The sequence below is a fragment of the Luteimonas sp. MC1750 genome, assembly GCF_016615955.1.
In the GTDB taxonomy this organism is placed as follows: Bacteria; Pseudomonadota; Gammaproteobacteria; order Xanthomonadales; family Xanthomonadaceae; genus Luteimonas.
In genome coordinates this window covers 2,718,350-2,942,776 of record NZ_CP067113.1, presented here as the reverse complement: position 1 = coordinate 2,942,776, position 224,427 = coordinate 2,718,350, and the positions used below count along the sequence as shown (strand labels likewise).

The following is a 224,427-nucleotide window of genomic DNA, read 5'->3' as shown; positions in this document are numbered from 1 at the left end:
GCGGGCGCTTCGCCGCCGCGCAGGCCGCCTACGAACCGTGGCGCGGCGAGGACGGCCTGCTGCCCGCCACCTGGGAAACCGTCACCGCGATGGCGTGGGCACCCGCGCACGGCCAGCCGATCCGCGAGGGCGGCGAGGACGTGGCGCGCTTCCCCGCATCCGGGATCCCGGTGCGCCGCCGCGGCGGCTGAGCCCGCCGGCAGCGGCACCCGCGCCGTGGCGCGCGGACACGCATGCGGCGCACCCGCGCCCGTGGCCAGCGTTCATCCTGCGGCGCAGGTCGCTGCATACACTCGCGCCATGCCGAACCTGCCGCCCCGAATCCAGTTCCGTCCCGCCATCGCGCGCTCCGGCCACGCCAGCCGCGCCACTGGCCTGCAGCACCGGCTGCGTCGCATGCTCGCGCTGCCGGCGCTCCTGCTCGCACTCGCGCCGGTGCTGTCGGCGGACGCCCAGCGCTACGACATCGACCTCTCCCAGCTCGATCCGTCCGCGGTGATGTCGCTCGGCGACGACGTGCTGCTGCGCGCGCCCGACCCGGCGATCGACCGCCTGTTCAAGGCCGTGCACGCCAGCTCCCGCTCGGACAGCGAATCCACCGCCCTGTGCACGCTGTTCGAGCCGGACGCCGCGCGCGACGTGGCGGCGTTCCAGCGCGCGGTCGATCGCCTGGGCGATGCCAGCCGCGAGCGCTTCGTGCTGGCCTTCACCGACATCGCGCTGACCGGGCTGCAGGGCCAGATGCAGCCCTACGATCCCGCGCATGCGCGCCAGGTGCTGAAGTCGGCCGCGGTCAGCGCGACCTTCCTGCACGAGGGGTTCATGCTCGGGCTCGCCTCCGAGGGGAGTGACGCGGCCAGCCGCGCCGCGCGCTGCCGCTCCTTCCGCTGGCTGGTGGGCGTGCTCGACGGCCTGCCACAGGCCGACCGCGCCGCGGCCACGCGCTGGCTGCTGCGCGAAGGATTGACCCTGGTGGGGCAGGCCGGCTGAGGGGGCGGCCGGCTCAGTCCGGCGAAACCACCAGGTCGCGGTGGAAGAAGTACACCTCGCGCGCGAGGAAGCGCCAGCGGGTGCGGAAGCTGCGGAAGCGCGTGCTGGGGGTCGGCGAGCCCACCGCGTCGATGCCGAGATGGCGGCACAGCCGCAGCGCGCGCGCCATGTGCAGCGGGTCGCTGACCACGATCACGCGCTGCAGGCCGTGGTCGGACAGCAGGTCGCGGCTGCGCGCGAGGTTCTGGTAGGTGGTACGCGACAGCGTCTCGATCAGGATCGCGTCCTCCGGCACGCCGGCGCGCAGCGCGAAGCTGCGCGCGACCTGCGACTCCGAGAAGCGCGCGCCGTCGCCGTAGCCGCCGGTGAACACCAGGGCGCCGGCGTAGCCGCGGTCGTAGAGTTCGATGCCATGGCGGATGCGCTCGGTGAACACCGGCGAGGGACGGGTGTCGTAGGCCGCCGCCCCCAGCACCACGATGGCGTCCGCCGGGCGGGCCTGGTCGCGTCCGCCGACATAGACGATCCATGCCGCGACGCCGGCCAGCCACAGCGCCAGCACCAGCAGGAGGCGCAGCGGCCAGCGCCACAGGCGCCGCGGCCGGGCGCCGCGGTGGCGACGCCGGCGCGTCACGCCGCCGCGGCCCAGGGCAGGGCGTCGAGGTCGACGTTGCCGCCGCTCAGTACCACGCCCACGCGCAGCCCGGCGAAGCGCTCCCGATACCCGAGTACCGCCGCCAGCGCGATCGCCGAGGACGGCTCGACCACCTGCTTCATGCGCTGCCAGATGAGGCGCATGGCCGAGACGGTGCTGGCGTCGTCGACCACCAGCACCTCGGCGCCGTGCGCGTGCAGGATCTCGAAGCCCGGCGCCCCGAGGGTGCCGCGCAAACCGTCGCAGATCGTGTCGGGGACGAACCCGGTGACCCGTTCGCCGCGGGCCAGCGAGTCGCGGGTCTCGGCCGCGCCGGCCGGCTCGGCCAGCACCAGTCGGCATCCGGGCGCGCGGGCCGCCAGCGCCAGGGCCGTGCCCGCGGCCAGTCCGCCGCCGCCCACCGGCACCACCAGGGCATCGAACGGGCCCGAGCTGGCCAGCAGTTCCAGCGCCGCCGTGCCCTGGCCGGCGATGACCGCGGGATCCGCGTACGGATGCACGAACACGGCGCCGGTCGCGTCGATGACGCCGGCGCAGGCGGCTTCACGCGCGGCGATCCCGGCATCGCAGTGGTGCAGGACCGCGCCGTAGCCGGCGATCGCCGCGAGCTTGCTGGTGACTGCGCCCCGCGGCGCCACCACCTGGCAGCCGATGCGCCGCGTGGTCGCGGCCAGCGCCAGCGCGGCGCCGTGGTTTCCGGAGGAGTGGGTGGCCACCCCCCGCCGCGCCTGCGCCTCGGACAGGGCCCAGACCGCGTTGCAGGCGCCGCGGAACTTGAACGCGCCGGCGCGCTGCAGGTGCTCGGCCTTGAACGCGAGGTGGCAACCGGCCAGCGCGTCGATGGCCGTGGAACGCAGCACCGGCGTGGGCTGCGTGTGGGGTGCGATCCGGGCGGCGGCGGCCAGGACGTCGTCGAAAGTGACGGCAGCGGGCATGCCGCCAGACTAGCGGACTTGCGGACGCGGTTCAGCTGCGTCCACCCTGCGGGTCCGGGGTTAAGCCGCAATTCAATGGCCTGGGCCGACCCTGTGATGGCAACCACACGGGGGAAGGCGACATGCGCAAGATCCTCATCGGCCTCGCCGCAGCCCTCCTGGCCGGTTGCGCGACGGGCTATGGCTACAGCGAGTACGGCGGCAGCTATGGCCGCGGCTACGGCGACTACTACCATGGCAGCGCTGCGCCCTACGGCCATTCCGGCTACTACGATCCGTACTACGGCGGCTATGGCTACGGCAGTTCCGGTTACTACCGCGGCTCGGGCTACTACGGCGGCCTCTACGGCGCGTGGGGCTCCCCGTGGTACGGCGGCTACCCCGGCTGGTACAGCCGTCCCGGATACCAGCACCGTCCGCCCTATCGTCCCCAGCCCGGCGGCCGGGACCGCCCCGATGTCCGCCCGCCGGTGAGCAGGGGGCCCGGATCCTCCAACCCGCGGATTCCGTCTTCGCTGGAGGAGTTCGAGCGGATACGGGACGCGCGGCGCGCGTCCCCGCGGCCGGGTGCCGCGTCCCCGCTGACGCGCGGCGTCGGTGAAGCGGCTCCGCCGCGCAGCCGCCTGCGCTCGCCCCAGGAGCTGCGTCGTCCGATGCCGCCGCTTCAGCGCAGCGCGCCGGTCCGGCAGCAGCCGACCCCGCCGCCGCGCAGTCGGGTGCGCGATGGCGGTGCCCTGCGCGCGCCTGCGGGATCGGACGCGCCGCTGCGCTCCGCGCCGTCGCCGCGGATGCGCACGATGCCGGCCCCGCGGGCCCAGACCGCGCCGCCGATGCGGCAGGCACCGAGGCAATCGGCCCCATCGCGGGCCTCGGCTCCCACCCGCGTGTCTCCGCAGCGGCTGCGCCGGCCGGCGACCGAGGAAGAGCGGTAACGCGACCGCCGTCGCGCAAATCGGCCTCGGGAACGCTTGCGCCGGCATCGCAGTCGTCGCAAGCTAGGCCGACTGACCGGTTGCGTCGCTTCCTGACGTAAACCGGGGTGACCAATGTCGACACCCGGCGGGGGAGCCCGGATCCCCCCTGTTCCGCTCCTGCCGGGTGTCGGCGCCTTACCCGGCATCGCGGGCCTCCAGGGCCCGCCGAAAAAAAACGGGGCCGAACGTCCCCCGACGTTCGGCCCCTTCGCTTCCCCGGGATGCGCTTGGCCAGCCCTGTTCCAATCTCCGGCCACGCCCCCCTAGGCGATTGCCATCCCGGGTGCGCCTGTATCGAATGCAGGATGCGTGCCAACTTCCCTCCGCCCGCCGCATCGACGCGGCCAAGCGCGATAATTGCGAAATGCATCACGACTTCCATCGCCACGACGTCATCGTGATCGGCGGCGGCCACGCCGGCACCGAAGCCGCGCTCGCCGCGGCGCGTGCCGGCGCGCGCACGCTGCTGCTCACGCACAGCATCGAGACCATCGGTGCGATGAGCTGCAATCCGGCGATCGGCGGCATCGGCAAGGGCCACCTGGTGCGCGAGATCGATGCGCTGGGTGGACTGATGGCGCGCGCCGCCGACGCGGCCGGCATCCAGTGGCGCCGGCTCAACGCGTCCAAGGGTCCGGCCGTGCGCGCGACGCGCTGCCAGGCCGACCGCGCGCTGTACCGCGCCTTCGTCCGCCACGCCGTGGAAGCGCAGCCGGGCCTCACGGTGTTCCAGGCCGCGGTCGACGACCTGGTGATCGAGGGCGGCACGGTGCGCGGTGCGATCACCCACACCGGACTGCGCTTCGATGCGCCGGCGGTGGTACTCACTGCGGGCACCTTCCTGGCCGGCCGCATCCACGTGGGCGAAGCGCAGCACGCGGGCGGGCGCATGGGGGATCCGCCCTCGACGCGGCTGGCCGAACGCCTGCGCGAAGGCCCCTTCGTCGTCGACCGCCTGAAGACCGGAACGCCGCCGCGCATCGACGGCCGCACGCTGGACTATTCGGTGATGGTCGAGCAGCCCGGCGACGACCCGCGTCCGGTGTTCTCGTTCATGGGCACGCGCGACGACCACCCGGCGCAGGTGTCGTGCTGGATCACCCAGACCACGGCGCGCACGCACGACATCATCCGCGCCGCGCTGCATCGCTCGCCGCTGTATTCCGGGCAGATCGAAGGCACCGGGCCGCGCTACTGCCCCTCGATCGAGGACAAGGTGGTGCGCTTCGCGGAGAAGGACAGCCACCAGGTGTTCGTCGAACCCGAAGGCCTCGGCGTGGCCGAGATCTATCCCAACGGCATCTCGACCTCGCTGCCATTCGACGTGCAGCTGGCGCTGGTGCGCTCGGTGCAGGGCTTCGAGCGCGCGCACATCACCCGCCCGGGCTACGCCATCGAATACGACTACTTCGATCCGCGCGGACTCAAGGCGACGCTGGAGACCAAGGCCGTCGCCGGGCTGTACTTCGCCGGCCAGATCAACGGCACCACCGGCTACGAAGAGGCCGCCGCGCAGGGACTGCTCGCCGGGGCGAACGCCGCGCGCGCCGTGCAGGGCCGCGAGGGCTGGGCGCCGCGCCGCGACCAGGCCTACCTGGGCGTGCTGGTCGACGACCTCATCACCCACGGCACCGTCGAGCCCTACCGCATGTTCACCAGCCGCGCCGAGTACCGGCTGCAGCTGCGCGAGGACAACGCCGACCTGCGGCTGACCCCCGTGGGCCGCGGGCTCGGCCTCGTCGAAGACGCGCGCTGGAGCGCGTTCGCGCGCAAGCGCGACGCGGTCGCCGTCGAAACGCAGCGCCTGGGCGCGCTGTGGGCCTCGCCGAACAACGCCACCGGGCGCGACGCCGCCGCCACCCTCGGCATCGACATCAGCCGCGAGTGCAGCGGACTCGACCTGCTGCGCCGCCCGGAGCTCGACTACGCGAAACTGGCGTCCGTGGCGTCGTTCGGCCCGGCGGTGGCGGATGCGGCGGTGGCCGAACAGGTCGAGATCGAGGCCAAGTACGCCGGCTACCTCGAACGCCAGCGCGAGGAGATCGCGCGCCAGCGACGCAGCGAGGACGCGCTGATCGGGGGGGGCTTCGACTATGCCACCGTGCGCGGCCTGTCCGCCGAGCTGCGGCAGAAGCTGGAGCAGGTCCGGCCGCAGACCGTCGGCCAGGCGCAGCGAATCCCCGGCATGACCCCGGCGGCGATCTCGCTGCTGCTGGTGCACCTGGAGCGCGCGCGGCGCATCGCCGCGGCCTGAGGCTCGACGTGGGATGCGGCCGCGCGCCGCTGGCGAGCATCCGCTCCCGGGCGGCCTGGCCGATGGCGCCGCCGCGGTCCGGGCGGCAAGCTGTCGCCATGGACCGTCTCCATCTTCCCTCCACCGACGCGCCGGCCGCCGGCAGCGAGCAGGCCGTGCTGCGTGCGTCGATCTTCGCGACCGTGCTGGTGGCGGCGCTGGGCATCGTCGCGGGCCTCGCGTCGGGCTCGTTCGCGATCGTCTTCGACGGCGTGTACTCGCTGTTCGACGCGCTGGCCAGCATGCTCGCCCTGCTGGTGGCCAACATGATCGCGGCCTATGGCGCCAGCGGCGAGCGCGGCGGTGAGCTCGAGGAGCGCTTCACCATGGGCGTCTGGCACCTCGAGCCGATGGTGCTGGGGGCGACCGGCCTGCTGCTGATCGGTTCCACCAGCTACGCGCTGATCAATGCCATCGGCAGCTTCCTGTCCGGCGGCCGCGAACTGCAGTTCGGCCAGGCGATCGCCTATGCCGTGGTCACCCTGGCGGTCAGCCTGGCGATGGCCGCGTACGGCCATCGCGCCAACCGGCGCCTGCGCTCGCCGCTGGTGCTGATCGACGTGCAGGCCTGGCTGATGTCGGCGGCGATCACCGCGGCGCTGCTGGTGGCCTTCGTCGTCGGCGTGGCGATCCAGGGCACGCGCTACGACTGGATGGTGCCCTACGTCGATCCGGCGGTGCTGGCCCTGGTGTGCCTGGTGATCCTGCCGCTGCCGCTGCGCACCGTGCGCGCGGCGCTGGCCGACGTGCTGATGGTGACGCCGCCGCTGCTGAAGCAGCACGTCGACGCGGTCGCGCGCGCCTTCGTCGAACGCGAAGGCTTCCTGTCGCACCGGGCCTACGTGGTGCGCAAGGGCCGTGGCCGGCATATCGAGGTGTTCTTCATCGTGCCGCGCGGGTGGCCGGCGCGCACCCTGGAAGCCTGGGACGAGCTGCGCGACGAGATCGGCGAGGCGATCGGAGAAGACAGCCCCGACCGCTGGCTCACCATCGCCTTCACCGCCGACCGCGAGTGGGCCTGAGGCCGCAGTCGCCGGCGGCGCCGGGATGGCGCTCCAGCCATTTCGCCAGCTGCTCGCGGTAATACTGCAGCTCGTCGGCGTAGCTGTCGTTCACGCAGGGGTCGCAGCCGCTGTCGCAGCAGTCGCTGGGCAGGGGCGCTTCGGGCGGGACCGGGCGCGGGTCGGCGTCCAGGAAGGTCAGGGGCAGGCGCTGGGACATGGCCCGCCATTGTCCCATCCCGGCGCTGCGCCTGCAGCCGCCGGGGCCGGGACTGCAGCCGCGAGGTGCGGCCCGGGCCCGTGCGGGCGCTTGCTACACTGCCGCGGAGACGTGAACAGGGGCACGTTGCGACCCGAATGCCAGGCGTGTCTTCCCGAATGTGCGCCGGCGTCGCGCCGCGGCTGCGCCGTGCGTGGGCGGTGCTGCTCGCCTGCGCGCTGTTGAGCCCGGCCGGCGCGGCCCTCGCGCTGGATCCGGGGCTGCCGCCCGAGCGCTACACGGTCACCCGCTGGAGCGCGGACGACGGCCTGCCGCACAGCCAGGTCCACGACATCGTCCAGACCGACGACGGCTTCCTCTGGATCGCCACCTGGGAAGGAACGGTGCGCTTCGACGGCCGCCAGTTCCGCGAGGTCGAAGCGCTCAACCACGCCGAAGGCCGCCGCCTGCCCTCGCGGCTGTTCTGGCGCGACGCCGATGGCAGCTTCCTGGCCGCCGTCGACCATCTCGGCCTGAGGCGGGTCCTCGCGGATGGCGCGGTGCGGCCGGCCTGCACCGGGTTCCCGCGGCTGGACGCGATGCGCGTGGCCGCGGGCCGCGATGGCCGGGCCTGGGTGGCGGCCCGCGACGGCCTGTACCGCGTCGGAGGCGAGGGCGACTGCATCCGGGTGGAGGGCGGTGCCAGCCTGGTGGCGCAGCCGGTGCTGGCCCTGGTCGCGCATCCGGACGGCAGCCTGTGGGTGGGCAACCGCCGCGGCCTGCACCGCTGGAACGGCGGCGAACTCGAGCCGCTGGGCGAACGCCTCGGCCTGCCGCGTGGCGAGGTCCGGGTGCTCGAGACGACCCGCGAAGGCGACATCTGGGTCGGCGGCGACGCCGGGGCCTGGCGCTACCGCCAGGGCCGGCTGGAGCGCCATCGCAGCGAACGCGTCGAGGGCCTGCTCGAGGACCGCCAGGGCGCGGTCTGGGTGGCCGCCACCGAGTCCAGGATGCTGCGGTTCTGGAAGGGGCGCTGGCAGGCGCTGGACGCCCGCCACGGCGTGGAGGGCTACGCCACCGGGGCGCTGTACGAAGGTCGAGAGGGGCTGGTCTGGTTCGGGACCACCCACGGGCTGTTCCGGGTCTCGGATGGCCCGGTCTGGGGCGTCGGACGCCAGCACGGCCTGCCCACCGACTACATCCGCAGCCTGCTGCAGACGCGCGACGGGCAGGTGTGGATCGGTCACTCCGGCGGCCTGAGCCGGATGCGCGGCGCCGACATCGAAGAGGTCTATCCGAAGCAGGGCCAGCCGCGCGGCTCGGTGCTGTCGCTGGCGCGCGCCGCCGACGGCGGCGTCTGGGCCGGCACCTACAACCGCGGCGTGCTCCACGTGGGCGCGGGCCCGGCGGCCCCGGTGCGCGCGCTGGGCGGGGTCGACGGCCGCCTGGCCACCGAGCAGGTCCGCGTGCTGGCCGAGGACGCGCAGGGCACGCTGTGGATCGGCACCGAGCGCGGGCTGATGGCCTGGCGCCGTGGCGTGCTCGAGGTCGAACCGCTGCCAGGGCTGCCGGCGCTGCCGGTGCGCGCGCTGCACTGGACCGGCAACGGGCGGATGTGGGTCGGGTTCCTCGGAGGGCTGGCACGGGTCGAACCCGACGGCCGCGTCGAGGTGCTGCAGGCCGAACGCGACTACCCCGCGCTGTCGGCGCTCGACTTCCTGCCCGCGTCCGGCGGTGGCCTGTGGATCGCCAGCGACCGTGGGCTGCTGCGCCACGATGCCGCGGGTTTCCGCCTGTACGGCCGCGAGCAGGGGCTGTCGGGCAGCACGGTGTTCCGGATCCTCGGCGACGACTTCGACAACCTCTGGATCAGCGGCAACGACGGCGTCACCCGGATCCCGCTCGCCGCCTTCGACGCCGTCGACCAGGGCCGCAGCGCGCGCCTGGACCTGCAGGGCTTCACCCGCGACGACGGCATGCCCAGCCGCCAGGCCAACGGCGGCAGCGCGCCCGCGGGATGGCGCATGCACGACGGCGAACTGTGGCTGCCGACCGCGCGCGGGATCGCGGTCTTCGATCCACGGCGGGTCATGGATGCGCTGGACGGCGTCGTCTCGCTGGTGGTCGACGACCTGGTGGTCGACGGTGCGCCGCTCGCGCCCGGCCAGCTGCAGGCGCTGCCCGCGGGCGCGCGCCTGGGCATCGGCTTCACCGGCATCAGCCTGCGCAACCCGGGAGGCCTGCGCTACCGCTACCGCATGCACGGCCTCGACGCCGGATGGATCGAGGCCGCGCACGCCGGCGAGGTCACCTACACCAACCTGCCGCCCGGCCCGTTGGGCTTCGAGCTGCAGGTGGCGCGCGCGCCGGTGGACTGGTCGCGCCCGGCCGGCACCGCCCGGCTGGAGCTCGAGGTCGCGGCGCCCTGGTGGTCGCGGCCGGACGCGCGTGCGGCGATGGTGGCGGGCCTGCTGCTGCTGTTCGCCGGGATCCACCAGTGGCTCGGGCGCCACCAGCGTGCGCGCCAGCGGCGGTTGGAGACGCGCGTGGCCCAGCGCACCGAGGAGCTGCGCGAGAAGAACCGCCAGCTCGAGGACGCCTCGCGCCAGCGCGAGCTGCTGATGGAGCAGCTCGCGCACCAGGCCAGCCACGACCCGCTGACCGGCCTGCCCAACCGCCGCGCCAGCGACCAGGACCTGGCCGCGGCGATCGGCCAGTCGGAAGCCGGCGGTGCGCCGATGTGCGTGGCGATCATCGACATCGACCGCTTCAAGGACATCAACGACCGCCATGGCCACCTCGCCGGCGATCGCGTGCTGGCGCGCGTGGCAGGGCAGCTGCACGCATCGCTGCAGTATCCGGCGGCCTTCATCGGCCGCACCGGCGGCGAGGAGTTCACCGTGGTGATCCGCGGCACCCGGCTGCAGGACGCGGTGCTGCGGCTGGAGCGCGCGCGGCGCGACGTGGCCGCGCTGCGCATCGCGCCCGATGGCGAGGTGCTGGCCTGCACGATCAGCATCGGCGTGGCCGAGCGCGCACGCGGCGAAGGCGCCGACGCCCTGCTGCGGCGCGCCGACCGCGCGCTGTACGACGCCAAGCAGCGCGGGCGCGACCGCGTCGTCGCGGTCTGAGGTCCGGTTCCGTCCCGCGTGTGGCGGGGACGGGACCGCCGGATCAGCCGCCCTTGGCGCGGGCGAAGGCGTCGGCCAACGCGCTGTTGGCCGGCGCGGCCGCCGGGCGCACGGAGCCGCCGCCACCACCGCGCGGCGCGGCGCCGCCGGCCGGACGCGAACCGCCGCCGCGGTGCCCCTGGCCAGCCCGCTCGCCCCTCGGACCGGCGTCGCGGCGCGCGTCCTGGCGCTGCTCGCGCGGCGCCGGGGCATCGTCCAGGCGCCGCGTCAGCGCGATGCGCTTGCGGGCCACGTCGACCTCCAGCACTTTCACCCGGACGATGTCGCCGGCCTTGACCACCTCGCGCGGATCCTTGACGTAGCGATCCGACAGCGCCGAGATGTGGACCAGGCCGTCCTGGTGCACGCCGATGTCGACGAAGGCGCCGAAGGCCGCGACGTTGCTCACCACGCCCTCCAGGATCATCCCTTCGCGCAGGTCCTTGATGTCCTCGACCCCGTCGGCGAACTTCGCCGCCTTGAACTCGGGGCGCGGATCGCGGCCGGGCTTCTCCAGCTCGGCGAGGATGTCGCGCACGGTCGGCTCGCCGAAGCGCGCGTCGACGTAGTCGCGCGGCTTCAACGTGCGCACGAAACCGCCGTCGCCGACCAGCGCCTGGATCGGCTTGCCGGTGGCGGCGACGATGCGCTCGACCACCGGATAGGCTTCCGGGTGCACGGCCGATGCGTCCAGCGGCTCGTCGCCATCGGCGATGCGCAGGAAGCCGGCGCACTGCTCGAAGGTCTTCTCGCCCAGGCGCGGCACCTTCAGCAGGTCCTTCCGGCGCTTGAACGGCCCATTGGCGTCGCGGTGCGCGACGATGTTCGCCGCCACCGTGGACGACAGGCCGGACACGCGCGAGAGCAGCGCGCCCGAGGCGGTGTTGACGTGCACGCCGACCGCGTTGACGCAGTCCTCGACCCGCGCATCCAGCGCGCGGGCGAGCCTGAACTGGTCGACGTCGTGCTGGTACTGGCCCACGCCGATCGCCTTGGGCTCGATCTTCACCAGCTCGGCCAGCGGGTCCTGCAGCCGCCGCGCGATCGACACCGCGCCGCGGATCGAGACGTCGAGGTCCGGGAATTCCCTCGCCGCGGTTTCCGAGGCCGAGTACACCGAAGCACCCGCCTCGCTGACCACGATCTTCTGCATCGCCAGCGCAGGGACGCGCTTCAGCAGGTCGCCGGCCAACCGGTCGGTCTCGCGCGAGGCGGTGCCGTTGCCGATCGCGACCAGCTGCACGCCATGCGCGGTGCACAGCTTCTCCAGGCTGGCCAGCGACTGGTCCCATTGCCGGCGCGGCTCGTGCGGGTAGATCGTGTCGGTGGCCACCAGCTTGCCGGTGGCGTCGACCACCGCGACCTTGACCCCGGTGCGCAGGCCCGGGTCGAGGCCGAGCACGGCTTTCGGGCCCGCCGGCGCGGCCAGCAGCAGGTCCTGCAGGTTGTCGCCGAACACCGCGATCGCCTCGGCCTCGGCCTTTTCGCGCGCCTGCGAGAACAGGTCGAGCATCAGGTGCAGCTGCAGCTTGGCCCGCCAGGCCAGGCGGCAGGCATTGAGCAGCCAGGCGTCGGCGGGCCGGCCGGAGGCGCGGATGCCCGCGCGCAGCGCGATCCGGCCCTCCGCATAGGCATTGCCGGCCTCGACGTCGGCGCCCGGCTCCAGTTCGAGCGCCAGGAACTCCTCGCGGCGGCCGCGGAACAGCGCCAGCAGGCGGTGCGAGGGAATCTTCGCCAGCGGCTCGGCGTGGTCGAAGTAGTCCTGGAACTTCTCGCCCGCGGCCTCCTTGCCCTCGACCACCTTCGAGCGGATCACGCCGCGCTCGGCGAGCCATTCGCGCAGTTCGCCGATCAGCGCGGCGTCCTCGCCCCAGCGCTCGAGCAGGATCGCGCGCGCGCCGTCCAGCGCGGCCTTGGCATCGGCCACGCCCCGGTCCGCGTCGACGTAGCGCAGGGCGAGCTCCTCGGGCACCTGCGTCGGGTCGGCCAGCAGCCCGTCGGCCAGCGGCTCAAGCCCCGCCTCGCGCGCGATCTGGGCGCGGGTGCGGCGCTTCTGCTTGTAGGGCAGGTACAGGTCTTCCAGCCGCGACTTGCTGTCGGCGGCCTCGATGTCGGCGCGCAGGTCGTCGCTCAGCTTGCCCTGCTCGTCGACGCTGGCGAGGATCGCGGCGCGGCGGTCCTCGAGCTCCCGCAGGTAGGACAGGCGCGCTTCGAGGTCGCGCAGCTGGGTGTCGTCCAGGCCGCCGGTGACCTCCTTGCGGTAGCGGGCGATGAAGGGAACGGTCGCGCCCTCGTCGAGCAGGCCGACGGCCGATTCGACCTGGCTGCGCTGGGCGCCGATCTCGGCGGCGATGGTCTGGGCGATCTTGCGCGCGAGCGCGGTGGACACTTCGGACATCGGGAGGCGGTCGTCATGCGGCGCTGGGCGCGGAACCGCCGATTGTCCCCCCGCATGCCGGCGCGCGGTACCCGTTGACAGCGCGGACCGCGCGGGCCACGCGCAGGCGGCAGAGGTGGTGGACAGGGTCGCTGCCACGGTACGCTCGGGCCATGCGCACCGCCATCCTCGCCCTTGCCGTGCTGGGCCTCGTCGCCGGCTGCGGCGACGACGCACCGGCGCCCGCCGCCGATGTCCCGTCCAGCACCGCCATCGCCGATCCCGCGCTCGAGCGCGTGGTCGCCGGGTGGCCGCTGCCGGCCATGCTGCCCGGCTCCGCCCTGCCCGACCTGGTGGCGGTCGACGGCGACCGGCTGCTGCTGTCGTGGATCAACTCGCAGCCCGGACGCCGGCACATCTTCCAGTTCTCCAGCTACGACCTCGCCGGCGCGCGCTGGGAGACCGCGCCGGCCACGATCGCGGTCGGCAACAGCATGTTCGTGAACTGGGCCGACACCCCGCACATCATGGCCACCGCCGACGGCGCGCTGTGGGCGCACTGGCTGCAGAAGAACGGCGATGCGCCCGCCGCCTACGACGTGGTGCTGGCGGTCTCGCGCGACGGCGGCCGCCGCTGGAGCGAGCCGGTGCGCCCGCACGCCGACGGCACCCGGACCGAACATGGTTTCGTCTCGATGTGGCCGCAGCCGCAGGACGGCCTGGGCATCGCCTGGCTCGACGGTCGCAACACCGCCGGTGCGCACGCGGCTGGCGGCGTCGGGGCGGACGGCGCGATGACCCTGCGCGCCACGAGCTTCGACGCCGGATTGCGCGGCGGCGCCGAGGTCGAGATCGACGCCAGCGTCTGCGACTGCTGCCAGACCAGCGCCGCGGTGACCGCGCGCGGGCCGCTGCTGGTCTACCGCGGGCGCACGGCGGGCGAAGTGCGCGACATCCTCGCCACCCGCCTCGACGGCGACGCGTGGACGCCGCCGAAGCCGGTGCATGCCGATGGCTGGGAAATGGCGGCGTGCCCGGTGAACGGCCCGGCCGTCGCCGCGCACGGCGAGGCCGCCGTGGTCGGCTGGTACACCGCCGCCTCCGGCGAGCCCGAGGTGCGCGTGGCGCACAGCGCGGATGCCGGGGACAGCTTCGCCGCTCCCGTGGTGCTCGACGCCGGCGATGCGGTGCATGGTCGAGTCGCCGTCGCGCTGGACCCGGCGCAGGCCTGGATCCTGTGGCTGCGCGAGGACGGCGAAGGCCAGTCGCTGTGGCTGTCGCGGCGCTCGCCCGACCTGGCCACCGAATACCAGCGCCTCGAGGTCGCACGGCTGGCGGGCCGTGGCCGCGGCACCGGTTTCCCGCAGCTGGCGGTGGCCGGCGGCGTGGCGCACGTGGTCTGGACCGACGCCGTGGACGGCGTCGCCAGCCTGCACGGCGCGCGCATCGTTCCGCGCTGACGCCGGTGGGCGCGGCGCGGCGACCGCCAGGCCGCCGCCGCGCGATCAGCGCTCGTGGCGGTAGTTGATCGAGCCGCGGCTTTCCAGCGAGCTCGACTCGATCTCGACGTCGAAGCCCTTGCGCAGCAGGTACTTCAGGGTCAGCACCTGGCCGCTGCCGAGCAGCGACACGCCGAAGCCGACGTACAGCCGCGGCGACAGCTGCTTGCCGATGCCGAACACGCTGCCGCCCAGGGTGCGCGACTCCATCACCCCGGCGTCGTCCAGGCCGATGCGCTTGCCGATCTGCCCGGCCAGCAGGCTGCCACCGGCGTTGAGCGCGGCCGAGGCGGCGTCGAGGTCGCTGGCCTGGCGACCGCTCAGGCTGGAAAGCGGGCGGCCAAGGGCGAGCAGCGCGAGCGCTTCGGACTCGTCGCTGGAGGGATCGGTCCACACCTGCGCGCGCGGCGCCGAGGCGCGCCCGCTGACATCGATGCCCGCGGTCACGTCGCCGACGCGGCGTTCGGCGCGGATGTCCAGCAGCGGATCCGACACCGGCGTGTTCGACCACGACAGGCGCCCGCGGGTGATCGCCAGCTCCTGGCCATAGGCCTCGTAGCGGCCGCCGACCTCGAGCAGGCCATGGCCGGTCATTTCGCGGCCCGCACGCGAGACCACGCGCAGCTCGCCGGTGAGCGCACCCTCGAGGCCAAAACCATTCATGCTGACGTCGTCGCCCATCGCCAGCGTCAGGTCGAGCTCCATCGGCAGCGACGGGCCTTCCTCGGGATCCACCGGATCGAGCACGACCACGTCGGGCGACGCGGACACGCCGTCGCTCAGGCGCTCCAGGTCCATGCGCGCGCTGGGCACCAGCACCCGACCGGTCACCTGCAAGGGGAGACCGGCGGCGTAGCGCACCTCGATGTCGGGGCTGGCCACGGCGCGCAGGTCGCGGGTGTCGGATACCAGCACGTCGCGACCGCTCACGCGCAGCTGCAGCGGCGCGCCTTCGCTGCGCCAGCCCAGGCTGCCGTCGATCGCCAGGCGGCCGTCGCCGCCGGTGCCGAGGCTGCCGCTGATGCGCGCGTTGCCGTCGGGCAGGGCGTCGAGCCGCGCCTGGCCGTCGACGATCGCGATCGCGAGCGCGGGCAGTTCGGCGGCGAAGTCCGACAGCGTCGCGTAGCCGCCCAGCGCCGGTGCCGCGCGGGTGCCCGACAGGGCGACGTCCGCGTCCAGCCGTCCGGTGGGCGAGACGATATCGGGGGAGAACAGCTCCAGCCAGGTCAGCTCGCTGGTCGCGGCGGTGAGCTGGCCCTCGAGCGGCGCGTACGCGTCCCAGCCGGTGCGCAGGCGCGCGGTGATGCGGCCATTGCCGTTGAAGCCCAGGCCCAGGCTGGCGTCGATGCGGTTGGCGTCGAACACCGCCTCCAGCGCCAGGCCGCTGTAGGACAGCACGTCGCGGCGTGAGCGCGCGCTGGTGCGCAGGGCGCCGTTGCCGGACGCGACGTTGACGTGGCCCTGCCAGGCGTTGCCGGCGGGACGCAGGCGGGCGTCGATGTCGAGGCTGCCGTCGAGGAACCAGGGCCGGCCGCTGTCCTGCGTCGGCAGGTAGGGCCCGACGAGGGCCAGCGGCAGCGCCTGGCCGTCGATCGCCAGCCCCTGCCGCGGCCAGTCGGCGCTCGCACAGAGCCGGCCACCGACGTCGGAGGCGAGGCAGGCCGGAGCAAGGGTGAAGCCGCCGCCAGCGGTCTGCGCGACGTTCGCCGCCGAGCCCAGCTGCCAGCTGGCGCCGAGCGCCGGTGCGGCCTGCAGGCTGTCGAGGGTGCCGCGCCACAGGCCGTTGGCGCGACGCGCGCTGCCCGAGAGCGACGCCGTGCCGATCCCGCCGGCCGCGCGCGCGTCCAGCCGGAGGTCTTCCACCGCCCCCCGTGCCTGCACTGACAGCGTGTCCAGCGCGATGCCGGCCTGGATCCCGGCCGCATCCACGTCCAGCGTGCCGCCGCCGCCGCGCCAGGGCAGGTGGCCGCGCAGCTGCAGGCGGTCGGCGGTGTAGTCGGCGTAGCGCAGGCCGCTGCCGGCAAGGTCGGCGCGGACATCCGGGCTGTCGCGCCCGCCGGCCACGGTCACCTGGCCCTCGATCCGGCCGGCCGCGCCGGGCAGAAGGTCGTCCAGGCGCAGCGGGGCCAGCGACGCCTGGATGTCGAGCCGGTCGTCGACGCGGCCGCTGGCGTCGATGCGGCTCTGGCCCACGCTCAGCGCCGCCTCGCCCTCGAACGCGGCGACACCGGTCCCGCCGGGCGCCGCGCCGCGCATGGCGAAGCCCGCGCGTCCGCCCAGCCGCCGCCCGCGCAGCTGACCGCCCAGCGCGTCGGCGTCGACGCGCAGGTCGAGGCCGCCGTCGTCGCGGGTGCTGCCGGTGGTGGCGAGGCGGCCATCGATGGCGCCGTCGAAGCCCGGTGCGAAGTAGCCGGGGTCGAAGCCGGTCAGGGCCGCGGTGAAGTCCCAGCCCAGCGCCGGCGCCCAGGCCACGTGCCCGCTGCCCTCGAGGCGGCCGGTGGGGGTGCGCGCCACCAGGGTGCCGATGTCCAGGCGCTGCTGGTCGCCGCGGCCCTTCAGCTCCACCTCGGCGATCTCGCCGTCGCGTTCCAGGCTCGCCTGGCCGACGACCGCCCAGCGCGCGGCAGTTCCGGCGATTCCCAGGTCGGCGTCGGCGCGGATCGTCGCGGCCGGATCGGGCGTCGGGGCCGGCGTGGCCGCGGCACCGGCGTCCGGGGTGGGCGACCAGCTCACGCCGCGTGCCACCACCGCATAGCGCAGGTCGGCGGCCTTCGGATCGCGGAAGTCGCCGCGGCCGGTGACGGTGACCCGGCCGTCGAGCACGTCGACCACCAGCGGATCGAACTCCAGCACCTGCTCGTCGAGGCTCGCGACCGAGGGCTGGATGGTCGCGCGCAGGTCGCCGTAGGCGAGGTCGCCCTGCAGCTCGGCCCGTCCGCCGGTGCCGCGGGCGGCGAGGTCGAAGGCCACCGGGGTGCCCGGCTCGCCCAGGCCCGCGAGCAGCGCCGGGTCCAGCGCCTCGCTCACTGCGCTGAAGCTCCACTCGGGCGCACCCGCGCCGCGCAGGCCCAGCGCCACGCGCACCGGGGCCGGCGCGTGTCCGGAAAGCGCGACGTCGAGCGCCGACACGTCGCCGCGCGCCACCAGGCCCAGGCGTGGCCGGGTGCTGCCGGCCGGCGCGGGCAGCAGGGCGGAGACGGTGAGGTCCATCCGGTAGTCGTCGGCCGGGGCGTACTCGCCATCGGCGAGCAGGTCGCCGCGGTCGCTGTGCACCATCATCTGGCGCAGCCGCAGCAGGCCGCTCCGGGCTTCCACGCCGCCGCGCACGTCGGCGATGTCGATCAGCGGCTCGCCGCCGCGCAGCACGCGGAAGCCGTCGATCTCGATGGTGTCGGCCTGCAGGCCCAGCGGCGGCTCGATCTGCGGCAGCACTTCGGGCCAGCGCGGCAGCGAGAAGGGCTCGCCGTCGTCGGACGGCGGCAGCTCCAGCAGCGCGCCCTCCACCTGGGCGGCGTCGAGCCGCAGCGTGCGGCCCAGCAGCGGACGCAGCGCCGGGTCGAGCGTGATCCGCCTGGCGCTGAAGCGCAGCGTGTTGGGCGCGGCGCACTGGCCGTAGGGCACCGGCTGGTCATCGACCTCCGGGCAGACCAGCTGCTGGAAGACCACGTCGTGCAGCGTCAGCGGGCCGGAAGCCGGGCCCTCGGCCGCGCGCCACTCCAGCGTGGTGCCGGCCGGCAGGCGCGACACCACCTGCGACAGCAGGAAGTCGCGGCCGCCGAGCGTGCCCAGCAGCCACCAGCCGGCCACCAGCACCAGCGCCACCAGCGCCGTGGTGCCGATAGCGCTGCGCAGTGCCAGCGTGCGCATGCGTGCCTTGCGGCGCGCGCGCAGCTCGCGGATCCGCGCCTCGCGCTCCTCGGGGCTGACCTCGGGCGGGACCGACGCGCGCGCCATCACAGGCTGGTGCCGATGTTGAGGTGCAGGGTGAAGGGGGAATCCGGATCGTCCAGGCCGCGCGCGACGTCCAGGCGCAGCGGACCCACCGGCGTCTGCCAGCGCAGGCCGACGCCAACGCCGGTCCGCAGCTCCGGCGAGCCGCCGAACGCGCTGCCGGTGTCGACGAAGGCGGCCATGCCCCAGGGACCGCCGCCGAAGTAGTGCTCGTACTCGGCGCTCGCGGTGACCACGTGGCGCGCGCCCAGCGCGAAGCCCTCGTCGTCGGCGTCGACCACGCGCGGGCCGACCTCGCGCCATTCGTAGCCGCGGATGCTGCCGTCGCCGCCGGCGTAGAAGCGCAGGCTTGGCGGCATGTCGACCAGCGCATCGGTTTCGGTGCGGCCGTACTCCCCGCGCAGGATCAGCCGGTCGCTCTCGCCGAAGCCCAGGTACCAGTGCGCGCGCGCGTGGAACTGGAAGAACGTGGCTTCCGAGCCCGCGCCCTCGACCCCGCCGCGCAGCTGCAGGCTGCCGCTGTAGCCGGCGCGCGGGAACAGGGTGTCGTCGAGGTCGACGTAGGTCGCGCGCAGCGACGGATAGGTGAAGGTCGCATAGCGGTAGACCGGCGGCGTGGTCGGATCGCCGTCGTTCTCGTACTCGTAGGCCCAGCGCTCGCGCAGCGCGTGCACCGAGGCCAGGAGGTTGAGGTTGCGGTTGTACTGGCCGCTGCGGCTGGCGGCGAACTCGACGCGGCGGGTATCGATGTAGTCGGTCTGCTCGTCGGCGGCCTGCAGTCCGACCGTGTACCAGCCGTCGAGCCAGCGGAAGGCCGGGATCCGGTACTGCAGCGACAGCGTCTTGCGCCGGCTTGCATAGTCCAGCTGCCACAGCGCCTTGTGCCCGCGCCGGTTGACGTAGCGGCGCTCCTGCCCGAGCCGGATGCCGGCGCCGCTGTCGGTGCCGTAGCTGAGGCCGGCGGTATAGACGTCGCGCTTGGCGGGCGTGAGGCTGACGTCCACCGGCACCTCGCCGTCAACGGCGTCTTCCGGGCGCGGCGTGATGTCGATGCGGCTGAAGTAGTCCAGGCGGCTGAGCGAGGTGCGCAGGCGATCCAGGCGGCCCTGGTGGTAGTACTCGCCCTCGTCCCAGTAGACCAGGCGCTCGAGCAGGGCGTTGTCGACCACTTCGGTGGGCGACTGAACGAAGCGGGTCGGCCCCATGTCGTAGCGCTCGCCGCTGGTCCACACCAGCTCGATGTCGGCGGCCTGCTCGGCGCGGGTCACCGCCACGCGGCGCGCGCTGAAGTCGGCGTCGAAATACCCGCGCTCGGCCAGCCGGCGGCTGATCCGGGTCTTGCTGGACTCGTAGGACGGGTGGTCGAGGATCGAGCCCTCGCGCGGGATGAAGTCGTCCAGCTCCTCCTGCAGGTAGCGGTCGTCGTGGCCCTCGCCGATGATCGCGATGTCGGCGCGGCGCACGCGCACCGGTTCGCCGGGTTCGACCGTCACCACCACGGCCACCGGCGCCTGGGCATCGCCCGCGGCGCGGCTGGCGCCGGCCTCGCGCACCGCCTGCGCGGTGGCTGCGGCGCTGTCCGAGGCCTCCTGTTCCTCCTGTGCCGCGGTGTCGAGCACCACCCGGCGCTCGCCGCCGCGCACGCGCTCGACCACGATCCGCGGGGAGTAGTAGCCGAAGGGCTCGAGTGCCTCGCGGGTCTCGTCGCCGGCCGCGCGCATCATGTAGGCGAGCCGGCGCCAGGTGACGTCGCTGCCGATGGCATCGACCAGCGACAGCGAGGTGCGCACGTTCTCCTCCATCTCCTCGTCGAGCCCCACGATCTCGACCGAGGACACGCTGGCGGCGTGGGCGCTGCCGATGACGGCGCTGCCGGCGATGGCGAAGAGGACGGCGGCGACAGCGGCGCGGTGGGGCGTGGGCATTCGGGGAGGATACCGGTGGGGTGTCGACGGACCCTTAACGCAGGGTCCTTCGGATGCACTGGAATGCCTGTCGTCCCTGGACCCGCCCCCGCTGATCGGAACTGCAGGAGCCGCTACAGCGGCGATCGGGTTACCGGAGCATTCGATCGCCGCTATAGCGGCTCCTACAGGAGCACGGCGTGGTGCACGGGGGATCCGGAGGCTTCAGGCCGACAGCTGGCCGAGTTCCGCCACTGCGCCGAGGCGCTTCGCCAGCCGCTGGAGCAGGGCGAGGCGGTTGTTGCGCAGCGCCGGATCTTCGGCATTCACCATCACCGCGTCGAAGAAGGCATCGACCTCGGGCCGCAGGCGCGCCAGGCGCGCGAGCGCCGCCACGTAGTCGCCGCGATCCAGCGCCGGACCCGCCTCGGACCAGGCCGCCTCGACCGCGGTCGACAGCGCCCGTTCGGCGGGCTCGACCAGCAGCGCGGTATCGACGTCCTCGGCCACCACGCCGTCCGCCTTGCGCAGGATGTTGCGAATGCGCTTGTCGGCGGCGGCCAGCGCCTCGGCCTCGGGCAGCTTCGCGAAACTGGCGATTGCCGCGATGCGCTGGTCGAAATCCGCCAGCGACGCCGGACGCAGTGCGGCGACGGCACTGAAGTGCTGCGTCGGCACGCCGCGGTCGGCGTAATACCCGCGCAGGCGGTCGAGGACGAAGTCGTAGAGCTCGGTGGCCAGCGTGCGCGCGGCGTCACCCTGCGGGCGCGCGGCCTCGGGCAGCGCGGCGATGGCGGCGGCGAGGGTGGCGGGCAGGTCGAGCTCGAGCCCGCCTTCGATGATCGTCCGCGCAAGTCCGAGCGCGGCGCGGCGCAGCGCGAAGGGGTCCTTGTTGCCGGTGGGCCTGAGCCCCGCGGCAAAGCCGCCGGCCAGCGTGTCGACGCGCTCGGCCACCGCGAGCAGCCGGCCCAGCGGCGACGGCGCGATCGCGTCGCCCGCGCCGCGCGGCTGCCAGGCTTCGTCGAGCGCGTTCGCCAGCGCCTCGCGATCCTCGCGCGCCAGCCCGGCCAGGGCGGGATCCTGGATCGCGTAGTAGCGGCCGGCGATGCCCTGCAGCTCGGGGAACTCGTTGACCATGCGCGACTGCAGGTCGGCCTTCGACAGCAGCGCCGCCTCGCGGGCCAGCGCCGGAGCCACGCCGACGGCGGGCGCCAGCGCTTCGGCCAGCTTCGCCACGCGCGCGGCCTTGTCGGCCACGCTGCCGAGCTTCGCCTGGTAGGTCACGCCGGCGAGGCCGGCGTTCATCCCCGTCAGTCCCTGCTTCATGTCCTCGACGAAGAAGAACCTGGCGTCGGCGAAGCGCGGGCGGATCACGCGCTCGTAGCCCTTGCGCACTTCGGTCTCGTCGCGCGGCACGACGTTGGCCACGCCGATGAAGCGCTCGGACAGCCGGCCCTCGGCGTCGAGCACCGGGAAGAACTTCTGGTTGGCCTCCATGGTCGCCACCAGCGCCTCCTGCGGGACCGCGAGGAACTCGGGCTCGAACGAGCAGGCGACGGCATGCGGCCATTCCACCAGGCATTCCACCTGGGCGAGGTTGCCGGGTTCGATGCGCGCCACGCCGCCGCCGGCGGTCGCCGCGGCCTGCACGCCTTCGACGATCGCGTCGCGCCGCTCCTCGGGATCGACCAGCACCCTGGCGGCGCGCAGGCCGTCGACGTAGTCGGCGGGCGTGCCGATCCAGACCGGCCGGTCGTGCATGAAGCGGTGGCCGCGGCTCATGCGGTCGGACGCGATGCCGAAGGCGCTCGCGGGCACGACCTCGTCGCCCAGCAGCACCACCAGCCAGTGCGCCGGCCGGGCGAAGGCGTGCGCGTGCGCGCCCCAGCGCATCGGCTTGGGGATCGGCATCGCCGCGATCGCTTCGTCCAGCACCGCCTGCAGCAGGTCGCGGGTGGCCGCGCCCGGCGTGACCGAGCGGTGCACGAAGCGCTCGCCCTTCTGGTCGCGGGTGCGTTCAAGCGACGTCCACTCGACGCCGGCCTTCTGCGCGAAGCCCTGCAGTGCGCGCGTCGGCTGGCCGTCGCCGTCGAGGGCGATGTTGAGGTAGGGCCCGAGGACCTCCGAGGACTGCTCGGGCTGGGCGACGGCCACGCCATCGAGCAGCACCGTGAGCCGGCGCGGGGTGTACAGCGGACGCGCGCCATCGGCGAAGGCCACGCCGCGGCGCGACAGTGCATCGCGCACGCCGTCGAGGAAGGCGCGGGCCAGGCCGGGCAGCGCGTTGACGGGCAGCTCGTCGGTGCCCAGTTCGATCAGGAGCGGTGCGGTATCGGTCATCTTGGGGCCCCGGGGTCAGGCGGCGTGGGCCGGCGCGCCGCGCAGGCCGGGGAAGCCGAGCTTTTCGCGCTGCGCGTGGTAGGCCTCGGCGACGGCCTGCGACAGCTTGCGCACGCGCAGGATGTAGCGCTGGCGCTCGGTGACGCTGATCGCGCGGCGCGCGTCGAGCATGTTGAAGCTGTGGCTGGCCTTCATCACCTGCTCGTAGGCGGGCAGCGGCAGGCCGAGTTCGACCAATGTCAGCGCCTCGGCCTCGCAGGCGTCGAAGCGATGGAAGAGTTCGGCGACGTCGGCGTGCTCGAAGTTGTACGTGCTCTGCTCGACCTCGTTCTGGTGGTAGACGTCGCGATAGGTCACCGGCGTGCCGTCGGGGCCGTGCGTCCAGACCAGGTCGAAGACGTCGTCGACGTTCTGCAGGTACATGCACAGGCGCTCGAGGCCGTAGGTGATCTCGCCGAGCACCGGGCGGCACTCGATGCCGCCGGCCTGCTGGAACCAGGTGAACTGGGTCACCTCCATGCCGTTCAACCAGACCTCCCAGCCCAGGCCCCAGGCACCGAGCGTCGGGGATTCCCAGTTGTCCTCGACCAGGCGCAGGTCGTGCACCAGCGGGTCGACGCCCAGGCTCTTCAGCGACTCGAAATACAACTCGACGATGTTGTCGGGCGAAGGCTTCATCACCACCTGGTACTGGTAGTAGCGCTGCAGCCGGTTGGGGTTCTCGCCGTAGCGGCCGTCGGTCGGGCGGCGGCAGGGCTGCACGTAGGCCGCGTTCCACGGCTCCGGCCCGATCGAGCGCAGGAAGGTCGCGGGATGGAAGGTGCCTGCACCGACCTCGAGGTCGAGCGGCTGGATCAGCACGCAGCCCTGCGCGGCCCAGTATTCGTTGAGCCGCTGGATCAGCTGCTGGAAGGTGGGTGCGGTCATGCGTGCTCCGGGCCGGCCAGGGGGACGCCGGCGCCATGAATTGGGGACGCGCTAGTATAGCGGGGCCCTCCGCCCGGCCCTTGCGGCTGCGCGCTTCTTTCCGGTGTCGTCGATGATCCGAAACTCGCGTCCCTTCCTCGTCGTCGAGACCGGCCAGCCAGTGCCTTCGATGCGTCGCCACGGCGGCTTCGCGCACTGGATCCGCACCGCCGCGGGACTCGCGCGCGGCGAGGTCGAGGTGGTGAACGTGCAGGCGGGCGATGCGCCGCCGGCACACGGCGAGCATGCCGGGGTGATCGTCAGCGGCTCGGGCGCCATGGTCAGCGACCGCGAAGCGTGGAGCGAGCGCACCGCCGACTGGCTGCGCGACGCCGCGCACGGCGGCGCCCCACTGTTCGGCATCTGCTATGGCCACCAGCTGCTGGCGCATGCCCTGGGCGGCGAGGTCGCCGACAATCCGCGCGGGCTCGAGATGGGCACGGTCGACCTCGAACTGCATCCCGCGGCCGGCGAAGATCCCCTGTTCACCGGCTTGCCCGCGCGCATCCAGGCGCAGGCCACGCACCTGCAGAGCGTGATCCGCCCGCCGGAGGGCGCGATCGTGCTGGCCAGCTCCACGCTCGACGACCGCCATGCTTTCCGCTGGGGCGAGTCGGCCTGGGGCGTGCAGTTCCATCCGGAGTTCAGCGCCGACCACATGCGCGGCTACGTGCGCGCGCGCGCCGCCAACCTGGAGCGCGGCGGGCAGGATGCCGCGGCGATCCACGCCGCGGTGCGCGCAGCGCCGGACGCGCGCCGCGTGCTGCGCCGCTTCGTGCGCCGGGCGCGTCGCCACGCCTGAACCATCGGGTACGATGGCCGGCGTGGCGCCGCCACGCTGACACCACATGCAATCGGGGAACGGGATGACGACACGCACGATGGGCCCGGCCGCCGGCTGGCGCTGGCTGATGGCCGCTGTGAACCTGGGTGGAAGCAACCCCAAGGCGATCTTCGGCGGCGCGGCCCTGCTGCTGGTGGTGGTGTTCGCCGCGGCGATGGTCCTGAGCATCCTGGCGGCGATGCTGATGCCCGCGGGGATGGGCGCCCAGCTGGCGGGCAGCCTGCTGGTGACCCTGCCGCTGCTGGCGCTGATGGCCGCGCTGATGGTGGGCTACCTGCGGCTGATCGACGCGGTCGAGGCCGGTCGTCCCGCGAGCGCCACCCAGGTCTTCTCCGGCTTCTCCGATCGCAGCGCCTGGGTGCAGGCGATGGTGATCCTGGTGCTGCTGGCGCTGCTGCAGTACCTGCTGATCGCGGGCGGCGTGATGCTGGCCGCGCCCGACGCCGGGCGCTGGTACCTCGAAAACATGGCCTCGGCGACGGCGGTGACGCCGGACCAGATGGCCGAGATGCCGCCCGGCTTCGGCCGCATGCTGGCGGTGGTGATGGTGGTGGGCGTGCTGACCTACGCCGCGCAGGCGATCGCGCTCGGCCAGGTGGCGCTGCGCAACCGCGGGATCGGCGGAGCGCTTGGCGACGGTGCCGCCGGCGCGGTGCGCAACGTGCTGCCGCTGGTGGTGCTGATGCTGCTGGGCCTGGTGGCGATGCTGGTGATCGGCATGGTGGTCGGCCTGCTGGCGGTGCTGTTCGGCGGCCTCGCCGGAGGCAGCACCACGGCGATGATCATCGCCGTGGTGGTCGGGATCCCGGTCTACCTGCTGCTGGTGCTGGTGATGATCGTGGTGAGCTTCGGCGTGATGTACGCCATGTGGCGCGACATCTGCGGCGACGGCGAGAGCGCCGGCCGCGACGACGGCACCCGCGTCGCCGTCTGACGCCCGCGGCCGGGCGTTTCGTCCGACCGCCGCCCCGGGCTCAGCCCCGGAGCGCGCGATCCAGCGCGGCCTGCATGGCCGCGCCCATGGCCGCCGCCGCCCAGGCGGTGGCCAGCAGAAGCGCGGCGGCCAGGAGCCACAGCCAGGCGCGTGCCCAGCGCGGCATCGTTGACGGCGCATCCGCCGCCAGGACCACGCGCGTCGCACTGAGGCGGTCGTGCAGTGCCGCATGTGCCGGCGGGATGGCGGCCAGCAGGTGGCCGACGTTGAGGCTCAGCCATGACAGCGTCCCGGCCAGGAAGCGCAGCAGCAGGCGTCCGGTCGCGGCATCGCCCCCGGCCACGGTGGCCACGCGCAGGCCCAGCGCGCGCTTGCCGGGCGTCGCGCGCAGCGACGAGCCTTCGAAGCCCACGCACCAGGCGAGGAACAGCGCCGCGAACACCGCGAGCGGCGGGACCGCGAGCGCGGCCAGCGCCGCCTGCACGTCGCGCGCCGCGGCGAGCAGCGCCGGATCGCGCAGCGCACCGCGCGTCAATGCCAGCAGCGCGCCGGCGCCGGAAGCCGCGTCCGCACCTGCACCGGTCGCCATCGCGCCGCTGACCACGCCCGCCATGCGCTGCGCCAAGGCGTCCACCAGCACGCTCCACGCCGCGGCCAGGGCGCCCGACGCCGGGCGCATCGACCCGACGCACAGCGCCAGCGTCGCCAGGCCGACGGGCAGCGCATCCAGCGACCACGCTGCGCCGCGTCGCCAGAAGCCGGCGGGACGCATCAGTCCGGGCCGGCGGTGCCGGCGGCGGGCTCGCGCCGCGACAGCATCCGCGCGGCGATGATCCCCGCCTCGTACAGCAGGCACATCGGGATCGCCAGCATCAGCTGCGAGATCACGTCCGGGGGCGTGATGATCGCCGCCAGGATGAAGATGCCGACGATCGCGTAGCCGCGCGCCTCGCGCAGCTGCGCCGGCGTCACCCAGCCCATCAGCACCAGGATCACCAGCGCCACCGGCAGCTCGAAGCTCAGGCCGAACGCGAGGAAGATCACCAGCACGAAGTCGAGGTAGGCGTTGATGTCGGTCATCATCGCCACGCCTTCGGGCGTGACCATGGTGAGGAAGCCGAACACCGAGGGCAGCACCACGAAGAAGGCGAAGGCGCAGCCGGCGTAGAACAGCAGCAGCGAGCTCGCCAGCAGCGGAAACGCCAGGCGCTTCTCGCGCCGGTAGAGTCCCGGCGCGACGAAGGCCCAGGCCTGGTAGAGCAGCCACGGCATGCTCAGCACCAGCGCGGCGAAGAACGCCAGCTTGAGCGGCGCGAAGAACGGCGACGCGACCTCGACCGCGATCAGCTGCGCGCCCGCGGGCAGCTTGTCGACCAGCGGCTGCGACAGGCGGGTGTAGAGGGTGTTGGCGAAGGGCAGCAGCGCGGCCAGCACCACGCCCAGGCCCACGAGCCCGCGCAGGATGCGCGAGCGCAGCTCGAGCAGGTGGTCGAAGATGTTGCCTTCGCCGTCAGCCCCGGCCATCGGCGTCTCCGTCGGCTGCGGGCGTGGAATCGCCGGCGGGCGTGCCCGAAGGTTCCTGCACGGCGGCGGTGCCGGATCCTGCGCCTTCGCCCGCGGTGGGCGCGTCCGGCGCCGCCCGCTCGCCGGCGAGATCGTCGCGCAGCGCCCTGAAGCCCTTGCGGGCGTCAGCGTCGGCCTTGCGCACGCCGGCGTCCAGGTCGTCGACCGCGCTGCGCGCCTGGCGCTCGAAATCGGTGGCGGAGCTGCGCACCGAATCCAGATTGCGCTTGAGCTCCTCGGCCGCCAGCTCGCGCTCCAGCTCGGAGCGCACCGAGTACCACTGCGCGCGTGCGCGCCGCACCCACAGGCCGGCGAAGCGCGCGGCCTTCGGCAGGCGCTCGGGTCCGAGGACCACGAGCGCCACCAGGGCGATCATCAGCAGTTCGCCGAAGCCGAGGTCGAACATGCCCGGACGCCGCGCCCGGGATCAGCGCTCGACGGAGTCGCTGTCGCGCTCGGCCTTGCGCTCGCCCTCGCGGGACTGGTCGCCGAGCTGGCCGGCGGGGGTGTCGTCGTCCGCCATGCCCTTCTTGAAGCCCTTCACCGCCTCGCCAAGGTCGCGACCGGCGCCGCGCAGGCGCTTGGTGCCGAAGATCAGCAGCACGACCACCAGGACGATGATCCAATGCCAGATGCTGAAACTGCCCATTGCCGCGGTACCTGGATGTGTTCGGGGGCTCAGGATAGCAAGTCACCCGCGACCGGATCGCGGGCGACGGGTGCCTCAGTCGATGGGATCGGGCAGCGGCGCCGGCAGGTTGTCGGCCGGCAGCGGCTCGGAGGTCACCTGCGTTCCGTCGACCGGCTCGAAGGCGCCGGGGCCCTGGGCCGGCGTCGTGCCGGTGCCGATCGGCGAGGTTTCCACCGTCGCGCCCTGCGCGGGAGCGGGTGCGGGCGTCGCCGCCACGCGGGTGCGGGCGCGCGCGGCCGTGCCCTCGGTGCCGCGGTTGGCGCGTGCCAGCGCGGTGGCTTCCTCCAGGCTGTCGCGGAATTCGACCACCGGCGTGGAGGGCTGCCCGTTCGCGCGACCTTCGAAGATCATCCGCGGCGTGGTGTCGCGGCCGTAGGCGGCCTCGTTGGCCGCGTCGTCGATCGACAGGACCGCGCCGTCGAGCGCGATGCCCGCGAACAGGCCGCGGGCGCGCGACCAGGACCAGATCTCGGCCTTGAGCTCGCCGTCGGTGGCGGTGGACGCGTTGCGGCCGACCGGGCCGGCGGCGACCGCGGCATCCGCGCCCAGGGTGAACTTGCCGTTGACGATCGATTCCAGCCCGCGGTCGCTGCGGAACACCAGCACCACGTCGGCCGACTGCACGCCGGCCTGCAGGCCGATGCTGCCGCCGGTGAGCTTGACGAAGCTCGGGTTCGACCACGTGCCATCGGGGTTCTTCACCGACATCATGCCGTGGCCGCGGCGGCCACCGATGACCAGGCCGGCCTTGATGGTGTCGGGCACGACGACGATCGCGCGCGCCTCGTCGAAGAGCTTTTCCGGGATCGCCGACTCCGGGATCGCCTGGATGTCGGTGAGCACGCGCACCGCGTTGACCGCGCGCGCGTCCTCGCGGGGACCGGCGGCGGCGGGCGCGGCGGCGAGCGCGAGGGACAGCGCAGTGGCCAGGACGGGCAGGCGGAGCAGGTGGCGCTTGGCGGTCATGTGGGACTCCGGACGGACGGATGCGTATGAGGATGCGGCGCGAAGCGCGCGCTGTCGACCGCGGTGCGGCGCGTTGAGGCTAGGCGCGGCGCGATGAATCGGCCATGAGCCTCACCGTTTCATCGTCGTCGCGGGCGTGGCCGCGCGCGCCTCCGTACACTTGCGGCAACGCTCGCCGACGCCAGCCCGCTGACCGATGACCGACTCCATGCCTGCTTCCCGCGACGTCCTGTTGCTCGCCAACCTCGGCACACCCTCGGCGCCGACCGCGGAGGCGGTCTCGCGCTACCTCGGCGAGTTCCTGGCCGATCCCCGCGTGGTGCAGCTGCCGCGGCTGTTCTGGCTGCCGCTGCTGCGGCTGGTGGTGCTGCCGCTGCGCTCGCGCCGGGTCGCGCACAACTATGCCGAGATCTGGATGGACGGCGGCTCGCCGCTCGAGGTGCACACGCGCCGGCTGGCCGCGGCGGTGCAGCCGCTGATGCCCGGCGTGCACGTCGAACACGTGATGCGCTATGGCGAGCCGGCGCTGACGCGGCGGCTGCGCGAGCTGCGCGCCGGCGGCGCGCGCGTCCTGGTGCTGCCGGTGTACCCGCAGTACTCGACCACCACGACCGCGTCGGTGGCGGACGTCATCGGGCGCGAGCTGCCCGCCGCGCGCATGATCGAGGACTACCACGTCGATCCGGGCTGGGTGGACGCCGTGGCCGGCTCGATCCGCCGCCACTGGGACCAGCACGGACGCGGCCAGCGGCTGCTGTTCTCCTTCCACGGCATCCCGCAGCGCCTGGTCGACAAGGGCGATCCCTACGAGCGCCAGTGCCATGCCAGCGCGCAGGCGATCGCCGCCGCGCTGGGGCTCGGCGAGGGCGAGTGGCAGCTGACCTTCCAGTCGCGCTTCGGCGGCGGCAAGTGGCTGTCGCCAGCCACCGATGCCACGGTGCGCGCGCTGCCGGCCGAAGGCATCCGGCGCATCGATGTCGTCTGCCCGGGGTTCTCGGCCGACTGCCTGGAGACCCTGGAGGAGATCTCGATGCAGAACGCGGAATTCTTCCGCGAGGCCGGCGGCGAGACGCTGTCCTACATCCCCTGCCTCAATGACGATCCCGCGCATGCGCGCGCGATCGCGGCCCTGGCGCAGCGCGAATTCGCCGCGTGGGCCTGACCCGCGGCTTCGAGCTGGCGCTCCCGGGCGGCACGGTGCGCGGGCTGCGCGCCGGCGCCGAGGGCGCGCCGCGGGTGCTGGCCCTGCACGGCTGGCTCGACAACGCCGCGAGCTTCGCGCCGCTGGCGCCGTTCCTGCCGGGTCTCGACCTGGTGGTCCCGGACCTGCCCGGCCATGGCCGCAGCGACCATCTGCCGCGCGGCATGGACTATTCCTTCGCCGGCGCGGTGCACGGCGTGCTCGATATCGCCGATGCGCTGGGCTGGGAGCACTTCGCCCTGCTCGGTCACTCGATGGGCGCCGGCATCGCCAGCCTGGTCGCCGCGGCCTGCCCGGCGCGCGTGCAGCGGCTGGTCGCGATCGAGGCCCTGGGCGCGCTGGCCGAGGTGCCCGAACGCACGGTGGAGCGCCTGCGCCAGGCGGTCGAGGCCACCCGTGCCCTGCCCGGCAAGCGCCTGCGCGTGTTCCCGGACCTCGAGCTGGCGGTCCGCGCGCGCATGCAGGCCAACGGCCTCGACGAGGCGGTTGCCCGGCTGCTGGTCGAGCGCGGTACCGAGGCGGTCGAGGGCGGCTGGCGCTGGAGCAGCGATCCGCGCCTGACCCTGCCGACCATGGTCCGCATGACCGAGGCGCAGGTCGAGGACCTGGTGGCTGGCATCACCTGCCCGGCCAGGGTGCTGTTCGCCGATCCGGCCCAGCCCTACCTGCCCGATGCGGTGCGCCGCGCGCGCGCCGCGCTGCTGCCGGCGGGCGATCTGGTGGTGATGGCCGGTGGCCACCACCTGCACATGGAGCAGCCGGCCGAGGTGGCCGCCGTGGTCGGCGCGTTCCTTCAGGGATGACGCACGCAGGGATGACGCCCGCGGGGCGAGGCGTGTAGCGGCTACTGGCGGGTGCTGTCGCGCAGCTGGATGCCGACCAGCAGCGGTCCGCCGGCGTGGCGGGTGAAGGTGTAGGTGGCCTCGCGCGGGCCATGGCTGAAGCCGAGCATCGCGCTGTCGGCCTGCTGCATCGCCAGCGTCTGCGCCCAGCCCTTGCCGGCCATCGCCGTGCGCGCGGTCTCGAACATCGTCGCCACCGCGCCGTCGGCCTCCAGGCTGACCAGGCGCGCGCCACCCACGTCCATCACGCTGGTGACGCCGTAGCTGGGCGGCAGGAACAGGTCGTCCGGGAAGTCCGCTGGCAGCGCGATGCCGTCACCGGTCGCGATGGCGACGTGGCCGCCCGCGGTCGCGATGCGCATGCGCTCGCCGTCCCGATCCACGCTCACCTTCTGTCCGCTGGCGCGCTCGATCGCGACCTCGGTTGCGGCGTCGGCGGCGCGATGGCAGCCGGACGCGGCCAGGAGCCCGCAGCCGGCCAGGATCAGGAGAGGCGTGGGATGGCGCATAGGGATCGAACCCGGTGGCAGGTGCCTGACCGGTACAACGCCCTCAACCTGTCGGACCGGACAGCTGCCGCAGCATCGCCTTGAGCCGGCGACCGTGGACCCGGAACCAGTCGCGCTCGTCGCGCCACTGCGGGAAGCGCGCCTCGACCTGCGCCCAGAACGCCGGCGAATGGTCGGCATGCAGCAGGTGGCAGAGCTCGTGGACCAGCACGTACTCGAAGGCCGACGGCCGGCCGAGCACCAGCGACAGGTCCAGTGCGAGCGTGCCGTCGGGCGCGAGCGAGCCCCACTGCGACGACATCGCCTTGACCCGGATGCGCGCCGGCGCGCGCGGCAGGGTCGGCAGGTAGCGCGGCAGCCAGGCGCCGATGTCGGCGCGCGCCTCGCCCTCGTAGAAATCGCGCAGGGCGCGCCGCAGCGCCGCGTCGCCACCGCGGCCGGTGTGGCGGAACACCAGCTGGTCGCCGTCGCGCGCCACGCACGCGAAGCGGCCGGCCTCCCAGCGCAGCGGCTGCATCACCCCGCGCAGCGGCAGGGCCGGGGTCACGCCGCGCTCGAGCGGCATCACCAGGTCGTCGATGGCGTGCGCGCGCAGCTGCGCGGCCAGCCAGTCGCGGTGCTGTTCGAGGAAGCGCGTGCCGGAGATCGCGCTCGCGCGCGGCGGCAGCGTCAGCCGCGCGCCGCGTTCGTCGACCGACAGGCGCAGCCGGCGCGCGCGCGGATCGCGCACGCGCACCACCTCGACCTCGCTGCCATCGTCCAGGGCAAGCGCGACGGTGTCGCGCGTGATGTTGCGGGTGCCCGGCGCTTCGGACTTCGTGAGCAGCAGGCGCAGCAGGGACGACATGCGGCGATTCTACAGCGCGCCGTCCACGCGCAAGTGATCAGGCATCCACGCGCGACAGCTTCAGCGACGGCTCGAGGATCTCGAACAGCCTGCGCACTTCGGCCGACATCAGCGAGAAGCGCGCGTCGAGTTCGGCGCGCATGTCGTCGCGGTCGCCGCCTTCGAGCTGGTCGACGGCGCCGTCGAGGAACTTCAGCTTGCGCACCACCAGGTCTTCGCCGAGCACGAAGGACACGTGGTCGTCGAGCTCCAGCGCGAGTTTCGTGACCTGCTTTCCGGCCTCGAGGTGGTGGGTGATCTCCTCGCTGCCGAGGTCCTGGCGCTGGCACTTCACGATCGCGCCGGTGTCGTTGCCGTCCTTGAGCTCGCACTCCTCGCCAAGCGACAGGCCTTCGGGCAGCGGCTCGCCGGCGATCCAGCCGGTCAGCACGCTGCGCGGCGCGACTTCGGCATTGGCCGGCAGCGCGGGGAAGCTGCCCAGCGCTTGGCGCAGCGCCGACACCACCGCCTCGGCGCTCTTGCGCGAGGAGGAGTCGACGATGCACAGGCCGTGCTTGAGGTCGAGCAGGGCGTCGGTGCGCGAGGGACGGACGAAGGCGCGCGGCAGGAGCTCGTGCACGAGCTCGTCCTTCATCCGCTTGCGCGCGCGGCCGCCGGGGCGGCGCCCTTCGCGCTCCTCGGCCTCCTCGAGCTTGCGCGCGAGCATGTCGTTGACCACCGCGGCCGGCAGCAGGCGGTCCTCGCCGCCCACCGCCACCCACGCGGCGTCGCCGATGCGGTGCGAGTAGGCCTCGGAGTCGCGGCCCAGCGCGGGCACGAATCCGCGCGAGGACAGCTCGAGCGGGCCGACCGGCTTGAGCGGATGGGTGGCCAGGGCCTCCTCGAGGCCTTCGAGGTCGAGCGAGACGGGAAAGCGGAACAGGGTCAGGTTGCGGAAGAACATGGGGGAGGAAGCCTTGTGGTCGGGATGGGAGGCGCGCGTGGGACGGCGCGCGGATCAGGTCATGTGCGCGATGCGCGGACGCAGCGGCGTCCCGCGCGTGCGGGCGGGTGTGCTGCCGGGCCGGGCATCAGGCGGCGTCGCCGGCGCGCGGCGCGTCGTGGGGCTCGCCGGCCAGCCAGTCGTGAGCGTCGGCGACCGCCGCCGCGTCGCGATGGCCGAGGCCGAGGAAGTCGAAGAGCTTCGGATCCGCGAGCTGCGAGGGCCGGACGTCGCCCAGCGCGCGGGCGATCTGCTCGATGCGCCCGGGTGTCTCGCGCTCCCAGTCGCGCATCATCCTCTGCACCTGCTTGCGCTGCAGGTTCTCCTGCGAGCCGCAGAGGTTGCAGGGGATGATCGGGAACGCCCTGGCCTCGGCATAGGCGGCGATGTCGTCCTCGCGCACGTAGGCGAGCGGCCGGATGACCACGTGGCGCCCGTCATCGGACAGCAGCTTCGGCGGCATCGCGCTGAGCTTGGCGTGGAAAAACAGGTTGAGGAAGAACGTGGCCACCATGTCGTCGCGGTGGTGGCCCAGCGCGATCCGGGTGTAGCCGTGCTCGGCGGCCCAGGTGTACAGCGCGCCGCGGCGCAGGCGCGAGCACAGCGAGCACATGGTCTTGCCTTCGGGGACCACGCGCGAGACGACCGAGTAGGTGTCCTGCTCGATGATGTGGAAGTCGACGCCGAGCGAGCGCAGGTAGTCGGGCAGCACGTGCTCCGGGAAGCCCGGCTGTTTCTGGTCCAGGTTCACCGCGGTCAGCGAGAACGACACCGGCGCCTTCTTCTGCAGCTGCAGCAGCACGTCGAGCATGGTGTAGCTGTCCTTGCCGCCGGACAGGCAGACCATCACCCGGTCGCCGTCCTCGATCATGCCGAAGTCGGCGACGGCCCGGCCGACCTGGTGGCGCAGCCGCTTGCCCAGGCGCTGCGCCTCGTGCGAGGCGCGGTGCGCGCGGGGCGCGGGTTCGGCGAGGGGCAGGACGATGCTCATGCGCGTATTTTAGCCGCCCGCGACAGCGTGTACCCTCGCCGCATGCCCAGCTTCGACCCAGCGGAGCAGGCGCGCCTGAGCGCGCGGCTGCAGGCGCTCCGGACCGAACACCGCGACCTCGACGCCGCGGTCGCCCGGCTGCAGCGCGATCCCGGCGCCGACGAGCTGATGGTCAAGCGCCTGAAGCGGCGCAAGCTGCAGCTCAAGGACGCCATGGAGCGCGTGGAGTCGGCGATGATTCCCGACGAACCGGCCTAAGCGCCGGCCCGCACAAGCGGTCGCCCGCCGCCCCGGCCAGCCGGCGTCACCTGCGCTGGCCGCTGGCGTGGCCCCGGCGCGTTGGCAACGGAGCCGGGCCTGCGCGCCGCGATGTCCGGCAGTCGCCATGCGGCGCATGTCCGGGAGCCGTCGCCATGGGTGTTCGCCTCAGCCTTGCCATTTGCATCCTGGGCCTGTACGGCCCCGCACCAGCCCTGGCCGCGGACCATGGGGCGATTGCCGACCCGGCCAGGGCCGTGCGGGACCGTCCGGTCGCGATCGACGTCCTGGCCAACGACCCGGGCGTCAGCGCGCGCACGGTCATGTGGATCGCGACCCGGCCCGCCCATGGCACGGCGACCGTGCAGGGCCGGGAGATCGTCTACACGCCCACGGCGGGATTCGTCGGCCGCGACACGCTGCGCTACCTGGTCAAGACCGGCCGCCGCGTGGGCCTGGCGACGGTGACGGTGGACGTGGCTCCGGCCCAGCTGACGCTGGCCGGCAGGGTCACGGAAGGAGGAGCGGATGCGCAGGTGTCCGCGGTCTCCGGGCGGCTCCGGTTCATGGCGCAGGCGAATGCAGCCGGTGACTACGTGCTGCCCATGGCGGGCTATGACGACGACATGGTCAGGTTGCAGAGCCGCCGCGGGCAGGTCGCGCTGGCCAGTATCGTCGGGTCGTTCGGGCGCCTGCGCGGGGAGTCCGGGGCCGACGCCATCCTGTCGCGCGACGAGAACGCGCAGGTGCAGGTGACGCGCCTGGCCACGTCGCTCGCCTACCTCCTGCAGCTGGCCGGAAACGGGGCGCCGATCCTCGGGGAACAGCAGCTCGACGATGCACGTGCGGCGATCGACAGTGACGTGCTGCTGCAGATGGCCGCCGCGATCGACCTCGTTGCCGGCCATGGATACCCGCTGCCTCCAGGCATCGCCGACACGCTCGAACTGATCAGCGACACCGACGCCTACCGGCAGTTCGTCGCCGACGTCGCGGCCTCCGATCCGCAAGCGCTCCAGGAGGCGGTTGCGCAAATCCTGGCTGATCCAGAGGTCCTTCCGCCGACGGGGCGCGACGCGTTCGTCGGCGACTGGACCATGATTTTGTCCAGCGCCTCCGGAACGATCCGGGTCGGCGTGGTCTACGCCGAGCGGGTGTCGCTGCACGACGATGGTGGCGGGCAGTACGCTGATACAACGGCCGCGCCGCTGACCGCCGTCGACTGGACGTTCGTGGACGGAGAAGCCCGCGCCACGCTGCTGCCGCCACGCCGCGAGGAATACGAACTGTTCCGGGACGGAACCTTCGTGCGCCTCATCCACCTGATCGATCGCGTCGACCTTGTCCGGCTGGTGGACGGGGGCAGCGGCCGGCACGTCGTCGGGGCCCGCTACCACCAGCGCGAGATCCTTGCGGATCCGCCCTATACCGAGCGGAGCTATGTCACGAACGCGACGAGGCAGGCCCATGCGCCCGGGTTCCCGGGCCTGCCATTTCCTGCTTCTGAGTTCCCGGGCGCGCATGCCCTGCCCATCCACCGGCCGGAAATCTTCGGTGCTGGCGTAGCCGAAAGCTCTCTGACCGCAGCGAACTTCGGCATACACACCTTCTCCGCGGATGGAACCGGCACGGTCGACGACGGCCAGGCGTTCAACTGGTCGCTGGGAGCTGACGGCCGCCTCTCGCTGGGCTATTCCGATGGCGAAACCGTCGACATGACGCGGCTTCACGTCGACGGCCTGAAAGGCGTCGGGATCCTTGCCGAATACCTGCTGCCCGGGGGGCGCAGCAAGGTCGCCTACAGCCTCGCCTCGGCGCGCGACGGCAGCCTTTCGTTCACTCCGGGGGTCCTGACCGGGCCATGGCGGTCGGGGTTCGACGTCAGCCAGACCGCGTACGACTTCGCGCCGTTCTACGGCTTCTACCTGGTGCTCGACGCCATTGGCACGGGCAGCTACGTCAGCATCTCCGAAACCGGCTCCACCACGACCCCGCTGCGCTGGGACATCGTCAACGGCGTGATGGTGGCAAGGCAGTTCTCCGGGACCCAGGTCTCGCGTGAGCGCCGCTGGATCCCGGTGTCGCGGTCGGGTGACCGCATCTACGTCCACGAAGAGCTGTGGGCCGACCCCGACCTGGGCGGCCCCCTTCCCATGCTGCTCCAGAGCCAGCGAGCGAACTTCTACGATTCCGAGGCGCCGCCGGCAGCCGTGCGCCAGCCCCTGGTCCCGCGCTCAGCCCCGGGTGGCGTCCGCGGGCGCTGAAACGGGCCGCGCCGCTTCCGGACTGATCTTCTCGATCGTATGCCGCAGCTCGCGGCCCAGGATGATCTTGGCGTCGCGCGCGAAGCCGGCCAGGCGCTCGTCGAAGGCCAGCTTGCTGTTCTGGTCCAGCTTCACCAGGCCCATTTCGCGCAGCTTCTGGATGAAGCCGCGAAACAGGGTCTTGTCGAAGAATTCCGGGGCGGCCGGCGCGTACAGCAGCGACAGCCGCTGCGCCGCCAGCTGGCACAGGCCCTCCAGCTCGCCGGCGCCGAGCGTGCCCGAGCCGTTCTTGGCCAGCACCGAGATCGCGATGTAGTAGCGCTCGAAGGCCTGCTGCAGCGGATGCCCGATCGCGCGCAGCCGGAAGACCTCGTCCGACTGCCCGGGGTGGCGCGCCAGGATGCCGCCGTCGTCGCCGCTGACCTGCTCGAGCAGGCCCTCGCGGATGAACAGCTCGATGGTGGCGTCGATCCGCGAGGCGAAGCCGTCCTCGTCCCAGGGCAGGAACAGCTCGCCCTGCAGGAACGGGTACATCGCGCGGCCGATCCGCAGCAGGGTGTTGCGCGCCATCCGCCGGTTGTGCAGGAAGCAGCAGGCGATCCACGCCGACGCGGTGAACAGGTGGACCACGTTGTTGCGGAAGTACGACAGCAGCACCGCGGTGTCGCCGTCGACGCGCAGCACGTCGCCCAGCGGATGCACCACGCGGTGCAGCACGCCGATCTCCTCGCCGTGGGCGATGATCTGCGCCGGCGAATGCGGGGTCATGGTGACCAGCGCGCTGTAGGGCACTTCGGCCAGCAGCTTCTTCGACAGCACGATCTGCGCAACCAGGTCGGCCTCGCCCATCGCATGCTTGGGCGTGGACAGCAGGGCCAGCGCGATCAGGTTGATCGGGTTGACGTCGGCGGCGCTGTTGACCCGCTCCTGGATCCGCTGCGCGGTGGCGTCGACGGTGGTCGACAGCCAGGCGGGCTTGTCCTCGTCCGACAGCGGCCGGCCGTCCCAGTCGCTGGCGTGCTCGGCGAGCATGTCGGCCAGCGCGATCGGCTCGCCGAAGTTCACCACCACCTGGCCGTAGTTCTGCCGCAGCACCTTGGGGATGCCCCACAGCAGCGTCCAGATCGACTCTTTCTCCTTGGGCTTGCCGGAGAGCTCATCGAGGTAGCTGTTGCCCTCCATCAGCTTCTCGTAGCCGATGTAGACCGGCTGGAACAGCACCGGGCGCGTCGGCTGGCGCAGGAAGCCGCGCACCGTCATCGCCACCATGCCGCCCTTGGGCTGCAGCAGGCGGCCGGTGCGCGAGCGCCCGCCTTCGATGAAGTATTCGATCGAATAGCCGCCGGCGACCAGCTGTGCCACGTACTCGGTGAACACCGCCGAATACAGCGCGTTGCCGCGGAAGCTGCGGCGGATGAAGAACGCGCCGCCCTTGCGCAGGATGGTGCCGATCACCGGCAGGTTGAGGTTGATGCCGGCGGCGATGTGCGGCGGCACGATGCCGCGCGTGTACAGCAGGTAGCTCAGCAGCAGGTAGTCCATGTGGCTGCGGTGGCAGGGCACGTAGACGATTTCGTTGCCGGGCGCGACCGCCTTGAGCTGGTCGAGATGGTGTACCAGCACGCCGCGGAAGATCCGGTTCCAGACCGTGGTCAGCAGGAAGCTGGCCGAGCGCACCACCGGATGCGCGTAGTCGGCGGCGATCTCGTAGGCGTAGCCGTGGGCCTTCTTCCAGGCCTCGGCCTGGGCCTTGGCGGGATCGCCGCCCTCGCGCCGGGCCTGGTCGGCGATGGCCTCGCGCACCGGCCCCGACGACAGCACCTTGTCCACCAGCAGGCGGCGCGTCGACAGGTCGGGGCCGATGACCGCGGCGCGGATGCGGTTGAAGTGGGTGCGCAGCAGGCGCGAGAGCTTGCGCACCTCGCGCTCGGGCTCCAGGCCTTCGGCGACGATGGCACGCACCGCCACCGGCGGCGCGAAGCGCACCAGGGTGTCGCGGCCGTTGAGCATGATGGCCAGCAGGCGCCGGAACCGCCCGACCAGGGCCCAGTTCTCCGAGAACAGCACCGAGAACCAGCCGCTGTTCTTGTCCGGCGCGCGGCCGACGAAGATCGACACCGGCACCAGCTGCACGTCCAGCAGCGGATCGCTGCGGTGGGCCTGGAGCAGCTTGGCCAGCGAATCGGAGTGGTTCTTCTTCTTCTCCGGCCGGCGTTGGGTGGCGATCTGGGTGGCGAGCGCCAGCGCGCTGCCGGCGTTGCGGCGCGACAGCGCGACATAGGCGCGTCGGCGGCCGAGCGGGTCATTGGCCAGCGGCACCAGGGGCGACGGCAGGCCGGCCTCGCGGCAGGCGCGGTCGAGGATCAGCGCGTTGGACAGGCCGTAGTCCTCGAGCACGTAGCAGACCGGGCGCTCGTCGATGTCCTGGCCGGGCGCCTGCGGCTCGATGCTCAGGCCGATCCACGGCGAGAGCAGGCGGCCCACCAGGCGCGCCCACCACGGGGCGGCGTGGCGCGTCGCGCTGCGCCGCGGGCGCGGACGGCCAGCGCCGGGCACCGTGGACTGCAGGTCAGCTGCGGACGCGTTGCCGTCGGCGTGGTCAGTGCCGGGCGCACCCGCGGCGCTGGATTCGAACAGGGAGGGCTGGTTGGGCATCCCCGGCATTATGCCCAACGGGGGGCCCGCGCCCGCGGCGCCGCGCCTGCTCACGGCGCGGCCGCGGGTCCCTGGGGCGGCGGCGCGGCGGGATCGGGGGCGTCCGCCGGCGTGGGCCGCCCGGCGTCGTCGCCGGCGGCTTCGCGGGCATGGCGCAGGTAGTCCGACAGGTACCAGCGTCCGTCGATCCGCTCCATGTCCAACACGGTGTCGACCGGGCTGCCGGCCAGCTCGTAGCGCAGGCGGACGCTGGCGCGGTCTCCCTGCTGGACCTGCAGGGAGGCCTGGGCGCTGTCGAAGGCGGCGTCGAGGTCCAGGCCATAGCCGGCCAGCACCGACCGCGCTTCGAGCGAGAAGGCGCCGATCCGGCGCAGCGAGGCCTCCATGCCGGCGTCCGCGATGCCTTCGGCGGTCGCCGGGCCGGCAGCGCGCGCGGCGGCGGCCAGGCGCGGGATCGCGGCGTGCGCCAAGGCACGGTCGGCGAGCGGCGCCTGCGCCGCCCATTGCGCCATCGCGGTCACCAGCTGCGCGTAGTGGTCGCGCTCCCCCTCGCTGAAATCGCCCTGGTGCTCGACGTACTGGACACCGAACATGCCGAGCGTCGCTGCGGCGGCGCGGATCTCGCGCGGCGCGCTCGCGAACTGGCGGTCGAAACCGGCCACCAGCGCCGTCGCGGCATCGGGCGCGGCCAGCGCCGACATCACCTCGGGCAGCCGGTCGGCGAACGGCAGCTCGTCCAGCGGCCAGCGCGTGAGACCCGCGCGCCAGGCGCGGTCGACGCGGCCGTGGAGGGCCGGTGGCACGGCATCGCGGGCGAAGGCGGCGAAATCCCCGCTGCGCATGTGCCGGGTCAGCGCCTGCACCGCCAGGGCGGGCCGGCTGAGGTCGGTGTCCGCCTGCGCGTCATCGACCGGGGTCACCGGGCGGCAGGCCGCGAGCAGCCCGGCCAGCGCCATGGCGGCCAGCAGCGACCGCAGGGTTGGTGGCATCGGCATCGCATCCCCTCCCCGGGAGGCAGGGGGCATCTTGGCCACGGGCGCCTGCCCGCGGCAAGCCGACCCGGTCACAGGTCGCGGAGGACCCAGCCGTGGGCGGTGGTGGCCGGCGCATCGGCCGCGGCCGCGGCCACGCGCTCCGGTGACTCGCCGGCGGCCCAGGCCGCGGCGATCGCGGCGAGCCGCTCGCGGGTCGCCCGGGTGTAGGCGCCCTCGAGCTCGTTCTGGGCGTCGGCAGCCAGCTTCTGCGGATAGAGCAGGCGGGCATCCTCGCTGCGGTTGAGCATGGTGATCATCCGCGCCAGGGCCGCCTGGAAGCCTTCGGCGGAGAGCGCCGTGCGCTGCGTGCGCTGCAGGTGCCAGACCACCAGGTATTCCACCGGTCCCAGCATGCGTCGCGGCGTCGCGCCGAAGAAGTGTCCCGACAGCGCGCTCGCGGCCAGCGGCGCCCCGTGGTCGGGCAGGCCGGTCGCGCCCCACGAGCTCAGCGCGCCGCCGGGCAGGTCCATCCGCCGCAGGGCCGTGCCGAAGGTGTCGGCAAGCAGCCGCTGGGCGCGCTCGTCGTCGCTCTCGGCCACCACGCCGACGATGCGCAGGAACAGCGGGTACTGCTCTTCGCCCAGCCGGCGCACCAGGCGCTTGAGTACCGCCAGGCGGTACTCGGGATCGGCGTGCGCGGACAGCGCCGAGACCAGCCGGTCGGCGGCGGTGCGCAGGGCGTCCGGGGTCGGGAGGGGTTCGCTCATGGCCGCGGCATTATCGCGGCTCGACGACGCGGATGGGCGTCAGGCGAAGGCGTCGAGGACCGCGTCGACCGCGCCCTCGGCGGCCTGGGCCAGCGGCAGCGCACCCAGCCGGCCTTCCAGGCCGAGGTCGCCGGCCAGCATGCGGGCACCGGCGGTATCCCAGGCCGGGGCGGCGAGAACCCGCTCTCCCGCATCGGCCAGCGCCCGGGGCGCGGCCTCCGCCTCGGCCGTCGGCGTGGTGCCCTGGACCTCGTGCGCATCGCCGCCCTGCTGGCGACGCAGGTCGTCGAGCGGCCCGTCGATCCGGTGGAGGCCGGAGGCGAGGCTGAGGTGGGAATCGGGGCCGATGGTGCTCATGCGCTGCGGATGTCAGGGGGATTGCGGGCGATGGAGCGACTGTATCGCCGTGGCCGGGCGCTGCCACCTCGGGCCGACCCTAGTCCGCGCGCTCCGTTCAGCCGCCGGTGGCCATGACCGCCGCGCATGCCCATGCTAGCGTCCCAGCGCCTAGACGCGGAGGGATGCGATGGCGAAGGACCAGGGCGCCGACAAGACCGAGCAGCCGACAGCCAAGAAGCTCCGCGACGCGCGCAAGGACGCCAACGTCAGCAAGAGCAAGGAGCTGACCAGCACCGTGCTGGTGCTCGGCTGGCTGGTCGGCGGCTGGATGCTGCTCGACTTCATGTGGGGACGGCTCAGGCACCTTTTCGACGCCAGCTTCGACAGCATCCACCTGCCCTTCGCCGAGGCCGCACCGGTCCTCGGCCGGCTGGCCTTCGACACCCTGGTCGCGCTGACCGTGCCGCTGCTGCTGCTGGCGCTGTTCCTCGGCGTGGTGGTGGAGTTCCTGCAGGTCGGCCCGGTGGCGAGCATGAAGAAGCTCGTGCCCGACGCCTCCAAGCTCAATCCGGTCGAGGGCGTCAAGAAGATGTTCTCGATGGACAACCTGGTCGAGCTGGTCAAGGCGTTCTTCAAGAGCGTCGCGCTGATCTTCATCGGCGGCGTGGTGCTGTACGGCATGCGCCACAGCCTGATGGCACTGCCGCACGCACCGCCCGAGGCGATGGGCACGGCGATCTGGCACGGGCTGCTCAGGATCGGCATCTGGACCATCGGCGTGTTCTTCTTCGTCTCGGTGCTGGACGCCTGGTACCAGAAATTCTCCTTCCTGAAGCAGATGCGCATGAGCCGCCGCGACATCAAGCAGGAGGTCAAGGAAAACGAGGGCGACCCCTACGTGAAGCAGCGGCGCAAGCAGCTGCACCAGGAGTGGTCGCAGCAGAACATGCTCAATGCCGTCAGGGGATCGAACGTCGTGGTGACCAATCCAACGCACATCGCCGTCGCGCTGCAGTTCGAGGACGGCGTCACCGACCTGCCGGTGGTCGTGGCCAAGGGCGAGGGCGCCGAAGCCGAGGAGATCAAGCGCGTGGCCGAGGAGGCCGGCGTGCCGGTGCTGCAGAACATCCCGCTGGCGCGCGGGCTGCACGAGAAGGTCGAGGTCGACGACTACATCGGCAACGAGTTCTTCGACGCGGTGGCCGAGGTGCTGTTCTGGGCCGAGGGCATCCGCCGCGGCGAGTGATCAGCCCAGCGCCTGGCGCAGCAGGCCGAGCAGGTGGCGGTTGCTGCCCAGGCGCTCGAGCAGGATCTCGACGTAGACGCCCAGCAGGATGAGGATCATCGCCGTGGCCAGCCAGGCCTTGATCGGCAGGGTCAGCGCGAACACGTTGAGCTGCGGCGCGTAGCGGTTCACCAGGCCGAACGACAGGTCGATGATCAGCAGCACCACCATCACCGGCGCCGCCAGCACCAGCACCGTGGTCATCATGTAGTTGAACTGCCCGACGAACAGGTTCATGCCCACCGCGGGCAGGTCGGGGAAGTAGGACGTCACCGGCCACAGCGCATAGCTGGACATCAGGATGTCCATGAACACCAGGAAGGCGCCGCTGGCCATGAACAGCCAGGTCGCCAGCTGCGACAGGAACTCGCCGTGCAGGGTGACCTGGTGGCCCTGGATGGGATCGAAGATCTGCGCCATGGACATGCCGACCTGGGTGTCGATGACGCCGCCCACCGCCGACACCGCCCAGAACACGATGCCGAAGGTGAAGCCGATGGCGACGCCGATGAAGACCTCCTTGAGGATGATCATCGGCCATTCGATCGTGCCCAGGTTGTCCATCGGCGTGCCCGCGATCGCGGCGGGCAGGACCATGATCCCCAGGCTCACCATGAAGCTGTTGCGCACCATCGGCGGCACCGTCTCCTTGGTCATCAGCGGCAGCATCAGGAAGGCGCCGATGACCCGCGGCAGCACCAGCGCCAGCGCCAGCAGGGGATTGCCGAGGAGTTCGAACACCGGTCAGTTCCGGACCACCAGGCCCGGGAAGTCGCGGAAGATGCGCTCGGTATAGCTGTACAGCGAGCCGCCGATCAGGGCCGCGGTGAGGAACAGCATCAGCACGATGGCGACGAACTTGCAGGCGTAGGCGAAGGTCTGCTCCTGCAGCTGGGTGGCGGCCTGCAGGAAGGCGATGACCAGGCCCACCAGCGCTGCGGCGCCGATCGGCGGCCCGGACAGCAGCATGACCAGGTACAGCGCTTCCTTGGTGAGCTCGAGGACCTCGTTCACGTCAGCCGCCCGCGTAGGTCAGCACGAGGCCGTGGACCAGCTTCGCCCAGCCGTCGACCAGCACGAACAGCAGCAGCTTGAACGGCAGCGAGATGGTCGTCGGCGAGAGCATCATCATGCCCAGCGCCAGCAGGATGTTGGCCACCACCAGGTCGATGATCAGGAACGGCAGGAAGATCAGGAAGCCGATCTGGAACGCGGTGGTCAGCTCGCTGACCGTGAACGCGGGGATGACGACGATGAAGTCGTCGACGTCGAGGTCGTCGCGCCGGTCGACCGGCAGCAGGCGCTGCGCGCTCTTGAGGAAGAAGGCGCGCTCCTGGTCGTTGGAATGGCGGATCAGGAAGCTGCGCAGCGGCTCCTTGCTGGCCTCGAAGATGCCGAGCATGCGTGCGGCGTCCATCGGCGCCCCGGCCGTGGGCGTCGGCGGACGCGGCGCCCCGGTGGCGGTGATCACGATCGGACCGTCGTCGGTTCCGTCAGCGGTGGCAGCGTCGGAGGCGCCGGCAGGTGGATCGACGCCGTTGTCGACGTTGGCGAACTGCCGTGCGCGGACGAAGCCGGTCGCTGTCGCGGGAGCTGCGCCGTCGACAGTGCTCGCGCCCGCGTCGATCGCGTCTTGCCCTGGTGCCGCGCCTGCGCCGCGCGCCGCGGCCTCGGCCTCCGCGCGCAGCGCATCCGCGGCGGCCGGGCTGGCCGGCGGCGGCTCCGCGTCCGTGGGGCCGGCGGCGGGCGCCGGCGCGCCCTCACCGCCCTGTGGTGCCTGCGCACGGCGCGCGGCCATGCGCTCGGCGCGCGCGACGGCGCGCTGCTCGATCTGCGCCTGGATCTCCGCCGGCGGCGGCTGTCCGGCCATGTAGGCGCTCACCGCGGCGTGGGTGTCGAGGATCACCGGCGACATCACATAGGCCGACAGCACGATCGCAAGGCCGTTGATCACCACGTTCGGCGGCACCTGCTGCAGGCCGAGCGCGTTGCGCAGCAGGCTCAGCACCACCACGATCTTGGTGAACGAGGTCACCATCACCGCCACGAACGGCGCCAGCGCGATGGCGACGACGGTGACGAGGACGACCGCCGGCGAGAAGGTGGTGAAGTCCATGCCTCAGCTCCAGGACAGCAGGCGCACGCCCAGCGTCTCGCCCACAGCCACCAGCTCGCCGCGGCCGGCGATGCGGCCGTTTGCGCGGATGGTGACGCTCGCCCCTTCGAGCGGCGTGGCAAGCGGGAAGACATAGCCCGGCTGCAGGTCGGCGAGTTCGCCGATGCTCATCTCGGTGCGGCCGAGCTCGAATTCCACCTGGACCGGCAGGCTGCGGGCCGGATCGGATGCTGGCGCGGCACTTGCCTCGGACGGCGTGCCGTCGTGGTCCTGCTGGGTCATCGGGGAATCCTCGTGGTAGGTGGGTGCGGGTGTGGACGGGCCGCCGACGGTCCAGCCACCGGGGGCGGGCGCGAGCGGCCAGTCGCGGCCGCCGGCGCGCGCCACGCAGGCAGGTGGCTGCGATCGGTGGCCGGCGACGATCACGTCGCCCTGGCGCAGCGCGCGCCAGTCGCGCATCGCCAGGGTGACCGGGAACAGCACGTGCACCGTGGACTGCAGCGCACGCCAGCGGCCGGCGCCCGGGGCCGGGTCGTCCTCGTGGGCTGGTTCGGCACGCGCCGCGATCCCGGGCAGCCAGGCCAGCGGCAGGCGCAGGCGCGCGATCACGTGCGGTGGCGGCTGGTCGGCCTCGTCGTCGTCGACCGGCGGCGGATCGTCGACACGGACTTCGAGCCAGAACGTCGCGGCATCCTGCGCGGGGTCCTCGCCGGCATCGCCCTCCAGCGACGGCAGCAGGGACACGCCCAGCCATTCGCTCAGGCGACGCAGCGTGGTCTCGTGGGCCAGGCTCCAGGCGAGCACGCGCGAGCGTCCGGCATGGTCGCTCCAGCGCAGGCGCGCGGCGTCGTGGCCGGCGGTCGCGGGTCCGTCCACCTGCAGCCGCAGCCGCGCGCCTTCGGCATCGATCGCGAACGCCGCCGGGGGCGCCGTGCCGCTCCGTGCGCGGACCGCGGCGCCATCGCCCAGCAGCCACCAGCGTGGCGCGGAGAAGAAGCCGCGCAGGGCCTCGCAGCCCGCCGCGTCGATCCCGCGCAGCAGGCCACGCAGCGCGCGCACCGGCGGCGCATCGGCAGGCGGCGTGGCCGCGGGCCGCGGGCGCCGTGGCCGGGCCGCGCGCGCGCCGCGCTCAGCCATGGCCAAGCGCCACCTTCATCAGCTCCGGAAGGGAGCGCACGCCCAGCTTGCTCATCATGTTGGCCCTGTGCAGTTCGACGGTCTTGATGCTGATGCCGAGGATGTCGGCGATGATCTTGTTCGGCTTGCTCGCGACCACCAGATCGAGTACCTGGCGCTCGCGCGGACTCAGCTTCGCCAGCAGCTCGTTGGCCATGCCGCCGCCGGCGCCGCGGTTGCGCGAATGCGCCAGCGCGGTGCGTAACGCGTCGACCAGCGCCTGCTCGGAGAAGGGCTTCTCGAGGAAGTTCGACGCGCCCTTGCGCATCGCCTCCACCGCCAGCGGCACGTCGCCGTGCGCGGTGACGAACACGATCGGCAGCTGGATGCCGCGCCGGCCCAGCTCGTCCTGCAGCTGCAGGCCACTCATCTCCGGCATGCGGATGTCCGACACCAGGCATTCGCTGGCATCGCCATGGCGGTGGCCGGCATAGGCCGCAAGGAAGGCCGCCCCGGACGCGAAGCTCTCGACCTCGAAGCCGCTGGTTTCGAGCAGCCACGCGGTCGAGTCGCGGAATCCATCGTTGTCGTCGACCAGGTAGACGCGGATCTCCGGCATGCCCTATCCCCTCCCGTCCGCCGTGGGCAGGGTGAAGCCGAACACGCTTCCGCCCCCCTCGCGCGGCTCGAAGAACAGCCGACCCTCGTGGTATTCGATGATCGAGCGGCAGATCGCCAGGCCGATGCCGAGGCCGTCGCTCTTGGTGGTGAAGAAGGGCGAGAACAGCTGCCGCCCCTGCTCTTCGCTCAGGCCCTCGCCGCGGTCGCAGACACGCACCTCGACTTCGCCGTCCAGGTTCACCCGGCCTTCGATGCGCAGCCCGCGCTGCGCCGCCGGCACCTCGCGCATGGCCTCGATCGCGTTCTTCACCAGGTTGAGCAGCACCTGCTCCACCATCACCCGGTCGGCATGGACCCGCGGCAGGTCGGCGGCCAGCGCGAGTTCGATCCGCAGCTGCAGGCGCTCGGCCTCCAGCCGCAGCAGCTCGACCACGGTGCCGGTGATCTGCGCCATGTCGTGGGCGTCGCGCCGCGGCTCGCGGGCGCGCACGAACTCGCGCACCCGCGAGATCACCGCGGCGGCGTGCTCGGCCTGGGTGCGCGCGGCCAGCAGCGCGCGCTCCACCTGCACCGGCCCGCCCGCCTGGTCGACCAGGCGCAGGCTGCCGTTGAGGTAGTTGACGATCGCCGCCAGCGGCTGGTTCAGCTCGTGTGCCAGGGTCGCCGCCATCTCGCCCACCGACATCAGGCGCGAGGTGAAGAGCAGCTTCTCCTGGCGGCTCTTGTGCGAGTCGAGCGCTTCGATGCGTGCGCTGATGTCGACCGCGGTCAGCATGTCGAGCCCCGCGCCGGCCACTTCGGCGCTGCCCCAGTGCAGGGCGTACCAGCGGTTGCTGTGCGGCGCATTGACCTCCAGCGGCGCAGCGGAGCCGTCACCGGCCTCGGCGTCGACCGCGCTCAGCGAGGCCAGCAGGCGGGCGCGGTCGTCGTGTCCCTCCAGGCCGCCGAACGCGTCGCGGTAGCTGCCGTTTGCCGCCACCAGCGTCCCGTCCGTGCGTGCGAACGCGGCGCAGGGGAAGGGGATCGCCTCGAGCATCGCCGCCACCAGGCCGTCATCGGCAGCGGTCGGCACGCGGCGCGCCGTGCCCCTGGCAGGGGTCACGCAGCGGGCTCCGGCGGGCGACGTCCGCGCAGACGGCTGCGGTAGGCTGCGCGCGCGCCCTCCGCGCGATCCCCGAGGCCGGAACGTCCCCACATGTCGAAGCGAATCCTGACTGCCATCACCGCCATCCTGTCCCTCGCAAGTGGCACTGCCATGTCGGCCGAAGCCGTCTCCGAAGCCCCCGCGACGTCATCGGTCGCCGGGGAGCTGCTGGCGATCCTGCTGCCCCTGGCGTTCATCATCGCCGGGCTGCTGGTCGTCCTGCGCCTGGTGCGGCGGCGCTACAAGCTGACCGGCGCCGATGCGCCGCTGTCGATCCTGCAGATCCTGCCGCTGGGGCCGCGTGAACGCCTCGTGTTGGTGAAGTCGCGCTCGGGGCGCGTATTCACCATTGGCGTCGGTGCCCAGAGCGTCAATTTCATCACCGACCTCGACGCCGCCGACCTCGTCTCCTCGGGTAAACCCGAGGTCGCGGTCGAATAAGCGCGAACGCCGTCACGTTTATCTGTTACCGCAAAATTTCCCTGCCGTTACAGGCGCTTGCCTCCACTGATCGATCACGAGCCAGCGCACGAAGGATAAAAATTTCCCGCGATTGCCCTTGCAGCGAGACTATCGTAATTTGCCACAAAGTGACGCATGGGGTCAGCGATCGATGCGGCAGGCGAATGACATTGCAGGGCACGCGGAAAGGACCGGCCACGCCGTCCTTCCGGCGCGCCGCGTAGCAGCGACGAACGCATGCGCGCGCTGATCGAAAACCTCTTCGCGGCGCCGGCCAACCGCAAGCGCGCAGGGCTGGGCTACAGCGACATCGTGCTGGCCATCGCCGCGGTGCTGATCATCAGCGTGATGATCCTGCCGCTGCCGCTGGTGGTGATCGACGCGCTGGTCGCGGTCAACATCTCGATCGGCTTCGGCCTGCTGCTGCTGGCGATCTACATTCCATCGCCCGTGGCGTTCTCCAGCTTCCCGAGCGTGCTGCTGCTGACCACGCTGTTCCGACTCGCGCTGTCGATCGCGATCACGCGCTCGATCCTGCTCGATGCCGAAGGGGGCCACATCGTCGAGACCTTCGGCAACCTGGTCGCCGGCGGCAACCTGGTGGTCGGCCTGGTGGTCTTCATGATCATCACCGTGGTGCAGTTCATCGTCATCGCGAAAGGTGCGGAGCGCGTGGCCGAGGTGTCGGCGCGCTTCACCCTGGACGCGATGCCCGGCAAGCAGCTGTCGATCGACTCCGACCTGCGCTCGGGCCTGATCGACAAGGACGAAGCCAAGCGCAAGCGCCGCCACCTCGAAACCGAAAGCCAGCTGCACGGCGCGCTCGACGGCGCGATGAAGTTCGTCAAGGGCGACGCCATCGCCGGCATCGTCATCATCATCATCAACCTGCTTGGTGGCCTGGCGATCGGCGTCCTGCAGCGCGACATGGCGCTGGCCGACGCCACCCGCACCTACAGCATCCTGACCATCGGCGATGGCCTGGTCTCGCAGATCCCGGCCATCCTCGCCACCATCGCCGCGGGCCTGGTGGTCACGCGGACCACCAGCGAGGTCGACGACAAGCATCTCGGCGCGGCCATCGGCCGCCAGGTCAGCGGCCAGCCGCGGGTGATGCTGATCACCGGCCTGCTCGCGCTGCTGATGACCCTGGTGCCCGGGTTCCCTAAGCTGGTGTTCCTGGCGCTCGGCCTCACCCTGCTGGGCATGAGTGCCTGGCGCTACCGCCATGGCTTCCAGATGCTGCGCCGCGCGTTCCGCGTTCCCGAGGGCGAGCTGGCCGAGTCGGAGATCGCCGAGCAGGTGGACGACCTCGCCCCGCCGGCGCCGCTGCAGCTCGACCTGTCGCCGTCGCTGGCGCCGATGCAGGACGCGCTGCTGGCGCGCGTGTCGGCGGTCGCCCAGGGCATGCGCGACGAATTCGGTGTGCCGGTGCCGGCGCCAAAGCTGCGCCTGGTCGAGGGGCTTGGCGAGGGCGGATATCGCCTGAGCGCGTTCGGCGCGCGACTGGCGTCCGGCCAGCTGCGGACCGACGCGGCATTCCGCCGTGCTCCGGTCGTGGCGGGTGACAACCGGCAGGCCGGTTTCTTCCCTGCGCTGTCGGGAGAGTGGGTGGCCAGCGGCTCGCCGGATGCGCTGGCCCCCGAGGACCTGCTCGACGTGCATGCGCGCGCCGCACTGCAGCGCCGGCTCGGCGGCTTCATCGGCATCCAGGAAACCGCGAACCTGTTCGCGCGCATGCAGCGCGACTATCCCGACCTGGTGAAGGAGATGCTGCGCGTGGTCGCGCCCCAGCGCGTGGCCGACGTGCTGCGCCGGCTGGCCGAGGAAGGCGTGCCGATCCGCAACCTGCGCGACGTGTTCGAGGCGATCACCGACGTCGGCGGGCGCGAGAAGGACGTCGTGCTGCTGACCGAGTACGTGCGCGTGGCGCTGAAGCGCGAGATCGCCGAACGCCACGCGGACGCCGAACGCACGCTGCACGTGCTGCTGATCCATCCGGAGCTGGAAGACAAGCTGCGCCAATCGGTGCGCGTGGCGGGCGGTGCCAGCCAGCTGGCGATCTCGCCGGAGCTGGCCGCGCGGCTCGGTGGCGAGGTGCGCGCCCACCTTGCGCGGCAGGCGGCGGGCGTGCGCCCGGTGCTGCTGTGTTCGCTCGATGTGCGCCGGCACCTGCGCAAGCTGATGGAAGTCGATTTCTTCGAGCTGCCGGTGCTGTCGTACCAGGAGCTCGCGCCCGACCTGCGCATCGTGCAGGCCGGGCAGGTGAACGCCTGAACAGGTGATTCACCAGAGGGTAACGAGGCAGTCGCAGGATTCGTTCAACGGAGGTGGCATGGGCAAGGACCGACAGGACGGGGAGGCACGGATCGATCGCGGCGTCGTGCTGCGCGTCGTATCGGGCCTGCATTCCGGCGCCGAGCGCGAGCTGGCCGGCGGCGAGATGATCCTGATCGGCAGCGGCGAGGACTGCGACATGGTGCTGGCCGATGCCGGCGTCGCCTCGCACCACGCGCTGCTGAGCTTCCTCGACGGCCGCTTTTCGCTGCGCGCGCTGGACGCGCCGCTGCACGTCGGCACCGCGATGATCCATCCGGGCGACCCGGTCGAACTCGACCGCGTGCAGCGCGTTGGCATCGGCGAGGCCGCGATCGCCTTCGGCGCCGCCGACGATGCCGGCTGGGAGCGCCATGTGCCCGGCGGGCTGGGCCCGCGGCCCGCGCCCGAGCGCACGGCGCGTCCTTTCACCCGGCGCCTGCCGGCGATTGCCGCGGTGGCCGTGCTGTCGCTGGGGGCGCTGGGGCTTTTCGCGGTGCTGATGCCGCAGACCGCGGAGACGCCCGACGGACGCGAGCAGCTGCAGCGCCTGGTGCCCGAGTACGGCATCGACGACGGGCAGGCGTCGCTGGATCCGCAGGGCCGGCTGGTGCTGACCGGTACGGTCATCGACACCGCCACCCGCGAGCGCATCGCGCGGCGGATCGCCGACGAGCAGATCGATGCGCGCCTCGAGCTGCGCACCGGCGACGACATCGCCGGCGACGTCGCCGAGATCCTGCGCGGCCAGGGGATCACGGCGCGCACGCGCTACCTGGGCAATGGCGATGTCGAAGTCACCGGCGCCTTCGAGGACGAGGCCGCGCTGCGCGCCGCGTCCTTCTCGCGGGCGATGCGCGAGGTCAAGGGCGTGGTGCGCGTGATCCCGGTCGACGTGTCGCGCTCGGCCGTCGCGCGGCGCCAGGCGCCGGCGGCGCCGCCCAAGCCGGTGCGCATCCGGGTCGCCTCGATCGTGCGCGGCGACAACCCGCACGTGGTGTCCGGCAAGGGCGACCGCTACGAGGTCGGCGCCGAGCTGCCGGGCATCGGCACCCTGGTGTCGATCACCGAGGGTGCGGCGCACGCGCTGCGGCCCGACGGCAGCCTCGAGCGCCTGAAGCCCGAGCCGGCGCCGGCGGCCGGCGAAGATCAGGCGGAACCGCAGGATTTCTCGAACGTACGCAGCGACGTGATGCCGCTGCGGATGTAGTACGCGCCGCGCCGAGGGGCGCGGCACCTGGCAGGACCACTGAAGACAAGACAGCAAGGGAAGGAGAGGACCATGACCAATATCGCAGCGGGAACCCCTGGCATCGGCCAGATGATCGCGGGCGCGGCGGCCACCGGCGGCGCCGGCGGCATCCGTGGCGGCTCGTCGGCCGGCGACCGTGGCAGCTGGTACGAGGCCATGTCGCGGGCCTGGGGCCAGACCCTGGATTCGCAGGCGGCGGTGATCACCGACATGTCGGCCAACATCGGTGCCGGCGACGACCAGCCCTCGTCGATGGTGCAGCTGACCGCGGCCAGCCTGAAGATGCAGTTCATGTCCAACAACGCCTCGACCTCGCAGAACAGCGTGGGCCAGGCGCTGGAGACGCTGGGCAAGCGCGGCTAAGCGCCGCAACAGGAGATCGACATGATCGAAGCCATCCAGGTGGCGGCCATGGACCCGGCGATGGCCGGCCAGGCCGGCCCGCAGGGGACAGGGGGGCTGTCGCACGCCACGCCCTACGACGTCCGTGATTTCGCCGCGGCGCTCGAGCGCAGCGGCGGGACCACGGGCCCGCAGCAGGTGGGCGGCACGCCGCAGGTCGCCGACATCTCGCCGGCACAGCCCTCCGAGGGCACGCGGGCGCTGATCGAGGCCATCAACAACCTCAACACCGGCGCCGACAACATCAACGCGCTGTCGCGGAGCATGAGCGGCAACATCGCCGAGCTCACGCCCGGGCAGATGATGGAGATGACGATGAAGTGCCATCAGTTCCTGTTCCAGGCGGAGCTGACGTCGAACGTTGCCAACCGGACTTCGGACGGCATCCAGCAGCTGTTCCGGCAGCAGTCCTGACCGCGGGGGTCCGTCCATGAAGTTCCTCCCGTGGTCGCGGACGCCGCGCGCGCTGCTCCTGGCGCTCGTGGCGGCCGCGCTGCTCGCCGCATGCGGCGGCAAGCCGCTCTACAGCCAGCTCGACGAGGTCCAGGCCAACCAGGTGATGGGTGCACTCATCGCCGCCGGCGTGGACGCGGACAAGAACCCGTCGCCGTCGAAGACGGGCTGGGAAATCCGCGTGGCGACGTCCGACTTCCCCTATGCCATGCAGGTGCTGGCCGCCCAGGGACTGCCGCGCGCCCAGTTCGCCAACGGCTGCGACGTGTTCAAGAAGGAAGGCTTCGCGTCCTCTTCCACCGAGGAGCGCGGGCGCGAACAGTGCGCGCTGCAGCAGGAACTCGCCGACACGCTGACCCGGTTCCCCGGGGTGGTGGATGCGCGCGTGCACGTGACCCTGGCCGAGCGTGATCCGCTTGGCGGGACCAGCCAGGATTCCTCGGTCGCGGTGGCGATCTTCGAGGCGCCGGGCACGAGCATGCGCGACCGCGAAACCGACATCAAACTGCTGATGAAGGATTCGGTGAAGGGCCTGGTCGACCTGAACAAGGTCACGGTCAAGTTCGCCGAGGCGCCGGCCATGCCGGCACGCAGGCCGCAGGGCCCGGCGCTGTCGGCGATCAGCCCGGTGGCGCTGGCGATCGCGGCCGGCGTGGTGATCCTGCTGGGACTGCTGGTGGCATTCCGCGGCCGGCTGCGCAATGGCGCGCAGGACAAGCAGGCGCCCGGCCAGGTCTGGAACGGCTGAGGCATGTCGCTGCGGGCGCTGCTGGCGGATGTCGATGCGGGATGGCTGGAGGATGCCGGCGTCCCGCTCGATCCCGCGCTGGCCGCACGGGCCCGCGACAGTGCGCTGGGCCGGCGGCTGCTGGCGTCCTGGCTGGCCAATGGCCCGGCCATGGCGCTGCTGGCACCGGACCCGTCGCGCGATCCCGACGCGGTCCGCAGCCGCTGGCGGCGTCCGCGCATCGACGCGCTGTGCCGCGACCTCGGCATCCTCGCGCATGCGCCGCCGATCCGCGCCGAAGTGCGCCGCGAGCCGGTCCGCCGGCTGAAGGCGGCGCTCGGCAACAGCTACCTGCTGGCCCTCGACCAGTCGGTCTGGGATGGCAGGCTCGCGCCCGACGGGCTGCAGCAGGCCGGCTCCGGCTTCAGGGCCGCGCTGGATGCGGCCATGTCCGGCGATGACCCCACGCCCCTGTACGCGGCCTTCGACCAGCAGGGCCGCGCGGAACTGCAGGCGTGGGCGGGCCGCCGGGACCCGGCGCTGGCCGACTGGTGCCGGCTGCTCTACCCGCCCGACGCGACCGCCGGGGCCACCGCGCGCCTGCCGGAGAAGCCGGTGCTCAGGGTCTACACGCACCATGAAACACGCGCGGCATGAGCGCGCCGACGGATCCTCGATGAACGCGGAAGCAGACAGCAGCCCCTTCAGCGCCCGGCCCGCGGCGGCTCCGTCGGGAGGCGTGGCGGTGTTCGAGCAGCGGCGCTTCTCGCGCTCGCTCGGCGCCAGCGTGGTCCCGGCGATGGCCTGGGCGAAGCTGGGCGAACTCGATGCCCTGCTCGAACGCGTCAATGGCCTGTACGACGAGGCGGTGGCCGACATCGCCCGCGCGCGGGAGCAGGGCCATGCACAGGGCTTCGCCGAAGGCATCGCCGCGGCCGAGCTGCAGATGACCGAACAGCTCGCGGCCCTGAACGAGCGCCGTGCCCGCGTGCTGGGCGAGGCCTCGGGTCGCATCACCGAACTCGCCTGTGCGATCGTCGACCGCATCGCCCCCGGCTTCGATGCGCTCACCGTGGTCCCGCCGCTGGTCATGCAGGCGGTGGAGGCCGCGCAGGCCGAGCAGTTCCTGCTGATCCGCGTCCACCCGAGCGTCCGCGACAGCGTCAGCGCGGGCCTCGGCGCCGTGCGCCAGGCCCACCCCGCGGTCGGGGTGATCGAGCTGGTCGACGATCCAAGCCTCGAGCCGACCAGCTGCGTCGTGGTGTCGGAGGCGGGCGAAGTCCGCGCCGGCGTCGCGCAGCAGATCGAGGCGATCCGCACCGCCCTTGCGGGCAGCGCCGGCCACGCGGGGCGCCAGGCATGAAGGCCACGGCCCCTGCAGCGTTCAGCGAAGCGGCGGGCAGCCCGGATCCGCTGCTGCACGCGCTTGCGCGGGTGCAGTCGATCGAGCGCGTCGGCCGCGTCGCCGAAGCCTATGGCACCCTGATCCGCGCCACCGGCCTCAAGGCCGCGATCGGCGAGCTCTGCGAGCTGCGCAATCCGCGCGGCGAGGGCGACCCGAGCTTCCGCCTCGCCGCCGAGGTGGTGGGCGTGTCAAAGCAGCTCACGCTGCTGACCCCGCTGGGCGCGCTCGACGGCGTCTCCGCGACCACCGAGGTCTATGCCAGCGGCCGCCAGGCCGCGGTGCGCGTCGGACCCGGGCTGCTGGGCCGCATCCTCGATGCCCATGGCGAACCCATCGACGACCTCGGCCCGGTCGGACCGACGGTCGACGCGCCGATCTATGCCGCCTCGCCCAACCCGCTGGCGCGCAACCTGATCGAACGTCCCTTCTCCACCGGGGTACGCGCGATCGACACCACGATGACCGCGGGCGAAGGCCAGCGCATCGGCATCTTCGCCGTCGCTGGCGGCGGCAAGAGCACCCTGCTGGGGATGCTGGCGCGCGGCGGCGACGCCGACGTCAACGTGATCGTGCTGGTCGGCGAGCGCGGGCGCGAAGTCAACGAATTCATCCACGACAACCTGGGCCCCGAAGGCCTGGCGCGGTCGGTGATCGTGGTCGCCACGTCGGACCGCCCGGCGCTCGAGCGCAGCCGCGCCGCCTGGGTCGGCACCGCGATCGCCGAGCACTTCCGCGACCAGGGCAGGCGCGTGCTGCTGCTGGTCGACTCGGTCACCCGCTTCGCCCGCGCCCTGCGCGACGTCGGCCTCGCCGTCGGCGAGCCGCCGGCGCGACGCGGCTTCCCGCCGTCGGTGTTCAGCGCGCTGCCGCGGCTGTTCGAGCGCGCGGGCAACAACGACAAGGGCTCGATCACCGCGTTCTACACCGTGCTGGCCGAGGACGAGGACGGCGGCGACCCGATCGTCGAAGAAGTGCGCTCGATCCTCGACGGCCACATCGTGCTCTCGCGCAAGCTGGCCGCGGCCTACCACTACCCGGCGATCGACGTGCTGGTCAGCCTCAGCCGCACCATGCCGCGCGTCGTCGACCACCCGCACGTGCGCGCAGCCGGGCAGCTGCGCAAGCTGCTCGCCAAGTACCAGGACATCGAGCTCCTGATCCAGCTCGGCGAATACAAGCGCGGGACCGACCCCGATGCCGACGCCGCGATCGAGAAGATCGGCGCCATCCGCCGGCTGCTGCAGCAGTCCGCGCAGGAACTGGTGCCGTTCGAGCAGTCGGCCGCGGCGCTGAAGGCGCTGTTTCCGTGAAGCGCTATCCGCTGCACACGCTGGTCCGGCTCCGCGAGCACCGCACCGAGGCCGCGCGCCAGCGCGTGCTCGAACGCCAGCGCGAAGCCCAGGACTGCCGCGACGCCTGCCTGAAGGTCGAGGGCGAGATCATCGCCCTGGACTTCGAGCAGAAGCAGCAGCGCGCGCGCCTGCTCGACCCGCCGCCGCCGGGCGTGCCCTGGCCCAACGCGCTCAGCCAGCGCGAGGCGCACATCGGGCTGCTGGGCGAGCAGGCCGATGCGGCACGCCAGCGGCTGTTCAAGGCGCAGGAAACCCTGCGTGCCGCCGAGGCCGCCGTCGCCGAGGCGCGCGCGGAGTTCTTCCGCGCCAAGGCGCGGCTGGACGCACTGCAGAAGCGGCGCGAGGTCTGGAACGGCGAACAGTCCATGCTCGAGGCACGCCAGGAAGAAGGCGCGGCCGAAGACCTGCTCCAGGCGCGGCATCTCGCCGCGCGCTGACGAGGGAGACCACGATGTCCATCGAACGCACGCAGTCATCGGCCTCCGAGGCCGCCCGCGCCCGCGAAGGCACCGCCGAAGCGCGCGAGCGCGCACCGGCGGGCCGCGAACAGGCCGACCGCTTCCGCGATGCGCTGGATGGCGCGCGGCAGGGCGTGCAGTCGCAGCCCCAGCAGGCCCAGGCCACCGCCGGCGAGGGGGCGACGGAGGAGCCCGGCCAGCAGCAGACGGTGACCCGCGATGCCGTGCACGCCGCGCGCGACGGGGACCGTGACGGCGGCGGCCATGGCCAGGACGGAAGCGACGGCGAGGCGAAACTGCTCGATCCCGCCCTGCTCTGGCAGGCGCAGCATGCGCTGCGCGGCGGCGGCGAAGCCACGCCGGCCATGCCCGCTCCGACGGGGGCCAGCCATGCGGTCGCCGAGCTGATCGAACGCCACGTGCGCAGGCTGGCGGCGGGCGGCAGCGCCACCGGGGCCGACGGCGATGGGCGGGTGCTGCTGCGCATGTCCGACGCCACCCTGCCCGGGACGGACCTGCTGCTGAGCCGCGAGGGCGACGGCTGGGTGCTGCGTGCCGACGTGCGTTCGCGCGACAGCTACGACGCGATCCGCGACGCCGCGCCCGGCCTGACCCGGCGCTTCGCCGAGCGCAACCTGGGCGAGCTGTGGGTGGAGGCCCACTTCCACGGCTGAGGTCGCTGGCGGCGGGATTCGATCGCCGGCGCATCGGGTCGTCCCCACTTAGGGTCCGACCTAGCTGGTGACCGGCGGCGCGCCCGCCTGTAATGGCCCCGTACGCGGCGTGTGCCGCATGGCAGCGGGGCATCCCCATGGTCGGTCAGGTCAACAGCAACGGCGGCGCGCAGGTCCAGAACCTCGCCGGCGACAACCTCAGCCCGTCGGGCTTCGACTACAACCGGATCCAGGGCCTGCAGGCGAGCCCCCATGTCACGCCTGCGTTCATCGCCAAGGTCGAGGCCATGGCCGAGCGGCTCGGCACGCAGCCGGAATACCTGCTGGCGGTCATGAGCTTCGAGAGCGGCTTCAGCCCGAGCATCCGCAACCAGGCCGGCAGCGGGGCGACCGGCCTGATCCAGTTCATGCCGGGCACCGCGAGCGAACTGGGCACCACCACCGACGCGCTGGCCCGCATGAGCGCCGTCGACCAGCTCGACTACGTCGAGCGCTACTTCAACAACCGGTCCGATCCGGCTGAACTGGGCACGCTGGAAGGCGTCTACACCACGGTCCTGTACGGCAGTCCGCGGCCGGATCCGGGCTCCACGCTGTTCAGCCAAGGCACTGCGGCCTACCGGATGAACGCGCCACTCGACCTCAATCGCGACGGGCGCATCACCGCCGGCGAGGCGACCTCCTTCGTGCGCGACCGGATCGATGGCGACGCGCCGCCGCCGCGCCCGGCGCCTGCGCCGGGCCCCGGCGGCAATGACGCCCCGGGTCCGGCGCCGGCACCGGACCCCGCCGGTTCGGTCACGGTGCGCAGCGGCGACACGCTCTCCGGGATCGCGGCACGCAACAACGTGTCGGTTTCCGACCTGCTCTCGGCCAATCCGCAGATCCGCAATCCGGACCTGATCTACCCCGGGCAGACCGTCCACCTGCCTGGCGGTGGCGGTGGCGGTGGTGGCGCCGAGGTCACCGTGCGCAGCGGCGATACGCTCTCCGGCATCGCCGCCCGCAACGGCGTCACCCTGGGCGCGCTGCTGTCGGCCAACCCGGGCATCGGCAACCCCGACCTGATCCATCCGGGGCAGGTGGTGAGGCTCCCGCGCGGCGCCGCGGCCACGCAGGACGTGACCGTGCGCAGCGGCGACACCCTGTCGGGGATCGCGGCGCGCAACGACGTGTCGCTGCCGGCGCTGATCGCGGCCAACCCGCAGATCCGCAATCCTGACCTGGTCTACCCCGGACAGGTGGTGCATGTGCCCGGCGGTGGCAGCGCGCCATCGCCATCTCCGGGACCCGCGCCCGCACCTTCGCCCGCGCCGTCCCCGGCTCCGTCGGATGCGCCGACCTATGCGCCCTATACCGTCTACAGCACGGGGCACCAGCCGGCGATCGCGGTCTCGCATCCCGACCAGATGCAGCCGCACCACGACTACCAGACCCAGGTGCGCGAGGGGCAGCGGCTGGAGGTGCGTGACATCGTGCTGCACCGCCCCGGCCAGTCGCAGACCAACCAGGCGATTCCCTCGCCCGTCGCCGGGACCGTGGTATCCGCGGGTCCGATGGGCAATGCCGGCAACGCGGTGATCCTGCGCGGCGAGCAGGGCGAGCTGGTCTACATCTTCCACATGTCGAGCATCGACGTGCGACCGGGGCAGCGCGTGGGCTATGGCCATGACCTCGGCAACCAGGGCTCCACCGGCAACTCCACCGGCCCGCACGTGCATATCGAAGCCCCGACTGCGACCATCGACCGATGGGTCCACGACCTCCTCGACGGCCGCTTCGACGGTCGCCGCCAGTAGCGCGGCGGCGCGGCGCGTGGCTGGCGGCGCTGTGCGCCGCCAGCGTCGGGCTGGTTGGCTGCGACCGCGCCCCGGGCCATGCGGGCTCCGCCACGTCCGCCGATGGGCAACGGCTTCCGGCGTCGGCGGCGATCGGCACGACAGCGGACAGCAGCGCGCGACGCCGGTTCGTGGCCGGGGCGGAGACTTCAGGGGCCACCCTTCCGGATGACATCCTCCGCGGACTTTCGACCGACGCGCGCGTGCTCGACTGCGGAGGCGGTGTGGTCGCGGGGCGCTCCGCCTTCGAAGGAACCTGGGTCGTCGGGCACCCTGTGGATCTGGACGCAGACGGGCGCGACGACTGGCTGGTCGAAGGTCGTCATCGCTGCCTGACCGGCACCGATGGTGCGGACTGGTGGGTGTACTCGGGTGACACCGGGTCCGCGCGGCTGGTGGCAGCGGCGGGACGTGCCCAGGCGGTCGAAATGCTGCCTGAGCGCCATGGCGGCTTCCGCGACCTGCAGCTGCAGGCGAAACAGGGCGATCTGACGCTGCGCTATGCCGCCGGCGCCTATACGTCCGTGGACCCTGCCGAGGACTGACCGCGCCGACGCACGCCGTGCCAGTCCTCCCGCCGCAGGCGCATCCGCAGGGCGGGCCGGCCGAACTGGCAGGTGGTCCCGTCAGGCTGGAAGCCCAGGCGCGCCAGCAGCGGCGGCACCGAGCGGTTGGCCGGGTCGCACAGGCCGACCAGCCGCGGCAGGCCGAGCGTGTCGAAGGCATGTCTGCACAGCGCCTCGCCGCCCTCGAGCGCATAGCCGCGGCCCCAGGCGCGCGGCAGCAGGCGGGTGCCGATCTCGGTCTCGGCGGGATCGAACTCGGCCATCAGCGAGAAGAAGCCGAGGAAGCCGCGTGCGTCATCGGCGCGCCAGACGCCGAGGCCGGGGCGTTCGCGATGCACGCGCGCGGAGGTCTCGACGAGCGCCGCCGCGGAGGCGATGTCGTCCACCGGCGCGTCCAGCAGGGCCCGCGCCACGCGCGCGTCGCGCCCGAGGTGCTGCAGGTCGAAGACATCGGAAGGCCGCAGCCGGCGCAGCGTCATGCGCCGGGTCCTGAGGAAGACGTCGACGTCGGGGCCGTTCGCCATGGCCGGAGTATGCCGCGCGGGGCGCGGCACGGCCCCCGGGGCGACCCTAGATGGGGTACGCACCAGCTAGGAACCGTGGCGTGCCTGCGGAAACTGCGAGCTGTGCCCGGAGTCCACCGGGTTTCCATCCACTTCCAGCGAGGACAAGGATATGGGCAGTCAAATCGGTTCCATGGTCGGCAGCCTGGTCGGCACCTACTTCGGCGGTCCGCTCGGACAGGCCATCGGCCAGCAGCTGGGCTCCTGGCTCGGCGGCATCGTCGGCGAGGGCATGACCGACGCCGTGGGCTTCAACTTCGACACCATCTTCGGCGGCGCCTATTCCGGCGGTTTCGACCTCGGTTTCGGCGGCAGCTGACGGATGTCCATCGAAGCCGCACCGCCGAAGACCCGCGAGGAGCTCGTCGAGCGCCTCGCGGACCTGCGCCAGCAGGGCGTCCTCGATTCGCACGAGGAAGAGCGCCTGCTGTCGCAGTTCGATTCCATGCTGCGCGACGTCAACGAGCAGAAAGCCACGCTCGAGCCGGAGTACAAGCGGCGCGTGCGTGACGACGGGCTCGACCAGGCGAATGCCTGGCTGCGCGAGGCCGCCGCCGAGCTCGGTCGCCGCCATGGCGAGGCCACCCGCGCAATCACCGACCAGCTGCGCGTGGTCACCGGCTGATCCCGGCAGCGATTGCGCGCCGGTCCTAGGGTCGGCCCCAGTTGTCCACCGGCCCGGCCCACGCGAAGCTGCAAGCCACACGATCCAACGCCCCTTCAACGCAGGATCCCGCCACGACATGCAAGGCCAACCGCCCCCGATGAAGCCGTCCCGCCGCGCGCTCACGCCAGGCGAGCTGATGGCCAGGAGCCAGCAGCGTGGTGGCGAGCGGGCGCAGGTCGAGGCCGGCGCTTCCGCGGAGACGGCGGGGCAGGCGCTGCTCGGCCAGTTCCAGGAGTTGCTGCAGCAGGAAGGCAGCCTCGGCCATGACGACCGCGAGGAACTGGCGCGGGTCTTCGAACAGGCGCTGCAGGATTCGGCCTCGTCGCCCTCGGCGGCGGCGTCCGACGCCTTCGACGCGTCGACCTGGCGCGAGACGGTCGAGATGCTGCTCCAGGGCGGATTCGTCGAACAGGGCGAAGCCGACCACCTGATCCGTTCGCTCAACGAGGCACTGGCTCCACTGCAGCGGCGTGAGTCGCGGCTTGCGATGGAGTTCAGTCGCCGCGTCGAGGCCGAAGGCCAGGAGAAGGCGCTGGAGTGGTTCCGCCAGGCCAGCAAAGCCGGGCAGGAACCGGCGGCGGCACGTGTCCCCGGTGCCGCGGCACCGGACAGGACGACAGAGTCGCCGCTGCGCGCCGATACGGTGAATTCGAGGTCGAGGCGGTTGCGCGGGCCACCGGGCCAGGGCTGGAGCTGACCCACCCCTGATCCAACGCACACACCAACTCGAATCGGAGAAACATCATGGCTGTCGACATCACCTCTTTCGTTGCAAACGCCACCACCATGCGCGAGGCCGAGGCCCAGCTGGCGTCCGCCCGCGGCGGCGGCTGGCTGATCGCCCTGGCCCAGGTCCTCGGCAAGATCGCCGACAAGATGGGCGAGGAAATCGTCGCCAAGGCCAAGGAGATCGATACCGCCGGTCCCGAAGCCGACAACATCAACGAGCTCAACGCCGAGCTGACCGCGATGAGCCAGGTCTTCAAGATGTTCATGGAAACCGTGAGCACCGTGATCAAGACCATCGGTGAAGGCAACGCCTCGGTGGCCCGCAAGCAGTAAGCGGCCCCGGACAGAAAACGCCCTGCTTCGGCAGGGCGTTTTTTTTGGCCTGTTTTTCGTAGATGGAGGCAACGCCGGGTGCAGCGCCAGGGGCAGCGCTCGTTGCAACGCCGCGGCGCTTTGACGCATGGCCTGCTGCCGCTCATGTCCCCCGATGCCGGCCCGCCGGGCCGGCCTCTCCTCCTTGACTTCCCGTCAGCAGGCCACGCGCCAAAGCGATGCAGGGCTCCGGGTGCGCCGCGCAAGAGCCAAAGCAATGCAGGGCCGCGGGGAATTCCGCAGGAGAGCCAAAGCGCTGCAGGGCTGCGCGTGCACCGCACAAGAATCAAGCCGGGCGCCGTGGCGATCATTCGTGCTGCGCCCTGCGCCTGCGCGCAGCGTCCAGCGGCCGAACCGATCCGGACTGCGGTGCGATGCCTGCTGACGGGAAGTCAAGGAGGAGGCTTCGGCCGCAGGCCGAAGCCGGGGGACATGAGCGGCAGCAGGCATCGCACCGCAGCACCGCGAAGCAGCCCGCCAAGCGCCCCTCCAAGCGCCCCCCAAACGCCCGGCAAAACGCCCGGCAAAACGTCCCGCCAAACGTCCCGCCGCACGGCGTTTGCCAACCAGGCGACGCGTCTCTAGTCCCGGCAGACCGGCATCCGGCGCATCACCAGCGTGCCGCCGGCGGGATCGGGAACCGGCCGGACCTCGTAGGCCACGTTCCGGCAGTTCTCCAGGTCGGCGCGGCGTGCGCGCTTGCGGGGCTCTGTCGCCCTGCGGCCTGGTTGTTGGAGATCGTAGGTGAAGCGCAGCCGGGTTCCGCGCGGCAGGCCCCCGGCGTTGGGTTCGAGCAGCTCGACCACGACGACCATGTCGAAGGCCGCGTCCGACACCTCGCCGGTCACGGTGTACGCCAGTGGATGCGCATCGCCGCCGCCGCGGATCCGGCCTTGGCGGTCGATGTCCACCCGGACGTCCCCCATCCGGCCGCTCCAGCCCCCCGCCGGGGTCAGCTTTCCGTCGAGTTCGAGGCCGGCATCGCCTTGCGGGTCTGAGATCGCGCCGATCACGCTGAGCTTCATGGCCCCGCCGCTGCCGGGGACGAAGCGCGCCGTGCCGCGGCCACGCTCGTCGTAGGCGCGGCCGCCGGGCGGGTCGACCACCACGTCGACGCGGCCTTCGTAGGCGGTCGACGGGAACCGGGGACTGGCATCGCTCCCGTGGCAGGCACCCAGCACCAGGGCGAGGGCAAGCGGGAGCATGCGGAACTTCACTGCGGGCATGGTCATCTCGTCCGGGGAACCGGGCGCGCGACGTGGTGCAACGGCATATGGCGCAACGCGGGCACTCAAGGGCGCCGCGCGCCCAGCCTCTTCGCCAGCAGCCAGGCGACCGCGGCGGTCAGCAGGCCGACCAGCGCGGAGCCGCCGGTCCAGGTGCGCGCCGAGTCGCCGAGCACCTGCCCGCCCACCGGGAGCAACGCGACGATCGCGAAGCCGAGGCAGCCGTAGGCGATGATCGCCAGCAGCCAGAACAGCCACTGCATCGTCGCCTCGCGCAGTTCGCGCTCGACCGCGGCGGGGTCACGACCGGATGCACCCGTGTGCCCCTGGGCACCGAGGGCCACGAGCAGCGACGACAGTCCGCCCTCGAGCACGCGTGGACGCCGGTCGAGGCCGCGTCGCTGCGGGCCTTCGCCGGTGTAGCCGGCGGCATCGGGCCGGACCGGCAGGCCACGGTCGTTCACCGCCAGCGGGTTGGCGGCAGCGCGGGCCTCCGCCGCCTGCGCGGCCGCGGGCAGTGCGCTGGCCATGGTGCTGCCGGCGATGGTGGCGGCTGCCGCCGCACTGGCCAGGGTGGCCGCGGTGGTCGCCGAAGCCTGGGTGGCGCCGTGCCCCGTCGCTGCAGCGGCGGTGGTCGCTGCCGCCGCGGGTGCTGTGGCAGACCGCTGCAGGTTGGCCAGGCCGGGGTCCTGCGTGCGCGGGACCAGTCCGACATCGGCCGGCCGCGCCGCCAGCTGGGCCGCGTCCGCGCGCATGCCCGGTGCGACCTGGGCGCCCTGGGCCGACACGTCCGCGCGCTGGGCTGTGGCCTGGGGAGCGCCGGCATCCGCGCGCGGGGTAGCGGGCAGTGGCACCTGCGCCGGCTGGGCCAGCTGCTGCGCCGACATCGGAGTCGCCGCGCCCGCCAGCAGGCCATTCGCCAGGCCGCCCTGTCCGGGGGCGCCGGCTTGTGGCGAGCCCGGGACCTGCGGGCCTTGCGGTACCACCGGCTGGTGCACGGGCACCTGACGGGGGCCGCCCAGCACGTCGCGGATCACCTGTCCCGGTGCCAGCGGCAGCGGGCGTTCGCCGCCCTGGCCGGGCGCAGGCGCGGGCGCACCGGGACCGGGCCTTCCGGCATCCCAGCCGCTGCCGTTGGGGCGCTCCGCGCCGGGCGCCGGGTTGCCGGGCCCCTGCGGGCGTTCCGGGCCGGGACCCCAGCCGGTGCCAGCCGGTCGCTCGACGCCCGGCGGCATGCCGGGAGGCGCGGGTGCGAGTCCTGGCGGCGGGCCCGGTATTGGCCCGCCCTGGCGCAGCAGTCCGGGCGGGCCGAGGCCATCGGGGCCCTGGCCGCGCGCGCCGGGTTCGGGACGACCCGGGAAGCCCCTGTGGCCTTCGCCCCGGTGTGCCTGCTCGTGCGGGCTGCCCCAGGACATGTTGTGCGGCGCAGGCAGGCCCGCGGGCCCCTTGCCCAAGGGGCCGGGCAGATTGCTGATGACCCTGTCGATGATGGACATCGGTGCCTCGCAGCTGCGTGGGCGGCAACCCCCCGTTGTTCCCAACACACGGTAGGCGCTGTCGTCCCGGACTGCAGCCTCGGGTCAACCCGAGGTCGGCCGGGCTTCGGGCATAAAAAACGGGAGGCCGAGGGGCCTCCCGTGAAAACCGGCCGAAGCCGGAGGACTATGTTGTGGCGCGCCCAGCCTACCGCCGGGCGAATCCTTATGCAATACCTGAGGAGTACGCGTCTATCTGATTGAATTGACTAGCGATCAGTGCGCAGGGCTCCACGCTTCCGCGCGCGCCGGGAGTCCCGGGGAAGCGACCGCGCATTGTCGAACGCCGCGGATTCCCAGCTGCCGTAGGTCGGGTTCGGCAGCACCCACCAGCGCGCCCCGAACCAGTCGCGATGGTCGGCATGCAGGGCGGCGTGCTGCGCCGGCGTGTTCGCGCCCGCCTGGACGAAGTCGCCCAGCTGGTCGCCGAACTGCATGAGCACGCGGTGCGTGCGCCCCACCAGCTGCCGGCGACAGGTCTTGCCAGATCCCGCCTGCTCGCAGCCGGGCACGTCCAGGCCCAGGCCGAGGAACACCTCTCCATGCTGGACCGGCAGCCCCTGGCTGCGCAGGTTGTCCAGCGTCGCTCCGCTCAGCGCCGTGCTGCGGTTGGAGATGTAGAACACCGTGATGCCCTTGGCCGCCGCCGCGCGGGTGAAGTCGAGGGCGCCGGGAACCGGGATCGCCTTGCGCTCCTCGACCCAGGCATCCCACGCGGGATCCGAGAACTCCTGGCCGTCGACGACCAGGCGCGCCTGGTAGGCGGAGTTGTCGAGCACGGTCTCGTCGATGTCGAGGATCACCGCCGGCGGCAGGTTCGAGGCGTCACCGGCGGCGCTGCGCTCGGCGGCGACCAGGGCGTCCCAGGAGCGGTCGGCCAGTGCCGCGTCGAGGCGCTCGGTGGCGGCGCGGAACACCGACTCCGAAAGCGCGCGGTATTCCACCGAGCGCTGCACCCAGAGCACCGCGTTGAGGTTGTCGTCGGCCGGGACGGCGGCGGAGGACGCTGCCCCGGCGTGGGGCGCGGGGGTGGTGCCGTCGACCGGCAGGCTGCGGCAGCCGGCCAGCGCCAGGGCCGCGGCCAGCAGCGTGGCGGCACGGAGGGAGTTCGGGGACGACTGCAGGCGCATGGCGGACACCGTGTGCGGAAACGGTCCCAAGTCTATCCGAGCGCCCAGGAGTCCCGGCCCGCCACCGCCCCTGGCCGCCACCGCCCCGGCTGCCAGCGCCCCTGTAGGAGCAGCTATAGCTGCGATCGTGGTGCCAAGACCCGCGCGATCGCTCGCAGGAAATCGCATCGCAGCTATAGCTGCTCCTACAGGGGCGCGGAGGGCAGCGGCGGGCGCGGCGGTCAGCCCTCGAGCATCGCCCGGATCGCGGCGAAGCCGACGTCGGCGCGCTCCTTCTTACGCGCGGCATCGGCCACCGGGTCGGCGCCGTCGCGCTGCAGTTCGGCGGCGGGCAGTTCGGCCAGGAAGCGGCTCGGCACCAGCTTCAGCCGCTCGCCCCAGCGCTGCGACTCGCGCGGGTAGGACAGCCACAGCTGCTCCTTGGCGCGGGTAATGCCCACGTAGAGCAGGCGGCGCTCCTCGTCGATGCGGCCCTCCTCGACGCTGGCCTCGTGCGGCAGGGTGTCGTCGTCCACGCCGATGATGAAGACGTAGCGGAATTCCAGGCCCTTGGCCGCGTGCAGGCTCATCAGCCGCACCTGGTTGCCCGGCTCGCCCTTGTCGGCGTGGCTCAGCAGCGCCAGCGAGGCCGCCAGCTCGCCCGGCCCGGCGCCGCCGCGCGCGCCGTCGAACCAGTCGGCCAGCTCGTCGAGGTTGCCGCGGCGGATGCGGAACATCTCCTCGGTCTTGCACTGCGCGCGCAGCGCGGCGAGCAGGCCGGAGCGTTCGTTGAGCACCCGGACCAGCTCCGCCGGCGATTGGCGCGACGCCTCCGCGCGCAGTCCGCGGACCAGGTCGGCGAAGGCCGAGAGCGACGACGCGGCGCGCGGGGCGAGCTGCTTGAGCAGCCCGACCGACTCGATCGCCCGCGACATCGGCATGCCGGCGTTGCGCGAGAGCTCGGCCAGCTTCGCCAGCGTGGTCTGGCCCACGCCGCGGCCGGGCGCCTGCACCGCGCGCAGGAAGGCCGCGTCGTCGTCCGGGTTGGCCAGCATGCGCAGCCAGGCCAGCGCATCCTTGACCTCGCCGCGGTCGAGGAAGGCGGTGCCGCCGGACAGGTGATAGGGCACGCGCAGCATCTGCAGCGCCTTCTCCAGCGCGCGCGACTGGTAGTTGCTGCGGAACAGGATGCAGAACTCGCTCCACTCGACCTTGCGCGCGGCGTTGACGAACTGGATCTCGGCGGCCACCCGCTCGGCCTCGTGCGCCGCGTCGCGGCACTCCCAGATGCGGATGCGCTCGCCGTCGGCCTGCGCGCTCCACAGGGTCTTCAGGTGCTCGTGCGGGTTGTTGGCGATCAGCGTGTTGGCCGCGCGCAGCACGCGGTTGGAGCAGCGGTAGTTCTGCTCGAGCTTCACCACCCGCAGCGCCGGATAGTCGCGCGCCATCTGCGACAGGTTCTCGGGATTGGCGCCGCGCCAGGCATAGATCGACTGGTCGTCGTCGCCCACGCAGGTGAAGTTGCCCTTGTCGCCGGCCAGGGCCTTGAGCAGCCGGTACTGGGCGTCATTGGTGTCCTGGCACTCGTCGACCAGCAGGTAGCCGATGCGCTCGCGCCAGCCCAGCGCGCAGTCCTCGTGGGTTTCCAGCAGCTCCACCGGCAGCCGGATCAGGTCGTCGAAATCCACCGCGTTGAACGCGGCCAGGCGGGCCTGGTAGAGCTCGTACACCATTGCCGCCTCGTGCTCGGGCGTGGAGCGCGCCAGCGCGCGCGCCTGCTCCGGCGACAGCCCCTGGTTCTTCGCCCGCGACACCAGGCCCTGCATCGCCTGCACGGCGTCAGGCTTGGCACCGGGCATCAGGTCCTTGAACTGGGCCATCGAATCGTCGGAATCGAAGATCGAGAAGCCGCGCCGCAGGCCCGCGCGCTCGTGCTCGATCTGCAGCATGCGCAGGCCGAGCGCGTGGAAGGTCGAGACGGTCAGGCCTTCGGCGGCGTCGCCTCGGATGCGCTTGGCGACACGCTCGCGCATTTCCTTCGCCGACTTGTTGGTGAAGGTGATCGCGGCGATCCGCTTGGCCGGGTAGCGCCCGGAGCCGATCAGGTGCGCCATCTTCTCGACGATCACGCGGGTCTTGCCGCTGCCGGCGCCGGCGAGGACGAGCAGGGGACCTTCGCAGTGCGCGACCGCGGCCTGTTGCTGGGGATTGAGGGACATCGTGCCGGAGGGAATCGCAGGCCGGCCATTCTATCGGCCGCGGCGGCCCCGGGCCGGGGTCCCGTCCCACCCGCGCCGGTCTTAAACTTCGCCCATGGCCAAGCTCTACTTCTACTACTCGGCGATGAATGCGGGGAAGACCACCACCCTGCTGCAGTCCGCGCACAACTACCGCGAGCGCGGGATGCGCGTGCTGATCCTGGCGCCGGCCCTGGACGATCGCGCTGGCCGCGGGACGGTCGCCTCGCGGATCGGGCTGCAGGCCGAGGCCCGCACCTTCGGGCCGGGCGACGACCTGCAGGCGATGGTGCGCGAGGACATCGACGCCCGTGGCCGCCTGCACTGCGTGCTCGTCGACGAGGCGCAGTTCCTGTCGCGCCCGCAGGTCTGGCAGCTGTCCGAGGTGGTGGACGCGTTCGGCGTGCCGGCGCTCTGCTACGGGCTGCGCACCGACTTCCGCGGCGAGCTGTTCGAGGGCAGCCGCTACCTGCTGGCCTGGGCCGACGAGATCCAGGAGATCAAGACCATCTGCCACAGCGGCAGCAAGGCGATCATGACCGTGCGCGTCGATGACCAGGGCCACGCGGTCCAGGACGGGCCGCAGGTGGAGATCGGCGGCAACGAGCGCTATGTCTCGGTGAGCCGCGCCGAGTTCAAGCGCATCGTGCGCGGCGAGGGCCGGATCGACCCCGCGCAGCAGCAACTGCCGCTGGGCTGAAGCCGCTCCTACAGAGGCGCGTCGCAGCGTCGCTGCCACCGCTCCACCTCGCGCACGACCGAGCCGCCTTCGGGCCGCGCCATCCGCACCTGCTGGCCGAGGCCGGTGAAGATGGCCATTGACTCCGCGCGCCGCGGGCCGTCGCAGCGCAGCGCGGCGGCGCTGGCGCGCGCCAGCCAGGCCACCTTGCGCAGTTCGGCATCGGCTTCGCCCAGGCCGGCGAGCTGGTCCAGGCGGGCCAGCGCGCCCTCGGTGCCGAGCCGCGCTTCCAGCTGGGCCAGCGCGAGTTCCGCCCGCCGGCTCACCGGGTGGGTCGCGCCGTAGGACGCGCTGGTCAGCGCCACCGCCCGGCGCAGCGCGGCCAGGGCCGCGTCGTCGCGCCCGCGCGCGGCTTCGACCTCGCCCAGCAGGCGCAAGGTCGCGCCGACCAGGCCGTGGTCGCGTCCGAAATGTTCGGCGCGCAGGCGCAGCGATTCCTGCAGCAGCGTGGCGGCGCGCGCCTGGTCGCCGAGCTCGTGCAGGACCATGGCCTCGTTGAACAGCCCGGCGGCGAGCAGGGTGGCGGCGCCGCGCTCGCGCCAGATCGCATTGGCCTCGCGCAGGCCCGAGAGCGCGCCGTCGAAATCACCGCGCTCCCAGGCCACGATCGCCAGGCTGTTGGCGTTGCGGGCGACGTCGCTGTGCCGGCTGCCCAGGCGGGCCAGCAGCCAGGCGTGGGCGTCGCGGAACACCACCTCGGCTTCGCCCAGGCGTCCGTCGTCGACCAGCAGCGCGGCCAGCTGGCGGCGCACGTCGACGGTGGCGTGGTGCTGGGCGCCGCGGATCTCGAGCGCGAGGTCGAGCGCTTCGCGGCAGTCGGCCTCGGCGGCGCGCAGGTCGCCGAGCTCGCGGTGCAGCGAGCAGGTGGCGCGCAGGATGTCGATCGCCAGCGGGTGCCGCGCGCCGACGTTCCGGCGCAGCAGGCCCAGGGCGACGTGCTGCTCGCGCAGGGCGAGCACGCTGTCGCCGGTGGCCGCGCGCAGCACGGCCAGGTCGACCAGGCTTTCGACCACGTCGGCCTCGTGCTGGGGGATCGAGCGGCGGATCGCCAGCGCACGCTGGAAACCCGCGCGCGCGGCATCGAACCCGCCCTCGTCGCGCTGGCAGCGGGCCAGCTGCCCATGGAAGTCCGCGACCACCGCCGGAAGGCGCTCCTGTTCGCGCAGCGCCAGCGGCAGCAGCGGCTGCATTGCCGCGCTGCAGGCCCCGGCCTGTCCGAGCAGGCGGCGGGTGCGGCCGATGTCGGTCGCCGCCTGCAGGCGCAGCCCGGGCGGCGGCGATTCGATGCCGGCGATCACCGTGCCCTGGCGCTGCTGCAGGGCCAGGGCCTGGGCGTAGTCGCCGAGCCCGGCGCGCAGGCGCGCGATCACGCCCAGCAGTTCGGCCAGCGCCACCGGCTGCTGGGCGAGTTCCAGTTCGCCGCGGCGCACGCCTTCCTCGAGCAGGCGGCGGATGTCGAGCGGCGCGCCGCCGGGCGTGCTGCCCGCGTTCTCGAACAGGCCGACCATGAAGTTCTGCAGCGCGCGGGCGCGCGCGGCCTGCTGGACCGCCTGCTGCGCCTGCCACAGCACCATCGCCAGGGCGGCCACCAGGACCACGACGATCGCCGCCCCGGTGCCGAGCGCCCAGCGGTGGCGCGCGACGTACTTGCGCACGCGGTAGGACAGCGCCTGGGGCCGCGCGCGCACCGGCTTGCCGTCGAGGTGGCGGCGGATGTCCTGCGACAGCGCCTCGACCGACGAATAGCGCAGCTCGGGGGCCTTGGACATCGCCTTGAGCACGATGTTGTCGAGGTCCCCGGCGATCCGGCGGGCCTCGCGCCGCAGCTGCGCCGCGGGCCGCGTCGGGGCGGCCCCGCTGCCGGCCTCGTCGGTCGCCGCGTCGCCGCGCTGCAGCGCCAGCGAGGGCCGCATCGGTTCGGCGCTGAGGATCGCCTCCTCCCACTCGGCGTCGCTGCGGCGGCGCGGCCGGTAGGGCTTGCAGCCGGCCAGCATCTCGTACAGCACCACGCCCAGCGAATAGATGTCGGTCATCGTGGTGACCGGCTCGCCGCGCACCTGCTCGGGCGCGGCGTAGTGCAGGGTGAAGGCGCGCACGTCGGTGCGGGTGCCCTCGCTGCCGACGTCGGGCGTGTCCAGCAGCTTGGCGATGCCGAAGTCGAGCAGGCGCACCTCGTCGAGCGGGGTCACCAGGATGTTCGAGGGCTTGAGGTCGCGGTGCACGATCAGGTTGGCGTGCGCGTGGCTGACCGCCTCGCAGACCTGCAGGAACAGGCGCAGCCGGGCCTCCACGGTCGGCTCGCGCAGGCGGCACCAGTCGGTGATCGGCTCGCCGTCGACGTAGTCCAGCGCCAGGTAGGGCTGCTGGTCGCTGCTGATGCCGGCATCGAGCAGGCGGGCGATGTGGGCGTGTTCGAGCCGCGCCAGGATCTGCCGCTCGCGGGTGAAGCGCAGCCGCAGGTTCGGATCGGCCAGGCCCGGGCGCAGCAGCTTCAGCGCCACCCGGCGCTCGTACAGGCCGTCGGCGCGGCTGGCCAGCCAGACCTGGCCCATGCCGCCCTCGCCGATCAGGCGCTCCAGCCGGTAGGGCCCGATGACCGCGTGGGCGCGCGCCAGCGGCAGCTGCGAGACCACCGGCTCGGACAGGAAGTCCTCCTGGCCCTCCTCGAGTTCGAGCAGGCTTTCCAGCTCACCGGCGAGCGTCGGGTCTTCGCTCCTCAGCGCGGCCAGGCGCTGCGTGCGCGGGCCGGGCTCGAGCTCGAGCAGGGCGTCGAGCAGCGGGGACAGGCGTTGCCAGCGGTCCGGATCCATGGCCGCGCGCTGGCCGGCGGCCCGTCAGTCCGACTTCAGCGACGCGAGCAGGTACAGCCGCGCCTTCTGCCAGTCACGGCGGATGCTGCGCTCCGAGCGGTCGAGCAGCTCGGCGATCTCGACCTCGGACAGGCCGGCGAAGTAGCGCAGCTCGACCACGCGGGCGAGCCGCTGGTCGACGGCGGCCAGCCGCGTGAGCGCGACGTCCAGCGCCAGCATGTCCTCGTCCAGGCGCAGGCCGCCCTCGATGTCCTCGGGCAGGTCGGTGACGCGATGCAGGTCGCCGCCGCGCTTCTGCGCCATGCGCTGGCGCGCGTAGTCGACCACGACGCTGCGCATGGCCGAGGCGGCATAGGCGAAGAAGTGCGCGCGGTCGTCGAACTGGGCCTCGCGCCGGCCGATCAGCTTGAGATAGGCCTCGTGCACCAGCGCGGTGGCATCCAGCGTCTGGCCGTACTGCCCCGCCAGCTGGCGCCGCGCCATGCTGTGCAGTTCCTGGTAGAGCGTGGCCAGCACGCTGTCGAGCGCGCCGCGGTCCCCGCCGCGGGCGGCATCCAGCAACAGGGTGATCTCAGCGGTTCCGGCCATGGCACTCCCCTCGAGGGCCGATCATAGCGCCTGCGCTCAGCGCTGGCAGGTTCCGCACCAGACCGTGGCCCGCTGGGCCACCATCGCCTGGCGCATCGGCCGCCCGCAGCGCGGGCAGGGCTCGCCGCCCCGGCCATAGGCCGAGAGCTCCTGTTCGAAGTAGCCGGGGGCGCCGTCCGGCGCGAGGAAGTCGCGCAGGGTGGTCCCGCCGCGGGTGATCGCGCGCGCCAGCACGGCGCGGATCTCGTCGGCGATGCGCGCGTAGCGCTCGCGCGAGACCTTGCCCGCGGCGCGCAGCGGCGAGACGCCGGCGGCGAACAGCGCTTCGGCGACATAGATGTTGCCCACGCCCACCACCACCCGCTGGTCCATGAGGAAGGCCTTGACCGGCCCACGGCGGCCGCGGCTCAGCCTGAACAGGTGGTCGCCGTCGAAGGTGTCGCCCAGCGGCTCGGGTCCCAGTCCGGCAAGGAGCGGATGGTCCTCGCCGGGAGGCTGCCAGAGCAGGCAGCCGAAGCGTCTCGGGTCGTTGAGGCGGAGCACGCGTTCCACGCCATCGCGGGCCGCCAGCGCGATGTCCACGTGGTCATGGAGCCGCGGCGGGGCGTCGGCCGGCAGCACGCGCAGGCTGCCCGACATCCCCAGGTGCAGCAGGGCGCTGCCGGCGTCGGTGTCCAGCAGCAGGTACTTGGCGCGGCGGCGCACGGCGTCGATGCGCTGCCCCGGGAGCCGGTCGACGACCTCGGGCGGGATCGGCCAGCGCAGGTCGGGGCGGCGCAGCAGCACCCGCTCCACGCGGGCGCCCTCGAGGTGGGGCGCCAGGCCGCGGCGGGTGGTCTCGACTTCGGGCAGTTCGGGCATGTGCCGAGCGTGGGGGCGGCCGCCCGCGGTCGCAAGCCGCACACCTTCGTGAACGACCGCGCGCGATGTGCGGGCGCGGGGTGGCAATCGACGCAGGCGCATTCCATGATGACGGTCGAATTCCCGCACAACTGTCCACGCCATGCTCGCTTCCCTGCTCGACTTCCTTGCCGGCGGCCTCGTCCAGTCCGGTTTCTGGGGCCTGTTGGCCTATTTGCTGGTGGTCACGCAGCTCACCATCTTCACCGTGACGCTGTACCTGCACCGCAGCCAGACCCATCGCGGCGTCGACTTCCACCCGGTGGTGTCCCACTTCTTCCGCTTCTGGTGCTGGCTCACCACGTCGATGATCACCAAGGAATGGGTGGCCATCCACCGCAAGCACCACGCGCGCTGCGAGACCGAGGAAGACCCGCACAGCCCCATGCACAAGGGCATCAAGGAGGTCTTCTGGAAGGGCGCGGAGCTGTACCGCGAAGCCCGCGCCAACCGCGCCGACATGGAGCAGTACGGCCGCGGCACGCCCGACGACTGGATCGAGCGCACGCTCTACACCCCGCATGCCAACCTCGGCCCGGTGCTGATGCTGGCGATCAACTTCAGCCTGTTCGGCGCCGCGGGCGTGGCGATCTGGGCCATCCAGATGCTGTGGATCCCGTTCTGGGCCGCGGGCGTGGTCAATGGCCTGGGCCACTGGTGGGGCTACCGCAACTTCGAGACCACCGACACCGCCACCAACCTCAGCCCCTGGGCGGTGTGGATCGGCGGCGAAGAGCTGCACAACAACCACCACGCCTTCCCGAGCTCGGCCAAGTTCGCCCTGCGCCGCTGGGAGTTCGACATTGGCTGGGCGGTGATCAAGGGCCTGCAGGCCGTGGGCCTGGCCAAGGTGCTGCGCGTGGCGCCGTCGCTCGACGTCCGTCCGAACATCCACGTGCCCGACGGCGACACGCTGAAGGCACTGCTGGCGCTGCGCTTCCAGGCGATGACCGATTACCAGCGGCGCGTGCTCAAGCCCGCCCTGCGCGAAGAGGCGGCGGCGGCCGGCGCGCGGCTGCGCGCCCTGCTGCCGCGCAAGCTCCGCCGCGGCCTGGTCGACGACGGCCGCTGGCTCAATCCCGACGCCCGCGAACAGCTGCGCGACTGGGTCGAGCAGCGCCCGCGCATCCGCACCGTGGTCGAGTACCGCGCGCGCCTGGCGGCCGTGCTCGAAACCCGCAGCCACGACGCGGCCGAATCGCTGGCCAACCTGCAGGCCTGGTGCCGCGAGGCCGAGGCCAGCGGCATCCGCGCGCTGCAGGACTATGCCGCGCGGCTGAAGGGTTACTCGCTGCAGCCCGCGCGCGGCTGAGGCATGCGCGCGCGGGTGCTCGCCGGCTGCATCGTGCTCGTGGCGGCACTGCCGCTGCCTTCGCCGGCCCAGGTGATGGCCACCGCCGACTACCTCGCGCGCATGGACGGCGACGGAGACGGTCGCGTTTCACTGGGCGAGTACCAGGCGTGGATGAGCTATGCCTTCGACGGCATGGACCGCGATGGCGATGGCGTCCTGGCGGCGCATGAGCAACCCGGCGGCAAGGGGCCCCCGCTGCCGCGCGCGGTCCACCTCGCCCGCCTTGCCGAACGGTTCGGCAGGCAGGACGCGAACGGAGACGGCTGGCTCGACGCCAGGGAACTCGCCGCACCTCCGCGCTAGCGCCACACGGGTCGCGACCTTGGTCGCAGGCCGGGGCACGGGGTGGCCGGGATGGCTAGGATGTCGGAACGTCCCAGGGGAGCTGACGGACCGTGAACGCGACGCCGATCGAACTCGTGGCCACCGTGCTGTTCGCACTCGCCGTGGCCCACACCTTCAGCACCAAGTATTTCCAGCGCCTGGCCGATCGCCAGCCCGCGCATTCCGGCATCTGGCACCTGCTGGCCGAGGTGGAGGTCGTATTCGGCGCCTGGGCCATGCTCTTCATCGTGGTGATGATGGCGCTCGTGGGGCCGTCGCAGGCCACCGCCTACGTGGAGTCGCGCAACTTCACCGAGCCGATGTTCGTGTTCGCGATCATGGTGATCGCGGGCACGCGGCCGATCCTCTGGCTCGCCACCCACCTGGTGGACGGCCTGGCCAGGCTGCTGCCCTGGCGCAACGGCCTGGAGTTCTGCTTCAGCGTGCTCGCGCTGGTGCCCCTGCTGGGTTCGTTCATCACCGAGCCGGCGGCGATGACGCTGGCGGCGATGCTGCTGTCCCGTCGCGTCTACGTGGCGGACATCTCGACGCGTGCGCGCTACGCGCTGCTGGGGACGCTGTTCGTCAACATCTCGATCGGCGGCGTGCTGACGCCGTTCGCGGCACCGCCGGTGTTGATGGTGGCCGGCAAGTGGAACTGGGACCTCGCCTTCATGCTGACCCACTTCGGCTGGAAGGCCGCGCTGGCGGTGGTGGTGAACGCGGCCCTGGTGGTGTTCGTGTTCCGGAAGGAACTCGGGACCCTGAAGACCGGGGAAGCCGGCACGCGGCCGGACGCGATGCCGCCCTGGGTCGTGGCGCTGCACGTGGTCTTCCTCGTGGGCCTGGTGGTGTTCGCGCACCACCCGGCGATGTTCATGGGGATCTTCCTGCTGTTCATGGGCGTGGCCACGGCCTACAAGCGCTTCCAGGACCGCCTGATCCTGCGCGAAGGCCTGCTGGTGGCGTTCTTCCTCGCCGGCCTGGTGGTGCTGGGTGGCCAGCAGCGCTGGTGGCTGCAGCCGCTGCTGATGGACATGAGCACGGACGCGGTGTTCTTCGGGGCGACGGCCCTCACCGCCATCACCGACAACGCCGCGCTGACCTACCTCGGGTCGCTGGTGGAAGGCCTGAGCGATGAATTCAAGTACATGCTGGTGGCCGGGGCGGTGGCGGGTGGCGGCTTGACGGTGATCGCGAACGCGCCCAACCCGGCCGGCATGTCGATCGTGCGCCGGCATTTCAAGGAGCAGACCGTGCATCCGCTCGGACTGCTGCTCGCGGCGCTGCCCCCGACGCTGGTCGCGATCGTGGCGCTGCGCTGGCTCTAGCGCTTGAACCCGGCCATCCTGCCACCTTCGCGTATTCCGACCGTGGCGCTGTGCTGGCGGCAGAGCGTCGGGCCGTCAGTTGCCGCAGGCGTTGCGCAGCACCGGGTCGTCGGCTGAGAGTTGCAGCCAGTTGGCATTTTCCAGGCTGCCGTCGGTACCGAGCTCGACCTGGTCGAGCAGGTCCGCGCGGCGATGCGCCGTGCAGTCGAACACCACGCCGTACTGCCGCATCGGCTCCCAGCGCCCGGCAAGGATGACGCGCGTCAGCACCTGTCCAGGGGCATCCGCATGGTGGCGGTCGAAGCGGTGGTCGACCGCGATCAGGCGATTGGTCAGGGGCACCACGTAGGTCCAGGGCCGGTACCACGAGCGAACCTGGTTGGTCGAGGCCACCTGCACGCTCTCAGGGAAGGTGCCGGTGGTGCGCTCGAGCCACGAGTACTCCAGCCAGATCGCCATCAGCAGCATGCCGGCTCCCGCTGCTGCAGGAACGATCCACTGCGGCAGGCGCCTGCGCGTGGCGATGTTGACGGAAAGCGCGATGCCGGCCAGGCCGAAGCCCGCGGCGATGATGGCGATGAACTCCAGCAGCATGGACGCTCCCCGATGCGTTGGCGTTTGGAAGAAGGTCGATTGTAGTCAGGGCCGGGCGCACCGCGTGTCCCGCCAAGCAGAGCGGCCCGCCCCCGTCGCCGGGAGCGGGCCGCGTTGTCACGACTGCATCGGACTCAGTGCGCGATGGCCTCGCCCGCCCCGCGTGGGACGCGGATGTCCTCGACCAGGTGCTGGATGTGCTCCGGCACCGGGGCGGTCATCTTCATCACGACGTAGGCAACGATGAAGTTGATCAGCGCGCCGATCGCGCCGAAGGCCAGCGGCGAGATGCCGAACAGCCAGTTCTCGGGGGTATCGGCCAGCATGTTGGTGCCTGCGACGAAGAACCAGCCCTTGTAGGTGAACAGGTACACGCTGGTGGAGACCAGGCCGGCCAACATGCCCGCGACCGCACCGGTGGAGTTCATCTTCGTCGAGAAGATGCCCATCATGATCGCCGGGAACAGCGAGCTTGCCGCCAGGCCGAACGCGAAGGCCACCGTCTGTGCCGCGAAGCCGGGTGGGTTCATGCCCAGCCACGTGGCGACCACGATCGCCGCCGCCATCGACACGCGTGCCGCAAGCAGTTCCCCCTTCTCGGTGATGTCGGGCTTGAACGTGCGCTTGATCAGGTCATGGCTCACCGCCGACGAGATCGCCAGCAGCAGGCCTGCCGCCGTCGACAGCGCCGCCGCCAGGCCACCGGCCGCGATCAGGGCGATCACCCACCCTGGCAGGCCCGCGATCTCCGGGTTGGCCAGCACCAGGATGTCCTGGTTGAAGGTGACCATCTCGTTGCCCTGCCAGCCGCGCTCGGCCGCGACCGCGGCGAACTCGGTGCTGGCCTCGTTGTAGGACTGGATCATGCCGTCGCCGTTCTTGTCCTCGAACTTCAGCAGGCCGGTCTGCTCCCAGTTGTGCATCCAGTCCGGGCGCGCTTCATAGGTGAGCGACTCGGTGGCACGCGTGCCCTCCGGGTAGATCGTGGTGAGGATGTTCAGGCGTGCCATCGCGCCCACCGCCGGGGCGACGGTGTAGAGCAGGGCGATGAACACCAGCGCCCAGCCCGCCGACTTGCGGGCGTCGGACACCTTGGGCACGGTGAAGAAGCGGATGATCACGTGCGGCAGGCCCGCGGTGCCGACCATCAGCGACAGCGTGAACAGCGTCATGTTGAGGGTGGAATCGTGCAGCCCGGTGTAGTCGTTGAAGCCCAGGTCCACCAGAATCTGGTCGAGCCTGGCCAACAGCGGCATGCCCGAGTCGGTGTGGGTCGAGAACAGGCCCAGCTGCGGGATCGGGTTGTCGGTGAGCTGCAGCGAGATGAACACCGCCGGGATGGTGTAGGCGATGATCAGCACGATGTACTGCGCCACCTGGGTGTAGGTGATGCCCTTCATGCCGCCCAGCACCGCGTAGACGAACACCACGGCGGACGCGATCAGCAGGCCGGTATTGGTGTCGACCTCGAGGAAGCGCGAGAACGCCACGCCGGCGCCGGTCATCTGCCCGATCACGTAGGTGATCGAGATCATCAGCAGCGCCGCCACCGCCACCAGTCGCGCGGTGCGGCTGTAATAGCGGTCGCCGATGAAGTCGGGCACGGTGAACCGGCCGAACTTGCGCAGGTACGGTGCCAGCAGCATCGCCAGCAGAACGTAGCCGCCGGTCCAGCCCATCAGGTAGGCGGAGTTGCCATAGCCGACGAAGGCGATCAGGCCCGCCATCGAGATGAACGAAGCAGCCGACATCCAGTCCGCGGCGATCGCCATGCCGTTGGTGACCGGGTGCACGCTGCGGCCGGCGGCGTAGAACTCTGACGTGGAGCCGGCGCGTGCCCAGATCGCGATGATGATGTAGAGCAGGAACGAGCCGCCGACGAAGATGAGGTTGAGAGTGAACTGATCCATGGAATGGGTCCCTTAGTCTTCTTCGTGCACGTCGTACTCGCGATCGAGCCGGTTCATGTACCAGGTGTAGTAGGCGATCAGCGCGATGAAGGTCAGGATCGAGCCCTGCTGCGCGAACCAGAAGCCCAGGTCGGTGCCGCCGATGCGGATGCCCGCGAGCAGCGGGCGCAGGATGATGGCGAACCCGTACGACACCAGCGCCCAGATCCCCATGCAGATGAAGATGATCCGCAGGTTTGCCTTCCAGTAGTTCTGTGGTGATTTCTCGGACATGTTTTTCTCAGCCCCCTATGCGGTGGTCAGAAGGTGTATTTGACGGTGGTCTGGATGCGCTTGAGGTCACCCTTGCGGCTGTCCTCGAGCTCGCGCTGGCCCCAGCCGATCTCCGCGCCGATGTCGAGCTTGGGAAACGGCGAATAGATCAGGTTGGCGTGGAAGGACTGCGCACGTTCGGTGGCGGCGAAACTGCCCGGGCCCCAGCCCGTGAGGCTGCGGTCGTTGTCGAACTCCGCCACCGAATACATCAGGTTGCTGCGCAGCTGGCCATTGAACGCATGCCGCCAGGCGACGAAGCCGCCGGCACCGTCCTGCGCGTGCAGGTTGCCGTTGGCATCGACCACCGAGTCGGCGCCCAGGCCGAAGCCCAGGTAACGGCCGATGCCGCTGCCGTAGTTGGCCATCCAGCGGATGTCGTCATTGGCGCCCATGTTGAACCGGCCGGACAGGCTGATCGCGGCGCCGGTGGCGGTCTCGTCCCCGGACTTGAGCTGGCGCACGAGGCCGGCGGCGCTGAAATGACCCCAGTCGCCCTTGGCCACGTAGCGCGCGGTCAGGTCGGGCAGGGTGTCGCTGCCACCGGTGTTGTTGCGCGCGGCGCTGGTGATGCTGCTGACCGTGGTGTGGGGGTTCTCCAGCGCCACCGAGAACGGGCCGCTGGTGTAGCGGAGCTGCGCCTGGCGCACGAAGGTGGTGCCTTCGGTGACGCCCACGAAGTCCACGGCTTCCGGCAGCGCGGCCACGTCCTGGAAGTTGGACCAGGTCTGGCCGGCCAGCCAGTTGTTCCAGCTCACGAAGGCCTGGCGCAGGGTGATGCCGTGGGTGTTGGTGTTGACCTCGTTGCCGAGGTTCGCGCTGCCGCCGCCGTACATGTCGGCCTCGATGTAGGCGCGGAACTTGTCGCCACCCTCGGTGGTGTGGTCGGCGGCGAACCAGAAGCGCGAGAACGCCGCGTGGACATCGGTGTACGCGTCGCTGTCGGGCTCCGCGCCGTTGGCGGTGACCGGGATCGTGCTCGGCACGTAGAACAGGCGGCCTGCGGAGCCCTCGGCGATCGCGCCGTCGCTGGTGTCGGTGACCATGGCGTCGAACTTGATGAAGCCACCGTAGGTGAACACCGCCTCCGGGTTGGCCAGGATCGGCTTGGACTGCACCGGCTTGACCGCCGGCTGCGCCACCTGGACCTGATCGAGCCGGCTCTGCGTCTGGGTGATGCTTTCCTGCTGCTGCTGTTGCCCCTGCAGCAGGGTCTGGATCTGCGCTTCGAGCTGGGCGACGCGTGCCTCCAGCTCCTGTTCCTTCGCGCTCTGCGCGAAGGCCATGCCGGGCGCGGCCAGCGCGACCAGCACCGCGATCGCCAGCAGTCGCCGTGAATTGCGTCGTTTCGTCGTCATCGCTCCCTCCCACAGGATGCCCGCGCAGCGCGCGGTGTCCCGAGCCTGACTGCGCGGCTGGCGCCCGGGTATTCGCCATTGGTCGAATATCCGGGCGGTCCGGATGGCGTCGCGTGGCGCCCTATCGGCCGGCGATGTGCCTGTGCGGCGCCGGCGGCGATTGCAGCGCGAGCCAGCACAGGCCCACGGTGACCGCGTCCCCCAGCGCGCTGTGGCGGCCGAGCACCGGGACGCCCAGGCTGCCGGCGATGTGCCCGAAGTCGAGGTTGGGCGGCGCGTTGGGCGCGGCGCGGCGCGCGCGCGCCGCGAAGGCGTCTGCCAGGTCCACGCGCGGGTTGGGCAACCCGAATCCGGTGAGGCCGCGCACGTGCGGCGACAGCATCGCCAGGTCGAAGGCCAGGTGGTAGCCGAGCAGGGTCCGCCCTTCCAGCCAGTGCAGGAAGTCGCGCACCGCGGCCGTGACCGCGACGCCTCCGGCGGCCTCGTCGGGGGTGATGCGGTGGTGGCGGATGGACTCGATGCCGAAGGTGCGGTCGGCGCGGATGCGGCGCTCGAAGCGTTCGGAGGTGACCACCCGCCCGCCGCGCACCGGGACCGCGGCGAGGCTGAGGATGTGGTCCTGCCTCGGGTCCAGCCCGGTGGTTTCCAGGTCCAGGCTGACCCATTCCGCAGGGGGGGCGGGCCGCAGCAGCCCGGCCCACTCGCCCTGGCCGGCCTTGCGTCGCAGCCACCAGCGTCGGACCACGCGCATGTCCTAGTCCCGCAGGTGGAAGCTTTGGCGGATGTGGCCGCGGAAGTCCTTCACCACGTGCAGCGCGTCGCGCATCAGCTCGCGGTCGAGCCGGCGCAGCCGCGACGGATCGATGTGGTTGCCGGGCGTTTCGCCGGCGTCCAGGGCGGCGAGCTGCGCGTCCAGGCGCATGTGCTGGAACACGTTGAGCGCCTGCGGCAGGTCGCGGCCCAGGCCCGGCGACAGCTCGCCGCACTCGACCAGCGCGGCGCAGCGTTCGCGGCTTCCGGTGGCGGTGATCCCGCGGGCCAGCGCCAGGCAGCGCAGGCCATGGACCACCGGGAAGATGCCGCCCTTCTTGATGTCGGTACCGGCGCCACCAGCGCGCACCCGGCCGAAGAAGGTCAGCGGGGTGTCGAACTCGAGCGTGGCCGCAGCGAGGTGGTGGAGCAGGATCGCGTCGTCGCCCAGCGCCATCAGCGCGCCCTTGACCGGGGCGAACAGCGCCGCGTTGCCGGCGATCGGCCGCGCGTCCAGCGCGATCGACAGGTCCAGCGCGCCCTGGCCGCCGTGCACGCGCTTCCACCGGCCGATGCGATCGCGCCACTGCGTCGCGCTCATCCTCCAGTGCGGATTGTCGACCATCACCCGGCCCGGGCAGGGCGGGTAGCCGATCCTGGCCAGTGCGGCGCTGAAGCGGTTCATCGCCTCGGCCAGCCCCGGCCAGTCGAGGTCGTCGGCCAGCACCAGGGCGTTGTCCTGGTCGGTCTTGAGCAGCTGTTCGCGGCGGCCCTCGCTGCCCATGACCAGCAGGCAGATGCGGTCGCGGAATTCCACCGGGACCATCAGATCGAAGACCCGGCGCATCACCAGGTTGTTGAGCGCGCTGACCAGTTCGCTCATGTAGGGGATGCGCGCGCCATGGGTGCTCAGGCTGCGCACCAGCCGGGTCATGCCGGAGGCGGCCTCGGCGATGGCGTCGACGTCCCGGGCGCGCGCCAGGCGCAGGCTGATCAGGTGCGAATGGCTGGCGAAGTGGGCCAGCACCTCGGCCATGCCGAGGGTGCCCGCCACCCGGCTGCCCTCGGTGACCACCACGCGTTCGATCTGGCGCTCGGTCATGTCGATCAGCGCCTGGAACAGCACTTCGCCCGTGCCGATGGTGGCCAGCGGGCGCGTGGCCAAGGGGCCGATCGGTGCGTCCAGCGGCAGGCGCTCCCGGGTCAGGGCATCCAGCAGGTCGGTGCGGGTGACGATGCCGGGGTCGTCGTGGGCGCGGTCGTAGACCAGCAGGCAGTCCACGCGTCGCTCGCGCAGGCGCGCGCTGGCCGCGGCGATGGTGGTCGTGCCATCGACGCGCTCGGGCGGCGCCAGGTCCGCCTCGCCGACCCGGATCACCATCAGCTCGCCGGCATCGCGCCGTTCGCTGCTGCTGGAGAGCCGGCCCTTGGTGGCCAGGCCTTCGTTGAAGTACGCGGCCACGCGCGGGTTGTCGGCCAGCAGCTGGCGGAACGTGGCGGCCGGGATCAGGTGGCTCAGGCAATCGCCCTCGCAGCGGTAGCTCAGGCGCGCGCGCCCGGCCATGACCGCCCAGGCGCCGATCACGTCGCCCGGCCCGTAGTCGGCGAAGCGCTCCTCGCGGCCGCGCTCGTCGACCTGGAAGGCGTGGACCAGGCCCTTGAGGATGACGACGACGTGCGGCGAGTCCTTGCCGGCTTCGATCAGCGTGGTGCCGCCGGGATGGAAGCCCATGTCGACGCTGGACTGCAGCCGCCGCCGCCCGGCGTCGTCGAGCAGGTCGAACGGCGGCAGGCTGAGGTCCAGGCCGGGGACGGGATCCATGGCTGCATTGTGCGGCGATCGCGCAAACGCGTGAGTAGACGAAGGTCTAAACCGCGTGCGGTTGCAATCCGGCAAACTGGACGCGCCACGTTTGCACTGGGGTGCGCCGCCATGTCCGATCTCTATCCCGTGCCCGCCGCGTTCGCCGCGCAGGCCAACGTCACCCGGGCCGACTACGCCCGGGACTATGCCGAGTCCATCCGCGATCCCGACGCGTTCTGGGGCCGCATCGCCGGTCGCCTGGACTGGATGACGCCGCCGACGCGCATCCGCGACGTCAGCTACGACCGCCAGAATTTCCAGATCCGCTGGTTCGCCGACGGCGAGCTCAACGTCAGCGTCAACTGCCTGGACCGCCACCTCGCCGCGCGCGGTGACAAGACCGCGCTGATCTTCGAGCCCGACGACCCGGGTGCCGACCCGCAGCACGTCACCTACCGCGACCTGCACGCCCGCGTCTGCCGCCTGGCGAACGCGCTGCGCAACCTGGGCGTGGGCAAGGGCGATCGCGTCACCATCTACCTGCCGATGATCGTCGAGGCCGCGGTGGCGATGCTGGCCTGCGCCCGCATCGGCGCGATCCATACGGTGGTCTTCGGCGGTTTCTCCGCCAACTCCATCGCCGACCGTGTCCGCGACAGCGGCTCGAAGCTCATCATCACCGCCGACGAGGGCCTGCGCGGTGGCAAGCGCGTGCCGCTGAAGGCCAACGTCGACGCCGCGCTGAAGCTCCCCGGCACCACCACCGTGGAAACGGTCGTGGTTGTGCGCCACACCGGCGGCCCCGTCGACATGCAGATGCCGCGCGACCGCTGGTACGACGCCGTCACCGACGGGCAACCCGACAGCTGCGAGCCCGAGCGCATGAACGCGGAAGATCCGCTGTTCATCCTCTACACGTCCGGCTCCACCGGCAAGCCGAAGGGCGTGCTGCACACCACCGCCGGCTACCTGCTGTTCGCGGCCTACACCCACGAATGCGTCTTCGACCTGAAGGACGACGATGTCTACTGGTGCACCGCCGACGTCGGCTGGGTCACCGGCCACAGCTACATCGTGTACGGGCCGCTCGCCAACGGCGCCACCTCGCTGGTGTTCGAGGGCGTGCCCAGCCATCCCGACAGCTCGCGCTTCTGGCAGGTCATCGATCGCCACCAGGTCACCATCTTCTACACGGCGCCCACGGCGATCCGCGCGCTGATGCGCGACGGCGACGCGCCTGTGAAGAAGACCTCGCGCAGGTCGCTGCGCCTGCTCGGAAGCGTCGGCGAGCCGATCAACCCCGAGGCCTGGCGCTGGTACAACGACGTCGTCGGCGAAGGCCGCTGTCCGATCGTCGACACCTGGTGGCAGACCGAGACCGGCGGCATCCTCATCTCGCCGCTGCCAGGCGCGATCGACGCCAAGCCGGGCTCGGCCACGCTGCCGTTCTTCGGCGTGCAGCCGGCGATCGTCGATCCGGCCGGGAACATCCTCGAGGGCGAGTGCGAGGGCAACCTCGTCATCCTCGATTCCTGGCCGGGCCAGATGCGCACCGTCTACGGCGACGACCAGCGCTTCTTCGACACCTACTTCGCCGCCTATCCGGGCATGTACTTCACCGGCGACGGCTGCCGCCGCGACGCCGACGGCTACTACTGGATCACCGGCCGCGTCGACGACGTGATCAACGTCAGCGGCCACCGCATCGGCACCGCGGAAGTCGAAAGCGCCCTGGTGCTGCACCCGAAGGTCGCCGAGGCCGCGGTCGTGGGCTTCCCGCACGACGTCAAGGGCCAGGGCATCTACGCCTACGTGACGCTCGTGGCCGGCGAGGTCGAGAGCGACGCGCTGCTCAAGGAGCTGGTGGCGCACGTGCGCAAGGAGATCGGCCCGATCGCCTCGCCCGACTTCCTGCAGTGGGCGCCGGCGCTGCCGAAGACGCGCTCGGGCAAGATCATGCGCCGCATCCTGCGCAAGATCGCCGAGAACGCGCCCGACCAGCTCGGCGACACCAGCACGCTGGCCGACCCGTCCGTGGTCGACGCGCTGCTGGGCAACCGGCGGGGTGCATAGACGCACGTGGCCACCCTGCTGATCGCCGACGACCACCCCCTGTTCCGCGAGGCGCTGCGGGGGGCGGTCGCGCGCGTGCTGCCAGAGGCCACGCTGAAGGAAGCCGACAGCGTGGAGAAGCTCTACGCGCTCGTCGAATCCGAGCCCGACGCGGACCTGCTGCTGCTGGACCTCAACATGCCCGGCGCCCAGGGCTTCAGCGCCCTCGTGCACCTGCGCGCGCAGCACCCCGAGCTGCCGGTGGTGGTGGTCTCGGCGCGCGAGGAGCCTGCGGTGATGCGGCGCGCGCTGGACCATGGCGCGATGGGCTTCATCCCCAAGTCAGCCGATTCCGGCACCTTGGGCCGCGCGCTGGCGCAGGTGCTGCAGGGCGACCGCTGGGCGCCGCCGGCCGCGCTGGCGGCGCCCGCCGCGGACGCCGACGAGCACGATGCGGCGCAGCGCGTGGCCGGCCTCACGCCGCAGCAGTTCCGCGTGCTGCAGATGCTGGGCGCGGGCCTGCTGAACAAGCAGATCGCCTTCCAGCTCGGCGTGTCCGAGGCGACGATCAAGGCCCACATGACCGCGATCCTGCGCAAGCTCGGGGCGAGCAACCGGACGCAGGCGGTGCTGATCGCGGGCAAGCTTGCCCTCGAGCCGGGCGCGATCACGCCCCAGCCCGACGAGGGCGACTGAGCCGGTCGGGCCGCTCAGCCCTGGACGCCCGCCGGCATCAGGGCGTATGGCCGGCCACGTGCGCGCTCCTCTGCGCGGCCAGGAACGCCCGCAGCGACGCCGGCTTGATCGGCTTGGTCAGCACCCGGTAACCGCGCGCGCGCGCGTCCCGCTTCACCTGGTCGCTGCCGTCCGCGGTGACCAGGGCACCCGGCACGCGCGGGCCCAGTTCGCGCAGCGCGTCGAGCGTATCCAGGCCGTCCAGGCGGTCGTGCAGGTGGTAGTCGACCAGCAGCACGTCCGGCGCCTCCGCCATCTTCTGCAGCGCCTCGTCCACGGTGCTGGCGCGCAGCACCTCGATCTTCCAGCGCCCGAGCAGCACCGCCATGCCGGCGAGGATGTCGGCATCGTTGTCCACGCAGAGCACGCGCATGCCGTCGAGCGAATCGGGCAGGCGTGCCTCCGGCAGCGGCGCGACCGGCAGGACGGCGTGCGCCGAGCGCGGCGCGCGGATCGAGAACATGCTCCCGTGTCCGCTGCGCGACCGGACGTCCAGCGGGTGGCCGAGCACGTTGGAGATGCGCTGGCAGATCGACAGGCCCAGGCCCAGGCCCTGCGCGTCCCAGCTGCCCGGATGTTCGAGCCGGAAAAACTCGTCGAAGATCTGCTGAAGGTGGTATTCCGGGATGCCCGGGCCGGTATCCCAGACCTGGAGCTCCACGTGGCCGTCGCGCCGGCGGGCGGCCAGCACGATGCGGCCTTCGCGCGTGTAGCGAAGCGCATTGGCGAGGAAGTTCTGCAGCACGCGACGCAGCAGGCGGCGGTCGCTGCGCACCGGCAGCTGGCGACCATGCACGCGCAGGTCGATGCCCCGCGCGGCAGCGAGCGGCGCGTATTGCGCGGCGAGGTCGGCCAGGAGTTCGGCGGCGTCGAAGTCCGACAGCTGGGGCTGCAGCGCGCCGGCGTCCAGGCGCGACACGTCGAGCAGTCCTTCCAGCAGCTCCTCGGCGGCGCGCAGCGAGGTGTCGACGCGTTCGGCGAGGTGGCGCTGCTCGGCGGCAGTGTCGCTCTCGCGCAGTGCCGATGCGAACAGCCGCGCGGCATTGAGCGGCTGCAGCACGTCGTGGCTGACGGCGGCGAGGAAGCGCGTGCGCGAGGCCTGCGCGGCCTCGGCCTCGCGCGTGCGGACGGCGACGCGCTGCTCCAGTGTCTCGTTGACTTCGCGCAGCTCGCGCTCGACGCGCTTGTACTCGGTCACGTCGCTGTAGCTGGTGACGTAGCCGCCTCCCGGCAGCGGCTGGCCGCGGATCTCGACCACTTGCCCGGTCGAACGGACGCGCTCGAACACGTGCGGCGAGCCGGCGCGCATGTAGTCGATGCGCTTGGCGATTTCCGCTTCGACGTCCGGATGTCCGCCGCCCAGCTCGCCGCGCAGGGCGTTGTAGCGGATCAGGTCCGCTACCGGGCGACCGACGTACAGCAGGCCGTCCGGATAGTCGTACATCTCCTCGTAGCGGCGGTTCCAGGACACCAGGCGCATGTCCCGGTCCACCACGCTCACGCCCTGGTCGAGGTTGTCCAGCGTCGACGACAGGATGGCGCGATCGAAACGCAGGTCCGGTCCGGCCTCGTCAAGCACCGCCACCACCTCGGCCACGTCCATGCCGGAGCCCTTGAGCGCGCTGGTCATCACCAGTCGGGCCGACGAGGCGCCAATGGCCGCCGCCAGCAGGCGCTCGGTGAATTGCGCCCAGCTGCGGTCCGTGGGCTGGGCGGGATCGAGCGGGCGTTGGCTGGCCGCCGCGTGGTCGGAGAAGGCGCGGCGCGCGGTGGAGATGCCGACGATCCGGCCGGCCAGGGTCATGAGGTCCCCGAGCTGCACCGCGGAGTGCGAGGCGCCGCTCCCGATCGTGCGCTGGGAGGCGGCATAGGGATCCAGGAACGGGGCGGTGCGCAGCCGCTCCTCGAAGCTCGGCCGCCAGCGCGCCGAGACCAGGAACAGCGCGCCGACGTTGACCAGCAGCGACCAGAACGTGCCGTGGGTCAACGGGTCCCAGCCGGCCAGCCCGAACAGCTGGTGCGGGCGCAGCCAGTCGATGCCGAACGGGCCGGTGGCCAGCCACGCGTCGTCGAACCAGCCGGCTTCGGTCAGCGTCGGCAGCAGCATGGTGTAGATCCACATCGCGAAGCCGAGCAGCAGCCCCACCTCCACGCCCTGGCGGCTGGCGCCGCGCCAGTACAGCCCGCCGATCAGCGCCGGCGCGAACTGCGCCACCGCGGCGAAGGACATGAGGCCGTAGGACGCGAGCGTCGCGTCGCTGCCGCTGACCCGGTAGTAGCCCCAGGCCAGCGCGGCGAAGCAGATGATGGCCACCCGGCGGATCCACAGCACCGTGGAGGCGACGTTGCCGCCATGGCGCTGCGCCCAGCCGCGGGCGATCAGCGGCGGCATGATCAGGTCGTTGGAGACCATCGTCGCCAGCGCCACGCTCGACACGATCACCATGCCGGTGGCCGCGGAGAACCCGCCGACGTAGGCGAACAGCGCCAGCATGTCGCGCCCCTCGGCCAGCGGCAGTGCCAGCACCAGGGTATCGGCCGAGGCACCGGCGCCGGCGCCGGGGCTGGTGCCCGACATCGCCAGCCCGGCCGCCGCGATCGGCAGCACCGCCAGCGACACCAGCGACAGGTAGCCGCCGAACATCCAGCGCGCGCGCCGGATGTCGGCGACGTCGGTGCACTCGACCACCGCGACGTGGAACTGGCGGGGCAGGCAGATGATCGCGGTGAACGCGAGCAGGGTCTGGCCGATGAACCCGACCGGCGTCGCCTGCGACACGAGGGCGCTCGTGGCCCCGGCCACGTCCAGTCCACGCCCCGGTAGCCACGCCAGCGCGAACACGCCGACGAAGACCAGGGCCAGCAGCTTGACCATCGACTCCAGCGCGATCGCCAGCATCATGCCCGGCCGGTGCTCCGTGGCATCGACCTGGCGCGTGCCGTAGAGGATCGCGAACAGGGCCATCATCGCGGCGACGTAGAGCGCCGGGTCGCCGACGCTGGCGAGCAGCGGATCGCGTCCCCCGAGCACCTGCAGGCTGAGCGTCACCGCCTTGTACTGAAGCGCCAGGTAAGGCACCGCCGCGATGAGCGCGATCAGGGTCACCAGGGCGGCCAGCCGCTGCGCCCGACCGTAGCGGGCGGCGATGAAATCGGCGATCGACACCGTGGCCTGGGTCTGTGCCACCAGGGCCAGGCGCTCGAGGATGCGCCAGCCGAACAGCAGCATCAGCAGCGGGCCGAGGTAGATCGCGAAGTAGCCGATGCCGTTGCGGGCAGCGGACCCGACGGCCCCGTAGAAGGTCCACGACGAGCAATAGACGGCCAGCGACAGGCTGTAGACCAGCGGGCGCAGCCAGGTGCCTCCGGCGCGCATGTGCACGGGGTTCCGGTCGCCCCACCAGGCGACGAGGAACAGCAGGGCCGCGTAGCCCAGCGACACCAGCAGCAGGATCCAGCCCGGCAGCATGCGCGTTCCCCTCCCCGAGGACAGAAGGCCCACCCCGAATACTGTAGGAGCGGCTACAGCCGCGATTGACGGTCGCGCACGCCGATCGCGGCTGTAGCCGCTCCTACACGTCACCGGGTGAGGATACCGCGTGCCATCGCGGCCATGGCCGCTCCCCCCATCGCGGCATGGCCGCTCCCACAACGAAAAAGCCCGCCTTGCGGCGGGCTCTTCCTCGATCCTGCAAGGCCGTGGCCTTACTTGATCTTGCCTTCCTTGTAGATCACGTGCTTCCGGACGACGGGATCGTACTTCTTGATCTCCATCTTCGCGGGCGTGTTCTTCTTGTTCTTGTCGGTGGTGTAGAAATGGCCGGTGTTGGCCGAGGAGATCAGTCGGATCTTGTCGCGCTTGCTGGGCATGGTCGGGTCCTCAGATCTTCTCGCCGCGGGCACGCAGCTCGGCCAGGACCGAGTCGATGCCATTCTTGTCGATGGTGCGCATGGCATTGGCCGACACGCGCAGCTTCACCCAGCGGTTTTCGCTGGCGACCCAGAACCGGCGCTCGTGCAGGTTCGGGAGGAAGCGGCGACGGGTCTTGTTGTTGGCGTGGGAGACGTTGTTACCCGTCTGCACGCCCTTGCCGGTGACCTGGCAAACTCTGGACATAACGCACCTCGATGGTGTCTTGGATGTTCCCCATGGCCTGGGGGACGGCGGCCCCGGCAAGCCCAGTGGGCATGCCGTGCGAAACGGGTCAAGGCCGCTGCCGGGCGTGGCGCCGGATCGCACTCCGGGCCGCCGGGGCCACCCGCGAGGGGCAGCCGGACGCAGCGAGCCAAGCATTATGCGGGCCCACGCCCAGCCGTGCAAGCAAGGCCGCGCCCTGTAGGAGCGGCTACAGCCGCGATGGCGAGGTGATGGGGCAACCCAATCGCGGCTGTAGCCGCTCCTACAGGACGGGGTCGGGATGGCGCGGCGCAGGCCGCCAGGCCACGCTCAGCGCTGGCCGCGCAGGCGCTCCAGCACGCCGTCCAGGGTGTCGAGGTCGCTGTAGTGGATCACCAGCTTGCCGCGGTTGCCGCGGCCGTGGGCGATGCTGACCTTGGCCGCCAGCGCCTCCGACAGCTCGTTCTCCAGCGCCAGGATGTCGGCCTGGGGGCGCGCCTTGCTGCCTCCGGCCTTCTTCTTGGCCGTGGCCGGTACGCGGCCGGCTGCGAACTGCTGGGCGCGGTGTTCGACCTCGCGCACCGACCAGCCGTGTTCGGCGGCGTCGGACGCCAGCCGGCTGGCCAGATCAGGGGACAGGGTGAGCAGGGCGCGAGCATGGCCCATCTCCAGCCGCCGGGCTTCCACCAGCGCGCGGATCGCCGGCGGCAGCTCGAGCAGGCGCAGCAGGTTGGACACCGCCGCGCGCGAACGGCCCACGGCCTCGGCGGCCGCGGCATGGGTCAGGTCGAACTCGTCGATCAGGCGCTGCAGCGCCTGGGCCTCCTCCAGTGGATTGAGGTCCTCGCGCTGGATGTTCTCGATCAGCGCCATGGCCACGACCGTGCGGTCGTCGACCTCGCGCACCACGACCGGGATTTCCGCCAGGCCGGCCTCGCGCGAGGCGCGCCAGCGGCGCTCGCCGGCGATGATCTCGTAGGTACGGTCCGGGAGCTGGCGCACCACGATCGGCTGGATCACGCCCTGGGCGCGGATCGACTCGGCGAGTTCGGTCAGCTTGGCCGGGTCCATGTGGCGGCGCGGCTGGTACTTGCCCGGACCCAGCGCGTCGACCGGCAGGGTGCGCAGGGTGTCGCCGGGGCGCGCTTCCAGCGCCGGCGCCTCTTCCGCGGCCTTGGGTCCCAGCAGCGCCTCGAGTCCACGGCCGAGCCCGCGCTTCTTCGCCGGTGCCGGCTTCCTGCCTGCGGTCATGCCGCCTTCTCCTTCTGTTCGCGCTCGCGCTGGCGGCGGATCATCTCGCCGGCCAGTCCAAGGTAGGCGATCGCGCCGCGCGATGCGCGGTCGTAGCCGACGATGCTCTGGCCATGGCTCGGCGCCTCGGCCAGGCGCACGTTGCGCGGCACGATGGTGCGGAAGACCTTGTCGCCGAAGTGCTCGACCAGCTCCGCCGAGACGGCGTTGGCCAGGTTGTTGCGCACGTCGAACATGGTGCGCAGCACGCCCTCGATCTCCAGTGCGGGATTGAGCTTCTGCTTCAGCGCATCGATCGTCTGCAGCAGCGAGGTCAGGCCTTCCAGCGCGTAGTACTCGCACTGCATCGGCACCAGCACGCTGTCGGCGGCGGTGAGCGCGTTGAGCGTGAGCAGCGACAGCGCCGGCGGGCAGTCGATGATGATGTAGTCGTACCCGGGGCGCAGCGGGTCGAGCGCGCGCTTGAGCCGCTGCTCGCGCCCTTCGAGATCCATCAGCTCGATCTCGGCCGCGGTCAGGTCGGTGTTGCCGGGCATCAGGTCGAAGCCCTCGGGCGTGCGGACCACCGCGTCGGCGGCCTTGACGTCCTCCAGCAGCACGTCGCAGGTCGAGGCCGACAGCTCGCGCTTGTCGACGCCGCTGCCCATGGTCGCGTTGCCCTGCGCGTCCAGGTCGACCAGCAGCACGCGCCTGGGCGTCTGCGCCAGCGCGGAGGCAAGGTTCACCGCCGTGGTCGTCTTTCCGACGCCGCCCTTCTGGTTGGCGATGGCGATGATTCGGGCCATGGGCTCGTCTGCCTCGATGCGGGATGCCGCGGGAATCCCCGACCCGGAATCCCCGGCCGGGCCGATGATTATGCCCCGCCCGGAGGCACCCGGCCCACCACCACCAGATGCCGCTCGGCCGCCAGTCCCGGCACGGCCAGCGGATGGATCGCCTCGACCTGCCAGCCCGCGGGCAGCGCGGCGATCTCGGCGTCCGGCCGCACGCCCTTCATCGCCAGGAGCCGGCCGCCCGGTGCCAGCAGGTGGCCACCGGCGGCGATGATGTCGCCCAGGGTGGCCATCGCGCGCGCGGTGATCGCGTCGAAGGCGGCCGGCATGTCCACCGCCTCGGCGCGCGACTCGGCGACCCGTGCATTGGCCAGTCCCATGCTGCGCACGGCCTCGCGCAGGAAGCGCGCCTTCTTGCCGTTGGACTCGACCAGGGTGACGGCGAGCCCGGGGCGCGCGATCGCCAGCGGAATACCCGGCAGGCCGGCGCCGGTGCCGAGGTCGGCCAGCCGGGCGACGCCGTCCATGTGCGCGTGCATCGACAGCGAATCGAGCAGGTGCAGGGTGACCATCTCGCCCGGATCACGGATCGCGGTGAGGTTGTAGGTCCGGTTCCAGCGCGCGAGCAGGTCGAGGTAGCGGCGCAGCGGCAGGGCCAGCGCGGGATCCAGGCCCAGCGTGGCCAGGCCGGCATCGAGCGTTGCGTGGGGATCGTCAGGCATGCGGCATTGTAGGTGCAGGCCCGGCAGGGCAGGCCTGGCAAGCCCGCCCGGCTCAGCCCCAGCGTGCGCGCCAGGCGACGGTAGCGAGGTAGGCGGGCGCGGGGCGGAAGGTCCGCAGCGACCAGTCCGCCGGCGCGCCCAGCGCCGGGTCGCAGTCGACCAGCCGCCAGTCATCGCCTTCGGGCGCAAAGGCCAGCAGGTGCAGGCCGAAGGACAGGCCCTGCCCGTGGGCCTTCAGCACCGCCTCCTTGGCGCACCACAGGCGCACGAAGGCGGTTTCGCGCCGGTCCTGGGGCATCGCTGCCAGCGCCGCCGCCTCGGCGGGGGCGAAGAAGCGGTTGGCCAGCACCTGGGCCTTGGGCCGCGGCCGCCGCACTTCCAGGTCGATGCCGACCCGCAGGTCGTGCGCCAGCGCCATCAGCAGGCCTTCGCCGCTGTGGCTCCAGCTCGCGTCCCACCCGCCGTGGACCGGGTCCAGGCAGGGCCGGCCCTGCGCGGTGCGGCGGATGACCAGGGCCTCGGCGGCCGTGCCGAGCTGCTCCGACAGCCAGTCCCGCACCAGCGGCTCGGCAGCCTGCCCGTGGCGGTAGGGCCGCCACGCGCAGCGGACGGGCCCCAGCTGGAGTTGGCCTGGCGCAAGCGGCATCGACGCGGGTCCTTTGGAGCGGGGCGGGCGCCCAGCGTAAAGTAACCGCCCCGGCGGCCAGGCGTTCCGGCGGGAGTCACGGGGGGCGCAGGCGCGTCCGGGAGAATCGAGCGCATGTCGGCAGTGATCAGCATCAACGGGCGGCAGGACGCCGGCGGCACGCGCTCGCCGCTGGTGAGCGGGTCGCCGGACCGGCCGCTGGCCTTTGGCGCCGCCGGCGGCGTCGCGCTGCAGGATTTCCTTGCCGACGTGCGCGGCGTGGCCGCGCTGCTGCCGGACCGTCCGTTCGCGGTGAACCTGTGCGAGGACCGCTACCGCTTCCTGGTCGCCTTCGCCGCGGCCGCCGTGCGCGGCCAGGTCACCCTGTTGCCGCCCTCGCGCACGCGCGCGGCGATCGACGAGGTCCGCGCCCACCATCCCGACAGCTATTGCCTGGGCGACGCCGATGCCTGCGGCTGCGAGGACATCGCGCCGTTGCCGCACTACCTGCGGCTGCCCGACCTGCTGCCGCGCGGCGAAGGCGGCGTCCCGGACGTGGCCGACGATGCCGTGGTCGCCATCGGCTACACCTCGGGCAGCACCGGCGCGCCCAAGGCCAACCTGAAGACCTGGGGCAGCTTCGCCGCCAGCACCGCGCAGAACATCGCCGCGCTGGACGGCCTGCTGCCTGGCGATGGCGGCACCGCCCACGTGGTCGCCACCGTGCCGCCGCAGCACATGTACGGGATGGAGATGTCGGTCCTGCTGCCGCTGGTGGGCGGCGTGGCCGTGCACGAGGCGCGCCCGTTCTTCCCGGTCGACATCGCCGCCGCACTCGCGGCCGCGCCGCTTCCGCCGCTGCTGGTGACCACGCCGGTCCACCTGCGGGCCCTGGTGGAGTCGGGCGTCGCGCTGCCGCCGCTGGCCGGCATCGTCGCTTCCACCGCGCCGCTGCCGCCGGCGCTCGCCGCCGCAGCCGAAGCCGCGTTCGGCTGCGAGGTGCGCGAGCTGTTCGGCTCCACCGAGACCTGCATCCTGGCCCGCCGGCGCAGCGCGCTCGACGACGCCTGGACCCTGCTGCCCGGCGTCGAGCTGCAGCCACAGCCCGACGGCACCCTGGTGCGCGCCGCCCACCTGGCCGAGGCGGTGGCGCTGGCCGACATCGTCGAGCTGGTGGGCGGGGGCCGCTTCCGGCTGCGCGGCCGCCAGTCGGACCTGCTCGAGATCGCCGGCAAGCGCGCCTCGCTCGGCGACCTGACCCACCGCCTGCTGGCGATCCCCGGCGTGCGCGACGCGGCCCTGGTGCAGCTCGAGCCCGATGCCTGCGGCGTGCGCCGGTTGGCCGCCGCGGTGGTGGCACCGGGCATGAGCGAGTCCGCGGTCCGAGAGGCCCTGCGCCAGGCGGTGGACCCCGTCTTCCTGCCGCGCCCGCTGCGCGTGGTCGGCTCTCTGCCGCGCAACGAGACCGGCAAGCTGCCGCGCAAGGCCCTGCTGGAGCTGCTGTCCGCGCTCTGAATGCGGACGGCGCGCCCCTACGCGGCCATCACGGCCTTCTCCCCAGACTGGCGCCGCGCCGCTGGGGCGAATGACAGGGAGACAACATGAACATCATCATCTGGTTGATCATCGGCGGCATCGTGGGCTGGCTGGCCAGCATCGTCATGAAGCGCGACGGTCAGCAGGGCATCCTGCTCAACATCATCGTCGGCATCGTCGGTGCGTTCATCGGCGGCTGGCTCATCGGCCCGCTGCTGGGTGCCGGGTCGATCAACGACGGCATCAGCGTCATGAGCTTCATCGTCTCGCTGCTGGGCGCGATCATCCTTCTGGCGATCGTGAACCTGTTCAAGCGGGGCAGCGTGCGCTGAGCCATCGCGCAGGCGAACCAGGCGAAGGCCCGGCCATGTGCCGGGCCTTCGCCGTTTCGGGCCTCAGCCCAGTTCCACCCAGGCCGGGGCGTGGTCGCTGGGGCGCTCCCAGGTGCGTGGTTCGCGGTCGATGCCCGAGGCCATGGCTTCCGCCCGCAGCGCGTCGGAGACCAGGGTGAGGTCGATGCGCAGGCCCATGTCGCGCCGGAACGCCGCCTGGCGGTAGTCCCACCAGCTGAACACGCCGGCTTCGGCGCTGTGCAGGCGGAAGGCGTCGTGCAGACCCAGGTCCAGCAGCCCACGCAGCGCGTCACGCTCCGCGGCGGACGTCAGGATGTGGCCTTCGTTCCACAGTTCAGGATCGTGCACGTCGCGCGCGTCGGGCGCGATGTTGAAGTCGCCCAGCACCACCATCCGCGGATGCCGCTGCAGCTCGCCGGCCAGCCAGTCGCGCACCGCCGCCAGCCAGCGCAGCTTGTAGGCGTATTTCTCGCTGCCCACCGCCTGGCCGTTGACCACGTAGAGGTTGACGATGCGCACCCCGCCGACGGTCGCCGCGATCGCCCGCTGCTGCTCGTCCTCGAAGCCGGGGATGCCGTACTGCACCTCGTCGATGGCGCGTTCGCGCGCGAGGATGGCAACGCCGTTGTAGGTCTTCTGGCCGCAGAACACGCTGCGGTAGCCCAGCGCGGCCAGCGCGTCGTCGGGAAAGCGCAGGTCCTCCAGCTTGGTCTCCTGCAGGCCGACGACGTCGGGCGCGAACGCGGTCAGCCACTGCTGCAGGTGGGGCAGGCGGACATTGAGTGAATTGACGTTCCAGCTGGCGATTTTCATGCGGAGATGATCGTCCGTCGGCCCCGCCCAGGGCAAACGCGTCAGCGCGCCAGGAGCCGCACCAGTCGGTCCGGCAGGCCACGCCAGGGCGGACGCAGCAGGTCGCTGGCGGCGAGGCGGCGCTGCCACAGCACCGGCATCGCCTTGGTCATGGCATCGAAGCCGGCGCGTCCGTGGTAGGCGCCCATGCCGCTCGCGCCCACGCCGCCGAACGGCAGGCCATGCGCGGCGAAGTGCAGCAGGGTGTCGTTGACGGTGACCCCGCCGGCGACGACCTGGCCCAGGATGGCCTCGACCGTCGCGCGGTCGTGGCTGAAGGGATACAGCGCCAGCGGCCGCTCGCGCCGGCGCACGAAGGTGATCGCGTCTTCCAGACGGTCGTAGGCGATCACCGGTAGCACCGGGCCGAAGATCTCCTCCTGCATCAGCAGGGCGTCGTCGTCCGGATCCAGGACCAGGGTCGGCGGGACGATCCGGTGGCGCAGGGCCACCGCGGGGTGCACGTCCGCGAGTTCGATCACCTCGAGCCCGCGGGCGCGGGCATCGTCCACCAGCGCGCGCAGCCGGCGATGGTGATCGCCGTTGATGATCCAGGTGTAGTCCGACGAGGCCGCGAGGTCGGGGTAGCGCGCGCGGACCTCGGCGCGCAGCGCCTCGACCAGGGCGTCGCGGGAGCCGCGCGCCACCAGCACGTAGTCCGGCGCGATGCAGGTCTGCCCGGCGTTGAACCACTTGCCGGTCGCCAGCCGCGCGGCGGCCTTCGCCGGCGGGAAGTCCGCGGCGACGATCGCCGGCGACTTGCCGCCCAGTTCCAGTGTCAGCGGGGTCAGGTTCTGCGCAGCGGCCGCCATCACCCGGCGTCCGACCGCGGTCGAGCCGGTGAACACCAGGTGGTCGAAGGGCAACGCGGAGAAGGCCGTCGCCAGCTCCGGGCCACCCAGCGCCACCGCCACGCGGTCGTCCGGAAACACCGAGGCCAGCAGCTCGCGCAGCCAGGCCGAGGTGCGCGGCGCCCGCTCGGACGGCTTGAGGTAGACGTGGTTGCCGGCCGCGATCGCGGTGGCCAGCGGCGCCAGCGCGAGGATCACCGGATAGTTCCACGGCGACATCACGCCGACCACGCCCAGCGGCTCGCGCCTGACCTCCGCGCGCGCCGGCCATAGTCGCCAGCCGGTCCCGCCGCGCTCCGGACGCATCCAGCGGCCCAGCGAACGCCGCAGGCGCAGCACTTCCGACACCACGCCCATGCCTTCGGCCAGGAGCGTCTCGTGCGTGGAGCGATGGCCGAAATCGGCGTCGATGGCATCCACCATCGCGGCGCGCCCTTCGCGCAACGCCCCGGCCAGGCGATCGAGGTCGGCGCGGCGCTGGCGCGCGTCGGGACGCCCGGCTTCCCATGCGCCGCGCAGGCGGTCGAGCGTGGGCCGCAGTGCGTCCACCGGAGTCTGGTCATCCATGCGCGCGACTATAGCGGGGCTAGAATCCGCACATGGCCAACAACATCCGTACCTTCCGCGGCACCCTGCCCACGCTCGGCGCGCGCGTCTACGTCGACCCTGCGGCCACGCTCATCGGCGACGTGGCGGTCGGCGAGGACAGCTCGATCTGGCCGGGGACCGTAGTGCGCGGCGACGTCAATTTCGTGCGCATCGGCGCGCGCTGCAACCTGCAGGACGGCACCATCGTGCACGTGAGCCACCGCGGCCCGCATTCGCGCATGGACGGCTACCCGACCCTGATCGGCGACGACGTCACGATCGGGCACGGCGCGATCGTGCATGCCTGCAGCATCGGCAACGGCGCGCTGATCGGAATGGGCGCCACGGTGATGGACGGGGTGGTGGTCGAGGACCATGGCTACGTCGGGGCCGGTGCGCTGGTGCCGCCGGGCAAGGTGGTGCGCAGCCGCGAACTCTGGCTCGGCAACCCGGCCAGGATGGTGCGGGTGCTCGACGACGCGGCAGTCGAGGGCCTGCTCTACAGCGCCGCGCACTACGTGCGGCTGAAGGACGAGTACCTCGCCGCCGGCTGAGGAACGGGTGCCTTCCAGCATGGAAACAGCTTGACTGTAGGAGCGGCTACAGCCGCGATCGGCCGCCATCGCGGCTATAGCCGCTCCTGCAGCGGCGATCGGCAGCCATCGCGGCTATAGCCATAGCCGCTCCTACAGCGGCGATCGGCAGCCATCGCGGCTATAGCGGCTCCTGCAGGGAGCAAGCGGTGGCGGATCAGTCCGCGGTCACGAGGTGCGCGTGCTCGGCGCGCAGCTCGCCGTAGATCTCGTCGGTCTCCGGCCGGACGCCGTGCCAGCGGGCGAACGACAGCGCGGCCTGCTCCACCAGCATCCCGAGGCCGTCGACCACGGCATAGGCCCGGCTGGCCCGACCCCAGGCGAGGAACGGCACGGCCGCCTCGCCGTAGTTCAGGTCGACCGCCGCCATCCGCCGGCCGACCAGCGAGCGCGGCAGCTGCGGCAGCCCGTCGCCGCGTGCGGCCGAGGTGGCGTTGACCACCAGCTCGAACTCGCCGAGCGAGCCGATGTCGGACAGATGCCGCGGATGCACGCGTCCCGGTTGGCCGAGCAGGTCGGCGAGCGCATCGGCGCGGCTGGAGGTGCGGTTGACGATGTAGAGGTCGCCGATGCCGGCATCGAGCAGCGCCGGGGCCACCCCGCGCGCGGCGCCGCCGGCCCCCACCAGGAGGGTGCGGCGCGCGCGCAGGTCGAGCGCGTGGCGGCCGGTGAGGTCGCGCACCAGGCCGTCGCCGTCGGTGTTGTCGCCGTGCCACTGGTCGCCGTTGCGCACCAGCGTATTGACCGCGCCGGCGCGCCGGGCGCGTTCGGTGACGTCGTCGCAGAGCGCCAGCGCCTCCTGTTTCAGCGGCAGGGTGACGTTGGCACCGGCGCCACCATGCGCGGCGAATGCTGCCAGGCGCTCGCGGAACTCGCCGATGTCGGCGTCGATCGCGCGGTAATCGATGGCGATGCCGGTCTCCCGGCCGAAGGCGGCGTGGATGCGCGGCGACAGCGAGTGCGCGACCGGATGTCCGAACACGGCGTAGTGCTTCATGACGGCCTCCCGCAAGCGTGCGGCGCGCGATGCACCACACCCTCCGCCAGTCTACGCCCGCTGTGGTCGGTCCCGCAGGCTGGCGCTGCAGCCCGCTCCGATTGGAGCGGTGGTCAGCGCTCGCGCAGCCAGCGTGCCGCGTCGAGCGCGAAGTAGGTCAGCACGCCGTCGGCGCCGGCGCGCTTGAAACCGAGCAGGGCTTCCATCGTGCAGGCGCGGCCGTCCAGCCAGCCGTTGGCTTCGGCGGCCTTGAGCATCGCGTACTCGCCGCTCACCTGGTAGGCGAAGGTCGGCACGCCGAAGCTGTCCTTCACCCGGCGCACCACGTCCAGGTAGGGCATGCCCGGCTTCACCATCACCATGTCGGCGCCCTCGTCGAGGTCGGCCGCCACCTCGCGCAGCGCCTCGTCGATGTTGCCGGGATCCATCTGGTAGGTGCGCTTGTCGGCCTTGCCCAGCGCCGAGGCGCTGCCCACCGCGTCGCGGAACGGGCCATAGAAACTCGACGCGTACTTGGCGGCATAGGCGAGGATGCGGGTGTGGACGTGGCCGTCCTCCTCCAGCGCCATGCGGATCGCGCCGATGCGGCCATCCATCATGTCGCTGGGCGCCACCACGTCGGCGCCGGCGCGCGCGTGTGACAGCGCCTGCTTCACCAGCGCCTCGACGGTGACATCGTTCTGCACGTAGCCGGTGTCGTCGACGATGCCGTCCTGGCCATGGCTGGTGTAGGGGTCCAGCGCCACGTCGGTGATCACGCCCAGCTCCGGGAAGCGCGCCTTCAGCGCGCGCACCGCGCGCTGGCACAGGCCCGCGTCGTCCCACGCGGCGGTGGCGTCGAGCGACTTGGCCTCGGGCGCGGTGACCGGGAACAGCGCCAGCGCCGGCACGCCCAGTTCGCACGCCTGCTCGGCCTCGCGCAGCAGTTCGTCGATCGACATGCGCTCGATGCCCGGCATCGATGGCACCGCCACGCGCCCGTCGGGCTCATGCACGAACACCGGATAGATGAGGTCGTCGACGGTCAGCGTGTGTTCGCGCATCAGGCGGCGCGAAAACGCGTCGCGGCGCATGCGCCGGAAGCGGAGGTCTGGATAGGTCATGGGCGACATTCTACGCCCGTCCCGTGGCTCGGGCCCCGGGGCACGGCCGCCGCCCGGGCATGAAAAAGCCGGCGCCACGAGGGCGCCGGCCTGGCTCACGATGGAACGATCAGCGCTTGGTGCAGAACGTCACGGCGCTCGCCTTGGACCTCGGCACGAAGCCGAGCTCACGCAGGCGGTTGACGAACGGCGCGATGCAGCTGCGGTACGCGGCGGTGCCACCACCGTGCGTGTCGCGGCACAGCGAGTCGGCCGCCTGCAGGTTGGCGCCGCCGATCAGGCCCACGCCTTCCACGGCCGGCACGCCGGTGTTGCAGGTGCCGCCGTTGGTGGTCGCGTTGCCCGCGTTCACCGTCCAGCCCAGGTCCTGGTACAGGGCCGGGGTCAGGTCGAGGCGGAAGTTGCTGTCCAGGTCCTGGTTGATCGACGGCTCCATCAGCGCGTTGGGCGTGTGGCTGATGTCGAAGTGCGAGAACGTGGAGCCCTGCGCCAGCGTGGCCGGTGCGTACATCAGCGCGCGGCCCGCGTCGTCGGTGCCGGCGAAGGCGCCTTCGACTTCCGTCAGCGCGACCGTCACGCCGGGGATGCCGGCCTTGAGGGTGGCGCCATCGGCCTGCGAGACGCTGATGGTCGGCACCGTGGCGGCCACCGTCGCGTCGTCGGCCATCTGGATCACGCCGGCCGTGTTGTTGGCGACGACCACGGCGACCGCGCCGGCGTCCTGCGCCAGCCTGGCCTTGATCTCGAAGGCGCAGGTGCCGCGGTCGACGATGGCGATCTTGCCGGCGTAGGCGTTGGCCGGCGAGGCCGCGCAGCCCTGGTTCGGCGTGGCGCTGCCGTCATTGACCAGCACCAGCGCGCCGCTGAAGTTGGCCGGCGTGGGCGCCGGGCCGAACGCCGCGGTGCCGTAGAGGAACGTGCCGCTGACGCCGCCGCCCGCGGTGAGCTCGATCTTCGGCGCCAGCGCCATGGGAACCTCGTCGGTGACCTGGGCGCCGGTCCACACCAGTCCGCCGCCGGTCGCCGCGGCCATGCGCTGGGCGTTGGTCATCGCGATCCAGTCGAGGCCGGTGATGTTGTCGCGGATGTTGCTGGAATAGATGTCCGGATAGCCGCCGTTGGGCGCGCCGGTGGCCAGGTTGTAGAAGCCCTGGAAGTTCAGGCCGTGGCCGATCTCGTGCATGACCACGTCGAGGAAGTTGATCCTGCCCGCCGGCGTGTTGCCGTCCAGGCCGTAGTACCAGCCCGAGGTCTCCAGGCAGCCGGTCGTACCGAGGTTGGCGTTGAAGTTGCTGTTGATCTCTTCGCCGCCCGCCTCAGGGGTCAGGTCCTCGCCGGCGAGGGCGTTGGCCAGCGCCGCGCCGTACCAGGTTTCCTGCACGGCGGCGTTGGGGAAGTTGCCGTGGAGGCTGCGGGTGCCGGCCGAGCCGAGAACGCCGCTGGTGGCCTCGCAGGCCAGGGGCGTGAACTGGGCACGGACGTGGATGTCCACGTCGCTCTCCAGCACGGCGCCCCAGAGGTCGGCGGCGAACTGGTAGGCGATGCGGCGCTGTTCGCCGACCGTGGTGCCGGGGTTGCCGCCCACCGGGGTGGCCGGCGTGGTGTCGTTGAGTCCGACGCCCGGGAGGTTCATGTTGACGGGGATGATGTTCGCGGCCGAGACGGCGCCGATCGCGAAGGTCGAGGCGGCGGCAAGCGCGCAGGCGAGAAGGGTCTTGTTCACTTGACGGCCTCCACGGTGGTGGCCGGTGCAGCGTGGCCGTCGGCGTCGCCGTGGCTGATGACGATCGAGCCGTCCTCGAGCTGGGTGGCGATGACGTTCGACATCATGTCTTCGGACACGAGCATGGACATCTGGCCGTCCGGATGGCGACGGAAGGTCCGCTGCGCCTCGGCCCGGGTCTTCGGACCCGGCTTGGCGATGGACATCGAGTCGGCGGTGCGCACGCGCGAGGACACGGCGGTGCGCAGCTTGGCCTGTTCGGCCGCGGTCGGCGCGCGCAGGCGGCCGGTGGCGGGATCGATGGCGACGGTGACGCCGGCGTAGGAGCCGGTGGCGCCGGCCTCTTCGGTGACGGGCTCGGCCGCGTGTGCGGCGAAGCCGGCGCCAAGGCCGGCAAGCAACAGCAAGGTGGTGCATTTCATCGGGTGGTTCCTCGAAAACGAGACACCCGGAGACGTCGTGGCCGCAGCCGCGCCCCCCCGGACGGTGCCTCCAAGATCAATGCGAAAGGTAGGTGTTGCTTCTGGACCGCGTCACCGTGGTCCGTCCCGAGTCTGCAACGATTCCGGGGCTCCGCTCAATCGTGCGCTGCAGCAGTACGCCGCCGCATGTTCCGGGCCGCAATTCAGCCCGGCGGATGTCCGTGGACGCCATCGATCTCGACCGCCAGTTCGCGGCGGCAGATGGCCGCGTGCAGCAGCAGGCAGGGCACCGCATCGCCGAAGCGGCGCTGCAGGGCGTCGGCGACCGGCTGCAGGTCGTCGCGGTCGCGCACGTAGACCTTGAGCCGGGTTCCGGCACCGAAGCGCGGCGGCAGCGACAGGTCGTGGCCGCGCGCCGCGCCGACCAGGGCATCGAAGTTGTGGAAGGTCTCGTCGAGCTGGGCCAGCAGTTCGCCGTGGTGCATCGAGGCATGGCCGACGATCGCCGCGGTGCCCGACAGCAGCAGCGGCATCGCGCTGCCGGCCGGCGGCAGCATCGCGCGCGCGAAGCTCGGCGACTGCGGGCCGTACTGGCGCGGGTAGCGGTACGCGCTCATCTGCCGCGGGTTCTCCACCGGCGTGCCGGGCGCGGCCGAGGACAGCCAGTACACCTGCACCACGCGCTCGCCGTCGCAGCGGCCGATCGCGGTCGCCGCGGGCAGGCTGCGCACGTCGAAATCGCCCAGGCCGCGCGCGCGCCCGACGCAGAACGCGCGGTAGCGCTCGTCGTCGCCCTCGCCGAAGGTGATCGCGTCGACGTAGTTCCAGATCCGCAGCAGGTGCGGCGTGCGGCTGCCGGCGGTGAAGGCCGCCATCCGTGCATAGGCGATGCAGGCGGCGGCCTGCACGTCGCCGTCCTGTTCGGGGACCTCGATCACGCCGAACATCAGCTCGCCGTCGCTGGCCCAGCGCACGCCGTCGTCGCAGCCGCGCATCACCGGCGCGTTCGCGCGCCAGACCTCGAACGGCGCCGCACCGTGTGGCTCGAGCGGCACGCGCAGGTAGCGCGGGTCGCCCAGGGCCGCGGGCGCCGCGTGGCCGAAGCCGAACACCGCCAGCACGTCGTCGCCACGCAGCAGCCCGAGCGGGGCGTCGGTCGCGACATAGTCCACGGCAAGCCGGGCCTGGCCGCCGCGCGCGGCGTCGTGCATCGGGCGGCTCATGATTCCTCCGCCTGCAGCGTCTCGCCGCTGAAGTCGACGCGCGACTGGCGCCGGCGCCGCAGGCCGTTGCGCAGCGCGCGCGGCAGCATCGCCAGCGAGGTCACGGCGTACAGCGCGCGGAACACGCGCAGCCGGCGGCGCACGCGCGGATTGTCGAAGACGTCGCCGGCCAGCATCGCGACCACGGCGTCCTCCACCTGCAGCACGTTCCTGGGATTGGCGAACAGGTGGCGCATCGCCGGCGAGGTGAAGCGGTAGATGAACCACTTGAACTCGTCGGTACCGGCGTCGATGTGCCGGCGCAGCGCCTGCTGCAGCGCGGCCTCGCGCGCGGGTTCGCGCAGCGCGGCGTCGACCATCCCGGCGGCCTGTTCCGCGCCGTGCATGGCCAGGAACACGCCGGAGGAAAACATCGGATCGACGAAGCAGTAGGCGTCGCCCACCAGCACCCAGCCCTTGCCGGCCATCTCGCTGCACTCGTAGGCGTAATTGCCGGTGGCATGCACGTCCGCGCAGCGGGTCGCCGCGGCCATGCGCTGCGCCACCTCGGGCACCGTGCGCAGGGTGCGCATCAGGAAGCCCTCGCTGTCGCCGCGGCGGGTCTTCATGTAGTCGGGATAGCAGACCGCGCCGACGCTGGTGACGCCATCGGGCAGCGGGATCATCCAGATCCAGCCGTGCGCGTGGCGGTAGATGCTGACGTTGCCGGCGTCCACGCCTTCGCGGCGCTCGACGCCCTCGAAGTGGCTGAACAGTGCGGCCGACTGGTGGCGCGTGTTGCGGCGCTTGATCCGGCGCTTGCCGCCGAGGAAGGCGTCGCGCCCGCTGGCGTCGACCACATAGCGGGCGCGCCAGCTGCAGGGCCCGTCCGGACCCAGCGCGCCGACCAGGCTGCCACCGCCGGGCAGGGGCTCGACGGACACCACCCGCAGCTGCTGGCGCGCATCGACGCCTTCTCCGGCGGCGTGCTCGAACAGCACCCGGTCGAAATCGGAACGGCGCACCTGGAAGGCGTGGTCGCAGCGCGCGTCGAGCGCGCGCTCGAAGCGGAACACGTTGTAGCCGCCGCCATCCGCGGGGAAATCGGCCCCGGACTTGCGTACGCCGATCGCCGCGACCTTGTCCAGTGCGCCCATGCGCTCGAGGATCGGGAGGTTCATCGGCAGCAGCGATTCGCCGATGTGGAAGCGCGGGTGGGCGTCCTTTTCAAGCATCGCCACCCGCCAGCCGCGGCGCGCCAGGAAGGTCGAGGCCGTGCTCCCGGCCGGGCCGCCGCCGATCACGAGGACGTCGCAGTCCCGGGTCGGAGCGTGGGTGGTGCTGTCTTCGGCGGGGCTCTGCATTTCGCGGCGTGCGGCGGCCATGCGATCATCTGGGACGCGAATGATAGCGCGCACCCGGCCGGCGGCCGGCCAGTCGCCGTCACCGCCCCACAGCCGCAATGGAAGCCGCCGCATGTCCACCCAGTCCGCAGCCGAACGTGAACTCGCCGAACTCCTCGTCGAGGCCCTGAACCTCGACGACGTCGATCCCGCCAGCATCGATCCCGAAGCGCCGCTCTTCAACGCCGGCCTCGGCCTCGACTCGATCGACGCACTCGAGCTGGCGCTGGCGGTGGGCAAGCGCTACGGCTTCCAGCTGCGTTCGGACAACGACGAGAACCGCCGCATCTTCGCCTCGCTGCGCGCGCTGTCGGCGCACGTCGAAGCCAACCGCGCCTGACGTCCGGCGCGGAGCCGGCCATGGGCCTGGCCCTCACCGTCGCCATGGCGGTGGCCTACGCGGTGCTGGCGCATCTCGCCAGCGCCACGCACGACGACCGCTACGCCTACGCCGCCCTGCTGTCGCTGGTGGCGATGATGCTCGCCGCCGGCCTGGTGGCGCGCCGCGGCTGGGCCTGGGTGGCGCTGCCGCTGTCGCTCGTCGCCTGCCATCTGCTGTACCGCGCGGGACTGGCGCAGCTGCCGCTGCTGCTGGTGCCGGTGGCCTTCGTGGCCGCCATCGCCTGGGTGTTCGCGCGCAGCCTGTGGGCACCGCGCGGCGCGCTGATCTCGCGCATCGTCGCGGCGATGGAAGGCGGCACGCCGGCCACCCTGGCTCCCGATCTGCTGGCCTACAGTCGCGGCCTCACCGCGGCGTGGGCGCTCGCGCTGGCGGTGCTGGGCCTGGCCAACCTGGCGCTGGCGATGGTGGCCTCGCCCGGCGGCCTGCTGGCGGGCCTGGGCCTGCAGCCGCCGCTGACGATCACCCGCGAGCAGTGGTCGCTGTTCGCCAACATCCTCAACTACGGCATCGTCGGCGGCTTCTTCCTGGTGGAATTCGCCTACCGCAAGCGCCGGTTCCCGGGCCGCTACAGCAGTTTCGCCGGGTTCCTGCGCCAGATGGCGGGCCTCGGCCCGGCGTTCTGGCGCGATTTCCTCCGCTGAACGGGAAGCCGCCGGCGTCCATTGGGTATGCTTTCCGGATGCAGCAACGCGTCGACAACATGGATGTGGCCGAATCGGCCGCGCGACGGCTGGCCTGGGGCGTGCACAACGCCGTCGGCTTCGTGTTCATGCTCCTCTGGACCGCCGGCTGCATCAGCCTGGCGCTCCTGGTGCTGCTGGCGACGCGCCGCCGTGACGTCGCGCTGCGCATGGCCGCGCGCGGATGGGCACCGGTGCTGCTGGCCGGCGCCCCGGCGCGGCTGGTGGTCGAGGGTGCAGAGGCCATCGACTGGTCGCGCCCGTACCTGCTGGTCGCCAACCACCAGTCGGTGATCGACATCTGCGCGTTGTTCCGCGCGGTGCCGGTGCCGCTGCACTTCCTGCTCAAGCAGGAGATGACGAAGGTGCCGTTCGTGGGCTGGTATGCCCGCGCCTGCGGGATGCTGTTCATCGAGCGCGACAATCCGCGCGCGGGGCCGCGCCTGCGCCGGGAGGCCGCGGCGCTGATGCGCGATGGCCACACCCTGTGCCTGTTCCCCGAAGGGACGCGCAGCCGCAGCGGCGCGGTCGCGCCGTTCAAGGGCGGCTCGTTCCAGTCCGCGGTCGACGCCGGGGTGGACGTGCTGCCGGTCGCGATCGACGGAGCCGGCGACGTGCTGCCACCCGAGGGCTTCCGGGTTCGCGCGGGCGTGATCACGGTGCGCTTCGGCGCGCCGCTGGCCACCGCCGGTGCGTCGGGTGCCGCCGGCCGCCAGGCCCTGGCCGACGCCGCCCACGCATCGGTACTGGCGCTGCTGCGCCGGTCCGCCTGAGGCTCGCGCACGGCGCCATGGAGTTCGTGGTCGAGCACTGCCATCCCTGCCTCCCCGGGCATTTTCCCGGTCGCCCGCTGGTGCCCGGCGTGGTCGTCCTCGACCACGTGCTGGCGGCGATCGAACGCGCGCATGGGCCACTCGGGGCCCTGCGCCTGCCGCAGGTGAAGTTCTCCAGCCCGCTGCTGCCGGGCCAGCGCGCGCGCGTCGAGCTTGACGGCGCGGCGCCGCGCTGGCGCTTCCGCGTGATTCGTGACGGCGTGGTCGTCGCTTCCGGCGAGGTCGTGCTCGCATGACCGGCGACTGGAAGCAGCGCCGGGAAGGCGGGCGACCCTTCGCGCTGCGGCTGCTGAGTGCGGTGAGCCTGCGCGGCGGGCGTCGGCTGGCGCGGCTGCTGCTGTATCCGATCACCGGCTATTTCATGGCGCGCCGCGGCGAAGAGCGGCGCGATTCGCGCGCCTACCTGTCGCGCGTGCTGGGCCGCCCCGCGCGGCTGTCCGAGGTCGCGCGCCACATCCATACCTTCGCCGCGACGATCCTCGACCGCGTCTTCCTGCTCGGCGGCGACATGCGCCGCTTCGACATCCGCGTCAGCGGCCTCGACTCGCTGCACGACGCGCTCGACCAGGGCCGCGGCGTGCTGGTCTTCGGCTCGCACCTCGGCAGCTTCGAGGTGCTGCGCGTGCTCGGGCGCCAGCGCCCCGACCAGCAGATCCGCGTGGTCCTCGACAAGGCCCACAGCCCCGCGGTGACCGAGCTGCTGGACGCGCTCAACCCCGAGATCGCGAACTCGGTGATCGACGCCTCGCAGGACGGCCCGGCGATCATGTTCGAGATCCAGAAGGCGGCGTCGGAAGGCGCGCTGGTGGCGTTGCTGGTCGACCGCACGCAGCCCGGCGAGCCGTCGCTCGCGGTGCCGTTCCTCGGCGATGCGGCGCACTTCCCGGTGGCGCCCTGGCTGCTGGCCTCGGTGCTGCAGGTGCCGGTGCAGCTGGCCTTCGGCCTCTACCGCGGGGGCAACCGCTACGATCTCGGGTTCGAACCGTTCAGCGACGGCCTCGCCATCCCGCGCCGCGAGCGCGCCGCCGCGGTACCCGCGCTCATCGCGCGTTATGCCGCGCGCCTCGAACATCACGTGCGCGATGCGCCGTACAACTGGTTCAACTTCTATGACTTCTGGGGCGACCGTGAACACAGCCGAAGCCAGCATGACCCGACGCCGCCCGCTGCCGCGCCCGGGCCGGTGCCCGCGTCGCCAGCCGGCCTGGCTGCTGGCCGCGCTGCTGGCGGCGACGGCGATGCTGCCGTGCGTCGCGCAGCCGGCGGCGGTTGAGGGCGCGGTCGATCCCGCCTGGATCCTGGAGCGGCTGGCGCGGCCGGCGCCGGTGAGCACGCCCTTCGTCGAGCTGCGCGGTTCGGCCATGCTGAAGGCGCCGCTGCGCATCCACGGCGAGTACGCGCGGCCCGACGAACAGACCCTGGTGCGCCGGGTGCGCGCGCCCTACGCCGAGACGACCACCATCCGCCAGGGCGAGGCGACCATCGCCCGCGACGGCCGCAGGCCGCGCAGCTTCGCGCTGTCGCGCGCGCCGGAGCTGGCGGGGCTGCAGGCCAGCTTCGGCGCGCTGCTGGCCGGCGATGCGGATGCGCTTGCGCGCGACTACCGGATCTCCGCCCGCGGCAGCCGCCAGGACTGGATCCTGGTGCTGGCACCGCGCGAGGCCGCGCTTGCCGCCAGCGTCCGCGACATCACCCTGCGCGGCCGCGGCGCGGAACTGCGCTGCATCGAGACCCGGCCGGTCGAGGGCGAACTGCAGCGCACCCTGCTGGCGGGCGCGGCGCGCTCGGCGGTCGCCGCCGGTGACGCGGCCAACGACGAGGTCCTGTGCCGCGAGCCCGGCGCCGCGGCGCGATGAGTCCTGCACGTCGTACCGCCTTCGCGCTGCTCTGGCTGGCGGCGCTGCTGGTCGCGGGCTGGCTGATCGGACAGCGACTCGAACTCAGCGGCGACCTGCGCCGCTTCATGCCCGAACCGCGCACGCCGGCGCAGAAGCTGCTGGTCGACGAGCTGGGCGACGGGCCGGGTTCGCGCCTGTTGTTGATCGCGCTGTCGGGCGCGGCGGCCGACGACCTCGCGGAGCAGTCGCGCGCGATGGTCGCGGCGCTGGGCGCCAATCCGGACTTCGAGTTCGTCGCCAACGGCGCCGACGCCGGGCTCGAGGCCGTGCCGGAATCGCTGCGCCCCTACCGCTACCTGCTGTCGCCGGCGCTCGACGGCCGGCGCCTCGATGCGGACTACCTGGGCGAACAGCTGGACGAACGCCTGCAGGACCTCGGCTCGCCCATGGCCGGGCTGGTCGAACCGCTGCTGCCGTCGGACCCGACGCTGGAGATGCTCACCCTGGCCGAGGCCTGGCAGCCGAAGGCGGCGCCGCAGCGGCTGCATGGCGTGTGGTTCGACCGCAGCGGCGGCGAAGCCCTGCTGCTGGCGCAGACGCGCGCCGGCGGCTTCGATCCCACCGCGCAGCAGCGCGCCTACGACGCGGTGCAGGACGCCTTCGCGGCCGCCGCTGGCGACAGCGGCGCGCGGCTGGGCATGACCGGCCCGGGCGCGTTCTCGGTCGAGATCGGCGGACGCACCGCGCGCGAAGCGCAGTGGATCGGCACCATCGACAGCATCGCCCTGGTGCTGCTGCTCCTGGTCGCCTACCGCAGCTGGCGCGCGCCGCTGCTGGGCGTGCTGCCGCTGGCGACCGCGGGCCTCGCCGGCCTGGGCGCGGTGGCGCTCGCCTTCGAGGCGGTGCACGGCATCACCATCGCCTTCGGCTTCACCCTGATCGGCGTGGTGCAGGACTATCCGATCCACTTCCTCAGCCAGCAGCGCGCCGGGATCAGCCCGCGCGACAACGTGCGCGCGCTGTGGCCGGCGCTCTTGACCGGCGTGGTCGCCACCTGCATCGCCTACCTGACCTTCCTGTTCTCGGGCGTGGACGGGCTGCGCCAGCTCGCGGTGTTCACGATCTCGGCGCTGGCGGCGGCTGCGCTGGCCACGCGCTTCGGGCTGCCGGCGCTGGTGGATCCGGCGCCGCGCGACCTCGCCGCCTCCCCGCGGCTGCAGGCGCTGTGGCGCGGCATCCAGCGCCTGCCACGGCCGCGCTGGTCGCTGCTGCTGGTGGCCCTGGCCTGCGTGGCCGTGCTGGCCACCGCGCGCGGGCCGTTCTGGGAGAACGACCTGTCGAAGCTGACGCCGGTGCCCGCCGAGGGCATGGCGCTCGACACCCGCCTGCGCCAGGAGCTGGGCGCCCCGGACGTGCGCTACATGGCGGTGCTGCGCGGCGCCAACGCCGACGCGGCGCTCGCCGCCACCGAGGCCCTGCATCCGCGCCTGGACGCGCTGGTGGCCGAGGGTGCGCTCGATGGCTGGGACAGCGCCGCGCGCTACCTGCCGCCGGTGGCCACCCAGCAGGCACGGCAGCGATCGCTGCCGGAGCCGGGCGAACTGCGCGCCGCGCTGGCCGACGCCGTGGCCGCCTCCCCGTTCCGCGAGGATGCGTTCGCGCCGTTCCTGGCCGACGTCGAACGCGCGCGCAACGCCGCGCCGCTGCGTCCGGCCGACCTCACGGGTACGCCGCTGGCCGCGACCGTCGAGGGCCTGCTGCTCGACACCGACGGCGGCGCCATCGCCCTGGTCTCGCTCAGCGGCATCAGCGACGCGCAGGCGGTGGCACGCACGGTCGGCGAAGGCGGCGGCGAGCTGATGGACATGAAGGTGGCCTCCGAATCGCTGGTGGCCGAGTACCGCGGGCGCGTGCTGGCGGCACTCGCCGTCGCCGCGTTGCTGCTGGCGGCCACCGTGTGGCTGTCGCTGCGCACGCCCGCCCGCGTCGCGCGGGTGCTGCTGCCGATGGCGCTGACCACGCTGCTGATCCTGGCGGTGCTGCGCGGCTTCGGCGTCGAGCTCAACCTGTTCCACCTGGTCGCGCTGATCCTGGCCGCCGGCCTTGGCCTGGACTACGCGCTGTTCTTCGAGCATGCGGGCGACCGCCGCGACGACCAGCTGCGCACGCTGCACGCGGTGCTGGTGTGCAGCCTGATGACGCTGCTGGTGTTCAGCCTGCTCGCGCTGTCGTCGATCCCGGTGCTGCGCGCGATCGGCAGCACGGTGGCGATCGGCGTGTTCTGCAACTTCGTGCTGGCCCTGCTGGTGTCGCGACATGATGGCGCCGAGCCCGGCGAACCCGCCGAGCCCGCGGGCCCGACCGGTCCCGGCGCCCCGGCAGAAGGCACGCCACGATGATCGGCCGCGAAGACATCCTGGCGCTGGTGCCACACCAGGGTGCGATGTGCCTCTGGGACGAAGTGGTCTCGCACGACCGATCGCGCATCCTGCTGCGCGCCCGCAGCCACCGCGACCCCGCGCACCCGCTGCGCAGCGACGACCAGCTGCGCGCCGTGCATCTCTGCGAATACGGCGCGCAGGCGATGGCGGTCCACGGCGGGCTGCGTGGCCGCGAGTCCGGCGCGCCGGTGCGCCCGGGCATGCTGGTCGCCCTGCGCGGCGTCGGCCTGCACGTCGCACGCATCGACGACCTGCCCGGCGTCCTCGAGGGCGAAGCGGAGCTGCTGATGGAGGGCGAGGCCAGCCAGCAGTACGCGTTCCGCATCTTCCACGCGGGCCAGCTGCTGGCCGAGGGCCGCGCGGCGGTGGTGCTGGGCGAGGCGGCGGCAATGCCGGGATAATCGCCGCATGAACCCGCCTGCCACGTCCATGTCCGCGTCCACTCCCGCGCCAGCGGCCGCGCCCGGGCTCGCGCCCATGCCGACGCCCAAGCCCATCTCCACGCCCGCCCCGACCCGCCGCGCCCTGGTGACTGGCGGCAGCGGCGACCTTGGCGGCGCGATCTGCCGCCAGCTGGCCGCCGATGGCCTGCACGTGATCGTCCACGCGAACGGGAACCGCGCGCGCGCCGCGGCCGTGGTCGCCGACATCGTCGCCGCCGGCGGCAGCGCGGAGGCGGTGGCCTTCGACGTCGCCGATGGCGATGCCGCCCGTGCCGCCATCGACGCGCTGCTCGAGGGCGGCCCGGTCCAGGTCGTGGTCAACAACGCCGGCATCCACGACGACGCGCCGATGGCCGGCATGTCGGCGGAGCAATGGCGTCGCGTCATCGATGTGTCGCTGCACGGCTTCTTCCACGTCACCCAGCCGCTGCTGCTGCCGATGGCGCGCACGCGCTGGGGGCGCATCGTCAGCGTCTCGAGCGTGGCGGCGGTGCTCGGCAACCGCGGCCAGGCCAACTACGCCGCGGCCAAGTCGGCGCTGCACGGCGCCTCGAAGTCGCTGGCGCGCGAGATGGCCAGCCGCGGGATCACCGTCAACGTGGTCGCCCCGGGCGTGGTCGCGGGGCGGATGGCCGAGGACGCGTTTCCGCCCGAGCTGGTCAGGCAGATGGTGCCGGCCGGCCGCGCCGGGTCTCCCGACGAGGTGGCGGCGGTGGTGCGCTTCCTGTGTTCGGACGCGGCCAGCTATGTCACCGGGCAGGTGCTCGGCGTCAACGGAGGCATGGGCTGAGTCCACCTGCACGGCAAGGCGGGATGGCCGGCCTCGCCAAACCCGGCGGTGACGCGGGGTTCATGCCGCCGCGAGGATGATCCGCGCATCAGCCCGAGGTGACGCCATGACTCCCGTACGCATGCTCCGCATCGCCGCCGCCAGCGCCGTGCTGCTGCTGGCCGGCTGCGCGTCGTCGCACATCCTGACCGGCACGCCGCGCGCGCCGATCGATCCCGCCCAGGTGCGCGTCTACTACGGTTCGCCCGGCGTGCCCTACGAGGAAATCGCGCTGCTCGAGACCTCCAGCGGCGCGCTGACCTACGGCGAGCAGAACAAGACCGACTCGGTGATGCGCAAGCTGCGCGAGGAAGCCGCATCGCTGGGTGCGAACGGCATCCTGTTCCAGGGCACGGCCGACGGCTACGGCGGCGGCGGGGTCAGCGTCGGCGCCGGGACCGGCCGCTTTGGCGGTCGCTCCTATACCAGCGGCGGCGTCGGCGTGAACATCAGCCCGCGCCAGAAACATGGCCGCGGCGTGGCGATCTGGCTGGCCAGCCCGCCGGCGGAGCATGCGCAGCCGCAGCCGCAGCCGGTGGAGTCGCCGGCGAACTGAGCGGCAAACAGGCGTCCGGCGCGGACGCCGACCGGCCTCAGCTGCGATCGGGCGCGGGCGCCTCGGCGGCTACCGCGCCCGACGCCTGGGAGGGCACCGCGTCCGTCGCCGGTCCGGGGATGACCCCGGGGGCGCGCCGGCCCAGGCACAGCGTCAGCAGCGGCCCGGTCATCACGGTGGTCAGGATCGCCATCACCAGCAGCATGGTGAACAGGTCCGGCCCGATGATGCCGGCGTCCAGGCCGACCTTCATCACGATCAGCTCCATCAGCGCGCGCGCGTTCATCAGCGAGCCCACGGCGAAGCTTTCGCGCCAGCCGTGGCCCGAGAGCCGTGCGCCGATCGCACCGCCCAGGACCTTGCCGACCACGGCAACGACCAGGATCAGCGCCATTGCGCCCAGCGCCGCGCCGGCGAAGGCGTCGCGCGTCGTGCTCAGGCCAGCCAGCGCGAAGAAGATCGGCATCAGCACCACGATGGCCAGGAACTCCACGCGCTCGATCAGCGACTTCAGCAGGCGGTCGTCGCGCGGCAGGCAGGCGCCGAACAGGAAGGCGCCGAACACCGCGTGCACGCCCAGCCACTCGGTGACCGCGGAACAGGCGAAGGCGCCGATCAGCAGCGCCGCCAGCACCATCAGCGACGGCACCCCGTCGGCGGCGAAGCGGCACAGCAGCCAGCCATAGAGCGGGCGCAGCACGACGAACACCACGACCGCCAGCAGCGCCAGCCCCGCGGTCGCGCGCACGAAGCCACCGTAGCCGGTGCCGGCGCCGACCAGCGCCACCACCAGGGCCAGCATGATCCAGGCCAGCACGTCGGCGATCGCCGCGCCGCTCAGCGCCAGCCGCCCCAGCGGCGTATGCGTCATGGCGCGTTCCTTGAGGATGCGCGCCAGGATCGGGAAGGCGGTGATCGACATCGCCGCCGCCATGAACAGTCCGAACGGCGCCAGCGCCACGCCTTCGGGCGCGTACGGGTGCAGCAGCGGCGACACCGCGAAGCCCAGGCCCATCGGCACCAGCACGCTGGCCACGCCCACCAGGCCGGCCGATTTCAGCTGCGCACGCACGCCGTTGGGTGCGCGCAGCTCGACGCCGACGATGAACATGAAGAGCACCAGCCCGAGTTCGGCCAGCGAAGCCAGCCCGGGCAGCGAAGCCGGCGCGAACACCGCGGCGTGGAACCCGGGGAACCAGGCCCCGAACACGATCGGGCCGAGGATGATGCCCGCGGCCATCTCGCCGATCACCGGCGGCTGGCCGACGTAGCGCAGCAGCAGCCCGCAGGCCCGGGCAGTGGCGAGGATGATGACGAGCTGCAGCAGCAGGGGGCTGTGTTGCATCGGGATTCCAGGCAGGTCAGGCGGCGGCGTACCAGACGGCGTCGAGCGAAGGCGGCGGCGCGTCGCCGGCCAGCAGCGCGTCGAGGCCGTGGTCGCCGATCTCGGGATGCACGTCGCGTGCGCGGCCGAGGATCTCCGCGGCCAGCGCGTCCATCCGCGCCACGTTGGCGGCGATCCGCGCGTCGAACGCGGCGTCGTCGGCCTCGTCGCGCAGCTGGCGGTTGAGCTCGTGGAACCAGTCGATGCCGTACTGGTCGAGCACGCGGCCCGACGCCGGGGCGGTGGCCTGCGCGTCGTTGCGCACGCCCCACTCGCGCAGCAGGGACTGCATGCCGGCGTTGAGCGCGCTGCCGCGCTCGAGCAGCCCGCGCAGCCGTCCGTACATGGCGATGTCGGCGATGCGCCCGGCGAAGTACACCGGCGCCAGCAGCGCCCAGTAGAAGGTGTAGTCCCAGATCACCTTGACCGGCATGACCTGTTCGTCGCCGAACAGCGCGTACTGGTCCTGGTACAGCGTCATGGTGTTGGCGTAGAACGAGACGTAGAGCTGCTCGTACAGCGCGGCATGCGGCGCGAACTGGGTGCCGGCGCGGTCGCGCAGCACCAGGTCGGTGATGTAGGTGTTGGAGATCGCGATGAAGTCGCTGCCCGGCGAGTAGAACGGGTCGAGGAACAGCCCCGCCTCGCCGGTCAGCGCCCAGCGGTCGCCGAACACCTGGCGGCAGCCGTGGGAGAAGTGGCGCAGGAAGCGGAAGTCCATGACCGCGTGGCCCTCGAGCGACGCGGCCACGCGCGGCTGGTGCCGGCGCAGCCAGTCCATGGCCTTGTCATGGCTGTCCATGGTGTCGAGCGGGTGCAGGACCGCGTCGCAGACGATGCCCAGCGAGTGCGCGCCGGACGCCAGCGGGATCAGCCAGAACCAGTAGCCTTTGCCGCACATGTGGTTGGTCGAGCGCCAGCGGTCGGGCGGCGTGCAGCGGCCGACCCAGGCGGCATCGTCGGACCAGTCGTTGGGATCGACCAGGCCCTCCACGCGCCACCAGACCGCATTGGCGTCGTGCTCGTTGGCCTCGGCCAGTCCGAGCTTGCGCTTGAGCACGCCGGCGCGCCCGCTGGCATCGACCACCCAGCGGGCGTCCAGCGTGCCCTGCGCGTCGCCCCGCGACCAGGTGACGCAGTGGTCGCGATCGCCGTCGGCGAGCTCGACGCCGCGCACCATCGCGCCATCGCGGAAATCGATGCCCTGGGCGCGCGCGCGTTCGCCGAGCATGGTTTCGAAGCGGCCGCGGTCGATCTGCCACGACGGCGTCGGCAGCAGCCGGCTGACGCCGATCTCGGTGCAGCGGTCGATGTCGTCGCGGCCATCGGAGAAGAAGAAGCGGAAGCCGAACTTGCGGATCTGTTCCTGGTCGAGGTGCTCGCGCAGGCCCAGCACGTGGGAGAAGTAGTGCGCGCCGATCTCGACCGTGGATTCGCCGACCTTGAACGCGGCTTCGGGCGCCGGATGGCTGCGCCGCTCGAAGATCGTGATGGCCAGGGCCGGATCCGCCTGGCGGAGCTGCAGGGCGAGGGTCAGCCCCGCCAGTCCGCCACCGAGGATCGCCACGTCGACGCGCTGCGCGTTGTCCATCAACCGTGGCCTCCCTTGGCCTGTTCGAGATGCGTCCCGGTGTCCACGGCGAGCGGGCCGTCGCGGTCGTCGTCGATGACCGGCGGGTTGCCGCGGGTGCGCGCGTATTGCGCGATGAAGTCGCCATGGCCCAGGACCTGGCCGACCACGTGCGAGGTGATCGCCCACAGGTCGCGGAACAGGCGGAAGTGGCTCTTGCGGAACTCGAGGCCGGGCGCGTGGCCCGCATAGCGGGTTTCAATCGGCACCGCGACCACGCGCGCACCGGCGTCGCGGGCGGCGGAGATCAGCATCTGCGCCTCGAACGCGAAGCCCTCGCCGGGGATGTCGCGCAGGGTGAACACCTCGCGCGGGTACAGGCGCTGCCCGCTCTGGCTGTCGACGACGCGGAAGCCGCAGCCCCAGCTGATGCCCCAGTCGCCGAAGTCGTTGCCCAGGCGGCGGTGCGGCGGCTGCGCGGCGCGCTTGCGCAGCCGCGCGCCGATGACCACGCAGCCGGGATGCCGGTTGGCCGCCGCGATCAGCCGCGGGATGTCGGCGGCGTCGTGCTGGCCGTCGCCGTCCATGGTGGCGACGGCGCGCGCGCCCAGGCGTTCGGCCTCGGCGAAGCCGCTGCGCAGCGCCGCGCCCTTGCCCATCCGCCGGGCGTGCCGGACCACGCGCACGGGCAGGTCGGCGATCCGCGCGACGGTATCGTCGTCGGAGCCGTCATCGACCACGATCACGTTCGGCACCTGGGCCAGCGCGCCTTCGACCACGCCGCGGATGCGCAGCGACTCGTTCAGCGCCGGGATCACCAGGGCGACGTCCTCGGGGCGCAGCGGCGCGTGCTCAGCCATGCGCGAGTTCCACCCGCAGCGTGCGGCCATGGCCGGCATGCAGCAGCGCGAGGTCGCCGCGACCGGCCAGGGCGTCGAACAGCGGCAGCATCGGCGCCATCGCGTTGCCGGCGCCGTGGCGCGCGAGCGGACCGTGCCGGGTGGGGGCATCGGCGTCGACCAGGGTGGCGCGCAGCAGGACGCCGTCGCCGGCCTCTCGCAGGCCCGATTCCGGGCAGGCGGCCAGCACCAGCGCACCGCCCAGCAGCCCGTGGCTCTCGGAGATCGCGCCCAGCGGACCGGTGCCCTCGGTGTCGTAGGCGGCCAGCAGCACGGCCTCGTCGCCGCAGGCCAGCTGCGCGAGCGCCTCGATCAGGCCCTGGGCGAAGCTGGCCCGGTGCGCGCTGAGCGCGGTCGCCGGGCGCAGGCAGCCGGCGCCGATTGTCCAGTAGCCGGCCGCGGCGTTGTGCACGGAGTTGTGGAACTTGGTCGGCGAGATCGCGCGCGGGTCGTCGGCAAGCGTCGCGCACATGTAGTCGGTGATCGCCAGGTCGCCATGGGTCGAGGCGAACACCGAGGGCAGCGCCGCGGGATCGCGGCCCGCGGCCTCGCATGCGGCCAGCGCAACCTCGAGCGCCACCGACACGGACGGCGGCGCGCGCCGGCGCTCGTTGGGCGCGAGCAGCTTCGGCGAAGGCCTGGCGGTGTCGCCGGGCGGGGTGGCCTCGCGCACGTGGGCGCGTGCGGCGTCCCACGACGGCAGGCCCGGGGCCCAGAAACCGATGCCTTCGATGCGGGCGGCGAGGGTGTTCATGCGCGGCCGAAGACCAGGGAGGCGTTGTTGCCGCCGAAGCCGAAGGAGTTGTTCATCGCATAGCGGATGTCGGCATCGGCATTGTCGAAACGGATCTGCGGCCCGCAGGCCGGGTCGGGGGTTTCGCTGTGCAGGATGCCCGGCAGCAGGCCATGCTCGAGCGCGATCAGTGCGAACACCGATTCCACGATGCCCGCCGCGCCCAGCGTGTGCCCGGTCCAGCCCTTGGTCGAGCTGGCGTGCAGCGTCGCCGGGAACAGGGCCGCGACCGCCGCGCCCTCGACCGCGTCGTTGGCCGGGGTCGACGTGCCGTGGAGGTTGAGGTAGCCGACGTCGGCCGGCGCGATGCCGGCGCGCGCAAGCGCGTCACGCATCGCCAGCGTGGCACCCAGGCCTTCGGGATGCGGCGCGGACATGTGGTGCGCATCGCTGGATTCGCCGTAGCCGCACAGCTGCAGGCCACCGTCGCCGTCCGTCGCGCGCTCGAGCAGGGCGAAGCCGCCGGCCTCGCCCAGCGACAGACCGTCGCGGTCGCGGTCGAAGGGGCGGCACGGCTGCGCGGAGACCAGGCCCAGCGAATTGAAGCCGAACAGCACGCTGCCGCACAGGGTGTCGACGCCGCCGACCAGGGCCGCGTCGACCAGGCCGGCCTGGACCAGGCGGGCCGCCTGCGCGAACACCTTGGCGCTCGACGAGCAGGCCGTGGCCACGGTCACGCAGGGCCCGCGCAGGCCGGTGGCGGCCTGGACGAAATCGCCCAGCGAGTGCGGCGTGTGCACGATCGGGCGCGCGAGATCGGCGGGAAAGCGCGGGTCGCCGTCGGCGCCCGGCTCCAGCCGCGAATACGCCTCTTCGCTGGCGCCGATGCTGGACGTCGAGGTCCCGATCACCACCGCCACGCGTTCGGCGCCGTGGCGCTCGCGCACGCGGGCCACGGCGTCCATCAGCCCGTCCTGCTGCAGCGCCATCCAGGCCAGCCGGTTGTTGCGGCAGTCCCAGTCGGCGAGTTCGGAGGGCAGCGCTTCGTCCTCGAGGCCGTCCACGCGGCCGATCCACGCCGGCAGCGGATCGGGGCCGAAGTCGTTGGGCCGCAGGCCGCCGCGGCGGTGGCGCAGCGCCTCGACCTGGGCCGCCAGTCCGCGGCCGAGCGCGGTGGTGGCGGTGTGGGCGGTGATCGCCAGGGCCGGCATGGGCGGCAACGACTGCGGTGACGGCAAGGCGACGGTCCGGCGGTGGAAAGGGGGCGAGTATAGCGATGGCCCCGGGAGGCCCGGATGATGCCCGGATCAGTCGTCCAGGCACTCCGACAGGAAGCGCTCGGCCAGCCGGTAGCGGTGCAGCGCGTCGGCGCCGCGCAGGCCGTGCTTGGCGCCCGGATAGGTCATCAGCCCGAAGCGCGTGCCGTTGGCCTGCAGCCGCGACATCAGCGCGGTGGCGTTGCTGAACAGCACGTTGTCGTCGGCCATGCCGTGGACCAGCAGCAGGGCGTCGTCGCGGATGCCGTCGAGGTGGCTGAAGACGCTCGCGCCGCGATAGCCGTCGACGTTGGCCGCCGGCAGACCCATGTAGCGCTCGGTGTAGTGGGTGTCGTAGAGCGCCCAGTCGGCGACCGGCGCGCCCGCGATCCCGCAGCGGAAGTCGTCCGGTGCCTGGCCCAGCAGCATCAGGGTCATGTAGCCGCCGTTCGACCAGCCGTGCACGCCGATGCGGTCGCCGTCGACCCAGGGCTGGGCGCGCAGCCACGCGACGCCCTTGCGCTGGTCGGCGACCTCCACGGTGCCCTGCTTCCCGTACAGCGCGCCGCCGAACGCGCGCCCGCGCCGCGGCGTGCCGCGGTTGTCGAGCGAGAAGACCACGTAGCCCTGCTGGGCAAGGTACTGGTTGAAGAAGGCATCGGCGCGGCCGGGCCAGCTGTCGAGCACCGTCTGCGCGGCGGGTCCGCCGTAGACGTAGGTCACCACCGGATGGCGCCGTGCGGGATCGAAGCCGGCCGGGCGGATCAGGCTGTAGTGCAGCGGGGTGGTGCCGTCGGCGGCGGTGAGCGTGCCGAACTCCGTTGGCAGGTGCGCGCCCAGGTACTTCGCATACGGATGTTCCGGGTCGGCCGGATCGTTCCCGACCAGCGCGGCGATCCGCGTGCCGTCGGCGCGGTAGAGCTCCAGCTGCGGCGGCGTGCGCGTGTTCGACCAGCTGTCGACATAGACGCTGGCGTTGCCGGCGAAGGTGATGGCGTGCGTGCCGGGGGTGACCGTGAGCGGCCGGATCTCGCCGCCGGCCAGCGGTACCGCGTACAGCGCGCGCTGGGTCGGCGAATCTCGCCCCGCGGTGAAGTACGCCAGGCCGCGCGCCTCGTCCACCGCTTCCAGCGCGTCCACCGGCCAGTCGCCGCGGGTCAGCTGGCTGAGCGAAGCGCCATCGGCGCTGGCGAGGTAGAGGTGCTCGAAGCCGTCGCGCTCGCTCGACCACAGGAAGCGGCCGTCGGCCAGGAAGCGCAGGTTGTCGTGCAGCGGCACCCAGGTGTCCGAGGTCTCGGTCAGCAGGGTGCGCTGGCGGCCGCTGGCCAGCTCGACCTCGACCAGGTCCAGCCGCTGCTGCAGGCGCGACTGGCGCTGGAAGGTGAGGCGCTGCGGGTCGCGCCAGTCGACGCGGGCGAGGTAGATGTCGGTCTCGGCGCCCAGGTCGACGCGGACCGGCGCGGCAGCGGGCGTGGCCGGGCGCGCGACGTACAGTTCGATGCCCACGTTGGCGTCGCCGGCGGCGGGATAGCGCTGTTCGACCACCTCGGTGCGGTCGGGATAGACCTCGTAGCGCTTCTGCACCGGCACCGGCGACTCGTCGATGCGCGCATAGGCGATGGCCGAGTCGTCCGGCGCCCACCAGTAGCCGGTGTGGCGCGCCATTTCCTCGTCCGCGACGAACTCGGCCACGCCGTTGGCGATCGCGCCGCCGCCGTCGCGGGTCAGCTGGATCTCGTCGCCGCCGGCCAGGTCGACCACCCACAGGTTGCGGCCGCGCACGAAGCTCACGTAGCCGCCCTTGGGCGACACCTTGGGATCGGTGGCGAACCCGCCGCCGCGGGTCAGCCTGCGCACCGCGTCCTGGCCGGTCCGGGCGAGGTCGTACAGGTAGAGTTCGCCGCCGAGCGGGAACAGCAGCCGGCGCGAATCCGGCGCCCAGTGGTAGTCGACGATGCCCGAGAGTGCGGCGATGCGCTGGCGTTCGCGACGCGCCTTCTCCTCGTCGCTCAGCACCTCCTCGCCGGGCAGGACCACGGCCGAGTCGACCAGCAGCGCGGTCTCGCCACTGGCCACGTCGTAGGCCCACAGGTCCAGGCGGTTGCGGTCGGCGTCCTTGCCGCGCAGGAAGGTCACGCGCGAGCCGTCCGGCGCCACCTTGGGCTTCAGCAGCGTCGGACCGGAGAGCGCGGCGTCGCCGGTGATCGCCTCCAGCGTCAGGGCTTCGCTGCGGAGGCCCTCGGGCGGGGCGGCATGGGCGTTGGAAAGCGTCAGGGTCATCACGGCGGTGGCCAGCAGCAGGCGCATGGGGCGCGGTCCGGAGGGAATCGAGGACCGCATGATGCCGGAGCCAGTCCGGGCCCGCAGGGCGCCGGCCCGGCGGGTCCGCGCGGCAGGCGCGCCGATCGCGCCCGTCCGGCGGCGCCCCCGCGGCGGTCAGTCGCGTTTTGCCCCCTGGCCGAACAGCACCGCCTTCTCCGCGTCCGACATCGGCGCGCCGGCCGCCGGATTGACCTGTTTCGACAGCGCGTAGGCGCGCTGCGTCGCCGGGCGCGCGGCGATCGCCGCCTGCCAGCGCCGCACCTCGGGGAACGGCGCCAGGTCCAGCGGGGCGCGGTCGTAGACGTTGATCCAGGGATAGGCCGCCATGTCGGCGATCGAGTAGTCGCCGGCGATGAACGCGCGTCCCGCCAGGCGGCGCTCGAGCACGCCGAGCAGGCGCAGCGCCTCCTTCGTGTAGCGGTCGATGGCGTAGGGAACCGGCTCGGGCGCATACACGCTGAAGTGTCCGTACTGTCCGGTCATCGGTCCCAGTCCCGCCATCTGCCAGAACAGCCACTCCAGCACCTCGATCCGCGCGCGCGGATCCGCCGGCAGGAAGCGCCCGGTCTTTTCGGCCAGGTAGAGCAGGATCGCCCCGGACTCGAACACGGCCTGCGGCGCGCCGCCGTCGGACGGGGCATGGTCGACGATGGCCGGCATCTTGTTGTTCGGCGAGATCGCCAGGAACGCCGGCGCGAACTGGTCGCCCTGGCCGATGTCGACCGGGTGGATGCGGTAGTCGAGCCCGGCCTCCTCGAGCAGCAGCGTCACCTTGTGGCCGTTCGGGGTGGGCCAGTAGTGGAGGTCGATCATGGCGGGGCTCCTCGGGTGGGGAACCCGAGTCTAGGCGGCCCGGGCGCGGAAAACCGCTTGGCAGCGGCGCACCGCGGCCTTTACGCTTCGCCGGCTTTTCGCCCGAAGGACTCCCGTGTCGAACCTGCAACCGCCCACCCCGCGGCTGGGCCCGCTGCCCGCCCTCATCTTCAGCTCGCGCTGGCTGCAGCTGCCGCTCTACCTGGGCCTGATCGCCGCACAATGCGTGTACGTGTTCCTGTTCGGCAAGGAACTCCTGCACCTGATCCAGCTGACGCCGTCGCTTGGCGAGCAGGACATCATGCTGATCGTGCTCGGCCTGATCGACGTGGTGATGATCTCCAACCTGCTGGTCATGGTGATCGTCGGCGGCTACGAGACCTTCGTCTCGCGGCTGGGCCTGAAGGACCACCCGGACCAGCCCGAGTGGCTGTCGCACGTCAACGCCAGCGTGCTCAAGGTCAAGCTGGCGATGGCGATCATCGGCATTTCCTCGATCCACCTGCTGAAGACCTTCATCGAGGCGGGCACGCTGGGCAGCGGGCTGCCGCACTGCGCCTCGGCCGATGGCATCGCCGCCGCGGCGGCCGCCGTGGCCGCCGGCGTCAAGGGCAAGGCCTGCACCAATGCCACCGAAGTGGGTGTGCTGTGGCAGACGATCATCCACTTCGCCTTCATCCTGTCGGCGATGGGCATCGCCTGGACCGACAAGCTGATGACGGGCTCGGCCAGCCGGCGGGAGCACGTGGCACACTGAGGATCCGGGGAACACTCCGCGTGGACGCGGCCGGGGTGAGGATGGATGCATGAGGCAGGCGAGGAGCGGACCGGGTCCCGCGGGACAGCCCGGATGAGTGGCCGCCGGCAGCGCGAAGGCGATGCCGGCTCCGCGCGCCAGCGGCGCGCCTGGTGGTTGGGCGGCACGCTCATCGCGTGCGTCGTGCTCGCCACTGTCGCGGTCGCCCTGAACGACCTGCGTGTCCGCCGCGAGGCCGGCGAGCGCTACCTCCAGGCCCTGGTGGACAGCCATGCGCGCGAGGTCGGCCAGCGCATCGACGGTGTCCAGCGCGCATTCCACGGGCTGGTCAATGGCCTGGAGGCCATCGAGAGCGTTGCGCCCGGGGTCGCGCCGGTGTTCGCGCGCGAGCAGGTGGCCAGGATCGCGTCCGGCCATCCGCATGTGCACGGGCTTCGGATGGAGCGTGTCGCGCCGGAATTCGTGCCGCCCGATGCGTCCGAGCGCTACCGGCTGTACCTGGGCACGCCGGGCCGCGATGCCCGGGGCCGCTGGGTCATCCCGCTCGCGATGCCCTTCGACTGGGACGCGGCCGGCCAGGCCAGCCGCTGGCTGCGCGCGGAGCTCGATGCAGACGCGTTTACCGAGATCCTGCGCGTGCACGAGGTCGGCGCCCAGGGCGTCGCTTCGCTGCTGACCCTGGACGCGATCCTGATCGCGCGCTCCGATTCGGGCACGCGCCACGCCGGCCTGGATGTTGCACGGTCGCCGGTCTTCGCCCCTTCGGCGGACCCGCGGCAGGGCGTGGTGCGGGCCCGCAGCCTGCTTGACGGCGTGGAGCGGTTCGTCGGCTATCGCCGGATCGACGGGCGCCCCCTCATGGCCACCGTCGGCATGACCCCGGAAGCCATGTACGGCGGCTGGTGGACGTTCGTCGCCACCCTCGCGGCCGGCGTGCTGGCGCTGCTGGCCGCCTGGGTGGGCGGCATGGCGATGCTCGGGCGCGCGGCGGGGCGCGAAGCGCGCATGCGCCGGGATATCGCCGCCAGCGAGGATGCCGTCGGGCACCTGCGCGAACGCGTGCGCGACGCCGAAGCGCAGTACCGCTTCCTCTACCAGCAGCATCCGCTGCCGGCGATCGTCTACGACCGCGAGACGCTGGCGATCCTGGAAACCAACGACGCCGCGCTGCACCAGTTCCGCCGTGAGCGCGAAAGCATGCTCGGTATCGGGGTCGGCGATCTGCTGGTCGACGGCACGGGCGAGGACCTCCGCCAGGAGATCCTTGCCCACCCGCAGGCGTACGGCCATCGCACCTGGACCATGCGGCGCGGCGATGGCACCACCTTCAGTGGACTGGTGTTCGCGCGCGACCTGGTGGCCTTCGACGAGCGGCCGGCGCGTCTGGCGCTGGCGCTCGACGTGACCGACCGGGTCCGGGCCGAAGCCGACCTGCGGCTGCTGCGGCGCGCGGTGGAGGCGTCCGAAGAGGGCGTGTTCATCCTCGGGGCGGAGAGTGGCTCGCTGGTCTACGGCAACCAGGCATTCGCGCGGCTGACCGGCGTCGATACCGGACAGGACGGCAGCGAGCGGGCGGAGGCTGTCGACGCCATCGTCGACCCGCGGGCGCGCCGTCTGGTCACCCGCGCGATGGCGCGTGGCGAGGACGTGCAGGTCGAGGTCAGGGATGGTCGGAACCCGGCCGACGAACGCTGCCTCGAGGTCCGGCTGACGCCGGTGGTCGACCGCGAGGGCCAGGCCAGTCACTTCGTGGGCATCGTGGGCGACGTCACGATGCGCAAGCGCGCGGCCGAGGAGCTGGCGTTCCGGGCCAGCCACGACGCCCTGACCGGGCTCGCGAACCGCGACTGCCTGATCCGCGCCATCGACGAGGCGATGGAGGGCGGCGCAGCGCTGGCGGTGTGCCATCTCGATCTCGACCGGTTCCAGCTGGTCAACGACAGCCTGGGGCACGGCGTCGGCGACCAGTTGCTGGTCGCCGTCGCCAGGACGCTGGAAGCGGCGGCGGGGGCGCAGGCCCTGGTCGCGCGCCTGGGCGGCGACGAGTTCGGCGTGATGCTGCCACTGGCGCCCGGGGCCGTCGCCGGACCCTGCGTGGACGCGCTGCGCGCCGCCGTGGCCGGCCCGGTCGAGGTCAGCGGCATCTCGCTGCACGTCACGCCCAGCATCGGCTACAGCCTGCATCCGGGCGATGGCGACGACGGCACGACGCTCCTGCGTGCGGCCAGCCAGGCGGGCGCCCAGGCCAAGCGCCTGGGCCGCAATCGCAGCCTCGCGTACTGCAGCGGGTTCGACTCGCATGCCGGCGAGCGGCTGTTGCTGGTGCAGGAGCTGCACAAGGCACTCCAACGCGAGGAATTCGAGCTGGCGTTCCAGCTGCAGTACGGCGCCGAAGGCAAGCCCTGCGGCATGGAGGCGCTGGTGCGCTGGCGCCACCCCGAGCGCGGGGTGCTGGGGCCGGGCGTGTTCATGCCGGCCTGCGAGGATTCCGGCCTGATCCTGCCGCTGGGGCGCTGGGTGCTGCGCGAAGCGGTGCGCTGCTGGCGCAGGCTCGACGAGGCCGGCTGGGGCGCGCTGCGGATGGGCGTGAACGTCTCGGCGCTGCAGTTCCAGCAGCACCTGGTGGAGGACGTCGCGCAGGTCATGGCCGAATTCCGGCTGCCGCGCGGACGGCTGGAGCTCGAATTGACCGAGAGCGTGCTGCTGGCGAGTCCCGTGGACGCCCGGCGGGTGATGGAGGCCCTGAGCGCGCTCGGCGTGTCGTTGGCGGTCGACGACTTCGGCACCGGGTATTCCAGCCTGGCCTATCTCAAGCACCTTCCGGTGGAACGGCTCAAGCTCGACCAGTCCTTCGTCCGCGACCTGGGCCGCGACCCCGACACCGAGGCGATCTGCGACGCGATCCTGCGCATGGCCCAGGGCCTGGAGCTCGCCGTCATCGCCGAGGGCGTGGAAACCTGGCACCAGCACGAGTGGCTGCGCGCGCGCGGCTGCGACGAGTTCCAGGGTTTCCTGCTGGCGCGGCCCGCCCCCTTCGACGCGGTGCTTCGCGAGCTTGGCGAGGGCCCGGCGACCTGACGTCGCGGGGCACGCGACGGGCCTCCCGTAGAATGCCCGGATGGATGTTTCCCACCTGCTCGACGGGCTCAACGATGCCCAGCGCGAGGCCGTGTCCGCGCCTCCAGGCCACTACCTCGTGCTTGCCGGCGCCGGCTCCGGCAAGACCCGGGTCCTCACCCACCGCATCGCCTGGCTGAACGAGGTCTTCGGGGTGCCGGTGCACGGCATCTTCGCGGTCACCTTCACCAACAAGGCGGCGGCCGAGATGCGCCACCGCGCCGATGCCCTGCTGCGCAACGGTGCCCGCGGCCTGTGGATCGGCACCTTCCACGGCCTGGCCCACCGCCTGCTGCGCCTGCACTGGCAGGACGCGAAGCTGCCCGAAGGCTTCCAGATCCTCGATTCCGACGACCAGCTGCGCCTGGTCAAGCGCGTGGTGCAGCAGCTGGAACTCGACGAGGCCCGCTTCCCGCCGCGCCAGATCGCCTGGTGGATCAACGCGCAGAAGGACGAGGGCCGCCGGCCCGCCCACATCCAGGACGGCCAGGACGAATTCGGCTCGGTGATGCTGAAGGCCTATGCGCTTTACCAGGAGCGCTGCGACCGCGCCGGCCTGGTCGACTTCGCCGAGATCCTGCTGCGCGCGCACGAACTGCTGCGCGACACGCCGGCGCTGCTGGCGCACTACCGCCAGCGCTTCGCCCACCTGATGGTCGACGAGTTCCAGGACACCAACGCCATCCAGTACGGCTTCATCCGCCTGCTGGCGGGCGACGGGGGCCAGGTCTTCGTGGTCGGCGACGACGACCAGGCGATCTATGGCTGGCGCGGCGCGAAGGTCGAGAACGTGCAGCGCTTCCTGCAGGACTTCCCCGGCGCGCGCACCATCCGCCTGGAGCAGAACTACCGCTCCACCGCCGCGATCCTCGACGCCGCCAACGCGGTGATCGCGCACAACCCGGGGCGCCTGGGCAAGAAGCTGTGGACCGACAGCGGCGCAGGCGATCCGATCGACCTGTTCGCCGCCTACAACGAGATCGACGAGGCCGACTACATCGTCGGCCGCATCCGCGAGTGGGTGCGCGACGGCGGCAGCCACGGCGACTGCGCCGTGCTCTACCGCAGCAACGCCCAGTCGCGGATCATCGAGGAGAAGCTGCTCGAGGCCCAGCTGCCATACCGCGTCTACGGCGGCGTACGCTTCTTCGAACGCGCGGAAGTGAAGGATGCGCTCGCCTACCTGCGGCTGGTCGCCAACCGCGCCGACGATGCCGCCTTCGAGCGCGCGGTCAACACGCCCACGCGTGGCATCGGCGGACGCACCCTCGACGAGGTGCGCATGCGCGCGCGCGAGGATGGCGTGTCGCTGTGGGAGGCCTCGCAGCGCTGCGCGCAGGGCGGCGGGCTGGCCGGGCGCGCGCGCAACGCGCTCGCGGCCTTCCACGCACTCCTCGATGCCATCGACGGCGAACTCGCCGACCTGCCGCTCAAGGACAAGATCGACCACGTGCTCGAGCGCTCGGGCCTGAGGGAGCACTACGCGCGCGAGTCCAAGGGCAGCCTGGATTCCCGCGTCGACAACCTCGACGAGCTGGTGTCGGTGGCCTCGCGCTTCGTCCGTGGCGACGACGACGAGGCGGCGGCGCTGACCGAGCTGGTCGCCTTCCTCGCCTACGCCGCGCTCGAGGCGGGCGAAGGTCAGGCCCAGGCCGGCGAGGACGGGGTGCAGCTGATGACGCTGCACAGCGCCAAGGGCCTCGAGTTCCCGCTGGTGTTCCTGGCCGGCCTGGAGGAAGGCCTGTTCCCCAACGCGCGCTCGATCGACGAGAGCGGGCGCCTGGAGGAGGAGCGGCGCCTGGCCTATGTCGGGATCACCCGCGCGCGGCAGAAGCTGGTGCTGAGCCACGCCGAAACCCGGCGCCTGCACGGCCAGGACATGTACGGCATGCCGTCGCGCTTCCTGCGCGAGATCCCGCCGGCGCTGCTCAACGAGGTGCGCCCCAAGGTCCAGGTGTCGCGGCCGCGTTACGCGCAGGCGCCGCGCCGCGACTACGGCCACGCCGTGGTCGACGAGACGCCGGGGATCGCGGTGGGACAGGGCGTCAGCCACGCCAGGTTCGGCACGGGCGTGGTGACCGACATCGAGGGCGCGGGCGCGCATGCACGCGTGCAGGTGAACTTCGACGAGGCCGGCAGCAAATGGCTGGTGATGGCCTACGCCAGCCTGCAGCCCGCCTGAGGCTCAGTCGCGCAGTTTGAAGCCCGGCGATTCGTTGAGCGAGCCGTCCGGCTCGAGGACCGCCCAGCGTTCGCCGGTGCGGTCGAAGACCACCGGAACCGGCTCGAGGAACATCGGCCTGCGGACGAAGCGGAGCGTCCACTTGAACTGCTCCAGCGTGTGCAGCGCCTTCAGCTGCCCGGGGGTCAGGCCGTCGCGCAGGGCGCCGGGGTCCAGCGGCGTGTCGCGGCGGCGTTCGCGTCCGTACATCAGGCTCCGGAGGGTCGTGGGTGCGACGGTCGATGGTGACGCCCGCGGCGCGGGAGCGATGTGAACGCGCGGGCGCCCGCCGGGTTAGCACGCCTGCTCACGCCATCCCGCCCAGGTGCTCGAACAGGATGAAGGCGCCGATCGCGATCAGCAGCACGCCACCGCCTATTTCCGCGCGCCGGCCCGCCATCGCGCCCAGCACCCGGCCGAGCAGGATGCCTGCGGTCACCATCACCAGGGTGGTCAGGCCGATGGTGGCCGCGACCGCCAGGATATTGACGTCGAGGAAGGCCAGGCCCACGCCGACCGCCATGGCGTCGATGCTGGTGGCGAAACCGGTGGCGGCCAGCGCCCAGAAGCCGTGGCGGACCGGCGCGTCCGCGGCATCGTCGTCTGCGCCGGCCATGCCGCGGATGCCGGCCCGGATCATGCGCAGCCCGAGCAGGGTCAGCAGGGTGAACGCGATCCAGTGGTCCCAGGCGGTGACGTAGGCGGAGGCCGCGGTGCCCAGCGCCCAGCCGACCACCGGCGTCACCGCTTCGATGGCGCCGAAGATCAGGCCGGCGCGCAGTGCATCGCGCAGCTGCGGCCGTCGCATGGCCGCGCCCTTGCCGACGGCCGCGGCGAAGGCGTCGGTCGACATCGCGATGCCGAGCATGAGGATGGAAAGCGGGTGCATTCAGGTTCCAGGGCCAGGCGCGCGGACGGCGGCACGCCGGCGCGCCTGGTCCTGCGCTGCGCCTGCGTACCGAAGGTCTCGCCAACCTGGAGGGGTGTCACGCGCCACGGCAGGGTTGCGGCCGAGTGTGTTGACGCGGACGCTTCCACGGATGGAAGCAGGCTACTCCCCGACGGGGACGTGGATTTTACCACGCGCCGACGTCGCGGGACCCGGACGCGGCGAGGTGATGCCCATCGACAGGTAGACGCTGGTCAGGGTGTCGATGCCGATATCGGCCGGCTTCACCCAGGCCGCGGGCACGTACAGCAGGCCGCCGCCCACCGGGATCGGCGCGGTCGGCACCAGCACGGTCAGGTGCATGCGCCCGTCGATCTCGATCGGCTCGGGATTGGGCAGCAGGCCGAGCACGGCCACGCCGTCGCCGCCGAAGAAGCACCAGACCGGGCTCATCGCGGCGATGTCGGCCTGCTGTCGGTCGCCGATGACCGACACGAAGCGTTCGGCCAGCGCATAGATGCTGCCCACCAGCGGAATGCGGCGCATGGTGTTGTCGAGCATTGCCTTGAACGGCGCCTTCAGCCGCGACTGCACCAGCAGGCCCAGCAGGTAGACCAGGACGATGGTCAGCGCCGTGCCGAGCAGCCAGGCCACTACCGGATGCGCGGCGAACCAGGTGCCGAAGACGGTGAACGAGCGGCCGAACAGGCTGTTCGGCCCCAGCACGCCGTTGACCACGCCCACCGCCCAGCCCAGCAGGACCAGGGTCAGGACCAGCGGCAGGACCGACAGCAGGCCGGTCAGCCAGGTGGTGAGCACAGGCTGCAGGTGACGGCGCAGGCCGACGTACCCGCTGTCGCCTCCTCGGTCGTGGCCGGGCGGGGTGATCAGTTCCACTCGAACAGCTTGAAGTAGACCGGTGACACGCCGTCGCGCTCGCTGTCGACGATGCCGTCGCCGTCGCGGTCGTAGAGGTAGTAGGTCGGGCCGCGCGAGGGTTCGACCTTCAGCGCGCGGACGCGGCCGTCGACGCGGTATTCGGTGACGGTGTCACCGTTGGCCTCGATGCGGACCGTCTCCTCCGCGCCCTCCGGAATGCCGGCCTGGACCAGCGGATCGGCGGACGTGGCGCAGGCGCCCAGCAGGAGCGCGGCGGCAAGGGCAGGCGCGAAGCGGTTCATGGCGTTCTCCCTGGAGGCTGGCCCGATTATGCGCCAGCGGCTCGGCCACGGACGGTGAGGACGTAGAATCCGGGCATGAAACGCCTGGTCCTGATCGACGGTTCCTCCTACCTCTACCGCGCCTTCCACGCGCTGCCGCCGCTGACCAACGCCGAAGGCGAGCCGACCGGCGCGCTGTTCGGCGTGGTCAACATGCTGCGCGCGACGCTGAAGGAACAGCCGGAATACGTGGCCTTTGTGGTCGACGCGCCCGGTCGCACCTTCCGCGACGACCTGTATCCCGAATACAAAGCCAACCGCGCGCCCATGCCCGACGACCTGCGCGCGCAGGTGCAGCCGATGTGCGACGTGGTGGAAGCGCTCGGCATGCCGATCCTGCGCGTGCCCGGCGTCGAGGCCGACGACGTGATCGGCACGCTGGCGCTGGATGCGGCCGCCCAGGGCATCGACGTCACCATCTCCACCGGCGACAAGGACTTCGCCCAGCTGGTGCGGCCCGGCGTGTCGCTGGTCAACACGATGAGCGGCAGCCGCACCGATTCCGACGAGGCGGTGTTCGCGAAGTTCGGCGTGCGCCCCGACCAGATCGTCGACCTGCTGGCGCTGATGGGCGACAGCGTCGACAACATCATCGGCGTGGAGAAGTGCGGGCCCAAGACCGCCGCCAAGTGGCTCGCGGCGCATGACACGCTCGACGGCGTCATCGCCGCCGCACCGGAGATCAAGGGCAAGGTCGGCGACAACCTGCGCGCGGCGCTCGAGCGCCTGCCGCTGAACCGCACGCTGGCCACGATCCGCACCGACGTCGGGCTCGAGGCCGGGCCCACCGACCTCGCGCTGCGCGAACCCGACGTCGACACGCTGCGCACCTTCTACGCGCGCTACGGCTTCGGGCAGGCGCTGAGGGAGCTCGACGGCGGCAGCGCCAACGGCGTGGTGCCGGCGAAGGCGACGATCGCGCGGCCCGGGACCGGCTTCGTCGCGCCGGCGGCGGCTCCGGACGCCGCTGCGCTGGACCCGGCGCTTGCGGTTGCCGGGCGCCACGAGACGATCTTCGACGCCACGGCGCTCGAGGCCTGGATCGCGCGCCTGCGCGAAGCGGGCGTCTTCGCGCTCGACACCGAGACCGATTCGCTCGACCCGCTGCGCGCCAACCTGGTCGGCCTGAGCGTGTGCGCCGAACCCGGCCACGCCGCCTATCTTCCGCTGGCGCACGACTATCCCGGTGCGCCCGCCCAGCTCGACCGCGCGCAGGCACTGGAGCGGCTGCGTCTGCTGCTGGAAGACCCCGGCGTGCGCAAGGTCGGCCAGAACGGCAAGTACGACCTGCACGTGCTGCGCCGCCATGGCGTCCGCGTGGCCGGCTATGCCGACGACACCCTGCTGGAAAGCTTCGTGCTCGACTCCGGCCGTGCGCGCCACGACATGGACTCGCTGGCGCGGCGCGAGCTGGGCTACCAGACGCTTGCCTACACCGACGTCGCCGGCAAGGGCGCGAAGCAGATCCCGTTCTCCCAGGTGGCCATCGACGACGCCACGCGCTATGCGGCCGAGGACGCCGACGTCACCCTGCGCCTGCACCGCGTGCTTTCGGCGCGGCTGGAGTCCGAGCCGGGCCTGCAGCCGGTGTACCGCGACATCGAGATGCCGCTGGTCGACGTGCTGGCGCGGGTCGAGGCGCACGGCGTGCTGCTCGACGGCGACGAGCTGCGCCGGCAGGGCGCCGAGCTCGGCCGGCGCATGCTCGAGCTGCAGCAGCGCGCGACCGCGCTGGCCGGCCGAAGCTTCAACCTGGATTCGCCCAAGCAGGTCTGCGCGCTGCTCTACGACGAACTCAGGCTGCCGACGCTGGTGAAGACGCCCAAGGGCCAGCCCTCGGCCAACGAGGAGGCGCTGGAGGCCATCGCCGAACTCCACGAGCTGCCAAGGGTGATCCTCGACTACCGCAGCATGGCCAAGCTGCGCGGCACCTACACCGACAAGCTGCCGGAGATGGTCAACCCGGAAACCGGCCGCCTGCACACCAGCTACCAGCAGGCCGGCGCCGCCACCGGGCGCCTGGCGTCGAGCGATCCCAACCTGCAGAACATTCCGATCCGCACCGAGGACGGGCGCCGCATCCGCACCGCCTTCATCGCGCCTCCCGGGCGGAAGATCGTGGCCTGCGACTACTCGCAGATCGAACTCCGGATCATGGCCCACCTGTCGCAGGACAACGGCCTGCTCACGGCCTTCGCCGGCGGCGCGGACATCCACCGCGCCACCGCCGCGGAAGTGTTCGGCCGCGGCATCGACGAGGTCACCGGCGACGAGCGGCGCGCGGCCAAGGCGATCAACTTCGGCCTGATGTACGGCATGGGCGCCTTCGGCCTGGCGCGCAACCTCGGCATCTCGCGCGGCGAGGCGCAGGACTACATCGCCCTGTACTTCTCGCGCTATCCCGGCGTGCGGGACTTCATGGAGCGCACCCGCGCCCAGGCGCGCGAACAGGGCTATGTCGAAACCGTCTTCGGCCGCCGCCTGTACCTGGAGTACATCAGCCGCGGCACCCAGGCCCAGCGCGCGGGCGCCGAGCGCGCCGCGATCAACGCGCCGATGCAGGGCACGGCGGCCGACATCATCAAGCGCGCCATGGTGTCGGTTGACGGCTGGCTGGCCGACCGCGCCGACCGCGCGCTGATGATCCTGCAGGTGCACGACGAACTGGTGTTCGAGTGCGATGCCGACTTCGTCGACACCCTGCTGGCGGGGGTGGTCGCGCGGATGACCGGGGCCGCCGATCTGAAGGTGCCGCTGGTGGTCGACAGCGGATTCGGTGACAACTGGGAGCAGGCCCACTGAGGCCTGCGCTGCCTGAACGGGGCGGACTGATGCGGGCCGCACGTCCGCTGCAGACAGGCGCGGCTGGCGGGTGGTAAATGGCGGCTGAATCCAACAAAAACTTAACGCTGATCTTCACGAACCATCCATGTGCGCGATGGTCATATAGCCCGTGACAGATGCAAGGTCTGTCGCAGATCACTCCCTCCCCTGGAGATGATCGACCCCGGAACGACGGCTTCTCCCCGAGCCCCGTTCTCCAGCCCCGCCGGCCCCCCCTGCCTGCGGGGCTTTTTATTGCCCGCAGGTTTCTTGCGGGCGCCCCGGCGGCGGATGCGGCAGGATCAGCGCATGGACCCCAACCTGACCCAGGACAGCCCTTCCGGGGCACCGCAGCGACCCGCCGGCGCGGAACTCGCCCTGGTCGCCGACATCGGCGGCACCAACGCGCGCTTCGCGCTGTGTGATCCGGGTGCGGCCACGCCCGGCCTGCTGGAGCCCCGCTCGCTGCCGACGGCCGGGTTCGCCAGCCTGCAGCACGCCGCCGAGCACTACCTCGCCGGCGTCGCGGCGCGGCCGCGGCGCGCCGCGATCGCGCTCGCCTGCCCGGTGGGCGGCGACGAGATGCGCCTCACCAACCGCGCCTGGTCGTTCAACCGCCACGAGCTGCGCGACGCGCTGGGCCTGGACGAACTGCGCCTGGTCAACGACTTCGGCGCGATCGCGCGCGCGGTGCCTGCGCTGGCCGAAGGCGAACGCGTCGTCCTGCATGGCCAGGACCACGCGCTGGAGCGCGGCCCGGTCAGCGTGATCGGACCGGGCACGGGCTTCGGCGTCGGCCTGCTGGTGGGCAGCGCGGAGCAGGGCTGGGAGGTGGTCGAAACCGAGGGCGGGCATGTCAGCTTCGCGCCGCTGGGCGACGAGGAGCGCGCGCTGGCCGACTGGGCGACCGCGCGCCACGGGCGCGCCTCCTGGGAGCGCCTGCTGTCCGGCAGCGGCCTTTCGGCCATCGACGCCGTGCTGCGCGCACCGCGTGCCTCTCCGGACGGGGCCATGCGCGACCCGGCGGAGGTCGTGGCCGCCGCGCTCGACGGCCACGACCTCGTGGCCCGCCGCGCCCTGGCGCGCTTCTGCGCGATCCTCGGCAGCGTCGCCGGCGACGTCGCGATGGTGCACGGCGCCCGCGCGGTGGTGATCGCAGGGGGCATCGTGCCGCGCTTCCTGCCCTTCCTGCGCGCGAGCGCCTTCCGCGAGCGTTTCCTCGCCAAGGGCCGCTTCGCGACCTACCTGGAGCCGGTGTCGGTCCAGGTCGCGACGCATCCCAATCCCGGGCTGCTCGGCGCGGCCCTGGCGCTGGGGAGCGGCCGCGCCGGGGCCTGAGCCACGGGATCACCGGGTCACCGGGTCACCCGTCGAAGGCGAACCCTTCACGGCGACGCTGGCCAGATGGCGCCGACCCCCGAGCCGAGTGCGCCATGTCCGGACTGTTCGACCTTGCAATGCCGTGGTGGGAGTTCGTCCTCCGCGCGGTCGCCGTGTACGTCATCCTGCTGGTGATGCTGCGCCTGTCGGGCAAGCGCACCGTCGGCCAGTTCACCCCGTTCGACCTGATGGTGATCGTGCTGCTGGGCACGGCGGTGCAGAACTCGCTGATCGGCGAGGACTATTCGCTCCTCGGCGGGCTGATCCTGGCGGCGACGCTGATCGGCTGCAACTGGCTGGTGGGCTTCGCGACCGCGCGCAGCGACCGCCTCGACAAGCTGGTCGAAGGCAGCCCGGTGCTGCTGGCGCGCGACGGCGAGCTGTTCACGCCGGTGATGCGTGCGCAGAACCTGAGCAGGCTCGACGTCGACGAGGCGCTGCGCGACAACGGCCTGTCCGACATCTCGGGCGCCGCGCTGGTCACGCTCGAGGTCGACGGCACCATCACCGTGGTGCCCAGGGATGCGAAGTCCTGAGGGACGGGCGCTACCGGGAGGCGCCGAGCTCGCGCAGCCAGTCGCGCGGCCGCAGGTAGTCGGCCAGGCGTGATTCCGGGCTGCCCGGTTCGGGCTGGAAGCCGTATTCCCAGCGCGCGAGAGGCGGCAGGCTCATCAGGATCGATTCGCTGCGGCCGCCGGACTGCAGGCCGAAATGCGTGCCGCGGTCCCAGACCAGGTTGAACTCGACGTAGCGGCCGCGGCGGTAGAGCTGGAACTCGCGCTCGCGCTCGCCGTAGGCCATCGCCTTGCGGCGCTGGACGATCGGCAGCCAGGCCTCGAGGAAGCCATCGCCGACCGCGCGCATGTAGGCGAAGTCGCGTTCGAAGTCGTCGGCCAGGTCGTCGAAGAACAGCCCGCCGACGCCACGGGTCTCGCCGCGGTGCTTGAGGACGAAGTAGTCGTCGCACCAGGCCTTGTGCGCCTCGTAGCGCGATGCGCCGCCGAAGGGCTCGCACAGCGCGCGGGCGGTGCGGTGCCAGTGCAGCACGTCGGCGTCGAAGGGATAGAAGGGCGTGAGGTCGAAGCCGCCGCCGAACCAGGAGGCCACGGTCTCGCCGTCGCGCTCGGCGCGGAAATGGCGGACGTTGGCGTGGGTGGTCGGCAGGTAGGGGTTGCGCGGGTGGAACACCAGCGACACGCCCACCGCGCGCCACGAGGCGCCGGCAAGTTCCGGCCGGCTGGCGGTGGCCGAGGGCGGCAGGCGCGTGCCGGAGACGTCGGAGAAGCCGATGCCGGCCTGCTCGAAGACCGCGCCGTCGCGCAGGATCCGGGTGCGCCCGCCGCCGGAGAGTCCGCCGTCGGCGCGTTCGTCGGGGCGCGTCCACGCATCCTCGTGGAAGCGCGCCGCGCCGTCGGCGGCCTCCATGGCTTGGCAGATGCGGTCCTGGAGGCCGGTCAGGTAGCCGCGGACGGTGTCGAAATCGTTCATGCCGTCATTGTAAGGCGGGCGGGAACCGCCCTCCGCCCTGGCGGACCCAGCGAACCCCTGCAGGAGCGGCTGCAGCCGCTCCTGCAGGGGGTTATGGCGCTTTCAGGGTGCGCTCGAAGAGCTCGTGGATGCGCCGGTACTGGTCGTACCAGGAATCCGCGTGCACGTAGCCGTGGCGCTCCAGCGGATAGCTCGCCAGCTCCCACTTGTCCTTGCGCAGCTCGATCAGGCGCTGCGCCAGCATCACCGAGTCCTTGTAGAACACGTTGTCGTCGATCATGCCGTGGGCGATCAGCAGGTGGTCCTGCAGGCCCTCGGCGTACTCCATCGGCGAGGACTTCGCGTAGGCCTCGGGATCGAGCTCGGGCGTGTTGAGGATGTTGGCGGTGTAGCCGTGGTTGTACTGCGACCAGTCGGTCACCGGGCGCAGCGCGGCGCCGGCCTTGAAGGTCCCGGGTTCGCGGAACAGGCCCATGAAGGTCAGGAAGCCGCCGTAGCTGCCGCCGTAGATGCCGACGCGGTCGCGATCGCCCTGGCGGTTCGCCACGATCCAGTCGATGCCATCGAGGTAGTCCTCGAGCTCCGGATGGCCCATCTGCCGGTAGATCGCGGTGCGCCAGTCGCGGCCGTAGCCTTCGGAGGCGCGGAAATCCAGGTCCAGGACGATGTAGCCCTGCTGCACGAGCATGTTGTGGAACATCTGCTCGCGGAAGTAGTTGGGGTAGCGATCGCTGACGTTCTGCAGGTAGCCGGCACCGTGCACGAACAGCACGACCGGATACTTGCGGCCCGGCTCCATGGTCTTCGGACCGTAGTACTTGCCCCAGACCGTGCCCGCGCCGTGCTTCGACGGCACCTGCACGGTTTCCGGCTGCAGCCAGTCGTAGGCCTTGAACGCCGTGCTGCGGGTGTCGGTGAGCTGGCGCGCGGCGCCGCCATTGGCGGGCACCACCGACAGCTGCGGAGGCACGTAGCTCGACGAATGCCGCACCAGCAGCTGGTGGCCGTCGGGTGAGGCCACGAAATCCTCGACGCCGTCCAGCGCGGTCAGCTCACGCACCGCGCCGCCATCGGCACCGACGTGGCAGACCTCGTAGTCGCCGGGGCGTGCGCGGTTGCACAGGAACAGGAAGCCTTGCCCGTCCGCGGTGGGCACCGGCTGCGAGGCTTCCCAGCGGCCCGACGTCAGCGCGCGCGCGCGGCCGCCGCTGGACAGGTACAGCTGCGACCAGCCGGACTCTTCCGACAGGAACCACAGCGTGCGGCCATCGGGCATCCAGCCGAATTCGTTGAAGCCCCAGTTGATCCAGGCCTCGTCGGTGAGGCGGTGCACCGGCTGCAGCGCGGCCCGCGACAGGTCGACGGTGGCCAGCCAGCGGTCCTTGTTGTCGACCGAGTGCAGCATGAGCGCCAGCGCGCGGCCGTCGTCGCTCCAGCGCGCGCCGCCCGAGACGTCGCCGCCCCAGCCTTCGATGCGCACCGCGCGGTTGCCCTTCAGGGCGTCCTTGCCCGCGGCCTTGCGCAGCGCGGCCAGCGGGTCGGCGGTGATGCCGGGAAGGGCGTCGGTCTTCAGCTCGCGCACCTGGCCGTCGGCGATCGAGACGAGCCAGAGCGCCTGCGGCGCCGGATCGTTCCGGCCGACGCGGGTGCGCACGTCCTCGAACTCCTCGTAGCCGGATTCGGTGACGTACTTCGGCATCTTGCCGGCCTGGCCGGCCTCGGCGCCCTTGGCCTGGGTGACGGCCAGCAGCCAGCGGCCGTCGGGCGACATCGCGCTGCCCTGGATCTCGACGTCCTTGCCCAGGTAGGCGGGCGCCGGCGCGCGCGTCGGATCCTCGCTGCGCCAGGCCTCGCCCTGGGTGCGCAGCTCCTCGCGGCGCTCGCGCTCGACGCGCAGGGTCTCGATGTAGCGCAGTTGGCGCTCGCGCAGCGCATCCGGCTTCGGCGCGGTGCCCGGCGCGTCCTCGGCCTTCAGGCTCGCGGCCTGGCCGGCGCCGGTGCTGGCGGTCCAGCGGAACCAGTCGTTGCCGCTGCGCCAGCTCAGCGATCCGTCGCGGCCCCACTGCAGCTGGGATTCGCCGGCCTCGGTGCGGGTGAGCTGGGTGAGCGTGCCACCGCGCAGGTCACGCACGAAGACGTCGCCGCTGCGCAGGAAGGCCATGCGCGAGCGGGTGGCATCGAACACCGGGTTGGCCGCGTCGAGGTCGGCGCGCGCGGCGCCCTCGACCAGGCGCGCGCTGCCGCCGGTGACCGGCTGCGCATAGGTGTCGCGGACGTTGCTGCCGCTGCGCTTGGCCATGTAGTAGGCGGTGCCGCCGTCCCAGGACCACCACATCCGCTCCACCGGCGGACCGATCCAGTCCGGGTCGGCCATCACCTGGTGCAGGTCGAGCACCTGGGCCGGCTGGGCGGTGGCGGGGAGCGCGGGCACCGCGAGCATCAGCGGAAGCAGGACGAGCGAAGCGGCGGAACGTTGGCGCATGGTGCAGGGACCCCCGGACATGGACGCGCCAGCGTATCAGCCGCGGTCGCGGCGGCTCTGGGCCGGTGGTCATGGCCGAGACGCGCGGAAGCGTTCACGCCGCATGAACCGCAGCGCGCGCGCGCCGGCGCAGAATGGGGCCCGCCCTGCCCCCGAAGGTCGCGGAGAAACGCGTGGACGTCCTGTTGCTGTCGAGGATCCAGTTCGGCTTCGTCATCACCTTCCACATCCTGTTTCCGGCCTTCACCATCGGTCTCGCGCACTGGCTCGCCTTCCTCGAGTGGCGCTGGCTGCACACGCGCGACGCGATGTGGCGCGACCTGTACTTCTTCTGGCTGCGGATCTTCGCCATCAGCTTCGGCATGGGCGTGGTCAGCGGCATCGTCATGAGCTTCCAGTTCGGCACCAACTGGGCGGTGCTCAGCGAACGTGCCGGCCCGATCCTGGGCCCGCTGCTGTCCTACGAGGTGCTGACCGCGTTCTTCCTCGAGGCCAGCTTCCTCGGCGTCATGCTGTTCGGCTGGAACCGGGTCTCGCCGAAGCTGCACTTCTTCTCGACCTCCATGGTCGCGCTGGGCACGCTGCTCTCGACCTTCTGGATCCTGGCCGCCAACAGCTGGATGCAGACGCCGCAGGGCCACGAGCTGGTCGACGGCGTGTTCGTCCCGGTGGACTGGTTCGCGGTGATCTTCAACCCGTCGTTCCCCTACCGGCTGGCGCACATGGTGCTGGCCGCGTTCATCACCACCTGCTTCGTGATCGGCGGCGTCAGCGCGTGGTACCTGCGGCGCGGCGTGCACGAGGAGGAGGGCCGCCGGATGCTGAAGCTCGCGGTGGCCTTCGCGGCGATCGCGCTGCCGCTCCAGGTGCTGGTCGGCGACCTGCACGGGCTCAACGTCGGCGAGCACCAGCCGACCAAGCTGGCGGCGATGGAGGGGCACTGGGAGGCCGGCGAACCCGGCGCCGGCGTGCCCCTGGTCCTGTTCGCGCTCCCGGACGAGGCGAACGAGACCAACCGCTACGAGCTGGCCATCCCGCGCCTGGGCAGCCTGATCCTCACCCACAGCTGGGACGGCGAGATCGAGCCGCTGACCGCGGTACCGGCCAGCGAGCGGCCGCCGGTCGCGCCGGTGTTCTGGGGCTTCCGGATCATGGTCGGCCTCGGCATGGCGATGCTGGTGCTGGCGCTGGCCTCCGCCTGGGCCTGGTGGCGCGGATGGCTGTTCGGATCGCGCTGGCTGCTCGATGGCTGGCGGCTGCTGAGCCCGGCCGGCTTCATCGCCCTGCTGGCGGGCTGGTACGTGGTCGAGATCGGTCGCCAGCCCTGGGTGGTCTACGGGCTGCTGCGCACCAGCGATGCGGTCAGCCCGAACATCACCGCCGCCGCGGTGGCGACCTCGCTGGCGACCTACGCGGTGGCCTATGCGGTCATCTTCGGCGCCGGCATCCGCTACCTGCTGGGACTGGTACGCAAGGGGCCGCAGCCGTTCGAGGAACCGCCGCGCACCGAAGGCGGCGAGAAGACGCCGGCGCGCCCGCTGTCGGTCGGCGAGCGCGAACATGCGAGCACGGCGCCGACCCGTACGGAGGATCGCTGATGGAGACCGCGACCTGGCTGCCGGTGGCCTGGTACTTCGTGATCGGCTTCGGCGTGATGATGTATGTGCTGCTGGACGGCTTCGTGCTCGGCCTGGGCGTGCTCGCGCCGTTCGCCGAGGACGGCGGCCAGCTCGACCACATGATGAACACCGCCGCGCCGATCTGGGACGGCAACGAGACCTGGCTGGTGCTCGGCGGCACGGGCCTCCTGGCCGCGTTCCCCAAGGCCTACGCGATCCTGCTGTCGGCGCTGTACCTGCCGGTGCTGGTGATGCTGGTCGCGCTGATCTTCCGCGGCGTCGCCTTCGAGTTCCGCTTCAAGGCGCAGCGCGGCAAGCGCTTCTGGGGCGGCGCGTTCGCGGCCGGCTCGACGGTGGCGGCCTTCGCCCAAGGCGTGATCCTCGGCGCACTGGTCGAGGGCATGCCGCTGGAGGAGGGCAAGTACCTCGGCGGCGCGCTGGACTGGTTCAGCCCGTTCTCGATGCTGACCGGCGTGGCGGTGGTGTTCGGCTATGCGCTGCTCGGCGCAGGCTGGCTGATCCTGAAGACCGAAGGGCGGCTGCAGCAGGTGGCGCGCACGCTGACCCGGCCGCTGGTGCTGGTGGTGGTGGCGTTCATGGGACTGGTCAGCGCCTGGCTGCCGTTCCTGGATTCCCAGGTCATGGCGCGCTGGTTCGAGGGCAACAACTTCTGGTGGCTGGCGCCGGTGCCCCTGCTGGCCCTGGTCAACGCGCTCTGGCTGTGGCGCGCGGCGATGCGCGAGGGGCGCGACGCCAGTCCGTTCCTGCTGACGCTGAGCTTCTTCGTGCTCGGCTTCGCGGGCCTCGTGGTCGGCATGTGGCCGAACATCATCCCGCCGTCGCTGAGCATCTGGGAGGCGTCGTCGCCGCCGTCCTCGCAGGGTTTCACCCTGGTCGGGCTGGCGATCCTGCTGCCGATCATCCTCGGCTATACCGCCTGGTCGTACTCGGTGTTCCGCGGCAAGATCCAAGCCGACGCCGGCTACCACTGAGCCGGCGTCGACTCTGCGCGCCGCCGCCGCCGCCGCCGCCGCCGCCGCCGGGCGCCGCGGCGCGCTTGCTTTATGCTTCCCTCTGCACGCGTGCGCCCGCGCGCTGGAGCCGCAGATGCAAGCCTTCGTCTACAAGAGCCTTCGCAAGGCTGATACCTACGTCTATCTCGCCGGCCTCGACGGTTTCGACCGCATCCCCGATGCGGTCCGCGAACAGCTGGGCGAGCTGCGCTTCGTGCTCGATGTCGCCCTGGTGCCCGGGCGGCGGCTGGCGCGCGAGGACGTCGACACCGTGCGCGCCAACCTGGCCGCGCGCGGCTTCCACCTGCAGATGCCGCCCCGCGCGGACGTCGATCCGCTGACCGAGGACTGGGGCACCGATGCCTGAGCGCGCCACTTCGAAGGCCTGGCTGGCGCTCGCGGCCGGCGTCCTGCTCGCCCTGCTGGCCGGTGTTCCCGAGGCCGCGCTGGCCGCCGCGGCCGCCTGCCTGGCCCAGCCTGCGCTGGCGCTGGGCCTGCGCGGCACGCTCCCCACCGGCGCCGCGCTGCGCCGCGACCTGGTCGCGCTGCTGCTGCTGTGGGCGCTGGCCATGGCCGCGTCGGCGCTGCTGGTGGGCTGGCCGCTGTCGGCGCTGCTGGCCAGCGGAGGTGCTTCGCTGGGGGCGGCGTTCGCGCTCAGCGCGACCGCGGGCCTGGGCGTGATCGCGCTCTGGCGGCTGTGGCCGCTGTGGCAGCGCGTGGAAGGCGAGGGCGGGCAGACGCTCGCCGGACAGTGGCGATCGCTGGACGAGGTCGACGGATCCAGCTGGCGCGGCCTGGGCGCGGCACTCGCGATCGCCGCGATCCTCGCCCTGGCCCTGCTGCTGGCGTGGCCGGGGCTGGTCACCGGCGGCGCGCGCTGGATCCTGGCGGCGCTGGCCGGACTGGCCTGGCCACTGCTGCACCGGGTGCTGCTGCGTGCCCCGCTGGCCGGCGCGGCGCTGGACGTGGTCGAGATGCCGGAGCCCGCGCAGTCGATGCAGGTCGACGATGCCGATCCGGGCGATGCGACCGAAGCCCTGTACACCGCCGCGCGCAGCGGCAAGGTCGAGCGCGCCCTGGACCTGCTCGAACAGGATGCCGATCCACACGCGCTGCCCGGCGCGGACAGCCGCGACCAGCGTTCGCTCGCGGTGCTGGCCGCGGTGCTGCCCGACCTGCGCCTGCTGCGCGCCCTGATCGGCCGCGGCGTCGACCTCAACATTGCCCACGCCGGACTGACGCCGCTGCTGGCCGCCACGCGCGACAGCTGGCACGGCCGCCCCGAGGCGGTGATGACCCTGCTCGCCAACGGCGCCGACCCGCGTGCCGCCGACCGCGATGGCAACACGCCGCTGCACCATGCCGCGCGCAGCTCGGATCCCGGCGTGGCCGCGCTGCTGCGCGACGCCGCGGCCGAACTCGACGCGCGCAACGCCGAGGGCGTGACGCCGCTCGGCATCGCCTGCGGCAGCGGAAACTGGCGGCTGGCGCGCTTCCTGCTCGAACGCGGCGCGCGCACCGAGCCCGAAGACGGCTCCCCGCCACTGCTGGCGGCTGCCGGCGGTGACGACGACGACGCCGCCGGCGTCGCGCTGCTGCTGCGGCACAAGGCCCGCGTCGACGCCCGCGATGCGCGTGGACGCAGCGCGCTGCACGAGGCCGCGCTGGCCGGACACGTGGAGATCATCGGCGCCCTGCTCGACGCGAGGGCCGACCCGGACGCCCGCGACTCGACGGGACGCACGCCGCTGCTCGATGCCGCCGGTGGCGGGCACGCGGCGGCGCTCGACCGCCTCGCCGCCCACGCCGATGTCCAGGCGGTCGACGGCGACGGCCGCAACGCCCTGCACCTGGCCTCCCTCTGTGGTTCGGGCGGCGCGGCGCTCGCGACCCGGCTGCTGGAGCTTGGCGTCGACGCCGGACAGCCGGACGCATCCGGAAAGAGGGCTGTCGACCATGCCGCCGCCGCCGGTCGCTGGGCGGTGGTCGCGGTGCTCGACCCCGAACATCCGCTGCCAACCAGCGTGCTGGGCGGCGACAGCGATGGCCCGGTCGACCGCCCGCCCCTCGACGTGCTGCGCGAGCAGCTTGCCGATGGCCGCCACGAGGGACTGGAGCCGCTGGTCCAGCTGGTGTCCCCGGCTGAGCTGGGAGGCCTGCTGCTGGACGGCGACACGCCGCCGACGCCGGCGCGCATCGAGTGGCTGCTGCTCAACGGCGCGGATCCCGATGCGCGTGCCGAGGGCGCGGACACCGCGCTGCTGCAGCTGCTCGGTCGCGGCACCACGGCCCTGCCGGCCGTCCAGGCCCTGCTTCGTGGCGGGGCCTCGCCGACGGGTGCCGGCGGCCTGGCGCGCTTCCTCGAAGCCTGCGTGCGCGAGGACCAGGCGTCACGCGGGCTGGAGCAGTTCGCGCTCGAGCTGGTCGATCGTGGCGCCGACGTCTTCGCCCCGTCGCCGGGCGGCGAACCCGCCGCCGCGCTCTCGGTGCGCCTGGGCTGGATGCGCCTGCTCGAGCGCCTGGTCGCCGACGGCGTCGACCTCGACCGCCGCGATGGCCGCGGCATGACGGCCCTGCACCTGGCCGCTGCGCTGGGTCGCGAAGCGGCGCTGCGCCTGCTGGTCAAGGGCGGTGCCTCGCCGGCGGTGCGCGCCGCGGACGGCCAGACGCCACTGGGCGTGGCGCTGTCCGCCGGCCGCCGCGACCTCGCGGACTGGCTCGACTGGAATGGCTGGGCGCTGCCGGGTCGGCCGCTGCGCGAGGGCGACCTGCCGGCCGCGGCGATGGCCGGGGACGCCGCCGCGGTGCGCCGCCTGCTCGACTTCGGCTTCGCCGTCGATGCCGTCGATGACAAGGGCTGCACCGGCCTGCTGCGCGCGGCCGGTGGCGGCCATGCCGACGTGCTGGAGCTGCTGCTCGAGCGCGGCGCCGATCCGCAGCGCGCCGCGCATACCGGCGCCACCCCGCTGTCGGCCGCGGTCAGCATGCGCCACGGCGCCATCGTCGAGCGCCTGCTGCGCGCCCGGGTCGCGCTCGAACACCGCCTTCCGGGCGACGTGACCGTGCTGATGATCGCCGCCGCACTGGGCATGCCCGACATCTGCGCGCGCCTGCTCACCGCCGGCGCCAACATCCAGGCCGCCGACGCCCAGGGCCTGACGCCGCTGCACTGCGCGTCGCTCTACGGCTTCACCGCGCGCGACCGCCCACGCCTGCTCGCGTTGTTCGACACCCTGCTGCTGGCCGGCGCCGAGGCCGACGCCGAGGCCGCGGGCGGCGTCACGCCGCTGCTGCTGCTGCTGGGCGCGCGCGCCGAGCCGGGGACCGCCTGCGACGAGGACGTGGTGCTGGCCGCGGTGGATCGCCTGCTCGACGAGGACACCCGGCTCGACGCCCAGGACCCGCGCGGCTTCGGTCCCCTGCACCTGACCGCGCTGCACGGCCTGCTGCGCCTGGCGCGCCACCTGCTGCGCGCCGGCTGCGATCCGGGCCTGCGCGACGCGCTCAACCGCACGCCGCGCGAGGTCGCGGTGATGCGCGGCTTCGTCGACGTCGCCGCCGAGTTCGCGCCGGCGCAGGGCGGGGTGTCGATGGCGCGGTTCCTGCGCGACCGGGGCTGAGCCCGGGCCGCGCGGGAGCGGCCCGGCTCAGCTGCCGGGTTCGAGCGCCGAGCTCAGGCGCAGACCCGAGCCGTCGAGCATCGGCCGGCCAGGGATGCCGGCCATCCGGGCCTCGCCCGCGTCGTCGCCCGCGCGCGCCCACGGGGCCAGCCTGCGTTCGCCGGGGACGCGTGAGGTCCACTGGCCGTAGGTCATGGCCGTGCCGTCGTTCACCACGAACTGCACCGGCACGCGCAGCACGTAGTCCGGCTTTCCGGCATGCGGACCGGTCGCGGGGATGTGGTACGTCCACTCGCGCGCGGCCTCCAGGGTGGCGTCGGCGAGACGCTTGCGGACCTGTTCCGCCTGCCTCGGCCTGGCCAGCACGGTGAGGTCCACCTGTTCCACATGGGTGTCCACCACGCGGCCCGAGGCGTCGATCCGCAGCAGCACGTAGACGATGCCGCTGCCGCCGGCGCGCAGCAGGTCCACGGGGTAGCGGGGCGGCTGCATGCGGTCCGACCGCAGGCGTGCCTCCACCGGCAGGTCCTCTTCGATCGAGACGCCGAGGATGGAGATCGTGTAGTTCCGGTCATCGATCCGGCGCGCGACCAGGCGCAGGGAGAACGGCGACGACGAGGCCACCGGCACGCCGTCCACCGTCGCCGGATGCACGGTCCAGTTCGGCACGTGGCGCATGACGTGCCGGAGCGCGAGCGGATCCACCTGGTCCGGGTCCTGGATCGAGAAGCCGGCGATCCTGCCGTCGGCGGCCACGTCGATGCGGCCCTTGACCAGCATTGACGCTTCCAGCTCCTTCATCAGCCCTGCGCGCGTCTGCGCGGCGGCCGGTGCGGCCAGGGCAAGCAGCAGCACCATCAGTCCGCCGGCCAGCCGGCGGGTCCAGTTGCGTTCCATGCGATCTCTCCCGGGGTTCCCGGCGCGAGCTTGCCACAGCCGCGGCGGCCGGCGCTGTGCGCGGCGCCGCGGCTTGTTGCATCGGCCGGCCTCAATCCGCCGGCGACACCACCCAGGCCTGGCTGTCGATGCCGGCGCAGGTCGAGGCCTGCACCCTGCGCCGCATGGTGCGCGAGTGGTCCGTGCACAGCCCGCCCACGCGGAGCTCGCCGGCGGGCGTCGCCGCGAAGCGCTGGCTGGTGGTGCCGCTGCAGGCCTGCAGCTGCAGCGCCGCGCCGTGGGTCGTTCCCGCGGCCGTGGCGCAGCGGTCGGACGCCGGGTTGTACAGCGATCCGTCGCCACGCAGCACCCAGCGCTGGCCGCCGCCACCGACGCAGGGCCACGTCAGCAGGGCCGTGCCCGCGGCCGTCGACGGCGCGTGCAGGCACTGCTGGCTGGTCAGCGTCGAGATCCGCGACTCCCCCGTGTCCCCGGTGCCGACGATGCGGTAGAGCGTGCCGGTGAGGCTGGCCAGGTAGAGCTCGCCGTTCGCGTCCTCGCCGAAGGCCACTGGCTGGCTGATCGCGCCTGCCGGGATCGGGGTCTCCACCCTGGGCTGGCCGTCGGCGAAGGTGATCGTGCGCACCGCGGTGTTGCAGTAGTCGGTGAAGAAGTAGCGCCCGGCCAGCGACGGATGCGAGGAGCCGCGGTAGACGCGGCCGCCGGTGATCGAGCAGCTCCCGGCCGAGTGGCTGGTCGTGACCAGCGGCTCGAAGTAGCTGCCGCTGCAGCCGGAGGTGTTGTAGGGCTGGTCGCCCTCGTAGCAGCGCCAGCCGAAGTTCAGGCCGCCGCTGGTGCCCGCCTGGATGAAGTTGATCTCCTCGTAGGCGTTCTGGCCGACGTCGGCGATCCAGAGATCGCCCAGCAGGGCGTCGAAGGCGATGCGCCAGGGGTTGCGCAGGCCGAGCGCGAAGATCTCGTCGCAGCCGGCCCCGCCGGCGCCGTCGCCGTAGGCGTTGCCGGCCGGGATGCCGTAGCGGTTGCCGCCCACCAGGCTGCAGTCCGGCGCGCCGCCGCCGTCGACGTCGATGCGCAGCAGCTTGCCCAGCAGGCGGTTGGGATTCTGCGCGTTGTTCTGCGGGTCGCCGCCGCTGCCGCCATCGCCCGAGGCGATGTACAGGTAGCCGTCGGGGCCGAACTGGATGTCGCCGCCGTTGTGGTTGCTGTAGGGCTGCTCGAACTCCATCAGCACCAGCTCCGACGCCGGTTCGGCCACGTTGGGGTCAGCGCCCACCTTGAAGCGCGAGATGCGCGTGCGGTCGAGCCCGCTGCCGGGCGGGTCCCAGGTGTAGTTGACGTAGAAGTAGCCGTTCTTGGCGTACCGCGGATGGAAGGCGAGGCCGAGCAGGCCCTGCTCGTTGCCCGAGTCGTCCACGCGTTCGCGGATGTCGAGGAAGGGCACCGGTCGCAGCGTGGCCTGGTCGATGATCCGGATCCGCCCGGGCTGTTCGGCCACGAACAGGCGCGCGTCGCCGGCATGGGTGATGGCCACCGGCTGCGAGAGGCCGGTGGCGAAGGGTTCAAGCACCGCTTCGGAGGGCGGCGGCGCCGGCGGCTCGGGCGGGGACCCGCTGCCGTTGCGCACCGTGATCGCGAGCTGTCCGGTGCCGATGCCGTCGCCGAGCAGGTTGAGCTGGCCGTTGCTCGAATTGCCGGCCGCGTACAGGGTGACCGGTCCGTTCCAGGCCGGTGCGCGCCAGCGGAAGCTGAAGCTCACCGCGCCGCCCGAGAATGCCTTCGGCTGCCTGTGCGAGATCTCGCCGCCAATGACGTGCACGTCCTTGCCCGAGGCCTGGAAGGTGCCGGCGGCGCCGGAGGCCGAGACGCCCAGGCCCGCGGTCGCGCCGGGTCCGCCGGTCAGGGTCACCGTGAAGTCGGCCACGGTGTTGGCGTCGAGGACCTGCGGTCCGCTGATGGTCACCGTTGGCGTGGCCGGTCCCGGCGCGTGGCAGGCGGCACAGGTGGCGCCGTTCTGGGTGCGTGGGTTGCCGGAGAAGCCGTTGCGCCCGTAGAGGCTGGCATCGGCGCAGCCAAAGGCCAGCAGGGTGGCGAGTGCGAACAGCGGGCGGTACGGGGTCAGGCGCATGCGGGATCCCCAAGGCGTTTGGTCGGGCCGAAGGGAGCGAGTATTGCCCATGCGGCGTCGCACCGTTTGCTGCAGGGCGGCATGGCGGGCCACCCGCCGCTTCGTGGCCCGCGGAAATGGAAAGGCCCCGCGGTGCGGGGCCTTTCCGTGTTGCGGTGCGACCGGACTCAGCGCTTCATCGAAGAGAAGAACTCGTCGTTGGACTTGGTGGTCTTCATCTTGTCGAGCAGGAACTCCATCGCCGCGATCTCGTCCATCGGATGCAGCAGCTTGCGCAGGATCCAGATCTTCTGCAGCAGCTCCGGCTCGATGAGGTAGTCCTCGCGGCGCGTGCCCGACTGGTTGACGTTGATCGCCGGGTAGACGCGCTTCTCGGTGATCCGGCGGTCCAGGTGCACTTCCGAGTTGCCGGTGCCCTTGAACTCCTCGTAGATCACCTTGTCCATCGCGCTGCCGGTGTCGACCAGCGCGGTGGCGATGATGGTCAGCGAACCGCCTTCCTCGACGTTGCGCGCGGCGCCGAAGAAGCGCTTCGGCCGGTGCATCGCATTGGCGTCGACGCCACCGGTCAGCACCTTGCCGGAGCTCGGCACCACGTTGTTGTACGCACGCGCCAGGCGGGTGATCGAGTCGAGCAGGATCACCACGTCCTTCTTGTGCTCGACCAGGCGCTTGGCGCGCTCGATCACCATCTCGGCGACCTGCACGTGGCGTGCGGCCGGCTCGTCGAAGGTCGAGCTGATCACTTCGCCGCGCACGCTGCGCTGCATCTCGGTCACTTCCTCGGGCCGCTCGTCGATGAGCAGCACGATCATGTGCACGTCGGGATGGTTGTAGGTGATGGCGCTGGCGATCTGCTGCATCATCATCGTCTTGCCGGCCTTGGGCGGCGAGACGATCAGGGCGCGCTGGCCCTTGCCCTGCGGGGCCATGAGATCGAGGATGCGGCCGGCGATGTCCTCGCTCGAGCCATCGCCGCGCTCGAGCTTGAACTTCCGGCGCGGGAACAGCGGCGTCAGGTTCTCGAACAGCACCTTGTTCTTCGACGCTTCCAGCGGCTCGCCGTTGATCGTGTCGACCACGTTGAGCGCGAAGTAGCGCTCGCCGTCCTTCGGCCAGCGGATGCGGCCACTCAGGTGGTCGCCGGTGCGCAGGTTGAAGCGGCGGATCTGGCTGGGCGAGATGTAGGTGTCGTCCGGGCCGGCGAGATAGCTCGCCTCGGCCGCGCGCAGGAAGCCGAAGCCGTCCGGCAGGATTTCCAGCACGCCGTCGGCGACGACGCCCTCGCCGTGGCGGGTCAGCACCTTCAGCAGGGCGAAGATCACGTCCTGCTTGCGGGCGCGGGCCACGCCTTCGTGGATGTTCAGCTGGTCGGCGATGTCGAGCAGCTTCTGCGCCGGCATCCGCTTGAGGTCCGACAGCGAATACTGCGGGAAGCCCTCGGGGATGTTCGGCGGCGGCAGGCGGTTGGCCTGATCGTTGTTTTCGGTGGGCAGGCCGTCGTCACGCGGACGGTCGCCGCGCTGCTGCTGGCGGTCCCGGCGGTTGCGGAACCGCTCGCGGCGGTTGCCCTGGCCCTGCTGCTGGTGCTGGCCGCCGCCGGACTGCTGGCGCTGGCCGTTGTCCTGGCCACCCTGGTGGTCGCCATGGTCGCCGCCATCGTCGTGGCCGCCGGAGCCGGAGTGCCGGGGTGCGGCGTCGGCGGACGGCCTGGGAGCCGTGGCTTCGGGGGCGGGAGCGCGGGGCGTCTCGACCGGAAGTTCGGCCTGGACCGGCTTGGGGGCGGGCCGGGGCGCAGGTGCGTCGGCCGCGGCCGTCGGGGCGGGCGCGTCGGAACCCGCGTCGGCGGTCTTGGGGGCGCGCGGCTTGCGCACGCGCTTCACGGCGGTATCGCCGGAATCGGAAGGATTGTCTGACAAGTGCGGAACCTCGCTTGCTGCGAGCGCCCTGTGCGGGCGGCATGCGAATGGACTGGTGGGGTGTTGCAGAAGGTGCGGCGCGCAAGCTGCGCGCCGGGGTGTCGCTGAAACTAGCACCCCCGGCGGCCGGCGGCAAGCGCCGGGCCCCGGGGGCCGGGCCCTCAGAGGGCCTTGTCGATCATCTGGGCCAGGACCGGCTTGCCCACGGCACCGATCTGGGTGGCCTGGACCTGGCCGTCCTTGAACAGCAGCAGCATCGGGATCGAGCGCACGTGGTACTTGAGCGCGGTGGCGCGGTTCTGGTCGATGTCGATCTTCACCACTCTGGCGCGCCCGGCGTATTCGCCGGCCAGCTCGTCCAGGGCGGGGGCGATCATCTTGCAGGGGCCGCACCAGGGCGCCCAGAAGTCGACCAGCACCGGCTCCTTCGAGGCGAGGACGGTGGCGTCGAAATCGGCGTCGCTGGCGTGGATGACGGTTTGGCTCACGGGGTTCTCCTGCGTGGGGCGGCCGCCAGGTCCCGGCATGCGGGCGGTCGACGGCCGCGGTAACTGCTAAACTTGGGCGATTCGCGGTCGTTTCAAGGGGCTGCCCCGTCGGAGGGGGTCTGCTTCGAAGGCGGGCAGGCCGCCGCGACATTTCTCCATGGCAGTCTGCTTGGCTGCCACCTTCCACGCAAGCGCGCCACGCCGCGCAGACTTCCGACGAATGACCGACAAACCACTTACCGACGTCACCTTCTCCTCCTTCGATCTCCATCCGCGGCTGCAGGCCGGCCTCGAGACCGCAGGCTTCACGCGCCTCACGCCGATCCAGGCGCTGACCCTCCCGGTCGCATTGCCCGGGGGCGATGTCGCCGGCCAGGCCCAGACCGGCACGGGCAAGACGCTGGCCTTCCTGGTGGCGGTGATGAACCGCCTGCTGACGCGCCCGGCGCTGGCCGACCGCAAGCCCGAGGACCCGCGCGCGCTGATCCTGGCGCCCACCCGCGAACTCGCGATCCAGATCCACAAGGACGCGGTGAAGTTCGGTCCCGAGCTGGGCCTGCGCTTCGCCCTGGTCTACGGCGGCGTCGACTACGACAAGCAGCGCCAGCTGCTGCAGGAGGGCGTGGACGTCATCATCGCCACCCCGGGCCGGCTGATCGACTACGTCAAGCAGCACAAGGTGGTCAGCCTGCACGCCTGCGAGATCTGCGTGCTGGACGAGGCCGACCGCATGTTCGACCTCGGCTTCATCAAGGACATCCGCTTCCTGCTGCGCCGCATGCCGGTGCGCACCGAGCGCCAGACGCTGCTGTTCTCGGCCACGCTGAGCCATCGCGTGCTCGAGCTCGCCTACGAGCACATGAACGAGCCGCAGAAAATGGTGGTCGAGACCGAGACCATCACCGCTGCGCTGGTGCGCCAGAAGCTCTACTACCCCTCCGACGAAGAGAAGCTGCCGCTGCTGCTGGGCCTGCTCTCGCGCGGCGAGGGTGCCCGCACGATGGTGTTCGTGAACACCAAGGTGTTCGTCGAGCGCGTGGCCCGTGCGCTGGAACGCGCCGGTTACCGCGTGGGCGTGCTGTCGGGCGACGTGCCGCAGAAGAAGCGCGAGTCGCTGCTGAAGAAGTTCCAGGCCGGCCAGCTCGAGATCCTGGTCGCCACCGACGTCGCCGCCCGCGGCCTGCACATCGATGGCGTGAAGTACGTCTACAACTACGACCTGCCGTTCGATGCCGAGGACTACGTGCACCGCATCGGCCGCACCGCGCGCCTGGGCGAAGAGGGCGATGCGATCAGCTTCGCCTGCGAGCGCTACGCGATCGGCCTGCCGGACATCGAGGCCTTCATCGAGCAGAAGATCCCCTCCGAGCCGGTGAGCGCGGAGCTGCTGAAGGCGCTGCCGCGCAAGCCGCGCGAGGGCGTCGAGCTCGAGCCGGAAGAGGGCGAGAGCGTCAGCGAGATCTTCCGCGAGGCGCGCGAGCAGCGCGCCGCCGAGGATGCGCGTCGCGGCGGTGGTCGTCGCGAGGGCGGTGGTGACCGTTCGCGTGGCCCGCGCAGCGCCGGTGCCGGCGAGGGTCGCCGCGAGCGCGCTCCGCGCAAGCCGCGCGTGCCGGCGGCCGAAGCGGCTGCCGAAGGCGCCGTGGGCGCGGTGGCAGAGGGCGCCGGCATTGCCCCCGACGCCATCGCCACGCCCGCCAGCGCCGGCACGGCGCAGGCATCGGTGCCGGTCGCCGGGACCCCCACTCCGGGAGCCGACGGTGCGGAAGGCGAGCGCGCGCCGCGCAAGCGCCGCCGCCGCCGTGGTGGCCGCCGCATCAACGGCGAAGGCCAGCCGGCGCAGGACGGCCAGGCGACGGAACAGGCGGCGGGCGGCGAGCAGCCACGCGCCGCGCGTCCGCCGCGCCAGCCGCATGCACCCAGGCCGCAGCCGTCGCAGCCTGCCGCTCCCGCTCCGGCGCAGGACACGTCGCCTTCGCTGTTCGGCCGCATCGGCCAGGGCCTGCGCAAGCTGGTGACCCGGGCGCCGCGCTCGCAGCACTGAGTGCATCCGGGCAGCTGCCCGGACGGCAGCTGCCCCTCGTGTCCGGACCAGCGCGAGCGCGATCCGGGCCGGCGTGAGCACGGCGCCCGTCGGCTTGTCTGGCCCGATGGCGGCCGGCAAGCGATACTCGACGCTTCCTTCGACACGAGCTCCGCGATGCCGCCGGTCCTGCGCTTCGACAACGTCTGCAAGCAGTATCCGGGCGGGCACGTCGCGCTGCAGGACGTGAGCTTCAGCGTCGACGCCGGCGAGATGATCTTCGTCACCGGCCATTCCGGCGCCGGCAAGAGCACGCTGCTCCGCCTCATCCACCTCTCCGAGCGGCCCAGTCGCGGCGCGGTGCTGTTCGGCGAACGCAACCTGCTCAAGGTACGCGGCGGCCGCGTGGCCATGCATCGTCGCGAGGTCGGCGTGGTGTTCCAGGACCATCGCCTGCTCGCCGACCGCAGCGTCCACGACAACGTCGCGCTGCCGCTGGTGCTGCGTGGCATGCGCCGCGGCGACGCCGCGCGCCGGGTGCGCGCGGTGCTCGAGCGCCTGGGCCTGGGCGCGCGCGGCAGCGCACTGCCCGGCGAGCTGTCGGCTGGCGAGCAGCAGCGCGTCGGGATCGCCCGCGCCGTCGTCGCCGAGCCGCGCCTGCTGGTGGCCGACGAGCCGACCGGCAACCTCGACCCGACCCTCGCCGCCGAGATCATGGCCCTGTTCGCCTCGCTGCCCGGGCAGGGCACCAGCGTGCTGGTGGCCAGCCACGACCTGGGCCTCGTGAAGCGGATGAAGAAGCGCGTCCTGGTGCTGGACCATGGCCAGCTCGCCGACGACATCGCGCCGGAGGACCTGGCCGATGAATGAGCCGATCGCACGCAGCAAGCCGGCGACCCGCTCCCGTCCCGGCGCCTGGCTCGACCACCACGCCTACAGCGTGGTCGCCAGCCTCGGCCGCCTGCTGCTGCGGCCCTGGTCCACCGTGCTCACCGTCGGCGTGATGGCGGTGGCGCTGGCCCTGCCGCTCGGCCTGTGGCTGGTGCTGGGCAACGTCGAACGCTTCGCCGGCGACGTGCAGGCCTCGCGCCAGCTCACCGTGTTCCTGCATCAGGACACCGCGGAAACGCGCGTGGCCGAGCTGGCCGCGGAACTCGGTGCGCGCGCCGACATCGGCGCCATCGAGCACCGCACGCCGGCACAGGGCCTGGAGGAGCTGCGCGAGCGCAGCGGCCTGGACGAGGCGATCGACACCCTGGGCGAGAACCCGCTGCCGCACGTGCTGGTCGTGACCCCGGCCGGTGACGAGGCGATGCTCGCCGATTCGCTGCGCACCCTGCCCGAGGCCGAGCTGGTGCAGCACGATGCGGTCTGGCGCCAGCGCCTCGACGGCTGGCTGCGCTTCGGCGGGCGCGTGGCCTGGGTGCTGGCGGCGCTGCTCGGGCTGGGCGCGCTGCTGGTGGTCGGCAACACCGTGCGCCTGGACATCCAGGCCCGGCGCGACGAGCTCGGCGTGCTGCAGCTGCTGGGCGCCAGCGACGGGTTCATCCGCCGTCCCTTCCTCTACCTGGGCGCGTGGTACGGCCTGGCCGCCGGCGCGCTCGCGCTGGGCCTGCTGACCGCGGCCGGCACCGCGCTGCGCGCGCCGCTCGCCGAACTGGCGGCCAGCTATGGCAGCAGCTTCGCGCTGCAGGGCTTCTTGCCCCGGCAGGCGCTGACGGTCATCGCCGGGGCTACCGTGCTCGGCTGGCTGGGCGCGGGGGCGGTCACCGGACACTTCCTGCGCCAGACCCGGCCGACGGAGACCTGAGCGTGGCCGGGCCGACCGACATCCGGCACCTCGAGGGGGCCGCGCCACGGATCATGGTGGTCGACGGCTCGCGCCTGGTGCGCAAGCTGATCGTCGACGTGCTGAAGGCGCAGCTGCCTGAGGCCGAGGTGGTCGCCTGTGCCGGGCTGGGCGAGGCGCATGCGGCGCTCGCCGCCGCGCCGATCGACCTGGCCACCACCTCGCTGGTGCTGCCCGACGGCGACGGCCAGCAGCTCGCCCAGGTGGTGCGCGCCGCCGCCGGCCAGCGCTACGTGCCGGTGATCGTGATCTCCGGCACCGCCCAGGAGCACCTCGAAGGCCGGCACTTCAGCGATGACGTCACCGACTATTTCGACAAGTCCCACGGCCACCGCGCCCTGGCCGAGTTCATCCGCGGCTACGTGCAGCCGGCGCCGATCCCGGGCGCGCGGGTGCTGTACGTCGAGGACAGCCGCACCGTCGCGCTGGCCACGTCGCGCATGCTCAAGGCCCAGCAGATGGAGGTGGTGCACGTGACCAGCGTCGAGGCCGCGTTCGAGTTCCTGCACGCGCGCGTCGCCGCCGGCGAGGGGCCGGGCGTCGACCTGGTGCTGACCGACGTCTACCTGAAGGGCGAACTCGACGGCGGCGACCTGGTGGAGGCGGTACGCGGCGGGTTCGGCTGGTCCAAGCGCCGGCTCCCGGTGCTGGTGATGACCGGCGACGCCAATCCCGCCAACCAGGCCGCGCTGCTGCGCAACGGCGCGAACGACCTCGTGCTGAAACCGATCGAGGAGCGGCTGCTGGTGACCAAGGCGCTGTTCCAGCTGCGGCTGTCGCGGCTGAAAGAGGTCGGGGCCGGGGCGTGAGCACGGTGCCCGACCGGGTCCGGATGGACGCATCCTGGAAGGCCCGCATCGGCCACTGGTTCGAACGCGAGGACATGCAGGCGCTGTCGGGCTTCCTGCGCGAGCGTCGTGCCGCGGGCGCGCGCATCTTCCCGCCCGGGCCCGAGATCCTGGCCGCGTTCGAGGCCACGCCCTTCGACCAGGTCCGCGTGGTCGTGCTGGGCCAGGATCCCTACCATGGCGCCGGCCAGTCGCATGGCCTGTGCTTCTCGGTGCGCCCGGGCGTCCGCGTGCCGCCGTCGCTGGACAATATCTACAAGGAGATCCAGCGCGACCTCGGCCTGCCGCGGCCCGACCACGGCTGCCTGCTGCCGTGGGCACGGCGCGGCGTGCTGCTGCTCAACGCGGTGCTCACCGTGGAGGAAGGCCGGCCCGGATCGCACCAGCGCCAGGGCTGGGAGGGCTTCACCGACCACATGGTCGAGGTGCTCAACCGCGAGCGCGAGGGCCTGGTGTTCATGCTTTGGGGTGCGTATGCCCAAGCCAAGGGCCAGGTCATCGACCCGCGTCGGCACCGCGTCCTGCGCAGCACCCATCCCTCGCCGCTGTCGGCACACCGGGGCTTCCTGGGCTGCGGGCATTTCTCCGCGGCGAACGACTATCTGACGCGCCAGGGCGGCGCGCCGGTCGACTGGTCGCTGCCGCCGCTGGCGGCGCTGGAGGGAATGGGACTGGTCCCGGCACCGCTTCCGTGACACTCTTGCTGTCAGAACAATGCACGAGATAAAAGGACATTGACTGCATAAATGGAACATGAAGGAACTTCCCGCGTGTCCGGCAGTCTCACGGGTCCACTGCTAAAATCATGCCCATGACTGCAACCACTGCCAGCTATCCCCTCGTCGCCAACAATCTCCCGGTGCCCAGCGCGATCGGCTCGCTGGATGCCTACATCGGCGCCGTGCACCAGATCCCCGTGCTCTCGGTGGAAGACGAACAGGCCCTGGCCCGTCGTTTCCACGAGGAAGAGGACCTGGACGCCGCGCGCGAACTGGTGATGTCGCACCTGCGCTTCGTGGTCCACGTGGCCCGCGGCTACAACGGCTACGGCCTGCCGCTGGGCGACCTGATCCAGGAAGGCAACATCGGCCTGATGAAGGCCGTGAAGCGCTTCGACCCGGATGTCGGCGTGCGCCTGGTCTCGTTCGCGGTGCACTGGATCCGCGCCGAGATGCACGAGTACATCATCAAGAACTGGCGCATCGTCAAGGTCGCGACCACGAAGGCCCAGCGCAAGCTGTTCTTCAACCTGCGCAAGAGCAAGAAGCGCCTGGGCTGGCTCAACGCCGCCGAGGTCAGCGCGGTGGCCAAGGACCTCAACGTCTCCGAGCGCGAGGTGCTGGAGATGGAGTCGCGCCTGTCCGGCCGCGACATCGGCTTCGACATGTCCGCCGACGAGGACGACGAGCGCGCGCCGCCGGCGCCGGCGGCGTACCTGATGACGCAGGAGGAAGATCCGTCGCAGGCCTACGAACGCGCCGACAGCGAATCCAGCCAGCTCGAGCTCCTGCGCGAGGGCCTGGCGACGCTCGATGCGCGCTCGCGCGACATCGTCCAGCGCCGCTGGCTCGACCCGGACAGCAAGGTCACCCTGCAGGAGCTGGCCGACGAGTACGGCGTCTCCGCCGAGCGCATCCGCCAGGTCGAGGCCAATGCGCTGAAGAAGATGAAGGCCCTGTTCGCGGCCTGATCGCGGCTACCCGCGTGACGGCAGGCGGCCCGGGAAACCGGGCCGTTTTTCATTGCGCCGGACGCAGGACTCCGGCGCGCCGCCTCACCACTTGAACAGCACCAGGCTGATCGCCAGCACGCCCATGCCGCTGACGAGCCCGTAGACCGTCTCGTGGCCCTTCGCGTAGCGCTTGGCCGCGGGCAGCAGTTCGTCCAGCGCCAGGAACACCATCACGCCGGCAATGATGCCGAACACGCTGCCGAACACCGCGTCCGACATCCACGGCCGCAGCAGCGCATAGCCGATGATCGCGCCCAGCGGTTCGGCCAGCCCCGAGACCATGCACGCGCCGAAGGCATAGGCCTTGTTGTGGGTGGCGAAGTAGACCGGCACCGCGATCGCGATGCCCTCGGGCACGTTGTGGATGGCGATGGCGAAGGCCAGCGGCATGCCCACGCCGGGGTTTTCCAGCGTGGCGAAGAAGGTCGCCAGGCCTTCGGGGAAGTTGTGGATGGTGATCGCCATCGCCGTCAGCAGGCCCACGCGCCGGATGTAGGCGGCGTTGTGCTCGCGGAAGAAGGGATCGTCGGCCTCGAGGCGCTCGTGCGGGTTCGGTACCAGCCGGTCCACCAGCATGATCAGCCCGACGCCGGCCAGGAAGGCCGCGGTGCCCAGGCTGAAACCGAGGCGTTCGCCATAGCCCTGGGTGAAGGACAGGATCGACTTGTTGAGGATCTCCGACAGCGAGACGTAGACCATCGCGCCACCCGCGAACGCCAGGCCGAAGGCGAGCAGGCGCGCGCTGGGCGTCTTCTGCGCGAACACCAGCAGGCCGCCGACGCCCGTGGCCAGGCCGGCGGCCGTGGTCACGCCCAGCGCGACGAGCACGTTGGCGGTGGAGATCTCGATCATGCGGGTGCTTCCTTCGGGCGATGGGCCGCGGTGGCGGCCGCGGCGCCATCGTATCCGAGGGTCCGCGGGCCCGGCGTGTGGTCGCCTGCGCTATTGTGCGCCGACCGCGCCGGTCGGGCGCCACGGGACTTCGCGCATGCCCACGCAGGAAAAGCGCATCGCGCTGCTGATCGACGCCGACAACGCGCCGGCCTCGAAAATCGAGGTGATCCTCGCCGAGATCGCGCGCCACGGCGTGGCCAACGTGCGCCGCGCCTACGGCAACTGGAAGAGCCAGCACCTGGTGGGCTGGGAGAAGTGCCTGCACACCTGGGCCATCCGGCCGATCCAGCAGTTCGCCTACACCAGCGGCAAGAACGCGTCCGACATGGCGATGGTGATCGACGCCATGGACCTGCTGTACGCGCGCAATCTGGACGGCTTCGCGATCGTGTCCTCGGACGCGGACTTCACGCCCCTGGTGATGCGCCTGCGCAACGACGGCGTCGCGGTCTACGGGTTCGGCCAGGAGAAGACTCCGGAGCCGTTCGTGCGTGCCTGCTCGACCTTCCTGTACCTGGAGAAGCTGGGCCAGCCGGATGGCGACGACGATGCCGCGCCCGCCGACGCACCGTCGCCGGCGCAGCTGCAGCACGATGCCGACCTGGTGCGCCTGCTGCGCGGCGCCATCGACGCGACGCAGGGCGAGGACGGCTGGTCGAAGCTCGGTGCCGTCGGCAGCCACATCGGCAACCAGGGCTCGTTCGACTCGCGCAACCACGGCTACCGCAAGCTGAGCGACCTGATCGAGGCCATCGGACTGTTCGAGGTCCGGCGGCAGGGGCAGGTGATCGAGGTGCGCAGCCGCAGGGGCCGGGGACGCAGGCCGCCGGCCGCCGAACCTGCCCCGGCCGTGGCGAAACCGGCACCGGACGCCAAGGCGTCGCCCGCCGCCCAGGCGAAGGCCACCGCTGGCAAGCCGGCCACAGGCCAGGCCAACCCCGGCCGCACGACACGCACGACCAGGACGGCCAAGCGCACCCCCGCCAAGCCCGCCGATCCCACCCTGTAGGAGCGGCTACAGCCGCGATTGCTTGCGTCGGTGGCTGGCATGGTGCCCGCCTCTTCTCACACCTTGATCGCGGCTTTAGCCGCTCCTACAGGTGGTGGCGCGGCGGACCTGCGCGACGTCCGGCGACCCCGCCTCAGTAAAGATCCACCGGATCCACATCCAGCGACCAGCGCACGCGCCTGGCTTCCGGCAGTGCGTACAGCCCCGGCACCACCGCGCCGAGCACCGCGTGCAGCGCGGGCCGTCCGGGCGACACCAGCAGCAGCTGCGCGCGGTGCATGCCGGCGCGGCGGGGCATCGGCGCGGGCACCGGGCCGGCCACCAGCAGTGCGCGCGCCGGCTCCCCGGGCAGCGCCTCGCGGGCGGCGTTGAAGGCCGTGGCCGCGGCCTGGAGGAAGGCTTCCGGCTGGCCGGCCTGCTGGGCCTCGGCGCGCACCAGCGCCATGTGCGCGAACGGCGGGAAGCCCGCGGCCTCGCGCTGGCCGAGCTCGGCGTCGGCAAACGCGCGGTAGCCGCCCGTGACCAGGACCTCGAGCAGGGGATGCTCCGGATGGTGGGTCTGCAGCAGGACCTCGCCCGCGCGTTCGGCGCGGCCGGCGCGCCCCGAGACCTGCACCAGCAGCTGGGCGAGCTTCTCGCTCGCGCGGAAGTCGGCCGAGAACAGGCCCTCGTCGATCCCGACCACGCAGACCAGCACCAGCTTCGGCAGGTCGTGTCCCTTGGCCAGCATCTGGGTGCCGACGAGGATCCCGGGCCCGTCCTCCAGCTTGGCCAGCTCGCGCGCGAGGCCATCCCGGCGGCGCGTGCTGGCGCTGTCGATGCGCAGCACCGGCACGTCGCCGAAGCGCGCCGCCAGCAGCTCCTCGATGCGCTCGGTGCCCACGCCCTGCGGCTGCAGCGCCAGGCTCGCGCAGTCCGGGCAGGCCATCGGCACCGGACGCCGCGATCCGCAGTGGTGGCACTGCAGGCGGCGGCCGCCCCCGTGCACCGTCATCGGCACCGGATGGTCGGGCGTGCTGCAGCGCGCGCAGGCCGCGCTCCAGCCGCAGTCGTGGCACAGCAGCACCGGCGCGTAGCCACGTCGGTTCTTGAACACCAGCACCTGGCCACCGCCGTCCAGCGCGCCGCGCACGGCGGCCAGCAGCTCTTCGGACAGCCCCGCCTGCAGCGGCCGCTTGCGCACGTCGTGCACGCGTACGCGCGGCGGCCTGGCCTCGCCCGCGCGGCTGCGCAGGCGCAGGTGCGCGTAGCGGCCGGCGCGCGCGTTGTGCAGGGTCTCCAGCGAGGGCGTCGCGCTGCCCAGCAGCACCGGCACGTCCAGCGCGCGGCCGCGCACCAGGGCGACGTCGCGGGCGTGGTAGCGGATCCCGTCCTGCTGCTTGTAGCTGCCGTCGTGCTCTTCGTCGACGACCAGCAGGCCGGCGTTCGGCAGCGGGGCGAACACCGCCGAGCGCGTGCCGACCACCACCTGCGCCTCGCCGCGCCACGCGGCCGCCCAGGTGCGCGCGCGTTCGCCATCGGACAGGCCCGAGTGCAGCGCATGCACCGGCACCCCCAGCCGCGCGCGGAAGCGCGCCAGCATCTGCGGGGTGAGCCCGATCTCGGGCACCAGCACCAGGGCCTGCCGGCCGTGGGCCAGGCAGCGCTCGGCGATGGCTTCGAGGTAGACCTCGGTCTTGCCGCTGCCGGTGACGCCTTCGAGCAGCACCGGCGCAAAGCCCTCGGCGGCACGCAGCGCGTCCAGGGCGGCCGCCTGCTCGGCGTTGGGCGCGTGTCCCGGTCCGATGCCGGTGGCCGCGGCCGGGCCGTCCAGCACCACCCGCTGCACCAGCCCACGCTCCTCGAGGCTGCGGGCCGCAGTGCGCCAGCCCTCGACCCGGTCGTCGAGGACGTCTTCGGCCACCGCGCCGGCGCCCAGCGCCTCGGCCAGCCGGCGTGGCCGGCCGCCGCTGCGCAGGCCGGCGCTCGCCTCCACGCCGGCCGCGGTCAGGCTCCAGCCACGCCGCGCTGTGTCGGGCAGCGGCTCGCCGCGGCGCAGCGGCGCCGGCAGCGCGGTGGCGAGCACCTCGCCCAGCGGCGCGTGCAGGTAGCGGGCGAGCCACTGCGCGGTGGCCAGCAGCTCGCCATGGAGCAGGGGCGCGGGGTCCAGCCAGTCCAGGGCTTCGCGCAGGGCGGAGCCCGCGCCGTCGGCCGGCCCCGTGGCGGCGACCACGCCCACGAGCTCCCGCGGACCGAAGGGCACGCGGACCCTGCGCCCGACGTCGCCGGGTCCGGCCCCGCCGCCGCCCGGCGCGAGGTAATCGAACAGCCTCGGCAGCGGCAGGGGAAGGGCGATTCGAAGGACGGTGGCGGGCATCGCGAGAGTCTAGCGAGTCGCCCGGAGCACGCTTGGGGCGGTTGCAGGCCATAGCTGTCTTGCAAACTACGATTCGTCTGCAAGTCCCGGACCGGAAAGGGGATTTGGCTTATCCACACGTTCTGTGGATAAGTCTGTGCATGGTCGTGGGAAGGGGGGCCGGAAGTCGCGTGAAAGCGGCCTCCGCGCTGCTTTGGCTAAAAAATGATCAAACCGCGCATCCCCAGTGTTTTCAAGCACTTGCTCGTGAAACATGCGTGAAGCATTGCTCCACGTACCGCCAGCCCGCGGATCGATGACGATTCCATGACCGCTGTGAACAACCTTCCAAGCGGTGGATCGTGCTTCGGACCGCGCTGGAGCGTGAACTGTGCGCGCCGTCAAGCCCCGGCGCGGGCGCCGGCGGCCGCTATGATGGCGCCGTGCCTGTGCCCGCCCTTCCATGACGCCCCGATCTCCCGCTGATCCCACAGGCGCTCCCGCCTCCACTGCGCTCGCCGCCTTCCTGCGCGGCGTGGAGCGTCGCGGGCTGGTCTTCGCCTGGCTGCTGGCCGGCTCCCGCGAGACCGGTGGGCAGGCTTTGGCCTGGGCGCTGGAGCGCTTCCGGCGCGAGGCCGGCCGGATCGCCTTCGGCGACTGGTCGCGCCACTTCTGGGCCCTGCTGCTGGCCGCCCCCGCGCTGCGCACGCCGCCCACGGCGCCCCGCTGGGAGGCGGGCCTCGCCTGGCTGTCGGGCATCGGCCATGGGCCGCGTGCGGCGCTGCTGCTGCGCCTGGTGGCGGGACTGGCCGAATCCGACGCCTCGACCGTGCTCGGGATCTCGCGTCCGACCTATCGGCTCGGCCTGCAGCGCGCGCTGCCCCATCGGGAGGACGGCAGCGCCGACGTCGAGGCCTGGGAGGCGCTGGGCCGCTCCGCCCAGGAGCTGGTGCGCAACCTGCCGCCCGAGCCCGTGGCCGCTCATGCCCCGACCGCCGATGACGACGATGCGACGCCGACGTCCGCGGGCGGCCGCCGCCCGCTGGGCCGTGGCCTGCGCGTCGCGCTGGCCCTGGTGGCCCTGCTGACCCTGCTGGCGCTGGGCCTGACATTCCGGATGGACCGGCTCCCCGACGGCCTGGACGCCGCACCGGGCCACATCCTGAGCGAAGCCCTGCCCGCGGCCGAGGCGCCGGCCGGCCGCTACGGCGAAGACGACGCGCTCGCGCTCCACCCCGACCTGGCCCTGCTGTTGGACGCGGGGAACGCGGACCCGGCGGCCGCCGATCCCGCCTTCCACGCCTGGTTGCTGGGCGAAGCGGAGGCCGCCGGCGGCGCGACCGAAGGCGCTGACACGCCAGCAGGCGCTGACAGGCCAGCCGATGCCGCTGTGCCCGTGGCGCCCGTCCCGTCGCCCGCGGACGCAGCGCGCATCGACGCCGCCGCCCTGCGCCCGGCCGACCAGCGCCTCGCGGGCCTTGCCCCCACCGCGCGCGGCCAGCTGTCCCGGCAGCGCGACCTCTGGGACGCCCTGCCGCACGCCGAGCGCGGCGAGCGCCGCGAGCGCTGGCTGGCCTGGCGCGACCTTGCCGCGCCTGAGCGCGCGGCGATGCGCGCAGCCGCCGCGCGCTTCGCGGCGCGCCCGCCCGCGGAGCAGGCCGCGCTGCGCGCGCGCTTCGACGCGCTGGACGCCAGCGACCGCCATGGCTGGCTGCTCGGTCCCGACCTCGGCCCGGACTACCCGCGCCTGCATGCGCTGGTCGCGCAGGTGCCCACGGACGCCCGCGCCGCCATGCTCGAGGTCCTGCGCGGGCTCGATCCGCAGGGGCGAGACGATCTGGCGGTGCTGGCCGCGCGCACGCCGCCGCAGTCGCGCGCCGAGCTGCGCGTCGAGCTCCTGGCCACGCCGGCCGCGCAGCGCGGCCGCTGGCTGCGCAACCGGGTGGCGCCGCCGCCCGGCGGCAGCGGACGCTGACGGCCGCCGCATGTCCCGGCCGGCAACGTCTGCGCGCTTCCCGGGTGAAGTGCGCGCCACCGCGGTCCTGGCCGGTCCGCTGGTGCTGGGCCATGTCGCCACCGGCCTGATCGGGCTGGTCGACAGCGTCATCGCCGGGCGCCACGGCACCGCGACCCTGGCCGCGGTGTCGGTGGGCACGGCGATGTTCTGGCTGCCGATGATGATTCCGATGGGCACCCTGATGTCACTGCCGCCATCGGTGTCGCAGCTTGACGGCTCCGGTCGCCGCGACGAGATCGCGCCGCTGTTCCGCCAGTCGCTGTGGCTGGCCCTGGGGCTCGGCCTGCTGCTGTTCGCCCTGCTCACCGTGGCCACCGCGGCGCTGGCGCCGATGGGCATCGCCGGGGACATCCGCCCGGGCGCGCAGGCCTTCCTGCACGGGATCCGCTGGGGCGTGCCGGCGCTGACGCTGTACTACGCCATGCGCTACCTCAGCGACGGCCTGCACTGGACGCTGCCGACCATGCTGTTCGGCTTCGGCGGGCTGCTGCTGCTGGCACCGCTGGGCTGGGCCTTCGCCTTCGGCCGCTTCGGGCTGCCGGAGATGGGCGCCGGCGGGCTTGGCCTCGCCTCGGCGCTGATGATGTGGGCGCAGGCGCTGGGCTTCGCGACCTACCTGGCCTGCTCGAGGCGGTTCGCGCCGCTGGGCCTGTTCGCGCGCTTCGATCCCCCGCGCTGGCCGCCGATCCGCGACCTGCTGCGCACCGGCCTGCCGATCGGCGTGACGGTGGCGATGGAGGGCGGGCTGTTCGTCGTCACCGCGCTGCTGATCGGGCGCCTGGGGCAGTTGGAGGCCGCCGCGCACCAGATCGCGATCAACGTCGCCAGCCTCTGCTTCATGATCCCGTTCGGCCTGGCCGAGGCCACCACGGTGCGGGTCGGCCACGCGCTCGGTGCGGGCGGCGGCCGCGACGGCGTGCGCCGGGCCACGCTCGCGGGCCTGGTGCTGGTGCTCGGAACCCAGGCGACGTCGGCGCTGGTGCTGGTGCTGGGCCACGACGCGATCGCCGCGATCTACACCACCGACGCCACGGTCGCGACGCTGGCCGCGTCGCTGCTGCTGTACGCCGCCGCGTTCCAGTTCCCCGATGGCGTGCAGGTGCTGTCGGCCGGCGCGCTGCGCGGGCTCAAGGACACGCGCGTGCCGATGCTGCTGGCCGCGTTCGCCTACTGGGCGGTGGGCATGGCCACCGGCGCCTGGCTGGGCCTGGCCCTGGGCATGGGGCCGCGCGGGATGTGGATCGGGCTGATCGCCGGCCTGGTGGTGGCGGCCGTGCTGATGGCCGGACGCCTGGTGCGCACCACCGGCCACCTGCCCCGGACGGCGCAGTGACCAAAGGCGGGTGACGCCGCTCCGCGCCAGCGGCGATACTGGCTGCATCGCAGTTCCTGCCCCGGTTGCCCCATGTCCGAATCGCCCCGCAACGCCCCGCGTCGCCGCGGTCCCATCGCCCGCGTCGCCGTGGGCGCGTGGGATGCCCTCAACTTCACCCGCCGGCTGGTGTTCAACCTGCTGTTCCTGCTGCTGCTGGTGGTCGTGCTGGTGGCGATCTTCAGCGCCGAGCGCGCCAAGCCGCTGCTCGAGCGCACCACGCTGGTGATCGCGCCGGAAGGCGCGCTGGTGGAGCAGTTCAGCGTCGACCCGGTCAGCCGCGCCTTCGGCAAGCTCAGCGGGCAGGACACGCCCGAAGTCCGCCTGCGCGACCTGCTGCGCGTGATCGAGAAGGCCGCCGCCGACACGCGCATCGAACGCGTGCTGCTGCGCACCGACCGCATGGCCTTCTCCGGCTACGCCTCGATGCGCGAGCTGGCGGACGCCATCGGCAGCCTGCGCGAGGCCGGCAAGGAAGTGATCGCCTATGGCGACTACTTCGGCCAGGCGCAGTACCTGCTCGCCGCGCAGGCCGACGAGGTCTACATGGATCCCTATGGCGGCATGGTGCTCGAGGGCATTGGCCGCTACCGCCAGTACTACCGCGAAGGCCTGCAGGACAAGCTCGGCGTCGACGTCCACCTGTTCAAGGTCGGCGAGTACAAGTCCGCGGCCGAACCCTATGTGCTCGACCAGGCCTCGCCCGAGGCCAAGGAAGCCGACCTGTACTGGATGAACGACATCTGGCAGCGCTTCCTCGGCGACGTCGCGAAAGCGCGCGGGCTCGACGCCGGCGTGCTGTCGGCGGCCGTCGAAGGCCTGCCTGCCGGCGTCCAGGCCGCAGGCGGCGACCTGGCGCAGCTTGCGCTCGACCAGAAGCTGGTCGACGGGCTGAAGACGCTCGAAGAGGTGCAACTGCTGCTGGCCGAGCGCGGCGAAGCCGACGAGGACAGCGACAGCGGCGTGCGCGAGATGGCCTACGACGCCTATCTCAAGCACGTCACCAGCCCGATGCCCGCCGCCGACACCCGGCCGCAGGTCGCGGTGGTCGTGGCCGAAGGCCAGATCATGGGCGGCAAGCAGAACCCCGGCAGCGTCGGCGGCGAATCCACCTCGGCCCTGCTGCGCGCGGCGCGCGAGGACGACGAGGTCAAGGCGGTGGTGCTGCGGGTGGATTCGCCGGGTGGCGAGGTCTTCGCCTCCGAGCAGATCCGCCGCGAGATCGTCGCGCTGAAGGCGGCCGGCAAGCCGGTCGTGGCCTCGATGGGCGACCTGGCCGCGTCGGGCGGCTACTGGATCAGCATGGACGCCGACGCGATCTACGCCGACCCGTCGACCATTACCGGCTCGATCGGCATCTTCGGCATGTTCCCGACCATCCCGCGCACGCTGGAGAAGATCGGCGTGCGCACCGACGGCGTCGGCACCACGTCCTTCGCCGGCGCCTTCGACCCCACGCGTCCGCTGCAGCCCGAGGTGGGCGCGGTGATCCAGAGCGTGATCGAAAAGGGCTACCGCGACTTCACCGGCAAGGTGGCCACGGCGCGCGGACGCAGCGTCGGCGAGATCGATGCCGTGGCCCGCGGCCGCGTCTGGAGCGGCGCGCAGGCGAAAGAGCGCGGCCTTGTCGACGAGTTCGGCGGCCTGCGCGACGCGCTGGCCAACGCCGCCACGCGCGCGGAGCTGGGCGAGGCGGAGACGTGGGGCGTGAAGTACATCGAGAAGCCGCTGACGCCGTTCGAGAGCTTCGTCGCGGGCATGGCCGAGTCGCGTACCGGCGCGGCGCTGCTGGCACGCAGCGGCATCGCCAATGGCCTGCTGTTGCAGGCGTTGCCGGGAATTTCCGGCGACCTGCGCTTCATCGAACAGGCGCTGGCCCGTGGCGGCCATCCGGTGAAGGCCGTCGCGCACTGCTTCTGCATGCCGTGAGCGGCGTCGACCACCGCCCGCGCTGGCGCCTGGACGGACAGCTGGCGCTGGTGACCGGCGGCAGCGCCGGCATCGGACGCGCCATCGCCTCGGAGCTGCTGGGCTTCGGCGCGCGCGTGCTGATCGCCGCGCGCGACGGCGACGCGCTGGAGGCCGCGCGCGAGGAGCTGCTCGAACAGCACCCCGACGGCGAACTGCGCGCCCTGATCGCCGACGTCGCCGACGACGAGCAGCGGCGCGAGCTGCTCGACTGGGTGGAGGACCAGGGCGAAGGCCTGCACATCCTGGTCAACAACGCCGGCGGCAACCTGAGCAAGGCCTCGGTCGACTACACCGAGAACGAGTGGCGCGAGATCTTCGAGGTCAACCTGTTCAGCGCCTTCGAGCTCAGCCGCTACGCCCACCCGCTGCTCGCGCAGCATGCGGCCAGCTGCATCGTCAACGTCGGCAGCGTCTCCGGGACCACCCATGTCCGCACCGGCGCACCCTACGGCATGAGCAAGGCCGCGCTGCAGCAGATGACCCGCAACCTCGCCTGTGAGTGGGCCGAGGACGGCATCCGCGTGAACAGCGTGGCGCCCTGGTACATCCGCACCCGACGCACCTCGCCGTCGCTGGCCGATCCCGACTATCTGGACGACGTGCTGCTGCGTACCCCGATGGGACGCATCGGCGAGCCCGAGGAAGTGGCGGCCGCGGTCGCCTTCCTGTGCCTGCCGGCCGCAGGCTACGTCACCGGCGAGTGCATCGCCGTCGACGGTGGCTTCCTGCGCTACGGGTTCTAGCCGGCGCGCGGCGGCTCCCGGACGGGCGTGCCGCGGTCACGCGGCGGCGCGAGCGGATCGGCCGGCTGCGCCGGTTCCGGGTCGATCGGACGGTCCGGCACGGGATCGGTCGGCTGGTCGGGCACGGGGTCGATCGGCTGGTCCGGGACCGGATCGATCGGCTGGTCGGGGACCGGATCACGGGCGGGGTGGGGCGCTTGTCCCGGGACTTCGCGCGGGTCGGGCATCGCGGCCATCGGTCACTCCACGTGGGGTGGGGCAGTGATGCTGACGCACGCGGGATGGCATCGGCGTGAACCGGTCATCGAGGCAGTCGACGGCATCCACGCCAGCATCCGCGCACGCCGCTCCGACCGCCGGCACCGCCACTTCACGGACCCGCCATCGCGGCGGCGCTACGGTCATGCGCCCCGCATCGCGTGGAGACGCCGGTGGCGCGCAGCAGGACGCTGAAACTCGCGACCTTCAACGTCAACGGCATCGGCACGCGCCTGCCGCACCTGCTGGCGTGGCTGGACAAGGAAGCTCCCGACATCGTCGCGCTGCAGGAGCTGAAGGCGGTCGACGAGGCGTTTCCGGTCGACGAGCTCGAGGCCGCCGGGTACGGGGCGCTCTGGCACGGACAGTGCTCCTGGAACGGCGTGGCCCTGCTCGGACGCGACACCGTGCCGGTGGAAAGCCGGCGCGGCCTGCCGGGTGATCCGAAGGACATCCAGAGCCGCTACCTCGAGGCCGCGATCCACGGCATCGTCGTCGGCGCGATCTACCTGCCCAACGGCAATCCGTTCCCCGGCCCGAAGTACGACTACAAGCTGGCCTGGATGCGCCGGTTGCAGCGGCATGCGAAGAGCCTCGTCGACCTGCCGCATCCGGTGGCGCTGCTCGGCGACTTCAACGTGATCCCCCACGACAGCGACGTCTACGATCCGAAGTCCTGGCGCAGGGACGCGCTGTTCCAGCCCGAGGTGCGCGAGCGCTACGAGGAGCTCCTGGCGCAGGGCTGGACCGACGCGTTGCTGGAGGTTTTCGGCGAGGAGCGGCCGTACACCTTCTGGGACTACTTCCGCCAGCATGCCGAGCGCGACCGTGGCCTGCGCATCGACCACCTGCTGCTCAATCCGGTGCTGGCGAAGGGCCTGAAGGAGGCCGGCGTCGACCGCTGGGTCCGGCTGCAGGAGAAGGCCAGCGACCATGCGCCGACCTGGGTGGTGGTGAAAAAACCCGCGGCCTGACGGGCCGTGTGCTCAGCCGCGCAGCAGCGCCTGGAACGCGGCTGCGTCCGGAGTCGCGTGGCCGTGCGCGGTGTTGTCGAAGATGACCCAGGCCTCGCCGCGTGGCGCCACGTGTGTGCGCACCCGCGCTGCCAGGTCCGCGCGCGCGTCGGCGTCGTATGCGCTGTAGTAGATCCGCGGCGACCCGTGCCAGCGCCAGTAGCCGAGTCCCGCGTGGCCGCCGGGTTCGGCCGCCTGCGGCAGCGGTGCCGGGTCGGCCGCGACGCGCGCGATGCGGTGGCGCTGCCACAGCGCATCGACGCGCGCAGTGAACCAGCTCGCATGCCGGGCCTCGCAGGCCACGCCGCCCGGCCAGCGGCGCCGCAGTCCCGCGAAGAAGGCCGACGCGACCCGGCCGTCGTAGGCCAGCGAAGGCGGCAGCTGGACCAGCAGGCAGCCCAGGCGCGTGCCGAGCCCGCCCGCCTGCGCGAGGAAATCGTCCAGCAGCGGCAGCGCGCCGCGCAGTCCGTGCTCGTGGGTGATCGTGCGCGGCAGCTTCACCGAGTAGCGGAAGTGCGCCGGGACCGTCTCCGCCCAGCGCGCATAGGTCTCGCGCCGGTGCGGTCGATAGAACGAGGAGTTGATCTCGGTCGCGTCGAACAGCGTCGCGTAGCGCGCGAGCGCGCTGTCGCCGGCGCCGAACAGGCCGCGGTGCGCGCTGGCGATCGACCAGCCGGCGGTGCCGATGCGGATCGTGGACCTGGGCGCGGGCGTTCGGGGCATGGGCAGCACGCGGCGGGCGGGTCGCATCGATAGCAGCCATCCGCGTCCCGGGGCCGTGAACGCGCGCGCCCAGCCGCCTGCCCGGTGCCGCTTCACGCAGCGGGGATGGCGCGCTGCGCAGCATGCACGGTCGTTTCCCTGCGCGGAGGATGTTCGAGTGACCGGGAGGATCTGGACCATCGGCCACTCCACGCGCAGCTGGGAGGAGTTCCTCGAGCTGCTCGCAGTGCACGGCATCGAAGCGATCGCCGACGTGCGGCGATTCCCCGGCTCCCGGCGCTATCCCTGGTTCGCCAGCGAGGCGATGGCGTCGGCGCTGCCCGAGGCCGGGATCGGCTATCGGTGGCTGCCACAGCTGGGTGGACGGCGGCGGGCGCAGCCGGGCTCACCCAACGGTGGCTGGCGCAACGCCGCCTTCCAGGGCTATGCCGACCACACCGCCAGCGCGGAATTCGCCGAGGGCCTGGCGCAGGCGCTGGAGCTGGCGCAGGCGCGGCGCACCGCGCTGATGTGCGCCGAGGCCGTGTGGTGGCGCTGCCACCGGCGCCTGGTCGCCGACCTGCTGGTGCACCGGGGCGTGGAGGTGCTGCACGTCATCGACGCCAAGCCGCCGCAGCCCCACCCGCTCAACGAAGCCGCGCGCCCGGCGGGCACGCTGCTGGTCTATCCGCCGGTGCAGGCCACGCTGTTCGACGGCTGAGCCCGGCGTCGACGGGTGCGCGCCTCAGCCCTCCGGCAGCCCGCAGGTGGTGTCGGACAGGATCGTCGAGACGCGCGCGAAGGCGTCCTGCAGGGGACCGCGCGCCTCCCCGCGTGCGTAGCGCCAGGTGGATTCGATCTCGCGCCCGCGCTGCCGCCAGCCATCGCAGGCTTCACCGTCGGGGATGCGTTCGCAGCGGTCGTACTGCCATTCGCAGGCCGCGCCAGCGGCGAGGCCCGGGTCGCCATTGATGCCGACGGTCTGCAGCGGCACGCACCGCGGTTTGGGTTCGACGTCCTCGCTGACGTAGCGGTCGTTGCCCGGCGTGTGGCAGCGGAAGATCGGCGGCGGCGGCAGGCGGTCCGCATCGGCGATGCGCGCAGGAGCCGGCGCATCGGGGCGCTCGGGTGCCGCCTTCGCGGCCGTGGTTGCGGGGGCCTGCGCCGCGCCCTGGGCCTCACGCGGGGCGGGTGCGGGCGTCTGCGGCACATAGACCGGCATGGGCGGCGGCGGCTCGATGACGGTGCGTTCCTGCCGCGTGCCGGCGGGGCAGGCTTCATCGTTCTGCACGGTCAGCGCGCCCGCGGCGTCGGTGCAGCGGTAGATGACGACCTGCTGGGCGGCCGCGGCGGGACAGGCGCCCGCGAGGGCGGCCAGCGCGGCCAACAGGCCGAGCCGGCGTCGGGTGGATCGAAGCATCAGTACGTCCTGCAGTCGCGATCGAGGCGGGCGTTGAGTCCGCGCTCTTCGACGCGCAGGGTATCGCGCTCGACCTGCTGCGCGTTGAAGAAGCGCCGGCGGATGTCCTCGCGGCGGTCGCGCAGGCGCGCGCAGGTTTCCGCCGGCGGCAGGGCCTGGCAGGAATCGCGTTCGACGTAGCCGCCGATGGCACCGTGCGCATGGCCGCCGTGTGGCGGGCGCGGGCGCGGACCGGCGGCGGCGCCCGGGTCGGGACGCGGTGGATCGGCGGGGATGCTGATGCGGCTGACCGGCGGCGCGCTCAGGCCACTGCCAGGACGGGTGGTCGACCCGCGGGCGCCAATGTCGCCCCGGCCTCCAGCACCCGGGCGCCCTGGCCGGTTCGGGCCGCCGCCGTGCGCGTAGCCTCCGATGGGCCAGCCACCGCCGGTCCACGCCGGGATCCAGCGCTCCTCGCCGAGACCCGTGTCGCTCTCGTAGGTGCTGCCGTCCTCGCGCACGCATTCGTACAGGGGCTGTGCCGCCGGGACGGACACGTACTCCACCGTCGGCCCGCCTGGCGGCATGGACGGCTCCGGGGCGGCCACGCGTGGCGCCGGGCGGCCATCCATCGGACGCACCATGCTGCGGACCTGCTGATCGTCACCGTCGCCGCAGGGGACGTTGCCGATCACGACCTGGCCGTCGGCGCCGGCACAGCGATAGATGGTGACTTCGCCGGCCGTGTCCTGCGCCAGCGCCAGCGGCGCCGACGCCAGCAGGCAGGCGGTCAGCAGCAGCGCGGCGAAGCGGGCAGGAACCGGGCTCATCGCCGCATCTTGCGCCGCCAGCTGCGGGGAGGGAAGCGCAGCGCCACGGCGACGCCCGTGGGGCGGGCGTGGGTTCAGCGCGACCTCAGCCGCGCAGCACGGCTCCACTCAGCGCGTCGCGGATGGCCGTGGGCTGCGAAAGGCCTCCCGTGGCGCCCGGCAGGATCGCGTCGACCGCGGCGCGCAGGGCGGGCGTGAGCTCCGCCTCCGTGCGTGCGGGCGGCTCCCCGGCGGCATTGGCACTGGTCGAGACCAGCGCACCGCCAAAGCCGAGGCACAGCGCACGCACCAGCGGGTGCCCGGAGACGCGGACCGCCACGCCGGCGTGGTCGCCGGTGATCCAGCGGGGCACGCGCGCGGTGGCGGGCACCACCCAGGTATTGGCGCCTGGCCAGGAGGCGAGGACCGCCTCGCGGCGGCCTGGCGGCAGTGCGTCCCAGTCCACCAGTCCGTCGAGTTGGCCCACGTCCGCGGCGACCAGCAGCAGGCCCTTGGCGAGCTCGCGCTGCTTGATCGCCAGGAGGCGCATCACCGCCGCTTCGCTGATGGGGTCGCAGCCCAGCCCCCAGACGGCCTCGGTCGGACAGGCGATGACGCCTCCATCGCGGAGGGCGGCGAGCGCCGCGTCGAGTCGGGGATCCGGAGGCATCGTGGGCAGGGCGTGGACCGGCGTCCGCAGCTGGCTTGGGCGGCCAGCTTACCCGTGCCAGGGAGCAGCGGGTGCACCCAGGGCAATGGGTGCACCGGGCGTACCCGGCGCACCCTGCGCTGGATGAAGGATCTGCGCCGGGTCCGGCCTCCGCGCCGACTGCGCCGCGACGCCCGCCAGCCTGCGATCGGACTCTTCAACCGGAACGAGCGCGGCGTGCACGACCGACACCTGGACACGCCGCTGCGCCGGATCGTCCAGCCGGCCTTCGATGGCGAACAGCTGTCCCGTCGTGCCCAGGACGACGTGGTCGACGCTCCGGAGCGCATGGACCGATCCGTGCGTTGGGTCGCCCTGCGGTCCCTCGGCCCCGCGGCAGCGGGCCAGCAGGCAGCGACTGATGCGTTCGCAGGTGTCGACGTCATAGGGCTCGCCGCGGGCGGCGCCGATTTCGCGCACGCCCGCGCGGATGCACCGGTACATGGCGTGGTCGGGATGGGTTGGTTCGCCGGGATCGGCAAGCGTGGGCCCGTGCGCCGGCGTCGCGGCGTCACCGGGCCGCGCCCGCGCCGCCGCCATCCGGGCCGCCGGATCCAGCAACAGCCTGCGCGTGGACCCGTCGACAACGCCGGAAGCGTCGAGCCCGTTCCACAGCTGGAAGTTCTCCACCGCCTGGTGCGTGCTGGTCCCGAAGATGCCATCGGCAGCGAGTGCACGCCCCCGCCCGTCCCGGATACCGAGGCCGTCCAGCGCTTCCTGGAGCTCGCGCACGTGGCTGCCGTGCATCCCGAGCTGCAGGTCGCGGGACGCAGGCCTCGTCGGTTGGGGCGCTGGGGTCACGCGGAGGAAGTCGGGAAGACCGTCCCGGATCAATGGCGGCTCCGACGGTTGTGGCAACGTGAGTCGCTCGAGCGCCCGTCGAAGGTCGTGCGGCCACCCTGTTTGCTCCTCGAGTATTTCTGCCTTCACCGCAGCAATCAGCGCAGGCACATGCGCTTCCCACGCCGTGGCATAGCGCTTGCAATCCTCGGCCGCTTTGATCGTCCACTCTTGCCTGGTGATGCCGTTTACCACCCGTCGGGCGTTGTACGAGTCTTCTGTTTCGTTGTTGATGTACCGGTCCAGGCGGCGGCCCGTGAAAAGGCCGTCCCGCATTCCGATAACGAGGATCTTCGCCGCCAGCTCGGGATCCTTGGCCCCATCCGGATTGCTCATCAGTGTGCCACCCAACCCCAGAAGCTCGTCGAACTTCTTGTAGTTGTAGTCGTGGGTCAGATGCACGTATCCGCGCCCGTAATAGTCCTCGCCGCCGCTGTAGCCAAGCTTTCTCGCCTGGCTTCTCCCGAAGTCTTCGTCAGGTGCGGTGAAGTTTCGCGTCTCATGCTGTGCGGTCGCCAGGATGTAGGCGATCTGCTTGGGATCGTCTACCCCGTACTCGAGGGCCGTCCTGACGATCAGCCGCACAGATGCCGCCCGCTCGATTCCGAATCCGCCGGTGCTGCGGCCGTGTCCGCTCATTGCTGCACCTCCGTGTGCAGGTTGGCGCGTCACTTCGTGTCGATGATGACCCGGAGTTCGCCTTCTACCAGTCGCTCCGTCACGGTCGCAGGTGCGCCCTGGATCGAGTCGTCCGTGGTCACTCGCTCGACAAGTTCCGGGCGGCCGTCGTCGACCAGGTACGTTTCCCGCACCCGTACACAGCATCCAGTGAGTGAATCAGCGGTAATGCGCGAACCGTCGACGCCGAACAGCCCGGTGTATCCCACCGTGAGATCCGAGAGCGCCCGGTTGAGACGGAATGCACCCCGGGGTTCGTCGAACAGGTAGACGTCGAACGACGGGCCTCCATAGGCGCCGTCGCGCCCGGACCAGAGCAGAAGGTCCTCGTGATCATCGGCGTTGACGTCGCTGATCACGATTGAATGCGCCTCTGGCCTGGCATCGACGGGCAGCGGACCTCGGAACGCCAGGGCATCAGCCCTGACCAGCATCGGACCTGTGTTCAGCGCATGCTGCGTTGCGGCGTCGGGAAAGGCGATGTCCAGCTGTGTGCCGCTGCAGAAAAGCAGACCTTCGACGACTGCTTCGCAGTTGTCTGCCTTGAGTCGCATGTCCACGCCGCTCGCGTCGATCCGAAGGCCGTTGGGGCTTCGGAGAGTGTCCTGGAGCGATCCGCCAGCGGCTGGATCGGAGGCAGCGGGTCTGGATCCAGGCTTCGGCTCCTGATCGAGAGCCTCGGCCTCGGATGGCGTGAAGCCGCACGCACCCAGCAACACCACGCCAGCCAACGCCACTGCACGGAACTCCATGTCCATGTCACGTCCTTGTCGATCCAGTCACCGCTGTATATCACGGTGACCGGGCCGTCGCCCTCCGGACTCAGAACGGAGCGCTGTCGGAATCGTCCACCTTGGCCGTGGCCGCCCCGGAGACGACCTTGGCGGCGGTTTTCCGCGCAGCGGTCGGGGCCGCGGACTTCGCCACCGTCTTCGCGGCCGCCTTCTTCGCGGTCTTCCTGGCGACCTTCTTCGCGCCGGCCTTCTTCGTGGCCTTCTTCGCCGCGACCTTCTTCGCCGCCGCCTTCTTCGCCGGTGCCTTCTTGGCAGCGACCTTCTTCGCCGCGGTCTTCTTGCCGAAACGGCCGCGCGCGGGCTTGCCGGTTTCCTCCAGCAGCTGCACCACCTCGTCGAGCGTCAGCGAAGCCGGTTCGCGATCCTTCGGGATCTTGCCGTTGAGCTTGCCGTCGCTGATATAGGGGCCGTAACGGCCGTTGAGGACCTGGATGTCGCTGCCCTCGAACTCCTTGATGATGCGGTTGCGCGCGATCTCTTCCTTTTCCTCGATCAGGAACACCGCGCGGTCGAGTTCGATCGTGTACGGATCGTCTTCCTTGCCGAGCGAGGCGTAGCTGCTGCCGCGCTTGGCGAACGGACCGAAGCGGCCGACGCCGACGCTGACCTCCTCGCCGTTGTGTTCGCCGAGCGTGCGCGGGAGGCGGAACAGGTCGATGGCCTGCTCCAGGGTGATGGTGTGCATGCTCTGGCCGGGGCGCAGCGAGGCGAAGCGCGGCTTGTCCTCGGCGTCCTCGGCGGTGCTGCCGATCGCGGCGTAGGGTCCGTAGCGTCCCAGGCGGACGCTCACCGGCTTGCCGGACTTGGGGTCGGTGCCGAGCTCGCGCGCGCCCGTGGCCTGGCTGCGGTCGACGCTCTCGGTCTTTTCCTCGACGAGTTCCTTGAACGGGCCCCAGAACTTCTCCATCAGCGGCACCCAGTCCTCCTCGCCGCGGCTGACGGCGTCGAGCTCGTCCTCCATCTTCGCGGTGAAGTCGTAGTCCACGTAGCGGGTGAAGTGCCCGCTGAGGAAGTTCGACACCGCGCGGCCCACGTCGCTGGGGCGGAAGGCGCGGCCTTCCATCTCGACGTACTTGCGGAACTGCAGGGTCTGGATGATCGAGGCGTAGGTCGACGGGCGACCGATGCCGTACTCCTCGAGCGTCTTCACCAGCGACGCTTCGGTGAAGCGCGGCGGCGGCTGGGTGAAGTGCTGGTCGGCGTGCACGCGGTCGAGCGGGATGCGATCGCCGGGCTTCATGGCCGGCAGCTTGCGGCCCTCGTCGTCGTCGTCCTTGCCCTTGGCGTCCTTGCCTTCCTCGTAGACGGCGAGGAAGCCGGGATCCACCACTGTGGTGCCGCTGGCGCGGAAGCCATGCTCGCTGCCGGCGGCGAGATCGACCGACACGGTGTTGAGCGTGGCCGGGACCATCTGCGAGGCCACCGCGCGCTTCCAGATCAGCTCGTACAGGCGGCGCTCGTCGTCGGACAGGAAGCGCGACACCTGCGCCGGCGTGCGCAGTGCGGACGTCGGGCGCACCGCCTCATGGGCTTCCTGCGCGTTCTTCGACTTGGTCTGGTAGAAGTTCGGCTTGTCGGGAAGCGCGCGCGTGCCGTAGTCACGGGCGATGACGTCGCGGATCTCCGACAGCGCCTCGGACGACAGGCTGACCGAGTCGGTACGCATGTAGCTGATCAGGCCGACCGCGCCTTCCTCGCCGATCGCCACGCCCTCGTACAGCTTCTGCGCCACCTGCATCGTGCGGCGGGTGGTGAAGCCGAGCTTGCGCGAGGCCTCCTGCTGCAGCGTCGACGTGGTGAAGGGCGGCGCCGGGCGGCGCTTGCGCTCCTTGCTGGCGACGTCGGTGACGTGCAGCGCGCCCTGCGCGGCGGTGACGATGCGCGTGCGCGCGTCCTCGGCGGTGTCGCCGTCGGTGACGGTGAACTGCTCGAACTTCCTGCCGTCGAGCTTCGTGAGCTTGGCGCTGAAGCCCTGCGACGGGTGCGCGCACTCGGCTTCGATGGTCCAGTACTCGCGGGCGACGAAGGCTTCGATCTCCTCCTCGCGTTCGACGATCATGCGCAGCGCCGGCGACTGCACGCGGCCGGCGGACAGGCCGCGCTGCACCTTGCGCCACAGCACCGGCGAGAGGTTGAAGCCGACCAGGTAGTCCAGCGCGCGACGCGCCTGCTGGGCATCGACCAGGTCGGTGGCGATGGCGCGCGGCTTCAGCATCGCCTCCTTGATCGCGCGCGGCGTGATCTCGGTGAACACCACGCGCTGCAGCTCCTTGCCTTCGAGCAGGCCGCGCTCCCTCAGGATCTCGGCGATGTGCCAGCTGATCGCCTCGCCCTCGCGGTCCGGGTCGGTCGCGAGGTAGATGCCGTCGGCCGCCTTGGCCGCCTTGGCGATCGCCTCGACGTGCTTCTCGTTCTTGTCGATCAGGTCGTAGCGCATCCGGAAGCCGTTGGCCGGATCGACCGCGCCCTCCTTGGGCACCAGGTCGCGGACATGGCCGTACGAAGCCAGGACCTGGAAGTCCTTGCCGAGGTACTTGTTGATCGTCTTGGCCTTGGCGGGCGACTCGACGATGAGGAGGTTCTTGGCCATGCGGCAGGGGTTTCCGGGACGGCGGCGCCGTGCCTTGAGGTGTGGACGTGTAGACGGCAACGCCCGGGACGAGGCCCCGGGCGTGCGACGGCTGCTATTTATAGTGGAATCACGGCGGCGGTGGGGCTGTCAAGGCGCGAGTCCGCGCCGGCATCCGCGCCCGGACAGGACTCAGTGCACGGTTTCGGGCTCGTCCACGAACATCTGGGTCTCCATCCAGGCATAGGCCGCCTCGGACCCCGGCTGGTTGAAAAGGACCATCAGCACCACCCATTTCAGGTCGTCGAGGTCCAGCTCGTCCTGGTCGAGGGCCATTGCGCGGTCGACCACCAGCTCGCGGCGGTCGGCGTCGATCACCCCGTGCTGCTCGAGGAACATCAGGAACCCGCGCGACTCGACGTCGAGCTTGGCCTCCTCGTGGCTGGAGAACAGGCGCGTGGGACCGTCGGCGCGCGCCGGCCCGTCCACCGGGCGCTGGGCGGCCAGGGCGTCGAGCCAGTCGAAGGCCTTGCTGGTTTCGGCGGGGCTGAATCCGGCCTGGAGCAGGCCGTTCTGGAGGGAGTCGCGGTCGCGGACCGGGTCCGCGTCTTCGGTGAAGTAGTGTTCGAACAGATAGAGCAGGACGTCCAGGATGCTCTCTTTCATTTCCCCCCGGCCTGCGCCCGGGGGCGCGTTACTGAGACTTTCGGGAATAGCGGCCGTGCCCGACCTCGACCCGACCCTCCAGCTCCATGAGCAGCAGCATGCTGCCTAGTTCCGCGGCCGTCAATCCGGTGCGCGAGACCAGTTCATCCATACCGGTGGGGTCGTGACCCAGTGCTTGCCACAAGCGCTGGTGGTCGGGAGTTGCAGGTGGGCCGGCGGCGCCGGGCACCCTCGCGGCGCTCCCGGGGGCATCAATGGGGGCGGCCAGGCGCCCGCGCAAGTCGTCGGCGAGGGTGGTCGCCAGGGCGGTGAGCGACTCGAGGACCTCCGAAGGCGTTTCCACCAGGCCGGCGCCGTCACGGATCAGGCGATGGCAACCGCGGGCCTTGGGGTTGTGGATCGAGCCCGGGACGGCGAAGACCTCGCGTCCGGCCTCGCCGGCGAGGCGCGCGGTGATCGCGGCACCCGAGCGCAGCGCCGCCTCCACCACCAGGACGCCCAGCGACAGCCCCATCACGATCCGGTTGCGGCTGGGGAAGGCGCCCTTGCCGTAGGCCGTGCCGGGCGGCAGTTCGCTGACCACCGCGCCCGACTCCGCGATCCGCGCGTACAGCGCCGCGTTGCGCCGCGGGTAGGGCTGGTCGATCGCGGTGCCGAGCACGGCCACCGTGCGCCCGGCCGAGGCCGCCAGTGCGCCCTCGTGGGCGGCGGTGTCGATGCCCGCCGCCAGGCCGCTGGTGACCGCGAGGCCGCCTTCGGCGAAGCTGCGGGCGAAGTCGTAGGCGTTGCGCAATCCGCCGGCGGTGGCCGCCCGGCTGCCGACGACGGCGATCGCCGGATGCCAGAGCAGGTGGGCATCGCCGAGGACCCAGAGCGCCAGCGGTGCGCCGGGAAGCCGCGCGAGCAGCGACGGATAGTCGGGATGGTGGATGCCGACCAGGCGGCGCCCGTGCCCGCCCTCGAGCCAGCGCTGCCACCGCGCGAGCTCCGGACCCCCATCCGTGGCCGTCAGTGCGGCGCGCTGGGCGGGGTCCAGCCCAGCGACACGCCAGGCCGCGGGCCCCGCGCGCAGCGCGGCAGTCGCGCCGCCATGGGATGTCAGGAGCAGGCGCCGCGGTTCCGCGCGGCCTCCCGCGGCGAGCACGCGCAGCAGTGCCGGGATGTCTTCGCTGTCCATGGCCCAGCCTCGCCCGGAAACGGCGACGGCGCCCTGGGGCGCCGTCGCGTCGTGCGGTCGGGAAAGGCCGCGGCCTCAGTAGGTCGCGTCCGGGTGCTTCAGGTGGTAGCCGACCCGGCTCGGCTTGATGCTGTCCATGACCAGGCCGTAGCTGACCTTGTCGAAGGTGCGGAACACCATCACGTGGCCGGCGAACTCGTCGGGCAGGCGCACCTTGTTCTCGAAGAACACGGTGTCCTCCTCGCGGTCCAGGCCCTTCTCGACGCGGTCGACCGTATTGGTGCCCTCGCGCCAGATGGAGAACACCGTGCCGTTGTCCACGCCCTCGCGGGCACCGACCGACAGCGCGATGACGTCGCGCGGGCCGCCGGAGGTCAGCATGTCGGTCACCGCCAGCACGCGCGCCTTGCCGTAGTCGGTCTGGACCTTGGGCGGATGCGGGAAGAACTGCAGGTCGTAGGGCTGGGCGTCCACCGGCACCACGCGGTCGCCGATGCGGACCTCGCGGCCCTCCTCGTCGAGCAGCAGGGTGCTGGCCTGGATGCCGCCGACTTCGCCGCGGGTCAGGGTGCCGGCGGTCACGCGCATCAGCTCGTGGCCCAGCACTTCCTGGCCTTTGTCGGGCATGACGACGTTGGCCCAGTACTGGCCCCAGTCGATGCTGCGGCGGCCAGTGGCGTCGAGCTCGTCCTTGCCGAAGGTGTCGCAGCACAGGCCGGCGCGAAGCAGGTGGGTGTAGCGCACGGTCGGACGCAGCACCGCGTAGCGGGTGCCGGGCGAAGCCTCGCCCAGGCCGCGGACGTAGACCACCTGGCCGCGGCTGGCGCGCATGCGGTCTTCCTCGAGGCCGACCACGTAAGGCATGTGGTCGAAGTCGTCGACGACGCGCAAGTCCTTGAGGAAGGGCTCGATCTCGGACAGCGGCACGGCGTTGATCGGCGCCGCCTCGGTCCGCGGGCCCGGCGTGACGCCGACGCGGTTGAGGTAGGCCAGGCTGATCACGTCGCCCGGATAGATCAGGTGGGGATTGGCGATCTGCGGGTTGGCCTGCCAGATCTCCGGCCACAGCCAGGGCTTCTGCAGGAAGCGGCCCGCGATGTCCCAGAGGGTATCGCCACGCACCACCACATATGTATCAGGATGGTCGCCGCGCAGGCCCTGGGCCGCCGCGTACGTAGCCACCGTCAGCATTGCTACTGCAACACCCGTGCGTAGCGCATTCGAAACGCGCTGAAGCTTGCCGGCCATCTACCTGCTCCCCTTGGAGATTTCCCCGTATAGCGACCGCACTATGCCTACAGGAACGGACCCTGCGCAAGCCTGCCGGCGGTACAATCCGGGGCCGTGCCGCACGGTTGTGACGGCGGCCACCCTTTCTCCCACGCCCGCATGTCCCTGATCACGATCCTCGAGCACCCCCATCCGAACCTGCGCAAGGTCGCCAGCGCGCGCGAGGCCGCGGCCATCGCCGTCCCGGCGTTCCAGCGCCTGCTCGACGACATGTTCGAGACCATGTACGCGGCGCCCGGCATCGGGCTGGCCGCCACCCAGGTCGACGTCATGGAGCGCTTCATGGTGATCGACGTCACCGAGGAGCGCGAGCAGCCGCTGGTGTTCATCAACCCGGTGATCCGCGAGCGCTCCGCCGAGCTCCGCGTGCACCAGGAAGGCTGCCTGTCGATCCCGGGGATCTTCGCCGATGTCACGCGCGCCGACGGCATCGAGGTCGAGGCGCTCGACCGCCATGGCAAGCCCTTCACCCTGGCCGTCGACGGCCTGCTGGCCACCTGCGTCCAGCACGAGGTCGACCACCTGGACGGCAAGCTGTTCATCGACTACCTCTCGCCGTTCAAGCGCGAGCGGGCGATGAAGAAGTACGACAAGCTGCGCCGGCATGACTGACCGCCGCGCGCCCGGCGCGACGGCGGTGGCGCGATGAGGATCGTGTTCGCCGGTACCCCGGAGTTCGCGGTGCCCTCGCTGCGTGCGGCCTGCGGCAAGGCCGAGGTGGTCGCGGTCTATACGCAGCCCGACCGGCCCGCGGGCCGCGGCCGCGGACTGCAGGCCTCGCCGGTCAAGCAGGAAGCGCTGGCGCGCGGCATCCCGGTCCTGCAGCCGGAAACGCTGAAGTCCCAGGTCTCGCGCGACGCACTGCGCGCGCTCCGGCCGGACCTGATGGTGGTGGTGGCCTACGGCCTGCTGCTGCCGCAGAAGGTCCTCGACATCCCGGACGAAGGCTGCTGGAACGTGCACGCCTCGCTGCTGCCGCGCTGGCGCGGCGCGGCGCCCATCCAGCGCGCGATCGAGGCCGGCGACGCCGAGACCGGCGTCTGCTTGATGAAGATGGAGAAGGGACTCGATACCGGCCCGGTGCTGCTGTCGCAGTCGCTGGCGATCGGCGAGCACGAGACCGGCGGACAGCTGCACGACCGCCTGGCCGAACTCGGCGCACAGGTGCTGTCCGATGGCCTGGGCCTGCTGCGCGCGGGCATCCGCCCGGTGCCGCGACCGCAGCCGGTCGCCGGCGTGACCTATGCCCACAAGCTCGACAAGGCGCAGGCCAGGCTCGACTGGTCGCAGCCGGCCGCGGTGTTGGCTCGAAAGGTCCGCGCGTTCAATCCCTGGCCGGTCGCCGAGGTGGTGCTCGCCGGCGAACGCCTGCGGATCCACGGCGCGGTGGCGGTCGATGCGCCGGCAGGTGCCCAGCCGGGCACGGTGCTGGCCGCCGGGCGTGACGGCATCGACGTCGCCTGCGGCGAAGGCGCGCTGCGCATCCGCGTGCTGCAGCGCGACGGCGGCAAGGCGATCACCGCCGCCGACTGGCTCAACGCCCGCCGCGACCTCGCCACGCGATGAGTGGCCGCGCGCCGCGTGCCGCCGCCGCGCGCGTGCTCGACGCGGTGCTGCACCACGGCCGGTCGCTGAAGGCCGAACTGTCGCGTGCCCTGCCGGCGCTGCCCGACCCGCGCGACCGCGCCCTGGTGGAAGCGATCTGCTTCGCCGCCCTGCGCCAGCGCGCGCGCGCCGACGCTGCGCTCGCGGCGTGGATGCCGAAGCCGCCGGGTCGCCGTGACGGCGACCTGCGCGCGCTGCTGCATGTCGGCTTCGCCCAGCTCGACCCGCTGGGACTGGCGCCGCACGCCGCGGTGGGCGAGACCGTCGACGCCGCCCGCGATATCGGCCGCGCGCACCAGGCGAAGCTGGTCAACGCCCTGCTGCGGCGCGCCCAGCGCGAAGGCCTTCCCGCATCCAGCCCCGCCGACGCCTGGCCGGCCTGGCTGCGCGACGGGGTCGCGGCCGACTGGCCCGGCGACGCCGATGCGATCTTCGCCGCCAGCGCGCTGCCGGCCCCGACCTGGCTGCGCGTGAACCGGCGGCGCGGCGGACGCGACGCGTACCTGGCCCGCCTGCAGGCAGCGGGCATCGAGGCCGTGGCCGACGACACGCTGGACGATGCGCTGCGCCTCCCGGCCTCGATCGCCGTCGGCGCGCTGCCCGGGTTCGCCGAAGGCGACGTGTCGATCCAGGACGGCGCCGCGCAGGCGGTTGCCGATGCGCTCGCGCCTCCCGCCGGTGCGCGCGTGCTGGATGCCTGCGCCGCGCCGGGCGGCAAGTCGGCCCACCTGCTCGAGCGCGATCCGACGCTGCGGCTCCTGGCGCTCGACGTCGATCCGGCCCGGCTGTCCCGCGTGCGCGACACCTGGCGGCGCCTGGACCTGGGCGAGGGCATCGATCCGGGCGTCACCGCGTGCGTCGCCGACGCGGCCGAGCCGGGCCCCTGGTGGGATGGCGAGCCGTTCGACGCGATCCTCGTCGACGCACCGTGCTCGGCGACCGGCATCGTGCGCCGCCAGCCCGACGTGCTGCTGCACCGGCGCGCCGCCGACATCGACGCCCTGGTCGCCCTGCAGGCGCGCCTGCTGGATACGGCGTGGACGATGCTGCGGCCCGGCGGCGTGCTGGTCTACGCCACCTGCTCGATCCTGCGCGCCGAGAACCATGCGCAGGTCGACGCCTTCCTGGCGCGGACCGTCGATGCGGTCGCCGATCCCCTGCCGGAGCACTTCGGCCGTGCGCCCGCGGGGGACTCCGCGCCGCACGCCCGCCAGCGCCTGCCTGGCGACGGCGGCATGGACGGGTTCTTCCTGGCCCGGCTGGCGAAGCGTCCGGGCTGAAACGGCGCGCGTGGCGCCTGCTCAGGCGCCTGCGGCCACGGCCCGGAAGTAGACCGCCTCGGTGGCATCGACGAAGCGTTCGATCCCGAACGCGCGCTCGGCATGCGCCCGCGCCGCCGCCCCCATCGCCGGCAGCCGGTCGCGCGCGTCCAGCAGCTGCAGGATGGCGTCGGCCACCCGCGGCGGACTGCGCGCCGGCACCACCCAGCCATCCACGCCGGGGTCGATGTTCTCCGGAAGTCCGGCGTAGTCGCTGACCAGCACGGGCTTTCCCATCGCCATCATTTCCCGGCAGGCGAAGGAAATGGTTTCCACGTCCCAGGACAGCACGAAGCCCGCGTCGAGCGCCGCCACCATCGGCCGGATGTCGTCGAGCAACCCGGCGAAGCGGACCTGCCCGCCCAGCTCCAGCGCTTCGATCCTTGCCAGTGCATCGTCGGCCGGCGGCTCGCCCGCGAGCAGCACGCTGACGCGTGCGCGTTGCACCTCCGGGAGCAGTGCGAGCGCCTCGACCAGGTCCATCCAGCCCTTGTAGGCGATGGTGCCGGCGTTGGAGCCGAGCAGCAGCACATCGTCTCCGCCGGCCCCCAGCCACTGCCGTCGGGCCTGGCAGCGTGCGTCATCCGGCCAGGGCCGGTAGCGCTCGAGGTCGACGCCGTTGGGCACGGCATCCATGGGCAGGCGACCGTAGGGCGTGTCGAGCAGGCGCTTGCGGGTGTCGTCGCAGACCGCGATGACGTGGTCGGTCCCGCGGCGGGCGCGCCACCAGGCGCCCACGCCGGACGCCGGTTTGGAGTTGTGCTTGGTGAACACGATCCGCGGCCGGACCGGCAGCCCGCGCAGCGCCGACAGCACCAGGCGGTGGTCCGCGGACCCGTTGACGTGGACGAGGTCGAAGCGCTCCTCGCGCAGCAGCGCGCGCAGGCTTGCGCGGGCGCGGCGGCGCGCGGCGAGCCGGCGGATCCCGTTGGGGAACGGCTGCGGCACCGCGGACACGCCTTCGAGCCCTTCGGCGCCGGCCAGCAGGCGGCTGCCCGGTGGAGCCGCGACATGGACGCGGTGGCGGCCGCCGAGTGCGCGCGCAAGCGCCAGCACATACGTGGTGTGGCCGCCGCCATGGCAATCGTGGAAGTTGGTGTAGAGGATCTTCATGGCGTCCGTTCGGAGTGCGGCGTGCCCTCGTGCAGCGCCTCCCGCCAGGCCTGGAACATCAGCACGCCCCAGAGGTGGGTGTGCCACTTGCGTTCGCCGGCCTGGAACGCCTGCCACAGCGCGCGGATCGGGGCGGGATCGAAATGCCCTTCCTCGCGCAGCCGGCGCGGATCCAGTTGCGCCTCGCCCCAGTCGCGCAGCGGCCCGCGCAGCCAATCGCCCACCGGCGCGCCGAAGCCGGATTTGGGCCGCTCGACCAGGGCGGTCGGCAGGTAGCGTTCCAGCAGCCGGCGTGGCAGGTGCTTGAGCCGGCCGTCGCGCCATTTCATCGCAAGCGGCAGCGACCAGGCGAACTCCGCCACGCGCCAGTCGAGCAGGGGCGCGCGCGCCTCCAGCGACGCCGCCATGCTCGCGCGGTCGACCTTGGCCAGGACGTCCTCGGGCAGATAGCAGGCGAAGTCGAGCGCCATCAGCGCGTCGGCGTCGCCGCCATTGCGCGGCAGCGCGGCGGGATCGTCATAGGCGGTGGCCAGGCGGTGCGCGCCGGTGACCACGGCTTCGGGATGCCGCCAGCGCTGCACGCGGCCCCGGGCGACGTCCTGGATGGATCGCTCCGCGAGCGCGCCGCGCAGCGCGGCCACGCCGCCCAGTCGGGCGCCTTCGCCGTGGTCGCGGGCCAGCAGCGCGCGCAGCGGTGCCGGCATGCGCGCGGCCAGGCTCCGGTTGCGCAGCGCACGCGCGTAGCGGCCGTAGCCGAAGAACAGCTCATCGCCGCCGTCGCCCGAAAGCGCCACGGTCACGTGGCGCCGGGTCAGCTGGCACAGCAGGGTGGTGGGCAGCTGGGAAGAATCGGCGAACGGCTCGTCGTAGATCTTCGGCATCCAGGGCACCAGGTCGAGCGCCGCGCGCCCGTCGACGTGCAGCCCGGTGTGTGCGGTTCCGAGATGCCGCGCGACGGCGGCGGCGTGCGCGCTCTCGTCGTGCACCGCGTTGTCGAAGCCGATCGAGAAGCTGCGCACCGGATGCGGCGACTGCGCCTGCATCAGCGCGGTGACCAGTGAGGAGTCCGTGCCTCCGGAAAGGAAGGCGCCGAGCGGCACGTCGGCTTCCATGCGCAGTGCGGTGGCGTCGCGCAGCAGCGCGTCGAGCGCATCCAGCGCCGCGGCCTCGTCGCCGGCGAAGCCTTCGGCGATCGCCGCCTCCTGGCGTTCGCGCGCGTTCCACCAGATCTGCTGGTCACCCGCCGGGTCGTGGCCCGCGGCGCCGGCGGCCACCCGCGACGCGTCGATGCGCAGCAGCCGGCCGGCGCACAGCTTGTGCACGCCACGCAGGATGGCGTGCGGCGCCGGGATGTAGTCGAAGCGCAGCAGCAGCGCCAGCGCGTCCGGATCGACCTCGGCCGACAGCGCGGGATGCGCGCGAAGCGCGGCCAGCTCGCTGCCGAAGACGAAGCTCCCGTCGGCGCACCAGCCGTAGTACAGCGGCTTCTTGCCGACGCGGTCGCGCGCCAGCCAGAGTTCGCGCGCATGCACGTCCCAGGCGGCAAAGGCGAACATGCCGTTGGTGCGCGCCAGCGCCGCGTCAACGCCCCATTCGGCGATCGCCGCCAGCAGCACCTCGGTGTCGGAGTGGCCGCGGAAGCCGTGGCCCAGGCCTTCCAGCTCCGCGCGCAGCGCGGCATGGTTGTAGACCTCGCCGTTGTAGGCCAGCTGCCAGCGGCCATCGGCCGAGGCCATCGGCTGGTGGCCGAGCGGGCTGAGGTCGAGGATCGACAGTCGGCGGTGGGACAGCACCAGGCCGGCGTCGGCGTCCGCCCAGGTGCCCGCGTCATCGGGCCCTCGGTGCGCGATGGCCGTGCCCATGGCGGCGCCCAGCGCGTGCAGCACGCCGGCATCTTCGGCACGGGGCGCCCAGGCACCTGCGATTCCGCACATGGCCGCGGCCTCAGTCGGCGCGCGCGGACGGCGGCGTCGCCACCGGCTGCCCGTTCTGCAGCAGCCAGAGCATGACCGTCTTCTGGCGCACGTAGTTGGCGCGCACATAGGCGTAGACCAGCCCGTGCCAGCCGTCGAGGAAGCCGGCGCGCAGCACGTAGCCGCGCCAGAAGCGCCAGGCCGGCGCCAGCACCAGCTTGCGCAACGAGGCGCGGCGGCCGCGGGCGAAGTCATGCTCGGCCATCATCCGCGCGTAGCGCTGGGTCTTGGCCAGCTGCTGCTCCAGCGAGCGGTAGGGATAGTGGACCAGGTCGCCCGCCAGGGTGGCCACGCGGCCGTCGACGCTGGCGGCTTCATGCACTTCGCGGTTTCCGCGCCAGCCGCCGCGTCGGCGGTCGAACAGGCGCAGCACCCGGTCGGGATAGGCGTTGCCGTGGCGGAGGAAACGGCCGAAGTAGTGGTCGAGCCGGGCGAAGCGGTAGCCCGCCGCGCCGTCGAAAGCAGCGGCGCGCGCGGCAAGGATCGACGTCCGCAGCGCGTCGTCCACGCGTTCGTCGGCATCCAGGCAGAGCACCCAGTCGTGCGTCGCCTGCCCGACCGCGAAGTCCTTCTGGCTGCGGAAGCCATCGAAGGCGCGCTGCAGCACCCGTGCGCCCGCGGCGCGGGCGATGGCTGCGGTGTCGTCGGTCGAGCCGGAATCGACCACGACGATCTCGTCGCAGAACGCGAGCGACGCCAGGCAGTCGCCGATCCGGTCGGCCTCGTTGAACGCGATAATGCAGGCCGAGAGGGCGGGCCCTGGGGCCGAGGACGTGTCGATGGCGGAATACCTGTTGTTCGCGACGGAACGCTATGCGCTGCCCATCCTGCAGCCGCTGGCCGATGCGCTGCAAGACGCCGGCCACGGCGTGCACGCCTGGCTGGTCGACGGCGCGGCGCAGTCGCGGCTCGCGGCGCCGGTGCGCGCGATCGCCAGCGCGCGCGAGGCCGTGGGATTGCGCCCGCGCGCGGTGTTCAGCGCCGCCAACTGGGTGCCGCCCTTCGTCGGCGGGGCCAAGGTGCAGCTGTTCCACGGCTTCAACGTCGAGAAGCGCGAGGACGCGCGCGGCCATTTCCGCCTGCGCGGACTGTTCGACCTGTACTGCACCCAGGGGCCGGCCACGACCGCGCCATTCCAGGCGCTGGCGAAGCAGGCCGGGCACTTCCAGGTGGTCGAGACCGGCTGGCCCAAGCTCGATCCGCTGTTCGGCCCGGAGCCACCGCTGGCGGCGTCACTGCGTGCGCAGGCCGGCGGCCGTGGCGTGGTGATGTCGGCGGCCACCTTCACCGAGCGGCTGAGCGCCGCGCCGCACCTCTACGAGGCGATCGCGGCACAGGTCGCCGATGGCCGGTACTACTGGCTGCTGACCCTGCATCCGAAATGCGCGCCGGCGCTGTTCGCGCGCTACCGCGCGCTGGCCGGCCCGAACGCGGCCTTCGTCGAGCCGGAGCAGCTGGTCGAGGCCCAGCGTGCCGCCGACGTGCTGCTGGCCGACACCACCTCGGTGGTCAGCGAGTTCGTCGTCCAGCGCAAGACCGTGGTGACCTTCCGCAACCGCGCGCCGAAGCCGCACATGATCGACTTCGACGATCCCGCGCAGCTGCCGGCCATGCTGGACCATGCGTTCGCGCCGGAGCCGGGACTGCAGGCCGCGCTGGCCGCCTACGCCGACAGCATCCACCCCTGGCGCGACGGGCGGTCCTCGCAGCGCGTGCTCGCCGCCACCGAGGCGCTGCTGGCCGGTGAGCTGGGCCGGCTGCGGCGGCGGCCGCTCACGGCCCTGTATCGCGGCCTGCAGATCCGTCGCGAGCTGGGGTACTGGGGACCGACGGGGCGTTGAGCTCGTTCTGCAGCAGCCACAGCCGGATGGTCTTCTGGCGCGCGTTGTCGGCGGTCACGAAGGCGTAGACCAGGCCGGCCCAGCCGTCGAGGAAACCGCCGCGCAGCACGTAGCCGCGCCAGAAGCGCCACCACGGCGCCACGACCAGCTTCGACAGCGTCGCGCGCCTGCCGCGGGCGTGGGCGTGCCCCGCCATCATCTGCGCGTACTGGCCGCCCTTGGCGAGCTGATGCTCGAAGGAGCGGAACGGGAGGTGCAGGAGGTCCCCGTCGAGCGAGCGCACGGGGCCGTCGACGGTTGCACGCTCGTGGATCTCGCGGTCGCCGCGCCAGCCGCCGCGGCGGCGGTCGAACAGCCGCATCTGCCGGTCGGGATAGGCATTGCCATGGCGCAGGAAGCGGCCGAAGTACGCCGAGCAGCGCGCGAACCGGTAACCCGCGGCGCCGCGGAAGCCGTCCGCGCGCGCGGTCCGGATCGCGGCGGCCAGCACGGGGCCGATGCGCTCGTCCGCGTCCACGCACAGGACCCAGTCGTGCGCGGCCTGTTCGACCGCGAACTGCTTCTGGCTGCGGAAGCCGTCGAATGGCCGCACCAGCACCCGGGCGCCCGCGGCTTCGGCGATCGCGCGGGTGGCGTCGGTGGAGCCGGAGTCGACCACGACGATCTCGTCGCAGAACGCCAGCGAGGCCAGGCAGTCGCCAAGGCGGTCGGCCTCGTTGAAGGTGATCACGGTGGCGGAGAGCGGCGGCATGGTCGGGCGGAGGGTGTTGGCACGGACCCGCGATTATCGCCCGCGGATTCGGGCCGATGCGTCGTGCGGGGGGCGTCGCGGTGTCATCGAGTCCGGCCATAATCGCGCCATGGAGCGCAAGCCCGAAGCCAGCGTCATCTTCACCACCTACAACCAGCCGGAGTGGCTGGAGAAGGTGCTGCACGGCTTCGCCGCCCAGGACCGCGACGACTTCGAAGTGCTGGTCGCCGACGACGGCAGCGACGCGCACACGCGCGAACGGCTGCAGGCGCTCATCCCGCGCCTGCCGATGCCGGTGCGCCACCTGTGGCAGCCCGACGAGGGCTTCCGCAAGTGCGAGGCCCTCAACAAGGCGATCGCCGCGGCGCGCGCGGACTACCTGGTGTTCACCGATGGCGACTGCATCCCGCGCGCCGACTTCCTGTCGACCCACCTGCGCGAGCGCGAGCGCGGACGCTTCCTCTCCGGCGGCTACCACAAGCTGCCGATGGCCACGAGCCGCGCCATCTCGGAGGAGGACGTCCGCAGCCAGCGCTGCTTCGACGCGAGCTGGCTGCACGCCGAAGGCATGCCGCGGTCGCATCGGGACCGCAAGCTCACCGCCGGCCCGGGCATGGCCCGCCTGCTCGACCTGGTCAGCCCGGCGCGCGCGAGCTGGAACGGCCACAACGCGTCGGCGTGGCGGCGCGACGTGCTCGCGGTCAACGGCTTCGACCAGCGCATGCGCTATGGCGGCGAGGACCGCGAGTTCGGCGAGCGCCTGGCCAACGCCGGCATCCGCGGCAAGCGCATCCGCCACCGGGCGATCGTGGTCCACCTCGACCACCCGCGCGGCTACGTGACCGCCGAGGGCGTCGCCTTCAACCGCGCGCTGCGCGAGGAGACCCGCCGAACCCGGCGGACCTGGACCGGATGCGGCATCGATGCCGGCCCGGCGCCGGACGTGCGGCCGGTCGCGACCATCGGGCAGGCCAGCCGCGCCTGACTGGCCCCGCGGGCCGCTACCAGCGCAGCGGCATCCGCGCCAGCTCGGCCGCCAGCCGGCCATGCAGCGCGCGGGCCTCGGCCTCGGGGATGAAGCGCAGGCGCAGCGGTTCCGAGCCCGGCCGGGCGCCCGCGGTATCGAGCCACAGGCTGGCCATGCCGAAGGCGCGGTCCAGTGGTGACTGCTCGAGGCGCAGGGCCTGGACCTTGTCGATCTCGGCGAAGCGCCAGTGCCGCGACCACCAGCCGCCGCGCACCGCCAGCATCCGGCCATCCAGCGCGTAGCCCGCGCGACCGGCATGGCGGCGCGCGGCGAACAGCGCCCAGGGCAGCCAGGCGAGCGCGGCCAGTCCGACCGGGCCGGCGTACCAGGAGGCCGCTGCCGCGGCCACCAGCGAGAACGCCGCGCCCGGCAGGGCCAGGCGCTGCCAGGCACGCCGATGCAGCCGACGCCAGCCGACCGGTGGCCAGGACGCGCCTGGAAGGACCTCGCGCACCAGCGCGTCGCAGGCCTCGGGCGTGGCGATCGGCGCCAGTTCGAGCAGCGCGCGCTGCTCGCCGGCCTCGCCCGCGCCGCCGACGGTATCGACCTGCAGCGTGCGCCGCCCGAGCAGCCGGTGCAGCAGCCCCTCGTGCAGGGTCCAGGCCTGGATGCGCCGCCGCGAGACGCTGGTGCGCAGGCGCGTCAGCAGGCCGCGCTCGACGGTCACGCGCCGCCCCTGCAGCAGCAGCCGGAAGCCGTGGTACTGGGTCAGCGCCAGCAGCACCGACAGCAGCCGCAGCAGGACCAGGGCGAACAGCACCAGCAGGGCCAGCGCCATGACCCGGACGGCCGCCCCGTGCACCAGGCTGCCCGCATAGCCCACGACCTGGCCGGCGTACTGGCGCACCAGGTCGGCCATGACGCGGTCGGGGAAGGCCTGCCAGGCCAGCGCGAAGGCGCCGGCCACCACGACCAGGCCGCGGTTGCTCACCAGCCCCAGCCGGACCTGTTCGCCGAAGGGCAGGGCCAGCAGGACCCGGCCGTCCGCGGGGTCGGCGTCGTCGGCGCGGGCATCGGCCGTGTCCGTGCCCGGGACCGCCGGCGTCGCGGCGCCGCGGGTGCGGATGAGTCGCTCGAGCGCGATCGCCTCGGCCATCGGCAGGACCCGCATCTCGGCCTCGGCCTTGGTGCCGCCGGCCGACTCCAGCCGGACCTCGGCGACGTCGAAGGCGCGGTGCAGCAGGGTCTGGTGCAGCGCGACGTTGTGGATCCGCGCGAACGGGATCTGGCGCACCTGCCGCTCGAACACGCCTTCCCGCACCACCAGCCGGTCCTCGTCGACCCGGTAGCGGAAGGTGTAGTACTGCCAGACGGCGCTGACCACCAGGGCCGCGACGCCGACCAGCGGCCACAGCAGGTAGCCGTCGTCGGCCCGGCCGCCCACGAACACCAGGACCACCAGCGGCACCAGGAACTGCCGCAGCTGCTGCAGCAGCACGAACAGCCAGGACCAGGGGTGCAGGCGGCGCTCAGCCGGCGGCGTGGTCATCGTCGTCCTGGTCGATCTGGCGCGCGAGGGTGTCGCGAAGGCGCGACGCATCCTCCGCATCCAGGCCGGCAACGGCGACGGCGCGGTCGCGCGTGCCGGCGGTGTGCACCACCAGGGTCGCGAGCCCGAAATGGCGCTCGAGCGGGCCGCGCTTCAGGTCGACGTGCTGGACGCGGGTGCGCGGCACCCGGGTCTCGACCTGCCACATGCGGCCGCGCCGATAGCCCAGCCCGGTGCCGTCGATCAGCCAGCGCGCGTAGCGGAAGCGCCGCAGGGCCATCCAGACGCCCCAGGCCGGGAGTATGACCAGGGCGGCGAAGGCCACCGGCATCGCCGGCAGCGGCCGCTCCAGCAGGACGCCGGCAAGGATGATGGCCGGCACCGCGAGCAGGCCCCAGCCGGCGGCGTCGGTGAGCAGGAACAGGGTGCGGGCCCTGGGCGGCAGGGACTGCCAGCCCTCGGCGTCGGCGCTCATCGTCCGGTCTCCAGGTCGCGATAGGGATTGGTTTCGCCGCTGCCCGGCGGGCGCAGGGTGTAGCGCTTGTAGGTCCACTGGTACTGCGCCGGCGCGCGCCGCGCCATCCGCTCCACGCCGGCATTCAGGGCGGCGACCGAAGCCGTGGTGTCGGGGTCGTGGATCGCCTCGGGTGCCGGGTCGATGCGCAGGGCATAGGCCAGGTCCGGCCCCTCCAGCCGTTCGCAGCTGCAGAACAGCACGGTCGCGCCGCTGCGCTCAGCCAGGCGCGAGAGCAGCGTCATGGTGAGCGCCTGCCGCCCGAAGAACGGGGCGAACACGCCATCGCCGGCCTTCGGCTGCTGGTCGGGGAGGATTCCGACCACGCCGCCATCCTTCAGGGTCTTGAACAGCTGGCGGATGCCCGGACCTTCGGCGCGGACCTGGGTGACCCGCCCGGCGTCGGCGTCGGCGCGCACCCGGCGCAGGAAGGCTTCACCCACCTTCGACTCCGGCGGCTTGTAGAGGATCGCCAGCGGGGTGCGTGCGGCGAGCCACTGGTTGAGCAGCTCCCAGTTGCCGTGGTGCGGAGCCGCCACGATCAGGCCGCGGCCCGAGGCCAGGGCCGCGTCGAACAGGACTTCCCCGTGGCGCTCGCGGATCAGCGCGAGGTTGTCGGCGTGCGGGCGCGTCCACAGCCGCAGGGTCTCCACCGCCTGCCGTCCGGTCGTGCGCATCACCTCGCGGTGCAGCGCCTGGCGGGCGGCGGGGTCCAGCGCGGGCAGGGCGAGCTCCAGGTTGCGCAGCGCGACCACGCTCTCGCGTGTGCCCAGGCGCCGCGCCAGGCCACCCAGGCCATCGCCGAGCGCGCGCTGCAGCGGCCACGGCAGGCGACCCACCGCCGTGGCCATGGCATGCAGGAGGCTTGCGAGCAGGTCGGTCATTGGCGAGAGTCTATCCGGCCCTGAATGCCGCCCGGAGGACCCGATGCTCCTGCTGCTGCAGCGCGTGACCCGCGCCTGCGTCGAGATCGACGGCGGGACCGTCGGCCGCATCGGGCCGGGCCTGCTGGTGCTGGCGGGCATCGAACCCGGGGATGGCGACGCCGAGGTCGCGCGCATGGCGCGGCGCCTGCTGGCCTACCGGGTATTCGCCGACGACGCGGGAAGGATGAACCGGTCGCTGTCCGACACCGGCGGAGGGCTCCTGCTGGTGAGCCAGTTCACCCTGGCCGCGGACACGCGTTCCGGGCTGCGACCGGGCTTCAGCACCGCCGCGGCACCTGCCGAGGCTGAACGCACGTTCAGCGCCCTGGTCGCGGAATGCCGGCGCCTGCATCTCCGGGGGGTGGAAACCGGCCGCTTCGGGGCCCATATGTCGGTAAGCCTGACCAACGATGGTCCGGTCACCTTCCTGCTGCGTTCCTGACCCCACGCGCCGGATGGTATAATTACGGGTTCACTTTTTCCTAGGTGTGCGCCACATGGCGAACGAGCGTCCAGCCCCCCAGTCCGACATCAAGCTCCTGATTTCAAAGGGGCTGGAGCAGGGCTACCTGACCTATGCCGAGGTCAACGACCACCTGCCCGACGACCTCGTCGATCCGGAGCAGATCGAAGACATCATCGGCATGATCAACAGCATGGGCATCCAGGTCCATGAGACCACGCCGGATGCCGAGACCCTGCTGCTGGCCGGCGAGTCCGATGGTGGCCGCGATGTCGACGACACCGCCGCGGAAGAAGCCGCCGCCACGCTCACCGCGCTGGACGGCGAGGGCGGCCGCACCACCGATCCCGTGCGCATGTACATGCGCGAGATGGGCACGGTCGAACTGCTGACCCGCGAGGGCGAGATCGCCATCGCCAAGCGCATCGAGGAAGGCCTGAACCAGATGGGCGCCGCCCTGGCCAGCTTCCCCTGGTCGGTCGAGATGCTGCTGGAGGACTACGAGCTGCACAAGGCGGGCAAGAAGCGCCTGGCCGAGATCGTGGTGGGCTTCACCGATGGCCTGGACGACCCCGAGCCGCCGGCCCCGCCCGCGCCCGCGCCCGAGCCCGTCGCCGCGGCCGCCACCGCGACCGATGACGACGCCGAGGCCGAGGAAGAGGAAGAAGACACCGCGGCCGAGGAACCCGGCCCCACCGGCCCGGATCCGGCCGAGGTCGCGCGCCGCATGGAAGAAATGGCCACCGCGTACGCGAAGTTCCAGAAGACCGTGGCCAAGAGCGGCCCCGAGGCCAAGCCGGCGCTCAAGCTGCGCGAGGAGATGGCGGCCACCTTCACCAGCCTCAAGCTGCCGCTGCCGCTGACCGACGTGCTGGTGCGCAAGCTCCGTGACGTGGTCGGCGAGATCAAGGACCACGAGCGCCGCATCCTCGACCTGTCGACCCGCGTGGCCAAGATGCCGCGCAAGGATTTCATCCGCGCGTGGGACGGCAACCAGACCAACCTCGAGTGGGTCGACGAGCTGCTCAAGCGCAAGCAGAAGTGGGCCAGCGGCCTGCGCGACGTCAAGGACCAGATCGTCGCCGAACAGGAAGCCACCCTCGCGATCGAGAAGGCGATGATGGTGACCCTGGGCGACCTGCGTGAGATCAACCGCGCGATGGCCTACGGCGAAGCCAAGGCGCGCAAGGCCAAGAAGGAAATGGTCGAGGCCAACCTGCGCCTGGTGATCTCGATCGCCAAGAAGTACACCAACCGCGGCCTGCAGTTCCTCGACCTGATCCAGGAAGGCAACATCGGCCTGATGAAGGCGGTGGACAAGTTCGAGTACCGCCGCGGCTACAAGTTCTCGACCTATGCCACCTGGTGGATCCGCCAGGCGATCACCCGCTCGATCGCCGACCAGGCCCGCACCATCCGCATCCCGGTGCACATGATCGAGACGATCAACAAGTTGAACCGCATCTCCCGCCAGATGCTCCAGCAGTTCGGCCGCGAGGCCACGCCGGAGGAGTTGGCGAAGGAGATGGACATGCCCGAGGACAAGATCCGCAAGGTCATGAAGATCGCCAAGGAGCCGATCTCGATGGAGACTCCGATCGGCGACGACGAGGACTCGCACCTGGGCGACTTCATCGAGGACACCAACGTGGAGTCCCCGATCGAGGCCACGACCAACACCAACCTGCAGGAGACCGTGCACGAGGTGCTGGCCGGCCTCACGCCGCGGGAGGCCAAGGTGCTGCGCATGCGCTTCGGCATCGACATGAATACCGACCACACCCTCGAGGAAGTGGGCAAGCAGTTCGATGTCACCCGCGAGCGCATCCGCCAGATCGAGGCCAAGGCGCTGCGCAAGCTGCGCCATCCAAGCCGATCGGAGCAGCTGCGGAGCTTCCTCGACATCGACTGAGCCCTGCGGGCACCCGGCAATGAAAGAAAGGCGCACTCCGGTGCGCCTTTCTGTTTTTCGGCCTCGGGGGGTGCCGGCAGGGTCGGTCCCAACGGAGTCTGAATGGGACCGGCATCCCAGCCGCCGTCTTCGCATGGCCACCACGCGGCCACATGCATTGTGCGTCCCACGGCGCACCAAGGCGCCCGGAACAGGAGACCACATGAATACCACCGCCAAGACCCTCATCGCCTTCGGCTTCGCCGCTGCCCTTGCCGCCTGCAGCAACACCGACCAGGCCGCCAACTCCGCCCAGGAAGCCGCCGAGTCGGCGACCGAAGCGCACGAAGCGGCGGCCAACGCCTCCGCCACGGGCGACATGGCGGCGACCTCGTCGGCCCAGGCGGCCGCCGATGCCGCTGATGCCGCGGCCGATGCGGCCTCGCACATCGCCGGCCAGGTCGACACCGGCGACGAGCTGACCCGCCGCGAGGACCTTGCCGACGCCGCCGAGAAGGCTGCCGACGCGGCCGAGCAGGCGCAGGACGCCGCCGAGGAGGCCAATGCGGCCGCCGACGGCGAGAACAACACCGACGGCATGTAATTCCGTCGAAATCGCGAGCCGTGCGGCGGGGTTCCCGCCGCACGATCGGATCGCGTGGTCGTGGCCAGTCACTCGTCGTCTGGTCGCGGCCGCGCGATTTTTTTTGCATGTTCGGGCGTCGTCGGCCGCGGGTTCCGGTGCATGACTACAATCTGCACCCGCGGGCCTATAGCTCAATGGTCAGAGCAGAGGACTCATAATCCTTTGGTTCCAGGTTCGAGTCCTGGTGGGCCCACCAACCGCACGCCGCGACCCCGACCGGGTCTCCCCGGTCCCGCAGTGGCACAATGGCGCTCTTTTCCGGCGCCTGCGCCGCACTGACCCGGGAGTCCCATGACGCGTCCTTCCTCCCTCGATCGCGAGCAACTGCTGGCCTGTGGCCGCGGCGAAATGTTCGGCGAAGGCAATGCCCGCCTGCCGGCCCCGCCGATGCTGATGATGGACCGCATCTCGCACATCTCCAGCGAGGGCGGCGCCTACGGCAAGGGCGTGATCCGGGCCGAGCTCGACATCAGTCCCGACCTCTGGTTCTTCGACTGCCACTTCCTCGGCGACCCGGTGATGCCCGGCTGCCTGGGCCTTGACGCGATGTTCCAGCTCGCCGGGTTCTACTTGCCCTGGCTGGGCGAGCCGGGCCGTGGTCGCGCGCTGGGTTGCGGGGAGCTGAAGTTCTCCGGCCAGGTGCTGCCGACGGCCAGGCAGGTCGGCTACGAGATCGACATCAAGCGCGTGATGCGCGGCAAGGTCCCGCTGGTGATCGCCGACGGTCGCACCTTCGTCGACGGCAACGAGATCTACTTCGTCAGCAGCATGCGCGTGGGCCTTTTCCGGAACCTCGAGGACAACTGATGCGCCGGGTAGTCGTGACAGGCATGGGCATCGTGTCCTGCCTTGGAAACAAGCTCGACGACGTCTCGCGCGCGCTGCGCGAGGGTCGCAGTGGAATCACCGCGGTGCCGGAATACGCGGAGCTGGGCCTGCGCAGCCAGGTCGCCGGCGTGCCGGCGATCGACCTCGAGGCCGAGATCGACCGCAAGCGCAAGCGCTTCATGGGCGATGCCGCGGCCTACGCGTGGGTCGCGATGCGCGATGCCATCGACCATGCCGGCCTCGCGCTGGACCAGGTCAGGCATCCGCGCGTGGGCGTGATCGCGGGTTCGGGCGGCGGCTCGGCCGAGTGGCAGGTGGCGACCGCCGACCTGCTGCGCGACAAGGGCGTGCGCAAGGTCGGTCCCTACATGGTCCCGCGGACGATGTGCTCGACGGTCTCGGCCACGTTGGCGACGGCTTTCGGCATCCTCGGCCTCAGCTATTCCATTTCCGCCGCCTGCGCGACGTCGGCGCACTGCATCGGCGCGGCGGCGGACCTGATCCGCCACGGCGCGCAGGACGTGGTGTTCGCCGGCGGCGGCGAGGAGGAGCACTGGGCGATGAGCGTGATGTTCGACGCGATGGGCGCGTTGTCGTCCGGCTGGAACGACACGCCTGCGGTCGCCTCGCGTCCCTATGACGCCGGCCGCGACGGCTTCGTCATCGCCGGCGGCGGCGGCATGCTGGTGCTCGAGGACTACGAGCACGCCAAGGCCCGTGGCGCCACGATCCACGCCGAGCTCGTCGGCTATGGCGTCACCTCCGACGGCGCCGACATGGTCGCGCCGAGCGGCGAGGGCGCGGTGCGCTGCATGCAGAACGCGCTGGCGACGGTGAAGACGCCCGTCGACTACCTCAACACCCATGGCACCTCGACGCCGCTGGGCGACATCGTCGAGCTGGAAGCGGTGCGCGCGGCGTTCGGCGACGCGGTGCCGCCGCTGTCGTCGACCAAGGCGCTGACCGGGCACTCGCTCGGCGCGGCCAGCGTGCACGAGGCGATCTACAGCCTGCTGATGATGCGCGACGGCTTCATCGCCGGCTCCGCGCACATCGACGATCTGGACCCGCGCGCGGAAGGTTTTCCGATCGTGCGCGAGAGCCGCGAGGCGAAGCTGGACACGGTGATGTCGAACAGCTTCGGCTTCGGCGGCACCAACGCCAGCCTGGTGTTCGCGCGCGTCTGACGCGCGCGTCGGGGCGGCTGCGCCGCGGCGCTGCGGCGTGGGTCGCTGCGGCGCGCAGGGCGCTGCGGCACGGCGCGTCCGGGATCCATCGTTCCATGGCCGCGCACCCGCGGCCTTCGGCGTCGACGTAGATTGGATGCATCCCCCGCTGGAGCATCCGGACCCCTCCCATGAGCAGCCTGTTCAACCACTACGACCTTGCGGGCCTGGCGCTGCGCAACCGCATCGTCATGGCGCCGATGACGCGCTCCCGCGCGGTGACCACCGTGCCCGACGCGCTGACCGCGACCTACTACGCGCAGCGCGCCAGTGCGGGGCTGATCGTCACCGAGGGCGCGCAGGTGTCGGAGCAGGCGCGCGGTTACCTGTTCACGCCGGGCCTGCATTCCCGGGCCCAGGTCGCGGGCTGGAAGTCGGTCACCGATGCCGTGCATGCCAAGGGCGGCGCGGTGTTCGCCCAGCTCTGGCACGTGGGTCGCCTGTCGCACGTGTCGCTGCAGCCGGGCGAACGCGCCCCGGTGGCGCCGGTGGCCAAGGCCGCAGCCGGCGTCCAGGCCTTTGGCTACCGCGAGGACGGAACCCCCGGGCAGATGCCCGCCAGCACGCCCAGGGCGCTCGGCGCGGGTGAGATCCCGGGCATCACTGCGGACTTCGTCGCCGCGGCGCGCAACGCGGTCGACGCCGGCTTCGACGGCATCGAGATCCATGGTGCCAACGGCTACCTGTTCGAGCAGTTCATCAACGGCGGGCTCAATACGCGCGACGACGCCTACGGCGGCTCGATCGCCAACCGCCTGCGCTTCGTGCTCGAGACCGTGGACGCGGTGGTGGCGGCGATCGGCAGCCAGCGGGTTGGCATCCGCCTGTCGCCCTTCAACCGCATCTTCGACATGCCCGCCTTCGAGGACGAGGCCGATACCTGGATGGAGCTGGCGCACGAGCTTGCGGGGCGCGGGCTGGCCTATGTCCACCTGAGCAACCGCGAGGCGATCCTGGCGGCAGCGGGTGAACGCTTCATCCGTGAGTTCCGCGCCGCCCATGGCGGGACGCTGATCCTCGCCGGCAACTACACGCGCGCCACGGCGGAGTCCGACCTCGCTGCCGGTCTCGCCGACCTGGTCGCGTTCGGTCGGCCCTTCATCGCCAACCCCGACCTGGTGGAGCGCCTGCGCAATGGCTGGCCGCTGGCGGACGCCGATGGCGCCACCTTCTATGGCGGGAACGCGACCGGCTACACCGACTATCCGGCCTACAGCGAAGAGATCGCGTCCGCCTGAGGGAGGTCGCGTGGTCAGGCCATGGCGCGGGGCGCCGTGCCATGGGATGGCTCCGCCGCCTGCGTGTGGGTCTGTGCAGGCATGTCCATGTCCCTTCCCGAGACCGTGTGCTCTGGCCGCCTGCTGCGCACAAGGGCGTCCTCGACGGGTGGGCCCAAGGCGTCTGCCATCGGCATCCACGCGCGACGCTGCGCGGGGTCGTCCAGCCGGCCCTGGACCAGGAACACGCGTGCCTGGTTCCCGCCCGGGCGAGCGTCGCCCACCAGCACGTGGTCCACACTTGAAAGGCGGTGCTCGACCGCCAGTCGCAACAGCGCGCCAGCGACCCGCTCGCGGTCGCAGTCCGACAGGCCAGATGGCGCATCCAGCTGGCCCAGCCGGCCCCTGATCCGGTCCAGCAGACCCCGGTGCGCCGGCGACAGGGCTGGAGGGAGTTCGTCAGCCACCGGCGGCGGCAGCGCGCGGCGACCCGGCGTGAGGTCGAGCGCCGCCCGCCAGGTTGGCGCGTCGACATCGCCGGAGGCCGGCAGGCCGTGCTCCTGCTGGAACCGCAGCACGGCGCCCTGCATCGACAGGCGGTACACCCCGTCCACGGCGATCGGCGTGTCCCCGGCACCGCGGTAGCCGGCGGCGACCAGTGCCCGCTGGACCGCTGCCACCCGCTCCCCGGACTCGCCCACGCGCTGCACACCGTCGTCGACGACCGCGCGCGGCTCGACGCCGGCGCGATGCGCCGCCTGCACCGCGAGTCGACCTTCGACGAGGTCGAGCAGGTAGTGCTCGAACTGCTGGTAGTAGCGGGTGTCGATCTCGATGTGCACATGCTTGCCGGCCGACGCACCAAGGCCGATGTTGTTCTGCGTGCCCAGCGACTGGCCGTAGGCCACCGTGTCACCGGGCTGGACCGCGATCGGGCCGAGATGCCGGATCCGGGCGACGGGCGGGCCATCGGCGGTTTCGTGGATGTCGACCACGCCGTTGGCGGCATCGACCCGGCCGATGACGCCGGCGAGCGGCGAGGGCACGTCCACGCGCCGCGTGTCGCGTGCGGACATGTCGTCGAGGATGAAGTCCTTGATCAGCAGGACCTGGTCCGGTTGGAGGCTGCGGTACTTGTCGACGCGGCGGTCCAGGACTTCCTGGAACTCCCCGCCCACGACGGCATAGGAGCGCGTCAGCACGTTCTCTGCGCCCCTCGGCACCCCGTCCTCCAGCACGGCACTGAAGTTCCGCTTGGGATGATGCGTGTGGAGGCTGTCCAGGTCGGACACCGGTCCGTTCGCGACGGCCGTCGCGGGGGGCGCGCGACCGGATTGTGTAACCCGGTAGGCGCTCGGATATTCCTGGGGCATTGGACGTTCCTTGTCGTGCCGTTGCTACCTGCAGCGTCTGTACGTGTACGCGCGCTCTCCGTTGGTGATCGTCAGCGCGTCGCCCCGCAGGACATAGATGTCGGCCTCGCCTTGGATCTCTTCGGGGGCGATGTCGGAGATCGTCACCACGCGCCAGGCCATCGGCGACTCCGCGATCGGCTTGATCGACCGCACCGTGTCGTTGTTCTCGTACCCGTGCAGCACGGCCGGGGTGATCTGGATGCGCATGTCGCTGTCCGACGGGCCATCGTCGACGCAGGCCAATGGGTAGGCGTCCCAGACCCCCAGCATTTCCGCGGGAAACCGCGGCTGACCCGGGGCAGGGTCTGCGGCCGAGGCGAGCAAGGGCGTCGACAGCAGCAGGGTGATCGCGAGCCGTGGGCAGATACGCATGACGTCCTCCATGACATTCAATCGTCCGCCGAGCCTAGCACCGCCACGGCCGCGCGCAGAAGTCGGTGTTCGCCGCGTATCGCCGGCCGCTTCGGGACCGCGGGATCGGTGCGATAGTCGTCGTCCGCGACCGAGCGCCGGAGAGCCGCCATGATCGAACTCGTCATTCCGCAGCGCCGCCGTGACCTTGGCGCGTTCGAGGTCGGCCGCGTGCTGCCGTTCGCGAAGCGGCGCATGGTCGGGCCCTACATCTTCTTCGACCGCATGGGGCCGAAGGCGATCGCACCGGGCCTGCCGCTGGAGGCGGACGTGCGTCCGCATCCGCACATCGGCCTGTCGACGATCACCTACCTGTTCCACGGCGAGATCATGCATCGCGACAGCCTCGCCTCCGAGCAGGCGATCCGCCCGGGCGAGGTCAACTGGATGACCGCGGGGCGGGGCATCACGCACTCGGAACGCTTCGAGGAGCTGCGCGCGCATGGCGGGCCGCTCGACGGGATCCAGGCCTGGGTGGCGCTGCCCGACGGGCGCGAGGAGATCGATCCCGGGTTCTGGCACTACGGCAGCGAGGCGCTGCCGGTGTTCGACGGCGACGGCATCGTGGGTCGGCTGATCGCGGGGCGGCTGGCCGGGGTCGAGTCGCCGGTCAGGGTCGATTCGCCGCAGTTCTACGTGCACTGGCAGCTGCGCGGCGGGTCGCGCGCGTCCCTTCCGGCGGAGTACAGCGAGCGGGCCGTCTACGTGGCCGATGGCAGCGTGGAGGTGGATGGCCAGCGCGTTGAGGCCGGCAGCATGGCCGTGCTCGCGCCCGGTCGCGCGGCCACGGTGGCCGCACGCGGGGACGCGGTGGTCATGGCGCTCGGTGGCGAGCCGGTCGGGCCGCGCCACATCGACTGGAACTTCGTCTCGTCCTCGAAGGAGCGCATCGCGCAGGCCCGCGCCGACTGGGCGGCGGGGCGCATGAAGCTGCCGGACCTGGACGACGGCGAGTTCATTCCGCTGCCGCCAGCCTTCGGCGCGGCGCCGGAGCCGATGTCCTGAGCCACGCCGCCGGTCCCATCGCGGGACGCGGCCGGCGGCTGCCTGGTCAGGGGGCCGGGCGGAACGTCACCTTCGTCGAGATCGCGACGTCGTCCGGGATGATCGAGACATCGCCCCAGTCCCCGGCCCCGACGCCGAAGTCCAGGCGCTTCACCGTCGCCCGCCCCTGAAGCACCGGATTGGCGCCGGGCGTCCAGGTGAAGGCCAGCGCCACCGGCTTCTTCACCCCACGCAGCTCCAGCGTGCCGTCGGCGACGTAGCGGTTGTCGCCCAGGCTGCGGAAGCCGCTCGCGGTGTAGCGGGCGGTGGCGAACCGCGCGACGTTGAAGAAGTCGGCGGTCCCGAGGGTGCTGTCGCGGTCGCCGTTCTTCGTGTCGGCGGTGGTGAGCGGGATGGTGACGTCGAGCTTCGCGGCCTGCGGCGCCGCGGGATCGAAGCTCAGCGAGGTGCTGAAGCCGGGGAACAGGCCGACGAAGGTCTCGCCCTGGTATTCACTGGCGAAGCTCAGCGCGCCCGATGCCTGGACGTAGTCGGCGGCCAGGGCGGGCGTGGCGAAAGCGGCGAGGCCGGCGGCCAGCGCCAGCGGAAAGGTACGGTTGCGAATGCCCATGTCAGTTCTCCGGGTTGGGGGCGTGGGCACGGCGCGCGGGGAGCATGCGGCGCAGCGTGTCGTCGCCCTGGAACAGGTGGTGGTAGAAGGCGGCGCCGGCATGCGCCAGCACCAGGAGCAGCAGCAGCCAGAAGCCGTATTCGTGCACGGCGATCGCGGTCGCGGCCAGCTCCTCGCTGCGCCCGGCGATCGCCGGCAGGTTGAACTGCTTGAACCACTGCAGCGGATAGCCGGACGCCGAGTTGAACACCCAGCCGCTGACCGGGATCGCGAACAGCAGCGCGTACATCGCCCAGTGGGTGGTCGAGGCGATGCGCGCCTGCCACGTCGGCGTGCCGGCAACCGGTGCCGGGGCGCCGGCGAACAGGCGCCAGGTCAGGCGCAGCGCGACCAGCGCCAGCAGGGTCAGCCCCAGCGACTTGTGCAGCGCGTAGGCATTGATCTTCGCCGGCGTGGGCGGCATGTCGACCATCGTGAGGCCCAGCCAGGCCATCCAGCCGATCAGGCCCACGATCGCCCAGTGCAGCAGCATGCTGATGGGGCCCCAGCGATCGGAAGGGTTGCGCAGTTGCATGGCGTGGCTCCGTCTTGAGGGTGGGATTATCCGAGACGCGGCAGGTCGAAGACGAGGATCTCGGCGCCGTCGCCGCGCTCGATGTCCACGCGCGGCTCGTCGGCGTACAGCAGGGCGTCGCCGGCGGACAGGCTCCTGCCGTTGACCATGGCCTGGCCGCGCGCCATGTGCACATAGGCGAGGCGGCCGGGGCCGATGTCCAGCGCCGCGGCTTCGTCGCCGTCGAACAGGCCTGCGTACATGCGCGCATCCTGCTGCAGGCGCACCGAACCGTCATCGCCACCGGGACTCGCGACCAGGCGCAGGCGCCCGCGCTTGTCGGCTTCGGGATACGCCTTCTGCTCGTAGCCGGGCTGGATGCCCATCGTGTCCGGGATGATCCAGATCTGCAGGAAATGCGTGGTCCGGTCGGCTTCGTGGTTGTACTCGGAATGGGTGACGCCGCTGCCGGCGCTCATGCGCTGCACGTCGCCCGGCACGATGCTGGCGGCGTTGCCCATCGAGTCCTTGTGCGCCAGGCTGCCCTCGAGCACGTAGCTGATGATCTCCATGTCCCGATGGCTGTGGGCACCGAAGCCCTGGCCGGCCTGCACGCGGTCTTCGTTGATGACACGCAAGGGCCCCCAATGCATGTGGGCGGGATCGCGATAGTCGGCGAAGGAGAAGCTGTGCCAGGACTCGAGCCAGCCGTGGCTGGCGTGGCCGCGTTCGCTGGCGGGGCGCAGGGTGATCATGGAATGGCTCCGGTAACTGGGCGGGGATGCCGCGGTGGAGCCAGTCTGATTGTGCTAGCTTTCGGGATAAACAAGCATGAAAGGACATCATTGTTCTATAAATGCCGCTAAAGATAGTTTCAGCAGGTGAATTCCGCAGTAGATGCACCAATCCGCTGTTGTTCTGAAAATGTGACCATTCGTTCCAAAAGAGGTGTATGCAAAGTCAATAATGGAACGATACCCTGTGCTCCTGGTCGGCGCGGCCTGTCCCGCCGGCCTCCCAGCATTCACCACCCATGCCTACCTTCCGGAGTTCCGATGAACATCAACCGCCTGTCCCGCGGCGTCCTCGCCGCCGCCCTCCTCACCGCTTCGGCCTACGCCCTGGCCGCGCCGGTCACCTACACCATGGACCCGGCCCATACCGACGTGGTCGCGCAGTGGAGCCACTTCGGTTTCTCCAACCCGATCGCGCACTTCGGCCAGGTCGAGGGCACGATCACCTATGACCCGGACAACGTCGCCGCCTCGAAGGTCGAGGTCGTGATGCCGCTGGCCGGGCTGTCCTCCCACGTCAAGGCGTTCGACGAGCACCTGCGCAGTGCCGATTTCTTCGACGCGGAGAAGTTCCCGCAGGCGACCTTCAAGAGCACCTCGGTCGAAGCCGCGGGCGAGGGCAAGCTCAAGGTCACCGGCGACCTGACGATCAAGGACATCACCAGGCCGGTGGTGCTCGACGCCACGATCAACAAGGTCGGCAGCAACCCGATGACCCAGCAGCCGGCCGCCGGCTTCGACGCCGTGGCCACCATCAAGCGCACGGAGTTCGGCCTGGGCATGTACGCGCCGAACGTCAGCGACGAGGTCCAGCTGCGCATCACCACCGAGGCTTCGGTCCCCAAGCAGGACAAGTAAGCCCCCCAGCGCGCGCGAAACCGGCGCGCCTCCGAAGGCCGCCGCACGGGATGCGGCGGCCTTCTGCCGTCCGCGCCATGGACGTCGACCCGGTGCCTCGCGGACCTCGGGTCAGTCCGTGGCGTCCAGGTGGGACGGGTCGCGCGCGACTGCCCGCAGCGCAAGGTCGACGGCCGCCAGGCCGTCGCGTTCCAGGTCGATGTGCCCGGGATCCAGCAGGAACATGCGCAGGGCCCCCGAGATCACGAAGTGCAGGGTGCGCGCGCAGCTCTCGGCGGCCATGCCCTCGCGCAGCTGGCCGAGCACCTCGGCGCGCGCGAACGCGGCGGAAATCCGCGCGTGCGTCTGCCGCATGCCGCTCTGCCGAAGGCGGCTGATCATGTCGCCCTTGGCGGCAACCTCGCAGCGCAGTTCGATCACTTCCAACGCGTTGCGCACGCGCTCCACCTTGCTCAGGTCGGCGAACGAGGTGTGCAGCAGCTCGCGCAGGTCGCGGAGCGGCGTGGTGCCGTCGGCACGCGACACGCGCTCCAGGCCATGGAAGAAGGGCACGCTGACCCGGTTGACCATGGCCTCCAGCACTTCGTCCTTGTTCTTGAAGTGCCAGTAGACCGCGCCGCGGGTCACGCCGGCACGGGCGGCGATGGCCTCCAGGCTGGTGCGCGACAGGCCGTGCTCCAGGAAGCAGTCCTCCGCCGCGTCGAGGATGTCCTCGCGCGTTTCCTGTGCGTCTTCTTTCGTCCTGCGCGCCATCTCAGTGTTCCAGTGATAGGCCGGATCCGGCCTTTGACAAACATACATTCATGTATGTATATTACACCTCATTCCTCTGTACGCCCAGTGCCGACCCGCGGTCCGCGGATCACGCGCATCTGGGCGTGCTCCTTTTTCAAGCTTCGACAAGGCCTTCCATGACCACGATCCGCGTCCTACCCCTGCTTGCCGTGCTCTCACTCGCCCTCGCCGCCTGCGGTGGCGGACAGCAGGGCGGCGAGCCTCCGAAGCCTGCGGTGACCGTGGCAACCCTGTCCGCGCAGCCGGTCACGCTGTCGCGCGAGCTGCCCGGCCGCACCAGCGCCTGGCTCGTGGCCGAAGTGCGCCCGCAGGTCAACGGCCTCGTGGCCAAGCGCCTGTTCACCGAAGGCGCGATGGTGGAAGCGGGGCAGCCGCTGTACCAGATCGACGACGCCACTTATCGCGCCGCGGCCAACAGCGCGCGCGCCCAGCTCAGCCGCGCCGAAGCGACGCGCACCGCCGCGCGCCTGACCGCCAACCGCACCGCCGAACTGGTGAAGGTGTCCGCGGTCAGCAAGCAGGACCACGACAACGCCACCGCCGCCTTGGCCCAGGCCGAGGCCGAGGTCGGCGCCGCGCGCGCGGCCCTGGATGCCGCCAACGTGACCCTGGGACATGCACGCATCACCTCTCCCATCAACGGCCGCATCGGCAAGTCCAGCGTGACACAGGGCGCCCTGGTGACCGCCAACCAGCCGGCGCCGCTGGCGACCGTGCAGCAGCTCGACCCGATCCACGTCGACCTGACCCAGTCCAGCGCGGAGCTGCTGGACCTGCGCCGCGCGCTGGCCGAAGGCCGGCTGGAGCGTCCCGAAGCCATGCCGGTGACCATCCTGCTGGAAGACGGCAGCCGCTTCGCCCACGCGGGCGTGCTGAAGTTTTCCGAAGTCGCGGTCGACCCCACGACGGGCAGCTTCTCGTTGCGCGTCGAGGTGCCCAATCCCGACCACGTGCTGATGCCCGGCATGTACGTCCGCGCCGCGCTCGGCAGCGGGGTGCGCCAGGACGCGGTGCTGGTGCCGCAGCGCGGCATCGCGCGCGACCCGAAGGGCAACACCTCGGCGATGGTGGTCAATGCCCAGGGCGTGGTCGAACAGCGCCCGGTCGTGGTCGGCCAGGCCATCGGCGACCAGTGGCTGGTGGAGTCGGGTCTCGCGGCCGGCGACCGCGTCGTGGTCGAGGGCCTGCAGAAGATCCAGCCCGGCGCCGAAGTCGAGGTGACCGCCGAGATGGCGCAGAAGCCTGCGGCGGGCCAGGCGCCTGCGCCTGCGGCCGCGGCTGCAGCCGCGAACATCGCCGATGCGGCCGATGCCGCCGACCCCGCCGGCACCGCCGGTGCGACCACCGACGCAGTGCAGGAGTAAGGGCGCGCCATGGCACGTTTCTTCATTGACCGACCCATCTTCGCGTGGGTCATCGCGATCATCATCATGCTGGCCGGTGCGCTGTCGATCACCAGCCTGCCGGTGTCGATGTATCCCACCGTGGCGCCGCCGAGCGTCGAGATCCGCGCGATGTACCCGGGTGCCTCCGCCCAGGTGCTGGAGGACTCGGTGACCCAGGTCATCGAGCAGAACATGAAGGGGCTCGACGGGCTGATGTACTTCTCGGCGCAGTCGTCCTCGAACGGCTTCGCCACCGTCACCCTGACCTTCGAGAGCGGCACCGACGCCGACATCGCCCAGGTGCAGGTGCAGAACAAGCTGCAGCTGGCGATGCCGCTGCTGCCGCAGGAAGTGCAGCGCCAGGGCATCAACGTGTCCAAGTCCACGTCGAGCTTCCTCGCGGTGATCGGCTTCGTCTCCGAGGACGGCAGCATGGACCGCAACGACATCGCCGACTACGTTGGTGCCAACGTCGTCGATCCGCTGAGCCGCGTCGCGGGCGTGGGCAACATCCAGGTGTTCGGCTCCAAGTACGCGATGCGGATCTGGCTGGATCCGGGCAAGCTGCATACCTATGCGCTGTCGATCCCGGAGGTCACCGCCGCCATCCGCGCGCAGAACGCGCAGGTCGCGATCGGCCAGCTCGGCGGCACGCCGGCGATCGACGGCCAGGAGCTCAACGCCACCATCAACGCGCAGGACCGCCTGCAGACGCCTGAGCAGTTCCGCGACGTCATCGTGCGCAGCAACCCCGATGGCTCGCTGCTGCGCCTGGGCGACATCGCGCGCGTCGAACTCGGCGCAGAAACCTACGACTTCGTCAGCCAGTACAACCGCCAGGACGCCACCGGCGTCGCGATCTCGCTGTCCACCGGCGCCAACGCGCTGGATACCCGCCAGGGCGTGCAGCAGGCGCTCGACGACCTCGAGCCCTACTTTCCCGCGGGCCTGAAGGCGGTCGTCCCCTTCGACACCACGCCCTTCGTGCAGGTCTCGATCAAGAACGTGGTCGTGACCCTGATCGAGGCGATCGTGCTCGTGTTCCTGGTGATGTACCTCTTCCTGCAGAACTTCCGCGCCACCCTCATCCCGACGATCGCGGTGCCGGTGGTGCTGCTGGGCACCTTCGCCGTGCTCGCCGCGCTGGGCTTCTCGATCAACATGCTGACCATGTTCGCGATGGTGCTGGCGATCGGCCTGCTGGTCGACGACGCCATCGTGGTGGTGGAAAACGTCGAGCGCATCATGAGCGAGGAGGGGTTGTCGCCGCTCGAGGCCACGCGCAAGTCCATGGACCAGATCACCGGCGCCCTGGTCGGCATCGGCCTGGTGCTGTCGGCGGTGTTCGTGCCGATGGCCTTCATGAGCGGCTCGACCGGCGTGATCTACCGGCAGTTCTCGGCGACGATCGTGTCGGCGATGCTGCTGTCGGTGGTGGTCGCGATCGTGCTGACACCCGCGCTGTGCGCGACCATGCTCAAGCCGCTGGAGAAGGGCGAGCACCACGACAGCGGCAAGGGCCCCATCGCGCGCTTCTTCCGCTGGTTCAACCGCAAGTTCGAGAGCACCAGCCGCCGCTACCAGGGCAAGGTCAAGGCGATCATCACCCGGCCGGGCCGCTACATGGCGATCTTCGCCGTGCTGGTGGCGCTGATGGGCGTGCTGTTCGCGCGCCTGCCCAGTTCCTTCCTGCCCAACGAGGACCAGGGCGTGCTGATGGCGCTGGTGTCGACGCCCGTGGGCGCGACCCAGGAGCGTACGCTGGAAGCGCTGGCGCACCTGGAGAACCACTTCCTCGAGAACGAATCCGAGGTGGTCGAATCGGTCATGGCCGTGCAGGGCTTCAGCTTCGCCGGCATGGGCCAGAACGCGGGCATGGCCTTCATCAAGCTCAAGGACTGGAGCGAGCGCCCGGACGCCGACCAGCAGGCGGGCGCGGTGGCCGGCCGCGGCATGGCCGCGATGAGCCAGGTAAAGGACGCAATGATCTTTACCTTCCCGCCCCCGGCGATGCCGGAACTCGGCATCGGTGCCGGCTACACCTTCTTCCTGAAGGACAACGCCGGCCTGGGCCACGAGGCGCTGCTCGGCGCGCGCAACCAGCTGCTCGGCCTGGCCGCGCAGAGCGAACTGCTGGCCAACGTGCGCCCCAACGGGCAGGAAGACACCCCGCAGCTGCGCCTCGACATCGACAATGCCAGGGCCGGTGCGCTTGGCCTGTCGGTGGACGCCATCACCGGCACGCTTTCGGCGGGCTGGGGCAGCCAGTACATCGACGACTTCATCGACCGCGGCCGCGTGAAGCGCGTCTACATCCAGGCCGATGCGCCCTTCCGCATGACGCCGGAGGACTTCCAGCTCTGGTCGGTCAAGAACATCCGGGGCGAGATGGTGCCGTTCTCCGCGTTCGCCACCATGCACTGGGACTATGGCTCGCCGCGCCTTGAGCGCTACAACGGCGTCTCGTCGATGGAGATCCAGGGTGAGGCGGCGCCGGGCGTGGCCTCGGGCGACGCGATGATCGAGATCGAGAAGCTGGTCGCGCAGCTCCCCGCCGGCATCGGCATGGAGTGGACGGCGCTGTCCTACCAGGAGCGCGAGGCGGGCGCGCAGACGCCGCTGCTGTACGCGCTGTCGCTGCTGATCGTGTTCCTGTGCCTGGCCGCGCTGTACGAAAGCTGGACGGTGCCGACCGCGGTGCTGCTGGTGGCCCCGCTGGGCATCCTCGGCGCGGTGCTGGCCAACACCTTCCGCGGCATGGAGCGCGACGTGTACTTCCAGGTGGCCATGCTCACCACGGTGGGCCTGACCAGCAAGAACGCGATCCTGATCGTGGAGTTCGCCAAGGCCAACGTCGACCAGGGCATGGAGCTGATCGAGGGCACGATGCAGGCCGTCCGCGACCGCCTGCGCCCGATCATCATGACCTCGCTGGCCTTCGGCCTGGGCGTGCTGCCGCTGGCGATCGCCACCGGCGCGGGCTCCGGCGCGCAGCGCGCGATCGGGACCGGCGTGGTCGGCGGCATGCTCGTGGGCACGCTGCTGGGCGTGTTCTTCATCCCGCTGTTCTTCGTGGTGATCCAGAAGATGTTCGGCGGCAAGGCCAAGGCCGGCGAACAGCCTGCGGCGGCGGGAGTGATCGAACATGAGTAAGCACGCGCGCCTCGCGCTGGCCCTGGCGGCGGCCCTCGCCGCCAGCGGCTGCGCCACCCTGGTGCCGGCGACGCCGCAGGCGCAGGCCGGTATCCCGGCCGCCTGGCCGATGCCGGAAACGACGCCGGCAGAGGTGGTTCCGGTTGTCGCCGGATCGAGCCACGTCACGGCCGCGCTGCCGATGGCCGACATCGGCTGGCGCGACTTCTTCGCCGACCCGCGACTGGAGCAGGTCGTGGCGCTGGCGCTGGACAACAACCGCGACCTGCGCGTGGCGATCCTCAACGTCGAGCGCGCGCGCGCGCAGTACCGCATCCGGCGTGCAGACCGCCTGCCCTCCATCGGTGCCGAGGCGATGATGGAGCGCGTGGGCGGCGACATCCCGGTGGGCGAGACCTACACCGCGGGCGTCGGCCTTGCCGCGTTCGAACTCGACCTGTTCGGCCGCGTGCGCAACCTGAGCGAGGCGGCGCTGCAGCAGTACCTCGCCACCGAAGAGGCGCAGCGTGCCGCGCAGCTGTCGCTGGTGGCGGAAGTCGCCGGCGCCTGGCTGGCGCTGGCCGCCGACCAGGAGCAGCTGCAGCTGTCGCAGCAGGCGCTCGACACCTACCTGCAGACGCTGGACCTGACCACCCGGCGCCTCGAGCTGGGCGCGACCTCCGCGCTCGAGATGGAGCAGGTGCGCACCCAGGTCGCGACCGCACGCACCGACGTCGAACGCCTCAAGGGCCAGGTCGCGCGCGACCGCAACGCGCTCGACCTGCTGGCCGGCACGCAGCTGGACGCCTCGCTGCTGCCCGCGGCTGACGCCCGCGTCGCACCGGTCACCGGCATCGCGGCGCTGCCCGCCGGCCTGGATGCGCGTGTCCTCCTGCGCCGTCCCGACGTGATGGCCGCCGAGCACCGCCTGGTGGCCGCCAGCGCCGACATCGGTGCCGCGCGCGCGGCGTTCTTCCCGTCGATCTCGCTGACCGGAAGCATCGGTTCGGCCAGCGACGCGCTGTCGGGCCTGTTCGACGGCGGCACGCGGGTCTGGAGCTTCATGCCGCGGATCAACCTGCCGATCTTCCAGGGCGGGCGGCTGAAGGCTGCGTTCGGTATGGCCGAGGCCGACCGCGACATCGCGCTGGCGCAGTACGAACAGGCCATCCAGTCCGGTTTCCGCGAGGTGGCCGATGCGTTGGTGCAGGCCGATTCGCTGGCCAGGCAGGTGGCCGCGCAGCAGGACCTCGTCGACGCGGCGACGCGCGCCGAGTCCCTCGCCGAGTTGCGCTTCGAAGCCGGCGTCGACAGCTACCTCACCCGGCTCGACGCCCAGCGCACGCTGTACGCGGCGCAGCAGGCGCTGGTGGCCACGCGCCTGGCCCAGCAGGCCAACCGCGTCACGCTGTACCGCGTGCTGGGCGGCGGCTGGCGCGAGGACAGCGCCCCGCTCGTGCAGGCCCCGGCCGGCTGATCAGGCCGGGTCGCCGGCCTCGTCGGGCGTCGGCACGGGCAGGTCCAGCCGGCAGTCCGACGGCGGCTGGCCGGTCGCCTCGGCGTGCGCCGCACAGGCGCGCTGCAGGTCGGCCTGCAGCACGTCGGCGTGTCTGACCATGGCCTTGAACCGCGGCTCCAGGCCCTCCACGCGCGTCCACGCGGCGCGCAGGTCGGCAAAGGCGTCGCGGCGCTGGATCGCGGTCGCGCGCGGCGACAGGTCGAGGTAGCCGGCGATGCGGTTGCGCAGGCCCGACACCGCGACCCTGGCCTTGCCGCGCGGGCTCGAGAGCGATGCCACGACGGTGACGGCGAGGATGCCGACGATCACCACCAGCGAACTCCAGGTGCTGATCTCGATCACCGGCACCGGTTCGCCGTCGTTGATGAAGGGCAGGTTGTTCTCGTGCAGCGCGTGCAGCACCAGCTTCACGCCGATGAAGCCCAGGATCGCCGCCAGCCCCAGCGACAGGTAGACCAGGCGTTCGAGCAGGCCGCCGACCAGGAAGTACAGCTGGCGCAGGCCGAGCAGCGAGAACGCGGTCGCGGTGAACACGATGAAGACGTTCTGGGTCAGCCCGAAGATCGCCGGGATCGAATCGAAGGCGAACAGGATGTCGGTGCCGCCGATCGCCAGCATCACCAGCAGCATCGGCGTCAGCGCGCGCTTGCCCTGGTAGGTGGTGAACAGCCGGTCGCCGTCGTAGTGCGGGCTGGAGTGGAACATCCTGCGCACGATCCGCACCACGATGTTCGGCTTGTCCTCGCTGTGGTCGTCGGGCGCCAGCAGGTTGCCCGCGGTCACCAGCAGCGCCAGGCCGAAGAGGTAGAACACCCAGGAGAAGCGCTCGATCAGCGCCGCGCCCAGCAGGATGAACACCGTGCGCGCGATGAGCGCGAAGGTGATGCCGAACAGCAGCACCTTCTGCTGGTCCTCGCGCGGCACCTTGAAGCTGGCCATGATCACCAGGAAGACGAAGACGTTGTCGATAGACAGCGCCTTCTCGGTGATGTAGCCCGAGAAGTACTCGGCGCCCATGTCGGCGCCACCCCAGGTCCAGACCGCGACGCCGAACAGCAGGGCGATGCCGACGTAGAGGGCGGACCAGACCGCCGCCTCGCGCAGCGTGGGCGCGTGCGCCTTGCGCACGTGGAAGAAGTAGTCGAACGCCAGCAGGCCGATGATCAGGGCGATCGTGGCTTCCCAGACAAGGGGGGTGGTGGTCGGCATCGGGATCCCGGCGAGGACGGCGCGGCAGGATCGCACGCGCCGCGTCGCGCGCATGTCACGCCGCGGGCGCGATCGTTAGCGAGGCGTGAGCAAGGCGCCCGCTCGCGCGCTATATTCCGCGCGTTCCCCGCCCACGGCATCCCCCTTGCATCGAAGAGAACTCCTGCTGGCAGGCCTGTCACTGCCGGTGGCCCTGGCGCTGCCCGCCGGATCCCGCGCGGCGACGGCTGCCGGCGAGGCCTTCGACGCGGGCACCGTGCCGGCGCTGGCCCGGGCGCTCGCGGCCGCGCCCTACCGCGCTCCGTCGCGCGCCCTTCCGGACGCGCTTGCAGGCCTCGGCTACGACCGCTACCGCGATTACCGCTACCGGCCGGATCGCGCGCTCTGGCACGGCCAGGGGCGGGGTTTCGAGGCCCAGTTCTTCCATCGCGGCTACATGTTCCTGGACCGCGTGGACATGCACGTGGTCGAAGGCGGGCGCAGCCGGCCGTTCCCGTACGCGACCGGCCTGTTCCGCTTCGAGCACGGCGTTCCGGCGCCGCCGGCCGGGCGGGACATCGGCTTCGCCGGCTTCCGCCTCCACGGCGCCGTGCACCAGGCCGGCACCCTCGACGAGATCGCGGCGTTCCTGGGCGCCAGCTATTTCCGCGCGGTCGCACGCGGGCTGGGCTATGGGCTCTCGGCGCGCGGGCTGGCGCTGGGCAGCGGCGACCCGGGGGCCGAGGAGTTCCCGGTGTTCCGTGCCTTCTGGCTGGAGACGCCGGCCCCCGGCGCCGCCGAGGCCGTGGTGCATGCGCTGCTGGACTCGCCCAGCGTCGCCGGCGCCTTCCGCTTCGCCATCACCGCGGGCGCGGACACCGTGTTCGACGTCGATGCCCGCCTGTATCCGCGGGTCGAGCTCGCGACCGCCGGCATCGCGCCCCTGACCAGCATGTACGAGTTCGACGCCCACGATCGCGCGGGCATCGACGATCCGCGGCCCGCGGTGCACGACTCCGACGGCCTGGCGCTGTGGCTGGGCAGTGGCGAGGAGGCGTGGCGTCCGCTGCGCAATCCGCGCCATGTCGAGCACAGCGGGTTCCAGGACCGGGATCCACATGGCTTCGGTCTGATGCAGCGCAAGCGCCGCTTCGAGGACTACCAGGACCTCGAGGCCGGCTACGAGAAGCGCCCCGGCTGCCGGGTGGAACCGCTCGACCCCTGGGGCGAGGGGGAGGTGCACCTGGTCGAGATCCCGACCGCGAACGAGTACGCCGACAACATCGTCGCCTTCTGGCGTCCGCGTGCGCCGCTGGCACCAGGCCGCGAGCACCGCTTCCGCTACCGCCTGCACTGGTCGGACGGACAGGCGTGGATGCCGGGTCTCGCGCGCGTGGTCGCGACGCGCAGCGGAACGCTCGATGGCGCGCCGGGGCGGCAGTACCTGGTCGACTTCGTCGGCGACCGGCTGCCGCAGGGCGATGGCGCGGTGCGCGTGCAGGCATCGGCGAACGCGGGCGAGCTCCGCAATGCCACCGCCTACCGCAACCCCGCCACCGGCGGCTGGCGCGTGGGGCTGGAACTGCTGCCGGGCGACGCCGCGGCGGTGGAGCTGCGTCTCTGGCTCGAGGGTGACGCCGGGCGCCTGTCCGAGACCTGGCTGTCGCGGTGGACGCCGTGACCGGAGATCCCCTGGCACCGCGCGCGGCTCCGCTGCACGCCCTCCCACCGCTGCCGCCGGAGTGTCCGCTGCCGATGCCGGTGCAGGCGCTGGGTCGTGGCCGGATCGCCAATCCGCCGCGCCCGACCACGCCCCCGAACATGGCCTGGCGCCGGTTCGGCGTGATCGGCGGCGTGGTGCTGCTGACCCTCGTCGCGACCTACCAGATGTGGTGGCTGCTGCGCGGCGACGGCATCGACGTGCTGGAAGGGCTGCTGCTGGTGCTGTTCGTGGCGCTGTTCGCGTGGATCGTGCAGGCCTTCGTCGGCGCGATCGCGGGCTTCGTCCTGCTGCTGCAGCGCCGGCCGCTGCGCATGGGCATGCACGCCGATGGCCCGCTGCCTGCGCTGTCCACGCCGACCGCGCTGCTGGTGCCGATCTACAACGAAGATCCCGCGCGGCTGATGGCGGGCATCCAGGCGATGCACGAATCGCTGGACGCCACCGGCCAGCTGGAGCGCTTCGACGTCTTCGTCCTGAGCGACAGCCGCAGGCCGGAGATCCAGGCGGCGGAGGCCGAGGCCTTCGTCGCGCTGCGCGGGCGGCTGGGTGCGAACGCGCGCGTCCACTACCGGCTGCGCCAGGACAACCACGAGCGCAAGGCGGGCAACATCGCCGACTGGGTCCGGCGCTGGGGCGGGGCCTGGCCGCAGTTCCTGATCCTCGACGCCGACAGCGTGATGTCGGGCGAGACCCTGGTGCGCCTGGCCGCGGCGATGGAGCGCCACGAGGACGTCGCGCTGATCCAGACGCTGCCGGTGATCGTCAACGGCAATACGCTGTTCGCGCGCATGCAGCAGTTCGCCGGCCGCGTGTACGGGCCGGTCATCGCCTATGGGGTGGCCTGGTGGCACGGCGCGGAGAGCAACTACTGGGGCCACAACGCGATGGTCCGTACGCGCGCCTTCGCCGGGTGTGCCGGATTGCCGGAGCTGCGAGGGGTGAAGCCCTTCGCCGGCACCGTGCTGAGCCATGACTTCGTCGAGGCGGCGCTGATGCGCCGCGGTGGCTGGGCGCTGCACATGATCCCGGGGCTGGGCGGCAGCTACGAGGAAGGCCCGCCGTCGCTCACCGACATGCTGGTGCGCGACCGGCGCTGGTGCCAGGGCAACCTGCAGCACGGCGCCGTGCTGCCCGCGCGTGGCCTGCACTGGGTCAGCCGCTGGCACCTGATGATCGGCATCGGCCACTACTTCACCGCGCCGATGTGGGCGATGCTGATGATCGTCGGCGTCTCGATCCCGCTGCTGCATGCAGGATTCAGCTGGGGACACTTTTCGCTCGAGGGCTTCACCCCGACCGCCTGGTGGCGCGAGCAGGACGGCGACCGGTTCATCGCCGTCTTCGTGGTGACGATGTTCATGCTGCTGTCGCCGAAGCTGATGGGATGGCTGGCGACGGTCAGTGATCCGGCGATGCGCCGCGGCTGTGGCGGGGCGCTGCGCGTCTTCGTCGGCATGCTGCTGGAGACCCTGCTGGCCGCGCTGATGGCGCCGGTGACGATGTGGGTGCAGTCGCGCGGCGTGGCCGAAGTCCTGGCGGGCAAGGATTCCGGATGGGAAGCGCAGCGGCGCGACGATGGCGTCCTGCCATTGCGCGAACTGGTGCGGCTGTACGGCGGGCTGACGCTCGCCGGCGTCGTGGCCGCGGTCGCCGCGTGGATGGTCTCGCCCGCGCTGCTGGCGTGGATGTCGCCGGTGGTCCTGGGCCTGCTGCTGTCGATCCCGATCGTCGCGCTGGGGGCATCGCCGGCGGCGGGGCGGTGGTTGCGGACGCGGGGCATCTTCCTGACCCCCGAGGAGTGCGCGCCGCCGCCGGTCCTGGTGCGCGCGACCGAGCTGCGCTCGCCGGGCACGAACGGGAACTGACGTCCCCCGGGGAGCCCCGGCCGGGCCATGCATAATGGCTCGCCACGTCCACGAGGGTTGCCATGCTGCTGGAATGCATCGAGCGCGAGACCGGGCCCGACCCGTCCTGGAGCATCCTCTGGCTGCACGGCCTGGGCGCCGACGGCAACGACTTCGTGCCGATCGTGCCCGAGCTGCTGCGTCCCGGCTGGCCCGCGCTGCGCTTCGTCTTCCCGCATGCGCCGGTGCGGCCGGTGACGATCAACAACGGCGTGCCGATGCGCGCCTGGTACGACATCGTCGACGTCGACCTGGCCAACCGGGCCGACGAGGGCGGCGTGCTGCAGTCGGTGGAGCAGGTCGAGGCGCTCATCGCACGGGAAGTCGAGCGCGGCGTCGCGCGCGAGCGCATCGTGCTGGCCGGCTTCTCCCAGGGCGGCGCCGTCACCCTGGCCATCGGGCTGCGCAGCGCCGCGCCGCTGGGTGGACTTGTCGCGCTGTCGACCTACGTGCCATCGGCGGGCAAGTCGCGACAGGTGCTGGTCGAGGGCGCTGCGCGCCAGCCGGTCTTCATGGCCCACGGCAGCCAGGATCCGGTGGTGCCGTTCCAGGCCGGCCAGCAGAGCGCCGCCCTGCTGCGAGAGCTGGGGTTCGACGTCGACTGGCATGCCTACCCGATGCCGCATTCGGTCTGCGCCGAGGAGATCCGCGACCTCGGCGACTGGCTGGCGCGGCGGTTCGCCGCGGGCTGAGCATGGGCGAGCGCGCCGCCGACGAGCCCTGGCTGCCGGACCTGTGCCGGCTGCCGCGGCTGGCGGCCATGCTCGGCATCGCCCAGCTGGTGGTGGTGGTCGTGGTGCTGGTCCCTGATGCCGGCGCGCACTGGGATCTCGAGCGCGCGCTGTCCACCAGTGGATTCGCGCTGTGGATGGCGCTGTCGGTGTCGGTGCTGCTGTGCATTTCCCGCCGCGGCCTGTCCCGCCTTCCCCAGCGGACCGGTGCGCTGCTCGCGGTGGGGCTGGCCGCGGCCGTGGCCGCGATCGTGGCCGGGATCGTGCATGCGCTGTTCGCGAGCGTGGGAGGCGCGGACCAGTGGCCTTCCGCGATGCGCTTCGTCACCGGCTCCGCCGGCGTGGTCACCCTGATCACGGCGCTGGCGCTGCGCTATTTCTACGTGATCGACCGTTGGCAGGCCCAGCTCGCCGCACACGCGCGCGCCGAGGCCGATGCGCTGCAGGCGCGCATCCGTCCGCATTTCCTGTTCAACAGCATGAACATGATCGCCAGCCTGCTGCGCCGCGATCCCGAAGTGGCCGAACGCGCCGTGCTCGACCTGTCCGACCTGTTCCGCGCCGCGCTGGGCGCAGGCGAGGACGACTCGTCGCTGGCCGAGGAAGTGCGCCTGTCCGAGCACTACCTCGGCATCGAGCAGCTGCGGCTGGGCGAGCGCCTGCGGGTCGAATGGCAGCGTGTCGAACCGCTGCCGTGGGACCTGCCGATGCCGCGCCTGGTGCTGCAGCCGCTGCTCGAGAACGCCGTGCTGCACGGCATTTCGCGCCTGCCGGAAGGCGGCGCCGTGCAGATCACCCTGCAGGTCGAGGACGACAGGCTGCGGATCAAGGTCCGCAATCCCTCGCTGGCGCCCGATGCGCCGGACGCCCCGGGCGTGCACGGCGCCGGCCATGCCCAGCGCAGCATCGCCCACCGCCTGGGCTATGCCTTCGGCCCGCGTGCGCGCATGGCCTGCGGCTGGGACGGGGGCTACTATGCCTGCGAGCTGGAGCTGCCGCTGGGGAGCGGGAGGAGGACCGCATGAGGGTGGTCATCGCCGACGACGAGCCGCTGGCCCGCGAGCGCCTGCGCAGCCTGCTGGGCGTGCATCCGGACATCGAAGTGGTGGCCGAGGCCGGCGACGGCCGCGCCGCGCTGCAGGCCTGCGCCGAGCACGAGCCCGACCTGGTGCTGCTCGACATCGCCATGCCCGGGATCGACGGCCTCGAAGCCGCGCGCCACCTGGCCGCCTTCGAACCGCGGCCGGCGGTGGTGTTCTGCACCGCCTACGACGCCCACGCGCTGTCGGCCTTCGACGCCGCCGCCGTCGACTACCTGGTCAAGCCGGTGCGCGCCGAACGCCTGCAGGCCGCGCTCGACCGCGTGCGCACCTTCAATGCCGGCCTCGTGCGCAGCCGCGTCGAAGGCGGCGACGGCAAGCGCCGCACGCACCTGTGCGCACGGCTGCGCGGCAGCCTGCGCCTGATTCCGATCGAGGACATCCACTATCTCCAGGCCGACGAGAAGTACGTCGTCGTGCACCACGCCCGGGGGGAGGACCTGATCGAGGAATCGCTGAAGTCGTTGGAGGAGGAGTTCGGCGACCGCTTCCTGCGCATCCACCGCAACTGCCTGGTGGCGCGCCACGAGCTGGTCGAGCTGCGCCGCGACCCGGAAGGCCATGTCCACGCCATCCTGCGCCATGGACGCGAGCCGCTGGAGGTCAGCCGCCGCTGCGTGGCGCCGCTGCGCGAGGCGCTGCGGCAGTTTTGACGGGGGTCGGGGATAATCCCCGCATGACCCGCCTCCGCATCGCCACCCGCAAGAGCCCGCTCGCCCTCTGGCAGAGCGAACACGTCGCCGCCCTGCTGCGCGCCGCGCACCCCGGCCTCGAGGTCGGACTGGTGCCCATGTCCACGCGCGGCGACGAGGTGCTGGACCGCTCGCTGTCGGCGATCGGCGGCAAGGGCCTGTTCCTGAAGGAGCTCGAGCTCGCCATGCTGCGCGGCGAGGCCGACTGCGCGGTGCACTCGCTCAAGGACGTGCCGATGCAGGTCGACGCGCCGTTCGCGCTGCCGGCGTTCCTGGCCCGCGCGGATCATGCCGATGCCTTCATCAGCAGCCAGTTCGCGACCTTCGACGCGCTGCCGCCGGGCGCCTGCGTCGGCACCTCGTCGCTGCGCCGGCAGGCGCAGCTGCGCGCGCTGCGCCCGGACCTGGAGATCCGCGACCTGCGCGGCAACGTCAACACCCGCCTGGCCAAGCTGGACGCCGGCGAGTACGACGCGATCATCCTCGCCTGCGCCGGCCTGCAGCGGCTGGGGCTCGGGGATCGCATCCGCGCCCGCCTCGATGCGCCCACCTGGCTGCCCGCGCCCGCGCAGGGCGTGATCGCGATCGAGTGCCGGGAAGACGATGCCGCGGTGATGGACCTGTGCCGGGCACTCGACCATGCGCCCACGCGCACCTGCGCCGGGGCCGAACGTGCGCTCAACCTCGCGCTGCACGGCAGCTGCCACGTGCCGGTGGCGGCGTTCGCGCGGCTCGATGGCGACGCGCTGCACCTGGAAGGGCTGGTCGGCTCGGCCAGCGACGGGCGCGCGGTGCGGGCGGAAGCCCGCGGGCCGGCGTCGGAGCCGGACGCGCTCGGGCGCGCGGTCGCGGCCAAACTGCTCGACGCCGGCGCCGGCGAATTCCTCCCGGGCCCCGACGTCCTGTAGGAGCGGCTACAGCCGCGATCGCCCTTGCCGGGTCAGTCCATCGCACCGTGGATCGCGGCTGTAGCCGCTCCTACAGGACGTCGAAGCCAGGACGTCGGGCAGCCGGTCCCGCACGGGCTAGAAGCGGTAGCGCAGGTTGACCGAACCCTCGGTGTCGGTGGCGCCATCGCCGCCGTTGCCGGCGCTGTCGTGGCGCAGCTCGAAGTTCGACTGCAGGGTCCACTGCGGCTGCAGCTGCAGGTCCAGGCCGATCACCTGGCGGGTGGTGGTATTGAAGCGGCCGGCCTCGACCAGGATGTTCTGGGTCAGCCGGGCGCGCTCGGCGATGGTCTGGCGCAGCTCCACGCGACCGCGCGCGATCGGTCCTTCCATCGCCGTGCCGTGGTCGGCGTACGGCTGCAGGCGGTAGCCGGTGCCGAACTCGAGGCGCACGTTGGTGTCGGGCGTGCGCACGGCCTCGTAGCCGAAGCCGGCGGTGAAGCGCGAGTGGCTGCCGTGGTTGACCCGCCAGTCGCGGCGCGTGGCCGGGGAATACAGCGGGTAGCGGCGCGCGGCGATCGCCGGCAGCCGGATATTCGCCAGCGGGTCGACGCTGCCCGGCACCTTCGGCTGGTCGATGCGGGTGAAGCGGTTGGGTTCGCGCCAGCCCGCGTCCTCGCACACCAGCCGGTAGCACGGTCGCTTCAGCTCCGCGCGACCGGCCGCCAGCGCGAACACCGCCGGCTCGACCGGGGATTCGGGCAAGGGCGCGATGAACACGGGTGGGGCGGCGAGCGCGAGCCAGAGGGCCGCAAGCATGCTGGGTTCCAACGTAAACGGTTGCATCGCCATTATCCGCGCTGCCCGCGGCGGTTCAAAGGCGCGGGCAGCGGTCCGGTTCAGGAAGCGCGGCGCGATCGCGCGTCAGGGCAGTTCGCGGTGACGCAGGCGACCGCTGCCGAACAGCGCGACGCCGAGGGAAACCACCAGCCCCAGGGCGGCCCGCCAGCGCGGCGACGGCGCATCGAAGGCGCCCAGCGGAGTCGGTGCCGGCATGATCGAAGGATCGACCAGCGCCCATGCGCAGGCCACCACGCCGGCGATGCCGCCGAGCACCATCAGCACGCCGACGATGCGCCGCAGGGCGTTCATGCGTGGAACGGGAAATAGCGCGGGATCAGCACCACCGCCATCGTGATGAAGATGATGTTGAGTGGCAGCCCCACCTTGACGAAATCCTGGAACCGGTAGCCGCCGGCGGCATAGACCATCGTGTTGGTCTGGTAGCTGATCGGCGTGGCGAAGCTGGTGGACGCGGCAAACGCCACCGCCACCAGGAACGGCTTGCTGTCGAGGCCGAGCGACTCCGCGGTCGCGATCGCGATCGGCACCACCAGGGCGGCGGAGGCGTTGTTGCTCATCACCTCGGTCAGCAGCGAGGTCATGATGTAGATCACCGCCAGCGTGGCCACCGGGCCGAGTCCGCCGACCAGGCCGATCGAGAAGTCCGCGATCAGCGCAGCGGCACCGCTGTTCTGCAGGGCGATGCCCAGCGGCAGCACGCCGGCCAGCAGCAGCACCACGCGCCAGTCGATCGCGGCGTAGGCCTCCTCGGGCTTGAGCACGCGCAGCAGCAGCAGCATGCAGCAGCCGATGATGGCCGAGGCGACGATGCTCATCAGGCCGGCCGCGGCCACCGCCACCACGGCGGTGAGGATGCCCAGCGCCATCAGCGAGCGGCGCAGCGAGGTGCGCGTCTGCTCGCGCTCGCCCATCACCACCAGCCCGGGATCGGCGCGCATCAGGTCGAGCGCGCTTTCCGGGGCGTCGAGCAGCAGGACGTCGCCCACCGCCAGCGGCACCTGGTCGAGCCGCTGCCGGATCGCCAGCCGGTGGCGGTGCAGCCCCTGCACGCGGGCGCGGTACATGTGCGCGAAGCGCACGTCCGCCAGCGAGTGGCCGATCAGGTGCGAACCGGGCGCGACCATCGCTTCGGCGTGCACGCGGCCGTCTTCGTCGTCGCCTTCGAGGTCGAGGTCGGTCGCCACCTGGTCGAACGCCAGCTTGAGCTTGCGGCGCGCCTGCTCGACGTCGTTCCAGTTGCCGCGCACCAGCAGGCGGTCGCCGGGTTCGATCACGCCGTCGCGCGGCGAAGCCAGCGCGCCGCCGCCGCGGAAGATCTCCAGCACCACCACGTCGCCGCTGTCGGCAGGCAGCAACTCGGCGCCGCGACGGCCGACCGCACCGGACTTCCCGGGCACCAGCAGCTCGACCACGTAGCGCCCGGCATGGCCGCTGTCGGCCTGGTGGGGCACGCCGAGGTCGGGCAGCAGGAAGATGCGCGCGATCATCATGTAGACGACGCCGGCCGCGACGAAGAGGATGCCGAGCTCGCTGAACTCGAAGATGGTGAATCCCGCGTGCCCGGCCTGGCGCGCCATCGAATCCACCAGCAGGTTGGTCGAGGTGCCGATCAGCGTGCAGACGCCGCCGAACTGGGCCGCGTAGGACAGGGGAATCAGGAACTTCGACGGCGGCAGGTTGTTGGCCACGGCCGCGGCGATGATCAGCGGCAGGAACACGGCCACCGCGGCGGTATTGTTGATGAAGGCCGACACCGCCGCGGTGAGCAGCATCATCACCAGCGCCAGCAGCCAGCCCCAGCGGATGCGCGCGATCGCCTCGCCGAGGCGGTTGAGCGAGCCACTGTGCTGCAGTCCGGCGCTGAGCACGAACATCGCCGCCACGGTCACCGTGGCCGGGCTGCTGAAACCGGAGAGGGCTTCCTCGGTGCTGACCAGCCGCAGCGTGAGCAGCGCGGCCAGGGACAGCATCGCCACCACTTCGGGCGGCATCTTCTCGCTGACGAACAGCGCCACCGCGCCGGCAAGTACGAGAAACGTCAGCAGCATGTCTGGGGTCATGGGCGAGGCGCAGGGTAACGCACCGACCCGCACGGATGTGGATGCATCACGTGCGCCGGGGGATACTGGCGACTGTCCGGCGCTGTTTGGGGATCGCGTGACCAGTCCAGTTCCTTCGCGGGTCGACGTGGCCGTCATCGGCGGCGGCGCGAGCGGCACCCTCGTGGCGGCGCACCTGCTCGGCGCCGGGGCCGCGCCGCTGTCGGTCGCCCTGGTCCAGGCGGACGCGGCGGTCGGGGAAGGCGTGGCCTATGCCACGCGGCGTCCGGAGCACCTGCTCAACGTGCGCGCCGCGGGCATGAGCGCGCTGGACGCGAACCCGGGCGATTTCGTCGGCTTCCTCCAGTCGCTGCCCGCGCATGCCGGCGACGACCCGGCCGCGCTGGGCGCGCGCTTCCTGCCGCGCCAGACCTACGCCGGCTATCTCGCGGCGCTGCTCGACGGGCGACCCGGGCGCGCGCGGCTGCAGCAGGTGGTGGACCCCGCCGTGGACGTCTCGCCGGCCGATGGCAGCTACCTCGTCGAGCTCGCCTCGGGACAGCGGCTGCAGGCCAGGACGGTGGTGCTGGCGGTGGGCAACCGGCCGGCGCGGCTGCCGCTGCCGGCGCCGGGCGCGGCTGCGGTCGGCGCGGTGGAGGCCTGGGACTACCCGGCGATCGCCGCCATCGCCCCGGATGCCGACGTCGCCATTCTCGGCGCCGGCCTGAGCATGGTCGACGTGGTGCTGAGCCTGGTCGCCAACGACCATCGCGGTCGCATCACCTCGCTGTCGCGACGCGGCCTGGTCCCGCTGCCGCACGCGGCGCCGGCGCCTCCGGCCGCGGCCGACATCCCGGCCCTGCTGGCCATGGGGCTGGCCGCGCGGACCCGCGCGCTGCGCGCGCTGGCGGCCCACGAAGAGGCGCACGGACGCCCGTGGCAGGGCGCGCTGGATGCGCTGCGCCCGCACGTGCAGGCGCTCTGGACCAGCCTGGACGCGACGGCGCAGGCGCGCTTCCTGCGCCACCTGGTGCGGCACTGGGACGTCCATCGCCACCGCATCGCACCCGAGGTCGCGGCGCAGCTGGACGCGGCGACCGCCGCCGGCCAGCTGCAGCGGCTGGCCGGACACCTGGTTGCCATCGAGCCGGGTGCCCGTACCGCCATCGCCTGGCGTCCGCGCGGCCGCGACGTGGTCGAGCGCTTCGAGGCCGACGTCGTGGTCAACGCCCTTGGCATGGAGAAGCGGATCGACCGCGGCAGCGGCCTGCTGGCTGGACTCTGCGCGCGCGGCCTGCTGCGCCCCGGCCCGCACGGCATGGGCGCCGCCACCGTGGGCGAGGGCGTTCCGCTGGACGCCGCGGGGGCGCCGGTCCCGGGGCTGTGGACGCTGGGCACGCTGCGCATCGGCGACCTCTGGGAGACCATCGCCATGCCCGAGCTGCGCGGCCAGGCGCGGCGCGTGGCCGACGCCGTGCGCGCGCATCTGGGGCCATAATCCGGCCATGGACCGATACGAGCGCATCCTCTCGCTGCACCGCATCCTCAGCTCCTCGCGCTACCCGGTCACGGTGGCGAGGCTGCAGGACGAGCTCGGCTGTTCGCGCGCCACGGTCTATCGCGACGTCGCCTTCCTCCGCGACGGGCTGATGGCACCGATCATCGGCGACGGCGAGTCCGGCATCCGCTACGACAGCGAGGACAGTGGCCGCTTCGAGCTTCCCGGACTGTGGCTGAGTTCGGAGGAGCTGCACGCGCTGCTGGCCGCGCAGCAGCTGCTGTCGCGCAGCGGCGGCGGCGTGCTGTCCTCGGCGCTGGCGCCGCTGCAGTCGCGGATCGAGAAGCTGCTCAGCGAGCACGCCAGCGGCAAGGAATGGCCGGTCGAGCGCGTGCGGGTGATCCCGCACCGGACCCGCCACCTGGACGAGCACGTGTTCCGCAGCGTGTGTTCGGCGGTGCTGGGACGCAAGCGCCTGGCCTTCGACTACCGCGCGCGCTCCACCGACGAGAAGACCCGGCGCACGGTGTCGCCGCAGCGCATCACCCACTACCGCGACAACTGGTACCTCGATGCCTGGGACCACGAGCGCGAGGGCCTGCGCAGCTTCTCGGTCGACCGCATCGCGCAGGCGCGCGGGCTCGACCAGCCTGCGATCGACGTCGACGAGTCCGAACTCGACCGCCATCTCGGCGGCGGCTACGGGATCTTCTCCGGCGCACCCAAGGGCGTGGCGACGATCCTGTTCAGTGCCAAGGCCGCGCGCTGGGTCGCCGACGAGCACTGGCATTCGCAGCAGCAGGGCCGCTACCTGCCCGACGGGCGCTACGAACTCAAGGTGCCCTACAGCGCACCGCGCGAGCTGCTGATGGACGTGCTGCACTACGGCAGCGACGCCGAAATCACCGAGCCCCAGTCTCTGCGCGAGCAGGCGCGCGCCCTGCTGTCGCTGGCGATGTCGAACTACGAGCGCTGAGGCGGCGCGGCGGCTTCAGCGCCCGGACGAAGGCACGGCGGCCGGTTCGAAGCCCAGCCGTCCTTCCTGCTCCGGGACCTGCGGCACGCGGCGCAGCCGGTCGGTGTTGACGCCATGGCCGCGCATGCGGCGTTCCAGTTCGAGGTAGGCCTCGTCGGCCACCACCTGCGCACGGGTCAGGATCCAGGCGTGGTCGCGGTCCTCGGCATCGAGCAGCAGCCAGCTGCCGTCGTCGGCCGCCTCCAGCACCCGCAGCGTCGTCGGCAGCACGCGCCAGGCGCGCAGCTTCCAGACGCGGCCACCCGGGCCGCCACGCCGCGCGACGCTGGCGTCGGATTCCAGCGCTTCGGAAAACCCGTCGCGCCAGCTGCGGAGCACTTCGACCTTCGACTCGCCGTCGGCCCTGAAGCGGATGCGCGAGGCCACCCGGCCGCGCTCGCCGAACCAGGGCACGTGCGCGGCCACGTGCCAGTCACCCATCAGCGTGTCGATCGGAAGCATGGCCACGTGCTGCCCGCTGTCGCCGGCGTCCTCGGCGCGCCCCTCGCGGGGGCCGCCGAACATCGAGCAGCCGGCAAGCAGCAGGCAC

The 224,427-nt window shown here is 72.0% G+C and carries 201 protein-coding genes and 1 tRNA gene (2 of these 202 only partly in view); 98 read left to right on the top strand and 104 right to left on the bottom strand.

Annotated elements, in window-relative coordinates; translation table 11 throughout:
* Both bioC and JGR68_RS13755 read left to right on the top strand, forming a co-directional pair.
* Positions 1-191, top strand: the end of a protein-coding gene (bioC, locus tag JGR68_RS13760; RefSeq protein ID WP_199362578.1) for a malonyl-ACP O-methyltransferase BioC. 703 nt of this gene lie to the left of the window's left edge; the window shows 191 of its 894 coding nt (coding positions 704-894); its start codon lies beyond the left edge, outside the window; its stop codon occupies positions 189-191.
* 109 nt (positions 192-300) lie between these two features.
* Positions 301-990: a hypothetical protein gene (locus JGR68_RS13755; RefSeq protein ID WP_199362577.1), complete on the top strand. Its 690-nt coding sequence runs from the start codon at positions 301-303 to the stop codon at positions 988-990.
* A gap of 13 nt (positions 991-1,003) precedes the next feature.
* Here JGR68_RS13755 and JGR68_RS13750 read toward each other — a convergent pair whose 3' ends face one another.
* Together JGR68_RS13750 and JGR68_RS13745 are read right to left on the bottom strand one after the other, a co-directional pair.
* Positions 1,004-1,639, bottom strand: coding sequence for a YdcF family protein (locus tag JGR68_RS13750; RefSeq protein ID WP_199362675.1), 636 nt, complete (start codon positions 1,637-1,639; stop codon positions 1,004-1,006).
* Positions 1,621-2,580 carry a pyridoxal-phosphate dependent enzyme gene (locus JGR68_RS13745; protein WP_199362576.1) on the bottom strand — a complete coding sequence of 320 codons (960 nt, stop codon included), beginning with the start codon at positions 2,578-2,580 and terminating at the stop codon, positions 1,621-1,623. The genes JGR68_RS13750 and JGR68_RS13745 overlap by 19 nt, the downstream gene beginning before the upstream one ends.
* A gap of 122 nt (positions 2,581-2,702) precedes the next feature.
* Between JGR68_RS13745 and JGR68_RS13740 the strand changes: the two genes are divergently transcribed.
* The 3 genes from JGR68_RS13740 (at position 2,703) to JGR68_RS13730 (ending at position 6,869) form a co-directional block, all read left to right on the top strand.
* Positions 2,703-3,512 carry a hypothetical protein gene (locus tag JGR68_RS13740; RefSeq protein ID WP_199362575.1) on the top strand — a complete coding sequence of 270 codons (810 nt, stop codon included), beginning with the start codon at positions 2,703-2,705 and terminating at the stop codon, positions 3,510-3,512.
* 406 nt (positions 3,513-3,918) lie between these two features.
* A complete protein-coding gene (gene mnmG / locus JGR68_RS13735; protein ID WP_199362574.1) occupies positions 3,919-5,808 on the top strand; it encodes a tRNA uridine-5-carboxymethylaminomethyl(34) synthesis enzyme MnmG in 1,890 nt (629 codons plus the stop codon).
* 98 nt (positions 5,809-5,906) lie between these two features.
* A complete protein-coding gene (locus tag JGR68_RS13730) occupies positions 5,907-6,869 on the top strand; it encodes a cation transporter (protein ID WP_234446529.1) in 963 nt (320 codons plus the stop codon).
* Here JGR68_RS13730 and JGR68_RS13725 read toward each other — a convergent pair.
* A complete protein-coding gene (locus JGR68_RS13725; protein ID WP_199362572.1) occupies positions 6,844-7,068 on the bottom strand; it encodes an oxidoreductase-like domain-containing protein in 225 nt (74 codons plus the stop codon). The genes JGR68_RS13730 and JGR68_RS13725 overlap by 26 nt on opposite strands.
* A 158-nt stretch (positions 7,069-7,226) precedes the next feature.
* On the opposite strand from JGR68_RS13725, the gene JGR68_RS13720 reads away from it, so the two are divergent.
* The gene (locus JGR68_RS13720) at positions 7,227-10,178 is read left to right on the top strand and encodes a ligand-binding sensor domain-containing diguanylate cyclase (protein ID WP_200672702.1); all 2,952 of its coding nucleotides are present in this window, start codon (positions 7,227-7,229) and stop codon (positions 10,176-10,178) included.
* A 43-nt stretch (positions 10,179-10,221) separates the two neighbouring features.
* Here the strand turns inward: JGR68_RS13720 and JGR68_RS13715 are convergent, their stop codons facing one another.
* Positions 10,222-12,615, bottom strand: coding sequence for a Tex family protein (locus tag JGR68_RS13715; RefSeq protein WP_199362570.1), 2,394 nt, complete (start codon positions 12,613-12,615; stop codon positions 10,222-10,224).
* A 152-nt stretch (positions 12,616-12,767) separates the two neighbouring features.
* On the opposite strand from JGR68_RS13715, the gene JGR68_RS13710 reads away from it, so the two are divergent.
* A complete protein-coding gene (locus tag JGR68_RS13710; protein WP_199362569.1) occupies positions 12,768-14,054 on the top strand; it encodes a sialidase family protein in 1,287 nt (428 codons plus the stop codon).
* A 45-nt stretch (positions 14,055-14,099) separates the two neighbouring features.
* On the opposite strand, the gene JGR68_RS13705 is transcribed toward JGR68_RS13710, so the two are convergent.
* From JGR68_RS13705 to glyQ, 4 genes are all read right to left on the bottom strand, one after another.
* On the bottom strand, positions 14,100-18,047 hold the full coding sequence (locus JGR68_RS13705) for a translocation/assembly module TamB domain-containing protein (protein ID WP_199362568.1): 3,948 nt from the start codon (positions 18,045-18,047) through the stop codon (positions 14,100-14,102).
* Positions 18,047-19,969, bottom strand: coding sequence for an outer membrane protein assembly factor (locus JGR68_RS13700; protein WP_234446528.1), 1,923 nt, complete (start codon positions 19,967-19,969; stop codon positions 18,047-18,049). Before JGR68_RS13700 ends, JGR68_RS13705 begins: the two co-directional genes overlap by 1 nt.
* Before the next feature lie 204 nt (positions 19,970-20,173).
* Positions 20,174-22,288: a glycine--tRNA ligase subunit beta gene (gene glyS, locus JGR68_RS13695; RefSeq protein ID WP_199362567.1), complete on the bottom strand. Its 2,115-nt coding sequence runs from the start codon at positions 22,286-22,288 to the stop codon at positions 20,174-20,176.
* A 15-nt stretch (positions 22,289-22,303) separates the two neighbouring features.
* Positions 22,304-23,215, bottom strand: coding sequence for a glycine--tRNA ligase subunit alpha (gene glyQ, locus JGR68_RS13690; protein ID WP_199362566.1), 912 nt, complete (start codon positions 23,213-23,215; stop codon positions 22,304-22,306).
* 112 nt (positions 23,216-23,327) lie between these two features.
* Here glyQ and JGR68_RS13685 point away from each other — a divergent pair, with 112 nt between their 5' ends.
* Both JGR68_RS13685 and JGR68_RS13680 read left to right on the top strand, forming a co-directional pair.
* Entirely contained in the window at positions 23,328-24,056 is a 729-nt protein-coding gene (locus JGR68_RS13685) for a glutamine amidotransferase (RefSeq protein ID WP_199362565.1), read from the top strand.
* Between the two features lie 64 nt (positions 24,057-24,120).
* Positions 24,121-25,032 carry a hypothetical protein gene (locus JGR68_RS13680; RefSeq protein WP_199362564.1) on the top strand — a complete coding sequence of 304 codons (912 nt, stop codon included), beginning with the start codon at positions 24,121-24,123 and terminating at the stop codon, positions 25,030-25,032.
* Between the two features lie 40 nt (positions 25,033-25,072).
* Here the strand turns inward: JGR68_RS13680 and JGR68_RS13675 are convergent, their stop codons facing one another.
* The 5 genes from JGR68_RS13675 to JGR68_RS13655 all read right to left on the bottom strand — a co-directional run bounded on the left by JGR68_RS13675 (position 25,073) and on the right by JGR68_RS13655 (position 28,234).
* Positions 25,073-25,804, bottom strand: coding sequence for an RDD family protein (locus JGR68_RS13675; protein WP_199362563.1), 732 nt, complete (start codon positions 25,802-25,804; stop codon positions 25,073-25,075).
* Positions 25,804-26,556 (bottom strand): twin-arginine translocase subunit TatC, encoded by a 753-nt coding sequence (tatC, locus tag JGR68_RS13670; protein ID WP_199362562.1) that lies wholly within the window; start codon positions 26,554-26,556, stop codon positions 25,804-25,806. The genes JGR68_RS13675 and tatC overlap by 1 nt, the downstream gene beginning before the upstream one ends.
* Positions 26,543-27,001 (bottom strand): Sec-independent protein translocase protein TatB, encoded by a 459-nt coding sequence (gene tatB, locus JGR68_RS13665; RefSeq protein ID WP_199362561.1) that lies wholly within the window; start codon positions 26,999-27,001, stop codon positions 26,543-26,545. Before tatB ends, tatC begins: the two co-directional genes overlap by 14 nt.
* Before the next feature lie 21 nt (positions 27,002-27,022).
* Positions 27,023-27,244: a Sec-independent protein translocase subunit TatA gene (tatA, locus tag JGR68_RS13660; protein WP_199362560.1), complete on the bottom strand. Its 222-nt coding sequence runs from the start codon at positions 27,242-27,244 to the stop codon at positions 27,023-27,025.
* Positions 27,245-27,319: 75 nt separating this feature from the next.
* Positions 27,320-28,234 carry a lipid-binding SYLF domain-containing protein gene (locus tag JGR68_RS13655; protein ID WP_199362673.1) on the bottom strand — a complete coding sequence of 305 codons (915 nt, stop codon included), beginning with the start codon at positions 28,232-28,234 and terminating at the stop codon, positions 27,320-27,322.
* 226 nt (positions 28,235-28,460) lie between these two features.
* Between JGR68_RS13655 and hemH the strand changes: the two genes are divergently transcribed.
* Complete coding sequence (gene hemH, locus JGR68_RS13650; protein WP_199362559.1) at positions 28,461-29,414, top strand: ferrochelatase; 954 nt, start codon at positions 28,461-28,463, stop codon at positions 29,412-29,414.
* Entirely contained in the window at positions 29,411-30,256 is an 846-nt protein-coding gene (locus JGR68_RS13645) for an alpha/beta hydrolase (protein ID WP_199362672.1), read from the top strand. The genes hemH and JGR68_RS13645 overlap by 4 nt, the downstream gene beginning before the upstream one ends.
* A gap of 41 nt (positions 30,257-30,297) precedes the next feature.
* Here JGR68_RS13645 and JGR68_RS13640 read toward each other — a convergent pair whose 3' ends face one another.
* The 4 genes from JGR68_RS13640 to ttcA all read right to left on the bottom strand — a co-directional run bounded on the left by JGR68_RS13640 (position 30,298) and on the right by ttcA (position 33,624).
* The gene (locus JGR68_RS13640; protein WP_199362558.1) at positions 30,298-30,804 is read right to left on the bottom strand and encodes a hypothetical protein; all 507 of its coding nucleotides are present in this window, start codon (positions 30,802-30,804) and stop codon (positions 30,298-30,300) included.
* Positions 30,805-30,847: 43 nt separating this feature from the next.
* Positions 30,848-31,651 carry a SprT family zinc-dependent metalloprotease gene (locus JGR68_RS13635; RefSeq protein WP_199362557.1) on the bottom strand — a complete coding sequence of 268 codons (804 nt, stop codon included), beginning with the start codon at positions 31,649-31,651 and terminating at the stop codon, positions 30,848-30,850.
* Positions 31,652-31,688: 37 nt separating this feature from the next.
* Entirely contained in the window at positions 31,689-32,594 is a 906-nt protein-coding gene (locus JGR68_RS13630; protein WP_199362556.1) for a recombination-associated protein RdgC, read from the bottom strand.
* Between the two features lie 127 nt (positions 32,595-32,721).
* A complete protein-coding gene (gene ttcA / locus JGR68_RS13625; RefSeq protein WP_199362555.1) occupies positions 32,722-33,624 on the bottom strand; it encodes a tRNA 2-thiocytidine(32) synthetase TtcA in 903 nt (300 codons plus the stop codon).
* Between the two features lie 42 nt (positions 33,625-33,666).
* On the opposite strand from ttcA, the gene JGR68_RS13620 reads away from it, so the two are divergent.
* Positions 33,667-33,882 carry a YdcH family protein gene (locus JGR68_RS13620; protein WP_199362554.1) on the top strand — a complete coding sequence of 72 codons (216 nt, stop codon included), beginning with the start codon at positions 33,667-33,669 and terminating at the stop codon, positions 33,880-33,882.
* A 155-nt stretch (positions 33,883-34,037) separates the two neighbouring features.
* Positions 34,038-36,146: an Ig-like domain-containing protein gene (locus JGR68_RS13615; RefSeq protein ID WP_199362553.1), complete on the top strand. Its 2,109-nt coding sequence runs from the start codon at positions 34,038-34,040 to the stop codon at positions 36,144-36,146.
* On the opposite strand, the gene plsB is transcribed toward JGR68_RS13615, so the two are convergent.
* The 4 genes from plsB to JGR68_RS13595 all read right to left on the bottom strand — a co-directional run bounded on the left by plsB (position 36,117) and on the right by JGR68_RS13595 (position 40,899).
* On the bottom strand, positions 36,117-38,783 hold the full coding sequence (plsB, locus tag JGR68_RS13610; protein WP_234446662.1) for a glycerol-3-phosphate 1-O-acyltransferase PlsB: 2,667 nt from the start codon (positions 38,781-38,783) through the stop codon (positions 36,117-36,119). The genes JGR68_RS13615 and plsB overlap by 30 nt on opposite strands.
* 68 nt (positions 38,784-38,851) lie before the next feature.
* A complete protein-coding gene (locus tag JGR68_RS13605) occupies positions 38,852-39,790 on the bottom strand; it encodes a hypothetical protein (protein WP_199362551.1) in 939 nt (312 codons plus the stop codon).
* Positions 39,791-39,864: 74 nt separating this feature from the next.
* Positions 39,865-40,542: a hypothetical protein gene (locus tag JGR68_RS13600; protein WP_199362550.1), complete on the bottom strand. Its 678-nt coding sequence runs from the start codon at positions 40,540-40,542 to the stop codon at positions 39,865-39,867.
* Positions 40,543-40,581: 39 nt separating this feature from the next.
* On the bottom strand, positions 40,582-40,899 hold the full coding sequence (locus tag JGR68_RS13595) for a hypothetical protein (RefSeq protein ID WP_199362549.1): 318 nt from the start codon (positions 40,897-40,899) through the stop codon (positions 40,582-40,584).
* A gap of 169 nt (positions 40,900-41,068) precedes the next feature.
* Here JGR68_RS13595 and sctU point away from each other — a divergent pair, with 169 nt between their 5' ends.
* Positions 41,069-42,127 (top strand): type III secretion system export apparatus subunit SctU, encoded by a 1,059-nt coding sequence (gene sctU, locus JGR68_RS13590; RefSeq protein WP_199362548.1) that lies wholly within the window; start codon positions 41,069-41,071, stop codon positions 42,125-42,127.
* Here sctU and sctT read toward each other — a convergent pair whose 3' ends face one another.
* From sctT to JGR68_RS13555, 6 genes are read right to left on the bottom strand one after another with little or no spacing between them, the layout of a single operon-like run.
* On the bottom strand, positions 42,128-42,907 hold the full coding sequence (gene sctT, locus JGR68_RS13585; protein ID WP_199362547.1) for a type III secretion system export apparatus subunit SctT: 780 nt from the start codon (positions 42,905-42,907) through the stop codon (positions 42,128-42,130).
* Between the two features lie 3 nt (positions 42,908-42,910).
* Positions 42,911-43,180 carry a type III secretion system export apparatus subunit SctS gene (gene sctS / locus JGR68_RS13580; protein WP_199362546.1) on the bottom strand — a complete coding sequence of 90 codons (270 nt, stop codon included), beginning with the start codon at positions 43,178-43,180 and terminating at the stop codon, positions 42,911-42,913.
* Position 43,181: 1 nt separating this feature from the next.
* On the bottom strand, positions 43,182-44,282 hold the full coding sequence (locus JGR68_RS14135) for an EscR/YscR/HrcR family type III secretion system export apparatus protein (protein WP_305067857.1): 1,101 nt from the start codon (positions 44,280-44,282) through the stop codon (positions 43,182-43,184).
* 3 nt (positions 44,283-44,285) lie between these two features.
* The gene (gene sctQ / locus JGR68_RS13565) at positions 44,286-45,419 is read right to left on the bottom strand and encodes a type III secretion system cytoplasmic ring protein SctQ (protein ID WP_199362545.1); all 1,134 of its coding nucleotides are present in this window, start codon (positions 45,417-45,419) and stop codon (positions 44,286-44,288) included.
* A complete protein-coding gene (locus JGR68_RS13560; protein ID WP_199362544.1) occupies positions 45,412-46,017 on the bottom strand; it encodes a response regulator in 606 nt (201 codons plus the stop codon). Before JGR68_RS13560 ends, sctQ begins: the two co-directional genes overlap by 8 nt.
* 3 nt (positions 46,018-46,020) lie before the next feature.
* Positions 46,021-47,121, bottom strand: coding sequence for an ATP-binding protein (locus JGR68_RS13555; RefSeq protein ID WP_199362543.1), 1,101 nt, complete (start codon positions 47,119-47,121; stop codon positions 46,021-46,023).
* A gap of 93 nt (positions 47,122-47,214) precedes the next feature.
* Here JGR68_RS13555 and JGR68_RS13550 point away from each other — a divergent pair, with 93 nt between their 5' ends.
* The 13 genes from JGR68_RS13550 to JGR68_RS13490 all read left to right on the top strand — a co-directional run bounded on the left by JGR68_RS13550 (position 47,215) and on the right by JGR68_RS13490 (position 59,047).
* Positions 47,215-47,604, top strand: a complete 390-nt coding sequence (locus JGR68_RS13550; RefSeq protein WP_199362542.1) for a flagellar biosynthetic protein FliO — start codon at positions 47,215-47,217, stop codon at positions 47,602-47,604.
* Between the two features lie 258 nt (positions 47,605-47,862).
* Positions 47,863-49,902 (top strand): type III secretion system export apparatus subunit SctV, encoded by a 2,040-nt coding sequence (gene sctV, locus JGR68_RS13545; protein ID WP_199362541.1) that lies wholly within the window; start codon positions 47,863-47,865, stop codon positions 49,900-49,902.
* A 58-nt stretch (positions 49,903-49,960) separates the two neighbouring features.
* A complete protein-coding gene (locus JGR68_RS13540; RefSeq protein ID WP_199362540.1) occupies positions 49,961-51,151 on the top strand; it encodes an FHA domain-containing protein in 1,191 nt (396 codons plus the stop codon).
* 72 nt (positions 51,152-51,223) lie between these two features.
* The gene (locus tag JGR68_RS13535) at positions 51,224-51,556 is read left to right on the top strand and encodes a hypothetical protein (protein WP_199362539.1); all 333 of its coding nucleotides are present in this window, start codon (positions 51,224-51,226) and stop codon (positions 51,554-51,556) included.
* A 21-nt stretch (positions 51,557-51,577) separates the two neighbouring features.
* A complete protein-coding gene (locus tag JGR68_RS13530) occupies positions 51,578-52,009 on the top strand; it encodes an EscI/YscI/HrpB family type III secretion system inner rod protein (RefSeq protein ID WP_199362538.1) in 432 nt (143 codons plus the stop codon).
* Between the two features lie 16 nt (positions 52,010-52,025).
* Positions 52,026-52,796: a hypothetical protein gene (locus tag JGR68_RS13525; RefSeq protein WP_199362537.1), complete on the top strand. Its 771-nt coding sequence runs from the start codon at positions 52,026-52,028 to the stop codon at positions 52,794-52,796.
* 3 nt (positions 52,797-52,799) lie between these two features.
* Positions 52,800-53,432: a hypothetical protein gene (locus tag JGR68_RS13520; RefSeq protein WP_199362536.1), complete on the top strand. Its 633-nt coding sequence runs from the start codon at positions 52,800-52,802 to the stop codon at positions 53,430-53,432.
* A 19-nt stretch (positions 53,433-53,451) separates the two neighbouring features.
* Entirely contained in the window at positions 53,452-54,138 is a 687-nt protein-coding gene (locus tag JGR68_RS13515; protein WP_199362535.1) for a FliH/SctL family protein, read from the top strand.
* Entirely contained in the window at positions 54,135-55,490 is a 1,356-nt protein-coding gene (locus tag JGR68_RS13510) for a FliI/YscN family ATPase (RefSeq protein WP_199362534.1), read from the top strand. The genes JGR68_RS13515 and JGR68_RS13510 overlap by 4 nt, the downstream gene beginning before the upstream one ends.
* Positions 55,487-55,969 (top strand): hypothetical protein, encoded by a 483-nt coding sequence (locus JGR68_RS13505; protein WP_199362533.1) that lies wholly within the window; start codon positions 55,487-55,489, stop codon positions 55,967-55,969. The genes JGR68_RS13510 and JGR68_RS13505 overlap by 4 nt, the downstream gene beginning before the upstream one ends.
* 14 nt (positions 55,970-55,983) lie before the next feature.
* A complete protein-coding gene (locus tag JGR68_RS13500) occupies positions 55,984-56,664 on the top strand; it encodes a hypothetical protein (protein ID WP_199362532.1) in 681 nt (226 codons plus the stop codon).
* 137 nt (positions 56,665-56,801) lie between these two features.
* The gene (locus tag JGR68_RS13495) at positions 56,802-58,463 is read left to right on the top strand and encodes a LysM peptidoglycan-binding domain-containing protein (RefSeq protein WP_199362531.1); all 1,662 of its coding nucleotides are present in this window, start codon (positions 56,802-56,804) and stop codon (positions 58,461-58,463) included.
* Positions 58,464-58,777: 314 nt separating this feature from the next.
* Positions 58,778-59,047: a hypothetical protein gene (locus JGR68_RS13490; RefSeq protein ID WP_199362530.1), complete on the top strand. Its 270-nt coding sequence runs from the start codon at positions 58,778-58,780 to the stop codon at positions 59,045-59,047.
* On the opposite strand, the gene JGR68_RS13485 is transcribed toward JGR68_RS13490, so the two are convergent.
* The gene (locus JGR68_RS13485) at positions 59,017-59,592 is read right to left on the bottom strand and encodes a GNAT family protein (protein WP_199362529.1); all 576 of its coding nucleotides are present in this window, start codon (positions 59,590-59,592) and stop codon (positions 59,017-59,019) included. The two genes, JGR68_RS13490 and JGR68_RS13485, sit on opposite strands and share 31 nt — an antisense overlap.
* Before the next feature lie 151 nt (positions 59,593-59,743).
* Here JGR68_RS13485 and JGR68_RS13480 point away from each other — a divergent pair, with 151 nt between their 5' ends.
* The 4 genes from JGR68_RS13480 (at position 59,744) to JGR68_RS13465 (ending at position 61,360) form a co-directional block, all read left to right on the top strand.
* The gene (locus JGR68_RS13480; RefSeq protein WP_199362528.1) at positions 59,744-59,950 is read left to right on the top strand and encodes a hypothetical protein; all 207 of its coding nucleotides are present in this window, start codon (positions 59,744-59,746) and stop codon (positions 59,948-59,950) included.
* A gap of 3 nt (positions 59,951-59,953) precedes the next feature.
* Positions 59,954-60,256, top strand: coding sequence for a hypothetical protein (locus JGR68_RS13475; protein ID WP_199362527.1), 303 nt, complete (start codon positions 59,954-59,956; stop codon positions 60,254-60,256).
* Positions 60,257-60,395: 139 nt separating this feature from the next.
* A complete protein-coding gene (locus tag JGR68_RS13470) occupies positions 60,396-60,995 on the top strand; it encodes a hypothetical protein (RefSeq protein WP_199362526.1) in 600 nt (199 codons plus the stop codon).
* Positions 60,996-61,042: 47 nt separating this feature from the next.
* A complete protein-coding gene (locus JGR68_RS13465) occupies positions 61,043-61,360 on the top strand; it encodes a hypothetical protein (RefSeq protein ID WP_189498326.1) in 318 nt (105 codons plus the stop codon).
* A gap of 620 nt (positions 61,361-61,980) precedes the next feature.
* Here the strand turns inward: JGR68_RS13465 and JGR68_RS13460 are convergent.
* The 4 genes from JGR68_RS13460 to JGR68_RS13445 form a co-directional block, all read right to left on the bottom strand.
* On the bottom strand, positions 61,981-62,625 hold the full coding sequence (locus tag JGR68_RS13460) for a hypothetical protein (protein WP_199362525.1): 645 nt from the start codon (positions 62,623-62,625) through the stop codon (positions 61,981-61,983).
* Between the two features lie 65 nt (positions 62,626-62,690).
* Entirely contained in the window at positions 62,691-64,121 is a 1,431-nt protein-coding gene (locus JGR68_RS13455) for a hypothetical protein (RefSeq protein WP_199362524.1), read from the bottom strand.
* Between the two features lie 248 nt (positions 64,122-64,369).
* The gene (locus JGR68_RS13450; RefSeq protein WP_199362523.1) at positions 64,370-65,290 is read right to left on the bottom strand and encodes a 5'-nucleotidase, lipoprotein e(P4) family; all 921 of its coding nucleotides are present in this window, start codon (positions 65,288-65,290) and stop codon (positions 64,370-64,372) included.
* Between the two features lie 221 nt (positions 65,291-65,511).
* Positions 65,512-67,488, bottom strand: a complete 1,977-nt coding sequence (locus JGR68_RS13445; RefSeq protein ID WP_199362522.1) for a UvrD-helicase domain-containing protein — start codon at positions 67,486-67,488, stop codon at positions 65,512-65,514.
* 94 nt (positions 67,489-67,582) lie between these two features.
* Between JGR68_RS13445 and JGR68_RS13440 the strand changes: the two genes are divergently transcribed.
* Positions 67,583-68,206 (top strand): thymidine kinase, encoded by a 624-nt coding sequence (locus JGR68_RS13440; RefSeq protein WP_199362521.1) that lies wholly within the window; start codon positions 67,583-67,585, stop codon positions 68,204-68,206.
* Positions 68,207-68,214: 8 nt separating this feature from the next.
* On the opposite strand, the gene JGR68_RS13435 is transcribed toward JGR68_RS13440, so the two are convergent.
* Genes JGR68_RS13435 through mutM form a run of 3 tightly spaced genes read right to left on the bottom strand, consistent with a single transcriptional unit; the run spans position 68,215 to position 72,504 of the window.
* A complete protein-coding gene (locus tag JGR68_RS13435) occupies positions 68,215-71,055 on the bottom strand; it encodes a serine/threonine-protein kinase (protein WP_199362520.1) in 2,841 nt (946 codons plus the stop codon).
* 24 nt (positions 71,056-71,079) lie between these two features.
* Positions 71,080-71,643, bottom strand: a complete 564-nt coding sequence (locus JGR68_RS13430; protein WP_199362519.1) for an ECF-type sigma factor — start codon at positions 71,641-71,643, stop codon at positions 71,080-71,082.
* Between the two features lie 36 nt (positions 71,644-71,679).
* Positions 71,680-72,504, bottom strand: a complete 825-nt coding sequence (mutM, locus tag JGR68_RS13425; protein ID WP_199362518.1) for a bifunctional DNA-formamidopyrimidine glycosylase/DNA-(apurinic or apyrimidinic site) lyase — start codon at positions 72,502-72,504, stop codon at positions 71,680-71,682.
* A gap of 142 nt (positions 72,505-72,646) precedes the next feature.
* On the opposite strand from mutM, the gene JGR68_RS13420 reads away from it, so the two are divergent.
* From JGR68_RS13420 to JGR68_RS13410, 3 genes are all read left to right on the top strand, one after another.
* Positions 72,647-73,855 (top strand): fatty acid desaturase, encoded by a 1,209-nt coding sequence (locus tag JGR68_RS13420; protein WP_199362517.1) that lies wholly within the window; start codon positions 72,647-72,649, stop codon positions 73,853-73,855.
* A 3-nt stretch (positions 73,856-73,858) separates the two neighbouring features.
* Positions 73,859-74,200, top strand: coding sequence for a hypothetical protein (locus JGR68_RS13415; protein WP_199362516.1), 342 nt, complete (start codon positions 73,859-73,861; stop codon positions 74,198-74,200).
* Between the two features lie 92 nt (positions 74,201-74,292).
* The gene (locus JGR68_RS13410; protein WP_199362515.1) at positions 74,293-75,552 is read left to right on the top strand and encodes a putative Na+/H+ antiporter; all 1,260 of its coding nucleotides are present in this window, start codon (positions 74,293-74,295) and stop codon (positions 75,550-75,552) included.
* Positions 75,553-75,627: 75 nt separating this feature from the next.
* On the opposite strand, the gene JGR68_RS13405 is transcribed toward JGR68_RS13410, so the two are convergent.
* The 6 genes from JGR68_RS13405 to JGR68_RS13380 form a co-directional block, all read right to left on the bottom strand.
* Positions 75,628-76,146 carry a hypothetical protein gene (locus JGR68_RS13405; RefSeq protein WP_199362514.1) on the bottom strand — a complete coding sequence of 173 codons (519 nt, stop codon included), beginning with the start codon at positions 76,144-76,146 and terminating at the stop codon, positions 75,628-75,630.
* A gap of 134 nt (positions 76,147-76,280) precedes the next feature.
* A complete protein-coding gene (locus tag JGR68_RS13400; protein WP_199362513.1) occupies positions 76,281-78,056 on the bottom strand; it encodes a sodium:solute symporter family protein in 1,776 nt (591 codons plus the stop codon).
* Positions 78,057-78,068: 12 nt separating this feature from the next.
* Positions 78,069-78,329 carry a DUF4212 domain-containing protein gene (locus JGR68_RS13395; RefSeq protein WP_199362512.1) on the bottom strand — a complete coding sequence of 87 codons (261 nt, stop codon included), beginning with the start codon at positions 78,327-78,329 and terminating at the stop codon, positions 78,069-78,071.
* A 26-nt stretch (positions 78,330-78,355) separates the two neighbouring features.
* On the bottom strand, positions 78,356-79,726 hold the full coding sequence (locus JGR68_RS13390; RefSeq protein ID WP_199362511.1) for a DcaP family trimeric outer membrane transporter: 1,371 nt from the start codon (positions 79,724-79,726) through the stop codon (positions 78,356-78,358).
* A gap of 121 nt (positions 79,727-79,847) precedes the next feature.
* Entirely contained in the window at positions 79,848-80,477 is a 630-nt protein-coding gene (locus JGR68_RS13385; protein ID WP_199362510.1) for an exonuclease domain-containing protein, read from the bottom strand.
* Between the two features lie 3 nt (positions 80,478-80,480).
* A complete protein-coding gene (locus JGR68_RS13380; protein ID WP_199362509.1) occupies positions 80,481-82,298 on the bottom strand; it encodes a DUF294 nucleotidyltransferase-like domain-containing protein in 1,818 nt (605 codons plus the stop codon).
* Between the two features lie 111 nt (positions 82,299-82,409).
* On the opposite strand from JGR68_RS13380, the gene acs reads away from it, so the two are divergent.
* Positions 82,410-84,353: an acetate--CoA ligase gene (acs, locus tag JGR68_RS13375; protein WP_199362508.1), complete on the top strand. Its 1,944-nt coding sequence runs from the start codon at positions 82,410-82,412 to the stop codon at positions 84,351-84,353.
* Between the two features lie 6 nt (positions 84,354-84,359).
* Entirely contained in the window at positions 84,360-85,028 is a 669-nt protein-coding gene (locus tag JGR68_RS13370; RefSeq protein ID WP_199362507.1) for a response regulator transcription factor, read from the top strand.
* Between the two features lie 37 nt (positions 85,029-85,065).
* On the opposite strand, the gene JGR68_RS13365 is transcribed toward JGR68_RS13370, so the two are convergent.
* From JGR68_RS13365 to JGR68_RS13335, 7 genes are all read right to left on the bottom strand, one after another.
* Positions 85,066-88,536, bottom strand: a complete 3,471-nt coding sequence (locus tag JGR68_RS13365) for a PAS domain-containing hybrid sensor histidine kinase/response regulator (RefSeq protein WP_199362506.1) — start codon at positions 88,534-88,536, stop codon at positions 85,066-85,068.
* Positions 88,537-88,772: 236 nt separating this feature from the next.
* On the bottom strand, positions 88,773-88,937 hold the full coding sequence (gene rpmG / locus JGR68_RS13360; protein WP_199362505.1) for a 50S ribosomal protein L33: 165 nt from the start codon (positions 88,935-88,937) through the stop codon (positions 88,773-88,775).
* Between the two features lie 10 nt (positions 88,938-88,947).
* Complete coding sequence (gene rpmB, locus JGR68_RS13355; protein WP_199362504.1) at positions 88,948-89,184, bottom strand: 50S ribosomal protein L28; 237 nt, start codon at positions 89,182-89,184, stop codon at positions 88,948-88,950.
* 330 nt (positions 89,185-89,514) lie between these two features.
* The gene (locus JGR68_RS13350) at positions 89,515-90,435 is read right to left on the bottom strand and encodes a ParB/RepB/Spo0J family partition protein (RefSeq protein WP_199362503.1); all 921 of its coding nucleotides are present in this window, start codon (positions 90,433-90,435) and stop codon (positions 89,515-89,517) included.
* A complete protein-coding gene (locus tag JGR68_RS13345) occupies positions 90,432-91,220 on the bottom strand; it encodes an AAA family ATPase (RefSeq protein WP_199362502.1) in 789 nt (262 codons plus the stop codon). The genes JGR68_RS13350 and JGR68_RS13345 overlap by 4 nt, the downstream gene beginning before the upstream one ends.
* A gap of 68 nt (positions 91,221-91,288) precedes the next feature.
* On the bottom strand, positions 91,289-91,930 hold the full coding sequence (rsmG, locus tag JGR68_RS13340) for a 16S rRNA (guanine(527)-N(7))-methyltransferase RsmG (protein WP_199362501.1): 642 nt from the start codon (positions 91,928-91,930) through the stop codon (positions 91,289-91,291).
* Positions 91,931-91,982: 52 nt separating this feature from the next.
* Positions 91,983-92,576, bottom strand: a complete 594-nt coding sequence (locus tag JGR68_RS13335; protein WP_199362500.1) for a 4'-phosphopantetheinyl transferase superfamily protein — start codon at positions 92,574-92,576, stop codon at positions 91,983-91,985.
* A 114-nt stretch (positions 92,577-92,690) separates the two neighbouring features.
* Here JGR68_RS13335 and JGR68_RS13330 point away from each other — a divergent pair, with 114 nt between their 5' ends.
* Both JGR68_RS13330 and JGR68_RS13325 read left to right on the top strand, forming a co-directional pair.
* Positions 92,691-94,070 (top strand): AMP-binding protein, encoded by a 1,380-nt coding sequence (locus JGR68_RS13330; RefSeq protein ID WP_199362499.1) that lies wholly within the window; start codon positions 92,691-92,693, stop codon positions 94,068-94,070.
* Positions 94,071-94,156: 86 nt separating this feature from the next.
* Positions 94,157-94,423 carry a GlsB/YeaQ/YmgE family stress response membrane protein gene (locus tag JGR68_RS13325; protein ID WP_199362498.1) on the top strand — a complete coding sequence of 89 codons (267 nt, stop codon included), beginning with the start codon at positions 94,157-94,159 and terminating at the stop codon, positions 94,421-94,423.
* 63 nt (positions 94,424-94,486) lie between these two features.
* On the opposite strand, the gene xth (JGR68_RS13320) is transcribed toward JGR68_RS13325, so the two are convergent.
* Both xth (JGR68_RS13320) and JGR68_RS13315 read right to left on the bottom strand, forming a co-directional pair.
* Positions 94,487-95,257 carry an exodeoxyribonuclease III gene (gene xth / locus JGR68_RS13320; protein WP_199362497.1) on the bottom strand — a complete coding sequence of 257 codons (771 nt, stop codon included), beginning with the start codon at positions 95,255-95,257 and terminating at the stop codon, positions 94,487-94,489.
* A gap of 41 nt (positions 95,258-95,298) precedes the next feature.
* Positions 95,299-96,714, bottom strand: coding sequence for a coniferyl aldehyde dehydrogenase (locus JGR68_RS13315; RefSeq protein WP_199362496.1), 1,416 nt, complete (start codon positions 96,712-96,714; stop codon positions 95,299-95,301).
* 32 nt (positions 96,715-96,746) lie between these two features.
* Here JGR68_RS13315 and JGR68_RS13310 point away from each other — a divergent pair, with 32 nt between their 5' ends.
* A complete protein-coding gene (locus JGR68_RS13310; protein ID WP_199362495.1) occupies positions 96,747-97,289 on the top strand; it encodes a gamma carbonic anhydrase family protein in 543 nt (180 codons plus the stop codon).
* Positions 97,290-97,485: 196 nt separating this feature from the next.
* Here the strand turns inward: JGR68_RS13310 and aroE are convergent, their stop codons facing one another.
* From aroE to JGR68_RS13280, 6 genes are all read right to left on the bottom strand, one after another.
* Entirely contained in the window at positions 97,486-98,325 is an 840-nt protein-coding gene (aroE, locus tag JGR68_RS13305; RefSeq protein WP_199362494.1) for a shikimate dehydrogenase, read from the bottom strand.
* A 113-nt stretch (positions 98,326-98,438) separates the two neighbouring features.
* A complete protein-coding gene (gene hemB / locus JGR68_RS13300; RefSeq protein ID WP_199362493.1) occupies positions 98,439-99,428 on the bottom strand; it encodes a porphobilinogen synthase in 990 nt (329 codons plus the stop codon).
* 109 nt (positions 99,429-99,537) lie between these two features.
* Positions 99,538-101,151: a PA domain-containing protein gene (locus tag JGR68_RS13295; protein WP_234446527.1), complete on the bottom strand. Its 1,614-nt coding sequence runs from the start codon at positions 101,149-101,151 to the stop codon at positions 99,538-99,540.
* Positions 101,148-101,573 carry a hypothetical protein gene (locus JGR68_RS13290; RefSeq protein WP_199362492.1) on the bottom strand — a complete coding sequence of 142 codons (426 nt, stop codon included), beginning with the start codon at positions 101,571-101,573 and terminating at the stop codon, positions 101,148-101,150. The genes JGR68_RS13295 and JGR68_RS13290 overlap by 4 nt, the downstream gene beginning before the upstream one ends.
* 203 nt (positions 101,574-101,776) lie before the next feature.
* Entirely contained in the window at positions 101,777-102,796 is a 1,020-nt protein-coding gene (locus JGR68_RS13285) for a pteridine-dependent deoxygenase (RefSeq protein WP_199362491.1), read from the bottom strand.
* Positions 102,793-104,139: an NAD(P)/FAD-dependent oxidoreductase gene (locus tag JGR68_RS13280; protein ID WP_199362669.1), complete on the bottom strand. Its 1,347-nt coding sequence runs from the start codon at positions 104,137-104,139 to the stop codon at positions 102,793-102,795. The genes JGR68_RS13285 and JGR68_RS13280 overlap by 4 nt, the downstream gene beginning before the upstream one ends.
* Before the next feature lie 112 nt (positions 104,140-104,251).
* Here JGR68_RS13280 and JGR68_RS13275 point away from each other — a divergent pair, with 112 nt between their 5' ends.
* The 10 genes from JGR68_RS13275 to JGR68_RS13230 all read left to right on the top strand — a co-directional run bounded on the left by JGR68_RS13275 (position 104,252) and on the right by JGR68_RS13230 (position 112,201).
* The gene (locus JGR68_RS13275; RefSeq protein ID WP_199362490.1) at positions 104,252-104,518 is read left to right on the top strand and encodes a phosphopantetheine-binding protein; all 267 of its coding nucleotides are present in this window, start codon (positions 104,252-104,254) and stop codon (positions 104,516-104,518) included.
* Between the two features lie 20 nt (positions 104,519-104,538).
* Positions 104,539-105,222 (top strand): ketosynthase, encoded by a 684-nt coding sequence (locus JGR68_RS13270; RefSeq protein WP_199362489.1) that lies wholly within the window; start codon positions 104,539-104,541, stop codon positions 105,220-105,222.
* 59 nt (positions 105,223-105,281) lie between these two features.
* Entirely contained in the window at positions 105,282-106,034 is a 753-nt protein-coding gene (locus tag JGR68_RS13265; RefSeq protein WP_199362668.1) for a lysophospholipid acyltransferase family protein, read from the top strand.
* A gap of 17 nt (positions 106,035-106,051) precedes the next feature.
* Positions 106,052-106,330 carry a hypothetical protein gene (locus JGR68_RS13260; protein WP_199362488.1) on the top strand — a complete coding sequence of 93 codons (279 nt, stop codon included), beginning with the start codon at positions 106,052-106,054 and terminating at the stop codon, positions 106,328-106,330.
* The gene (locus JGR68_RS13255) at positions 106,327-107,367 is read left to right on the top strand and encodes an acyltransferase (RefSeq protein ID WP_199362487.1); all 1,041 of its coding nucleotides are present in this window, start codon (positions 106,327-106,329) and stop codon (positions 107,365-107,367) included. The genes JGR68_RS13260 and JGR68_RS13255 overlap by 4 nt, the downstream gene beginning before the upstream one ends.
* On the top strand, positions 107,333-107,950 hold the full coding sequence (locus tag JGR68_RS13250; protein WP_305067856.1) for a LolA-related protein: 618 nt from the start codon (positions 107,333-107,335) through the stop codon (positions 107,948-107,950). Before JGR68_RS13255 ends, JGR68_RS13250 begins: the two co-directional genes overlap by 35 nt.
* A complete protein-coding gene (locus JGR68_RS13245; RefSeq protein WP_199362486.1) occupies positions 107,947-110,331 on the top strand; it encodes an MMPL family transporter in 2,385 nt (794 codons plus the stop codon). Before JGR68_RS13250 ends, JGR68_RS13245 begins: the two co-directional genes overlap by 4 nt.
* Positions 110,328-110,774, top strand: coding sequence for a phosphotransferase (locus tag JGR68_RS13240; RefSeq protein WP_199362485.1), 447 nt, complete (start codon positions 110,328-110,330; stop codon positions 110,772-110,774). The genes JGR68_RS13245 and JGR68_RS13240 overlap by 4 nt, the downstream gene beginning before the upstream one ends.
* A 76-nt stretch (positions 110,775-110,850) precedes the next feature.
* Positions 110,851-111,606 (top strand): 3-oxoacyl-ACP reductase FabG, encoded by a 756-nt coding sequence (fabG, locus tag JGR68_RS13235; RefSeq protein ID WP_199362666.1) that lies wholly within the window; start codon positions 110,851-110,853, stop codon positions 111,604-111,606.
* Positions 111,607-111,712: 106 nt separating this feature from the next.
* Complete coding sequence (locus JGR68_RS13230) at positions 111,713-112,201, top strand: hypothetical protein (RefSeq protein WP_234446526.1); 489 nt, start codon at positions 111,713-111,715, stop codon at positions 112,199-112,201.
* Between the two features lie 37 nt (positions 112,202-112,238).
* Here the strand turns inward: JGR68_RS13230 and JGR68_RS13225 are convergent, their stop codons facing one another.
* From JGR68_RS13225 to JGR68_RS13195, 7 genes are all read right to left on the bottom strand, one after another.
* Positions 112,239-113,546: a cation:proton antiporter gene (locus JGR68_RS13225; protein ID WP_199362483.1), complete on the bottom strand. Its 1,308-nt coding sequence runs from the start codon at positions 113,544-113,546 to the stop codon at positions 112,239-112,241.
* A gap of 16 nt (positions 113,547-113,562) precedes the next feature.
* Positions 113,563-115,176, bottom strand: coding sequence for a tryptophan 7-halogenase (locus JGR68_RS13220; protein WP_199362482.1), 1,614 nt, complete (start codon positions 115,174-115,176; stop codon positions 113,563-113,565).
* On the bottom strand, positions 115,176-116,015 hold the full coding sequence (locus JGR68_RS13215; RefSeq protein ID WP_199362481.1) for a glycosyltransferase family 2 protein: 840 nt from the start codon (positions 116,013-116,015) through the stop codon (positions 115,176-115,178). Before JGR68_RS13215 ends, JGR68_RS13220 begins: the two co-directional genes overlap by 1 nt.
* Entirely contained in the window at positions 116,008-116,808 is an 801-nt protein-coding gene (locus tag JGR68_RS13210; RefSeq protein WP_199362480.1) for a beta-ketoacyl synthase chain length factor, read from the bottom strand. Before JGR68_RS13210 ends, JGR68_RS13215 begins: the two co-directional genes overlap by 8 nt.
* On the bottom strand, positions 116,805-117,998 hold the full coding sequence (locus tag JGR68_RS13205; protein WP_199362665.1) for a beta-ketoacyl-[acyl-carrier-protein] synthase family protein: 1,194 nt from the start codon (positions 117,996-117,998) through the stop codon (positions 116,805-116,807). The genes JGR68_RS13210 and JGR68_RS13205 overlap by 4 nt, the downstream gene beginning before the upstream one ends.
* Positions 117,999-118,094: 96 nt before the next feature.
* A complete protein-coding gene (locus tag JGR68_RS13200) occupies positions 118,095-120,350 on the bottom strand; it encodes a S9 family peptidase (RefSeq protein WP_199362479.1) in 2,256 nt (751 codons plus the stop codon).
* A gap of 129 nt (positions 120,351-120,479) precedes the next feature.
* Complete coding sequence (locus JGR68_RS13195) at positions 120,480-121,178, bottom strand: glutathione S-transferase N-terminal domain-containing protein (protein WP_199362478.1); 699 nt, start codon at positions 121,176-121,178, stop codon at positions 120,480-120,482.
* 124 nt (positions 121,179-121,302) lie between these two features.
* On the opposite strand from JGR68_RS13195, the gene JGR68_RS13190 reads away from it, so the two are divergent.
* The 3 genes from JGR68_RS13190 (at position 121,303) to uvrD (ending at position 127,234) form a co-directional block, all read left to right on the top strand.
* The gene (locus tag JGR68_RS13190; RefSeq protein ID WP_199362664.1) at positions 121,303-121,935 is read left to right on the top strand and encodes a TIGR00645 family protein; all 633 of its coding nucleotides are present in this window, start codon (positions 121,303-121,305) and stop codon (positions 121,933-121,935) included.
* A gap of 93 nt (positions 121,936-122,028) precedes the next feature.
* Positions 122,029-125,013: an EAL domain-containing protein gene (locus JGR68_RS13185; protein WP_199362477.1), complete on the top strand. Its 2,985-nt coding sequence runs from the start codon at positions 122,029-122,031 to the stop codon at positions 125,011-125,013.
* A gap of 40 nt (positions 125,014-125,053) precedes the next feature.
* Positions 125,054-127,234, top strand: a complete 2,181-nt coding sequence (gene uvrD / locus JGR68_RS13180) for a DNA helicase II (RefSeq protein WP_199362476.1) — start codon at positions 125,054-125,056, stop codon at positions 127,232-127,234.
* Positions 127,235-127,237: 3 nt separating this feature from the next.
* Here uvrD and JGR68_RS13175 read toward each other — a convergent pair whose 3' ends face one another.
* From JGR68_RS13175 to JGR68_RS13160, 4 genes are all read right to left on the bottom strand, one after another.
* Entirely contained in the window at positions 127,238-127,483 is a 246-nt protein-coding gene (locus JGR68_RS13175; protein WP_199362475.1) for a hypothetical protein, read from the bottom strand.
* Between the two features lie 97 nt (positions 127,484-127,580).
* Positions 127,581-128,162: a manganese efflux pump MntP family protein gene (locus JGR68_RS13170; protein WP_199362474.1), complete on the bottom strand. Its 582-nt coding sequence runs from the start codon at positions 128,160-128,162 to the stop codon at positions 127,581-127,583.
* A 162-nt stretch (positions 128,163-128,324) separates the two neighbouring features.
* Complete coding sequence (locus JGR68_RS13165) at positions 128,325-129,059, bottom strand: DUF502 domain-containing protein (RefSeq protein WP_199362473.1); 735 nt, start codon at positions 129,057-129,059, stop codon at positions 128,325-128,327.
* Complete coding sequence (locus tag JGR68_RS13160; protein WP_199362472.1) at positions 129,050-129,343, bottom strand: DUF2782 domain-containing protein; 294 nt, start codon at positions 129,341-129,343, stop codon at positions 129,050-129,052. The genes JGR68_RS13165 and JGR68_RS13160 overlap by 10 nt, the downstream gene beginning before the upstream one ends.
* Before the next feature lie 75 nt (positions 129,344-129,418).
* On the opposite strand from JGR68_RS13160, the gene polA reads away from it, so the two are divergent.
* The 3 genes from polA (at position 129,419) to JGR68_RS13145 (ending at position 134,121) form a co-directional block, all read left to right on the top strand.
* Positions 129,419-132,184, top strand: a complete 2,766-nt coding sequence (polA, locus tag JGR68_RS13155; protein WP_199362471.1) for a DNA polymerase I — start codon at positions 129,419-129,421, stop codon at positions 132,182-132,184.
* 330 nt (positions 132,185-132,514) lie between these two features.
* Positions 132,515-133,543, top strand: coding sequence for a glucokinase (glk, locus tag JGR68_RS13150; RefSeq protein ID WP_199362470.1), 1,029 nt, complete (start codon positions 132,515-132,517; stop codon positions 133,541-133,543).
* Between the two features lie 95 nt (positions 133,544-133,638).
* Entirely contained in the window at positions 133,639-134,121 is a 483-nt protein-coding gene (locus tag JGR68_RS13145; RefSeq protein WP_199362469.1) for a YetF domain-containing protein, read from the top strand.
* 10 nt (positions 134,122-134,131) lie between these two features.
* On the opposite strand, the gene hemF is transcribed toward JGR68_RS13145, so the two are convergent.
* On the bottom strand, positions 134,132-135,073 hold the full coding sequence (hemF, locus tag JGR68_RS13140; protein WP_199362468.1) for an oxygen-dependent coproporphyrinogen oxidase: 942 nt from the start codon (positions 135,071-135,073) through the stop codon (positions 134,132-134,134).
* Positions 135,074-135,164: 91 nt separating this feature from the next.
* Positions 135,165-137,555, bottom strand: coding sequence for a prolyl oligopeptidase family serine peptidase (locus JGR68_RS13135; RefSeq protein WP_234446525.1), 2,391 nt, complete (start codon positions 137,553-137,555; stop codon positions 135,165-135,167).
* 173 nt (positions 137,556-137,728) lie between these two features.
* On the opposite strand from JGR68_RS13135, the gene JGR68_RS13130 reads away from it, so the two are divergent.
* From JGR68_RS13130 to JGR68_RS13115, 4 genes are all read left to right on the top strand, one after another.
* A complete protein-coding gene (locus tag JGR68_RS13130; RefSeq protein WP_199362467.1) occupies positions 137,729-139,153 on the top strand; it encodes a cytochrome ubiquinol oxidase subunit I in 1,425 nt (474 codons plus the stop codon).
* The gene (cydB, locus tag JGR68_RS13125) at positions 139,153-140,166 is read left to right on the top strand and encodes a cytochrome d ubiquinol oxidase subunit II (RefSeq protein WP_199362466.1); all 1,014 of its coding nucleotides are present in this window, start codon (positions 139,153-139,155) and stop codon (positions 140,164-140,166) included. Before JGR68_RS13130 ends, cydB begins: the two co-directional genes overlap by 1 nt.
* Positions 140,167-140,281: 115 nt before the next feature.
* Complete coding sequence (locus JGR68_RS13120) at positions 140,282-140,554, top strand: YcgL domain-containing protein (protein WP_199362465.1); 273 nt, start codon at positions 140,282-140,284, stop codon at positions 140,552-140,554.
* Positions 140,547-143,807, top strand: coding sequence for an ankyrin repeat domain-containing protein (locus JGR68_RS13115; RefSeq protein WP_199362464.1), 3,261 nt, complete (start codon positions 140,547-140,549; stop codon positions 143,805-143,807). The genes JGR68_RS13120 and JGR68_RS13115 overlap by 8 nt, the downstream gene beginning before the upstream one ends.
* A gap of 27 nt (positions 143,808-143,834) precedes the next feature.
* Here JGR68_RS13115 and JGR68_RS13110 read toward each other — a convergent pair whose 3' ends face one another.
* From JGR68_RS13110 to trxA, 4 genes are all read right to left on the bottom strand, one after another.
* Positions 143,835-144,704, bottom strand: coding sequence for a hypothetical protein (locus JGR68_RS13110; protein WP_199362463.1), 870 nt, complete (start codon positions 144,702-144,704; stop codon positions 143,835-143,837).
* A gap of 91 nt (positions 144,705-144,795) precedes the next feature.
* Positions 144,796-146,829, bottom strand: a complete 2,034-nt coding sequence (locus tag JGR68_RS13105; protein WP_199362462.1) for a PQQ-dependent sugar dehydrogenase — start codon at positions 146,827-146,829, stop codon at positions 144,796-144,798.
* Between the two features lie 167 nt (positions 146,830-146,996).
* Positions 146,997-148,748: a transcription termination factor Rho gene (gene rho / locus JGR68_RS13100; RefSeq protein WP_199362461.1), complete on the bottom strand. Its 1,752-nt coding sequence runs from the start codon at positions 148,746-148,748 to the stop codon at positions 146,997-146,999.
* A gap of 161 nt (positions 148,749-148,909) precedes the next feature.
* Complete coding sequence (gene trxA, locus JGR68_RS13095) at positions 148,910-149,236, bottom strand: thioredoxin (protein ID WP_234446524.1); 327 nt, start codon at positions 149,234-149,236, stop codon at positions 148,910-148,912.
* A 220-nt stretch (positions 149,237-149,456) separates the two neighbouring features.
* On the opposite strand from trxA, the gene rhlB reads away from it, so the two are divergent.
* From rhlB to rpoH, 6 genes are all read left to right on the top strand, one after another.
* Positions 149,457-151,277 (top strand): ATP-dependent RNA helicase RhlB, encoded by a 1,821-nt coding sequence (gene rhlB / locus JGR68_RS13090; RefSeq protein WP_199362459.1) that lies wholly within the window; start codon positions 149,457-149,459, stop codon positions 151,275-151,277.
* A 156-nt stretch (positions 151,278-151,433) separates the two neighbouring features.
* Complete coding sequence (locus JGR68_RS13085) at positions 151,434-152,126, top strand: ATP-binding cassette domain-containing protein (protein WP_199362458.1); 693 nt, start codon at positions 151,434-151,436, stop codon at positions 152,124-152,126.
* Entirely contained in the window at positions 152,119-153,066 is a 948-nt protein-coding gene (ftsX, locus tag JGR68_RS13080; protein WP_199362457.1) for a permease-like cell division protein FtsX, read from the top strand. Before JGR68_RS13085 ends, ftsX begins: the two co-directional genes overlap by 8 nt.
* Before the next feature lie 53 nt (positions 153,067-153,119).
* Positions 153,120-153,914, top strand: a complete 795-nt coding sequence (locus tag JGR68_RS13075) for a response regulator (RefSeq protein WP_199362662.1) — start codon at positions 153,120-153,122, stop codon at positions 153,912-153,914.
* Positions 153,915-153,937: 23 nt separating this feature from the next.
* Positions 153,938-154,648, top strand: coding sequence for a uracil-DNA glycosylase (gene ung / locus JGR68_RS13070; protein WP_199362661.1), 711 nt, complete (start codon positions 153,938-153,940; stop codon positions 154,646-154,648).
* A gap of 110 nt (positions 154,649-154,758) precedes the next feature.
* Positions 154,759-155,643 (top strand): RNA polymerase sigma factor RpoH, encoded by an 885-nt coding sequence (gene rpoH, locus JGR68_RS13065; RefSeq protein WP_199362456.1) that lies wholly within the window; start codon positions 154,759-154,761, stop codon positions 155,641-155,643.
* 84 nt (positions 155,644-155,727) lie between these two features.
* Here rpoH and zupT read toward each other — a convergent pair whose 3' ends face one another.
* Positions 155,728-156,537 (bottom strand): zinc transporter ZupT, encoded by an 810-nt coding sequence (gene zupT / locus JGR68_RS13060; RefSeq protein ID WP_199362455.1) that lies wholly within the window; start codon positions 156,535-156,537, stop codon positions 155,728-155,730.
* A 136-nt stretch (positions 156,538-156,673) separates the two neighbouring features.
* On the opposite strand from zupT, the gene JGR68_RS13055 reads away from it, so the two are divergent.
* Positions 156,674-157,588 carry an NYN domain-containing protein gene (locus tag JGR68_RS13055; protein ID WP_199362454.1) on the top strand — a complete coding sequence of 305 codons (915 nt, stop codon included), beginning with the start codon at positions 156,674-156,676 and terminating at the stop codon, positions 157,586-157,588.
* Positions 157,589-157,721: 133 nt separating this feature from the next.
* On the opposite strand, the gene JGR68_RS13050 is transcribed toward JGR68_RS13055, so the two are convergent.
* Positions 157,722-159,944 carry a primosomal protein N' gene (locus JGR68_RS13050; RefSeq protein ID WP_199362453.1) on the bottom strand — a complete coding sequence of 741 codons (2,223 nt, stop codon included), beginning with the start codon at positions 159,942-159,944 and terminating at the stop codon, positions 157,722-157,724.
* A gap of 442 nt (positions 159,945-160,386) precedes the next feature.
* Here JGR68_RS13050 and JGR68_RS14085 point away from each other — a divergent pair, with 442 nt between their 5' ends.
* The 4 genes from JGR68_RS14085 (at position 160,387) to JGR68_RS13030 (ending at position 166,026) form a co-directional block, all read left to right on the top strand.
* Positions 160,387-161,898, top strand: a complete 1,512-nt coding sequence (locus tag JGR68_RS14085; RefSeq protein ID WP_234446523.1) for a DUF3106 domain-containing protein — start codon at positions 160,387-160,389, stop codon at positions 161,896-161,898.
* A 10-nt stretch (positions 161,899-161,908) separates the two neighbouring features.
* Positions 161,909-163,273: an MATE family efflux transporter gene (locus JGR68_RS13040; protein WP_199362452.1), complete on the top strand. Its 1,365-nt coding sequence runs from the start codon at positions 161,909-161,911 to the stop codon at positions 163,271-163,273.
* 72 nt (positions 163,274-163,345) lie between these two features.
* Complete coding sequence (gene sppA / locus JGR68_RS13035; protein WP_199362451.1) at positions 163,346-165,241, top strand: signal peptide peptidase SppA; 1,896 nt, start codon at positions 163,346-163,348, stop codon at positions 165,239-165,241.
* Positions 165,238-166,026, top strand: coding sequence for an SDR family oxidoreductase (locus JGR68_RS13030; protein ID WP_199362450.1), 789 nt, complete (start codon positions 165,238-165,240; stop codon positions 166,024-166,026). Before sppA ends, JGR68_RS13030 begins: the two co-directional genes overlap by 4 nt.
* Here JGR68_RS13030 and JGR68_RS13025 read toward each other — a convergent pair.
* Positions 166,023-166,262 (bottom strand): hypothetical protein, encoded by a 240-nt coding sequence (locus JGR68_RS13025; protein WP_199362684.1) that lies wholly within the window; start codon positions 166,260-166,262, stop codon positions 166,023-166,025. The two genes, JGR68_RS13030 and JGR68_RS13025, sit on opposite strands and share 4 nt — an antisense overlap.
* Positions 166,263-166,457: 195 nt before the next feature.
* Between JGR68_RS13025 and xth (JGR68_RS13020) the strand changes: the two genes are divergently transcribed.
* On the top strand, positions 166,458-167,258 hold the full coding sequence (gene xth, locus JGR68_RS13020; protein WP_199362449.1) for an exodeoxyribonuclease III: 801 nt from the start codon (positions 166,458-166,460) through the stop codon (positions 167,256-167,258).
* Between the two features lie 12 nt (positions 167,259-167,270).
* Here xth (JGR68_RS13020) and JGR68_RS13015 read toward each other — a convergent pair whose 3' ends face one another.
* Positions 167,271-168,020 carry a DUF72 domain-containing protein gene (locus JGR68_RS13015; protein ID WP_199362448.1) on the bottom strand — a complete coding sequence of 250 codons (750 nt, stop codon included), beginning with the start codon at positions 168,018-168,020 and terminating at the stop codon, positions 167,271-167,273.
* A 157-nt stretch (positions 168,021-168,177) separates the two neighbouring features.
* Between JGR68_RS13015 and JGR68_RS13010 the strand changes: the two genes are divergently transcribed.
* Positions 168,178-168,720 (top strand): DUF488 domain-containing protein, encoded by a 543-nt coding sequence (locus tag JGR68_RS13010; RefSeq protein ID WP_234446522.1) that lies wholly within the window; start codon positions 168,178-168,180, stop codon positions 168,718-168,720.
* A 24-nt stretch (positions 168,721-168,744) separates the two neighbouring features.
* On the opposite strand, the gene JGR68_RS13005 is transcribed toward JGR68_RS13010, so the two are convergent.
* The 9 genes from JGR68_RS13005 to JGR68_RS12965 all read right to left on the bottom strand — a co-directional run bounded on the left by JGR68_RS13005 (position 168,745) and on the right by JGR68_RS12965 (position 178,831).
* Positions 168,745-169,419 (bottom strand): DUF4124 domain-containing protein, encoded by a 675-nt coding sequence (locus tag JGR68_RS13005; protein WP_199362446.1) that lies wholly within the window; start codon positions 169,417-169,419, stop codon positions 168,745-168,747.
* Positions 169,419-170,228, bottom strand: a complete 810-nt coding sequence (locus JGR68_RS13000) for a DUF4124 domain-containing protein (protein ID WP_199362445.1) — start codon at positions 170,226-170,228, stop codon at positions 169,419-169,421. Before JGR68_RS13000 ends, JGR68_RS13005 begins: the two co-directional genes overlap by 1 nt.
* Positions 170,229-170,313: 85 nt before the next feature.
* Positions 170,314-170,877 (bottom strand): Sua5/YciO/YrdC/YwlC family protein, encoded by a 564-nt coding sequence (locus tag JGR68_RS12995; RefSeq protein ID WP_199362444.1) that lies wholly within the window; start codon positions 170,875-170,877, stop codon positions 170,314-170,316.
* 48 nt (positions 170,878-170,925) lie between these two features.
* Entirely contained in the window at positions 170,926-172,395 is a 1,470-nt protein-coding gene (locus JGR68_RS12990; protein ID WP_199362443.1) for an XVIPCD domain-containing protein, read from the bottom strand.
* Between the two features lie 29 nt (positions 172,396-172,424).
* Entirely contained in the window at positions 172,425-173,192 is a 768-nt protein-coding gene (locus tag JGR68_RS12985) for a hypothetical protein (RefSeq protein WP_199362442.1), read from the bottom strand.
* A gap of 64 nt (positions 173,193-173,256) precedes the next feature.
* On the bottom strand, positions 173,257-175,818 hold the full coding sequence (locus tag JGR68_RS12980) for a DNA topoisomerase I (protein WP_199362441.1): 2,562 nt from the start codon (positions 175,816-175,818) through the stop codon (positions 173,257-173,259).
* A gap of 171 nt (positions 175,819-175,989) precedes the next feature.
* Entirely contained in the window at positions 175,990-176,463 is a 474-nt protein-coding gene (locus JGR68_RS12975) for a DUF494 family protein (RefSeq protein ID WP_199362440.1), read from the bottom strand.
* Between the two features lie 28 nt (positions 176,464-176,491).
* Positions 176,492-177,640: a DNA-processing protein DprA gene (gene dprA, locus JGR68_RS12970; protein ID WP_199362439.1), complete on the bottom strand. Its 1,149-nt coding sequence runs from the start codon at positions 177,638-177,640 to the stop codon at positions 176,492-176,494.
* Between the two features lie 75 nt (positions 177,641-177,715).
* A complete protein-coding gene (locus tag JGR68_RS12965; RefSeq protein WP_199362438.1) occupies positions 177,716-178,831 on the bottom strand; it encodes a LysM domain-containing protein in 1,116 nt (371 codons plus the stop codon).
* Between the two features lie 198 nt (positions 178,832-179,029).
* Between JGR68_RS12965 and def the strand changes: the two genes are divergently transcribed.
* Genes def through rsmB form a run of 3 tightly spaced genes read left to right on the top strand, consistent with a single transcriptional unit; the run spans position 179,030 to position 181,815 of the window.
* Positions 179,030-179,542 (top strand): peptide deformylase, encoded by a 513-nt coding sequence (gene def / locus JGR68_RS12960; protein ID WP_199362437.1) that lies wholly within the window; start codon positions 179,030-179,032, stop codon positions 179,540-179,542.
* Between the two features lie 33 nt (positions 179,543-179,575).
* Positions 179,576-180,496 carry a methionyl-tRNA formyltransferase gene (gene fmt / locus JGR68_RS12955; protein WP_199362436.1) on the top strand — a complete coding sequence of 307 codons (921 nt, stop codon included), beginning with the start codon at positions 179,576-179,578 and terminating at the stop codon, positions 180,494-180,496.
* The gene (rsmB, locus tag JGR68_RS12950) at positions 180,493-181,815 is read left to right on the top strand and encodes a 16S rRNA (cytosine(967)-C(5))-methyltransferase RsmB (protein ID WP_199362435.1); all 1,323 of its coding nucleotides are present in this window, start codon (positions 180,493-180,495) and stop codon (positions 181,813-181,815) included. Before fmt ends, rsmB begins: the two co-directional genes overlap by 4 nt.
* Before the next feature lie 21 nt (positions 181,816-181,836).
* On the opposite strand, the gene JGR68_RS12945 is transcribed toward rsmB, so the two are convergent.
* The 3 genes from JGR68_RS12945 to JGR68_RS12935 are packed head-to-tail and all read right to left on the bottom strand — an operon-like array spanning position 181,837 to position 185,721.
* The gene (locus JGR68_RS12945; protein ID WP_199362434.1) at positions 181,837-182,967 is read right to left on the bottom strand and encodes a glycosyltransferase; all 1,131 of its coding nucleotides are present in this window, start codon (positions 182,965-182,967) and stop codon (positions 181,837-181,839) included.
* On the bottom strand, positions 182,964-184,901 hold the full coding sequence (asnB, locus tag JGR68_RS12940; RefSeq protein WP_199362433.1) for an asparagine synthase (glutamine-hydrolyzing): 1,938 nt from the start codon (positions 184,899-184,901) through the stop codon (positions 182,964-182,966). Before asnB ends, JGR68_RS12945 begins: the two co-directional genes overlap by 4 nt.
* Positions 184,902-184,911: 10 nt before the next feature.
* Positions 184,912-185,721, bottom strand: a complete 810-nt coding sequence (locus JGR68_RS12935; protein ID WP_199362658.1) for a glycosyltransferase family 2 protein — start codon at positions 185,719-185,721, stop codon at positions 184,912-184,914.
* Between JGR68_RS12935 and JGR68_RS12930 the strand changes: the two genes are divergently transcribed.
* Positions 185,720-186,781, top strand: a complete 1,062-nt coding sequence (locus JGR68_RS12930) for a CDP-glycerol glycerophosphotransferase (protein WP_199362659.1) — start codon at positions 185,720-185,722, stop codon at positions 186,779-186,781. The two genes, JGR68_RS12935 and JGR68_RS12930, sit on opposite strands and share 2 nt — an antisense overlap.
* Here the strand turns inward: JGR68_RS12930 and JGR68_RS12925 are convergent.
* The gene (locus JGR68_RS12925) at positions 186,714-187,532 is read right to left on the bottom strand and encodes a glycosyltransferase family 2 protein (RefSeq protein ID WP_199362432.1); all 819 of its coding nucleotides are present in this window, start codon (positions 187,530-187,532) and stop codon (positions 186,714-186,716) included. The two genes, JGR68_RS12930 and JGR68_RS12925, sit on opposite strands and share 68 nt — an antisense overlap.
* A 109-nt stretch (positions 187,533-187,641) precedes the next feature.
* Here JGR68_RS12925 and JGR68_RS12920 point away from each other — a divergent pair, with 109 nt between their 5' ends.
* Positions 187,642-188,517, top strand: coding sequence for a glycosyltransferase family 2 protein (locus JGR68_RS12920; protein WP_199362431.1), 876 nt, complete (start codon positions 187,642-187,644; stop codon positions 188,515-188,517).
* A 16-nt stretch (positions 188,518-188,533) separates the two neighbouring features.
* On the opposite strand, the gene JGR68_RS12915 is transcribed toward JGR68_RS12920, so the two are convergent.
* Genes JGR68_RS12915 through JGR68_RS12905 form a run of 3 tightly spaced genes read right to left on the bottom strand, consistent with a single transcriptional unit; the run spans position 188,534 to position 191,446 of the window.
* Positions 188,534-190,048, bottom strand: a complete 1,515-nt coding sequence (locus JGR68_RS12915; protein ID WP_199362430.1) for a PH domain-containing protein — start codon at positions 190,046-190,048, stop codon at positions 188,534-188,536.
* Positions 190,029-190,523, bottom strand: coding sequence for a PH domain-containing protein (locus JGR68_RS12910; RefSeq protein WP_199362429.1), 495 nt, complete (start codon positions 190,521-190,523; stop codon positions 190,029-190,031). The genes JGR68_RS12915 and JGR68_RS12910 overlap by 20 nt, the downstream gene beginning before the upstream one ends.
* A complete protein-coding gene (locus JGR68_RS12905; protein ID WP_199362428.1) occupies positions 190,520-191,446 on the bottom strand; it encodes a lauroyl acyltransferase in 927 nt (308 codons plus the stop codon). Before JGR68_RS12905 ends, JGR68_RS12910 begins: the two co-directional genes overlap by 4 nt.
* A 43-nt stretch (positions 191,447-191,489) precedes the next feature.
* Between JGR68_RS12905 and dtd the strand changes: the two genes are divergently transcribed.
* The 7 genes from dtd to JGR68_RS12870 all read left to right on the top strand — a co-directional run bounded on the left by dtd (position 191,490) and on the right by JGR68_RS12870 (position 197,780).
* Positions 191,490-191,930, top strand: coding sequence for a D-aminoacyl-tRNA deacylase (gene dtd / locus JGR68_RS12900; RefSeq protein WP_199362427.1), 441 nt, complete (start codon positions 191,490-191,492; stop codon positions 191,928-191,930).
* Between the two features lie 55 nt (positions 191,931-191,985).
* Positions 191,986-193,863, top strand: coding sequence for an RNA polymerase sigma factor RpoD (gene rpoD / locus JGR68_RS12895; protein WP_199362426.1), 1,878 nt, complete (start codon positions 191,986-191,988; stop codon positions 193,861-193,863).
* Between the two features lie 202 nt (positions 193,864-194,065).
* The gene (locus JGR68_RS12890) at positions 194,066-194,446 is read left to right on the top strand and encodes a hypothetical protein (protein WP_199362425.1); all 381 of its coding nucleotides are present in this window, start codon (positions 194,066-194,068) and stop codon (positions 194,444-194,446) included.
* A 162-nt stretch (positions 194,447-194,608) separates the two neighbouring features.
* A tRNA-Ile gene (locus tag JGR68_RS12885) sits at positions 194,609-194,684 on the top strand.
* A gap of 95 nt (positions 194,685-194,779) precedes the next feature.
* A complete protein-coding gene (gene fabA / locus JGR68_RS12880; RefSeq protein ID WP_199362424.1) occupies positions 194,780-195,295 on the top strand; it encodes a 3-hydroxyacyl-[acyl-carrier-protein] dehydratase FabA in 516 nt (171 codons plus the stop codon).
* The gene (gene fabB, locus JGR68_RS12875) at positions 195,295-196,503 is read left to right on the top strand and encodes a beta-ketoacyl-ACP synthase I (RefSeq protein ID WP_199362423.1); all 1,209 of its coding nucleotides are present in this window, start codon (positions 195,295-195,297) and stop codon (positions 196,501-196,503) included. The genes fabA and fabB overlap by 1 nt, the downstream gene beginning before the upstream one ends.
* 170 nt (positions 196,504-196,673) lie before the next feature.
* Positions 196,674-197,780: an alkene reductase gene (locus JGR68_RS12870; protein WP_199362422.1), complete on the top strand. Its 1,107-nt coding sequence runs from the start codon at positions 196,674-196,676 to the stop codon at positions 197,778-197,780.
* 14 nt (positions 197,781-197,794) lie between these two features.
* On the opposite strand, the gene JGR68_RS12865 is transcribed toward JGR68_RS12870, so the two are convergent.
* Both JGR68_RS12865 and JGR68_RS12860 read right to left on the bottom strand, forming a co-directional pair.
* Positions 197,795-199,132: a peptidoglycan-binding domain-containing protein gene (locus JGR68_RS12865; RefSeq protein ID WP_200672697.1), complete on the bottom strand. Its 1,338-nt coding sequence runs from the start codon at positions 199,130-199,132 to the stop codon at positions 197,795-197,797.
* A gap of 24 nt (positions 199,133-199,156) precedes the next feature.
* Positions 199,157-199,558, bottom strand: a complete 402-nt coding sequence (locus JGR68_RS12860; protein ID WP_199362420.1) for a hypothetical protein — start codon at positions 199,556-199,558, stop codon at positions 199,157-199,159.
* Between the two features lie 138 nt (positions 199,559-199,696).
* On the opposite strand from JGR68_RS12860, the gene JGR68_RS12855 reads away from it, so the two are divergent.
* Complete coding sequence (locus JGR68_RS12855; protein WP_199362419.1) at positions 199,697-200,590, top strand: pirin family protein; 894 nt, start codon at positions 199,697-199,699, stop codon at positions 200,588-200,590.
* Between the two features lie 46 nt (positions 200,591-200,636).
* On the opposite strand, the gene JGR68_RS12850 is transcribed toward JGR68_RS12855, so the two are convergent.
* From JGR68_RS12850 to JGR68_RS12840, 3 genes are read right to left on the bottom strand one after another with little or no spacing between them, the layout of a single operon-like run.
* Positions 200,637-201,200 carry a YceI family protein gene (locus JGR68_RS12850; protein ID WP_199362418.1) on the bottom strand — a complete coding sequence of 188 codons (564 nt, stop codon included), beginning with the start codon at positions 201,198-201,200 and terminating at the stop codon, positions 200,637-200,639.
* A 1-nt stretch (position 201,201) separates the two neighbouring features.
* Entirely contained in the window at positions 201,202-201,774 is a 573-nt protein-coding gene (locus JGR68_RS12845; protein ID WP_199362417.1) for a cytochrome b, read from the bottom strand.
* Positions 201,775-201,800: 26 nt separating this feature from the next.
* Positions 201,801-202,508, bottom strand: coding sequence for a pirin family protein (locus JGR68_RS12840; RefSeq protein ID WP_199362416.1), 708 nt, complete (start codon positions 202,506-202,508; stop codon positions 201,801-201,803).
* Between the two features lie 300 nt (positions 202,509-202,808).
* On the opposite strand from JGR68_RS12840, the gene JGR68_RS12835 reads away from it, so the two are divergent.
* Positions 202,809-203,405: a YceI family protein gene (locus JGR68_RS12835; RefSeq protein WP_199362415.1), complete on the top strand. Its 597-nt coding sequence runs from the start codon at positions 202,809-202,811 to the stop codon at positions 203,403-203,405.
* A gap of 111 nt (positions 203,406-203,516) precedes the next feature.
* Here JGR68_RS12835 and JGR68_RS12830 read toward each other — a convergent pair whose 3' ends face one another.
* Positions 203,517-204,158, bottom strand: a complete 642-nt coding sequence (locus JGR68_RS12830) for a TetR family transcriptional regulator (RefSeq protein WP_199362414.1) — start codon at positions 204,156-204,158, stop codon at positions 203,517-203,519.
* Positions 204,159-204,316: 158 nt separating this feature from the next.
* On the opposite strand from JGR68_RS12830, the gene JGR68_RS12825 reads away from it, so the two are divergent.
* From JGR68_RS12825 to JGR68_RS12815, 3 genes are read left to right on the top strand one after another with little or no spacing between them, the layout of a single operon-like run.
* The gene (locus tag JGR68_RS12825; protein ID WP_199362413.1) at positions 204,317-205,564 is read left to right on the top strand and encodes an efflux RND transporter periplasmic adaptor subunit; all 1,248 of its coding nucleotides are present in this window, start codon (positions 204,317-204,319) and stop codon (positions 205,562-205,564) included.
* Between the two features lie 9 nt (positions 205,565-205,573).
* Entirely contained in the window at positions 205,574-208,738 is a 3,165-nt protein-coding gene (locus tag JGR68_RS12820) for an efflux RND transporter permease subunit (protein WP_199362412.1), read from the top strand.
* A complete protein-coding gene (locus JGR68_RS12815; protein WP_199362411.1) occupies positions 208,731-210,194 on the top strand; it encodes an efflux transporter outer membrane subunit in 1,464 nt (487 codons plus the stop codon). The genes JGR68_RS12820 and JGR68_RS12815 overlap by 8 nt, the downstream gene beginning before the upstream one ends.
* On the opposite strand, the gene JGR68_RS12810 is transcribed toward JGR68_RS12815, so the two are convergent.
* Entirely contained in the window at positions 210,195-211,445 is a 1,251-nt protein-coding gene (locus JGR68_RS12810) for a TerC family protein (protein ID WP_199362410.1), read from the bottom strand.
* Positions 211,446-211,590: 145 nt separating this feature from the next.
* Here JGR68_RS12810 and JGR68_RS12805 point away from each other — a divergent pair, with 145 nt between their 5' ends.
* The 6 genes from JGR68_RS12805 (at position 211,591) to hemC (ending at position 218,482) form a co-directional block, all read left to right on the top strand.
* The gene (locus JGR68_RS12805; protein ID WP_199362409.1) at positions 211,591-213,105 is read left to right on the top strand and encodes a glucan biosynthesis protein G; all 1,515 of its coding nucleotides are present in this window, start codon (positions 211,591-211,593) and stop codon (positions 213,103-213,105) included.
* Positions 213,102-215,012 carry a glucans biosynthesis glucosyltransferase MdoH gene (gene mdoH, locus JGR68_RS12800; RefSeq protein ID WP_234446521.1) on the top strand — a complete coding sequence of 637 codons (1,911 nt, stop codon included), beginning with the start codon at positions 213,102-213,104 and terminating at the stop codon, positions 215,010-215,012. Before JGR68_RS12805 ends, mdoH begins: the two co-directional genes overlap by 4 nt.
* Positions 215,013-215,074: 62 nt before the next feature.
* Complete coding sequence (locus JGR68_RS12795) at positions 215,075-215,743, top strand: alpha/beta hydrolase (RefSeq protein ID WP_199362408.1); 669 nt, start codon at positions 215,075-215,077, stop codon at positions 215,741-215,743.
* 2 nt (positions 215,744-215,745) lie between these two features.
* Positions 215,746-216,807: a sensor histidine kinase gene (locus JGR68_RS12790; protein ID WP_199362407.1), complete on the top strand. Its 1,062-nt coding sequence runs from the start codon at positions 215,746-215,748 to the stop codon at positions 216,805-216,807.
* On the top strand, positions 216,804-217,535 hold the full coding sequence (locus JGR68_RS12785; protein WP_199362406.1) for a LytTR family DNA-binding domain-containing protein: 732 nt from the start codon (positions 216,804-216,806) through the stop codon (positions 217,533-217,535). Before JGR68_RS12790 ends, JGR68_RS12785 begins: the two co-directional genes overlap by 4 nt.
* Positions 217,536-217,558: 23 nt before the next feature.
* Positions 217,559-218,482 carry a hydroxymethylbilane synthase gene (hemC, locus tag JGR68_RS12780; RefSeq protein ID WP_199362405.1) on the top strand — a complete coding sequence of 308 codons (924 nt, stop codon included), beginning with the start codon at positions 217,559-217,561 and terminating at the stop codon, positions 218,480-218,482.
* Positions 218,483-218,599: 117 nt separating this feature from the next.
* Here hemC and JGR68_RS12775 read toward each other — a convergent pair whose 3' ends face one another.
* From JGR68_RS12775 to JGR68_RS12765, 3 genes are all read right to left on the bottom strand, one after another.
* Positions 218,600-219,280, bottom strand: a complete 681-nt coding sequence (locus JGR68_RS12775) for a DUF481 domain-containing protein (RefSeq protein ID WP_199362404.1) — start codon at positions 219,278-219,280, stop codon at positions 218,600-218,602.
* A 105-nt stretch (positions 219,281-219,385) separates the two neighbouring features.
* Positions 219,386-219,613 (bottom strand): hypothetical protein, encoded by a 228-nt coding sequence (locus JGR68_RS12770; RefSeq protein WP_199362403.1) that lies wholly within the window; start codon positions 219,611-219,613, stop codon positions 219,386-219,388.
* The gene (locus JGR68_RS12765) at positions 219,610-221,523 is read right to left on the bottom strand and encodes an SLC13 family permease (protein ID WP_255531860.1); all 1,914 of its coding nucleotides are present in this window, start codon (positions 221,521-221,523) and stop codon (positions 219,610-219,612) included. The genes JGR68_RS12770 and JGR68_RS12765 overlap by 4 nt, the downstream gene beginning before the upstream one ends.
* On the opposite strand from JGR68_RS12765, the gene JGR68_RS12760 reads away from it, so the two are divergent.
* The gene (locus tag JGR68_RS12760; protein WP_199362401.1) at positions 221,483-222,862 is read left to right on the top strand and encodes an FAD/NAD(P)-binding protein; all 1,380 of its coding nucleotides are present in this window, start codon (positions 221,483-221,485) and stop codon (positions 222,860-222,862) included. The genes JGR68_RS12765 and JGR68_RS12760 overlap by 41 nt on opposite strands.
* 7 nt (positions 222,863-222,869) lie before the next feature.
* Positions 222,870-223,838 (top strand): YafY family protein, encoded by a 969-nt coding sequence (locus tag JGR68_RS12755; protein ID WP_199362400.1) that lies wholly within the window; start codon positions 222,870-222,872, stop codon positions 223,836-223,838.
* 15 nt (positions 223,839-223,853) lie between these two features.
* Here the strand turns inward: JGR68_RS12755 and JGR68_RS12750 are convergent, their stop codons facing one another.
* Positions 223,854-224,427: the 3' portion of a lipocalin family protein gene (locus tag JGR68_RS12750; protein ID WP_199362399.1), read on the bottom strand. 65 nt of this gene lie beyond the right edge of the window; the window shows 574 of its 639 coding nt (coding positions 66-639); the start codon falls outside the window, past its right edge; it ends in the stop codon at positions 223,854-223,856.

Excerpts from the sequence above, each read along its gene's own strand:
- JGR68_RS13755 (WP_199362577.1), top strand. The coding sequence starts at position 301 with ATGCCGAACCTGCCGCCCCGAATCCAGTTCCGTCCCGCCATCGCGCGC.
- JGR68_RS13745 (WP_199362576.1), bottom strand. The coding sequence starts at position 2,580 with ATGCCCGCTGCCGTCACTTTCGACGACGTCCTGGCCGCCGCCGCCCGG.
- JGR68_RS13740 (WP_199362575.1), top strand. The coding sequence starts at position 2,703 with ATGCGCAAGATCCTCATCGGCCTCGCCGCAGCCCTCCTGGCCGGTTGC.
- mnmG (WP_199362574.1), top strand. The coding sequence starts at position 3,919 with ATGCATCACGACTTCCATCGCCACGACGTCATCGTGATCGGCGGCGGC.
- JGR68_RS13730 (WP_234446529.1), top strand. The coding sequence starts at position 5,907 with ATGGACCGTCTCCATCTTCCCTCCACCGACGCGCCGGCCGCCGGCAGC.
- JGR68_RS13725 (WP_199362572.1), bottom strand. The coding sequence starts at position 7,068 with ATGTCCCAGCGCCTGCCCCTGACCTTCCTGGACGCCGACCCGCGCCCG.
- JGR68_RS13720 (WP_200672702.1), top strand. The coding sequence starts at position 7,227 with ATGTGCGCCGGCGTCGCGCCGCGGCTGCGCCGTGCGTGGGCGGTGCTG.
- JGR68_RS13715 (WP_199362570.1), bottom strand. The coding sequence starts at position 12,615 with ATGTCCGAAGTGTCCACCGCGCTCGCGCGCAAGATCGCCCAGACCATC.
- JGR68_RS13710 (WP_199362569.1), top strand. The coding sequence starts at position 12,768 with ATGCGCACCGCCATCCTCGCCCTTGCCGTGCTGGGCCTCGTCGCCGGC.
- JGR68_RS13705 (WP_199362568.1), bottom strand. The coding sequence starts at position 18,047 with ATGGCGCGCGCGTCGGTCCCGCCCGAGGTCAGCCCCGAGGAGCGCGAG.
- JGR68_RS13700 (WP_234446528.1), bottom strand. The coding sequence starts at position 19,969 with ATGCCCACGCCCCACCGCGCCGCTGTCGCCGCCGTCCTCTTCGCCATC.
- glyS (WP_199362567.1), bottom strand. The coding sequence starts at position 22,288 with ATGACCGATACCGCACCGCTCCTGATCGAACTGGGCACCGACGAGCTG.
- glyQ (WP_199362566.1), bottom strand. The coding sequence starts at position 23,215 with ATGACCGCACCCACCTTCCAGCAGCTGATCCAGCGGCTCAACGAATAC.
- JGR68_RS13685 (WP_199362565.1), top strand. The coding sequence starts at position 23,328 with ATGATCCGAAACTCGCGTCCCTTCCTCGTCGTCGAGACCGGCCAGCCA.
- JGR68_RS13680 (WP_199362564.1), top strand. The coding sequence starts at position 24,121 with ATGACGACACGCACGATGGGCCCGGCCGCCGGCTGGCGCTGGCTGATG.
- JGR68_RS13675 (WP_199362563.1), bottom strand. The coding sequence starts at position 25,804 with ATGCGTCCCGCCGGCTTCTGGCGACGCGGCGCAGCGTGGTCGCTGGAT.
- tatC (WP_199362562.1), bottom strand. The coding sequence starts at position 26,556 with ATGGCCGGGGCTGACGGCGAAGGCAACATCTTCGACCACCTGCTCGAG.
- tatB (WP_199362561.1), bottom strand. The coding sequence starts at position 27,001 with ATGTTCGACCTCGGCTTCGGCGAACTGCTGATGATCGCCCTGGTGGCG.
- tatA (WP_199362560.1), bottom strand. The coding sequence starts at position 27,244 with ATGGGCAGTTTCAGCATCTGGCATTGGATCATCGTCCTGGTGGTCGTG.
- hemH (WP_199362559.1), top strand. The coding sequence starts at position 28,461 with ATGCCTGCTTCCCGCGACGTCCTGTTGCTCGCCAACCTCGGCACACCC.
- JGR68_RS13640 (WP_199362558.1), bottom strand. The coding sequence starts at position 30,804 with ATGCGCCATCCCACGCCTCTCCTGATCCTGGCCGGCTGCGGGCTCCTG.
- JGR68_RS13635 (WP_199362557.1), bottom strand. The coding sequence starts at position 31,651 with ATGTCGTCCCTGCTGCGCCTGCTGCTCACGAAGTCCGAAGCGCCGGGC.
- JGR68_RS13630 (WP_199362556.1), bottom strand. The coding sequence starts at position 32,594 with ATGTTCTTCCGCAACCTGACCCTGTTCCGCTTTCCCGTCTCGCTCGAC.
- ttcA (WP_199362555.1), bottom strand. The coding sequence starts at position 33,624 with ATGAGCATCGTCCTGCCCCTCGCCGAACCCGCGCCCCGCGCGCACCGC.
- JGR68_RS13620 (WP_199362554.1), top strand. The coding sequence starts at position 33,667 with ATGCCCAGCTTCGACCCAGCGGAGCAGGCGCGCCTGAGCGCGCGGCTG.
- JGR68_RS13615 (WP_199362553.1), top strand. The coding sequence starts at position 34,038 with ATGGGTGTTCGCCTCAGCCTTGCCATTTGCATCCTGGGCCTGTACGGC.
- JGR68_RS13605 (WP_199362551.1), bottom strand. The coding sequence starts at position 39,790 with ATGCCACCAACCCTGCGGTCGCTGCTGGCCGCCATGGCGCTGGCCGGG.
- JGR68_RS13600 (WP_199362550.1), bottom strand. The coding sequence starts at position 40,542 with ATGAGCGAACCCCTCCCGACCCCGGACGCCCTGCGCACCGCCGCCGAC.
- JGR68_RS13595 (WP_199362549.1), bottom strand. The coding sequence starts at position 40,899 with ATGAGCACCATCGGCCCCGATTCCCACCTCAGCCTCGCCTCCGGCCTC.
- sctU (WP_199362548.1), top strand. The coding sequence starts at position 41,069 with ATGGCGAAGGACCAGGGCGCCGACAAGACCGAGCAGCCGACAGCCAAG.
- JGR68_RS14135 (WP_305067857.1), bottom strand. The coding sequence starts at position 44,282 with ATGGACTTCACCACCTTCTCGCCGGCGGTCGTCCTCGTCACCGTCGTC.
- sctQ (WP_199362545.1), bottom strand. The coding sequence starts at position 45,419 with ATGGCTGAGCGCGGCGCGCGCGCGGCCCGGCCACGGCGCCCGCGGCCC.
- JGR68_RS13560 (WP_199362544.1), bottom strand. The coding sequence starts at position 46,017 with ATGCCGGAGATCCGCGTCTACCTGGTCGACGACAACGATGGATTCCGC.
- JGR68_RS13550 (WP_199362542.1), top strand. The coding sequence starts at position 47,215 with ATGTCGAAGCGAATCCTGACTGCCATCACCGCCATCCTGTCCCTCGCA.
- sctV (WP_199362541.1), top strand. The coding sequence starts at position 47,863 with ATGCGCGCGCTGATCGAAAACCTCTTCGCGGCGCCGGCCAACCGCAAG.
- JGR68_RS13540 (WP_199362540.1), top strand. The coding sequence starts at position 49,961 with ATGGGCAAGGACCGACAGGACGGGGAGGCACGGATCGATCGCGGCGTC.
- JGR68_RS13535 (WP_199362539.1), top strand. The coding sequence starts at position 51,224 with ATGACCAATATCGCAGCGGGAACCCCTGGCATCGGCCAGATGATCGCG.
- JGR68_RS13530 (WP_199362538.1), top strand. The coding sequence starts at position 51,578 with ATGATCGAAGCCATCCAGGTGGCGGCCATGGACCCGGCGATGGCCGGC.
- JGR68_RS13525 (WP_199362537.1), top strand. The coding sequence starts at position 52,026 with ATGAAGTTCCTCCCGTGGTCGCGGACGCCGCGCGCGCTGCTCCTGGCG.
- JGR68_RS13520 (WP_199362536.1), top strand. The coding sequence starts at position 52,800 with ATGTCGCTGCGGGCGCTGCTGGCGGATGTCGATGCGGGATGGCTGGAG.
- JGR68_RS13515 (WP_199362535.1), top strand. The coding sequence starts at position 53,452 with ATGAACGCGGAAGCAGACAGCAGCCCCTTCAGCGCCCGGCCCGCGGCG.
- JGR68_RS13510 (WP_199362534.1), top strand. The coding sequence starts at position 54,135 with ATGAAGGCCACGGCCCCTGCAGCGTTCAGCGAAGCGGCGGGCAGCCCG.
- JGR68_RS13500 (WP_199362532.1), top strand. The coding sequence starts at position 55,984 with ATGTCCATCGAACGCACGCAGTCATCGGCCTCCGAGGCCGCCCGCGCC.
- JGR68_RS13495 (WP_199362531.1), top strand. The coding sequence starts at position 56,802 with ATGGTCGGTCAGGTCAACAGCAACGGCGGCGCGCAGGTCCAGAACCTC.
- JGR68_RS13485 (WP_199362529.1), bottom strand. The coding sequence starts at position 59,592 with ATGGCGAACGGCCCCGACGTCGACGTCTTCCTCAGGACCCGGCGCATG.
- JGR68_RS13480 (WP_199362528.1), top strand. The coding sequence starts at position 59,744 with ATGGGCAGTCAAATCGGTTCCATGGTCGGCAGCCTGGTCGGCACCTAC.
- JGR68_RS13475 (WP_199362527.1), top strand. The coding sequence starts at position 59,954 with ATGTCCATCGAAGCCGCACCGCCGAAGACCCGCGAGGAGCTCGTCGAG.
- JGR68_RS13470 (WP_199362526.1), top strand. The coding sequence starts at position 60,396 with ATGAAGCCGTCCCGCCGCGCGCTCACGCCAGGCGAGCTGATGGCCAGG.
- JGR68_RS13465 (WP_189498326.1), top strand. The coding sequence starts at position 61,043 with ATGGCTGTCGACATCACCTCTTTCGTTGCAAACGCCACCACCATGCGC.
- JGR68_RS13460 (WP_199362525.1), bottom strand. The coding sequence starts at position 62,625 with ATGCCCGCAGTGAAGTTCCGCATGCTCCCGCTTGCCCTCGCCCTGGTG.
- JGR68_RS13455 (WP_199362524.1), bottom strand. The coding sequence starts at position 64,121 with ATGTCCATCATCGACAGGGTCATCAGCAATCTGCCCGGCCCCTTGGGC.
- JGR68_RS13450 (WP_199362523.1), bottom strand. The coding sequence starts at position 65,290 with ATGCGCCTGCAGTCGTCCCCGAACTCCCTCCGTGCCGCCACGCTGCTG.
- JGR68_RS13445 (WP_199362522.1), bottom strand. The coding sequence starts at position 67,488 with ATGTCCCTCAATCCCCAGCAACAGGCCGCGGTCGCGCACTGCGAAGGT.
- JGR68_RS13440 (WP_199362521.1), top strand. The coding sequence starts at position 67,583 with ATGGCCAAGCTCTACTTCTACTACTCGGCGATGAATGCGGGGAAGACC.
- JGR68_RS13435 (WP_199362520.1), bottom strand. The coding sequence starts at position 71,055 with ATGGATCCGGACCGCTGGCAACGCCTGTCCCCGCTGCTCGACGCCCTG.
- JGR68_RS13430 (WP_199362519.1), bottom strand. The coding sequence starts at position 71,643 with ATGGCCGGAACCGCTGAGATCACCCTGTTGCTGGATGCCGCCCGCGGC.
- mutM (WP_199362518.1), bottom strand. The coding sequence starts at position 72,504 with ATGCCCGAACTGCCCGAAGTCGAGACCACCCGCCGCGGCCTGGCGCCC.
- JGR68_RS13420 (WP_199362517.1), top strand. The coding sequence starts at position 72,647 with ATGCTCGCTTCCCTGCTCGACTTCCTTGCCGGCGGCCTCGTCCAGTCC.
- JGR68_RS13415 (WP_199362516.1), top strand. The coding sequence starts at position 73,859 with ATGCGCGCGCGGGTGCTCGCCGGCTGCATCGTGCTCGTGGCGGCACTG.
- JGR68_RS13405 (WP_199362514.1), bottom strand. The coding sequence starts at position 76,146 with ATGCTGCTGGAGTTCATCGCCATCATCGCCGCGGGCTTCGGCCTGGCC.
- JGR68_RS13400 (WP_199362513.1), bottom strand. The coding sequence starts at position 78,056 with ATGGATCAGTTCACTCTCAACCTCATCTTCGTCGGCGGCTCGTTCCTG.
- JGR68_RS13395 (WP_199362512.1), bottom strand. The coding sequence starts at position 78,329 with ATGTCCGAGAAATCACCACAGAACTACTGGAAGGCAAACCTGCGGATC.
- JGR68_RS13390 (WP_199362511.1), bottom strand. The coding sequence starts at position 79,726 with ATGACGACGAAACGACGCAATTCACGGCGACTGCTGGCGATCGCGGTG.
- JGR68_RS13385 (WP_199362510.1), bottom strand. The coding sequence starts at position 80,477 with ATGCGCGTGGTCCGACGCTGGTGGCTGCGACGCAAGGCCGGCCAGGGC.
- JGR68_RS13380 (WP_199362509.1), bottom strand. The coding sequence starts at position 82,298 with ATGGATCCCGTCCCCGGCCTGGACCTCAGCCTGCCGCCGTTCGACCTG.
- acs (WP_199362508.1), top strand. The coding sequence starts at position 82,410 with ATGTCCGATCTCTATCCCGTGCCCGCCGCGTTCGCCGCGCAGGCCAAC.
- JGR68_RS13365 (WP_199362506.1), bottom strand. The coding sequence starts at position 88,536 with ATGCTGCCGGGCTGGATCCTGCTGCTGGTGTCGCTGGGCTACGCGGCC.
- rpmG (WP_199362505.1), bottom strand. The coding sequence starts at position 88,937 with ATGCCCAGCAAGCGCGACAAGATCCGACTGATCTCCTCGGCCAACACC.
- rpmB (WP_199362504.1), bottom strand. The coding sequence starts at position 89,184 with ATGTCCAGAGTTTGCCAGGTCACCGGCAAGGGCGTGCAGACGGGTAAC.
- JGR68_RS13350 (WP_199362503.1), bottom strand. The coding sequence starts at position 90,435 with ATGACCGCAGGCAGGAAGCCGGCACCGGCGAAGAAGCGCGGGCTCGGC.
- JGR68_RS13345 (WP_199362502.1), bottom strand. The coding sequence starts at position 91,220 with ATGGCCCGAATCATCGCCATCGCCAACCAGAAGGGCGGCGTCGGAAAG.
- rsmG (WP_199362501.1), bottom strand. The coding sequence starts at position 91,930 with ATGCCTGACGATCCCCACGCAACGCTCGATGCCGGCCTGGCCACGCTG.
- JGR68_RS13335 (WP_199362500.1), bottom strand. The coding sequence starts at position 92,576 with ATGCCGCTTGCGCCAGGCCAACTCCAGCTGGGGCCCGTCCGCTGCGCG.
- JGR68_RS13330 (WP_199362499.1), top strand. The coding sequence starts at position 92,691 with ATGTCGGCAGTGATCAGCATCAACGGGCGGCAGGACGCCGGCGGCACG.
- JGR68_RS13325 (WP_199362498.1), top strand. The coding sequence starts at position 94,157 with ATGAACATCATCATCTGGTTGATCATCGGCGGCATCGTGGGCTGGCTG.
- xth (WP_199362497.1), bottom strand. The coding sequence starts at position 95,257 with ATGAAAATCGCCAGCTGGAACGTCAATTCACTCAATGTCCGCCTGCCC.
- JGR68_RS13315 (WP_199362496.1), bottom strand. The coding sequence starts at position 96,714 with ATGGATGACCAGACTCCGGTGGACGCACTGCGGCCCACGCTCGACCGC.
- JGR68_RS13310 (WP_199362495.1), top strand. The coding sequence starts at position 96,747 with ATGGCCAACAACATCCGTACCTTCCGCGGCACCCTGCCCACGCTCGGC.
- aroE (WP_199362494.1), bottom strand. The coding sequence starts at position 98,325 with ATGAAGCACTACGCCGTGTTCGGACATCCGGTCGCGCACTCGCTGTCG.
- hemB (WP_199362493.1), bottom strand. The coding sequence starts at position 99,428 with ATGACCTATCCAGACCTCCGCTTCCGGCGCATGCGCCGCGACGCGTTT.
- JGR68_RS13290 (WP_199362492.1), bottom strand. The coding sequence starts at position 101,573 with ATGAAATGCACCACCTTGCTGTTGCTTGCCGGCCTTGGCGCCGGCTTC.
- JGR68_RS13285 (WP_199362491.1), bottom strand. The coding sequence starts at position 102,796 with ATGAGCCGCCCGATGCACGACGCCGCGCGCGGCGGCCAGGCCCGGCTT.
- JGR68_RS13280 (WP_199362669.1), bottom strand. The coding sequence starts at position 104,139 with ATGCAGAGCCCCGCCGAAGACAGCACCACCCACGCTCCGACCCGGGAC.
- JGR68_RS13275 (WP_199362490.1), top strand. The coding sequence starts at position 104,252 with ATGTCCACCCAGTCCGCAGCCGAACGTGAACTCGCCGAACTCCTCGTC.
- JGR68_RS13270 (WP_199362489.1), top strand. The coding sequence starts at position 104,539 with ATGGGCCTGGCCCTCACCGTCGCCATGGCGGTGGCCTACGCGGTGCTG.
- JGR68_RS13265 (WP_199362668.1), top strand. The coding sequence starts at position 105,282 with ATGGATGTGGCCGAATCGGCCGCGCGACGGCTGGCCTGGGGCGTGCAC.
- JGR68_RS13260 (WP_199362488.1), top strand. The coding sequence starts at position 106,052 with ATGGAGTTCGTGGTCGAGCACTGCCATCCCTGCCTCCCCGGGCATTTT.
- JGR68_RS13255 (WP_199362487.1), top strand. The coding sequence starts at position 106,327 with ATGACCGGCGACTGGAAGCAGCGCCGGGAAGGCGGGCGACCCTTCGCG.
- JGR68_RS13250 (WP_305067856.1), top strand. The coding sequence starts at position 107,333 with ATGCTGCCGTGCGTCGCGCAGCCGGCGGCGGTTGAGGGCGCGGTCGAT.
- JGR68_RS13245 (WP_199362486.1), top strand. The coding sequence starts at position 107,947 with ATGAGTCCTGCACGTCGTACCGCCTTCGCGCTGCTCTGGCTGGCGGCG.
- JGR68_RS13240 (WP_199362485.1), top strand. The coding sequence starts at position 110,328 with ATGATCGGCCGCGAAGACATCCTGGCGCTGGTGCCACACCAGGGTGCG.
- fabG (WP_199362666.1), top strand. The coding sequence starts at position 110,851 with ATGCCGACGCCCAAGCCCATCTCCACGCCCGCCCCGACCCGCCGCGCC.
- JGR68_RS13230 (WP_234446526.1), top strand. The coding sequence starts at position 111,713 with ATGACTCCCGTACGCATGCTCCGCATCGCCGCCGCCAGCGCCGTGCTG.
- JGR68_RS13225 (WP_199362483.1), bottom strand. The coding sequence starts at position 113,546 with ATGCAACACAGCCCCCTGCTGCTGCAGCTCGTCATCATCCTCGCCACT.
- JGR68_RS13220 (WP_199362482.1), bottom strand. The coding sequence starts at position 115,176 with ATGGACAACGCGCAGCGCGTCGACGTGGCGATCCTCGGTGGCGGACTG.
- JGR68_RS13215 (WP_199362481.1), bottom strand. The coding sequence starts at position 116,015 with ATGGCTGAGCACGCGCCGCTGCGCCCCGAGGACGTCGCCCTGGTGATC.
- JGR68_RS13210 (WP_199362480.1), bottom strand. The coding sequence starts at position 116,808 with ATGAACACCCTCGCCGCCCGCATCGAAGGCATCGGTTTCTGGGCCCCG.
- JGR68_RS13205 (WP_199362665.1), bottom strand. The coding sequence starts at position 117,998 with ATGCCGGCCCTGGCGATCACCGCCCACACCGCCACCACCGCGCTCGGC.
- JGR68_RS13200 (WP_199362479.1), bottom strand. The coding sequence starts at position 120,350 with ATGCGCCTGCTGCTGGCCACCGCCGTGATGACCCTGACGCTTTCCAAC.
- JGR68_RS13195 (WP_199362478.1), bottom strand. The coding sequence starts at position 121,178 with ATGATCGACCTCCACTACTGGCCCACCCCGAACGGCCACAAGGTGACG.
- JGR68_RS13185 (WP_199362477.1), top strand. The coding sequence starts at position 122,029 with ATGAGTGGCCGCCGGCAGCGCGAAGGCGATGCCGGCTCCGCGCGCCAG.
- uvrD (WP_199362476.1), top strand. The coding sequence starts at position 125,054 with ATGGATGTTTCCCACCTGCTCGACGGGCTCAACGATGCCCAGCGCGAG.
- JGR68_RS13175 (WP_199362475.1), bottom strand. The coding sequence starts at position 127,483 with ATGTACGGACGCGAACGCCGCCGCGACACGCCGCTGGACCCCGGCGCC.
- JGR68_RS13170 (WP_199362474.1), bottom strand. The coding sequence starts at position 128,162 with ATGCACCCGCTTTCCATCCTCATGCTCGGCATCGCGATGTCGACCGAC.
- JGR68_RS13160 (WP_199362472.1), bottom strand. The coding sequence starts at position 129,343 with ATGAACCGCTTCGCGCCTGCCCTTGCCGCCGCGCTCCTGCTGGGCGCC.
- polA (WP_199362471.1), top strand. The coding sequence starts at position 129,419 with ATGAAACGCCTGGTCCTGATCGACGGTTCCTCCTACCTCTACCGCGCC.
- glk (WP_199362470.1), top strand. The coding sequence starts at position 132,515 with ATGGACCCCAACCTGACCCAGGACAGCCCTTCCGGGGCACCGCAGCGA.
- JGR68_RS13145 (WP_199362469.1), top strand. The coding sequence starts at position 133,639 with ATGTCCGGACTGTTCGACCTTGCAATGCCGTGGTGGGAGTTCGTCCTC.
- hemF (WP_199362468.1), bottom strand. The coding sequence starts at position 135,073 with ATGAACGATTTCGACACCGTCCGCGGCTACCTGACCGGCCTCCAGGAC.
- JGR68_RS13135 (WP_234446525.1), bottom strand. The coding sequence starts at position 137,555 with ATGCGCCAACGTTCCGCCGCTTCGCTCGTCCTGCTTCCGCTGATGCTC.
- cydB (WP_199362466.1), top strand. The coding sequence starts at position 139,153 with ATGGAGACCGCGACCTGGCTGCCGGTGGCCTGGTACTTCGTGATCGGC.
- JGR68_RS13120 (WP_199362465.1), top strand. The coding sequence starts at position 140,282 with ATGCAAGCCTTCGTCTACAAGAGCCTTCGCAAGGCTGATACCTACGTC.
- JGR68_RS13115 (WP_199362464.1), top strand. The coding sequence starts at position 140,547 with ATGCCTGAGCGCGCCACTTCGAAGGCCTGGCTGGCGCTCGCGGCCGGC.
- JGR68_RS13110 (WP_199362463.1), bottom strand. The coding sequence starts at position 144,704 with ATGGAACGCAACTGGACCCGCCGGCTGGCCGGCGGACTGATGGTGCTG.
- JGR68_RS13105 (WP_199362462.1), bottom strand. The coding sequence starts at position 146,829 with ATGCGCCTGACCCCGTACCGCCCGCTGTTCGCACTCGCCACCCTGCTG.
- rhlB (WP_199362459.1), top strand. The coding sequence starts at position 149,457 with ATGACCGACAAACCACTTACCGACGTCACCTTCTCCTCCTTCGATCTC.
- JGR68_RS13085 (WP_199362458.1), top strand. The coding sequence starts at position 151,434 with ATGCCGCCGGTCCTGCGCTTCGACAACGTCTGCAAGCAGTATCCGGGC.
- ftsX (WP_199362457.1), top strand. The coding sequence starts at position 152,119 with ATGAATGAGCCGATCGCACGCAGCAAGCCGGCGACCCGCTCCCGTCCC.
- JGR68_RS13075 (WP_199362662.1), top strand. The coding sequence starts at position 153,120 with ATGGTGGTCGACGGCTCGCGCCTGGTGCGCAAGCTGATCGTCGACGTG.
- ung (WP_199362661.1), top strand. The coding sequence starts at position 153,938 with ATGGACGCATCCTGGAAGGCCCGCATCGGCCACTGGTTCGAACGCGAG.
- rpoH (WP_199362456.1), top strand. The coding sequence starts at position 154,759 with ATGCCCATGACTGCAACCACTGCCAGCTATCCCCTCGTCGCCAACAAT.
- zupT (WP_199362455.1), bottom strand. The coding sequence starts at position 156,537 with ATGATCGAGATCTCCACCGCCAACGTGCTCGTCGCGCTGGGCGTGACC.
- JGR68_RS13055 (WP_199362454.1), top strand. The coding sequence starts at position 156,674 with ATGCCCACGCAGGAAAAGCGCATCGCGCTGCTGATCGACGCCGACAAC.
- JGR68_RS13050 (WP_199362453.1), bottom strand. The coding sequence starts at position 159,944 with ATGCCCGCCACCGTCCTTCGAATCGCCCTTCCCCTGCCGCTGCCGAGG.
- JGR68_RS14085 (WP_234446523.1), top strand. The coding sequence starts at position 160,387 with ATGACGCCCCGATCTCCCGCTGATCCCACAGGCGCTCCCGCCTCCACT.
- JGR68_RS13040 (WP_199362452.1), top strand. The coding sequence starts at position 161,909 with ATGTCCCGGCCGGCAACGTCTGCGCGCTTCCCGGGTGAAGTGCGCGCC.
- sppA (WP_199362451.1), top strand. The coding sequence starts at position 163,346 with ATGTCCGAATCGCCCCGCAACGCCCCGCGTCGCCGCGGTCCCATCGCC.
- JGR68_RS13025 (WP_199362684.1), bottom strand. The coding sequence starts at position 166,262 with ATGGCCGCGATGCCCGACCCGCGCGAAGTCCCGGGACAAGCGCCCCAC.
- JGR68_RS13015 (WP_199362448.1), bottom strand. The coding sequence starts at position 168,020 with ATGCCCCGAACGCCCGCGCCCAGGTCCACGATCCGCATCGGCACCGCC.
- JGR68_RS13005 (WP_199362446.1), bottom strand. The coding sequence starts at position 169,419 with ATGCTTCGATCCACCCGACGCCGGCTCGGCCTGTTGGCCGCGCTGGCC.
- JGR68_RS13000 (WP_199362445.1), bottom strand. The coding sequence starts at position 170,228 with ATGAGCCCGGTTCCTGCCCGCTTCGCCGCGCTGCTGCTGACCGCCTGC.
- JGR68_RS12995 (WP_199362444.1), bottom strand. The coding sequence starts at position 170,877 with ATGCCTCCGGATCCCCGACTCGACGCGGCGCTCGCCGCCCTCCGCGAT.
- JGR68_RS12990 (WP_199362443.1), bottom strand. The coding sequence starts at position 172,395 with ATGAGCGGACACGGCCGCAGCACCGGCGGATTCGGAATCGAGCGGGCG.
- JGR68_RS12985 (WP_199362442.1), bottom strand. The coding sequence starts at position 173,192 with ATGGACATGGAGTTCCGTGCAGTGGCGTTGGCTGGCGTGGTGTTGCTG.
- JGR68_RS12980 (WP_199362441.1), bottom strand. The coding sequence starts at position 175,818 with ATGGCCAAGAACCTCCTCATCGTCGAGTCGCCCGCCAAGGCCAAGACG.
- JGR68_RS12975 (WP_199362440.1), bottom strand. The coding sequence starts at position 176,463 with ATGAAAGAGAGCATCCTGGACGTCCTGCTCTATCTGTTCGAACACTAC.
- dprA (WP_199362439.1), bottom strand. The coding sequence starts at position 177,640 with ATGGACAGCGAAGACATCCCGGCACTGCTGCGCGTGCTCGCCGCGGGA.
- JGR68_RS12965 (WP_199362438.1), bottom strand. The coding sequence starts at position 178,831 with ATGCTGACGGTGGCTACGTACGCGGCGGCCCAGGGCCTGCGCGGCGAC.
- def (WP_199362437.1), top strand. The coding sequence starts at position 179,030 with ATGTCCCTGATCACGATCCTCGAGCACCCCCATCCGAACCTGCGCAAG.
- fmt (WP_199362436.1), top strand. The coding sequence starts at position 179,576 with ATGAGGATCGTGTTCGCCGGTACCCCGGAGTTCGCGGTGCCCTCGCTG.
- rsmB (WP_199362435.1), top strand. The coding sequence starts at position 180,493 with ATGAGTGGCCGCGCGCCGCGTGCCGCCGCCGCGCGCGTGCTCGACGCG.
- JGR68_RS12945 (WP_199362434.1), bottom strand. The coding sequence starts at position 182,967 with ATGAAGATCCTCTACACCAACTTCCACGATTGCCATGGCGGCGGCCAC.
- asnB (WP_199362433.1), bottom strand. The coding sequence starts at position 184,901 with ATGTGCGGAATCGCAGGTGCCTGGGCGCCCCGTGCCGAAGATGCCGGC.
- JGR68_RS12930 (WP_199362659.1), top strand. The coding sequence starts at position 185,720 with ATGGCGGAATACCTGTTGTTCGCGACGGAACGCTATGCGCTGCCCATC.
- JGR68_RS12925 (WP_199362432.1), bottom strand. The coding sequence starts at position 187,532 with ATGCCGCCGCTCTCCGCCACCGTGATCACCTTCAACGAGGCCGACCGC.
- JGR68_RS12920 (WP_199362431.1), top strand. The coding sequence starts at position 187,642 with ATGGAGCGCAAGCCCGAAGCCAGCGTCATCTTCACCACCTACAACCAG.
- JGR68_RS12915 (WP_199362430.1), bottom strand. The coding sequence starts at position 190,048 with ATGACCACGCCGCCGGCTGAGCGCCGCCTGCACCCCTGGTCCTGGCTG.
- JGR68_RS12910 (WP_199362429.1), bottom strand. The coding sequence starts at position 190,523 with ATGAGCGCCGACGCCGAGGGCTGGCAGTCCCTGCCGCCCAGGGCCCGC.
- JGR68_RS12905 (WP_199362428.1), bottom strand. The coding sequence starts at position 191,446 with ATGACCGACCTGCTCGCAAGCCTCCTGCATGCCATGGCCACGGCGGTG.
- dtd (WP_199362427.1), top strand. The coding sequence starts at position 191,490 with ATGCTCCTGCTGCTGCAGCGCGTGACCCGCGCCTGCGTCGAGATCGAC.
- rpoD (WP_199362426.1), top strand. The coding sequence starts at position 191,986 with ATGGCGAACGAGCGTCCAGCCCCCCAGTCCGACATCAAGCTCCTGATT.
- JGR68_RS12890 (WP_199362425.1), top strand. The coding sequence starts at position 194,066 with ATGAATACCACCGCCAAGACCCTCATCGCCTTCGGCTTCGCCGCTGCC.
- fabA (WP_199362424.1), top strand. The coding sequence starts at position 194,780 with ATGACGCGTCCTTCCTCCCTCGATCGCGAGCAACTGCTGGCCTGTGGC.
- fabB (WP_199362423.1), top strand. The coding sequence starts at position 195,295 with ATGCGCCGGGTAGTCGTGACAGGCATGGGCATCGTGTCCTGCCTTGGA.
- JGR68_RS12870 (WP_199362422.1), top strand. The coding sequence starts at position 196,674 with ATGAGCAGCCTGTTCAACCACTACGACCTTGCGGGCCTGGCGCTGCGC.
- JGR68_RS12865 (WP_200672697.1), bottom strand. The coding sequence starts at position 199,132 with ATGCCCCAGGAATATCCGAGCGCCTACCGGGTTACACAATCCGGTCGC.
- JGR68_RS12860 (WP_199362420.1), bottom strand. The coding sequence starts at position 199,558 with ATGGAGGACGTCATGCGTATCTGCCCACGGCTCGCGATCACCCTGCTG.
- JGR68_RS12855 (WP_199362419.1), top strand. The coding sequence starts at position 199,697 with ATGATCGAACTCGTCATTCCGCAGCGCCGCCGTGACCTTGGCGCGTTC.
- JGR68_RS12850 (WP_199362418.1), bottom strand. The coding sequence starts at position 201,200 with ATGGGCATTCGCAACCGTACCTTTCCGCTGGCGCTGGCCGCCGGCCTC.
- JGR68_RS12845 (WP_199362417.1), bottom strand. The coding sequence starts at position 201,774 with ATGCAACTGCGCAACCCTTCCGATCGCTGGGGCCCCATCAGCATGCTG.
- JGR68_RS12840 (WP_199362416.1), bottom strand. The coding sequence starts at position 202,508 with ATGATCACCCTGCGCCCCGCCAGCGAACGCGGCCACGCCAGCCACGGC.
- JGR68_RS12835 (WP_199362415.1), top strand. The coding sequence starts at position 202,809 with ATGAACATCAACCGCCTGTCCCGCGGCGTCCTCGCCGCCGCCCTCCTC.
- JGR68_RS12830 (WP_199362414.1), bottom strand. The coding sequence starts at position 204,158 with ATGGCGCGCAGGACGAAAGAAGACGCACAGGAAACGCGCGAGGACATC.
- JGR68_RS12825 (WP_199362413.1), top strand. The coding sequence starts at position 204,317 with ATGACCACGATCCGCGTCCTACCCCTGCTTGCCGTGCTCTCACTCGCC.
- JGR68_RS12820 (WP_199362412.1), top strand. The coding sequence starts at position 205,574 with ATGGCACGTTTCTTCATTGACCGACCCATCTTCGCGTGGGTCATCGCG.
- JGR68_RS12815 (WP_199362411.1), top strand. The coding sequence starts at position 208,731 with ATGAGTAAGCACGCGCGCCTCGCGCTGGCCCTGGCGGCGGCCCTCGCC.
- JGR68_RS12810 (WP_199362410.1), bottom strand. The coding sequence starts at position 211,445 with ATGCCGACCACCACCCCCCTTGTCTGGGAAGCCACGATCGCCCTGATC.
- JGR68_RS12795 (WP_199362408.1), top strand. The coding sequence starts at position 215,075 with ATGCTGCTGGAATGCATCGAGCGCGAGACCGGGCCCGACCCGTCCTGG.
- JGR68_RS12790 (WP_199362407.1), top strand. The coding sequence starts at position 215,746 with ATGGGCGAGCGCGCCGCCGACGAGCCCTGGCTGCCGGACCTGTGCCGG.
- JGR68_RS12785 (WP_199362406.1), top strand. The coding sequence starts at position 216,804 with ATGAGGGTGGTCATCGCCGACGACGAGCCGCTGGCCCGCGAGCGCCTG.
- hemC (WP_199362405.1), top strand. The coding sequence starts at position 217,559 with ATGACCCGCCTCCGCATCGCCACCCGCAAGAGCCCGCTCGCCCTCTGG.
- JGR68_RS12775 (WP_199362404.1), bottom strand. The coding sequence starts at position 219,280 with ATGCTTGCGGCCCTCTGGCTCGCGCTCGCCGCCCCACCCGTGTTCATC.
- JGR68_RS12770 (WP_199362403.1), bottom strand. The coding sequence starts at position 219,613 with ATGAACGCCCTGCGGCGCATCGTCGGCGTGCTGATGGTGCTCGGCGGC.
- JGR68_RS12765 (WP_255531860.1), bottom strand. The coding sequence starts at position 221,523 with ATGACGGCCACGTCGACCCGCGAAGGAACTGGACTGGTCACGCGATCC.
- JGR68_RS12755 (WP_199362400.1), top strand. The coding sequence starts at position 222,870 with ATGGACCGATACGAGCGCATCCTCTCGCTGCACCGCATCCTCAGCTCC.